This is a genomic window from Gordonia paraffinivorans, assembly GCF_900683595.1.
GTDB lineage: Bacteria > Actinomycetota > Actinomycetes > Mycobacteriales > Mycobacteriaceae > Gordonia > Gordonia paraffinivorans.
This window is the reverse complement of record NZ_CAACYD010000007.1, coordinates 1,094,685-1,322,306: the sequence shown is the minus strand read 5'-3', so window position 1 is coordinate 1,322,306 and position 227,622 is coordinate 1,094,685. Positions and strand designations below refer to the sequence as shown.

The 227,622-nt window shown below is 69.2% G+C and carries 208 protein-coding genes, 3 tRNA genes, 10 pseudogenes and 1 other annotated feature (2 of these 222 running past the window's edge); of the genes and pseudogenes, 102 read left to right on the top strand and 119 right to left on the bottom strand.

Going from position 1 to position 227,622, the window contains the following annotated elements; genetic code table 11:
* Positions 1–161: the beginning of a hypothetical protein gene (locus E1P53_RS20525; protein ID WP_165484449.1), read on the bottom strand. It extends 487 nt beyond the left edge of the window; only the first 161 of its 648 coding nucleotides appear in the window; its start codon is at positions 159–161; its stop codon lies beyond the left edge, outside the window.
* A gap of 23 nt (positions 162–184) precedes the next feature.
* Between E1P53_RS20525 and E1P53_RS19090 the strand changes: the two genes are divergently transcribed.
* Positions 185–391: a hypothetical protein gene (locus E1P53_RS19090; RefSeq protein WP_006902603.1), complete on the top strand. Its 207-nt coding sequence runs from the start codon at positions 185–187 to the stop codon at positions 389–391.
* 52 nt (positions 392–443) lie between these two features.
* Here E1P53_RS19090 and E1P53_RS19085 read toward each other — a convergent pair whose 3' ends face one another.
* The 5 genes from E1P53_RS19085 to E1P53_RS19065 all read right to left on the bottom strand — a co-directional run bounded on the left by E1P53_RS19085 (position 444) and on the right by E1P53_RS19065 (position 6,990).
* A complete protein-coding gene (locus E1P53_RS19085; protein WP_131735191.1) occupies positions 444–1,481 on the bottom strand; it encodes a L,D-transpeptidase family protein in 1,038 nt (345 codons plus the stop codon).
* Positions 1,482–1,770: 289 nt separating this feature from the next.
* Entirely contained in the window at positions 1,771–3,078 is a 1,308-nt protein-coding gene (gene phoH2 / locus E1P53_RS19080; protein WP_006902601.1) for an RNA 5'-3' helicase PhoH2, read from the bottom strand.
* A 348-nt stretch (positions 3,079–3,426) separates the two neighbouring features.
* Positions 3,427–4,299 (bottom strand): acyl-ACP desaturase, encoded by an 873-nt coding sequence (locus E1P53_RS19075; protein WP_131735190.1) that lies wholly within the window; start codon positions 4,297–4,299, stop codon positions 3,427–3,429.
* A gap of 80 nt (positions 4,300–4,379) precedes the next feature.
* Positions 4,380–5,687, bottom strand: a complete 1,308-nt coding sequence (gene glyA / locus E1P53_RS19070; RefSeq protein ID WP_279106084.1) for a serine hydroxymethyltransferase — start codon at positions 5,685–5,687, stop codon at positions 4,380–4,382.
* Positions 5,688–5,721: 34 nt separating this feature from the next.
* Complete coding sequence (locus E1P53_RS19065) at positions 5,722–6,990, bottom strand: DUF885 domain-containing protein (protein ID WP_131735189.1); 1,269 nt, start codon at positions 6,988–6,990, stop codon at positions 5,722–5,724.
* A gap of 113 nt (positions 6,991–7,103) precedes the next feature.
* Here E1P53_RS19065 and coaA point away from each other — a divergent pair, with 113 nt between their 5' ends.
* A complete protein-coding gene (gene coaA, locus E1P53_RS19060; RefSeq protein WP_006902150.1) occupies positions 7,104–8,045 on the top strand; it encodes a type I pantothenate kinase in 942 nt (313 codons plus the stop codon).
* A gap of 39 nt (positions 8,046–8,084) precedes the next feature.
* On the opposite strand, the gene E1P53_RS19055 is transcribed toward coaA, so the two are convergent.
* Entirely contained in the window at positions 8,085–8,672 is a 588-nt protein-coding gene (locus E1P53_RS19055; RefSeq protein ID WP_131735188.1) for a TetR/AcrR family transcriptional regulator, read from the bottom strand.
* A gap of 63 nt (positions 8,673–8,735) precedes the next feature.
* Between E1P53_RS19055 and E1P53_RS19050 the strand changes: the two genes are divergently transcribed.
* A complete protein-coding gene (locus E1P53_RS19050) occupies positions 8,736–9,896 on the top strand; it encodes an acyl-CoA dehydrogenase family protein (RefSeq protein WP_131735187.1) in 1,161 nt (386 codons plus the stop codon).
* A 29-nt stretch (positions 9,897–9,925) separates the two neighbouring features.
* Here the strand turns inward: E1P53_RS19050 and E1P53_RS19045 are convergent, their stop codons facing one another.
* Positions 9,926–10,702 (bottom strand): SDR family oxidoreductase, encoded by a 777-nt coding sequence (locus E1P53_RS19045; RefSeq protein WP_131735186.1) that lies wholly within the window; start codon positions 10,700–10,702, stop codon positions 9,926–9,928.
* Between the two features lie 92 nt (positions 10,703–10,794).
* On the opposite strand from E1P53_RS19045, the gene pdxR reads away from it, so the two are divergent.
* A complete protein-coding gene (pdxR, locus tag E1P53_RS19040) occupies positions 10,795–12,300 on the top strand; it encodes a MocR-like pyridoxine biosynthesis transcription factor PdxR (RefSeq protein WP_181954863.1) in 1,506 nt (501 codons plus the stop codon).
* 40 nt (positions 12,301–12,340) lie between these two features.
* Here the strand turns inward: pdxR and E1P53_RS19035 are convergent, their stop codons facing one another.
* A complete protein-coding gene (locus tag E1P53_RS19035) occupies positions 12,341–13,123 on the bottom strand; it encodes an isoprenyl transferase (protein WP_006902155.1) in 783 nt (260 codons plus the stop codon).
* Positions 13,124–13,268: 145 nt separating this feature from the next.
* Between E1P53_RS19035 and trhA the strand changes: the two genes are divergently transcribed.
* From trhA to E1P53_RS19020, 3 genes are all read left to right on the top strand, one after another.
* Complete coding sequence (trhA, locus tag E1P53_RS19030; protein WP_131735185.1) at positions 13,269–13,937, top strand: PAQR family membrane homeostasis protein TrhA; 669 nt, start codon at positions 13,269–13,271, stop codon at positions 13,935–13,937.
* A 204-nt stretch (positions 13,938–14,141) separates the two neighbouring features.
* A complete protein-coding gene (locus E1P53_RS19025; RefSeq protein ID WP_230824451.1) occupies positions 14,142–14,684 on the top strand; it encodes a hypothetical protein in 543 nt (180 codons plus the stop codon).
* Between the two features lie 349 nt (positions 14,685–15,033).
* Entirely contained in the window at positions 15,034–16,422 is a 1,389-nt protein-coding gene (locus tag E1P53_RS19020) for a PepSY-associated TM helix domain-containing protein (protein WP_131735386.1), read from the top strand.
* A 61-nt stretch (positions 16,423–16,483) separates the two neighbouring features.
* On the opposite strand, the gene E1P53_RS19015 is transcribed toward E1P53_RS19020, so the two are convergent.
* Both E1P53_RS19015 and E1P53_RS19010 read right to left on the bottom strand, forming a co-directional pair.
* A complete protein-coding gene (locus E1P53_RS19015) occupies positions 16,484–17,572 on the bottom strand; it encodes a 3-deoxy-7-phosphoheptulonate synthase (protein ID WP_131735184.1) in 1,089 nt (362 codons plus the stop codon).
* 253 nt (positions 17,573–17,825) lie between these two features.
* Positions 17,826–18,272 (bottom strand): Lrp/AsnC family transcriptional regulator, encoded by a 447-nt coding sequence (locus E1P53_RS19010; RefSeq protein ID WP_131735183.1) that lies wholly within the window; start codon positions 18,270–18,272, stop codon positions 17,826–17,828.
* Positions 18,273–18,369: 97 nt separating this feature from the next.
* Here E1P53_RS19010 and rocD point away from each other — a divergent pair, with 97 nt between their 5' ends.
* Positions 18,370–19,572 (top strand): ornithine--oxo-acid transaminase, encoded by a 1,203-nt coding sequence (gene rocD, locus E1P53_RS19005; RefSeq protein ID WP_131735182.1) that lies wholly within the window; start codon positions 18,370–18,372, stop codon positions 19,570–19,572.
* Here the strand turns inward: rocD and E1P53_RS19000 are convergent.
* From E1P53_RS19000 to mca, 3 genes are all read right to left on the bottom strand, one after another.
* Positions 19,569–20,057 (bottom strand): TspO/MBR family protein, encoded by a 489-nt coding sequence (locus E1P53_RS19000; RefSeq protein ID WP_006902162.1) that lies wholly within the window; start codon positions 20,055–20,057, stop codon positions 19,569–19,571. The genes rocD and E1P53_RS19000 overlap by 4 nt on opposite strands.
* A gap of 85 nt (positions 20,058–20,142) precedes the next feature.
* Positions 20,143–20,466, bottom strand: a complete 324-nt coding sequence (locus tag E1P53_RS18995) for a hypothetical protein (RefSeq protein ID WP_006902163.1) — start codon at positions 20,464–20,466, stop codon at positions 20,143–20,145.
* Positions 20,466–21,362 (bottom strand): mycothiol conjugate amidase Mca, encoded by an 897-nt coding sequence (mca, locus tag E1P53_RS18990; protein WP_006902164.1) that lies wholly within the window; start codon positions 21,360–21,362, stop codon positions 20,466–20,468. Before mca ends, E1P53_RS18995 begins: the two co-directional genes overlap by 1 nt.
* Positions 21,363–21,410: 48 nt before the next feature.
* Here mca and E1P53_RS18985 point away from each other — a divergent pair, with 48 nt between their 5' ends.
* From E1P53_RS18985 to greA, 3 genes are all read left to right on the top strand, one after another.
* Positions 21,411–21,872, top strand: a complete 462-nt coding sequence (locus tag E1P53_RS18985) for a DUF4307 domain-containing protein (protein WP_131735181.1) — start codon at positions 21,411–21,413, stop codon at positions 21,870–21,872.
* Entirely contained in the window at positions 21,869–22,630 is a 762-nt protein-coding gene (locus E1P53_RS18980) for a queuosine precursor transporter (RefSeq protein WP_131735180.1), read from the top strand. The genes E1P53_RS18985 and E1P53_RS18980 overlap by 4 nt, the downstream gene beginning before the upstream one ends.
* 145 nt (positions 22,631–22,775) lie before the next feature.
* Positions 22,776–23,267 (top strand): transcription elongation factor GreA, encoded by a 492-nt coding sequence (gene greA / locus E1P53_RS18975; RefSeq protein WP_109239938.1) that lies wholly within the window; start codon positions 22,776–22,778, stop codon positions 23,265–23,267.
* A gap of 66 nt (positions 23,268–23,333) precedes the next feature.
* Here greA and E1P53_RS20885 read toward each other — a convergent pair whose 3' ends face one another.
* Positions 23,334–24,035: an Ltp family lipoprotein gene (locus E1P53_RS20885; RefSeq protein WP_244941226.1), complete on the bottom strand. Its 702-nt coding sequence runs from the start codon at positions 24,033–24,035 to the stop codon at positions 23,334–23,336.
* A gap of 160 nt (positions 24,036–24,195) precedes the next feature.
* Complete coding sequence (locus tag E1P53_RS18960) at positions 24,196–24,645, bottom strand: Ltp family lipoprotein (protein ID WP_131735179.1); 450 nt, start codon at positions 24,643–24,645, stop codon at positions 24,196–24,198.
* A 265-nt stretch (positions 24,646–24,910) separates the two neighbouring features.
* Between E1P53_RS18960 and E1P53_RS18955 the strand changes: the two genes are divergently transcribed.
* Positions 24,911–25,429 carry an SRPBCC family protein gene (locus E1P53_RS18955; RefSeq protein WP_109239940.1) on the top strand — a complete coding sequence of 173 codons (519 nt, stop codon included), beginning with the start codon at positions 24,911–24,913 and terminating at the stop codon, positions 25,427–25,429.
* A 41-nt stretch (positions 25,430–25,470) separates the two neighbouring features.
* Here E1P53_RS18955 and ilvA read toward each other — a convergent pair whose 3' ends face one another.
* Genes ilvA through E1P53_RS18940 form a run of 3 tightly spaced genes read right to left on the bottom strand, consistent with a single transcriptional unit; the run spans position 25,471 to position 29,309 of the window.
* Positions 25,471–26,679 carry a threonine ammonia-lyase gene (ilvA, locus tag E1P53_RS18950; protein WP_131735178.1) on the bottom strand — a complete coding sequence of 403 codons (1,209 nt, stop codon included), beginning with the start codon at positions 26,677–26,679 and terminating at the stop codon, positions 25,471–25,473.
* Between the two features lie 49 nt (positions 26,680–26,728).
* The gene (locus tag E1P53_RS18945; RefSeq protein ID WP_109239942.1) at positions 26,729–27,901 is read right to left on the bottom strand and encodes a cystathionine gamma-synthase; all 1,173 of its coding nucleotides are present in this window, start codon (positions 27,899–27,901) and stop codon (positions 26,729–26,731) included.
* A gap of 13 nt (positions 27,902–27,914) precedes the next feature.
* Positions 27,915–29,309 carry a cystathionine beta-synthase gene (locus tag E1P53_RS18940; protein ID WP_006902175.1) on the bottom strand — a complete coding sequence of 465 codons (1,395 nt, stop codon included), beginning with the start codon at positions 29,307–29,309 and terminating at the stop codon, positions 27,915–27,917.
* A gap of 57 nt (positions 29,310–29,366) precedes the next feature.
* Here E1P53_RS18940 and E1P53_RS18935 point away from each other — a divergent pair, with 57 nt between their 5' ends.
* Both E1P53_RS18935 and E1P53_RS18930 read left to right on the top strand, forming a co-directional pair.
* Positions 29,367–30,320, top strand: coding sequence for an SGNH/GDSL hydrolase family protein (locus tag E1P53_RS18935; protein WP_181371911.1), 954 nt, complete (start codon positions 29,367–29,369; stop codon positions 30,318–30,320).
* A gap of 60 nt (positions 30,321–30,380) precedes the next feature.
* Positions 30,381–31,604, top strand: coding sequence for an acetyl-CoA C-acetyltransferase (locus tag E1P53_RS18930; protein ID WP_131735177.1), 1,224 nt, complete (start codon positions 30,381–30,383; stop codon positions 31,602–31,604).
* Positions 31,605–31,619: 15 nt separating this feature from the next.
* On the opposite strand, the gene E1P53_RS18925 is transcribed toward E1P53_RS18930, so the two are convergent.
* The 4 genes from E1P53_RS18925 to E1P53_RS18910 form a co-directional block, all read right to left on the bottom strand.
* Complete coding sequence (locus E1P53_RS18925; RefSeq protein ID WP_131735176.1) at positions 31,620–32,180, bottom strand: DUF6790 family protein; 561 nt, start codon at positions 32,178–32,180, stop codon at positions 31,620–31,622.
* Between the two features lie 182 nt (positions 32,181–32,362).
* A complete protein-coding gene (locus tag E1P53_RS18920; protein ID WP_006902179.1) occupies positions 32,363–33,226 on the bottom strand; it encodes a Bax inhibitor-1/YccA family protein in 864 nt (287 codons plus the stop codon).
* A 99-nt stretch (positions 33,227–33,325) separates the two neighbouring features.
* Entirely contained in the window at positions 33,326–34,051 is a 726-nt protein-coding gene (locus E1P53_RS18915) for a TetR/AcrR family transcriptional regulator (protein WP_109239944.1), read from the bottom strand.
* Positions 34,048–36,312 carry an MMPL family transporter gene (locus E1P53_RS18910; protein WP_131735175.1) on the bottom strand — a complete coding sequence of 755 codons (2,265 nt, stop codon included), beginning with the start codon at positions 36,310–36,312 and terminating at the stop codon, positions 34,048–34,050. Before E1P53_RS18910 ends, E1P53_RS18915 begins: the two co-directional genes overlap by 4 nt.
* 137 nt (positions 36,313–36,449) lie before the next feature.
* On the opposite strand from E1P53_RS18910, the gene E1P53_RS18905 reads away from it, so the two are divergent.
* Positions 36,450–36,526, top strand: a tRNA-Leu gene (locus tag E1P53_RS18905).
* Between the two features lie 22 nt (positions 36,527–36,548).
* Here E1P53_RS18905 and E1P53_RS18900 read toward each other — a convergent pair.
* Positions 36,549–37,364 (bottom strand): SDR family NAD(P)-dependent oxidoreductase, encoded by an 816-nt coding sequence (locus tag E1P53_RS18900; protein WP_006902182.1) that lies wholly within the window; start codon positions 37,362–37,364, stop codon positions 36,549–36,551.
* Between the two features lie 131 nt (positions 37,365–37,495).
* On the opposite strand from E1P53_RS18900, the gene E1P53_RS18895 reads away from it, so the two are divergent.
* Entirely contained in the window at positions 37,496–37,765 is a 270-nt protein-coding gene (locus E1P53_RS18895; protein WP_083900285.1) for a hypothetical protein, read from the top strand.
* Here E1P53_RS18895 and E1P53_RS18890 read toward each other — a convergent pair.
* Positions 37,762–38,781: pseudogene (locus tag E1P53_RS18890) on the bottom strand (IS481 family transposase). The gene E1P53_RS18895 and the pseudogene E1P53_RS18890 overlap by 4 nt on opposite strands.
* Positions 38,782–38,925: 144 nt before the next feature.
* A complete protein-coding gene (locus E1P53_RS18885; protein WP_006902212.1) occupies positions 38,926–39,246 on the bottom strand; it encodes a putative quinol monooxygenase in 321 nt (106 codons plus the stop codon).
* A 185-nt stretch (positions 39,247–39,431) separates the two neighbouring features.
* Between E1P53_RS18885 and E1P53_RS18880 the strand changes: the two genes are divergently transcribed.
* The 4 genes from E1P53_RS18880 (at position 39,432) to E1P53_RS18865 (ending at position 43,849) form a co-directional block, all read left to right on the top strand.
* Complete coding sequence (locus tag E1P53_RS18880; protein ID WP_006902211.1) at positions 39,432–40,856, top strand: aldehyde dehydrogenase family protein; 1,425 nt, start codon at positions 39,432–39,434, stop codon at positions 40,854–40,856.
* Between the two features lie 142 nt (positions 40,857–40,998).
* On the top strand, positions 40,999–41,793 hold the full coding sequence (locus tag E1P53_RS18875) for an alpha/beta fold hydrolase (protein ID WP_131735174.1): 795 nt from the start codon (positions 40,999–41,001) through the stop codon (positions 41,791–41,793).
* A 92-nt stretch (positions 41,794–41,885) separates the two neighbouring features.
* Positions 41,886–43,373, top strand: coding sequence for an alpha/beta hydrolase (locus tag E1P53_RS18870; protein WP_131735173.1), 1,488 nt, complete (start codon positions 41,886–41,888; stop codon positions 43,371–43,373).
* A gap of 23 nt (positions 43,374–43,396) precedes the next feature.
* Positions 43,397–43,849, top strand: coding sequence for a hypothetical protein (locus E1P53_RS18865; protein WP_131735172.1), 453 nt, complete (start codon positions 43,397–43,399; stop codon positions 43,847–43,849).
* A gap of 45 nt (positions 43,850–43,894) precedes the next feature.
* On the opposite strand, the gene E1P53_RS18860 is transcribed toward E1P53_RS18865, so the two are convergent.
* Both E1P53_RS18860 and E1P53_RS18855 read right to left on the bottom strand, forming a co-directional pair.
* The gene (locus E1P53_RS18860; RefSeq protein WP_131735171.1) at positions 43,895–44,734 is read right to left on the bottom strand and encodes an alpha/beta hydrolase; all 840 of its coding nucleotides are present in this window, start codon (positions 44,732–44,734) and stop codon (positions 43,895–43,897) included.
* A gap of 67 nt (positions 44,735–44,801) precedes the next feature.
* Positions 44,802–45,224 (bottom strand): hypothetical protein, encoded by a 423-nt coding sequence (locus tag E1P53_RS18855; protein ID WP_131735170.1) that lies wholly within the window; start codon positions 45,222–45,224, stop codon positions 44,802–44,804.
* A gap of 138 nt (positions 45,225–45,362) precedes the next feature.
* Between E1P53_RS18855 and E1P53_RS18850 the strand changes: the two genes are divergently transcribed.
* Genes E1P53_RS18850 through E1P53_RS18840 form a run of 3 tightly spaced genes read left to right on the top strand, consistent with a single transcriptional unit; the run spans position 45,363 to position 47,563 of the window.
* On the top strand, positions 45,363–46,337 hold the full coding sequence (locus E1P53_RS18850) for a pirin family protein (RefSeq protein WP_131735169.1): 975 nt from the start codon (positions 45,363–45,365) through the stop codon (positions 46,335–46,337).
* Positions 46,334–46,825, top strand: a complete 492-nt coding sequence (locus E1P53_RS18845; protein ID WP_131735168.1) for a MarR family winged helix-turn-helix transcriptional regulator — start codon at positions 46,334–46,336, stop codon at positions 46,823–46,825. The genes E1P53_RS18850 and E1P53_RS18845 overlap by 4 nt, the downstream gene beginning before the upstream one ends.
* A gap of 9 nt (positions 46,826–46,834) precedes the next feature.
* Entirely contained in the window at positions 46,835–47,563 is a 729-nt protein-coding gene (locus tag E1P53_RS18840; protein WP_131735167.1) for a pirin family protein, read from the top strand.
* Between the two features lie 36 nt (positions 47,564–47,599).
* Here E1P53_RS18840 and E1P53_RS18835 read toward each other — a convergent pair whose 3' ends face one another.
* From E1P53_RS18835 to E1P53_RS18815, 5 genes are all read right to left on the bottom strand, one after another.
* The gene (locus E1P53_RS18835; protein WP_006902202.1) at positions 47,600–48,244 is read right to left on the bottom strand and encodes an HAD family hydrolase; all 645 of its coding nucleotides are present in this window, start codon (positions 48,242–48,244) and stop codon (positions 47,600–47,602) included.
* Complete coding sequence (locus E1P53_RS18830) at positions 48,241–49,596, bottom strand: aspartate aminotransferase family protein (protein ID WP_131735166.1); 1,356 nt, start codon at positions 49,594–49,596, stop codon at positions 48,241–48,243. The genes E1P53_RS18835 and E1P53_RS18830 overlap by 4 nt, the downstream gene beginning before the upstream one ends.
* A gap of 75 nt (positions 49,597–49,671) precedes the next feature.
* Positions 49,672–50,643 carry a choline kinase family protein gene (locus E1P53_RS18825; protein ID WP_109237085.1) on the bottom strand — a complete coding sequence of 324 codons (972 nt, stop codon included), beginning with the start codon at positions 50,641–50,643 and terminating at the stop codon, positions 49,672–49,674.
* Positions 50,640–51,560: a phosphotransferase gene (locus E1P53_RS18820; protein ID WP_131735165.1), complete on the bottom strand. Its 921-nt coding sequence runs from the start codon at positions 51,558–51,560 to the stop codon at positions 50,640–50,642. The genes E1P53_RS18825 and E1P53_RS18820 overlap by 4 nt, the downstream gene beginning before the upstream one ends.
* The gene (locus E1P53_RS18815; RefSeq protein ID WP_131735164.1) at positions 51,560–52,993 is read right to left on the bottom strand and encodes an amidase family protein; all 1,434 of its coding nucleotides are present in this window, start codon (positions 52,991–52,993) and stop codon (positions 51,560–51,562) included. The genes E1P53_RS18820 and E1P53_RS18815 overlap by 1 nt, the downstream gene beginning before the upstream one ends.
* 182 nt (positions 52,994–53,175) lie before the next feature.
* Here E1P53_RS18815 and E1P53_RS18810 point away from each other — a divergent pair, with 182 nt between their 5' ends.
* The 7 genes from E1P53_RS18810 (at position 53,176) to solA (ending at position 60,870) form a co-directional block, all read left to right on the top strand.
* Complete coding sequence (locus E1P53_RS18810) at positions 53,176–54,021, top strand: GntR family transcriptional regulator (protein WP_131735163.1); 846 nt, start codon at positions 53,176–53,178, stop codon at positions 54,019–54,021.
* Between the two features lie 206 nt (positions 54,022–54,227).
* Complete coding sequence (locus E1P53_RS18805; RefSeq protein WP_131735162.1) at positions 54,228–54,473, top strand: hypothetical protein; 246 nt, start codon at positions 54,228–54,230, stop codon at positions 54,471–54,473.
* Positions 54,473–56,062, top strand: a complete 1,590-nt coding sequence (locus tag E1P53_RS18800; protein ID WP_131735161.1) for a sodium:solute symporter family protein — start codon at positions 54,473–54,475, stop codon at positions 56,060–56,062. The genes E1P53_RS18805 and E1P53_RS18800 overlap by 1 nt, the downstream gene beginning before the upstream one ends.
* 218 nt (positions 56,063–56,280) lie before the next feature.
* Positions 56,281–57,738 carry an amidase gene (locus E1P53_RS18795; RefSeq protein WP_131735160.1) on the top strand — a complete coding sequence of 486 codons (1,458 nt, stop codon included), beginning with the start codon at positions 56,281–56,283 and terminating at the stop codon, positions 57,736–57,738.
* A complete protein-coding gene (locus E1P53_RS18790) occupies positions 57,735–58,511 on the top strand; it encodes an SDR family NAD(P)-dependent oxidoreductase (RefSeq protein ID WP_131735159.1) in 777 nt (258 codons plus the stop codon). The genes E1P53_RS18795 and E1P53_RS18790 overlap by 4 nt, the downstream gene beginning before the upstream one ends.
* A gap of 38 nt (positions 58,512–58,549) precedes the next feature.
* Entirely contained in the window at positions 58,550–59,704 is a 1,155-nt protein-coding gene (locus E1P53_RS18785; RefSeq protein ID WP_006357661.1) for a tyramine oxidase subunit B, read from the top strand.
* Entirely contained in the window at positions 59,701–60,870 is a 1,170-nt protein-coding gene (gene solA / locus E1P53_RS18780) for an N-methyl-L-tryptophan oxidase (protein ID WP_131735158.1), read from the top strand. The genes E1P53_RS18785 and solA overlap by 4 nt, the downstream gene beginning before the upstream one ends.
* A gap of 115 nt (positions 60,871–60,985) precedes the next feature.
* Here the strand turns inward: solA and E1P53_RS18775 are convergent, their stop codons facing one another.
* On the bottom strand, positions 60,986–61,915 hold the full coding sequence (locus E1P53_RS18775; protein WP_131735157.1) for an LLM class F420-dependent oxidoreductase: 930 nt from the start codon (positions 61,913–61,915) through the stop codon (positions 60,986–60,988).
* 165 nt (positions 61,916–62,080) lie between these two features.
* Between E1P53_RS18775 and E1P53_RS18770 the strand changes: the two genes are divergently transcribed.
* Entirely contained in the window at positions 62,081–62,494 is a 414-nt protein-coding gene (locus tag E1P53_RS18770; protein ID WP_006902190.1) for a hypothetical protein, read from the top strand.
* A gap of 168 nt (positions 62,495–62,662) precedes the next feature.
* Here the strand turns inward: E1P53_RS18770 and E1P53_RS18765 are convergent, their stop codons facing one another.
* Complete coding sequence (locus tag E1P53_RS18765; RefSeq protein ID WP_131735156.1) at positions 62,663–63,166, bottom strand: mycothiol transferase; 504 nt, start codon at positions 63,164–63,166, stop codon at positions 62,663–62,665.
* A 68-nt stretch (positions 63,167–63,234) separates the two neighbouring features.
* On the opposite strand from E1P53_RS18765, the gene E1P53_RS18760 reads away from it, so the two are divergent.
* The 5 genes from E1P53_RS18760 to E1P53_RS18740 all read left to right on the top strand — a co-directional run bounded on the left by E1P53_RS18760 (position 63,235) and on the right by E1P53_RS18740 (position 68,945).
* Positions 63,235–64,716, top strand: a complete 1,482-nt coding sequence (locus E1P53_RS18760) for an LLM class flavin-dependent oxidoreductase (protein ID WP_371831010.1) — start codon at positions 63,235–63,237, stop codon at positions 64,714–64,716.
* A 13-nt stretch (positions 64,717–64,729) separates the two neighbouring features.
* Positions 64,730–65,797 carry a methionine ABC transporter ATP-binding protein gene (locus E1P53_RS18755; protein WP_131735155.1) on the top strand — a complete coding sequence of 356 codons (1,068 nt, stop codon included), beginning with the start codon at positions 64,730–64,732 and terminating at the stop codon, positions 65,795–65,797.
* On the top strand, positions 65,794–66,504 hold the full coding sequence (locus tag E1P53_RS18750; protein WP_006902186.1) for a methionine ABC transporter permease: 711 nt from the start codon (positions 65,794–65,796) through the stop codon (positions 66,502–66,504). Before E1P53_RS18755 ends, E1P53_RS18750 begins: the two co-directional genes overlap by 4 nt.
* Before the next feature lie 74 nt (positions 66,505–66,578).
* A complete protein-coding gene (locus E1P53_RS18745) occupies positions 66,579–67,505 on the top strand; it encodes a MetQ/NlpA family ABC transporter substrate-binding protein (protein ID WP_131735154.1) in 927 nt (308 codons plus the stop codon).
* 111 nt (positions 67,506–67,616) lie between these two features.
* Positions 67,617–68,945 (top strand): YibE/F family protein, encoded by a 1,329-nt coding sequence (locus tag E1P53_RS18740; protein ID WP_006902184.1) that lies wholly within the window; start codon positions 67,617–67,619, stop codon positions 68,943–68,945.
* Between the two features lie 14 nt (positions 68,946–68,959).
* On the opposite strand, the gene E1P53_RS18735 is transcribed toward E1P53_RS18740, so the two are convergent.
* The 3 genes from E1P53_RS18735 to E1P53_RS18725 form a co-directional block, all read right to left on the bottom strand.
* Positions 68,960–69,805, bottom strand: coding sequence for a serine hydrolase (locus tag E1P53_RS18735; protein ID WP_131735383.1), 846 nt, complete (start codon positions 69,803–69,805; stop codon positions 68,960–68,962).
* 285 nt (positions 69,806–70,090) lie between these two features.
* Positions 70,091–70,978, bottom strand: a complete 888-nt coding sequence (locus E1P53_RS18730; RefSeq protein ID WP_131735153.1) for a serine hydrolase — start codon at positions 70,976–70,978, stop codon at positions 70,091–70,093.
* A 98-nt stretch (positions 70,979–71,076) separates the two neighbouring features.
* On the bottom strand, positions 71,077–72,639 hold the full coding sequence (locus E1P53_RS18725; protein ID WP_131735152.1) for a serine/threonine-protein kinase: 1,563 nt from the start codon (positions 72,637–72,639) through the stop codon (positions 71,077–71,079).
* A gap of 167 nt (positions 72,640–72,806) precedes the next feature.
* On the opposite strand from E1P53_RS18725, the gene E1P53_RS18720 reads away from it, so the two are divergent.
* Positions 72,807–74,102 (top strand): TerD family protein, encoded by a 1,296-nt coding sequence (locus E1P53_RS18720; RefSeq protein WP_006900515.1) that lies wholly within the window; start codon positions 72,807–72,809, stop codon positions 74,100–74,102.
* Between the two features lie 115 nt (positions 74,103–74,217).
* On the opposite strand, the gene E1P53_RS18715 is transcribed toward E1P53_RS18720, so the two are convergent.
* The 4 genes from E1P53_RS18715 to E1P53_RS18700 all read right to left on the bottom strand — a co-directional run bounded on the left by E1P53_RS18715 (position 74,218) and on the right by E1P53_RS18700 (position 78,787).
* A complete protein-coding gene (locus E1P53_RS18715) occupies positions 74,218–75,459 on the bottom strand; it encodes an SfnB family sulfur acquisition oxidoreductase (RefSeq protein WP_006900514.1) in 1,242 nt (413 codons plus the stop codon).
* A complete protein-coding gene (gene sfnG, locus E1P53_RS18710) occupies positions 75,456–76,568 on the bottom strand; it encodes a dimethylsulfone monooxygenase SfnG (protein ID WP_006900513.1) in 1,113 nt (370 codons plus the stop codon). Before sfnG ends, E1P53_RS18715 begins: the two co-directional genes overlap by 4 nt.
* A gap of 53 nt (positions 76,569–76,621) precedes the next feature.
* Positions 76,622–77,800, bottom strand: a complete 1,179-nt coding sequence (locus tag E1P53_RS18705; protein ID WP_131735151.1) for an LLM class flavin-dependent oxidoreductase — start codon at positions 77,798–77,800, stop codon at positions 76,622–76,624.
* Positions 77,801–78,109: 309 nt separating this feature from the next.
* Entirely contained in the window at positions 78,110–78,787 is a 678-nt protein-coding gene (locus E1P53_RS18700; RefSeq protein ID WP_006900511.1) for a TetR family transcriptional regulator, read from the bottom strand.
* A 157-nt stretch (positions 78,788–78,944) separates the two neighbouring features.
* Here E1P53_RS18700 and E1P53_RS18695 point away from each other — a divergent pair, with 157 nt between their 5' ends.
* The 4 genes from E1P53_RS18695 (at position 78,945) to E1P53_RS18680 (ending at position 82,650) form a co-directional block, all read left to right on the top strand.
* Positions 78,945–80,072: a ferredoxin reductase gene (locus E1P53_RS18695; protein ID WP_131735150.1), complete on the top strand. Its 1,128-nt coding sequence runs from the start codon at positions 78,945–78,947 to the stop codon at positions 80,070–80,072.
* Between the two features lie 70 nt (positions 80,073–80,142).
* On the top strand, positions 80,143–81,342 hold the full coding sequence (locus E1P53_RS18690; RefSeq protein WP_131735149.1) for a fatty acid desaturase family protein: 1,200 nt from the start codon (positions 80,143–80,145) through the stop codon (positions 81,340–81,342).
* Positions 81,343–81,515: 173 nt separating this feature from the next.
* On the top strand, positions 81,516–82,016 hold the full coding sequence (locus E1P53_RS18685) for a hypothetical protein (protein ID WP_006900508.1): 501 nt from the start codon (positions 81,516–81,518) through the stop codon (positions 82,014–82,016).
* A gap of 133 nt (positions 82,017–82,149) precedes the next feature.
* The gene (locus tag E1P53_RS18680) at positions 82,150–82,650 is read left to right on the top strand and encodes a DUF4395 domain-containing protein (RefSeq protein ID WP_131735148.1); all 501 of its coding nucleotides are present in this window, start codon (positions 82,150–82,152) and stop codon (positions 82,648–82,650) included.
* A gap of 73 nt (positions 82,651–82,723) precedes the next feature.
* Here the strand turns inward: E1P53_RS18680 and E1P53_RS20520 are convergent, their stop codons facing one another.
* The 6 genes from E1P53_RS20520 to E1P53_RS18655 form a co-directional block, all read right to left on the bottom strand.
* Complete coding sequence (locus E1P53_RS20520) at positions 82,724–82,897, bottom strand: hypothetical protein (RefSeq protein WP_006900506.1); 174 nt, start codon at positions 82,895–82,897, stop codon at positions 82,724–82,726.
* A 76-nt stretch (positions 82,898–82,973) separates the two neighbouring features.
* Complete coding sequence (locus E1P53_RS18675; protein WP_131735147.1) at positions 82,974–83,921, bottom strand: Ppx/GppA phosphatase family protein; 948 nt, start codon at positions 83,919–83,921, stop codon at positions 82,974–82,976.
* Complete coding sequence (locus E1P53_RS18670; protein ID WP_131735146.1) at positions 83,918–84,460, bottom strand: DUF501 domain-containing protein; 543 nt, start codon at positions 84,458–84,460, stop codon at positions 83,918–83,920. Before E1P53_RS18670 ends, E1P53_RS18675 begins: the two co-directional genes overlap by 4 nt.
* An 89-nt stretch (positions 84,461–84,549) precedes the next feature.
* Positions 84,550–85,215, bottom strand: coding sequence for a septum formation initiator family protein (locus E1P53_RS18665; RefSeq protein WP_006900503.1), 666 nt, complete (start codon positions 85,213–85,215; stop codon positions 84,550–84,552).
* Positions 85,216–85,227: 12 nt separating this feature from the next.
* Complete coding sequence (eno, locus tag E1P53_RS18660) at positions 85,228–86,511, bottom strand: phosphopyruvate hydratase (RefSeq protein WP_006900502.1); 1,284 nt, start codon at positions 86,509–86,511, stop codon at positions 85,228–85,230.
* 138 nt (positions 86,512–86,649) lie between these two features.
* Positions 86,650–87,417, bottom strand: coding sequence for a lytic murein transglycosylase (locus E1P53_RS18655; RefSeq protein ID WP_131735145.1), 768 nt, complete (start codon positions 87,415–87,417; stop codon positions 86,650–86,652).
* A 379-nt stretch (positions 87,418–87,796) separates the two neighbouring features.
* Between E1P53_RS18655 and efeU the strand changes: the two genes are divergently transcribed.
* A complete protein-coding gene (gene efeU / locus E1P53_RS18650; protein WP_131735144.1) occupies positions 87,797–88,777 on the top strand; it encodes an iron uptake transporter permease EfeU in 981 nt (326 codons plus the stop codon).
* Positions 88,735–89,991, top strand: coding sequence for an iron uptake transporter deferrochelatase/peroxidase subunit (gene efeB / locus E1P53_RS18645; RefSeq protein WP_131735382.1), 1,257 nt, complete (start codon positions 88,735–88,737; stop codon positions 89,989–89,991). The genes efeU and efeB overlap by 43 nt, the downstream gene beginning before the upstream one ends.
* Before the next feature lie 13 nt (positions 89,992–90,004).
* Here the strand turns inward: efeB and E1P53_RS18640 are convergent, their stop codons facing one another.
* The 5 genes from E1P53_RS18640 to E1P53_RS18620 form a co-directional block, all read right to left on the bottom strand.
* On the bottom strand, positions 90,005–90,910 hold the full coding sequence (locus tag E1P53_RS18640) for a nucleoside triphosphate pyrophosphohydrolase (RefSeq protein WP_131735143.1): 906 nt from the start codon (positions 90,908–90,910) through the stop codon (positions 90,005–90,007).
* A 64-nt stretch (positions 90,911–90,974) separates the two neighbouring features.
* Positions 90,975–94,559 carry a transcription-repair coupling factor gene (gene mfd, locus E1P53_RS18635; RefSeq protein ID WP_131735142.1) on the bottom strand — a complete coding sequence of 1,195 codons (3,585 nt, stop codon included), beginning with the start codon at positions 94,557–94,559 and terminating at the stop codon, positions 90,975–90,977.
* 47 nt (positions 94,560–94,606) lie between these two features.
* Positions 94,607–95,863 carry a Dyp-type peroxidase gene (locus tag E1P53_RS18630; RefSeq protein WP_131735141.1) on the bottom strand — a complete coding sequence of 419 codons (1,257 nt, stop codon included), beginning with the start codon at positions 95,861–95,863 and terminating at the stop codon, positions 94,607–94,609.
* On the bottom strand, positions 95,853–96,386 hold the full coding sequence (locus E1P53_RS18625) for a copper chaperone PCu(A)C (RefSeq protein ID WP_006900494.1): 534 nt from the start codon (positions 96,384–96,386) through the stop codon (positions 95,853–95,855). Before E1P53_RS18625 ends, E1P53_RS18630 begins: the two co-directional genes overlap by 11 nt.
* Positions 96,387–96,466: 80 nt before the next feature.
* Positions 96,467–97,009 carry a hypothetical protein gene (locus tag E1P53_RS18620; RefSeq protein ID WP_006900493.1) on the bottom strand — a complete coding sequence of 181 codons (543 nt, stop codon included), beginning with the start codon at positions 97,007–97,009 and terminating at the stop codon, positions 96,467–96,469.
* A gap of 75 nt (positions 97,010–97,084) precedes the next feature.
* Here E1P53_RS18620 and E1P53_RS18615 point away from each other — a divergent pair, with 75 nt between their 5' ends.
* Positions 97,085–97,627, top strand: a complete 543-nt coding sequence (locus tag E1P53_RS18615; RefSeq protein ID WP_109237111.1) for a GNAT family N-acetyltransferase — start codon at positions 97,085–97,087, stop codon at positions 97,625–97,627.
* 7 nt (positions 97,628–97,634) lie between these two features.
* Here E1P53_RS18615 and E1P53_RS18610 read toward each other — a convergent pair whose 3' ends face one another.
* A complete protein-coding gene (locus E1P53_RS18610) occupies positions 97,635–99,218 on the bottom strand; it encodes a cation:proton antiporter domain-containing protein (protein WP_006900491.1) in 1,584 nt (527 codons plus the stop codon).
* A 157-nt stretch (positions 99,219–99,375) separates the two neighbouring features.
* On the opposite strand from E1P53_RS18610, the gene E1P53_RS18605 reads away from it, so the two are divergent.
* Complete coding sequence (locus E1P53_RS18605) at positions 99,376–100,164, top strand: dioxygenase family protein (protein WP_131735140.1); 789 nt, start codon at positions 99,376–99,378, stop codon at positions 100,162–100,164.
* Positions 100,165–100,204: 40 nt separating this feature from the next.
* Here the strand turns inward: E1P53_RS18605 and E1P53_RS18600 are convergent, their stop codons facing one another.
* Together E1P53_RS18600 and E1P53_RS18595 are read right to left on the bottom strand one after the other, a co-directional pair.
* Positions 100,205–100,912 (bottom strand): TetR/AcrR family transcriptional regulator, encoded by a 708-nt coding sequence (locus E1P53_RS18600; RefSeq protein WP_006900489.1) that lies wholly within the window; start codon positions 100,910–100,912, stop codon positions 100,205–100,207.
* A gap of 65 nt (positions 100,913–100,977) precedes the next feature.
* Positions 100,978–101,637, bottom strand: a complete 660-nt coding sequence (locus E1P53_RS18595) for a vitamin K epoxide reductase family protein (RefSeq protein ID WP_131735139.1) — start codon at positions 101,635–101,637, stop codon at positions 100,978–100,980.
* Positions 101,638–101,782: 145 nt separating this feature from the next.
* Between E1P53_RS18595 and E1P53_RS18590 the strand changes: the two genes are divergently transcribed.
* From E1P53_RS18590 to E1P53_RS18575, 4 genes are read left to right on the top strand one after another with little or no spacing between them, the layout of a single operon-like run.
* Complete coding sequence (locus E1P53_RS18590) at positions 101,783–102,469, top strand: ABC transporter permease (RefSeq protein WP_006900487.1); 687 nt, start codon at positions 101,783–101,785, stop codon at positions 102,467–102,469.
* Complete coding sequence (locus E1P53_RS18585; RefSeq protein WP_131735138.1) at positions 102,466–103,797, top strand: ABC transporter ATP-binding protein; 1,332 nt, start codon at positions 102,466–102,468, stop codon at positions 103,795–103,797. Before E1P53_RS18590 ends, E1P53_RS18585 begins: the two co-directional genes overlap by 4 nt.
* Positions 103,794–104,597: an ABC transporter permease gene (locus E1P53_RS18580; RefSeq protein WP_109237116.1), complete on the top strand. Its 804-nt coding sequence runs from the start codon at positions 103,794–103,796 to the stop codon at positions 104,595–104,597. Before E1P53_RS18585 ends, E1P53_RS18580 begins: the two co-directional genes overlap by 4 nt.
* Positions 104,594–105,577 carry a glycine betaine ABC transporter substrate-binding protein gene (locus E1P53_RS18575; RefSeq protein WP_131735137.1) on the top strand — a complete coding sequence of 328 codons (984 nt, stop codon included), beginning with the start codon at positions 104,594–104,596 and terminating at the stop codon, positions 105,575–105,577. Before E1P53_RS18580 ends, E1P53_RS18575 begins: the two co-directional genes overlap by 4 nt.
* A gap of 1,315 nt (positions 105,578–106,892) precedes the next feature.
* Here the strand turns inward: E1P53_RS18575 and E1P53_RS18565 are convergent.
* Positions 106,893–107,864 (bottom strand): annotated as a pseudogene (locus E1P53_RS18565) (IS481 family transposase).
* Here E1P53_RS18565 and E1P53_RS18560 point away from each other — a divergent pair.
* A complete protein-coding gene (locus E1P53_RS18560; protein ID WP_131733218.1) occupies positions 107,857–109,248 on the top strand; it encodes an IS256 family transposase in 1,392 nt (463 codons plus the stop codon). The pseudogene E1P53_RS18565 and the gene E1P53_RS18560 overlap by 8 nt on opposite strands.
* A 54-nt stretch (positions 109,249–109,302) precedes the next feature.
* On the opposite strand, the pseudogene E1P53_RS18555 reads toward E1P53_RS18560, so the two are convergent.
* The 6 genes and pseudogenes from E1P53_RS18555 to E1P53_RS20875 form a co-directional block, all read right to left on the bottom strand.
* Positions 109,303–109,425 (bottom strand): annotated as a pseudogene (locus E1P53_RS18555) (IS481 family transposase); the annotation flags it as partial.
* A 663-nt stretch (positions 109,426–110,088) separates the two neighbouring features.
* Positions 110,089–110,527 (bottom strand): annotated as a pseudogene (locus tag E1P53_RS18550) (MspA family porin); the annotation flags it as partial.
* Positions 110,528–110,559: 32 nt separating this feature from the next.
* Positions 110,560–111,060, bottom strand: a pseudogene (locus E1P53_RS18545) (transposase); the annotation flags it as partial.
* A 33-nt stretch (positions 111,061–111,093) separates the two neighbouring features.
* Positions 111,094–112,271, bottom strand: a pseudogene (locus tag E1P53_RS18540) (IS3 family transposase).
* 69 nt (positions 112,272–112,340) lie between these two features.
* A pseudogene (locus E1P53_RS20880) lies at positions 112,341–113,095 on the bottom strand (IS3 family transposase); the annotation flags it as partial.
* Positions 112,680–112,811: a sequence feature (AL1L pseudoknot), on the bottom strand. Its footprint overlaps the pseudogene before it by 132 nt.
* Before the next feature lie 21 nt (positions 113,096–113,116).
* On the bottom strand, positions 113,117–113,503 hold the full coding sequence (locus E1P53_RS20875; protein WP_244941225.1) for a hypothetical protein: 387 nt from the start codon (positions 113,501–113,503) through the stop codon (positions 113,117–113,119).
* Positions 113,504–113,670: 167 nt separating this feature from the next.
* Between E1P53_RS20875 and E1P53_RS18520 the strand changes: the two are divergent.
* Positions 113,671–114,013: pseudogene (locus tag E1P53_RS18520) on the top strand (hypothetical protein); the annotation flags it as partial.
* Between the two features lie 12 nt (positions 114,014–114,025).
* A pseudogene (locus E1P53_RS21150) lies at positions 114,026–114,150 on the top strand (IS3-like element IS987 family transposase); the annotation flags it as partial.
* A gap of 685 nt (positions 114,151–114,835) precedes the next feature.
* Here E1P53_RS21150 and E1P53_RS18515 read toward each other — a convergent pair.
* Both E1P53_RS18515 and fabG (E1P53_RS18510) read right to left on the bottom strand, forming a co-directional pair.
* Positions 114,836–114,907: transfer RNA gene (locus E1P53_RS18515), tRNA-Gln, on the bottom strand.
* A gap of 112 nt (positions 114,908–115,019) precedes the next feature.
* A complete protein-coding gene (fabG, locus tag E1P53_RS18510; protein WP_131735133.1) occupies positions 115,020–115,775 on the bottom strand; it encodes a 3-oxoacyl-ACP reductase FabG in 756 nt (251 codons plus the stop codon).
* 276 nt (positions 115,776–116,051) lie between these two features.
* On the opposite strand from fabG (E1P53_RS18510), the gene glmU reads away from it, so the two are divergent.
* The 5 genes from glmU (at position 116,052) to E1P53_RS18485 (ending at position 120,440) form a co-directional block, all read left to right on the top strand.
* Positions 116,052–117,536 carry a bifunctional UDP-N-acetylglucosamine diphosphorylase/glucosamine-1-phosphate N-acetyltransferase GlmU gene (glmU, locus tag E1P53_RS18505; protein WP_131735381.1) on the top strand — a complete coding sequence of 495 codons (1,485 nt, stop codon included), beginning with the start codon at positions 116,052–116,054 and terminating at the stop codon, positions 117,534–117,536.
* 79 nt (positions 117,537–117,615) lie between these two features.
* Positions 117,616–118,593 carry a ribose-phosphate diphosphokinase gene (locus E1P53_RS18500; protein ID WP_006900479.1) on the top strand — a complete coding sequence of 326 codons (978 nt, stop codon included), beginning with the start codon at positions 117,616–117,618 and terminating at the stop codon, positions 118,591–118,593.
* Positions 118,594–118,769: 176 nt separating this feature from the next.
* Positions 118,770–119,111, top strand: a complete 342-nt coding sequence (gene arsC, locus E1P53_RS18495; RefSeq protein WP_131735132.1) for an arsenate reductase (glutaredoxin) — start codon at positions 118,770–118,772, stop codon at positions 119,109–119,111.
* Positions 119,112–119,231: 120 nt separating this feature from the next.
* On the top strand, positions 119,232–119,585 hold the full coding sequence (locus E1P53_RS18490) for a VOC family protein (RefSeq protein ID WP_006900477.1): 354 nt from the start codon (positions 119,232–119,234) through the stop codon (positions 119,583–119,585).
* Positions 119,586–119,642: 57 nt separating this feature from the next.
* Complete coding sequence (locus E1P53_RS18485) at positions 119,643–120,440, top strand: SDR family NAD(P)-dependent oxidoreductase (protein ID WP_040526775.1); 798 nt, start codon at positions 119,643–119,645, stop codon at positions 120,438–120,440.
* A gap of 594 nt (positions 120,441–121,034) precedes the next feature.
* Here the strand turns inward: E1P53_RS18485 and E1P53_RS18480 are convergent.
* Complete coding sequence (locus E1P53_RS18480; protein WP_131735131.1) at positions 121,035–121,493, bottom strand: limonene-1,2-epoxide hydrolase family protein; 459 nt, start codon at positions 121,491–121,493, stop codon at positions 121,035–121,037.
* Between the two features lie 239 nt (positions 121,494–121,732).
* Between E1P53_RS18480 and E1P53_RS18475 the strand changes: the two genes are divergently transcribed.
* The 3 genes from E1P53_RS18475 to E1P53_RS18465 all read left to right on the top strand — a co-directional run bounded on the left by E1P53_RS18475 (position 121,733) and on the right by E1P53_RS18465 (position 124,151).
* Complete coding sequence (locus E1P53_RS18475) at positions 121,733–122,344, top strand: 50S ribosomal protein L25/general stress protein Ctc (RefSeq protein ID WP_006900474.1); 612 nt, start codon at positions 121,733–121,735, stop codon at positions 122,342–122,344.
* 28 nt (positions 122,345–122,372) lie between these two features.
* Positions 122,373–122,939 carry an aminoacyl-tRNA hydrolase gene (gene pth, locus E1P53_RS18470; protein WP_040526773.1) on the top strand — a complete coding sequence of 189 codons (567 nt, stop codon included), beginning with the start codon at positions 122,373–122,375 and terminating at the stop codon, positions 122,937–122,939.
* 195 nt (positions 122,940–123,134) lie between these two features.
* Positions 123,135–124,151 (top strand): beta-ketoacyl-ACP synthase III, encoded by a 1,017-nt coding sequence (locus E1P53_RS18465; RefSeq protein ID WP_109237126.1) that lies wholly within the window; start codon positions 123,135–123,137, stop codon positions 124,149–124,151.
* A 77-nt stretch (positions 124,152–124,228) separates the two neighbouring features.
* Here E1P53_RS18465 and E1P53_RS18460 read toward each other — a convergent pair whose 3' ends face one another.
* The gene (locus E1P53_RS18460) at positions 124,229–125,098 is read right to left on the bottom strand and encodes a type IV toxin-antitoxin system AbiEi family antitoxin domain-containing protein (RefSeq protein WP_165484447.1); all 870 of its coding nucleotides are present in this window, start codon (positions 125,096–125,098) and stop codon (positions 124,229–124,231) included.
* Positions 125,099–125,240: 142 nt separating this feature from the next.
* Between E1P53_RS18460 and E1P53_RS18455 the strand changes: the two genes are divergently transcribed.
* Both E1P53_RS18455 and E1P53_RS18450 read left to right on the top strand, forming a co-directional pair.
* Positions 125,241–126,845: a peptide chain release factor 3 gene (locus tag E1P53_RS18455; protein WP_006900470.1), complete on the top strand. Its 1,605-nt coding sequence runs from the start codon at positions 125,241–125,243 to the stop codon at positions 126,843–126,845.
* Between the two features lie 11 nt (positions 126,846–126,856).
* Positions 126,857–127,654, top strand: coding sequence for a hypothetical protein (locus E1P53_RS18450; protein WP_244941224.1), 798 nt, complete (start codon positions 126,857–126,859; stop codon positions 127,652–127,654).
* 8 nt (positions 127,655–127,662) lie between these two features.
* Here E1P53_RS18450 and E1P53_RS18445 read toward each other — a convergent pair whose 3' ends face one another.
* Positions 127,663–128,670: an enoyl-CoA hydratase/isomerase family protein gene (locus E1P53_RS18445; protein ID WP_131735129.1), complete on the bottom strand. Its 1,008-nt coding sequence runs from the start codon at positions 128,668–128,670 to the stop codon at positions 127,663–127,665.
* A 262-nt stretch (positions 128,671–128,932) separates the two neighbouring features.
* Between E1P53_RS18445 and E1P53_RS18440 the strand changes: the two genes are divergently transcribed.
* The 5 genes from E1P53_RS18440 (at position 128,933) to E1P53_RS18420 (ending at position 134,536) form a co-directional block, all read left to right on the top strand.
* Entirely contained in the window at positions 128,933–130,516 is a 1,584-nt protein-coding gene (locus E1P53_RS18440) for an ABC-F family ATP-binding cassette domain-containing protein (RefSeq protein ID WP_131735128.1), read from the top strand.
* Between the two features lie 173 nt (positions 130,517–130,689).
* Positions 130,690–131,817 (top strand): MBL fold metallo-hydrolase, encoded by a 1,128-nt coding sequence (locus E1P53_RS18435; RefSeq protein WP_006900466.1) that lies wholly within the window; start codon positions 130,690–130,692, stop codon positions 131,815–131,817.
* Positions 131,818–131,904: 87 nt separating this feature from the next.
* Positions 131,905–132,666 (top strand): crotonase/enoyl-CoA hydratase family protein, encoded by a 762-nt coding sequence (locus tag E1P53_RS18430; protein ID WP_006900465.1) that lies wholly within the window; start codon positions 131,905–131,907, stop codon positions 132,664–132,666.
* A 79-nt stretch (positions 132,667–132,745) separates the two neighbouring features.
* Positions 132,746–133,645, top strand: coding sequence for a LysR family transcriptional regulator (locus E1P53_RS18425; protein ID WP_131735127.1), 900 nt, complete (start codon positions 132,746–132,748; stop codon positions 133,643–133,645).
* A 6-nt stretch (positions 133,646–133,651) separates the two neighbouring features.
* A complete protein-coding gene (locus tag E1P53_RS18420; RefSeq protein ID WP_131735126.1) occupies positions 133,652–134,536 on the top strand; it encodes a LysR family transcriptional regulator in 885 nt (294 codons plus the stop codon).
* Between the two features lie 87 nt (positions 134,537–134,623).
* On the opposite strand, the gene E1P53_RS18415 is transcribed toward E1P53_RS18420, so the two are convergent.
* Both E1P53_RS18415 and fabG (E1P53_RS18410) read right to left on the bottom strand, forming a co-directional pair.
* Positions 134,624–135,847: an acetyl-CoA C-acetyltransferase gene (locus tag E1P53_RS18415; RefSeq protein WP_006900462.1), complete on the bottom strand. Its 1,224-nt coding sequence runs from the start codon at positions 135,845–135,847 to the stop codon at positions 134,624–134,626.
* 50 nt (positions 135,848–135,897) lie between these two features.
* Positions 135,898–136,656 carry a 3-oxoacyl-ACP reductase FabG gene (fabG, locus tag E1P53_RS18410; RefSeq protein ID WP_006900461.1) on the bottom strand — a complete coding sequence of 253 codons (759 nt, stop codon included), beginning with the start codon at positions 136,654–136,656 and terminating at the stop codon, positions 135,898–135,900.
* A 235-nt stretch (positions 136,657–136,891) separates the two neighbouring features.
* Between fabG (E1P53_RS18410) and E1P53_RS18405 the strand changes: the two genes are divergently transcribed.
* Complete coding sequence (locus E1P53_RS18405; RefSeq protein WP_131735125.1) at positions 136,892–138,085, top strand: acyl-CoA dehydrogenase family protein; 1,194 nt, start codon at positions 136,892–136,894, stop codon at positions 138,083–138,085.
* A 66-nt stretch (positions 138,086–138,151) separates the two neighbouring features.
* Here E1P53_RS18405 and E1P53_RS18400 read toward each other — a convergent pair whose 3' ends face one another.
* Both E1P53_RS18400 and E1P53_RS18395 read right to left on the bottom strand, forming a co-directional pair.
* Positions 138,152–138,916 carry an SDR family NAD(P)-dependent oxidoreductase gene (locus tag E1P53_RS18400; protein WP_131735124.1) on the bottom strand — a complete coding sequence of 255 codons (765 nt, stop codon included), beginning with the start codon at positions 138,914–138,916 and terminating at the stop codon, positions 138,152–138,154.
* A gap of 38 nt (positions 138,917–138,954) precedes the next feature.
* Positions 138,955–140,088, bottom strand: coding sequence for a thiolase family protein (locus E1P53_RS18395; RefSeq protein ID WP_131735123.1), 1,134 nt, complete (start codon positions 140,086–140,088; stop codon positions 138,955–138,957).
* Positions 140,089–140,422: 334 nt separating this feature from the next.
* Between E1P53_RS18395 and E1P53_RS18390 the strand changes: the two genes are divergently transcribed.
* From E1P53_RS18390 to E1P53_RS18375, 4 genes are all read left to right on the top strand, one after another.
* Positions 140,423–141,619 (top strand): acyl-CoA dehydrogenase family protein, encoded by a 1,197-nt coding sequence (locus tag E1P53_RS18390; RefSeq protein WP_131735122.1) that lies wholly within the window; start codon positions 140,423–140,425, stop codon positions 141,617–141,619.
* A gap of 47 nt (positions 141,620–141,666) precedes the next feature.
* Positions 141,667–142,824 carry an acyl-CoA dehydrogenase family protein gene (locus tag E1P53_RS18385; RefSeq protein ID WP_131735121.1) on the top strand — a complete coding sequence of 386 codons (1,158 nt, stop codon included), beginning with the start codon at positions 141,667–141,669 and terminating at the stop codon, positions 142,822–142,824.
* Between the two features lie 208 nt (positions 142,825–143,032).
* The gene (locus E1P53_RS18380; protein ID WP_131735120.1) at positions 143,033–143,917 is read left to right on the top strand and encodes an SGNH/GDSL hydrolase family protein; all 885 of its coding nucleotides are present in this window, start codon (positions 143,033–143,035) and stop codon (positions 143,915–143,917) included.
* A 57-nt stretch (positions 143,918–143,974) separates the two neighbouring features.
* Positions 143,975–145,792: an ABC-F family ATP-binding cassette domain-containing protein gene (locus tag E1P53_RS18375; RefSeq protein ID WP_131735119.1), complete on the top strand. Its 1,818-nt coding sequence runs from the start codon at positions 143,975–143,977 to the stop codon at positions 145,790–145,792.
* 4 nt (positions 145,793–145,796) lie between these two features.
* Here E1P53_RS18375 and E1P53_RS18370 read toward each other — a convergent pair whose 3' ends face one another.
* The 3 genes from E1P53_RS18370 to E1P53_RS18360 form a co-directional block, all read right to left on the bottom strand.
* Positions 145,797–146,936: an alpha/beta fold hydrolase gene (locus E1P53_RS18370; RefSeq protein ID WP_006900453.1), complete on the bottom strand. Its 1,140-nt coding sequence runs from the start codon at positions 146,934–146,936 to the stop codon at positions 145,797–145,799.
* Between the two features lie 87 nt (positions 146,937–147,023).
* Complete coding sequence (locus E1P53_RS18365) at positions 147,024–147,974, bottom strand: 4-(cytidine 5'-diphospho)-2-C-methyl-D-erythritol kinase (RefSeq protein ID WP_131735118.1); 951 nt, start codon at positions 147,972–147,974, stop codon at positions 147,024–147,026.
* A 97-nt stretch (positions 147,975–148,071) separates the two neighbouring features.
* Entirely contained in the window at positions 148,072–148,740 is a 669-nt protein-coding gene (locus tag E1P53_RS18360; protein ID WP_131735117.1) for an HAD family hydrolase, read from the bottom strand.
* A gap of 151 nt (positions 148,741–148,891) precedes the next feature.
* Between E1P53_RS18360 and E1P53_RS18355 the strand changes: the two genes are divergently transcribed.
* Positions 148,892–149,884 (top strand): LLM class F420-dependent oxidoreductase, encoded by a 993-nt coding sequence (locus tag E1P53_RS18355; protein WP_131735116.1) that lies wholly within the window; start codon positions 148,892–148,894, stop codon positions 149,882–149,884.
* Positions 149,885–149,989: 105 nt separating this feature from the next.
* On the opposite strand, the gene rsmA is transcribed toward E1P53_RS18355, so the two are convergent.
* The 4 genes from rsmA to E1P53_RS18335 all read right to left on the bottom strand — a co-directional run bounded on the left by rsmA (position 149,990) and on the right by E1P53_RS18335 (position 153,947).
* Positions 149,990–150,892 carry a 16S rRNA (adenine(1518)-N(6)/adenine(1519)-N(6))-dimethyltransferase RsmA gene (gene rsmA, locus E1P53_RS18350; RefSeq protein ID WP_109237143.1) on the bottom strand — a complete coding sequence of 301 codons (903 nt, stop codon included), beginning with the start codon at positions 150,890–150,892 and terminating at the stop codon, positions 149,990–149,992.
* Positions 150,856–152,001, bottom strand: a complete 1,146-nt coding sequence (locus E1P53_RS18345) for a resuscitation-promoting factor (RefSeq protein ID WP_181954862.1) — start codon at positions 151,999–152,001, stop codon at positions 150,856–150,858. Before E1P53_RS18345 ends, rsmA begins: the two co-directional genes overlap by 37 nt.
* A 151-nt stretch (positions 152,002–152,152) precedes the next feature.
* Positions 152,153–153,070 carry a TatD family hydrolase gene (locus tag E1P53_RS18340; RefSeq protein WP_131735115.1) on the bottom strand — a complete coding sequence of 306 codons (918 nt, stop codon included), beginning with the start codon at positions 153,068–153,070 and terminating at the stop codon, positions 152,153–152,155.
* 40 nt (positions 153,071–153,110) lie between these two features.
* Positions 153,111–153,947, bottom strand: a complete 837-nt coding sequence (locus E1P53_RS18335) for a PhzF family protein (protein WP_131735114.1) — start codon at positions 153,945–153,947, stop codon at positions 153,111–153,113.
* A gap of 176 nt (positions 153,948–154,123) precedes the next feature.
* On the opposite strand from E1P53_RS18335, the gene E1P53_RS18330 reads away from it, so the two are divergent.
* From E1P53_RS18330 to E1P53_RS18300, 7 genes are all read left to right on the top strand, one after another.
* Positions 154,124–154,846 carry an HAD family hydrolase gene (locus tag E1P53_RS18330; protein WP_040526743.1) on the top strand — a complete coding sequence of 241 codons (723 nt, stop codon included), beginning with the start codon at positions 154,124–154,126 and terminating at the stop codon, positions 154,844–154,846.
* A complete protein-coding gene (locus E1P53_RS18325; RefSeq protein ID WP_109237146.1) occupies positions 154,843–157,197 on the top strand; it encodes a glycoside hydrolase family 65 protein in 2,355 nt (784 codons plus the stop codon). The genes E1P53_RS18330 and E1P53_RS18325 overlap by 4 nt, the downstream gene beginning before the upstream one ends.
* A gap of 56 nt (positions 157,198–157,253) precedes the next feature.
* Positions 157,254–157,904 carry a HEAT repeat domain-containing protein gene (locus E1P53_RS18320; protein WP_131735113.1) on the top strand — a complete coding sequence of 217 codons (651 nt, stop codon included), beginning with the start codon at positions 157,254–157,256 and terminating at the stop codon, positions 157,902–157,904.
* Positions 157,898–158,881 (top strand): HEAT repeat domain-containing protein, encoded by a 984-nt coding sequence (locus E1P53_RS18315; protein ID WP_131735112.1) that lies wholly within the window; start codon positions 157,898–157,900, stop codon positions 158,879–158,881. Before E1P53_RS18320 ends, E1P53_RS18315 begins: the two co-directional genes overlap by 7 nt.
* Positions 158,882–159,050: 169 nt before the next feature.
* Positions 159,051–160,640, top strand: coding sequence for a methionine--tRNA ligase (gene metG / locus E1P53_RS18310; RefSeq protein ID WP_131735111.1), 1,590 nt, complete (start codon positions 159,051–159,053; stop codon positions 160,638–160,640).
* Between the two features lie 16 nt (positions 160,641–160,656).
* Entirely contained in the window at positions 160,657–161,835 is a 1,179-nt protein-coding gene (locus E1P53_RS18305) for an aminodeoxychorismate synthase component I (protein ID WP_006900440.1), read from the top strand.
* Between the two features lie 58 nt (positions 161,836–161,893).
* Positions 161,894–163,129 carry a helix-turn-helix domain-containing protein gene (locus E1P53_RS18300; RefSeq protein WP_006900439.1) on the top strand — a complete coding sequence of 412 codons (1,236 nt, stop codon included), beginning with the start codon at positions 161,894–161,896 and terminating at the stop codon, positions 163,127–163,129.
* On the opposite strand, the gene rsmI is transcribed toward E1P53_RS18300, so the two are convergent.
* Positions 163,065–163,967, bottom strand: a complete 903-nt coding sequence (rsmI, locus tag E1P53_RS18295; RefSeq protein WP_006900438.1) for a 16S rRNA (cytidine(1402)-2'-O)-methyltransferase — start codon at positions 163,965–163,967, stop codon at positions 163,065–163,067. The genes E1P53_RS18300 and rsmI overlap by 65 nt on opposite strands.
* Before the next feature lie 38 nt (positions 163,968–164,005).
* Here rsmI and E1P53_RS18290 point away from each other — a divergent pair, with 38 nt between their 5' ends.
* Entirely contained in the window at positions 164,006–165,586 is a 1,581-nt protein-coding gene (locus E1P53_RS18290; protein ID WP_131735110.1) for a dolichyl-phosphate-mannose--protein mannosyltransferase, read from the top strand.
* A 75-nt stretch (positions 165,587–165,661) separates the two neighbouring features.
* On the opposite strand, the gene E1P53_RS18285 is transcribed toward E1P53_RS18290, so the two are convergent.
* The 7 genes from E1P53_RS18285 to E1P53_RS18255 all read right to left on the bottom strand — a co-directional run bounded on the left by E1P53_RS18285 (position 165,662) and on the right by E1P53_RS18255 (position 173,029).
* Positions 165,662–167,449 carry a BCCT family transporter gene (locus E1P53_RS18285; protein WP_210755687.1) on the bottom strand — a complete coding sequence of 596 codons (1,788 nt, stop codon included), beginning with the start codon at positions 167,447–167,449 and terminating at the stop codon, positions 165,662–165,664.
* Positions 167,450–167,481: 32 nt separating this feature from the next.
* Positions 167,482–167,856, bottom strand: coding sequence for a GntR family transcriptional regulator (locus tag E1P53_RS18280; RefSeq protein ID WP_006900435.1), 375 nt, complete (start codon positions 167,854–167,856; stop codon positions 167,482–167,484).
* Between the two features lie 11 nt (positions 167,857–167,867).
* Complete coding sequence (arcA, locus tag E1P53_RS18275; RefSeq protein ID WP_131735109.1) at positions 167,868–169,139, bottom strand: arginine deiminase; 1,272 nt, start codon at positions 169,137–169,139, stop codon at positions 167,868–167,870.
* Positions 169,140–169,232: 93 nt separating this feature from the next.
* Positions 169,233–170,468, bottom strand: a complete 1,236-nt coding sequence (locus tag E1P53_RS18270) for an MFS transporter (protein WP_131735108.1) — start codon at positions 170,466–170,468, stop codon at positions 169,233–169,235.
* A complete protein-coding gene (locus E1P53_RS18265) occupies positions 170,465–171,511 on the bottom strand; it encodes a patatin-like phospholipase family protein (protein WP_131735107.1) in 1,047 nt (348 codons plus the stop codon). Before E1P53_RS18265 ends, E1P53_RS18270 begins: the two co-directional genes overlap by 4 nt.
* Positions 171,512–171,641: 130 nt before the next feature.
* Positions 171,642–172,091 carry a redox-sensitive transcriptional activator SoxR gene (soxR, locus tag E1P53_RS18260; RefSeq protein WP_006900431.1) on the bottom strand — a complete coding sequence of 150 codons (450 nt, stop codon included), beginning with the start codon at positions 172,089–172,091 and terminating at the stop codon, positions 171,642–171,644.
* 77 nt (positions 172,092–172,168) lie between these two features.
* Positions 172,169–173,029 (bottom strand): universal stress protein, encoded by an 861-nt coding sequence (locus E1P53_RS18255; RefSeq protein WP_006900430.1) that lies wholly within the window; start codon positions 173,027–173,029, stop codon positions 172,169–172,171.
* Between the two features lie 142 nt (positions 173,030–173,171).
* On the opposite strand from E1P53_RS18255, the gene E1P53_RS18250 reads away from it, so the two are divergent.
* The 3 genes and pseudogenes from E1P53_RS18250 (at position 173,172) to E1P53_RS18245 (ending at position 175,204) form a co-directional block, all read left to right on the top strand.
* Positions 173,172–173,489, top strand: a complete 318-nt coding sequence (locus E1P53_RS18250; RefSeq protein ID WP_040526741.1) for a hypothetical protein — start codon at positions 173,172–173,174, stop codon at positions 173,487–173,489.
* Positions 173,417–173,569: pseudogene (locus tag E1P53_RS20870) on the top strand (IS256 family transposase); the annotation flags it as partial. The gene E1P53_RS18250 and the pseudogene E1P53_RS20870, both read left to right, overlap by 73 nt.
* Positions 173,570–173,884: 315 nt before the next feature.
* Complete coding sequence (locus E1P53_RS18245; protein WP_244941223.1) at positions 173,885–175,204, top strand: serine/threonine-protein kinase; 1,320 nt, start codon at positions 173,885–173,887, stop codon at positions 175,202–175,204.
* Positions 175,205–175,248: 44 nt separating this feature from the next.
* On the opposite strand, the gene E1P53_RS18240 is transcribed toward E1P53_RS18245, so the two are convergent.
* Genes E1P53_RS18240 through E1P53_RS18220 form a run of 5 tightly spaced genes read right to left on the bottom strand, consistent with a single transcriptional unit; the run spans position 175,249 to position 181,895 of the window.
* Positions 175,249–176,061: a protein kinase domain-containing protein gene (locus E1P53_RS18240; protein ID WP_006900427.1), complete on the bottom strand. Its 813-nt coding sequence runs from the start codon at positions 176,059–176,061 to the stop codon at positions 175,249–175,251.
* Position 176,062: 1 nt separating this feature from the next.
* On the bottom strand, positions 176,063–178,165 hold the full coding sequence (locus E1P53_RS18235) for a cation:proton antiporter (RefSeq protein WP_131735106.1): 2,103 nt from the start codon (positions 178,163–178,165) through the stop codon (positions 176,063–176,065).
* A 16-nt stretch (positions 178,166–178,181) separates the two neighbouring features.
* The gene (locus E1P53_RS18230) at positions 178,182–179,771 is read right to left on the bottom strand and encodes an FHA domain-containing protein (protein ID WP_131735105.1); all 1,590 of its coding nucleotides are present in this window, start codon (positions 179,769–179,771) and stop codon (positions 178,182–178,184) included.
* A complete protein-coding gene (locus E1P53_RS18225; protein WP_006900424.1) occupies positions 179,768–180,217 on the bottom strand; it encodes a hypothetical protein in 450 nt (149 codons plus the stop codon). Before E1P53_RS18225 ends, E1P53_RS18230 begins: the two co-directional genes overlap by 4 nt.
* 1 nt (position 180,218) lies before the next feature.
* Positions 180,219–181,895, bottom strand: coding sequence for an FAD/NAD(P)-binding protein (locus E1P53_RS18220; protein ID WP_371831009.1), 1,677 nt, complete (start codon positions 181,893–181,895; stop codon positions 180,219–180,221).
* A 276-nt stretch (positions 181,896–182,171) separates the two neighbouring features.
* Between E1P53_RS18220 and E1P53_RS18215 the strand changes: the two genes are divergently transcribed.
* From E1P53_RS18215 to E1P53_RS18195, 5 genes are all read left to right on the top strand, one after another.
* The gene (locus tag E1P53_RS18215; RefSeq protein WP_109237159.1) at positions 182,172–183,212 is read left to right on the top strand and encodes an AurF N-oxygenase family protein; all 1,041 of its coding nucleotides are present in this window, start codon (positions 182,172–182,174) and stop codon (positions 183,210–183,212) included.
* Between the two features lie 33 nt (positions 183,213–183,245).
* Complete coding sequence (locus E1P53_RS18210; RefSeq protein WP_131735104.1) at positions 183,246–184,790, top strand: 4Fe-4S binding protein; 1,545 nt, start codon at positions 183,246–183,248, stop codon at positions 184,788–184,790.
* Between the two features lie 90 nt (positions 184,791–184,880).
* The gene (locus tag E1P53_RS18205; RefSeq protein ID WP_131735103.1) at positions 184,881–185,354 is read left to right on the top strand and encodes a hypothetical protein; all 474 of its coding nucleotides are present in this window, start codon (positions 184,881–184,883) and stop codon (positions 185,352–185,354) included.
* Entirely contained in the window at positions 185,351–186,292 is a 942-nt protein-coding gene (locus tag E1P53_RS18200; RefSeq protein ID WP_006900419.1) for an EamA family transporter, read from the top strand. Before E1P53_RS18205 ends, E1P53_RS18200 begins: the two co-directional genes overlap by 4 nt.
* A 133-nt stretch (positions 186,293–186,425) precedes the next feature.
* Positions 186,426–187,232 (top strand): maleylpyruvate isomerase family mycothiol-dependent enzyme, encoded by an 807-nt coding sequence (locus E1P53_RS18195; RefSeq protein WP_109237161.1) that lies wholly within the window; start codon positions 186,426–186,428, stop codon positions 187,230–187,232.
* A 57-nt stretch (positions 187,233–187,289) separates the two neighbouring features.
* On the opposite strand, the gene E1P53_RS18190 is transcribed toward E1P53_RS18195, so the two are convergent.
* Positions 187,290–188,885, bottom strand: a complete 1,596-nt coding sequence (locus E1P53_RS18190; protein ID WP_131735102.1) for a DEAD/DEAH box helicase — start codon at positions 188,883–188,885, stop codon at positions 187,290–187,292.
* Positions 188,886–189,280: 395 nt separating this feature from the next.
* Here E1P53_RS18190 and E1P53_RS20515 point away from each other — a divergent pair, with 395 nt between their 5' ends.
* Genes E1P53_RS20515 through E1P53_RS18180 form a run of 3 tightly spaced genes read left to right on the top strand, consistent with a single transcriptional unit; the run spans position 189,281 to position 190,577 of the window.
* A complete protein-coding gene (locus E1P53_RS20515) occupies positions 189,281–189,700 on the top strand; it encodes a hypothetical protein (protein ID WP_165484446.1) in 420 nt (139 codons plus the stop codon).
* The gene (locus E1P53_RS18185; RefSeq protein ID WP_131735101.1) at positions 189,613–190,254 is read left to right on the top strand and encodes a hypothetical protein; all 642 of its coding nucleotides are present in this window, start codon (positions 189,613–189,615) and stop codon (positions 190,252–190,254) included. The genes E1P53_RS20515 and E1P53_RS18185 overlap by 88 nt, the downstream gene beginning before the upstream one ends.
* A complete protein-coding gene (locus E1P53_RS18180) occupies positions 190,251–190,577 on the top strand; it encodes a hypothetical protein (protein ID WP_131735100.1) in 327 nt (108 codons plus the stop codon). The genes E1P53_RS18185 and E1P53_RS18180 overlap by 4 nt, the downstream gene beginning before the upstream one ends.
* 18 nt (positions 190,578–190,595) lie before the next feature.
* Here E1P53_RS18180 and E1P53_RS18175 read toward each other — a convergent pair whose 3' ends face one another.
* Positions 190,596–191,159 (bottom strand): helix-turn-helix domain-containing protein, encoded by a 564-nt coding sequence (locus E1P53_RS18175; protein ID WP_131735099.1) that lies wholly within the window; start codon positions 191,157–191,159, stop codon positions 190,596–190,598.
* A gap of 57 nt (positions 191,160–191,216) precedes the next feature.
* Here E1P53_RS18175 and E1P53_RS18170 point away from each other — a divergent pair, with 57 nt between their 5' ends.
* The gene (locus E1P53_RS18170; protein ID WP_131735098.1) at positions 191,217–191,966 is read left to right on the top strand and encodes an AzlC family ABC transporter permease; all 750 of its coding nucleotides are present in this window, start codon (positions 191,217–191,219) and stop codon (positions 191,964–191,966) included.
* On the top strand, positions 191,963–192,286 hold the full coding sequence (locus E1P53_RS18165) for an AzlD domain-containing protein (protein WP_006902526.1): 324 nt from the start codon (positions 191,963–191,965) through the stop codon (positions 192,284–192,286). Before E1P53_RS18170 ends, E1P53_RS18165 begins: the two co-directional genes overlap by 4 nt.
* A gap of 82 nt (positions 192,287–192,368) precedes the next feature.
* Here the strand turns inward: E1P53_RS18165 and E1P53_RS18160 are convergent, their stop codons facing one another.
* The 6 genes from E1P53_RS18160 to E1P53_RS18135 form a co-directional block, all read right to left on the bottom strand.
* On the bottom strand, positions 192,369–193,673 hold the full coding sequence (locus tag E1P53_RS18160) for a family 1 glycosylhydrolase (protein ID WP_131735097.1): 1,305 nt from the start codon (positions 193,671–193,673) through the stop codon (positions 192,369–192,371).
* Between the two features lie 32 nt (positions 193,674–193,705).
* Positions 193,706–194,653, bottom strand: coding sequence for an esterase/lipase family protein (locus E1P53_RS18155; RefSeq protein ID WP_131735096.1), 948 nt, complete (start codon positions 194,651–194,653; stop codon positions 193,706–193,708).
* A gap of 23 nt (positions 194,654–194,676) precedes the next feature.
* The gene (locus tag E1P53_RS18150; RefSeq protein ID WP_244941222.1) at positions 194,677–194,997 is read right to left on the bottom strand and encodes a hypothetical protein; all 321 of its coding nucleotides are present in this window, start codon (positions 194,995–194,997) and stop codon (positions 194,677–194,679) included.
* A gap of 218 nt (positions 194,998–195,215) precedes the next feature.
* Positions 195,216–195,662: a DUF5994 family protein gene (locus E1P53_RS18145; protein WP_006902522.1), complete on the bottom strand. Its 447-nt coding sequence runs from the start codon at positions 195,660–195,662 to the stop codon at positions 195,216–195,218.
* A 171-nt stretch (positions 195,663–195,833) separates the two neighbouring features.
* The gene (locus E1P53_RS18140; RefSeq protein ID WP_131735095.1) at positions 195,834–196,286 is read right to left on the bottom strand and encodes a hypothetical protein; all 453 of its coding nucleotides are present in this window, start codon (positions 196,284–196,286) and stop codon (positions 195,834–195,836) included.
* Positions 196,287–196,469: 183 nt separating this feature from the next.
* Positions 196,470–196,542: transfer RNA gene (locus E1P53_RS18135), tRNA-Ala, on the bottom strand.
* A gap of 90 nt (positions 196,543–196,632) precedes the next feature.
* Between E1P53_RS18135 and E1P53_RS18130 the strand changes: the two genes are divergently transcribed.
* A complete protein-coding gene (locus tag E1P53_RS18130) occupies positions 196,633–197,379 on the top strand; it encodes a hypothetical protein (protein WP_131735094.1) in 747 nt (248 codons plus the stop codon).
* A 7-nt stretch (positions 197,380–197,386) separates the two neighbouring features.
* Here the strand turns inward: E1P53_RS18130 and E1P53_RS18125 are convergent, their stop codons facing one another.
* From E1P53_RS18125 to E1P53_RS18105, 5 genes are all read right to left on the bottom strand, one after another.
* Positions 197,387–198,661: a SepX/GlpR family protein gene (locus E1P53_RS18125; RefSeq protein WP_131735093.1), complete on the bottom strand. Its 1,275-nt coding sequence runs from the start codon at positions 198,659–198,661 to the stop codon at positions 197,387–197,389.
* A gap of 148 nt (positions 198,662–198,809) precedes the next feature.
* Positions 198,810–199,460, bottom strand: a complete 651-nt coding sequence (locus E1P53_RS18120; protein WP_131735092.1) for an SIMPL domain-containing protein — start codon at positions 199,458–199,460, stop codon at positions 198,810–198,812.
* A 67-nt stretch (positions 199,461–199,527) separates the two neighbouring features.
* Complete coding sequence (locus tag E1P53_RS18115) at positions 199,528–200,184, bottom strand: GNAT family N-acetyltransferase (RefSeq protein WP_131735091.1); 657 nt, start codon at positions 200,182–200,184, stop codon at positions 199,528–199,530.
* A gap of 124 nt (positions 200,185–200,308) precedes the next feature.
* Positions 200,309–201,613, bottom strand: coding sequence for a molybdotransferase-like divisome protein Glp (gene glp, locus E1P53_RS18110; RefSeq protein WP_131735090.1), 1,305 nt, complete (start codon positions 201,611–201,613; stop codon positions 200,309–200,311).
* A gap of 119 nt (positions 201,614–201,732) precedes the next feature.
* Positions 201,733–202,677 (bottom strand): UTP--glucose-1-phosphate uridylyltransferase, encoded by a 945-nt coding sequence (locus E1P53_RS18105; RefSeq protein WP_006898910.1) that lies wholly within the window; start codon positions 202,675–202,677, stop codon positions 201,733–201,735.
* 153 nt (positions 202,678–202,830) lie between these two features.
* Here E1P53_RS18105 and E1P53_RS18100 point away from each other — a divergent pair, with 153 nt between their 5' ends.
* On the top strand, positions 202,831–203,463 hold the full coding sequence (locus tag E1P53_RS18100; RefSeq protein WP_131735089.1) for a 5-formyltetrahydrofolate cyclo-ligase: 633 nt from the start codon (positions 202,831–202,833) through the stop codon (positions 203,461–203,463).
* A gap of 72 nt (positions 203,464–203,535) precedes the next feature.
* Here the strand turns inward: E1P53_RS18100 and E1P53_RS18095 are convergent, their stop codons facing one another.
* Positions 203,536–203,841, bottom strand: coding sequence for an FmdB family zinc ribbon protein (locus E1P53_RS18095; RefSeq protein ID WP_131735088.1), 306 nt, complete (start codon positions 203,839–203,841; stop codon positions 203,536–203,538).
* Positions 203,842–204,066: 225 nt separating this feature from the next.
* On the opposite strand from E1P53_RS18095, the gene E1P53_RS18090 reads away from it, so the two are divergent.
* Positions 204,067–205,620, top strand: a complete 1,554-nt coding sequence (locus tag E1P53_RS18090; RefSeq protein WP_131735087.1) for an alanine/glycine:cation symporter family protein — start codon at positions 204,067–204,069, stop codon at positions 205,618–205,620.
* Between the two features lie 312 nt (positions 205,621–205,932).
* Complete coding sequence (locus E1P53_RS18085) at positions 205,933–207,111, top strand: IS30 family transposase (protein ID WP_131733316.1); 1,179 nt, start codon at positions 205,933–205,935, stop codon at positions 207,109–207,111.
* Positions 207,112–207,178: 67 nt separating this feature from the next.
* Here E1P53_RS18085 and nhaA read toward each other — a convergent pair whose 3' ends face one another.
* The gene (nhaA, locus tag E1P53_RS18080) at positions 207,179–208,468 is read right to left on the bottom strand and encodes a Na+/H+ antiporter NhaA (RefSeq protein ID WP_371831008.1); all 1,290 of its coding nucleotides are present in this window, start codon (positions 208,466–208,468) and stop codon (positions 207,179–207,181) included.
* Positions 208,469–208,705: 237 nt separating this feature from the next.
* Here nhaA and E1P53_RS18075 point away from each other — a divergent pair, with 237 nt between their 5' ends.
* Together E1P53_RS18075 and mscL are read left to right on the top strand one after the other, a co-directional pair.
* A complete protein-coding gene (locus E1P53_RS18075) occupies positions 208,706–209,377 on the top strand; it encodes an SAF domain-containing protein (RefSeq protein ID WP_131735086.1) in 672 nt (223 codons plus the stop codon).
* 280 nt (positions 209,378–209,657) lie between these two features.
* Positions 209,658–210,458 carry a large conductance mechanosensitive channel protein MscL gene (gene mscL / locus E1P53_RS18070; RefSeq protein WP_131735085.1) on the top strand — a complete coding sequence of 267 codons (801 nt, stop codon included), beginning with the start codon at positions 209,658–209,660 and terminating at the stop codon, positions 210,456–210,458.
* Positions 210,459–211,048: 590 nt separating this feature from the next.
* On the opposite strand, the gene E1P53_RS18065 is transcribed toward mscL, so the two are convergent.
* The 7 genes from E1P53_RS18065 to E1P53_RS18035 all read right to left on the bottom strand — a co-directional run bounded on the left by E1P53_RS18065 (position 211,049) and on the right by E1P53_RS18035 (position 217,823).
* Positions 211,049–211,723 carry an MspA family porin gene (locus E1P53_RS18065; RefSeq protein ID WP_131735084.1) on the bottom strand — a complete coding sequence of 225 codons (675 nt, stop codon included), beginning with the start codon at positions 211,721–211,723 and terminating at the stop codon, positions 211,049–211,051.
* Between the two features lie 70 nt (positions 211,724–211,793).
* Complete coding sequence (locus E1P53_RS18060) at positions 211,794–212,441, bottom strand: MspA family porin (protein ID WP_131735083.1); 648 nt, start codon at positions 212,439–212,441, stop codon at positions 211,794–211,796.
* Positions 212,442–212,832: 391 nt separating this feature from the next.
* Positions 212,833–213,036, bottom strand: a complete 204-nt coding sequence (locus tag E1P53_RS18055) for a hypothetical protein (protein ID WP_131735082.1) — start codon at positions 213,034–213,036, stop codon at positions 212,833–212,835.
* 94 nt (positions 213,037–213,130) lie between these two features.
* Positions 213,131–213,799 (bottom strand): MogA/MoaB family molybdenum cofactor biosynthesis protein, encoded by a 669-nt coding sequence (locus tag E1P53_RS18050; RefSeq protein ID WP_006898898.1) that lies wholly within the window; start codon positions 213,797–213,799, stop codon positions 213,131–213,133.
* Positions 213,800–213,896: 97 nt separating this feature from the next.
* Positions 213,897–215,384, bottom strand: a complete 1,488-nt coding sequence (locus tag E1P53_RS18045) for a S1C family serine protease (RefSeq protein ID WP_131735081.1) — start codon at positions 215,382–215,384, stop codon at positions 213,897–213,899.
* 199 nt (positions 215,385–215,583) lie between these two features.
* Positions 215,584–217,062 carry a HAMP domain-containing sensor histidine kinase gene (locus E1P53_RS18040; protein WP_131735080.1) on the bottom strand — a complete coding sequence of 493 codons (1,479 nt, stop codon included), beginning with the start codon at positions 217,060–217,062 and terminating at the stop codon, positions 215,584–215,586.
* Between the two features lie 74 nt (positions 217,063–217,136).
* Positions 217,137–217,823, bottom strand: a complete 687-nt coding sequence (locus E1P53_RS18035; protein WP_006898894.1) for a response regulator transcription factor — start codon at positions 217,821–217,823, stop codon at positions 217,137–217,139.
* Positions 217,824–218,075: 252 nt separating this feature from the next.
* Here E1P53_RS18035 and E1P53_RS18030 point away from each other — a divergent pair, with 252 nt between their 5' ends.
* A complete protein-coding gene (locus E1P53_RS18030) occupies positions 218,076–222,269 on the top strand; it encodes a bifunctional nitrate reductase/sulfite reductase flavoprotein subunit alpha (protein WP_131735375.1) in 4,194 nt (1,397 codons plus the stop codon).
* 186 nt (positions 222,270–222,455) lie between these two features.
* Here E1P53_RS18030 and E1P53_RS18025 read toward each other — a convergent pair whose 3' ends face one another.
* From E1P53_RS18025 to E1P53_RS18015, 3 genes are read right to left on the bottom strand one after another with little or no spacing between them, the layout of a single operon-like run.
* Positions 222,456–222,800, bottom strand: coding sequence for a DUF2834 domain-containing protein (locus E1P53_RS18025; protein WP_006898892.1), 345 nt, complete (start codon positions 222,798–222,800; stop codon positions 222,456–222,458).
* Between the two features lie 59 nt (positions 222,801–222,859).
* A complete protein-coding gene (locus E1P53_RS18020; protein ID WP_131735079.1) occupies positions 222,860–224,452 on the bottom strand; it encodes an FAD-dependent oxidoreductase in 1,593 nt (530 codons plus the stop codon).
* Complete coding sequence (locus E1P53_RS18015; protein ID WP_131735078.1) at positions 224,452–225,375, bottom strand: AurF N-oxygenase family protein; 924 nt, start codon at positions 225,373–225,375, stop codon at positions 224,452–224,454. Before E1P53_RS18015 ends, E1P53_RS18020 begins: the two co-directional genes overlap by 1 nt.
* Before the next feature lie 191 nt (positions 225,376–225,566).
* On the opposite strand from E1P53_RS18015, the gene E1P53_RS18010 reads away from it, so the two are divergent.
* Positions 225,567–226,337: an SDR family oxidoreductase gene (locus E1P53_RS18010; protein ID WP_006898889.1), complete on the top strand. Its 771-nt coding sequence runs from the start codon at positions 225,567–225,569 to the stop codon at positions 226,335–226,337.
* Between the two features lie 78 nt (positions 226,338–226,415).
* Here E1P53_RS18010 and E1P53_RS18005 read toward each other — a convergent pair whose 3' ends face one another.
* Both E1P53_RS18005 and E1P53_RS18000 read right to left on the bottom strand, forming a co-directional pair.
* Complete coding sequence (locus E1P53_RS18005) at positions 226,416–227,342, bottom strand: type IV toxin-antitoxin system AbiEi family antitoxin (RefSeq protein ID WP_131735374.1); 927 nt, start codon at positions 227,340–227,342, stop codon at positions 226,416–226,418.
* A 122-nt stretch (positions 227,343–227,464) separates the two neighbouring features.
* Positions 227,465–227,622: the 3' portion of a trimeric intracellular cation channel family protein gene (locus E1P53_RS18000; RefSeq protein ID WP_131735077.1), read on the bottom strand. Its footprint extends 451 nt past the window's final position; 158 of the gene's 609 nt are visible here — the last part of the coding sequence; its start codon lies beyond the right edge, outside the window — the gene reads right to left on this strand; it ends in the stop codon at positions 227,465–227,467.

The window sequence follows — 227,622 nt, the reverse complement described above, 5'->3', positions numbered from 1 at the left end:
TCCACGGACACCCGGAAAGACAATTCACCACTCCGGCGATCCGTATCAGAGACCGTTGCCGGAATTGACTGTAACGGTGTCCTCCGATCGAACGAAATGCCGGTTGGACTGCCATTCAGGCCTATGAGATCCAGGTCATATTTCGGCACACTGGAAACCATCGATCGTCCGAGAGGAAGAATCCATGACAGCCGTCTCACCCCTGTCACCCGAGACCGAGGGCTCGGCAGACCGGTACTGCGACAGCTGCGGGCGCGTCTTCACGGTGCATCGAAATGTCCCCCAAGAGGGAATCGACGATCTGGCCCGTGCATCCGGCTGGCATATCGGGGCCGAGGAGATCTTCTGTCCCGGCTGCCGCCAGGCCCGGTTCAGCATCAGCGACGCCTGAGACACGCGGGCCTCAGGCGTCGCTCGACGTTTCGTGAGCCGTCAGGCGCGGGTCAGCCCGCGACCCCGGCACCGAGTGCGGTCCCGAGCCCGAACAGCGAGGGCGCCACTTCGACCAGCTGCGAGAGCAGAGCGGTCAGCAGGTCCGCGCCGGGCGCCTCGGGGGACGACGGCGGCGTGGTGCCCGGGGTTGTCTGAGGGGTGGCCCCGGGGGCCTCGGGAGACGTCGGCGGCGTGGTGCCCGGAGTTGCCTGAGGGGTGGCCCCGGGGGCCTCGTCAGCCGGCGCCTCCTGGTTCACCCCGATGGTGATCTTCGGGTTCTTGGCCGGGTCGAGCCAGACGAGCACGTCCTTCATGACCTCGCGCTCGATGGCGACACACCCCATGGTCGGCTGATTGTTCGAGACGTGCAGGAACATGGCCGAGGCCTTGCCCGGAATCCGCTGCGGGTTGTGCGCGATGTTGACCGCGTAGTCGTACACCGGACCCGAGTTGTACAGGTTCTCGCTGTCACCGCCGGGGCTCTGCGCCTGGCGGACATGGGTGTTGTACGTCGGAGACTTCGGATCCGAATCCCACCAGTCCTGCTGATCGACCTTGATGTAGGGCATCTTGGTGCCCGGGTTCTCCTGCCGGCCGAACGCCTGATCGAGCGCAAAGGTCCCCTGCGGCGTGCGGTAGACGTTGTCCTGCGGCTCCCCCATGCCCAGTTCACCCAGGTAGGCCTCGGTCGGACCGATCACCGGCTTCCAACTGCCGTCCGCGCCGCGCTCGAACGCGGTCAGCGTGCCCTTGCTGTCGGTCGCCTTCGGCGCGGTGACGATGATCATCTGCGAGGTGTCACCACCGGGGCCGGCGCCGGTGGCGCCGGGGCCTTCACCGTCCGCCGATCCAGTGTCCCCGGCGAGCTTGTCGAGGATCTCGTCGAACAGGCCGATGCCCAGGCCTCCCGGGCCCGTGCCCGGCAGAGACGGGGTCGCCGGAGTGGTCGGCGTCGACGGAGTGGTCGTTTCCGGTTCGGCGAATGCATGGCCCGCTCCACCGGCACAAGCAGCCAGTACCGCGATCACCAGCAGTCCCAATAACCTCATTCGCCTCATCAGTAACTTCAGCACCACACCAGTGTGACAGTGCGCAAGAGGCCGTGAGTCACGTGACGATCACGGTGCCGTCAGGATCGGATCAAGAGACCGCCGAACACGAGAAGGCCGCGCCGAGCCCTGTCCCAGGACCCGGCGCGGCCTCTACGGTCGAAGGGGTGTGCCCGCCTGCTCGCTACGCTCCCGGCGCGGCCACAACCCGCCCGCTCGCTACGCTCCCGGCGCGGCCACAACCCGCCCGCTCGCTACGCTCCCGGCGCGGTCACAACCCGCCCGCTCGCTACGCTCCCGGCGCGGAGGGGCCGAACTCCTCCAACATGTCCGTCACCAACGCCGCGATCGGCGACCTCTCGCTGCGGGTGAGCGTGATGTGGGCGAACAGCGGATGCCCCTTGAGCTTCTCGATCACGGCCGCGACCCCGTCGTGCCGGCCGACGCGCAGGTTGTCGCGCTGTGCCACGTCGTGGGTGAGGACCACGCGCGAACCCGAGCCCAGCCGCGACAGCACCGTCAGCAGCACATTGCGTTCCAGTGACTGCGCCTCGTCGACGATGACGAACGAGTCGTGCAGCGACCGGCCCCGGATGTGGGTCAGCGGCAACACCTCGAGCATCCCCCTGCTGAGGACCTCGTCGATGACCTCCGGCGAGGCGAGCCCCTCCAGGGTGTCGAACACGGCCTGCGCCCACGGCCCCATCTTCTCCGACTCCCCGCCGGGCAGGTAGCCGAGTTGCTGGCCGCCGACCGCGTACAGGGGCCGGAAGACCACGACCTTACGCTGGGTCCGGCGTTCGAGAACCGCCTCCAGGCCTGCGCACAGCGCGAGCGCCGACTTGCCCGTGCCCGCCTTGCCGCCGAGCGACACGATCCCGACGCTGTCGTCGAGCAGCAGGTCCAACGCCACCCGCTGTTCCGCCGACCGGCCGTGCAGCCCGAAGGCCTCTCGATCACCACGAACGAGCTGGACACGCTTGTCCTCGTTCACCCGTCCGAGAGCGCTCGACGAGGAGCTGAGCAGGCGGACACCGGTGTGACACGGCAGCTCCCGCGCCTCGTCGATGTCCACGACGCCCTCGGCGAAGAGGTCGTCGATCGTGGACGTCTCGACGTCGAGCTCTGCCATGCCCGACCAGCCGGACACCACGACGTCCTGGGCGTGGTACTCGTCCGCGTCGAGGCCCACGGCACCCGCCTTCACCCGCAGCGGAGTGTCCTTGGACACCAGCGTGACGTCCTTGCCCTCGGCGCGGAGGTTGAGGGCGCACGCCAGGATGCGCGAGTCGTTGCTGTCGGTGCGGAAACCCGCGGGCAGCACCGCCGGATCGGTGTGGTTGAGCTCCACCTGCAGGGTGCCGCCCTCGGAGCCGATCCCGATCGGGAGGTCGAGCCGACCGTGGGCCAGACGCAGGTCGTCGAGCAGGCGCAACGCCTCACGCGCGAACCAGCCGAGCTCATGGTGGTGACGTTTGCCCTCGAGTTCGCTGATCACCACGAGTGGCAGGACCACCTGGTGTTCGGCGAACCGCATGACCGCCCAGGGATCGGACAGCAGCACGGAGGTGTCGAGGACGTAGGTGCGTGTGGTCACGTGGGGCTCCTACGTTCGTGCGGCGCCCGCACAAACCAGTTCTGTAGTCGACCGGCCGGTCCGAATGTCTGTGCCCGGCGTCAGCCGAACCGGACGAGGACCGGGGCCGGCCCCCTCGCGATGCTGGTGCAAATCACGAATCGAACCTCCCGGACGGATCGCTTCCCCGCGGTCCGTCACCCGCCAACGTACGCGCGATGTGCACGCGCGGCGCGCGGAGATCAGGTGTGTCGGCGTGAATTTCGCGTTAACGGGGGTATCGTCGGCCCCAGGGACGCAAACGGCGCCACCAGGACTTTTCTCGTCCTGATGGCGCCGTGTCGTCTGAGTGGACGGCGTCCGCGCGGGCTAGCCGCGGGCGCGGGAGAGGATGCGCTGACGCGCCGCCTCGGCCTCGTCGCCGAGTCCCTGGACCGAGTCGAGCTTGACCGCGTCGGCGAACGCCGCGGCGATCTCCTTCCAGGTCTCCTCGTTCTCGTAATCGGCGATGAGGGCGCGCTCGGCGTCGAAGTCGTCGATGTCGTGGCCGATCGCCTCGGCGCGGCCGACCGCAAGTGCCTTGTCCATCGCGATGACGGTGGTGTCCTGGTCGGCGACGATGCCGGCGTTGAGGAACTTGCCGAAGGTCTTCGACTGGACCTCGTCGTCGGCCGCGATCTTGGCGAGGATCTCCTCGAGGACCTCGTCGTCGGCGATCGCCGAGAGCCGCTTGATGAAGCTGACGCACTGGTTCTCGTGGACGGCCATCAGTGCGAGGACGTCCATCGGGCCGAGCTCGGCCATCGCCTCGGGGCTCTGGCGGTAACCCTTCGTCACGTGCACGAGGCGACGATGCTCGGCGTCCACCGGGTCGATCGCGCGGCGCACCACGAGGTAGTCACGGAGCACGATCGAGTGCCGGTTGTCCTCGGCGGTCCACACCCCGATGAGCTGGCGCCACTCGGAGAACGCCGGGAAGTGCTTGGCCAGCACGCGGTGGTAGGAGGGGAGCTGGTCCTTCGTCAGCAGCAGCGCCAGCAGCGCGGCACGGGCCTCGTCGGACAGCGTGGCCTGCGAGGGATCGAAGTCCTCGCCGCCGAGGAAGGCGAAATTGCGTCCCTCGTCCCACGGCACCCAGTCGTGCGGCTGCCACGGGGTGGCGGCCGCCCTGTGCTCTTCGGCGATCTCGGGAAGAGCCTTCTCGAGAGCGATGATCAGGTCGTCTTCAGTGAGTGCGTTCATCGCTGCCAAGAATACGTACGCCGCCTCGTGAGGAGCAATTCAGGTCACACTCCTCACGAGACGGCGTCGGTGTGAATCGATCAGATGCGGCTCATCAGGCCCCACTCCTCGAGTCCCTCGTAGAGCGGGAAGTCGAGGGCGAGCTTGGAGACGCGTCCGCGCAGTGCGGAGACGTCGGCGGCGGGGCCGGCCGCGAGTGCGGTCGCGATGATGTCGGCGACCTCGGTGAACTGCTCGTCGCCGAAGCCGCGCGTGGCCAGGGCCGGGGTGCCGATCCGCAGGCCCGAGGTGACCATCGGCGGGCGCGGGTCGAACGGCACCGCGTTGCGGTTGACCGTGATGCCGACCTGGTGCAGCAGGTCCTCGGCCTGCTGGCCGTCGAGGTTGCTGTTGCGCAGGTCCACGAGAACCAGGTGGACGTCGGTGCCGCCGGTGAGGACCGAGATGCCGGCCTTGGCGACGTCCTCGCCGGTGAGACGCTCGGCGAGGATCTTCGCACCCGCCAGGGTGCGGCGCTGGCGGTCGGCGAACTCCTCGGTGCCGGCGATCTTCAGCGCGACGGCCTTGCCGGCGATGGCGTGCATGAGCGGCCCGCCCTGCTGGCCGGGGAACACCGCGGAGTTGATCTTCTTGGCCCATTCCTGCTTGGCCAGGATGATGCCCGAGCGCGGACCGCCGAGGGTCTTGTGCACGGTGGAGCTGACGACGTCGGCGTGCGGCACCGGCGACGGGTGGAGGCCGGCGGCGACGAGTCCGGCGAAGTGCGCCATGTCGACCCACAGGTGGGCGCCCACCTCGTCGGCGATGGAGCGGAACGCCTCGAAGTCGAGGGTGCGCGGGTAGGCCGACCAGCCGGCGACGATGACCTTCGGCTTGACGTCGAGGGCGATCTTGCGCACCTCGTCCATGTCGATCCGGAAGTCTTCCTTGCTCACGCCGTAGAAGGCGTTCTCGTAGAGCTTGCCCGAGAAGTTGAGGCGCATGCCGTGGGTGAGGTGGCCGCCGTGGGCGAGATCGAGACCGAGCATGGTCTCCCCCGGCTCCATCAGGGCCTGCAGGACCGCGGCGTTGGCCTGCGCACCCGAATGCGGCTGCACGTTGGCGAAGTCCGCGCCGAACAGTTCCTTCGCGCGATTGCGGGCGATGTCCTCGACCACGTCGACGTATTCGCAGCCGCCGTAGTAGCGGCGCCCCGGGTAGCCCTCGGCGTACTTGTTGGTGAGCACGCTGCCCTGGGCCTGCAGGACCGCGCGCGGAACGAAGTTCTCCGACGCGATCATCTCGAGCGTGTCCCGCTGACGGCTCAGTTCGCCGTTCATCGCGGCGGCGACATCGGGGTCCAGCTCCGCCAGGGACATCGAGTTCACGGATGACGAGTTCGAGGTCATGGTGTCAAGTCTAGGGACGGGACCGCCGAATCCCCTAACCAGCCACCTGCGCCCTCTGGCCGGCCCCCGTCTCGGCCTTCGGCCCGGTGGCGGCGAGTTCCCTTCTCAGGCTCGCCGGGATCAGCGGTTCGTCGAGGAGACGGCCGAAAGCCGCGGCCCGGTCGTCGGAGGCGTCGAGCCACCGGTCCAGGAGCTGGTAGCCCTCGACATAGGTGCTGATGTAGGCGCGCCACAGCGGGGAGGTGAGGAAACGCAGCATCTGCCGGGCCCGCTCGGGCGGGGCGAGCAGCCATGTCTGCAGGAACTGCGCGACGGTGTCCGCCTCGACGTCGCGGTCGTGCAGCAGCAGCGCGGCGTCCTGCCGCACGGTCAACAGCCCCGCCGCGGCCCGCCCGACCCGGGCGGCCCGGTCGGCGTCGAAACGCAGCCCGATGTCGGCGTAGATCTCGGCCGCCCACGCGTGCCAGTCGGGGCCCATGATCGCGTCGAGGGCGTGATCGGCGAGCCCCTCGGCCATCAGGCACTGCGGGGTGTTGACGAGGAAGATCGACTGCTCGTGCTGTCCGGCGCCGACGAGCAGCTGCTCCTTGCGGCAGTGCTCGGTGTGATGGCCCGGGTACGCCTCGTGGGCGATCAACGACGGCAGCGACGACATGTACTGGGTGAGGTCGGCGTTGATCGCAACCCGGGAGCGGTACCCGCCGAGGTAGTAGTTGAACCCCGACCAGGGCTTGTCGGTGACGACCTCGAACTCCACGATCTCGTTGTCCGGCAACGGGTACCGGGCCCGGACCCGCTCGCGCAGGGCGCCGCTGAAGGCCCGCACGCACTCGTCGACCTTCGCCGGCGGGATCTCGTCGGCACGTCGATGCGCCGCGTAGGCGTCGCGCAGGTCGTCGCCGGTCGCGCCCGGGACCCCGAGCGCCTCGGCGAGCGCGACGTGCGCGGACTCGTAGCGGTCGGTGTCGGCGAGCGCGATGTCGACGTCGAAGTAGGCCCGGACCTCGTCGACGAAGGAGATCTCCTCACCGGCGAACCGCCGCGCCGAACACTCCAGCGCACGAAGGTGCGCACCCAGGAACTCGGCACGATCCGCGGGCAATCCGCCGGGCAGCTCGGCGAGCAGCGCCCGGGCCCGCGCGGCCAGCTGCGCGGGTTCGGGGGCCGGCGCGTTCTCGACCTCCGCACGCAACGCCGGGTCCCCGGTGTAGGCGTCGACGAACCCCTCCTCGAGACGGTCGAACGCCAGTCCCAGTCGCAGGTAGTCGGTGACGATGTCGAGGTCAGCGGTGTCGGCCGGCATATGGCCGAGGCTACCCCGGGCCCACCTCTGTGTCGCAGGCAATCGCGTGCCCCTAAGCTGTACGACATGACGACCCGGGCATCCGCGCGTACGACGACCCCGGAGCTGCGCTGATGGCTCGTAACTCCAGCGACCGGGATCCCAGTCTGTACCTGGAGTTGGACCGGCGGCAGTGGCGAGAGCTCCGCGAGTCGATGCCGATGGTCCTCACCGAGGACGAGCTCGCCGAACTCGTCGGTCTCGGTGAGCAGATCGACCTGCAGGAGGTCGCCGACGTCTACCTGCCGCTGTCGCGTCTGATCCACCTCCAAGTTGCTGCGCGACAACGACTCTTCGCGGCCACCTCGACCTTCCTCGGCGAACGCCAGACCAGCCGTCAGGTGCCGTTCATCATCGGGATCGCGGGGAGCGTGGCGGTCGGCAAGTCCACGACCGCGCGCGTCCTCGCCGCGCTGCTGGCGCGCTGGGAGTCCCACCCGAAGGTCGACCTGGTGACGACCGACGGATTCCTCCTTCCCACTGCGGAGATGCAGCGCCGGGGCATCCTGCACCGCAAAGGTTTTCCCGAGTCGTACGACCGGCGCGCACTGCTGCGGTTCGTGACCGAGGTGAAGTCGGGCGCACGCGAGGTCGCCGCACCGGTGTACTCGCACCTGGCCTACGACATCGTGCCGAACGTCTATCACTATGTGCGCCAGCCCGACATCCTGATCCTCGAGGGCCTCAACGTCCTGCAGACCGGCCCGACGCTGATGGTGTCGGATCTCTTCGACTTCTCGATCTACGTCGACGCGAAGATCGAGGACATCGAGGAGTGGTACATCTCCCGCTTCCTGCAGATGCGGACGACCTCATTCGCCAACCCGGACTCGCACTTCCACGCCTACGCCTCCCTGACCGACGAGCAGGCGACGGCGGCGGCCCGCGATCTCTGGATCTCGATCAACCGACCGAACCTCATCGAGAACATCCTCCCGACCCGCCCGCGCGCGACGCTTGTCCTGCGCAAGGACCACGACCACTCGATCAACCGGGTCCGTCTCCGAAAGCTCTGAGCGCCCGGGGTTCCCGGCCCCGCCGTCCGGTCGGTCCGATCAGGCGGTCCGCAGCATGAGGTCGACGAGTTCGGCGCTGTGGCGGCCGGCGCCCGCCCGGTCCTCCTCGGAGTCGGACAGGTGGAGGGCGCCCACCCCCATCGCGAAGATCCATGCGGCCCGCATCGTGGCGGTCTGCTCGTCGAGCCCGTGGTCGACGAGGCAGCGGCGCACCGCATCCCGGGCCCGCCGATCCGACCTGCGGATGCTCGCCCGCGCCTGCGGATCGGTGCGCGCCCACTCGCGCATGGCGCGCTCGATCATCCAGTGCCGCGGGCTGGTGAGCTGTGCGATCAGTCCCAGCAGCCGTTCCCTGGGCGGTAGGCCGTCGAGGGACTCGAACTTCTTGTGCTCCTCGTCGCTCCACTCACCCCAGCGTTCGACGAGCGCCTGCCGGTAGGCGGCGATGTCGGTGAAGTGCCAATAGAAGCTGCCCTTGGTGACGCCCATCCGACGGCAGAGGGAGTCGATCTTGACCTGGTTGAGGCCCTCCTCGGCGAGGACCGCGTACCCCAGTTCGATCCAGTCGTCGGCGGACAGTCCGCGTCCACCACCCTGCCCGCGCTTGCGCTCCCGCACCTCGGTCATCGCCACAGCCTAGATCGCCGAATCCCCCGTTTCCATACTTTTTCGTATGTTACGTTCCGACCCATGACCACGACATCCGGATCGGTGACGATCACCGACGAATTCGTCGCCGCGCTGGCCGACCGTGCCCGACAGGCCGAAGAGCTGCGCAAACTGCCCGCCGACACCATTCGGGACGCGACCGACAGCGGCCTCCTCGACCTGCTGATACCGCGCCGCTTCGGCGGACTCGAGGCCCCCTACCCGGAGATCCTCGACCACGTCCGCCGCCTGGCGCACGGCTGCACGTCGAGCGCGTGGACGCTGGGCTTCTACACGCTGCACGGATGGATCACCGCCCTGTTCGACGAACAGGCCCAGCAGGAGGCCTTCGCCGACCGGCCCTACCTCGCCCCGGCCCCGTTGGCGCCGACCGGCACGGCAGAACCGCGCGACGGCGGCTTCACCCTGTCCGGGCGCTGGTCATGGGCCACCGGGATCATGCAGGCCAACTGGGTCATGGTCGGCGCGATCGTCACCGGGGACAAACCCGACGCGATCCTCGCCCTGCTCCCCGTCTCCGACGCCCGGGTGGAGGACGTCTGGCACACCGACGGGATGCGGGCCACCGGATCCAACGACGTGGTCGTCGAGAACGCGTTCGTGCCGAGCCATCGCACCATCCGGGTCCGTGACCTGTACGCGGGCCGGACCCCCGGCGCCGCACTCCACGACAGCCCCTCGTATCGCTGGCCGATGGTCCCGGCTCTCGCCCTGCTCGCCGCGATGCCGGCCCTGGGCACGGCCGAACGCGTCGCCGACCTGTATGCGACCCGGCTCTCCGAGCGTGTGCTCGCCTATCAGATGGTCAAGCAGAAGGACAAGCCTGCCGCGCGAATCCGGCTGGGAGACGCTCGGATTCGCCTACGGGCCCTGCGTGCCCTGCTCGACGGCACCGTCGCGACGATCGAGGGCACGCTCGCCGCCGGCGAGACCGTCGACCTGCGCACCCGCGCACAGGCCCGACTCGCCGCCGCCCGGATCGTGCACGAGTCGAAGGCGGTGATCGGCAGCCTGCTCGAGGCCTCCGGCGCGAGCGTGCACTTCCTCGACCATCCGATGCAGCGGGCGCGGCGCGATGTCGACGTGCTGTCCGGTCACGTCGTGTTCGACCACGACGAGATCCGGGAGATCACCGGATCACTCGAGATCGGGATGGAGATCTCGCCGTTCGCGATGGTGTGACGGGCTCCCCCCTCGGCCGGCGGCCGCGCCTACGCCCCGGCCGCCGGCGCCGCGGCCTGCGCGGCGAGCCAGTCGTCGAGTGCGGTGGTCGTGACGATGTCGGGGTGGGCCGGCACCAGGCCGCCGCGGCGGATCGCCGGACCGCCGACCGACGCGCCGATGACCCATCGCGGCGAGCGTCGCCGGGACGCGACCGCTTTCGCCACGTCGACCAGATCCATCTCGTCGGGACCGGCGACCTCCACCTTGCGGCCGTCGTGGTCGGCAGAGGTCGCGACGTCGGCGACCACCCGCGCCACGTCGGCCGCGGCCGCGGGCCGCGACCACATCTTGGGCGCGACGGCGACGGGGCCGAGCGACATCCGCCCCATCATCTGTTCGGCCAGTTCGAACCACTGGGTCGATGCGACGATCGTGAGCACCTCCGGCGGCAGCGCCTGCCGGTAGGCGTCCTCCTGCGCCGCCTTGCCCTGGTAGTAGCCGAACTTCGCGTTCACCTCGGGCTTGTCGGCGTTCGCGATCGACACGCAGACCACGTGTCCCACCCCGGCGTCGGTGGCCGCCCGGGCGATGTTGGCCGCAGTAGTGCGGAAGAAGTCGATGGCCTTCTTGGCGCTGAGCGTTTCCAGGCTGAGGCAGTCGACGACCACGTCCGCGCCGGACATCACCTCCGCCAGTCCCTCCCCCGTGTACGCGTCGACACCGCGCGCCCGGTTGGCCCCGACCACCTCGTGCCCCCGTCGGGAGAGCTCCTCGACGACCCGGCTGCCCAGGACCCCGCTCGCTCCGATCACCACGATCTTCATCCCGATCCCACCTCTGCTGTCGTTCCTGTTCCGTCATTGCTCTCCGGCACCTACGCTAGTGCTCGATTAGCACAAGAAAGTGGTCCAATCCGGTGGCAGAAAACAGTGTCAATTTGCCTGGCGCCGATTCCCCCGCCGCCCGGTCCCGCGATCCGTGGGGCGAGGTGGCCGCCGGTCTCGGAGCGGATCTGTTCCTCGATCCACCCCTCGCGAACACCGGCACGCGCGGTCGTGCGGCGACACTGCGCCGAACACTCGCCGAGGCGCTGCGGTCGGCGATCCGCGACGGCCGGTTGCCGCCGGGCACCGCGCTGCCGCCGTACCGCTCGCTGGCCGCCGACCTGGGAGTGGCCCGGGGCACGGTGTCGGCGGTCTACCAGGAGCTGGTGGCGGAGGGCTGGCTGACCGCCCGCCAGGGGTCGGCCACCAGGGTCGCCGAGGGCGCCGCCCACCCGGACGCCGGCCGGGACGCCTCGACCGTCCAGACCGCCACCGCCACAGCGACATTCCGCATCCAGCACGACTTCTCGCTCGGACAGCCGTGCGCGGGGATGTTCCCGCGCACGGACTGGGTCCGGGCGACCCGGCGCGTCCTCACCGACTGCGCGGACGACGCCTTCGCGCCGGCGCATCCGCAGGGGCGTCCGGAACTCCGCCTCGCCCTTGCCGGATACCTCGGCCGCACGCGCGGGGTCCGCACCACCGCAGACCGGATCGTCCTGGGCACCGCGGTGCAGTCGGCCCTGGAACTCCTGTCGCGCACCGTCATCGGCGACGTGCTCGCCGTGGAGAGCCACGGGCTGCCGTTCCACTGGCGAGCCGTCGAACGGGGCGGCACCGGCGTGGTCCCTATCCCGGTGGACGGCGAGGGCATGGTCGTCGACGAGCTCGAGCGCAGCGGCGCGTCGGCGGTCCTGCTCACGCCGAGCCACCAGTTCCCGACCGGTGTGGCGTTGTCTCCGGCCCGCCGCATGCAGGTCGTAGACTGGGCCCGCCGCACCGGCGCGGTGATCGTCGAGGACGATTACGACGGCGAGTTCCGCTACGACCGCGATCCGGTGGGCGCCCTGCAGGCGCTCGGCCCGGATGTGGTCATCCACGCGGGCTCGGTGTCCAAGAGCCTCTCCCCCGCGGTCCGCGCCGGATGGCTGGCGCTGCCGGACCATCTCGTCGAGAAGGTGGTGCAGGCCAAGGGGTTACGCGAGCCCGACGCGAGCATCCTCGACCAGTTGATCCTGGCCGACCTGATCGGCTCGGGGGCCTACGACCGCCACATCCGACGTAGCCGCCAGGCGTATCGGGCTCGGCGCGACGCCCTGGTCGACGCGATGACCGCCACGGGCTTTCGCCTCCCCGGCATCGCGGCGGGTCTCCACGCGGTGATCCCCGTCGAGCACGACGCCGAGAATGCGTTGGTGCACCGGGCCTTTGCGCGTGGGATCGGACTCGTGGGGTTGTCGGTGTTCCGCCATCCCGATGCCGAACCCCTCCCCTACGGCGGGCTGGTCGTCGGATTCGGGACGCCCGCCGCGTCGACCTACACGGCCGACCTCGAGGCACTGACGAGCCTGCTCGCGGGTTCGAAGGACGACCGCTGACGAGACGGTCGCCCGTCCTGCGTCCGAACCGGGCCGGCGCCTATTTCCCGAACCGCCGACTGCGGGCCGAGTAGTCCCGCAGTGCGCGGAGGAAGTCCACGCGCCGGAACTCGGGCCAGTAGGCGTCGGTGAACCAGATCTCCGAATACGCGCTCTGCCACAACAGGAATCCCGACAGCCGTTGCTCACCGGAGGTCCGGATGACGAGGTCGGGGTCGGGCTGCCCCTTGGTGTAGAGGTTGGCGTCGATGGCCTCGACCGTGACGGCGTCGATCATCTCCTCCGGCGTGGCACCCTCGGCGAGCTTCTCGGCGAGCAGCGCGCGCACCGCGTCGACGATCTCCTGCCGCCCTCCGTATCCGACGGCGACGTTGACGTTCATGCCGTGGTGGTCGGCGGTGCGTTCCGCGGCCGCACGCAGTCGCCCGGCGACGGGGTCCGGCAACGCGTCGAGCGTGCCGACGATGCGCACACACCACTGCGAGCCCGGCGCGGAGATCTCGTCGACGATGTCGGGCACGATCTCCAGCAGCGCGTCGAGTTCCTCCGACGACCGGTTCAGGTTCTCGGTGGAGAGCAGGTAGATGGTCACGGCCTCGATGCCGAGGGTCGAGCACCAGCCCAGCATGTCCGCGATGCGCTGCGCGCCGACCCGATGGCCGTGGCTGACGTCGTCGAAGCCCGCCTCCCGCGCCCAGCGGCGGTTGCCGTCACAGATGATCGCCACGTGCCGCGGCAACCGCTCGGGGTCGAGGAGCTGGATGAGGCGGCGTTCGTAGATATTGAGAACAGGACGGCGCACCCGGTCCGGCAGCAGTTTCATCGTGCGGGCGACCCCAACTGGGCGGAAGACTCTTCGCGGCTCCGTGTCACGTGGGACACCTTACGCGCCGCGATGCGAGCAAACCGACCCATATCGGTGCCAGAAGCCCCTCCTACCAGCGCGTAACTTACGGTAGCGTAACCACATGAGCACGACACTGAGTCCATCCGTGGACGAGCGACCGCGCCTGCGCGGCGTCATCCACCACTACTCCGCGTATGTGGCAGGGTTGGCCGGTCTCGCCCTCGTCATCGGAGCCGCCCTCCTCGACGGCGCCGTCGCCGCCCTCACCTGCACGATCTACGCGATCACGGTGGTGGGGCTCTTCACCGTCAGCGCGGCGTACCACCGCATCCCGTGGAAGACCATGCGGGCGCGCCTGCGCATGAAGCGCGCCGACCACGCCACGATCTTCCTGTTCATCGCCGGCTCCTACACGCCGTTCTGCGCCCTGGGGCTCCCGTCGCCGACGCGGTGGTGGGTGCTCGCGATCGTATGGGCAGGCGCCATCGGCGGCGCTCTGCTGAAGATCATGTGGCCGGGCGCGCCGCGCTGGCTGGGCGTCACGCTCTACATCGCGCTGGGTTGGGTGATCGTCGCGGTCGCCCCGGCGCTCGTCCACCAGACCGGAGTGACGGTCATGGTCCTGCTGGCCCTCGGCGGGGTCTTCTACAGCGTGGGCGGCGTGCTCTACGCCGTGCGCTGGCCCAACCCCTGGCCGACGACGTTCGGTCACCACGAGGTGTTCCACGCCTGCACCGCGGTTGCCGCGTTGTTGCACTACATCGCGGCCTGGATGGTCGTCGCGGGCTAGCCCGCAGAAATCACACCGCGGGCTGAGCCCGCAGAAATCACACCGCGGGCTGAGCCCGCAGAAACGACACCGCGTGCCGAGCCCGCAAATGTCACACCGCGGGCCGAGCCCGCAGAAACCACACCGCGTGCCGAGCCCGCCCGCCCTCGGACCACCATGGGTGCAGCCGATCCCCCGCACGCGGCCACTCGATACGATGCGGCGGTGACCTCGGCCCTGCAGACAGTGCACCGGATGCGCGGATGCGCAGTCGGTGCACTGTCTGCGTGCACGGCCGTCGCCGCGCACGGGATGGCCGACGGCGTCCTGCCGGACTCGGGTTCTCTGGTGCTGATGATCGCCGCGTGCGCGGCGCTCGGCGCCACCGTCGGGACCGCCGTCCGCCGCAGTCCCGGTCCGGCCGCCACACTCGGGCTTCTGGCTGCCGGCCAGGTCCTCGCGCACCTCTGCCTGTCGGCACTCGACGACCTCCCGGCGATGCTCCACCACGGCGTGGCCCCGGCGTCGCCGTCCATGATCGCGATGCACGTCGCCGCGACGGGCGTCACCGCCGGCGCACTCCGTGTCGCCGAGGCCGTCCTCCCGGCCCTGTTGACCGCGATCGTCGCACTCGTCCAGCCGGTGCTCGATCCACCGGCCGCCGAGTGCCCCCGACTCGACCGGCTGGTCCCGGCACGGGACGCCCGCCGGGACCGGCACACGATCGCACCCCTGGGCACACGCGGCCCGCCCGTGATGGCTCGCTGACCATCTCTGTTCCTCACCGACCCGTCCGCACGACGGGCCGGTCGGTGCGCGTGCGCCCAGCCCGAGTAACCAGGACTCAGTGTTCGTGGCCTCGTCGGCGAACTCTCCTCGCGGGGAACCGCGTCGAACGGTGCCCGACGGCTCACGCGTGCCGCTCTCAGCGAAAGGCGGCCTCGTGCCCTCACGTTCTTTTCTGTCCGATTCCCCGTCCGGGTCATCCGGGCCAGACCTGTCCGGAGCAGACCCGGGCGCGCCGGGCCAGTCCGGTTCGGCGCGCCCCGACCGTTGTGTCGCCGGCGCACCGACGACCTCCCGCGATGGCGATCCACCCCGCCGCGCCGGCGCCTGGATTCCGTTGCTGCGTCGCCTGCACTTCTATGCGGGCATCCTCGTCGGGCCGTTCCTGATCGTCGCCGCCCTCACCGGCGGCGCCTACGCGATCGCACCGTCGGTGGAGCAGATCGTCTACCACGACCAGCTCCACACCTCGAGCACCGGTGAGTCGAGATCGCTCGCCGATCAGGTCGGGGCCGCGATGCGGGTGCGGCCCGATCTCACGGTGTCGGCCGTGCGACCTCCCGCCGCACCAGGTGACACCACGCGCGTGCTCTTCGACGACCCGTCGCTGGGCGAGTCCGAGCGTCAGGCGGTCTTCGTCGACCCGGTGACGCTCGAGATCAAAGGCGAGCTCGTCTCGTACGGCAGCGCCGCCGCACTGCCGTTCCGCGCCTGGTTGAGCAATCTGCACCGCAATCTGCATCTCGGCGACCCCGGCCGGATCTACAGCGAGCTCGCCGCGTCGTGGCTGTGGGTCGTCGCGCTCGGCGGAGTCGCACTGTGGATCTCACATGTCCGGCGACGGCGGACGGCCGCGACGGATCTCGTCACGCTCGATCGTTCGGCCGCCGGACGCAACCGCACCCGAAACCGTCATGCCGTCGTCGGCATGTGGATCGTGGTCGGGCTGGTGTTCCTGTCGGCGACCGGCCTCACGTGGTCGAAGTACACCGGCGACAACGTGACCGGGTTGCGTAGTGCGATGAACTGGATGACGCCCACGGTGAACACCGAGATCTCGGCCCCGGAATCCGCCGGCGCCCCGGCCGGTTCCGGCCACCACGGCACGGATCACGGTGCGGCCCAAGAGCACTCGGCCACGCTGTCGACCATCCCGGACCTCGACCGCGTTCTCGCCGCCGCGCACGCCGCCGGAGTGGACGGCGCCGTCGAGGTGGGCATCCCGTCCTCGGCCGACACCGCCTTCACCGTGACGCAGACGCGTCAGCCGTGGCAGTTCAGCCCGGACAGCGTGGCCGTCGACGGCGCCACCGGACGCATCGTCGACGAATCCCGGTTCGCCGATTGGCCGTTGGCGGCCCAGCTCACCAACTGGGGCATCGCGCTGCACATGGGCATCCTGTTCGGCCGGCTCAGCCAGATCGGTCTGCTGTTGCTCGCGATCGCCCTGGTGGCGGTGATCGTGCGCGGCTACCAGATGTGGTGGCAGCGCCGGCCCCGTCACTCGGGCCCGTTCGGCGTCGGGAGGCCCCCGGCACGCGGGGTTCTCCGCCGATTGTCGGTGCCGTGGACGATCGCGCTCGTCGCGGCGACCGTCGTCGTCGGCTGGTTCATCCCGCTGCTCGGCATCAGCCTCGTGGCGTTCCTGGTCGTCGACCTCGCCCTGGGCTTGCGGACGAAACGTGTTCGGGCACAAAAGAAGACCACCACCTCGGCCTAGCGGCAGAGGTGGTGGTCACCACGGTCCGGGCGCGTCGCGGCGCGCCCGGACCGTCGGGTCTCTAGCCTCGCGCGAACGCGGCGAGCACCGACGCGGTGGCGTCCCAGCCCATGCACTTGTCGGTGACCGACTTGCCGCAGACGAGCGGGTCCGCATCCGTCGACTGTGCGCCCGGCTCGAGGAAGCTCTCGAGCATGACGCCGCTGATGTTCGCCTCCTGACCGGCCTCGCGGGCGGCACGAACCGTCGCCGCGATCTCGCCGGCGACCTCGGCCTGACGGACGTGGTCCTTGCCGGAGTTGGCATGCGAGCAGTCGATCATGACGCGGGCGGGCAGGCCGGCCTTGGCGAGGGCCTCAGCGGCCGACGCGACCGAGGCGGCGTCGTAGTTGGGGCCGCGGGTGCCGCCGCGCAGGATGATGTGGCAGTCCTCGTTGCCGGCGGTCTCGACGACCGCGCCGTTGCCGAAGTCGTCGACGCCGAAGAAGACGTGCTCGGCGGATGCGGCCTTCACACCGTCGATGGCGACCTGGACGTTGCCGTCGGTGCCGTTCTTGAAGCCGATCGGCATCGACAGGCCCGACGCGAGCTGACGGTGCACCTGCGACTCGGTGGTGCGGGCGCCGATGGCCCCCCACGCGACCGCGTCGGCGATGTACTGCGGGCTGGTGGGCTCGAGGAACTCGGTGCCCACCGGCAGGCCCAGGTCGATGATGTCGAGCAGGAGCGAGCGAGCGGTGCGCAGGCCGCGCTCGACGTCGAAGGTGTTGTCCATGCCGGGGTCGTTGATGAGCCCCTTCCAGCCGACCGTGGTGCGCGGCTTCTCGAAGTAGACGCGCATGACGATCTTCAACCGATCCGAGTACGCCTCGGCCAGCGGCGCGAGCCGGCGGGCGTAGTCGATCGCCGCGATTGGGTCGTGCACCGAGCACGGCCCCACGATCACGAGCAGGCGGTCGTCGCGGCCGGCGAGGATGTCGGCGATCTCCTCGCGGTCACGCTGGACGGCCAGCGCGCGACGCGCGGTGAGGGGGAGCTCGCTGCGGACGGAATCCGGCGACGGGATCGCCCGGAACGACTTGATCCGGCGATCAGAGGTGGACTGGGTCTGCTCATCCGTGGTGGTCGAGAGATCCGGGAGTGCGGTCACGGTTCGTGCCTTTCGGGGTCATGCCCTGTCGGTGTCTCAACCGGGGCACGCCCTGTCTGTGGTGGAGCCCCGCTCAAACGACAAGAGCAGCGACCGTCTGGTCGCTGCTCGGGCTCCGGGTGTTGGCGTGCGTGCGAAGATCAGCGCTTCATCGTGGCCCCACCCGGAGCCTCGATAAAGCGCCAATAGGCGCGCACGGTGCTGATCACGGCGACCACCTTAACACAAGTGGGACACGCCGTTGTCATCAGTGTCACGGATGGCCGCGGTCGATCAGCTCGCTGAGCACGATGATCGACTCGGACTTGTCCACCGGGCCGGCCCGCCGGATCCGCTCGAGCGCCTGCTCGAGATGCCGCACGTCGCGGGCGCGTACCCGCAGGATCGCATCGGCTCCACCGGTGATGGTCGCGGCGCCGACCACCTCCGGGATCGGCTCCCAGGCCGCCCTGAGTTCTTCCGGGGAGATGTTGCCCCGGCAGTAGACCAGCACGTAGGCCTCGGTCGTCCACTGCATCGCATGGGGGTCCACGATCGCGGTGAATCCCCGGATCACCCCGTCGGCGACGAGGCGGTCGACGCGACGCTTGACCGCCGGCGCCGACAGCCCCACCTCCTTGCCGATCTGCGCATAGGTGGCGCGCGCATCACGGGCGAGACAAGAGAGCACCTTCTCGTCGAGGTCGTCGATGGTCCGCAACGGATCTTCACCTCTCGGCTCGATTGCGGCGATTCGTTTCGTCGGCGCGCAACCAACGTCGATTGTTTGCGCCGATGTGCGACGATACGCTCGAAGTATGCCGCTGACCAGCACCGATGCGGAACCGCACGTAGCCCGCAACTATTCGCCGATCCCGGTCACCGCGGCGACGGCCGAGGGCGCGTGGGTGACCGACGTGGACGGCCGCCGATACCTCGACTGCCTGGGGGCGTATTCGGCGGTCAACTTCGGCCACCGACATCCGCGCCTCGTCGCCGCCGCGCGCGACCAGCTGGACAGGCTCACCCTCACCAGTCGCGCCTTCCGCTCCGATCGCCTCGAGCCGTTCTGCGCCGCCCTGGCTGAACTGTGCGGCAAGGAGATGGTGCTGCCGATGAACACCGGCGCCGAGGCGGTCGAATCCGGGATCAAGGTCGCCCGCAAGTGGGGCTACGACGTGAAGGGCGTCCCCGACGGACAGGCCGAGATCGTCGTCGCCCACGGCAACTTCCACGGGCGCACCACCACGATCATCTCGTTCAGCGACGACCCCGACGCCCGCAACGGGTTCGGCCCGTACACACCGGGTTTCGTGCAGGTCCCCTTCGGCGATGCACGCGCGATCGCCGACGCCGTCGGCGAGAACACCGTGGCGGTGCTCATCGAGCCGATCCAGGGCGAGGCGGGCATCGTCGTGCCGCCCGACGACTACCTGCCGCGGGTGCGCGCGCTGTGCTCCGAACACGACGTGCTGTTCATCGCCGACGAGATCCAGTCCGGCCTGGGACGCACCGGCACGACCTTCGCCTGCGAGCTCTGGGACGTGGTCCCCGACGTGTACCTGCTCGGCAAGGCGCTCGGCGGCGGCATCGTCCCGGTCAGCGCGGTCGTCGCCGACCGCGATGTGCTGGGAGTGCTGCACCCCGGCCAGCACGGCTCCACCTTCGGCGGCAACCCGCTCGCCGCCGCGATCGGTCACGAGGTCGTCGACATGCTCTCCGACGGCAGCTGGCAGCAACGCGCCGCCGATCTCGGCGCCCACCTGCACGCCCGACTGCGGGATTTCGTCGGCCACGGCGTCGTCATCGTCCGCGGCAGGGGCCTGTGGGCGGGCATCGACCTCGAGCCGGAGCAGGGCACGGGCAAGGAGTTCTGCATCCGGCTCGCCGAGCACGGCGTCCTCGCCAAGGACACCCACGGCTCGACGCTGCGCCTGGCTCCGCCGATCGTCGTCACCGAGGACGAGATCGATTGGGCGATGGACCGTTTCGCCGACGCACTGGACTTCTCCCGGCGCTAGCCGGCACGCACCCGGCGGCCGCGGTTGAGCCACCACGTCGAGGTCGACAGGACCGTCGCGAAGGCACACCATGCCGGATACGCCGCCAGCGCGGCCCCCGCCGGCGGGTTCACGGCGGCGGTGCGCCGGGCGAGGTCGGCGCTGCTCGCGGTCAGTGCGGCCGCCGCCACCGAGGCCGTCCCGAGAGCGCCCTTGCCGAAGTAGATCCAGCTCCAGGCCGCGTTCAGCGTGAGGTTCGTACCGAGCGCCGCGACATACGCGGCGCGCTCGTCGGCGTCGAGTTCGTCGATGGTCACGGCCGAGGTGACGGCGATGTCGGCGTACAACGCCGTCCAGGCGACGGGGAAGACCCATGCGGGCGGCACGAAGCCGGGCTTGCGCAGTCGCGGGTACCAGGTCTGCACCGCCGGCCTGGTGACGATGCTGCCGATCGCCCCGGCGGCTGCCGTGGCGAGCGAGGTACCGATCAGTGTGGGGATACGCATGGATCGCCGATACCCGCTCGAGACCCTGTTCAACCGAGGGGCGCGGTCGACGGAGACGGCCCGGGGCCGCCGGGGCGACTCTCCGTCAGGTGTCCGCGGGGCGACGCTCGGCGCCGCCGTCGGGCGTCGGCGCGTCGGTCGTGGCGCCGGTGTCCGCGTCATCGGTGGCGGACTGCGCCGCGACCGCGTCGGTGCCCTCGTCGAATGCCTGATCCGGCTCCGGGTGGTCGGTGTCGAAGGACTCCGGGAGCTTCTTCAGCTGACGGTTCATCGACCAGATCAGGAATCCGGTGCCGATCAGCAGCAGCAGGATCACCAACAGGCCCAGCGGCGAGGACTTGCCGAACTCGGGTCCCTGCGGCTCCTCGGCCAGGACCATGACGGTGTTGACGATGTCGACGGTGTTCATCACGCCTCGATTCCGGAGAACAGATCGGTTTCCGGGATGGCCGTCTTCACCCGAGTCTGCGCGAGTTCGAACTCCTCCGTCGGCCACAGCCGCTGCTGCCATTCCAGCGGCACGGCGAAGAACACGCCGTTCGGGTCGATCTGTGTCGCGTGTGCACGCAACGCGTCGTCACGCTGCGGGAAGTACTCGGCGCATTCGATCTGGGTCGTCACGCGGCCCATCAGGTCGTTGCGGCTCGGATCCCACCTCTCGAGCCACTCCTTGAACGGGCTCTCCTGGCCGTGACGCTCGAACTCGTCGGAGAACAGCATCATGCGATCGCGGATGAAGCCGTGCGTGTAGTACAGCTTCAACGGGGTCCAGGGCTCGCCGGTGCCGGGGTAGGCGTCGGGATCCCCCGACTTCTCGAACGCCTCGACCGACACCTCATGGCAGCGGATGTGGTCGGGATGGGGATAACCGCCGTGCTCGTCGTAGGTGATGATGACGTGGGGCCGGAACTCCCGCACCACCTTGATCAGGGCTTCCGCGGCCTCTTCGAGCGGGATGGTCGCGAACGACCCCTCCGGAAGCGGAGGCCTGGGGTCGCCTTCGGGCAGGCCGGAGTCGACGAAGCCGAGCCAGCGGTGCTGGACGCCGAGTGCCTCGGCAGCCTTGGCCATCTCCTCCCGGCGGACCTCGTGGATCCGGTCCTTGATGCCGGGCAGGTCCATCGCCGGATTGAGGATGTCGCCACGTTCGCCACCGGTGAGGGTGACGATCAGCACCTCGTGGCCCTCGGCGGCGTACTTGGCCGATGTCGCCGCCCCCTTGCTCGACTCATCGTCGGGATGCGCGTGGACCGCCATCAGACGGAACACACCCGGCTGCGGGTCGTCGGCACGGGATTCGGTCACAGTTCCTCACCTTCGGATCGCTACTGGTCCCATGGTAGGTATTGACAAGTGAACAGTTCGGACGGGGGCGCCGCGGAGCGCCCACGCAGCGGCCCGCGTGCCACCTACCCGGAGCAATCGGGTTCGGCGCTGACCAGGCGTCGCTGGGCCTTCGGACTGACCATTCTCGTCGTCGTCGCAGGTGTCGTCCTCGCGGTCATCGGCTACAGCAAGTTCGGCACCTCCGACGTGTCCGGTGAGGCCACCGGCTACGAGATCCTCGACGATCGCACCGTCGCGGTCCAGTTCACCGTCGACCGCTCCGATCCGAGTAAACCCGCAGCGTGTGTGGTGCGCGGGCGTTCCAAGGACGGCAGCGAGACCGGGCGCCGGGAGATCCTGATCCCGGCCGACGACGCCGAGCGGATCGGGGTGCGCACCGAGGTCACCACCTCCAGACCACCGGTCATCGGCGAGGTCTTCGGCTGCACCGTCGACGTCCCGCCGTACCTGCAGCCCGACCAGTCGTGACCGCGACGCCGACCGAGCCCCACGGCGCGCCCGGCTCCCGGGCTGCCTTCGCGTCGATCGGCAGTCGCTTCTTCCCCCTGCTCGTCGCGCTCTTCGTCGGTGTGATGTTGATCAGCAACGTCACCGGCACCAAGGGCGTCGTCCTCTTCGACGACTGGCTGAACCTCGACATCGGCCCCGTCCACCTCGAGGGGCTCGTCACCGACGGCGCGTTCTATCTCTTCCCGCTCGCCTACGTCCTCGGCGACGTCATCAGCGAGGTGTACGGGTTCAAGGCGATGCGCCGCACCATCCTCGCCGGTTTCGCGGTGCTGATCCTCGCGTCGCTGTGCTTCTGGCTGACCATCCACCTACCGGCCGCCGAGTTCTACGACGGCCAGCAGGCCTTCGAAACCGTGGCCGGCGTCGTCCCGCAATTCCTTCTCGCCGGACTCGCCGGATATGTCGTCGGCGAACTCCTCAACTCCTTCGTGCTGGTCAGGATGAAGGAGCGCGCCGGAGAACGCCGTCTGTGGGCACGACTCGTGGGCTCGACGGTGGTGGGCGAACTCGCCGACACGATCGTGTTCTGCGCGATCGCCGCCACCGCCCTCGGGATCTCGTCGTGGGGCGACTTCGTGAACTACACCGTGGTCGGGTTCGTGTGGAAGACGCTGGTCGAGATCGTCATCATGCCCGTGACGTATCTCGTTGTGGCATGGCTCAAGAGGGCCGAACCGACATATCAGGAAGCTCTCGCATCGGCCACCGCTGAGTAAAGGATGTGCCAGGCATCTCACCGGCTGGTACCATTGATGTATACACGGCTCCGCAAGGGGTCGTGTTGCTGCATTTATAGCAGTCCACATGTCGCGCGGCGCAACAAGGCAGCTGCGTGGCGCGGACAACGAGAAGGAGTGACCGATGACCGACACCCAGGTGACCTGGTTGACCCAAGAGTCGCACGACCGCCTGAAGGCCGAGCTCGACTCATTGATCGCCAATCGTCCGGTCATTGCCGCCGAGATCAATGAACGACGCGAAGAGGGCGACCTCAAGGAGAACGGCGGATACCACGCCGCCCGCGAGGAGCAGGGTCAGCAGGAGGCCCGCATTCGCCAGCTCCAGGAGCTGCTGAACAACGCCAAGGTCGGCGAGGCCCCGACCCAGTCCGGCGTCGCGCTCCCGGGCTCCGTCGTGACCGTCTACTACGACGGTGACGAGAACGACAAGGAGACCTTCCTGATCGCCACCCGCGAGGAGGGCGCCTCGGGTGAGATCGAGACCTACTCCCCCAGCTCTCCTCTCGGTGCCGCGCTGATCGACGCGAAGGTCGGCGAGACCCGTGAGTACACCGTGCCGAGCGGCGCCACCGTCAAGGTGACCCTCGTGAGCGCGGAGCCGTACCACGGCTGACAACCAGCCACAACGACAGGGGCCCACCGGCTTTCGGCCGGTGGGCCCCTGTCGTTTGGGGTCAGGTCAGTCCGACTCGGCGTGATCAGCGCCGTAGGCAGCCTGCTCAGGGGTGAACCCCTCGAACTCCAGCTGTTCGATCAGACCCTGCCGCGAGAACGGCGAAACCGACTGATACTCACCGGCCTTCTTGACAGCCTGCTCATTCCAGTTGACGTCACCGTCGGTCTCGAGCTTGTTCACCGCCACCGTGGCGTCTGCTTCCGAATAGCCTTCGAACACGAGCTGTTTGATCAGCCCCGACTTCGAGAAACCGGAGACCGACAAGTAGTCCTGAGCCTTGCGGAGTGCGTTCTTCTGCTCCGAGTTCAGACTCGGCTCAGCCGCTTCGGACTTCGTTTCCGTCGGGGTCTGCGCCGGCTCGGGCGCCTTGGTCTCGGTCGGCCCTTCAGCCTCGGCCTCGGCCGGGCGCGGTGCAGGCTGGGAGGTCTGCGTCGAGGCGGCTTCGTCGGCGGAGTCGTCGCCGCCACCACTCGTCGCCACCGCGATGATCACGATCAGCACCACGAGGATGCCGAGGATCCACGGCCACTTCTTTTTCTTCTTCGGCGGGGCGGCCGGCGGCTGGGCAGGCGGTGCACCGTACGGACCGGGTGCCCCGTACTGGGGCTGCTGTCCGTAGGGCTGGCCCGGATAGGGAGCCTGGCCCGGCTGCGGGACCTGACCCGGGAACGGCTGCCCGGGCTGGGGATTCTGGGGTTCGGTCATTTCTTTCCTTTGTTAGTGCAGACCTGGAGAACCATTCTGCACAACGGCCCTGACAATTCTTCATGCCCTTCAGCCGAACCAATCGACCCCGAAAACGGGACCATTGCGTTCAATTCCGGGACATTACATCCGATGATCGACAGCACGCCGACATCAGATTTCAGCTGTGGTCGGCTCCGTATACGGCCTGCTGATACGTGAAACCCTCGTACTCCAGCTGTTCGATCAAGCCCTTCCGCGAGAACGGCGAGATCTCGCGGTAGGACCGCGCCGTCCGCGCCGCCTGCTCGTACCAGTCGACCTCGCCGTCGGCTTCGAGTTGGTTCACCGCCGCCGTCGCGTCCGACGTCGAGAAGCCTTCGTACTCGAGCTGATCGATCAGCCCTGACCTGGAGAAACCGGAGATCTCGAGGTAGTCCCGCGCCATGGCCACGGCATTCGACCGCTCCGAGGCGAGCTTCACCGTCACCTGCGACACCTCCGCCGGCCACGGAGCCGCCGTCGACTCGGGGCCGACCCCGCCCGTGCCGGCCAGTACCCCGATCGCCACCACGAATGCGGCCAGGACGCCGGCCGCCCATGGCCATTTCCTTGTCCATGAAAAATTCATCGCACGTCCTTCTCTTCGAGCGCCCCGGGAAGTGGGCCGCGTCTGCACATGAAGATGTCACGGGGGTATGACAGAAACGGCGTGGCCTATTGTCGTCCGATCGGACGAATCTATTCCTGGTCCCATATCCATCGGTTCTCCGCTTTTCCACCATCGGTCTCGTCGGCGGTATCACGGACGAGAGGTGGAACCGCCCCCGCGACCGCACGCGGGCCCGTCCGCGGAACCGCCTGTGGGACGGTCGTGCCGGTGTTTCAATGGGCCCATGGCACGCACCTACGCCCTGGAATCCTTTGACATCGACTTCTTCGACGACGCACCCGTGCGCCACGTGATCGACGTCAGACTCCCGGTGACGCCCGCGCGGGCGTGGGCCGAGTTCACCCGTCAGGGGACGCTCGACTGGTGCCGGGCGATCAAGTCGATCACGTTCACCTCGCCGCCGCCGTACGGCGCGGGTGCCACGCGCAGAGCGGTTCTCGGCCCGGGTTACGTGACACTCGAGGAAGACTTCTTCCACTGGACCGAAGACGCCGACAACGGCAAGTACCACAACGCATTCCGCGTGAAGAGCGCCAACGTCCCAGGCATGAGGCGCTTCGGCGAGGCCACACAGATCGATCCGGCGGAGGTCGGCTGCCGCTTGCGCTGGACCTTCGCCCTCGAACTACCCACGACGTCCAAGGCGGTCGCGGCGTTTTCCGGCCCGGCGTCGGCGACGGTGTACAAGACGATCGAGGCGGACACGCTCAAGTACTTCGCGCATCTGCCGTCGGCGACGTAACGGCCCGATCGCCGATCAGGGGGAAGACCCCGTCCGCGACCTCAGCGCGCATCCTCGCGCAGGAAACCCGCGTCCCCCAACGCCCGTCGCACGGACAGCTGGTGGTCGGGTCCACGCGTCTCCACGCTGACGGTCACCTGCACCTCGCCGAGGTAGAGGTCGTCGGCGACGCGTGAGTGCACGACGTCGAGAACGCTCGCGCCCTGGTCACGGAGCAACTCCAGCAGGGCGAGCAATCCACCCGGGCGGTCGGAGACGGTGGCCGTGAAGGTCAGGAACCGCCCGGCCGCGGTGAGTCCGTGGGTGATGACATGCCGCAGCAGCAAGGGGTCGATGTTGCCCCCGGACAAGACGACGCACACCGTGCCGGACAGGTCGAGCAGACCGCCGACGGCGGCGGCGACGCCCGCGGCCCCCGCCGGTTCGATCACCATCTTGGCCCGCTCGAGCATCAGCAACAGCGCCGTGCTGAGCTCCTCCTCGCTGACGGTGACCACCCGGTCCACGTACTCGGAGGCATGTTCGAATGGCACGTCGCCGGGCCTGGCGACCGCGATGCCGTCGGCAACGGTGTTCATCGACACCGCCGGCACCGGGTGGTTCGCTGCCAGCGATGCGGGCCACGCCGCGGCCTGGGCCGCCTGGACCCCGATCACCTCGACGTCCGGACGCGAGGCCCGCATCGCGGCGGCGACACCGGCGAGCAGGCCACCGCCGCCCAGCGGCACGACGACGCTGGACACGCCCGGGAGTTGTTCGACGATCTCCGCGCCGACCGTGGACTGCCCGGCGACGACGTCGGGGTGGTCGAACGGGTGGATCAGGACCGCTCCGGTCCGGTCCGCATGCCGCTGCGCCTCGACGAGGGCGTCGTCGACGGTCTCACCCGCCAGGATGACCTCCGCGCCATAGGCTTTCGTCGCCGCGATCTTGGGCAGCGACGCGCCTTCGGGCATGTAGACGCGGGAGGCGATGCCGAGCTCGGTCGCCGACCACGCGACTCCCTGCGCGTGGTTGCCCGCACTCGCCGCGACCACGCCGCGAGCCCGCTCGGAATCGGAGAGTCGCGAGATCCGCAGATAGGCGCCCCGCGGTTTGAACGACCCGGTGCGCTGCAGGTTCTCGCACTTCAACCAGACGTCGGCGCCGGTGCGCTCCGACAACACGCGGGAGGCGATCATCGGCGTCCGCCGGATGACCCCGGCCAGTTCGGCGACCGCCTTCTCGACATCGGCTCCGGTCAGCAGCATGACGCCCAGTATCCACGGATCCGGGCGTCATGCCGCCGACCTCGGCGCGTCAGCGCAGTGCGTTCTCCAGGTCGCCCAGGATGTCGTCGATGTCCTCGATGCCCACCGACAGGCGGACGAGGTTGGCGGGGACCTCCAGGAGCGATCCCGCGGTCGACGCGTGGGTCATCGCGCCCGGGTGCTCGATGAGGGACTCGATGCCGCCCAGCGATTCGGCGAGCGTGAACACCTCGGTGCGCGCGCAGAACGCCTTGGCCTCCTCGATGCCGCCCTTCACCAGGACCGACACCATGCCGCCGAAGCGCTTCATCTGCTTGGCCGCGACCGCGTGACCGGGATGGTCCTCGAGCCCCGGGTACAGCACCTTCTCGATCTTGTCGTGCCCGCTGAGGAACTCGACGACCTTCTCGGCGTTGTCGCAATGGCGGTCCATGCGCACGGCGAGGGTCTTGATGCCGCGCATCGTCAGGTAGCCGTCGAACGGTCCGGGCACCGCGCCCGCGCCGTTCTGCAGGAACGCGAACGCCTCGTCGAGCTCCTCGCTGTCGGTGACCAGCGCACCGCCGACGACATCGGAGTGACCGCCGAGGTACTTCGTCGTCGAGTGCAGCACCACGTCGGCGCCGAGCGAGAGCGGCTGCTGCAGGTACGGAGAGGCAAAGGTGTTGTCCACCACCAGCTTCGCGCCGGCCTCGTGGGCGACTGCGGCGATCGCCTCGATGTCGCCGACGTTGAGCAGCGGGTTGGTCGGCGTCTCGACCCAGACGAGCTTGGTCTCCGGGCGGATCGCCGCGCGCACGGCGTCGACGTCGGTCACCGGCGCCACCGAGTAGGTGATACCCCACTGGGTGAACACCTTGTCGATGAGCCGGAAGGTGCCGCCGTAGGCGTCGTTCGGGATGACGAGGTGGTCGCCGGGTCGCAGGGCGGAGCGCAGCAGGCAGTCGGTGGCCGCCATGCCTGAGGCGAAGCCGCGACCGTAGGTGCCGTGCTCGAGCGCGGCGATGTTGGCCTCGAGTGCGCGTCGGGTCGGGTTGCCGGTGCGGGCGTACTCGAAGCCGTCGCGCAGGCCGCCGACGCCGTCCTGGGCGAAGGTCGAGCTCGCATAGATCGGCACGTTGACCGCGCCGGTCTGCGGGTCCGGGTCGTAGCCGGCGTGGATGGCGCGGGTCGAGAAGCCCTGCCAGCGAACCGAATCCGCGGCACTGCGTCGTTCACTCACGGTGGGGGTGCTCCTATCCGACGATCGGGTGGCTCGAGACGTATGCGAGCAGGTCGTGGCGCGTGATGACGCCGATGGGCTTGCCGTCCTCGACGACCATCAGTGCGTCGCAGTCGCCGAGGGCCTTGGTGGCGGCGCTGATGGGCTCACCGGAACCGATCAGCGGGAACGGCTCGCCCATGTGGGCCGACACCGGGTCGGCGAGGCTGGCGCGACCCTCGAAGACCGCGCTGAGCAGATCGCGCTCGGTGACCGCGCCCGCGACCTCGCCGGCCATCACCGGCGGCTCGGCGCCGACGACCGGCATCTGCGATACGCCGTACTCGCGCATGATCTCGATGGCGTCGCGCAGGGTCTCCTGCGGATGTGTGTGGACCAGGTCGGGCAGCTCACCGGTCTTGTCGCGCAGCACGTCTCCGACGAGCGGCTCCTTGGTGTTGGCGTCGAGCGGCGTGCGCAGGAAGCCGTAGCTGCTCATCCATTTGTCGTTGAAGATCTTGCCCATGTAGCCGCGACCGCCGTCGGGCAGCAGCACGACGACGACGGCGTCGGGACCCTCACGCTCGGCGACCTGCAGCGCGGCCACCACGGCCATGCCGCACGAGCCGCCGACCAGCAGGCCCTCCTCGCGGGCGAGGCGGCGGGTCATGTCGAACGAGTCGGCGTCGGAGACGGCGATGATCTCGTCCGGGATGCTCGGGTCGTAGGCGTCCGGCCAGAAGTCCTCGCCGACGCCCTCGACGAGGTACGGGCGTCCGGTGCCGCCGGAGTAGACCGATCCCTCGGGGTCGACGCCGACGACCTTCACCGCACCGTTCGAGACCTCCTTGAGGTAGCGGCCGGTGCCGGTGATGGTGCCGCCGGTGCCGACGCCGGCGACGAAGTGCGTGACCTTGCCCTCGGTGTCGCGCCAGATCTCCGGGCCGGTGGTCTCGTAGTGACTCTGCGGGCCGGCCGGATTGGCGTACTGGTTGGGCTTCCACGCGCCCTCGATCTCACGCACCAGACGGTCGGAGACGCTGTAGTAGCTGTCGGGATGCTCCGGGGGCACGGCCGTCGGGCAGACGACCACCTCGGCGCCGTAGGCGCGCAGCACGTTGCGCTTGTCCTCGCCGACCTTGTCGGGGCAGACGAACACGCACTTGTACCCGCGCTGCTGCGCGACCAGCGCGAGACCGACGCCGGTGTTGCCCGACGTCGGCTCGACGATCGTCCCGCCGGGCTTCAGCTCGCCGGACTTCTCGGCGGCCTCGACCATGCGAAGCGCGATCCGGTCCTTGCTGCTGCCACCGGGATTGAGGTACTCCACCTTGGCCGCGACCAGGCCCGATCCGGGTTTGGTCACGGAGTTCAGCTTGACCAGCGGGGTGTTGCCCACCAGGTCGACGACGTGATTGGCGATGCGCATGTCTCCATGGTCCCAGAGTCGAACCGACGCCCGACACCCGGCCGCTTCTCTAGACTGGTGGCCGTGTCGGGTCTGAGTCGCGAGGTGGTGACCGACGGCCGATTCTGGGCGCGCATCGGCCGCGACGTGGGCGCCACGGCGGCCGCCACGGCAGCCGGCGCCGGGGCCGGTTGGGCCATGTGGAACTACCTCAACGCCCAGGCGGCGACCGCCCGAACGGTGATCCCCCACCGCACCGACAACGCCCCCGACGGCGACGGCGTCTACCACCCCGACGGCTCAGTCACCCGCTACACCCGCGACGCCCACGTCGATCTGTTCCTCGCCGTGTTCGGCGACTCGACGGCCGCCGGGCTCGGCGTCGACTCCGCCGACGAGACGCCTGGCGTACAGGTGGCCCGTCGGGTCGCCGCCGCGACGGGCAAGACGGTGCGCTACGCCAACAAGGCGATCGTGGGCGCGACCTCCAAGGGACTCGCCGCCCAGATCGACGCGATGTTCATCGCCCGCGAACGCCCGGACGTCGCGATCATCCTGATCGGCGCGAACGACGTGACCTCGCGCAACGGCATCCGCGCGTCGGCACGCCGCCTCGGCGAGGCGGTCCGCCTGCTCGTCGGCGGCGGCGCGAAGGTCGTCGTCGGCACCTGCCCAGACTTCGGGGTCATCACCGCGATACCGCAGCCGCTGCGGACGGTCCTGCGGCAGTGGGGACTCCGACTCGCCGCGGCACAGCGGTCGGCGGTCCGCGGGGCGGGCGGTCACCCCGTCCCCCTGGCCGACCTGCTGGCCGCGGAGTTCCGCGCCAAACGCGAGTACATGCTCTCGCCCGACCAATACCACCCGTCCGCGGCGGGCTACGCGCTCGCCGCCGACATCCTCCTCCCGCCGGTCCTCGACGCGATCGGCGAGTGGGGTTCCGCGCCGTTGCCGGAGCCGCCCGAGGAGTCGGCGGCGGTGGAGGAACCCAAGGCGGTCACCGGTCTCCGCCGTCTCCTGCGCCCGGCGTGATGTGAATCTCTTCGGACCCGACCAAGCACATGCTTGGTCGGGTGGGAGTAGCGTGAGGGCATGGCTGAAGCAGTGATCGTCTCCACCGCCCGCTCCCCGATCGGCCGCGCCGCCAAGGGCTCGCTGAAGGACGTCCGCCCGGACGAACTCTCGCGCCAGATGGTGGCCGCCGCCCTCGCGAAGGTCCCGGAACTCGACCCGGCCGACATCGAGGACATCCACTGGGGCATCGGACAACCCGGCGGCCAGGGCGCCTACAACATCGCCCGCGTGATCGCCGTCGAACTCGGCTACGACCACGTCCCCGGCGTGACGGTGAACCGGTACTGCTCGTCGTCGCTGCAGACCACCCGAATGGCCATGCACGCGATCAAGGCCGGCGAGGCCGACGTCATCATCTCCGGCGGCGTCGAGAGCGTCTCGAGCTTCGGCATCTCCGGCGGCGCCGACGGTGCCCCCAACTCCAAGAACCCGCTCTTCGACGACGCGCAGGCGCGCACCGAGCAGGCCGCCCAGGGCGGCGCCGGCGTCTGGCACGATCCGCGCCAGGACGGCCTCCTGCCCGACGTCTACATCGCGATGGGCCAGACGGCCGAGAACGTCGCCACCCTCACCGGCATCTCCCGCGAGGACCAGGACCGCTGGGGCGTGCTGAGCCAGAACCGCGCCGAGGAGGCGATCAAGTCCGGCTTCTTCGAGCGCGAGATCGACCCGGTCACGCTGCCCGACGGCACCAAGGTGACCACCGACGACGGCCCGCGCGCGGGAACCACCTACGAAAAGGTCTCGCAGCTCAAGCCGGTGTTCCGGCCCGACGGCACCATCACCGCGGGTAACGCGTGCCCGCTCAACGACGGCGCCGCCGCGTTGGTCGTCATGAGCGACACCAAGGCCAAGGAGCTCGGCCTGACGCCGCTGGCGCGCGTCGTCGCGACCGCGGCCACCGGGCTCTCGCCGGAGATCATGGGCCTCGGCCCGATCGAGGCGATCCGCAAGGTCCTCCGCGTCGCCGGGATGTCGCTGTCGGACATCGATCTCTTCGAGATCAACGAGGCGTTCGCCGTTCAGGTGCTCGGCTCGGCGAACGAACTCGGCATCGACCACGACAAGCTGAACGTGTCCGGCGGTGCGATCGCGCTCGGTCACCCGTTCGGCATGACCGGCGCCCGCATCACCACGACCCTGCTCAACAACCTCCGCACCCACGACAAGACGTTCGGCATCGAGTCGATGTGCGTCGGCGGCGGTCAGGGTATGGCGATGATCCTCGAGCGCCTCAACTGACGCCCGCGCGGAGCTTCACCGGGTAGGAGCCACGACTCCCTCTTCGACACCCCTCGTCGCATTCGGTCCCAGGATCGATTCGCGACGGGGGGTTGTCTTTCGGCAGATCGCCCACGCGATCACGGCCACTCCGACGATGTAGATCTCGACGGGGATCGCCCACGCGTTGTTCGTGGCGTGGTTGTCGTGGATGTAGTACTGCGAGATGTGCCCGGCGAGGTCGCCGCCGTAGCTGACCGCCAACGCCCAGACCGCCGCGTCGAGCCAGCCGCCGCGGTTGCGGACCAGGAAGGTCAGGACGCAGAGGATGCCGACCGCGATGTCGTTCCAGCCCAGTTCCCACTGGAACATGCCGGGGACGAAGTCCGGACCGATCTCCTTGGCGACCTCCGCGGCATTGGGCCCGACATGCCCGATGCCGCCCAGGATGCCGAAGACGCCTGCCGGGACGAGGACCCAGAGCAGGACGAGTTCTGCCACGCGGCCGGTGGTGCGGCGACGCGCCGACCGGTCCACCAGGATGTGCACGACGGCGCCGACGATCATCAGCGCGAACTGACTCAGAAAGAACACCATTTCTGCACGATCCCACCGTTCGCGGGACGTTTCTGCCGAGAATTCGTCACCGTGTCCCACATGTTCGCGCGTTTTGTTGCAGCTGCAACATTCCGGACCGGCTCCGGGACGAAAAGCGCCGGCGCGGCCGCCCCCGGAAGGGGACGACCGCGCCGGCGGTGTCGGTTCTCGCTACTGGACCGCTAGTCCTGGTTGAAGTAGCTGAGGAGTCGGAGGATCTCGACGTACAGCCAGACCAGGGTGACGGTCAGGCCGAGCGCGATGCCCCAGGCCGCACGGTCGGGGGCGCCGGCGCGGATCAGGCGATCCGCGGCGTCGAAGTCCAGGAGGAAGCTGAACGCGGCGAGCGCGATGCAGACCAGCGAGAAGATGATCGCGATCGGACCGCCGTCGCGCAGCGGGGTCGAGACGCCGAAGAGGCTCAGCAGCAGGTTGCCGACCATGAGGACGAGGACGCCGATCATGCCGGCGAAGAGCATGCGGGTGAACCGCGGCGTGACGCGGATGGCGCCGATCTTGTACACGAACAGCATGCCGAAGAACACGCCGAACGTACCCAGCACCGCCTGGCCGATCAGCGCTCCGGCCGAGACGTCGCCGGCGACGGCCCAGTTGCCGAAGACGAACGAGATGGAGCCGACGAACAGACCCTCGAGGGCCGCGTAGGCCAAGACGATCGCCGGGTTGTCCTGCTTGCGTCCGAACGACGCGATGAGGACGAGGACCAGACCGCCGATGGCGCCGACCAGCATCAGCGGCATCGCCATCGCGGCCTGCGCGGATTCGGTATCCCGGCTGGCGATGGCGAAGTAGGCCGCGATGGCCGTGATCGTCAGGACGCCGAGGGTCATCGCGGTCTTGGTGACCACGTCGTCGATGGTCAGCTGGCGGGTGGTGGGGGGTGCCGGCTGTGCGTAGGGATCGGTCTGCTGACCGAACTGGTTCATCGCGGCGCCGGCGCCGGCCATGCCGGCCCCGAATCCCGCGTATCCGGGCTGATTGTCGCGGACCACGCCGCGCATCACCGGATTGCTGCTCTCTCGCACCAAGCGCTCCTTCAATGGGTTCGGATTACATCCACTCAACGTCTCGCCGACCCGGTGAGTTCCAGGTGGGTTGTCGAGTCGACCGTGTCGAATCCGACTTTACCGGCCCTTGACCGAGTTGTCGTTGTCCTGCGTCGGCGCGATGTCGGCGGGCAGGTCACGCAGCCAATCCCGGGCCACGTGGAGGTCGGCGCACCCGGGCCGGCGCGTCAGCAGCGCCCGCCCGAGGCACACCGCCTTCAGCACCGACTCGGCCCGCTCGAGATCGTCCCCCCAGTCGAGACCGCCCTTGGCCATCATCAGCGACACCACGCCGTGGGCCGCCGCCCACAACTCCAGGACGACGTCCTCGACCTCCTCGGGACGGAACAGGCCTTCCTCGGCGAGTTCGGCGACCGTGCCGACGAATCGGGTGTGGGCACTCGCGGCCAGCACCTCGTCGACCTTCGACGGCGCCGACCCCTCGGCCCGGTTGCGGAAGGCCACCCGGTACAGCACCGGGGTGGCCAGCGCGAAGCGGACGTAGGCGAGCCCGAGGCGCAACACCCGTTCGAGCGGGTCGTCGACGTCGGCGGCGGCAGCGGCGAGCTCGTCGTCGAGCCGCTCGAAGTAGCGGGCGCACACCGCGTCGAGAAGTGCGTCCTTGTCGGCGAAGTGCAGGTAGATCGACGGTGGCGTGACCCCGACGCGGGTCGCGACGGCGCGGATCGACATCGCCGAGTCGTCGCCGTTCTCGACGAGCAGTTCGCCGGCCGCCTCGATGATCTCCTCGGCGAGGATCTCGCCGGCGCCACGCGGCGACCTCGCCCGTCTGTGTGTCCTCACCGTTCTCCTGTGCCTGCGCGTTCTCCCGGGGTTGCCGACAGGTGTTCGGGCATCTCCTCGGACAGCCCGAAGCGATCGTGGAGCCTCCGCAGCGGGGCCGGGGCCCACCAGTTGGCGCGTCCGGCCAGGCGCATGAACGCGGGGACCAGGAACATCCGGACCAGGGTCGCGTCCATCAGGACCGCAAGCGTCAGCCCCACCCCGAACATACGCATGAACGACACCTCGGAGGCGGCGATCGCGGCGAACACGATGCTCATCAGCAGCGCGGCGGCGGTGACGACCTTGCCCGTGCGCGCCAGGCCCAGCGCCACCGCGTGGTCGTTGTCGGCGCGAGTGCGTCCGGAGTGCAGCCACTCCTCGCGGATGCGGCCGAGCAGGAACACCTCGTAGTCCATCGAGAGTCCGAAGGCGACGCAGAACAGCAGCACCGGCATGGTCGCGTTGAGCGTCCCGGTGGCGGTGGTGCCCAGACCACCGAGGTGGCCCTCCTGGAAGAACCACACCATCGCGCCGAAGGTCGCCGACAGCGACAGGATGTTCAGGACGAGCGCCTTCAGCGGGAGCACGACGCTGCCGGTGAAGAGGAACAGCAGGATGAACGTGGCGACCGCGATCAGCCCGAGGACCCACGGCAGGTGCGCGTAGATGGAGTCGACGGTGTCGTCGGTGACCGCGGTGAGGCCGGTGAACCAGACCTCGGTTCCCGCCGGCACCGGCAGGGCCCGCATGGCGTCGAGCTGTTCGATCGCGCCCTCGCTCATCACCGCGCGGTCGGTGGAGATGCTGAGGACGTGGGTGTCGCCGCGGGTGTCGTCGGGACTGCCCGGCGCCACCTGCCCGCCCGAGACGAAGATGCCGGCCGACGAGCCCGCGGAGTTGACGTCGTCGATCTCCGACAGCTGCCGGGTGTAGGCGGCCAGCTCGCCGGGGTCGATCGGACCGCGCATGACGACGGTGACCGCCGAGGACAGGTCGTCGTCGAAATCCTGGCGGATCTCGTCCTGGATCTGACGTGCGCTCGCCGACCCCGGGAGCACCCGGTCGTCGGGGAAGCCCATCTTCAGGGACAGGAACGGTGCGCCGAGGACGAGCAGGAAGACCATCACCGCGGTCGCGACGGGCAGCGCATGCCGCATCACCCACCGCACGAGGCGGTACCACCAGGTGTCCTCGGGTTCTTTGTCCTGCGGCGACGGCAACCGGAGCAGCCGCCGCAGCGGCCTGCGCGCGTCGAGGGAGTCGATGCGGTCGCCCAGGACCATCAGAACGGCCGGGGTGACGACGAGGGCGGCGAGCGCGGCGAGGACCACGACGCCGAGCCCGGCGTAGGCGAATGACCGCAGGAAGTACTGCGGGAACAGAGCGAGCGCACTCAGCGACAGCGCGACCGTCACCGCCGAGAACGCGACGGTCCGTCCGGCGGTGGCGAGGGTGCGCACGATGGCGTCGGGCCGCGACGATCCCCGGCCGACCTCCTCGCGATAACGGGTCAACAGGAGCAGCGTGTAGTCGATCGCGAGCGCGAGACCCATCGCAGTGGTCAGGTTCAACGCGAACACCGAGACATCGGTCAGCGAACCGATGACGCGCAGCAGCGCGATGGTGAGAACGATCGACACGATGCCGATGCCGACCGGGATCGCGGCGGCGACGAGACCGCCGAAGACGAAGATCAGGACGATGAAGGTGATCGGGATGGCGATCGCCTCGGCGAGCAGGAGATCCGACGAGGTCTGCTCGTTGACCTGCGAGTAGACCAGCGCCTGACCACCGACCCGGATGTCGATCCCGTCGCGCTCGCCGGTGAAGGTCTCGGCGATCTCGGCGGCGCGTCCCGGCGCGGCGTCCTCGCCGCCCTCGATGGACGCGATGATCAGCGCCGACGTCCGGTCGCGGCTGACGAGGGCGGAATCGAGGGTGGGTTGCGTCCAGACCGAGAGGATCTGGTCCTGCACGTCGTCGTCTGCCCCGAGTTCGGCGGTGATCGCGTCTGCCACCGATCTCGCCGTCGGATCGCGGGAGATGTCGACGCCGTCGGGCCCGTCGAGCTTCAGCACGACCTGCAGGCCACCCCGGTCGAAGGTCTCGTCGAGGATCTCCTCGGCCTGCGCCGACGCCGAGTCGGGATCGCTGTAGCCGCCGGCCAGGAGTTTGTCCGCGGCGCCCGCGCCATAGGCCCCGGCGAGCACCAGGAGGACGAAGGCACCGAGCAGCACCCGCTTCGGCATGGAGATGATGAGTCGTGTCGATCGAACCATGCTGCGGCCCCCACCCGTCGTTCGACTTTACAGCGTTAAGTTATCAACCGTAAGTTACGGACGTCAATGCTCGCCGATGGCCTACGACGCCGATGACTATGCTCTCCGAGGACGGTCGGACGACGCGACGAACCCCGGCCCCCATAGCCCAATTGGCAGAGGCAGCCGACTTAAAATCGGCACAGTGTCGGTTCGAGTCCGACTGGGGGCACCAGCGCCGGCGGTGCGCGGCTCGCCTAGGACCTGCGATAGACGAACCGCCCGACCTGGGCGTAGGCCATCCGCTCGCTCAATCGCGAACTGAGCCGACGCGCGCCGTTGAACACGTGCGCGTCCTTGCCGATCACCGCGCGCACCCGACCGGACAGGGCCGCGTCGATGATCTTGCTCGCGGCCTTCTCCGGCGCCATCGCGAAGTTCTTCGCAAGCGCCTCCGGGGTTCCGAGCGACTTCGACGTCTGCCGCACGAGGTCGGTCCAGATCGTGCCCGGCAGGACGGTCGTGACGGTCACCTTCGACTTCCGGCCGCGGAGATCCTGCGCGAGGCCGTAGCCGAAGAACGCCACCGCGGCCTTGCTGGCGCCGTAGAACGCCGCGCCGGGGAACGGCGCGAGACCGGACAGGCTCGAGGTGATGAGCACGACGCCGCCGTCCGGCCGCTTCTCCAGGTGCGGGAGGAAGGCCCGGGTGAGCCAGACGGTCCCGAAGTAGTTGACCCGGGTGATCAGGTCGATGCGGTCGTCGGAGACCTCGGCGATCGGCTGGGTGTCCTGCGGGATCCCGGCGATGTTGAACAGCCCGTCGACGTGTCCGGTGTCGGCGAGGACGAGGTCGGGGAACTGCTGCACGGACTCGCGGTCGGCGATGTCGAGGACGTGGAACCGGAAGCGGTCGGGGTCGGCGACGAGGTGTCCCGTCTCGGCCAGCCCGACCTCGTTGATGTCCGCGCCGACCACCGTCGCACCGCGGGAGACGAGGTCGATCGCGACACAGCGCCCGATCCCGTTCGCCGCGCCGGTCACCACGAAGACCTTGCCCGTGACGTCGTCCACACATCCTCCTCAACCGCGCCGGGCGAACGGCCCGGATCGACGGGATCAACCTAGCAAGTGCTTGGTCGCGCCGACAGGGGGACGCCCGGCCGGATACGGATCACGCTTCCGGTGGTGATGTACTCGTGGACATGTCCACCCGGGTACTGGCCTCAGATGCGCACGCTCCACTCCCGATCGCGACCGAGACCCTCGCCGCGAGTTCGTCGAGCTCGGCCGCCTTGCTGACCCTCGGCATCTCGCTGTACGCGATCGCGATCCTCGTGTGCCTGGGCATCGCCATCAACGCCGCGCGCTTCCGGCGGCGCCGCCTGGCGATCGCGATGGCCTGGGTGGTCGGCATCCTGACGCTCGCCGGCGTGATCATCGCGATCCTGTCCAGCGTGTACGGCGGCGGCTAGTTGTACTGACCCGACAGGTTGGGTACGCGGTCGGCGGGTGAGTTGCCTCGGAGTGCGGTGTGGCCGCGTTCGTGATTGTAGATGCGAAGGAACTCGGGGAAGGCCGCGACGCGTTCGGTTTCACTGAGGTAGGGACGGGCGTAGGCCCATTCCTCCTGCAGGGTCCGGTTGAATCGTTCGACCTTGCCGTTGGTTTGCGGCCGGTACGGTCTGGTCCGCTAGTGCTTGATCTTGTTGTCGTGCAACAAGTCCCGAAATATGCGGGACCGGTAACACGACCCGTTGTCGGTCATCACTCGCGCGGTGGCGACACCGATCGAGGCGAAGTGCGCCAACGCCCGAGTCATGAACGCGGTCGCGGTTTCCTTCTTCTCATCAGCGAGGATCTCGGAGTAGGCGTAGCGGGAGTGGTCGTCGACGGCGTGATGCAGATACGCGTACCCCAGGTTGGGGCGGCCAGCAACTTTGCGGGTTCGTCCAGGCTCGCGGTGGGCACTGGAGTTGCGGGTGCCCTGGGCGCGGCCGTGTACGCGATGTCCACCGCCGTCGGGGATTCTGCCGAGCTTTTTGATGTCGACGTGGATCAAGTCTCCGGGCGCTTGGTGTTCGTACCGGCGAATCTCGCGCCGGCGGGCACGTACCGGCGCCCCGGTTGCCGGGTCGATCCACGACAGTCGTAGGCAGCCGTAGCGGGTGAGGATGCGGTGCACCGTGGAGACGTTCAACCCCAGGTGGTATCCGATCCGGGCTGGCCCCCAGCGGCGGGAGACGCGTAACCCGACGACCCGGCGTTCCCGGCGCCGGCTGCTGCGATGCGGACACGATCGGGGCCGGCTGGACCGATCACCCATTCCGGCCGGCCCGTGGTCGCGGTAGCGATCCGCCCATCGCTTGGCCGTGGTGACTGACACGTTGAACCGGTCAGCTGCGCGGCGCAGTGGCCACCGGTCGTCCACAACACACCGAGCCAGACGCAACCGGCCAGTCGGGGACAGCGGTGAATTACGGTGGGACATGAAGACCTCCGGGTTGAGGAGCGGTTCTTAGACAGCTCCACACCTCACTCGGAGGTCTTCCCTATGTCACGTCGACTCGCCGAACTCTGTACCTAACGTTCCGGGTCAGTACAGCTAGCCGGCGTCGGAGGGCGACGCCCGCTCTCACCCGACCGGGAACTCGCCCAGCTCGAACCAGCCGTCCGCGTCGATCGTGGTGTTGATGACGTCGGGAGTGCGCTGCAGGTACTTCGGCAGCTCCTGCTGGGCCTGCTTGAAGTGGGCCGACGTCACGTGCGCCTCGGCGGCGTCGTCCTCGAACGCCTCCACCAGGACGTAGGTGTTCGGGTCCTCGACGGACCGCGACCACTCGAACCACTTGTTGCCCGGCTCGGCACGGGTCGCCTCGGTGAACTCGCGTGCCAGTTCCGGCCATTCATCTGCATATTCGGGCTTGATCGGCCATTTCACGACGATGAGGATCATGTATCGACCCTAGCGCCTGCGGAACCGCGCTCCACCGAACGGCCCTGCTGGGACGACCGTCCCAGAACGGGTGTCGCGCCGACTTCGCCCGCTGCCGGGATTTTCGAGATCTCGACCACCTCAGCGCCTACAGTGTGAATCAGGCAACATCTGTCACAAGAAGCAGTGCGATCACGGAGGCTCACATGCCGGACATCACCAAGTTCTATATCGACGGCCAGTGGGTCGATCCCGTCGAGCTCGATCTCATCGACGTGATCAACCCGGCGACGGAGAAGGCCGCCGGCCAGGTCGCGATCGGCAGCGCGGCCGACGTCGACGCCGCCGTGGACGCCGCCCGCCGCGCCTTCGAGACCTGGGGCCAGACCACCGTCGAGGAGCGACTCGACGTCCTCAACCGGGTCATCGCCGAGTACCAGAACCGCATGGGCGATCTCGCCGCCGCGGTCACCGAGGAGATGGGCTCGCCCGTCGGCCTCGCCAACGCCGCCCAGGTGCCCATCGGCCTCGGCCACCTGATGACCGCCGCCGCCCAGCTGCCCGGCTTCTCCTTCAGCGAGGACCGCAACGGACACCGCATCGTCAAGGAGCCGATCGGCGTCTGCGGCTTCATCACACCGTGGAACTGGCCGCTGAACCAGGTCATGTGCAAGGTGGCCCCCGCCCTGGCGACCGGCTGCACCATGGTCCTCAAGCCGAGTGAGCTCGCACCGTTCTCGGCGGCCATCGTCGCCGAGATCTTCGACGCCGCAGGCGTTCCCGCGGGCGTGTTCAACCTGGTCAACGGTGACGGGCCGGGCGTCGGCGCCGCGCTGGCCGCCCATCCCGACATCGACATGGTCTCGTTCACCGGCTCGACCCGCGCCGGCATCGAGGTCGCCAAGACCGCTGCGCCGACGGTCAAGCGCGTCGCGCAGGAGCTCGGCGGCAAGAGCCCGAACATCATCCTCGACGACGAGGACTTCGCGAAGAACGTCGCCGGCGGCATCGCCGCGATGATGATGAACTCGGGACAGTCCTGCAACGCCCCGAGCCGCATGCTGGTGCCGTCCTCGCGGCTCGACGAGGTGGCCGAGATCGCCAAGTCGGTCGAGCCGAACCTCACCGTCGGCGACCCGACCACCAGCGTCCAGCTCGGCCCGGTGGTCTCCGAGGCGCAGTTCGACAAGATCCAGGGCCTGATCGAGCGCGCCATCGCCGACGGCGCGACCCCGGTCATCGGCGGCCCCGGCCGCCCGGAGGGCCTCGAGACCGGCTACTACGTCAAGCCGACGGTCTTCACCAATGTCACCAACGACATGGAGATCGCCCGCACCGAGGTGTTCGGCCCGGTACTCGTCGTCATCGGATACGACTCGATCGACGAGGCGATCAAGATCGCCAACGACACCGAGTACGGCCTCGCCGGCTACGTCTCCGGCAAGGACATCGACGAGGTCCGCCGCATCGGTTCGCGGATCCGCGCCGGCTCGATCGGCCTGAACGGCGCCACCGTCGACCCGGTCGCACCGTTCGGCGGCTACAAGAAGAGCGGCAACGGCCGCGAGTGGAGCGACTACGCCTTCGACGAGTACCTCGAGGTCAAGTCGTTGCTCGGGTACGGCGCCTGACGCCCGCCGACCCCGGACGGAGTGCGGGATGGGTGCCGGAAGCGGCACTCATCCCGCACTCTGACTTTGCCCCCCGGTACACGAGTCCAGCCGGTACACGAACCCACGCAGTACGAGCACAGAAGCGAACCACAGGAGACACATGCTGATCCCGACCGACTCGGGCGCCACCATCGACGTCGAGGTCCACGGCGACGGTGAACCGCTGCTGCTGATCGCCGGGATGTCCGCCCACCGCGACATGTGGGGACCCGAGCTGCTCGACGCCCTCACCCCACACTTCGCGGTGGCGGTCTACGACCATCGCGGCATCGGCGGGAGCAGTCGCGCCGAGGGCGGGTTCACCATCGCCGACCTGGCCGCCGACGCCCGCGGCGTGCTCGACGGACTCGGCTGGGATGCCGCTCACGTCCTGGGCACCTCGATGGGCGGGATGATCGCCCAGGAGCTGGTACTCGCCGCACCCGACCGGGTGCGCAGTGTGGTGCTCGGCTGCACCACCGCGGGCGGCCCCGGAGCGGTCGACGCGCCCGGTGCCCGACGCCTGGTCGAGGCCATCGCGAGCCGGGACGCCGCACGTGTCGCACGGACCGCGTTCGAGGTCAACCTGTCCCCCGAATTCTGTTCCCGCCCCGGAGAATTCGAGCGGTTCACCGAGTTCTCGGCGCGTCGCAAGGTCCCGTCGGCGGTCGTCGCGTACCAGGCGCTCGCCTGTTCCGGGCACGACACGCGCGACCGGCTCGCGACGATCGCGGTGCCGACGACCGTCGTGCACGGCGAGGCCGACGAGGTGATCGGCGTGGCCGAGGGCGACAAACTCGCCGGCGCCATCACGGGCGCCACCCTGGAACGCTGGCCCGGCGTCGGCCACATGTTCTGGTGGGAGTGTCCGGGCCAGGTCGCCGAGGTGGCGATCCGCGCCGCGAGATCCGCCTGAGCACGCCCCGGCGGTAACACTCGCAGGGGACCCGACGACATCCCTGACATCGGCACCGCGGCGTCGCGGTGGCCGCCGATGTCAGGAGCCCCATGTCGCACCCGCATGCCCCCGGATCTGCCGGGAAATCCCGCCGCCTGTCCCCGCGACACCGCGTCCTGACCGGGATCTCGCTGGTCTCGATACTCACGCTCGGGCTGTTCGGCGCCGGGATGATGCTCGGCTCCACCAACTCCGCCCAGGCGCTGCGCGGACACCCCGAAGAGCTGCGCGACGGTTGCGAGTGGGACACGTCGAAGTACTACGTCCAGAACTGCAAGGTCTGGTCGGAGTCGCAGAAGAAGGACGTCATCGTCCAGATCCGTGCCTCGAACGGCAGCGATGCCTCGATCTACCTCCTCGACGGCATGCGTGCCGGTGAGACCCGTTCGGCCTGGACCACCGATGTGCACGCCGCCCGCGTCTACGACACGTCCACCGATGTCACCCTGGTGATGCCGGTCGGCGGCGCGTCGTCGTTCTACACCGACTGGGACGGCGGGGCCGGTGCCGAGAACGCGGTCATCAAGCAGGAGACGTTCCTCACCGAGGAACTGCCGGCGTATCTCGAGAGCCAGTTCGGGGTGGCGCGCGACAACAACGCCATCGTGGGCCTGTCGATGTCGGGCGGCCCCGCGGTCACCCTGGCCGAACGCCATCCCGATCAGTTCAAGGTCGTGCAGGCGATGTCGGGCTACTACCAGACCGACAACCCGATCGGCGCCCTCGGCATCTTCGCGACGCAGACCCTGGTGTCCAACTATGCCAACGGCATCGTCAACATGTGGGGTACGCCCGGCGGCGCACGATGGACCGACAACGACCCGTCGAAGAACGTCAGCCGGCTCGCCGAGAACGGCCAGGTCCTCGTCATCTCCTCCGGCAACGGCTTCCTCACCCCCACCGAGCTGGCGAAACTCGCTCCGCAAGACCAGATCTCGGCCATCGCGCTGGAGATCCTGTCGGCGGTGTCGACCGTCCTGATGCAGTTGCAGGCCAAGCAGTCCGGGGTGTCGGTGATCTCGCTGCCGAACTACGGCGGACACACCTGGGAGAACTGGGGCCGCGCGCTGAACGACGGCAAGCCGCACGTCCTCGACGCCCTGCGCAACAACCCGCCGGTCACCACGAAGACGACGCTCGTGTCCGCGTCGGGCAGCCCGGAGCCGGAGGCGGAGAAGAAGGTGGTGCTGGCCGCGAAGCAGGCCGCCGCGGCCTCCCCCGCGCTCGACGCCTCGGTCCTCGCGGCGCTCGAGTCGTCCACCGAGTCGAGTGCGGCGCCGGAGACCACGACGGAGTCCGCGGAGTCGGGAACCACCTCGGCCTCCGAGTCCGCCGGGACGTCGGAGCCGGCCCCGTCGCCGGAGACCCTCGAGGAGTCGGGAGAGCCCGCGTCCGCCGAGGTCTCGGCCGACGACCCGACCGAGGCCGCCTCCCCCACGACCGAGAACCCCGCGACCGGGGCCACCGCGCCGCGCGACGTCCCGTCCGCTCCGTCTCTCGCGGAGACCGCGCCGACCACGACCGCTCCCGTGGCGTGAGGGCCTGCTGCTAGCGTCAGATCATGGCCGCCACCGCCGACCCCCGGCTCCCCGACCTCGTCGGGACCGACACGACCGTGTTCGTGCTCGTCGCCGGGGCGATCCTCGCGTGGGGCCTCGTCCTCGGCGTGTGGAAGTACCACGGCATCCGGACATCCCCGGACCGCACCGCACATCTCTACGTGGACATCGCACACCGTGCGGCGCTGCTGTATTCGTTCGCGACGCTGGTCCTCGCCGCGCTGGTCGAGCTGAGCTCGTTTCCCACCGTGGTGAACGTCGTCGCCGCCGCGGTGCCGGTCGTCTTCTTCGTCGCCGCGATCGTGTCGTACTGCGTGCACGGCGCATTGCGAGACACCGACAACCAGTTCGTCGACCCGACCCCGGGGACGTATGCGTTCATGATCGCGCTGATCGTCGGCGAGATCGGCGGGGTCGTGGTGCTGATCGCCGGGGTCGTCGCCCGGTTGGCCTGACCGGGACGGGCGCGGGCCGAGCGGTCCCACACCCGTCCGTCGGGGTCAGGAGTCGGCGGGCGTGTGCCCCTGCAGCCAGTTCACGACCTCGTCGAGCACGACGTCCTGCTCGGGTTCGTTGAAGATCTCGTGGTAGAGCTCGTCGTAGATCACGAGCGTCTTGTCCTCTGATCCCGCCAGGTCGTCGACGAGCCGACTGCCCTGGGGGTCGGTGAGCGCGTCGGCTCCGCCGTGCATCACCAGCAACGGCAGCTGCAGCGAGGGCAGGCGTTGCGGGAAGGACTGCATCGTGGCGATCATCGCGCCGCCGAGCCCGGCGGGGATCTTGCCGCGGGTGACGAGCGGATCGGCGTCGTAGGCCGCGACGACGGCCGAGTCGCGGGAGATGCTCGACGAGCTCAGCGCGGTGGTGGGCAGCCACGGCGCGATCTTGCCGATGAGCGGCGCGAGCTTGACCGCGACGGGTGACAGGTCGGCGCCGGGCAGGACCGCCGCCCCGGACAGGACGAGACCGTCGAGCTTGTCCTGGTGATCGAGTGCGTAGTCGAGGGCGATGCAGCCGCCCATGCTGTGCCCGATGAGGAAGGTCGGCAGCGCGTCGTCGGCGACGTGCGAGACCACCGTGTCGAGGTCTTCGGTGAATTCGCCGAACCGGTGCACCTGCAACCGCTTTCCGCCCGATCGGCCGTGACCGACGTGGTCCGGGATCGCGACGAGGTAGCCGGCGTCGACGAGCCGTTGCGCGACGTGCCCGTAGCGGCGCGCATGTTCGGCGAGTCCGTGCGCGATCACCACCACGCCGCGCGGTGCGCCCTCGGGCCGGTACACGTCGTAGGCGATCGTGTGTCCGTGGCGGCCGCGAAAAGTGTGTTCTTCCGGTGTCATTCCCTGTTCTTCCGTCTGTGGTGATGGGGTCGGGCAGTGAGGTCGGGGCGGTGAGATCGAGGGGCCGTCAGCGCAGGCCGAGTCGCGCGGCGACCGATCTGCCCGCGGACTCGATGGCCCCGAGCGGACGGAGGGCCGCCTCCCCGATCCCGACCAGCACCTCGACCCGGGCGACCACCCGCTCGAGACGCATGACGACCTCGGCCATCCGATCCACGGTCGTGTCCACCTGGTCGAGGGTGCCCGACATCCGCACCAGGGTGGCGTCGAGCCTCTCGATCGTCGCGTCCATCTTGGTCATCGTCGGCCCCAGACCCTCGAGCGTCTCGCCCATGTCGGCGATGATCCCCTCGAGTTGCTCCACCGTCACATCGGCGTTGAGCGCGGCCTGCGCCAGCTTCCTGATCCGTTGGCGATCCGCCGGCTTCGACGACGTGGCCTCGCCCCGGTCGTCGGTGCGGCCCCTGTCGCTGGTGCCCTTGTCGGCCATGCCCCGGATTATCGCCCACATCACACGCGACGGGGCCCGAACGCGCCGGGAACCGGCACGGGAATAGATCCGGGCGGGCTACCGTTGAGCCGGGCAGATCACTCAAATTTGAGCGAATTTCCGACCGAAGGAGCCACCATGCCTGCCGTCACCGCCGACACCCTGACGCTGTCGCGCCTTTCCGCTCCGGGCCTCGACTCCGTCGACCGGCCGGTCAAGTCCGTCACCCGCGGCCCGCGCGGCTACGAGGGCGAGGGCTTCCCGGTGGTGCGCGCGTTCGCGGGAGTGTCGAAGGCCGACCTGGACCCGTTCATCCACATGGACCAGATGGGCGAGGTCGACTACGAGCCCGGTGAGCCGCGCGGGACGTCGTGGCATCCCCACCGCGGCTTCGAGACCGTGACCTACATGATCGAGGGCCGCTTCGCCCACCAGGACTCCGCGGGGGGAGGCGGCCTGATCCACGACGGTGCGACGCAGTGGATGACCGCGGGTGCGGGCATCCTCCACATCGAGACCCCGCCCGCCGAACTCGTGGAGTCCGGCGGCCTGTTCCACGGCATCCAGTTGTGGGTGAACCTCCCGGCCCGGGACAAGTTCCTGCCGCCCAACTACCAGAATCTCGAGGGCGGCCAGGTGGGTCTGGTGACCTCGCCGGACGCCGGCTCGCTGATCCGCATCATCGCCGGCGAGATCGAGGGTCACCGCGGTCCGGGGACCACGCACACGCCCATCACGCTCGCCCACGCCACCGTGCAGCCCGGCGCGTCCGTGTCGGTGCCGTGGCGCCAGGACTTCAACGCACTCGTCTACGTCCTGTCCGGACGCGGACGGGTGGGCGCAGAGGGCCGCCCCGTCGAGCAGGGCACCCTGGCGGTCCTGGGCAAGGGCGACCGCATCACCGTCGCCGCCGACGGCTCCCAGGACGGCAACCGCCCTGCGCTCGAGGTCCTGCTGCTCGGCGGCAAGCCGATCCGCGAACCCGTCGCGCAGTACGGTCCGTTCGTGATGAACACCAAGCAGCAGCTCATCGACGCCATCGAGGACTACCAGGCCGGACGCCTGGGCGTGGTCCCGCCGGACGCGCTCATGCCGCACACCGCCCGCCGATGACCAAAGGAGCGGAACTGCCGCTGACGGCGGCGGGCACCGATCTGCAGGCCGCGTGGCGCGTCTTCATCGAGACCGCCACGCGGTTGCAGACCGAGCTCGACGACGATCTGCGCGCGAGTGCCGGCATGACGCTGGCCGACTACAGCATGCTGTTGATCCTGCACGAGAGCCCCGAGGGCCGGCTGCGGATGCGGGACCTGGCCGCGCGCATGATCTTCTCGACCTCGCGCCTGTCCTACCAGGTCGACGCGATGGTGCGCCGGGGGTGGTTGCGGCGCGAGAAGGCGCCGGAGGATCGGCGCGGCAGTTACGCCGTCCTCACCGACGAGGGGCTCGCCGCGTTCCGGGAGGCGGCGGTCCATCACTCGCGCTGCGTGGACGCGCTCTTCTTCTCGGCACTCACCCCGGCCGACGGGCGCGACCTCCGTGCGGTGATGGACAAGCTGGCGGCACATCTCGACACCGCCGGGCAGACATCGGACACGTGAGGAGAACCCATGTCGGTCACCGTCATCCGTGCCGGCGAACGCGCCCGCTGGCGCAACGAATGGCTCGAGTCCTGGCAATCGTTTCCCGCAACCGGCAACTTCGACCTCGCGGCCAACGCCCACGGTGTCCTGCTGGTGCACAACGACGATCGCGTCGACGCCGGGGAGGGTCTGGACATGCATCGGCACCGCGATGTCGAGATCATCACCTGGGTCCTCGAGGGCACGCTGCGCCACCGGGATTCGACCGGCAACGACGGACTCCTGAGACCCGGTGTCGTGCAACGGATGACCGCGGGGCGCGGCATCACCCACAGTGAGGCAAACGCCACCGGCCGTCTCGACGGCACCGACCTGCGCGTCGTCCAGATGTGGGTCACCGCCGACGAGTCCGGCCTCGAACCCGGGTACGCGGAGGCCGACGTCTCCGACATGCTCGCCACCGGCGCACTCGTGGTCGTGGCATCGGGACGACCCGAGCACGCCGCGACCGCACCGGTGTCGATCCACAACGCCTCGGCCGCACTCCACATCGCGACGATGGTGCCCGGCAAGCCGGTCACGCTTCCCGACGCGCCGTTCGGGCACCTCTACGTCGCGCGCGGCACGGTGACGATGGGCGCGGAGACCCTCGCCGAGGGCGACGCGGTCCGCACGACCGGCGCCGGCGAGATCCCCCTGGTCGGTCCCGGCGGGGCCGAGATCCTGTTCTGGGAGATGCACGCCGGCGCACGGTGACACGGCTCAGCGGAGTTTCGCCACTGGCGCCCGGGGTCAGATGCAGAGCATGTGCTCGACGGTCCGGCCGTCGAGACCGTCCCAGCGGGTGAACTCGAACTCGTCGAGCACCAGGTGCCGCAGCGGCACACCGACGACCCGGGCGCCGGAGGCGACGGCCGCCGCGATCCCGGGCGGCGAGTCCTCCACGGCGATGCACTCGCGGATGTCCACGCCGAGCTTCGCGGCAGCCAGTTCGTAGGCGTCCGGAGCGGGTTTGGCCCGTTCCACGTCGTCGGCGGTCACCACGATGTCGAAGGCCGCGAACGGTATCGCGTCGACGACCATGTCGGCCAGCACCCGGGGCGACATGGTCACCAGGCCGGTCGGGATGCCCAGCTCCTTCAGTTCGCGCAGCAGCGTCTCGGCTCCGGGCTTCCAGGGGATGTCCACGCGCAGGCGGGCCGACACGTCGAGGATGAACCGACGCACGATCTCGTCGACGGTGAGCCCGGCGCCGGCGTCGATGAGCACCCGCGCCATGTCGGGCAGACTGCCGCCGTTGAGCGCCATGGCGATCTCGTCGCTCCACGCCACATCGTGCGCGCAGAGGATGCCCCGCGCCGAATCGTTGTAGTACTCCTCGGTGTCCAGGATGGTGCCGTCCAGGTCCCACAGGACGGCAGCGGGTTTCGCGGTCATGCGACGCCTGCCTTCGCCTGCCGCCGCACGACCTCGAGTGCGTCACCGAGACGTTCGACGAGCAGCTCGGCGTCCTCGCGCGTGTAGGTGAGCATCGGACGGATCTTCAGCGTGCTGCTGGTCGGGCCGCACACCGAGATGAGCAGGCCACCGTCGCGGCAGGCGTTGATCAGATCCGCGGCGAACGCGGTGGCCGGTTCCCGGGTTTCCGGATCGGCGACCAGCTCCACTCCGAAATACAGCCCGGCGCTGCGGATGTCACCGATCTCCGGGAAACGTCCGGCCAGTTCCTCCATGCCGGCGCGCACGACCGCGCCGACGGTCTCGGCGTTCTCGAACAGCCGACGCTGCTCGATCTCGTCGAGCACGGCCGCGGCCGCCGCGACCGGCACGCTCGATCCGCCGAAGGTGTTGAAGTACGGCACATCCCGGCCGAAGGCCTCGAGGATCTCGGTGTTGGCCACCATGCCCGCCACCGGGACGCCGTTGCCCATCGGCTTGCCGAGGGTGACCAGGTCGGGAACGGCGTTGTCGCGCGCGAATCCCCAGAACGGCGTGCCGACCCGCGCGAATCCGGGCTGCACCTCGTCGGCGATCACGAGCGCGCCGGCCGCGCGTGCCGCGGCGAAGGCGGCCTGCAGCGCACCGTCGACGGGGAACACGCCGTCCGACGAGAAGATGGTGTCCACGAGCAGGGCCGCGGGCTGGTGGCCACGCTCGCGCAGGGTCTCGAACGCACGGGTGACGCGTGCCGCGAACGCGTCGACGACCGACGTGTCGCCCTTGTGCCGATAGGGATTGGGCGGATCGACGGCGATGACGTGGCCCGGCAGGCCCCCGCCGCCGTCCGAGGGCGAGACCTCCGCGCAGGATGCGGTGGTGCCGTGGTAGGCCTCCGAGGTGACGACGATGCCGGTGCCGCCGGTGTGGTGCCGGGCCACCCGCAGGGCGAGGTCGTTGGCCTCCGACCCCGAGTTGGTGTACATCACGCGGTTCAGCGGCTCCGGGAAGGTCTGCAGCAGCCGCTCGGAGTACTCGACGATGCCGTCCTGCAGGTAGCGCGAATGCGTGGCGAGGGTGTTGAGCTGCTCGGTCACGGCCGCCACGACGGCCGGATTGCAGTGCCCGACACTGGCGACGTTGTTGTAGGCGTCGAGGTATTCGCGCCCCTCTGCGTCGTAGAGACGGGTGCCGAGTCCGCGGACGATCTGCACCGGCCTGCGGTAGAACAGCCGGTAGCTCGTCCCGAGTGTGTTCATCCTGCGCTCGACGAGCGCCCGGGACGAGGGGTCGAGCGCGTCGAGTCTGCCGGTGTCGAACCGGTTTCCGTCCAGGATCGAGGAAGTGCCCATAATCGGCCTTTCTGAGATGAGGAGCAGCCGCCCTCCGCATGGGACGGCGGTCTGCCGGGTGAGACGACGAGGGCGTCAGATGCTGCCGATCCAGGAACCCCAGCGCTGGTCCGAGGTCCGCGAGAGCGCGCGGCGCAGTTTCCACACGCCGTACTTGTGGTAGTCGTAGTCCCATCCGTCGTTGAGCTGTGCGTAGACGATGGCCCACAGCCCCCACTTGACGTCGGCGAGGAACCCGCACACCTGCACCCGCGCGAAGAGTTCGGGCGTGTACGTGCCGTAGAACTCCTCGACGCATTCGGCGGTCCGGACGTCGTCGTAGAAGAACTCGGTGGTCATCACGGCGAGCTCGTAGGCGCGTTCGTTGTTCGACGAGAACTCGAAGTCGATCAGTCGCATCGGCTTGCCCTCGGCGATGAGGAAGTTGCCGGGCATCGGGTCGTTGTGACACGGCACCAGGTCGATCCCGCCGGCCAGCAACGCATCACGCGCGGTGCGGTACTCGAGCTCGAGCTGCGGCCAGAACCGCGGGAGCCGGATGCCGAGTTCCACCGCCTGGTCGTGGTGCTCGGCGATCATGTCGAAGATCGTCTTGGTGCACGGCAGCGGGTCGATGCCGTGGAAGGCCCGGTAGAGGCGGATGATCTCGCCGGCGATCTCCGGGCGCTTCATGTCGCCGTTCGTGCAGGCGCGGTAGTCCTCGAGGAACTCGATGATCTCGATGCCGGTCGACGAGTCGAAATGCGCGATCTTCGGGCTGATCCCGAGAGCGCTGGCCTGTGCGGCCGCGTGATGGGCGTTGTCCCGGTCGATGAACGCCTCCGACCCCGCACCCGGGATCTTGAGGAAGTACGGGGACTGCTCCCCCTCCACGTCGAGACGCCAGTTCTCGTTCTGCAGGCCGCCGTGCACCGGCTGGTACCGGATCGCCCGGCCGGCCCACTGCGCGACGGCGTCCAGTGCAGATTCCACGGCGCGTTCGGTGGCGGTGCGGGCCCCGCCGCGCAGCACGCCGACCGCGTTCAGTTCGCCGGACAGGGTCGTCATCGGTCGATCCTCCTCAACAGTTCGCCGGATCGGGTGCCCGACAATGCCAATCGTGCTCGTAGGAGCTGCCAGTCGCCGAACTTCGAGTACTCGTAGGAGCCCGGGTCGAGCGCGTCGACCAGGATTCCCAGCAGGCCCTGCCGCACGTGGTCGGCATAGCCGTAGAACAGGCTTCGGGCCAGCAGCGCCTCGTCGACGCTCCCGTGGGCGACCTCGAAGAGCTCCCGTGCGTGGGTCTCGTCCTCGGCGAGTTCGACGAGCGCGACGCCGAGGTCCTGGAACGGGTCCATCACCGCGGCGAGGTCCCAGTCGAGCAGCAGCAACGAGGCGTCGTCGCGGGCGACCATCACGTTCGACAGGTTCCCGTCGCCATGACGGAACTCCCGGTCGAAACCGGCTGCCGCGATGCGCTTCTCGGCGTCGTCGAGGACTCTCAGGAAGAAGGGCAGCTCGGCAGGGACGGCGGCCCCCGCGTCCTGCAGGCGCGCCGAGAGTTCGCGGATGTCGTCGAAGACCGTCGCATACCGCGCCTCGTTCGGAGTCAGTTCGCCCACACGCGAACGGATCTCGAAGTACCGGCGCACGAAGTCCGCGGAGTTTCCGTCGGCCAGGGTGGCCGTGCGGTGCGTCTCGGTCAGATCGGCCAGCACGACCTCACCGGCGTCGACGTCCCACGACACGACCGCCGGGCCGATGCCGGCGGCTCCCGCCGCCTCGGTCGCGGCGACGGCCGCGGACACGTTCACATACGACCTCGCCGCGCCGGTGTAGCACCGGACGTGGACCGCGACGTCGTCGAGCCGGCCACGCAGCCGCACCGTGTCGGCGCCCCACCAGCTGGGGCTGGCCATGGTCGGGGTCCCGTCCATCCGATCGGCGAGGACCCGCCCGCCGGAGAGTTCGAGTGTCGTCGTCATCACGCCTCCTTCCACACATCGGCCGGTGTCGTCCGCGGCACCAGCGGCCAGTCGGGTTCGGTGCCCCGACGTTCCTCGAGCCACCCGGCCAGCGCGAGCAGGCGCCGGTCGGCGTAGCGCGGGCCGGCGAGCTGGATCGCCACGGGGTGGCCGCCGTCCTCGCCGAACGGCATCGAGACCGCCGGCTGCCCGGTCTGGTTGAACCAGGCGGTGAAGCTGCAGTGCTCCAGCGGCCGGTCCTGGTTCATGCCGAGGTGCTCGGCCGGGAACGCCGCCGAGGGCAACACCGGCGACAGCACGACGTCGACGTCGCGCTGCATCGCCGCGAAGGCCATCTGATCGGCGGTCACCCGGCCCAGCGCGCGCTCGTAGTCGGTGGCGCTGAGCGGACCGGCCGCCTCGATCCACCGCACGAGTCCGGGCAGGACCTCGCCGCCGCGGTCGCCGTGGGATTCGAGTTCCGCGCGGGCGCGCACCACGTACAGGGTGTCCAGCGCGTCGTAGACGCCCGGAGCGAAAGGCGCGGGCAGATCGACGATCTCGCAGCCGCCCGCGGCCAGCACGTCGGCCGCCGCACGCAGCGTGCGCAGGGTCGCCGCGTCCGCCGGGAATCCGTATCCCATGTCCGACAGGACGCCGACCCGCAGCCCCTTGACGTCGTCCAGCGGGAGGATCGGGTCCGCACAGTCGGCCTCGTCGGCCAGGGCCAGGGAGTCGCGGGCATCGAACCGCCCGACGACGCGGAACAGTTCGGCGACGTCGGCGACCGTTCGGCCCATCGGGCCCGCGCTGCGGACGGTGCTCGGCACCAGGTGCGGAACACGGCCCTGGGTGGGCTTGATGGCGACGATGCCGCAATGGGCGGCGGGCAGGCGGACCGAGCCGGCGATGTCGGTGCCGATCGCGCCCCAGGTGAGACCCGCGGCGAGCGACGCCCCGGCACCCGAACTCGAACCGCCGGGAGTGACCGACAGATCCCACGGATTCCGCACGATGCCGTAAAGCGAGGAGACGCCGGAGGCGAGCATGCCGAAGTCGGGCATCGTGGTCTTGCCCACGATCACCGCGCCGGCCTCGCGCAGGCGTGCCGACGGCGGGGCGTCGACCTCGGCGTTCGCCAGGCCGTCGTTGGGCTTGGTGCCGTGGCGCCACGGGAGTCCGACCGCGTTCACGCTGTCCTTGACCGTGACCGGCACGCCGTCCAGCGGGCCGAGCTGACGGCCCTCCTCCCACCGGCGGGTGGCCGCGGCCGCGCTCTCGCGTGCCGCGTCGACGTCGGTGGCGGCGATCGCGTTGATGGAGGGCTGGACCTTTTCCATGTGCGCGATGGTCAGTTCCAACGCTTCGGTCGGTGTGGTGCTCCCATCGGCGAATCCGGCCCGGAGCTGCTCGATTGTCGATCCCAGAACGGGAACCTGCGTCTGCTGAGGCATGGGTAAAGGTTGCATCGGAACCATTTCTGGTCCCTGGCCCGAATGTAAATTCTGCATTTCCCGAGTTCGCACACCGCGAGATTCGGTGCAACTCTTGTGAAGACACGCCGTTCGCACTGCTCACGAGTGAGCCCGGCCGGCGCGAGACAACCATTTCCCTGATCCAAAGAGCACGGTGAGCAGTGACCTACGAAGAGACCTTTGCCACCATTACCCGCCTCGCCGACGACCTGGCACGCCGCGGGTTCACCAAGCTGCCCGCCGAGCGTGAACTCGCCGAGCGCCTGAACGTGTCGCGGTCGTCCATACGCCGCGCCCTGGCCGAACTCGAGGAGAAAGGCGTCGTCCACCGCAAGCGCGGCCGCACCGGCGGCGCCTATCTCACCGCGGCGGAATCAGCGCCCGACACCACCTTCTCCGACGAGGTCGACCCGGCCGAGGGCCGCCGCGTCGAACGCCCGCTCGGGACCGTCGTCGGCGTGCCGCAGATGCTCCGCTCGCAGGGGTTCGAATCGGGAACGCGCCTGCTCTCGGCCTCCTATGAACACCCCACCGCAGAGGAACGCGAGTACTTCGGCCTCGGCCCGGACGATCTCATCGCGGCGATCGTGCGGATCCGCTTCGCCGACGGGGACTCGTTGTCCCTCGAGTCGTTCCGGGTGTCGGCGACGCGTTTCCCGCAGTTGCTGGAACGCTCGCTGATCGGCTCGCTCTACGAACTGCTGGTCGAGCACTACGGCGTGCGCCCCGCCACCGCCGACGAGCAGATCCGCGTCGTCTCCGCATCCCCGCGGGTCGCCGCGGCGCTCGCCGTCGAGGTCGGCACCCCGTTGCTGAAGGTCAACCGCAACAGCTACGACGGGTTCGGCGCGCCGGTGGAGATGTCCGTCGACTACTTCCGCGCCGACCGGACCGTCCTGCACGTGCCGGCGCAGCCCGGCAACGGCCAGGAGCCCGGCGCCCACCGGCTGCAGCACCGGCTGGATACTGCGGCCTACGCGCAACGCGGGATCGCGGCCGACGCGTAACAGGCCCGTTACGACCCGAAACGTGACCAGTAATGGTCCACTCGCATGCTTTGGTTGCACACACCGACGGCGGTACGTAGACCTTCCTGACCGCGTATCACGTTCGGAACGAACACCTTTGGTGCATCAACCAATCTCCCATTCATCGCCGCGCCCGACCCGGGTCTGCCGCCGTGCGAATGGTCGCAAGGAAAGGAGCCGAATCCTTGACTCAGTTCATAAAGAGCCTGGATCGCAAGGTAATCAACACCACATTCGGCGTCGTCTACGGATTCGCACTGTTGATGGCGCTGTTCCCGCCGCTGTACCTGAGCTCCAGCGGGGTCAAGAGCCCGGTGATCTTCGGCATCCCGTGGGCGGTCATGTACTGGATCATCAACGCCGCTCTCGTCGGTGTCAGCCTGACCGCGCTGTACATCGTCGAGAACATCCGTGGAGAGGGTGACGACTGATGGCGATCATGCTCGGAATGCTGCTCGCGTTCTACGCGATCGTGGTGGGAATCCTCTACGCCACCAAGCAGAAATCTGATCCGACCTTCGAGGAGTACTCGGTCGGCGGCCGTTCGTACGGCACCTGGTTCGTGGCCATGTCCTACGTGAACTCGTGGTGGCCCGGCTCGACCTTCATCGCGTTCTTCGGCCTCGCCGCCGGCGCCGGCGTGTTCGGCATGTACGCCCTGGCGTACTCGACCCTCGGCGTCGCGTTCATGTACCTCATGGCGACCAGGGCGTGGCGCTGGGGCAAGGTCTACGACCTGCGCACCCAGCCCGATCTGATGCGTGTGCGCTACCGCTCCGACGCGGTGCGCGTCATCGCCAGCGCCATCGGCGTGATCTCGCTGTTCCCGTGGGTCGTCCTGGGCATGCAGGCCCTCGGCACTCTCTTCGAGATCGCCAGCGACGGCGCCTGGTCGGTCATCGCGTCCCTGTGTGTGGGTCTCGCGGTCATCCTCATCCGCCAGTTCTGGACGGTGCAGATGGGCATGCGCGGCCTGATCATGACCGACATGTTCCAGGGCTTCGTCGCCTACATCGTGGCGGGCATCATCGGCGTCATCATGCTGACCGGCGCCATGGGCAGCCCCATCAGCTGGGGCGACCTGCAGGCGATCGGCGACAAGTTCCTGGTGCTCCCGGGCGGCGGCGACAACTACGGACCGTGGTACATCTTCGCGCTCGTCTTCACCGGCGTCATCGGTTCGCTGAGCTGGCCCACCAGCTTCCAGCGCATCTACACCGCCTCGAGCGTGCGCACGGTCAAGAAGGGCACGCTCGCAACGATTCTCATCTCGGCGACCTTCTACACCATCCTGATGCTGGTCGGCCTCGCCGCCGTCAACATCCCCGAGGTCATGGAGAACCCGCAGGGCGCCTGGTTCACCCTGCTGGACCAGTGGGGCGGCACGTGGATGCTGGGGCTCGCGGTGGTCATCGTCTTCGCCGCGCAGATGGGTCACACCGACGCCAGCGTCCAGGTGGCCGGCCTGCAGGTCTCCAACGACATCGTCGCCACCCTGGTCCGGCGTCCGCTGTCCGACCACCAGCTGACCGTGATCGCCAAGGCGAGCATGGTGGTCTACATGCTCCTGGCCGGCGTCATCGCCTTCGCGACGTTCAACTTCGACCGTCTCCAACTGCTCGCCCAGATCTCCTACCAGGGCATCATCCAGTTGTCGGTGCCGCTGTTCCTGGGCATCTTCTGGAAGGGCGGCAACAAGTACGGCGCCATCTGGGGCATGGTCAGCGGCTTCGTCATCGCCGCGGCGCTGACCGGCGTCTACAACGACGACATCCGCGCCCTGGGCAGCCTGACCTCGGGCATCGTCGGCCTCGCCGTCAACCTCGCGGTCTTCTTGATCGTCTCAGCGGTCACCGGTCACTCCGAGGAGGACCGCGCACACGTCGAGGAGATGTTCGCGGCAGCCAAGGGCGAGTCCGCCCTCGCCGCACTGCGGGCCAGCCGGACCGACGACATCGAGGTCGTCGCCACCGGCGACGGGGTGAGCACCGCCGCAAGTGCTCAGTCCCCGGCCGAGTAGGAGACACCGACCTCCTCGTCTCCTGCTCGACACGACAAGTGGGCACGACCGTTCCGGTCGTGCCCACTTTCGTTGTGTTGCAGACCATTCCATTCCGTAACCTGCGCGTTACGACGGTATCGGGGACCAGTAATGGTTTCGACGGACATTTGTTGGGCGCCGAAAAACACTCGCGCCGAACCATTCCCACCTCCCCCTCACCCAATTCAGGAGTAGTCATGGACGCCGACCAGTACGCATGGATGTCCGCGACCGAGATCGCGGCCAAGATCGCCGCCGGCGAGCTCACCGCGCTCGAGGTCGCCGAGGCCGCCTGTGCGCGGATCGAGGCGATCAACCCGCTGATCAACGCCTACGTCCACTACGACCGGGAACAGGTCCTGGCCGACGCCCGGGAACTCGACGCCAAGCAGGCCGCCGGCGAGCCGCTCGGACCGCTCCACGGCGTGCCGTTCGCGATCAAGTGCCTCACCGAGGTCGCCGGCCTGCCCAACACGCATTCGATGACGCCGTTCGCCGACGAGATCGGCAAGGAGGACGCCGTCGTCGTCGCGCGACTCAAGGCCGCGGGCGGCCTGTTCACCGGCCTGACCAACGCGCCCGAGGGCGGTTACTACGGCGGCACCGACAGCCACCTCTACGGCCCCACCCACAATCCGTTCAAGCACGGTCACACCGCGGGCGGCTCGTCCGGGGGCTCGGCGGCCGCGGTCGCCGCGGGCCTGGTGCCGATCGCCGAGGGCGCCGACGGCGCCGGCTCGGTCCGCATCCCGTCGGCGATGTGCGGGGTCGTGGGCCTCAAGCCCTCGCTCGGGCGCATCCCGCATGCCCTGCTGCAGACCAAGTTCGAGACCTGGGTCTTCCACGGCCCCATCACCCGCACCGTCGAGGACGCCGCGCTCATGTTCGACGTCATGACCGGATTCGATCCGAGCGATCCGATGAGCCTGCCCCGCGAGGTCGAGTCGTACGCCGCCGAACTCGACGAGATCGGGGGCGAGAAGCCGCTGTCCGGCCTGCGGGTCGCGTACTCCCCGGACCTCAACGTCGGCCACGTCGACCCGGAGGTCGCCGCGATCTGCCGCGAGGCGGTCACCGCATTCGAGACGCTGGGCGCCACGGTCACCGAGGCCACCCCCAACTGGGGCAATCCGGAACAGGCCATGTGGGAGGGAATCTGGGTGCCCGGCTTCGCCGCCGACAACGACCTGTTCCCGGACTGGAAGGAGCTGAGCGGTCAACTCGACGACCAGCTGATCGAGATCCACGAGCTGTCCAAGACCCTCACCGCCGAGGAGGTCGGCCGCGCCCAGGCCTTCCGCTCGCGGATGTACGACACCTTCACCGAGTTCATGGAGCACTACGACCTGCTCGTCTCGCCGACGCTGGCGTCAGCGGCCTTCCCGCTCGACCAGTTCGCCCCGGAGTGGCTGGCCGACGAGCCGCTGCAGACCCAGCTCCTGGGCTGGCTGCTGACCTACCCGTACAACATGCTCACCTCGCCGGCCATCACCGTCCCCGCCGGCTTCACCGAGGACGGACGCCCGGTCGGCCTGCAGATCGCGGCCCGCCACCGCGCGGATGCCGACGTCCTGGCGGCGGCCAAGGCCTTCTCCACCGTCCGGCCGTGGGCGGACCGCTACGAGTCCAACGTCATCGAAGGAGAGTCCAAGTGATCGACCTGACCGGCAAGACCGCCGTCGTCACCGGCGGTTCGCGCGGCATCGGACGCGCCAGCGCGCTGCGCCTCGCCGAGGCCGGCGCCTCGGTGATCATCTGCGACCGTTCCGATTTCAAGGCCGGCGACGAGTCCTGTTCGGCCGAGATCCGCCGCGCGGGCGGCACCGGGGAGTCGCGTGAGCTCGACGTCGCCGATTCCGCCGCGGTGGACCGGGTGTTCGGCGAGATCGCCGCCGAGCACGGCATCGACATCCTGGTCAACAACGCCGGCGTCCTCTTCGCCGGGAGCGCCACGGAGACCACCGACGAGGTGTGGCGGCAGCAGTTCGCGGTGAACGTCGACGGGACGTTCTTCTGCACCCGGGCGGCGTTGCGGGCCATGCTCGACGCCGGCAACGGCGGCAAGATCGTCAACGTCGCCTCGATCAGCGGGCTGCGCGCCAACCCCGGCTTCGCCGCGTACTGCGCCAGCAAGGCGGCGATGGTGAACTTCACCCGCCAGGCCGGGATCGATTACGCCGCAGACGGAATCAACGTCAACGGCGTCGCTCCGGGCTTCGTCGAGACCGACATGACCTCCCTCTACTCCCCGGAGATCCGCGCCGCGCTCGAGGGGCAGACGCCCAATGGCAGGTGGGCGACCTCGGAGCAGATCGCCGACTCGGTGCTGTTCCTCGCCTCGCCGCTGTCCGACCACATCTGCGGCGAGATCCTCACCGTCGACGGCGGCTGGATGGTCGGCACCCCGGTGGTCGTCCAGTCCGCCTGACCCACACCACACACCACGACACGCGAAGGGATCACCCGATGACCGAGACCACGGTCGAGACCACCACCACCGACACCGCCATCGACTTCCTCTACCTCTCCGAGCCCGACATGGTGGCCGCCGGCGTCACCGACATGGCCGCCTGTGTGGACACCATGGAGGAGATGTTCGCCCTCCTCGGCCGCGGCGACTACCGCATGGCCGGCAAGAACAGCGACTCCCACGGATCGATGATCTCCTTCCCGGAGGAGCCCGAGTTCCCGGGCATGCCCCGCCACACCGAGGACCGCCGCTTCATGGCCATGCCCGCCTACCTGGGCGGGGCCTTCCACTCCGCGGGCGTCAAGTGGTACGGATCGAACATCGAGAACAAGCTCTCCGGCCTCCCCCGCTCGATCCACCTGTTCGTCCTCAACGACGTGGAGACCGGCGCCCCGCGTGCGGTGATGTCGGCCAACCTGCTGTCGGCCATGCGCACCGGCGCGATCCCCGGTGTCGGAGCCCGCCTCTTCGCCCCCGAGGACTCCAAGGTCGTCGGCATCGTCGGCCCGGGCGTGATGGCGCGCACCGCGCTGCAGTCGTTCGTCGTCGCCCGGCCGGGGATCGAACTGGTGAAGGTCAAGGGCCGCAGCGAGCGCGGACTCAACATCTTCCGCGAATGGATGGAGCGCGAATTCCCGCAGATCCGTGTGGAATTCGTCGACACCAACGAGGCCGCGGTGCGCGACTCCGACATCGTGACCTACTGCACCACCAGTGGCGGGTCGCCGGAGAACTACCCCGTTCTCAAGCGCGAATGGGTCAAGCCCGGCGCCTACCTCGCCATGCCGTCGTCGGTCAGCCTCGACGACGACCTGATCTCCGACGACGTGCGCCTCGTCGTCGACAACCTCGGGCTCTACGAGGCCTGGGCCGACGAGTTCCCCTACCCCACCTACGCCTCGATCCCGATCGTGGGCTGCTTCTTCACCGACCGCGTGCACGAGGGCAAGCTCGCCGAGGAACGCATCGAGGACATCGGCCGCATCCTCGCCTCGGGCGGCACCGAGCGCGACCCCGATCAGATCGTCATCTTCTCCATCGGCGGCATGCCGGTCGAGGACGTCGCGTGGGCGACCCGCGTGTACGAGCGTGCCCGCACCCTCGGTATCGGCACCTCGCTGAACCTCTGGAACACCCCGGTGCTGGCATGACCTCGGCATCGACCCCCGAAGAACTCGTCGACGTCGCCGTCATCGGCGCCGGCAGCGTCGGCGCGATGGCCCTGTGGCACCTGTCGAAGGTGCCCGGGCTGTCGGTCCTCGGCATCGAACAGTACGGCCGCGCACACGGACTCGGTTCCTTCGCCGGCGAGTCCCGGTTGTTCCGGATGGCCTACAAGGAGGGCGGACTCTACCTCCCGCTGCTGACCGACGCCCGTCGCCAGTGGCTCGAGCTCGAACAGGAGGCCAGCACCGAGATCCTGCTGCAGGTCGGTGCGTTGAGCATCGGCACCGAGACGCAGCCGGAGATGGTCGCGACCAGGGAGACGATCGACAACTTCGGACTCCCCCACCGATACCTCGACACCGAAGAACTGCGAAAGGAGTACCCGCAGCATGACGTCCACGACTCGGACGTGGGCATCCTCGATCCCCAGGGCGCAGGGCTGCGTCCCGAGGTCGCGGTGTGCAGCGCACTGCGGCTCGCCGAGGCCAACGGCGTCCGCATGCGTTACCGCTGTGCGGTCGAGGCGGTCGAACCCGGTGACAACCGCGTCACCATCCGCACGGCCCAGGGCGTCGTGCGGGCCCGGACCGCCATCGTGACGACCGGGTCGTGGGCGACGGAGCTGTTGCCCGGCGTCCGCGACCTGGTCCACGTGCAGCGCCTCGCGCTCTCGTGGTTCATGCCCGCCGACATCGGCCGGTACCTCCCCGAGCGGTTCCCGGTGTTCATGCGCGACATCGACGACGTGCACTTCTTCGGTGCGCCGTCGCTCGACGGATACAGCGTCAAGGTCAGCCCCGGCCACCTCGACCTCCCGTCCGCCCCGACGCTCGCCGAACTGCCCGATCTGCCCGACGATTTCGGCGCCCACCTCGCCGCGCAGGTGACCGACTTCTTCCCGGACATGAACCCCGAGCCGGTCCGCCTCACCGCGCACCACGAGATGTACACCGCCGATCGCGTCCCGATCGTCGACCGGGACCCGACGGGCAGCATCGTGGCCGTCGCCGGACTCTCCGGACACGGGTTCAAGCTCGCACCGACGTTCGGCAGGATCGCGCGCGAACTCGCCGTCGACGGCACCAGCACGCTGTGCCCACGCGAGTTCACCCTCGCCGCACACCGGCAACGCGCCGCCGCGCTCGCCTGAGCGTCGACGGCCCCCGTACCCGGCCTCCGCGTCGAGCTGCCTCACGGCCTCGGCGCGGAGGCCGCTCCATTGCGGGACCGGGTCGCCTGCGGGGCCGGTCGGAGGACGGAGCGGCTCAGCGCAGCTGCGGCGCCACCTTCGACGACACCAGTTCCAGGTGGTCGAGGTCTCCGAGGTCGAGCGTCTGCAGGTAGATGCGCTCGATGCCGAGTTCGCGGTAGGTCGCGATCTTGGCGACGACCTCGTCGGGGGTGCCGGCGGCACCGTTCTCCCGCAGCTCCTCCGGCTCGCGGCCGATCGCCTCGGCACGGCGCCGGAACTCGGCTTCGTCACGGCCGCAACACAACACGAGGGCGGCAGAGTACGTCATCGTCTCCGGACGGCGGCCGGCCGCCGCACACGCCGCCTCCACACGGCCCATCAGGTCGCGGGCGGTCTCGACCGGCTGGAACACGATGTTGAACTCGTCGGCGAACCGCGCCGCGATCGCCGGGGTGCGCTTCTTGCCGCTGCCGCCGACGATGATCGGCGGTCGCGGCCTCTGCACGGGCTTCGGCAGTGCCGGGGAGTCACTGAGCTGGAAGTGCCGCCCGTTGTGGTCGAAGGTCTCCCCCTCCGGGGTCCCCCACAGGCCGGTGATGATCTCGAAGGTCTCCTCGAGGCGGTCGAACCGCTCCTTGACCGGCGGGAACGGGATGCCGTAACCACGGTGCTCCGGCTCGTACCAGCCGGCGCCGAGCCCCAGTTCGACACGACCGCCGCTCATCTGGTCGACGTTGGCGACCGCAACGGCGAACGGGCCGGGCAGGCGGAACGTCGCCGACGTCACCAGCGTCCCCAACCGGATCCGGGACGTCTCGCGAGCCAGACCGGCAAGGGTGATCCACGCGTCCGACGGACCGGGCCGCCCGTCGGTGTTCATCCCGCTGAAGTGATCCGAGCGGAAGAAGGCGTCGTATCCGAGATCCTCGGTGGCCTTGGCGACCGCGAGCAACTGGTCGTAGGTCGCGCCTTGCTGGGGTTCGGTGAAGATTCGCAACTGCACGGTTTCAACTTACGCCCGGTGGGAACCCGATATGCGCAAGCCCGGCGGGAGCCCGCCATGGTGCACGCACGGCCCCATCCGACGGGCGAGCCGGAACCGAATGGCTCAGTGCTCGCACACGCGCAGTAGCAGTACTCGACAGCAGTCCTCGACAAAGGAGTCGACATGAAGACAGTTGCACGCACAGCACTCGGTTTCGTCGTCGCGGCGGCGGGCGCCACCGCGGTCTCCCTCGCGGCGGCGCCGTCGGCCGGGGCGGCCCCCACGGTCTGTCCGGCCCTCCCGGGTCAGACCTCGTCGGCGGCATCCTGCAGCGCCGAGTCCGGCCCGACCGGCCTCGCGCTCGCCATCACCGACAACGGCGGCAAGGCCTCCTCCACCGCCGACAACTTCGCCGGTCCCGCCGCCATCGCCCTGGGCCCCGGCGCGACGGTCACGATGACCGGTGACCGTGCCGGACTGGCGATCGGCATCGCCGGCCCCGGCGGTCAGGTGGTCGTCGACGGCAAGAACGGCCCGACATGCAAGGGACCGGCCTTCGCGGGGGACTTCCAGACGCTGAAGGGGTGCATGTCCTAGCCGGCGCCGCCAGACGCGACGGCTTCCCCGCCTCCGGCGGTGAACAACTGCCTCACCCCTGCGGCGGTGAATGACTGCCTCACGCCTCCGGCGTGGGGAACGGGGAGCGGCCGGCCTGGAGTCCAGGGTCGGCCGGCTTCCGGCTTGCCTCGCCGGTGGCCGGACGTCTCAGGCGAACAGACCCCGCAGGTACGCGGCCTGACCGATGTGCTGGGCGTCGTCGTCGATGATGCTGACCAGCCGCACCCCGAGGGTCACCGGCGGGTCCCAGTGGGCGTCGACCACCCGGTCCAGGTCCGAGTCGGACAACGACTCGATGAAGTCCCGGCTGACCGCGTGCGTCGCGTCGTAGTACCCCTGTAACAGAGACACGTCGTCGACGACGACCCGCGCCACGTCCGCCGGGGTGTGCCCGTACCCGGTGTGCTCGGCCGGCAGGTCGAGACCGAACCGCTCGAACCAACCTCCGGAACGCCATACCTCCTCTGTCCCAGCGACATCCGCCACCTGGGCGTCCTGGACACGTGTGAGATGCCAGACAAGCCACGCGATCGTGTTCGCGCCCCGGGCCGGAGCGCGATTCAACTCGTCGGGCCCCAACCCGTCGAGAACTGCGGAAACGTTCTCCGCGATGCGTCCGAGGCCGTCGCTTAACACATCTTTTCCGCGCACGAGTCGAATTTAGCCCGCGATGCGCGCAAAGATGGCGACTCCGCCGATCCGTCTGGATCATTCCTCGGGTGTCTGAACCGAAGCAGCCCGCCGTGACCCCCGACAACGGCACGAGCACCACCCGCAAGATCCGTTTCAACGCCTTCGACATGAATTGCGTTGCGCACCAGTCCCCCGGCCTGTGGCGCCATCCGAAGGACCGGGCCTGGGACTACAACACGATCGACTACTGGGTCGATCTCGCAAGGCTTCTCGAGACCGGCGGCTTCGACGGCCTGTTCATCGCCGACGTGCTCGGTGTCTACGACGTGTACGCCGGCACCGACGAGGCCGCGATCCGCCAGGGCACCCAGATCCCGGTCAACGACCCGATCCTCCTGGTGTCCGCGATGGCCCATGCCACCGAGCATCTCGGCTTCGGCATCACCACCGGCACCGGCTTCGAGCACCCCTTCCCGTTCGCCCGCCGGATGTCGACCCTGGATCACCTCACCGGAGGTCGCATCGGCTGGAACGTCGTCACCGGGTACCTGCCGTCGGCGGCGCGCAACATGGGCGCCGACGACCAGCTCCAGCACGACGACCGCTACGACCAGGCCGACGAGTACCTGACCGTCCTCTACAAGCTGTGGGAGGGCTCGTGGGAACGCGACGCGGTCCTGCGTGACCGCGAGCGCGGCATCTTCACCGACCCCGCCAAGGTGCACCACATCGGCCACCGCGGAAAGCACTACACCGTTCCCGGCGTGCACCTCTGCGAGCCGTCGCCGCAGGGTTCGCCGGTGATCTACCAGGCAGGAGCGTCGCCACGGGGTCGTCGTTTCGCCGCCGAGAACGCCGAGGCGATCTTCGTCGCCGCGCCCACCAAGGCCATCCTGCGCGACGTCGGCGGCAAGATCCGCGAGGAACTGGTGCTGGCCGGCCGCGATCCCTACGACGCCAAGATCTACACGCTGCTGACCATCATCACCGACTCCACCCCGGAGGCCGCACGGGAGAAGGCCGCCGAGTACCAGCGGTACGCCAGTGAAGAGGGTGCGCTCGTGCTGATGTCGGGGTGGATGGGCATCGACCTCGCGGCCTACGACATCGACGAGCCGATCGGCAATGTGGAGAGCAACGCCATCCAGTCCGCCGTCGCCGCGTTCCAGCAGGCGAGCGACTCCGGAGAGGAATGGCGCGTGCGCGAGATCGCGGAATGGGGCGGCATCGGAGGCACCGGACCGGTCCTCATCGGCTCGGGCGACGAGGTCGCGCAGGCCCTGCAGGAGTGGGTCGCCGAGACCGACGTCGACGGCTTCAACCTCGCCTACGCGATCACCCCGGGCACGTTCGAGGACATCGTCACCCATGTGATCCCGGCCCTCGAGCGTCGCGGCCTCTACGACCGCGAGTATGTACCGGGAACGTTGCGCCACAAGCTGTTCGGCCGCGGCGACCTGCTGCCCGACAACCACCGCGGATCGACCTACCGCGTCGGCGGCGTGAACTCGACCATCGACGACTCGATCCGTGAGACCAACCGCCTCATCCTGTCCGGGACGAAGTGACGAGGGTGCCGAGATGATCGAAGTGGTAGAACTCACCAAGGTGTTCGGGGCCGGCACCTCGAAGCCGACCACGGTGCTCGACGAGATCGACTTCACCGTCGACTCGGGCGAGATCTTCGCCGTCGTCGGGCCGTCCGGCGCGGGCAAGAGCACCCTGGCACGATGCCTGAACCTCCTGGAGCGCCCGACGTCGGGCAAGGTCGTCGTCAACGGCGAGGACCTGACCGCCCTCGGCACGTCCGGCCTGCGCGACGCCCGTCGTCGTATCGGGACCGTGTTCCAGTCGTCGAGCCTGCTGGCCCGCCGGACCGCCGCCGAGAACGTCGCCCTGCCGCTGGAATACCTCGGCGCGACGAAGGCGTCCACCAGGGCACGGGTCGCCGATCTGCTCGATCTCGTCGGCCTGGCCGACAAGGCGAACCTGTACCCGCATCAGCTCTCCGGCGGCCAGCGCCAGCGCGTCGGCATCGCCCGCGCGCTCGCCCTCAAGCCGTCGGTGCTGCTGTCCGACGAGGCGACGTCGGGCCTCGACCCGGCCGCCACGGACACGTTCCTGAACCTGCTCACGGAGGTCCGCGACGAACTCGGCCTCGCCGTCGTGTTCATCACCCACGAGATGGACACGATCGTCCGCGTCGCCGACACCGTCGGACGGCTCGACCACGGCCGGATCGTCGAGCACGGACGGCTCGACGACCTGGTGCTCGATCCGGATTCCGTTCTGGGACGGGCACTCCGGCCTCGTGGGCCGGCCGCCCGGGCGGGTGCCGATCAGGCCGCGATCGACGTCGTCTACAACGACACCTCGGTGCCGGCCGACTGGCTCACGCGGCTCGGCGGCCGACTCGGCATCCCGATCTCGGTCCTCGGCGCGAACGTCCAGACCGTCGACGGGATCGCCTTCGGCGACCTCACCGTGTCGGTGCCGGCGGACCACGTGTCGGCGTTCGTCGACGCTGCCGCCGAACTCGGGTTGTCCGCCCGCACCACGCAAACACCCGGCGCGGCAACCGATCCGGCCGATGACCACGACGCCACGACGAACGACATCCTGACGAAGAAGGAGGAGGTGGCGGTATGAGCACGACAAGCCATCTCGCCGCGATCACCGTCCCCGTCGACGAGATCCCCGACCTGCTGCTGCCGGCGTTCGTCGACACCGTGCTCATGGTGAGCATCGTGATGGTGATCGTGCTGGTCGTCGGGGTGCCGCTCGGCGCGCTGGTCCACAACCTCGCCCCGGGCGGGCTCTTCCCCAACCGCGCGCTGCACACGCCGTTGTCCTGGATCATCAGCATCGGGCGATCGTTGCCCTTCCTCGTGCTGATGACCGCCATCATCCCGTTCACTCGTCTCGTGACCGGAACCAACATCGGCATCGCCGCCGCGGTGGTCCCGATGTCCATCGCGGGCATCGCGTTCTTCACCCGCATCGTGGAGAACTCGCTGCGCTCGGTGCCCGCCTCGACCATCGACGTCGCCCGCGCCTCCGGCGGTTCCAACGCCCAGATCATCTGGAAGGCACAGGTTCCCGAGGCGCTGCCGAGCATCGTCGGCGGCCTGACCATCAACACGATCGCGATGATCGAGTACTCGACCATCGCGGGCACCATCGGCGCGGGCGGCCTCGGCTACGTCGCGGTCACCTACGGCTACCAGCGCTTCGACCAGGGCGTCATGATCGCCACGATCATCGTCCTCGTCATCACCGTGGCGCTCATCCAGCTCGCGGGCGACGCACTCGTGCGCAGCCTGAACCCGGTGACCAACAAGCGCGTCAACCACTGACCGCGTCCGGCCGCACCGAACCCTCCCTCGAATCGCCCTCCGCGATCCGCACTTTCACCACGAAAGGTCCATCCATGTCCTCCGACCTCAACACCGGCGCGCCGGAGACGCAGAAGCCCTCTCCCGCATCGGGTTCCGGCATCGAGATCTCCACGCGACGCCGCTGGCCGCTGATCGCCGGCGTTCTCGTCGTGGTCGCCGTCCTGGCCGGCGTGCTCGGCTGGCGCTTTCTCGGCTCCGACTCGACCTCCCCCAACGAGACCCCGGGCGCGACGCTGACCGTCGTCACCGCCGAGGGCAACGCCGCCGAGCAGGCGCTCGTCGAGTTCGTCAGCCGGGAGGTCGCCCCGAAGTACGGCATCAAGGTCGCGTTCAAGGGCCTGTCCGACTCGACGACGCTGAACCGCGCGGTCAGTGACGGCGAGGTCGCCGGCACCATCTACCAGCACAAGCTGTGGCTGTCGCAGGTCCTCGAGGCCAACCCCGACTTCAAGGAGGTCGCCGCGACCCCCGTCTTCCGCTGGGGCTTCGGCATCTGGTCGGACAAGTACGCCAACCCGCAGGACCTGCCGCAGAACGCCAAGGTGTCGCTGTACTCCGATCCCGCCAACGAGGCCCAGGGCCTGTGGCTGCTCGAGCGCGCCGGCCTGATCACCCTCAAGCCGGGCATCGACAAGTGGAAGGCGACCCAGAAGGACATCGCCGAGAACCCGCGCAACCTGCAGTTCGTCCTGCTCGACTTCGCCGCGCAGTCCCGGTCGCTCGCCGACCTCGACGCCACCGTCGGCTACACCGAGTACTACCTGGCGGCGGGTATCCCGATCTCCAAGCAGATCTTCGCGCCGCCGGCCCCGGACGAGTTCGCCGGCCAGCTCACCATCGGCACCGAGTGGGAGAACACCGAGAACATCAAGAACCTCGTGGCCGCCTTCAAGGACCCCGCCGTGCAGGAGTTCCTGGCCACCGATCCGACCGTGAAGGACATCCTGCTGCCGCTGTGATCACGCAGGTGTCGCACTCTGCGACGAATTGTGCCGAGTTCCGGCCGCCACGTCCGTGAGCGCCCGGGTCGCCGTTCCGCGACCCGGGCGCTTGCGCATAGGCTCACCGGCGTGGCGCGCACTCAACATGGTCACCCGCACCTGACCGACATCTCCCACGCCCTGTCCCCGTTCGCCAAGTGGTTCGTCATCGCGACACTGGCGGTCACCGGGGTGGCCGTGGTCATCGGCATGGCCGTGCTCTGGCCGTCGGATGCCGACCATCCGATCCCCACGCAGTTCCGGACCGCCGACGGCGGTCCCATCCAGACCGTCGACGGCGAGATCGTCGACCAGTTCCGGGCGAACTGCCTGAGCTCGGTGGCCGGCAGCGTCCTCGAGACCGCCGACATCCCGGTCAACCCGGTCGCCGACGGCGCCTGCATCTTCAACACGGTGCGCATCGACTCCGGCGAGCACAGCGGCCGGTACACGGTGCTCGAGATCCCGACCGAGCGTGCCCAGTCGGGCACCGCCCCAGGCGCCGATGCCCCGGGGACCAGCGACTCCCCGCAGGCCGGGCAGCCGATCCTGCGCGTCGGCGACGCGATACGCCTCGCCGCGATCCCGAGTCCGAGCGGCGTGAACTACAGCTTCTTCGACTTCCAGCGCGGCACCGCGACGGTGGTGTGGGCGATCCTGTTCGTCGCCGCAATCGTCCTGGTCGCGGCCTGGCGCGGTTTCCGTTCGATCCTCGGCCTGGCCTTCGCCTTCGGCGTGCTGATCGTGTTCACGCTGCCCGCCATCCTCGACGGCGCGTCACCGGTGGCGGTGGCGGTCGTGTCGTCGGCGGTGATCCTGTTCGTCGTGCTCTACCTGGCGCACGGGATCAGCCTGCGCACCTCGTCGGCGCTCCTGGGAACACTGACATCACTGCTGCTGGCCGGGCTCTTGAGCTGGCTGGCGATCAAGACGATGAACCTCACGGGCCTGTCGGGCGACCAGACCACCAATCTGCAGGTCTACCAGGGCAACATCTCGGTGAGCGGCCTCCTGCTGGCCGGATTCATCATCGGCACCCTCGGTGTGCTCAACGACGTCACGATCACCCAGGCGTCGGCGGCCTTCGAGCTCGCCGCCGCCGGCGAACCCTCACGGATCGCGACGTTCCGCGCCGCGATGCGCGTCGGCCGAGACCACATCGCCAGCACCGTCTACACCCTGGTCTTCGCCTACGCCGGCAGCGCCCTGCCGCTGATGCTGCTGTTCTCGGTGGCCCAGCAGCCGCTCGGCGGGCTGCTCACGACCGACGTGGTGGCCGTCGAGCTCGCCCGGTCGTTCGTCGGCGGTATCGCGATCGCGCTGTCGGTGCCCCTGACCACCGCGATCGCGGCCGCGCTGTGCCGCCCGGCGGGGGCACCGCAGGCGCCCGCGGGACGCCACGAGGCGGCCGACGCCTGATCCATCGGAGGCCGTCAGCAGCGGCCCTTCGGCAGGTCGGCGAGATTCTTGCCCAGCCAGTTGCCGACGCGCGTGAGCATCTTGGTGCCGTCGGTGAAGGAACCGCTTCGCGGGATCGCCGCCATCGACACCGCGACCTGACCGTCGGCGGTGGTGATGATCCCCAGCTGTCGCACGAGATGGCCGGACGACTTCGACGTCGCCGGACCCCAGCCGCCCTTGACCGCGGTGACCGCGCCCTTCTCGCGCCCGACCCTGGCGATCCCCCACTGCTGGTTGGGGGCGACCTGACTCATCAGGCGGATGATGTTCTCACTGTCTCGGAAGCAGGGCAGGTGCGCTCCGAAGACGGCCTGATCCCGCAGGGCCCAGGAGGTGTGGCCGGGATACGACGGCGGGTCGTCGATCTCGGAGGAGACGTGAGTCCGGGTGTCGTGGCCCTCGCGCAGCACCGCGGTGACGGCGTCGACCGATGCGCGTCCACCGCCGAGCACACCCCAGAGCTCGCCGGCCGCGTCGTTGTCGGAGAAGGTGATGGCCTTGTCCTCCATCTTCGCGACCTCCGGCCCGCGCTCGCGTTGCGCGGCCAACGAGACCGGCACCTTCATCGTCGACCACGCCCGGCCCGCCTTGAGCGATCCGAAGGAGATCACCTGGTCGCTTCCGATGGGTGCGATCGCGACGCCGACCTGCCCGGGGAGCGACTTCTTCATCGACTTCGCAAGGGCCGCATAGCTCTTCGCGAGCTTTTTCTCCACGGGCTCCGGCGGCGCGAACCAGGTGGCGAACGGCTCGGGCAGCGGCGGCAGCGCGGGAAGGGGCACGGCGTTCGCAGACCCCACGCCGAGCACCACACTCATCGCGAGGGCTCCGACGACGAGGGCAAACCGAGTCACAACTTTCACAATTTTCTCCTGAGTCACTCTAGAAACAGGAGAATACTGTCGGTGTGAGTCGCGGAACCAGTCAGTTGACCCAATCGGTACCTGGCCGCGACCGGCCCGGAGCCTGCCTCAGGTCACGGGCGGCAACCGCCCCCGAATTCCGCCCTCCAGCGGGGCGCCGGCGGCACAGCGCGATCCGCTTCGCCTGAGCGGCGCTTCTCAGGCGCTGTTTTCCGGGACGCGTCTGCGGACCGCCCCCCGTCACGTGCAGTTGCCGCGCGGGAGCTTGGTCATGTTCCGGTTCAACCAGTTGGCGATCGCGTTCAGCGCGGCGATCCCGCCGCTCATCGTTCCCGCCACGGCACTCATGGCGACCGCGGTGCGTCGGCCGTCGCGAAAGGTGAACAGCCCGATCTGGCGCACCAGGTAGCCCGACGACATCCCCGGCCCCCATCCGCCCTTGACCGCAGTGGCCCGCGGCGCGGACATGATCTCCACTCCCCACTGCTGGTTGCCGGCCACCTGCCCCATCAGCGAGAGCACGTTGCCGGCGCCGGACATGCACGGCAGATGCGCGGTGAAGGTTGCGGCATCGGGCAACGACCACACGGTCTGGCCGAAGGTCGTGTAACCCGCCCGACGCTGGGTGGCCGGTACGACCGTCGTCGTGTCGCCACCGTCACGCAACACCTCGGTGACCGCGTCGGCGGCCGCCTGTCCACCTCCCAACGACGACCACAGGGCCTCGGCAGAGGCGTTGTCGGAGTCGACGATCGCCGCGCGCGCCGCCGGACTCGGACCGTTGCGGCGTTCTGCGGCGATCGCCAGCGGCACCTTGATGGTCGACCAGGCGACCTGCGGGGTCTGGTCGCCGAGCGTCAAACCGGGAACGGCATTCCCTCCGACCGGCGCGATCGAGATGCCGACCGTCGATCCCGTTGGCGCGGCGACCTTCTCGAACCCGGCCACCAGAGCGGCGTCGGACGCCGGCGGGACAGCGGACGAACCGGGTGTCGGGGGCTGGGTGGGGCTCGGCGGGGTCGAGGTGACCGTCACCGTCACCGGGGTGATCGGCTTCGGATCGGGTGCGTTCCCACACGCGGATGTGATCGCGGCGAGACCGAGAGCCACCGCGCCGGCCAGTGCCACCCCCGCCCTCGAGCGCGTGAGGAGCGAACCGCCCCGTGCCGGGCCTCGTGATGCCGGTGGTGTCATGTCTCGCGGGTTCGCGTTCGTGGGCTGAGCCATCAGTAGATGTGCACCACCGCATCGTTGCCGCCCCGGCACGTGACGACCGACCCCTCGGGCACACAGGTCATCGCATAGGTCAGGCCGGTCACCGGACTCGCCGCGTAGATGACGCGGGCGGTCCGCGCACCACCGGCGCGGAAGTACTCGTCGCGGACGGCGAAGGCGAACGGGCAGCTCGTGACCGAGGTCCCCACCCCGACCGTGGAGTCGCACGGTGTCGAACCGCTCGGTACGGCGGGCTGCGGCGGAGCGGGTTGCGGATTCTGCGTCTGCGGCGGGACGACGGTCTCGGTGACGGTCGGCGTCGTCGGCTCGGAAGCCGTGTCCGAGGTGTCGTCGCCCGTCCCCGCCAGCAACACGCCCGCGACCACCGCGAGACCGATGAGCGCGACGACGATCAGTCCGATGAGGATCGGGATCGCCGGCGAACGCCGACGCTCGGCCGGAGGGTACGCGGGCGGGTAGGCCGGCGGCGGCGCATAGGCGGCCGGGTACGGCTGGGGCCCGGAGAACTGCTGCCCCGTCGGGTACGGCTGGGAATCGGTGAACCGACATGTGCCGGGGAAATCGTGGGGCTCCGAAACCTGTTGGGCACCTGAATGATTCGCGCCTACGACGGACTCCGGCCCGGTCTGGCGCACCTGGGTCTGATCGTAGGCTGGGTCCGGCGGCGCGATCACGGTCGAGGGCGCCTTGCTCAGGTTCACCGCGGAGTACGACCGCGGTGCCGGCTCCCCGGTCAACGCCGCGCGTGCTGCGCGGGCGAGTTCGGCGGCCGAGGAGAAGCGCTGTGCCGGATCGGCCGCGAGTCCGTGCCGGATGACCTCGTCCATCGCGGCCGGGACGCCGGCGGTGACGGTACTGGGCGCGGGTGGGGGCTCGAACAGGGCGGCCTTGATCGCCGAGCTCACCGTGGTCGCCGGGTGCGGCACGCGGCCGGTGAGGCACTCGAAGAGCACGCAGGCGAGTGCGTAGATGTCGCTCGCCGGGGTCAGCGGCGCGGCGTCGAACAGTTCCGGCGCCATGTACGCGAGCGACCCGACCGCGGTCCCGGTCTGGGTCAGATGCGTGTCCTCGTCGGCGTGGGCCACGCCGAAGTCGACGAGATAGGCGAAGTCGTTGGTGCCGACCAGGATGTTCTCCGGCTTGACGTCGCGATGCACGAGACCCTCGCCGTGCGCGGCGTCGAGCGCTGCGGCGACCTGCTCGATGATCGACACCGAACGCTCGGGGTCGAGCTTGGTCTCGCGGGTCAACAGCGCGCGGAGGTCCTCGCCGTGGACCAACCGCATGTCGATGAACAGGACGCCGTCGATCTCACCCCAGTCGTGGATCGGGATGACGTGTGGTTCGCCGAGGCGCGCCACGGCACGCGACTCCCGGCGGAAACGCTCCTGATAGGTCGAGTCGTCGGCGAGACCCGGGTTCAGCAGCTTGAGCGCGACGGTCCGGTCCTTCACCGTGTCGTACGCACGGTAGACCTCGCCCATGCCGCCGCGGCCCAGCAGTTCGTCGAGACGATAGGGACCGAACTGCGTGCCAACCCGGTTACCAACCATGACGAGCAGCCTATTCGGACATACCGACATCAATCTGTCCGTCGGTCGATCGCAACTCGACGGGTGCCGTCCTGTCGCGGGCCTCGCTAGGCTGACCCCGGGACCGGATGCCGGTCCGCCCGCCCCTCTCGTGCTCACGACCGACCGCAAAGGACTCCTCCGCTCGCATGCCTGCGCTGATCAAGGGCCAGAACGGCCCGCTGTCGACCTCCCAACTCGTCATCTCCGTCGACTTGGCGACCGCAGCCGACCTGTCGGCGCTGCTCGTGACCGACCGCGGCGTCGTCCGCAGCGACGCCGATTTCGTCTTCTACAACCAGCCGACCGGGCCGGGCGTCTCGCTCGAGCAGACCCCCGGCGGCCCGGGACGGCTGCGCATCTCGACCAACAGCCTCCCGGCCGACATCGACTCCGTCCGCGCCGTCATCACCCTCGCGGACCCGGGTTCGACGTTCGGCCGCTTCGCCCCGCCGGTCGCGCGGGTCTCCGACGCCGCCGGCCGAGAGCTCTACGACTACGCCATCACCGGCCTGACGACGGAGTCGGTGGTCATCGCGCTCGAGGTGTACCGGCGAGGTCTCGACTGGAAGGTCCGCGCCGTCGGACAGGGCTACGCGGGCGGCTTCGCCGACCTCGTCCGCGATCACGGCGTGAGCGTCGACGACGAGCCGACCCCACCACCGGCACCCACTCCGGCTGCGACGACACCACCCGCGTACACGCCCCCGCCGGCCACACCACCCGCGTACACGCCGCCGCCGGCCACGCCGCCTGCGTACACGCCGCCGCCCACCCACACACCGCCGCCCACGTACTCCACGCCGCCCGCGCACACCCCGGCCGCCGCTTCGCCGCCTCCCGCGCCGCCGCGGGCCCCGGAGATCAGTCTCAGCAAGGACCGCCCGGTCAGCCTGGTGAAGGGACAGAAGGTCACCCTCCGCAAGGAAGGCGGGGTGAAGCTCACCAACATCAGCATGGGACTCGGGTGGGACCCGGTCCCCCGGCGGTTCGGCCGGTCGAGCAACATCGACCTCGACGCATCGGTGCTGATGTACTCGCGCGGCCAGTGCACGGAGATCGTCTACTACGGACATCTCACGAGCGACGACCGTTCCATCGTCCATTCCGGCGACAACCTCACCGGCGAGGGCGAGGGCGACGACGAGGTGATCCGCGTTGCGCTGCAATCGGTCCCGCCGCACATCGACGCGCTGGTGTTCATCGTGACCTCCTACCGCGGGCAGACCTTCGAGGAGATCGACAACGCGTTCTGCCGCCTCGTCGACGACACGACCGGAGCCGAACTCGCCCGCTACACCCTCAAAGGCGGCATGCCGTTCACGGCGGTCGCGATGGCGGTCATCAGCCGAGACGGCGGCGACTGGCGGTTGCGCGCGATCGGTGACGGTTTCAACGCGAAGACGCCGAAGAAGGCGCTGCCCCACGTCGGCCGCTACCTCTGACACCCCGACAACGACGAATCGCGTTGCGTGAGTGCCCGGTCGGCGGGCACGAACGCAACGCGATCGTCGTGACGGCAGTGTTCAGATGACCCCGTGGTTCAGATGACCCCGTGGTTCAGATGACGCCGTGCAGCGGCGGGTCCTCGCCGCGCAGCAGGCGGCGGCCGATGTGCTGGTACTTCCAGCGGACGGGGTCGTGCAGCGTGTGGGTGCGGGCGTCCCGCCAGAACCGGTCGAGTCCGGATCCGGCTGCCGCAGCACGCGTTCCGCTCACCTCGAACAGCGCCGACGCCACCGGCGTCGACACCCGGTCGGCGACGGCCTTGGCCCGCGCCACGGCGATCGACGCCTCCGCGGCGAGCTCGGGACGCGTACCGGCGGCCACGGCCTCGTCGACGGCCCGGCCGGCCGCGGCGAGCATGGCCTCGGCGGTGGCCACGTCGACGTCGAGTTCGCCGAAGCGCTGGACCACCAGCGGGTCGTCGACCGCGCGCTCGACGCCGGCCTCGAACCACGGGCGCGCCTTGGTGCGCACGAACTCGGCGGCCGCGTTCAGCGCTCCGCGGGCGATGCCCGTGTCGATCGCGACGTGCAGCAGCTGTGCGTACGCACCGTAGGCGGTCGGTGCGGCGGTCGCCGCGGCACGGGCGACCAGATCGTCGGCGCGAACCCCCACGCCGGTGAACCGGACGGTGCCCGAGCCGGTCGTCCGCTGCCCCACCGCGTCCCAGTCGTCGACAATCTCCACGCCTGCGGAGTCAGCCGGGATGAACGCCACGTACTCGCCGGGCGCGAAGTCGCCGACCGCCGCGTCCAGCTTCGCCAGCACCGCGAGGGTGTGCGCGTACGGCGAACCGGTGCAGTAGAACTTCTCACCGTCGAGGCTGAACCGCGTGCCGTCGCCGTCGACCGGGGTCAGCCTCGTCGAGATGTCGGCGATGGTCTTGCCCCCGCGCTCGGACTGCGCGTTGGCGATGCGCCCGCCGGCGAGCACATCGGCGAAGATGCGCTCGGCCAGCTGCTCCGGCGCGGCGAGGCGCACCAGGTTGAGATACACGAAGTGGCTGTGCGGGATCTGCGCGATGCTCGGGTCCGCGGCCGCCAGGATCGACACGACCTCGGCCAGGACACTCGGTGCGACGTCGAGTCCGCCGAACCGGGCGGGCACGGTCAGTGCGAGCAGTCCGGACGCCGAGAGCCGGTCGATCTCCTCGAATGGCAGCCTGCGATCACGATCCCGTTCGGCCGCGCCGGCCGCAAAGGACGCGGCCAGTTCCCGCGCGACGGACAGGGCCTCCTGCGTCGAGGAGATCCGGTCGGCCACGACGGGCCGGGCAGCCTGCCCCACTGCCGTCACGCGACCCCCACGGGAGCCTGCGCGGCCTCGAGCTCGCGGACGAGCGGGAGCACCTTCTCGCCGAAGTACTCGATCTCCTCCTGGAAGTGCAGGAAGCCACCGAGGATGAGGTCGACGCCGAGGCGCTTGTAGGCGACGATGCGCTCGGCGACCTGCTCCGGGGTGCCGATCAGCTGGGTGCGGAAACCGTCGTTGTACTGGACGAGATCCTCGAAGGTCGAGTCCGCCCACATGCCCTTCTTGTCGCCGGTGGCGTTGCCGGCCTGCTGGACGGCGTCCCGGAAGCCCTCCACCGCAGGACGATTGGCCTTCTCGACGATCTCGCGCAGGGTGTCGCGGGCTTCCTTTTCGGTGTCGCGGGCGATGATGAAGCCGTTGAGGCCGAACTTGACCTCGCGGTTGTTCGCGCGGGCCACGTTGCGCAGGTCGTCGATCTGCTCGGTGACGCCGTCGAAGTCCTTGCCGTTGGAGAAGTACCAGTCGGCGTACTTGCCGCCGTTGAGGCGGGCGGCGGTCGAGTTGCCGCCCTGGAACAGCTCGGGGTTCGGACGCTCGGGGGTGTTGAGCGGCTTGGGCTTCAGGGTGAAGTCGTGGATGCGGTAGAAGTCGCCGCGGAACTCCACATCGTCCTCGGTCCACACCTTGCGCATGACCTGCAGGAACTCGGCGCTGCGGCGGTAGCGCTCGTCGTGCTCGAGCCAGGGCTCGCCGAGGTGGGTGAACTCGTCCTTGAACCACCCGGAGACGACGTTGATCGCGAAGCGGCCGTTGGACAGGTGGTCGGCGGTGGCGCCGAACTTGGCCAGCACCACCGGATGCCACAGGCCCGGGTGGACGGCGGCGATGACCTTCAGACGCTGCGTCGCGAGCAGGAGCGCGAGGCTGAAGCTGGTCGACTCGTGCTGGTACTCGGCGCCGTAGCTGGCCTCGTAGCGCACCTGCGACAGCGCGTACTCGAAGCCGTTGTTCTCCGCGGTCTGGGCGAGCTTGACGTTGTAGTCGTAGTCCCAGTTGGTGCGCTGTTCGATGTCACTGGTGACCAGGCCGCCGGAGACGTTGGGCACCCAGTAGGCGAACTTGATCTGGTCCGCGATGGATTCGGTGGACATGGTTTACCTCCGCTGGTGGTCGTGGAGCGTGAGTGGAACGGGAGTGGGCGGGATCAGGAGGACGCGGCCTGCAGGCGCGGCAGGAAGGCGGTGCGGACCTCTTCCTTCGGGCGGGAGCCGCCCTCGTCGAGGAGGCCGAGGCGTGCCAGCGCGGGACGCACGCCCTCGCCGAAGTGGTAGGCCTCCTCCAGGTGCGGGTAGCCCGACAGGACGAAGTGGTCGAGACCGAGGGCGGCGTACTCGCCGATCAGTGCGGCGACCTCGTCGTAGGAGCCGACCAGCGCGGTGCCGGCACCGCCGCGGACCAGGCCGACCCCGGCCCAGACACCGGGGTGGATCTCCAGCGAGCGCGGATCGGTCGACGAACCGAAAGCCTTTCCGCGACCGTGGAGTTCGCTCATCCGGCGCTGCCCCTCCGACTCGGACCGGGCGAGGTTGCGCTGCGCCGCCTCCACCTGCGCGGGGTCGAGGGCGCCCAGCAGGCGCGAGGCCTCGGCCCACGCCAGCTCGGAGGTCTCGCGGGCGATCACGTGGAAACGGATGCCGTGGTCGAGGGTGCGCCCCTGCGCGGCGGCCAGGCCGTTGATCCAGGCGATCTTCTTCGACACGTCCTCGGGACGCTCGCCCCAGGTGAGATAGGTGTCGGCGTGCTTGGCCGCCACGTCGCCGGCCGCCGGCGACGATCCGCCGAAGAACACCTGCGGCGTCGGGTCGGGGCGACGGCCGAGCAGCGCGTTCTCCACGCGCAGGTACTTGCCGACGAAGTCGACCGGCTCGTCGGAGGTCCAGAGGCTGCGGATGATCTCCAGGTACTCGTCGCACCGCTCGTAGCGGGCGTTCTTGGCGAGGAAGTCGCCGAAGGCGCGCTGCTCGCTCGACTCCCCACCCGTGACGACGTTGATGAGCAGTCGGCCCTGCGAGTGCCACTGGAAGGTCGCCGACATCTGGGCGGCGAGCAGCGGCGAGATCAGACCGGGGCGGAACGCGATGAGGAACTTGAGGGTCTCGGTCGAGTCGATGAGGGCCGCGGTGGTCAGCCACGCGTCCTCACACCAGAGGCCCGCCGGCGTCAGCACCGCCTCGAACCCGTTGGTCTCGGCCGCGTTGGCCAGCTGCTTCAGGTACTTCAGGTCGGCCGGACGGTCCCCGTTCATCTGGCTGCCGTGCCCACCCGCGATCAGGTTGCGGGAGTCACCATAGGTGGGCAGGAACCAGTGGAAATGCAGAGACACCGCGAGGGCACCTTTCGTCGTCGAACAGCAGGAGGACTACGGCAGGTGTGATCCCCACGGACCGGACGCGGGCCGCGCGGCAGCACACTCGCCGACGGCAAGTGTCGATCACCGGCAACAGGTGCGACCACAATTGAAATCGGCGTGACGCCAACTCGACAAGGTGCCGCCGACTACGCTATCCGGCGCGTTTCCGCTGGTGACGGCGTTGGGCCTCGAAGCGCCTGGAACCGGGATCGGACAATTCGCCGCCGCCCGGCGGACGGTGTGTCCCGATCCGGGGGTTCGCGACGCCACCCGACCCGATGCTCAGCGGGAGGGGCGCCACTGCGCCATGCCCAGGAAGACCATCACGAGCTGCCGCTCGGTGCGTTCCACGATGTCCTTCTCGGCCCCGCGTCCGCGATACTCGCCGTCGAGGAGGTCGGCGACCGCGGTGAGCATGATCGTCACGATCAGCTCCGCGGCCGTCTCCAGATCCTCCGGCTCCCACTCCGCGAGCGCGGGCAGGCGCGCCAGGTCGATCGCGAGTTCCTTGGAGAACAAGCGCAATTCGGTGTCGATGGCGCGGCGGATCTCGGCGATGCCGCCGTGCTGTTCGCGGACCAGGAAGCGGAATTGCGCCTCGTTCTCGCGCACGTGACGCAGCAGGATCTCCAGCGATGTCTTGGCCGTCGGCATCGCCTGGCGTTCGGCGAGGTCACGCCGCCCCTCGCGCAACGCGCGCCGCAACACCCGCATCGAGTCCTCGACGAGCGTGACGCCCAGGTCCTCCATCGACGCGAAGTGCCGGTAGAAGGCCGTGGGCACGATCCCCGCCCCGCGGGCCACCTCGCGGAGGCTGATGCTGCCGAAGCTTCGCTCGGCGACGAGCGACCTCGTCGTGTCCAGCAGCGCCTCACGCGTCTGGTTCTTGCGATCGGCACGCGAGTGCGATTCACCGTTGCCCGAGGAATGACCCCGGCTCGTACTCCGCGTGCGTGCCACAGGCCGAGTCTATGTGTCCGTTTCGCACCTCCCCCGCCCCACCCCGGCATGGCGTGTGACCGCCGACACAACGGCCACGGGTTGACGCCAGGGGTGATCACGGTGTCACACTTGTCGGTGTACACATGTACACCGAATTACTCGAACGGAGCCCGCCATGAGCATCCGCAGCCCCCAGACCCGAAGCCAGTCGCGCCCGGTCGCCGCACGTTCCGGCCGATGGAACCGACTGGTCGGATCGATCGTCGAGGCGGCGTTGTCGCCGCATCCGGTCGACCGCTACCTCGAACTCCTCGACCCGATGCTCACCTGGCGCGACCTGCGCGGCGAGATCGTGCGGATCGAGCACCCGACCGCCCGGACGGTCCGCCTGACCATCCGCCCCACGCGCCAGTGGCGGGGCCACCGCGCCGGGCAATTCGTGCAGCTCAGCGTCGTCATCGACGGTGTGCGGCACACCCGCTGCTTCTCGCCCGCCAACGCCGGGTCCGGTCCCGACGGCACCATCGAACTCACCGTCACAGCCAACGAGGACGGCCTGGTCTCCAAGCACCTGGCCCGCCACGCCCGCCCCGGCGACGTCGTCGGGCTGTCCCAGGCCGACGGGGAGTTCGTCCTGCCCGAGACCGACCCGGCCTCCGCAGTCTTCATCAGCGGTGGCAGCGGGATTACACCTGTACTCTCAATGCTGAGGACGCTCGTATCGCAATCCTTCGCCGGACCGATCACCTTCGTCCACTACGCACCGACGCGGCACGATGTCGCCTACCGCGCCGAGCTCGCCGAGCTCGAGCAGGCGCATCCGCAGCTGGACCTGCGCCTGCACTTCACCCGTGAGGCCGACGACGGCCACTTCACCGTCGACCACCTCGACGGGGTCCCGGCGCTGGCCGACGCCGACGTGTTCGTCTGCGGGCCCGCCCCGCTCATGGACGCCGTGGCCGCCGCACACGCCGATCTCGGGATCTCCCGGCCCCTGCATCGGGAGGCGTTCACGCTCACCGCGCCCGTCGTCGCCGACCCGGACTCGGCAGACGGCGAGGTCAGGTTCTCGCGTTCGGGCGCAACCGCCGCCAACGACGGACGCCCGCTGCTCGATCAGGCCGAGAGCGCCGGCCTGACCCCGGAATCGGGATGCCGGATGGGGATCTGTTTCTCCTGCACCGCGGTCAAGAAGTCCGGGTGCACGCGCAACGTGCTGACCGGAGAGACCGACGTCGAATCCGACAAGCAGATCCAGCTGTGCATCAACGCGCCGGTCGGCTCGGTCGAGATCGACATCTGAGGCCACCGTCACCCCGCCGCCGAACACCCGCTCCCACATCACCTTCCGCCTACCACCTGAGGAGGCAAACATGACCCTCGAACTCACCCGCGAAACCGTCGGCGACACCCGCCCCGCCGGCGCGCCCACCACCGCCGACCACTCCGCGGACGATCCCAACACCGTGGTCCTGTCCTACGAACAGGTCGAGGCGCTCGGTCGCGACCTCGACGAACTGCGCGCCCGCGTCGTCGCCGACCTCGGGCAGAAGGACCGCGATTACCTGTACTCCGTCATCCGCGCCCAGCGCGGGTTCGAGATCGGCGGCCGTGCGCTGATGTATCTGGGCTTCTTCCCGCCGGCGTGGATCGCCGCGGTCGGCGCGCTCTCGGTGTCGAAGATCCTCGACAACATGGAGATCGGCCACAACGTCATGCACGGCCAGTACGACTGGATGCGCGAGGACTCCTACAACTCCCGCGAATTCGAATGGGACACCGTGTGCCCGGCCGACCAGTGGAAGCACAGCCACAACTACCTGCACCACACCTTCACCAACATCCTCGGCGAGGACCGCGACATCGGCTACGGCATCCTCCGGATGGCCCGCGACCAGAAGTGGAATCCCTACTACCTGGGCAATCTCGGCTATGCCACCGCGTTGATGCTCCTGTTCGAGTGGGGCGTCATGCTGCACGACCTCGAGGCGGAGAACGTCATCGCGGGCAAGCGCAAGTGGAGTGACGTCAAGGGTCTGCTGAAGGGCATGTGGCGCAAGGCCGGTCGCCAGGTGCTCAAGGACTACGTCGTGTTCCCGGCGCTGACGGGACCGTTGTTCATCCCGACGCTGCTCGGCAACGCCACCGCGAACCTCGTCCGCAACGTGTGGACGTACTCCATCATCTTCTGCGGCCACTTCCCCACCGGCGCACAGACATTCACGTCGGAGGAGTGCGCGAACGAGACGCGTGGCCAGTGGTACCTGCGCCAGATGCTCGGTTCGGCCAACATCACCGGCAGCCCGCTGTTCCACATCATGAGCGGCAACCTGTCGCACCAGATCGAACACCACCTCTTCCCCGACATCCCGGCCTGCCGCTACCCCGAGATGGCCGAGGAGGTCCGCGAGATCTGCGAACGCCACGGCCTGCCCTACAACACCGGGCCGCTGAGCCGGCAGCTCGGGTCGACCTGGAAGAAGATCGCCAAGCTGTCGCTGCCGAACTTCATGACCCGTGACGACGACGACCTCACCGTCATCGTCGAGCGCGAGCCCGCGTCGGCGGCCTGAGCAGCGCGGACGTCGGCTCCCACCGACCGCTCGGCGAACGCCGTTTGAGCGGCTGGTCCCGCGGGTACGCTCGGGACCAGCCGCTCTTCCATGCACACGGGCGGCGTCGACGGCGATCGCGGGAACCACCCGCGAATCCACGGCGGACATCCCGCGAATCCAGGGGGCACGAGATGATCGACAACATCGAGCGGAACAAGGACCTGTTGCAGGAGCTGATCGAATCGACGGCCACGCACGTGGGTCGCATCGCGACGATCATCACCGGCGCGGTCGTCGGGGTGACCCGGGAGATCGGCGAGATCGTCACCGACGGGTTCGAGATGCGGGAGGCCGCCCGCCGGGCCAGGGCCGACGACGAGGACCGCCGAGCCGACGACTCCATCCTCGACGCCGAGTTCGCCTACGCGGAGGTCACCGGCGAAGTCGATTTCTCGCGGCCGTTCGCCGACTCCGAACAGGCCGGGCAGGTCACCGGGACCGAGCTCGACGATCTGCCCGAGCGCATCGACGTCGGCGAGCAGACCGGCATCGACCAGGAGGGCGAGATCTCGCGGAACGCCGAGACGGCGACCGACGGCGGCGTGACCGGACAGGACGAGCCGGACGTGGCCGACCCGCGCGAGATCGCGGCCGAGGAGCCGCGCATCGACCCCGACACCGATCATCTGTGAACGAGGGCTTGTGAGACCGACCTCACCGTCTTCCGATCTGCGTGGATGGAACCTTTGCCAAGGCGCGTTGACGTCCGTAGCTTGTTGCTGATCGTCCAGCGCGGGTCACTCCGCAGATTCGAGAGGTACGTCGATGTCGGCGCGTGAGGTCTTCTCCTTCCCCAACCCCGTCAACGACTATGCGGCACGCACGACCGCTGGTCTGGTCGTGGTGCTCGCCATCATCGCGATCGCGGTGAACAACCCCGTTCTCTACGGTCTGCTGGCCCTCGGCTTCGTGCTCCGCGTGGCCTCGGGTCCGACGCTCTCCCCGTTCGGTCAGCTCTCGGTGAAGGTCCTCGTCCCGAAGGTCGTCCGCAAGGAGAAGCTGGTCCCGGGTCCGCCGAAGCGCTTCGCGCAGGCCATCGGTCTCGTGGTCAGCGGCGCGGCCTTCGTGCTGAGCCTGTTCGGCCTCGGCCCGGCCGCCCAGATCGTCACCGGCGTGCTGGTGGTCGCCGCGAGCCTGGAGTCGGTGCTCGGATTCTGCCTCGGCTGCACGATCTTCGGCTTCCTGCAGCGTGCGGGAATCATCCCGGAATCGGTCTGCGAGGCCTGCAACAACATCTCGCTGCGCAACCCCGCGGCCGCGGCGTAGCGTCGCACAGTTCACCGACGAAGCCGGCACCCTCATGGGTGCCGGCTTCATTCGTCTCGGGCCGATCTCTCGGCTAGTCGGACTTGACCGCGCGATCGGGCACGGTCATCGCCATGAGCATGATCTCGGTCTCGGTGTACTCGCGGCCCGGGTGCTCGGCCGCCAGGTGCGCCTGCACCTTGGCGACGAAGTCGTCCTCGAGCGCGGTGATGGACTCGCCGCAGGGGCAACGCAGGTTGTATGCCATGGCTCACATCTTATCCGCGGATGTGAGACCCGCTCGACGGGCCCGAACGGGTTCCCGCCGACCCGATCCGAGCGACTCAGTCGAGGATGCCGAGTGCGATCCCGTCGAGGATGTCGTGTTCGCTGACGACCAGCTCGGTGATCCCGGCCCGCTCGGACAGGGTCCTCGCCAGCTCGAGGGTGACGATCGATCCCCCGCCGATCACGTCGACGCGTCCCGGGTGCATCGGCCCCAGGGCCGCCCGCTCGGCGCGCGGCATGTGGATCAGGTCCCAGCAGATGCGATCGAGATCGGACAACCAGACCCGCGACAGGTGGATCCTCTTCGAGTCGTAGTCGTCGAGGCCCGCGGCGAGCGCGGCGAGCGTGGTCATCGTGCCCGCGACGCCGACCCAGGTGCGCGCCGAATCCACCGGCACCGCGGCGAAGGCCTCGGCCAGCCGCTCGGCCGCGAAGACGCGTGCGGCGTCGATCTCGGCGGCGGTCGGGGGGTCCGACGGCAGCGCGCGTTCGGTGAGTCGCACGCAGCCGATGTCGGCCGAGTACGCGGCGTGGACGCCGTCGGCGTCGCCGATCACCACCTCGGTCGATCCGCCGCCGAGGTCGGTGACGACGAAAGGTCCACTGGCAGGGTCCAATTCGCCGACCGCGCCGCGGAACGACAGCCGGGCCTCCTCGTCGCCCGAGATCACCTCGGCGATGGCGCCGTCGACGACACACCCGAGCAGGTCGGCGGTCATGGCGAAGAACTCGTCGCGGTTCGACGCGTCCCGGGTCGCCGAGGTCGCGACCATCCGGACCTTTTCGACCCCGAGCGACTCCATGATCTTGACGTAGTCGGCGAGCGCCACGCGGGTGCGCTCGATCGACTCGGGCGCGAACCGGCCGGTGGCGTCGACGCCGAGACCGAGACGGACGATGCGCATCTCCCGGTGCAGGTCGACGAGCCGGCCGTCGGGCCCGGGCTTCGCCACGAGCAGGCGGATGGAGTTGGTGCCGCAGTCGACGGCGCCGACGACCGTCACGAGCCGTCTCCCGCCCCGTCGGTGTCGCGGACCTCCGGCGGCAGGGTGTCGGGCCAGTCTGCGGGGATCGCCGTGCCGCGCAGCCCGTGGACCGCGGCGAGGGCCACGGCCTCGTCGCCGAGCGGGTTGACGCCCGGGCCCTTGGCGAGCGAGTGCGCGATGAGCACGTGCAGGCACTTCACCCGGTCGGGCATGCCGCCGCCGGTGAAGTCGGTGCCGAGCGGCTCGATGGCGTCGCGCTCGGCCAGGTAGGACTCGTGCGCGCGGCGATAGGCCTCGGCCAGTTCGGGATCGGACTGCAGGCGCGCGGTCATCCCCTTCATCACCCCGGCCGACTCCTGGCGGCTCGCCTCGGCGGTCAGCCGCGGGTCGGTCAGGTAGTACAGCGTCGGAAACGGGGTTCCGTCGGGCAGCCGCGGCGCGGTCTTCACGACCGCGGGCCGACCGTCCGGGGTCCGGTAGCTGATCTCGATGACCCCGCGCGGCCGGCGTCCCAACTGCTGTTCGACGACGGCGAGATCTTCCTCTGACACGCTCACGTCCGGTGCCTCACTGTGATCGGGTGTCTGGGCGAATTGGGGGGGTGCGGGCGATGACCTCCGGGCGGAAAGGGTGACCGGGGCATCGCTCACTGCGCGGAAGGCGGCGTCGACAGGGTGTCCCACAGGTTGCCGTACCAGGGAGCGCGTGCCCGCTTCTCCGCACGCTCCTGCGCCTCCCGGCGCGCTTCGTCGGCGGGGAACAGCATCACCAGCGGGATCTCCCCCGGCTTGACGAACTGCAGGCGTGCCCGCGCCTGTGCCTCGATGTACGCGGGGTCGTTCTGCTCGTTGACCTTCTGCTGGTAGTCCGCGACCTCGCGTCGCAGCTGCTCGTTGGCCGCGGCCAGCTGGTTGAACTCCGACCGCTGGCTGAAATAGGTGCGCAGCGGCATCGCGAGCGTCAGCGCCACCACGCACACGACGACCACGGTGATCACCAGTGTGGCGACCGTGGCCGGGGTCATCTCGAGGCGGCGCAGCCGGGCCGCGAAGCCCGACGACACCCGCGAGCGTCCTGGTGCGGCCGCTCGGCGCGACGTCCGGACCGCGGTGTCGGCCGAGACTGCCGAGTCGGCAGCGGTGACCGGCTCCGTCTCGCCGGTCTCGGTGACCGAGACCGGCGGGACGGGACGGATCGGTCGGCTCGGCCGCTCGTGGCGTCGCGTGCGACGGGCGTCGCGCGTGCGGGGATCGACGCGGCGATCCCGGGCACGGCGACGCCCGTCACCGCGGTGACGTCGCTCCGAAGCCATGTGAACAGCTAATCACGAACCAAACGAGAAACGCGGGAAGGCGAGATCGCCCGCGTAGCGCGCCGCGTCGCCGAGGCCTTCTTCGATGCGGAGGAGCTGGTTGTACTTGGCGACGCGCTCGGAGCGGGCGGGGGCGCCGGTCTTGATCTGTCCGCAGCTGCACGCGACGGCCAGGTCGGCGATGGTGGTGTCCTCGGTCTCGCCGGACCGGTGGCTCATCATCGTCTTGTAGCCGTTGTTGTGGGCGAGCGCGACGGCGTCGAGGGTCTCGGTCAGGGTGCCGATCTGATTGACCTTGACCAGCAGCGCGTTGGCGATGCCCTTGGAGATGCCCTCCTCGAGACGCTCGGGGTTGGTGACGAACAGGTCGTCACCGACGAGCTGCACCTTGTCGCCGATGGCCTCGGTCAGCTTGGCCCAGCCGGCCCAGTCGTCCTCGGACAGGCCGTCCTCGATCGACACGATCGGGTAGTCGCTGATCAGCTTCTCGTAGAACGACACCATCTCGTCGGCGCCGAGCTCCTTGCCCTCGAGCTTGTAGACGCCGTCGGAGTAGAACTCGGTCGACGCGGCGTCGAGCGCGATGACGACGTCGCGACCGAAGTTGTAGCCGGCCTTGCCCACGGCCTCGCCGATCGCCGCGATGGCGGCCTCGGTGTTGGGCAGGTCGGGGGCGAAGCCGCCCTCGTCACCCAGCGCGGTGTTGAGCCCCTGCTTGTGCAGAACCGACTTGAGCGCGTGGTAGACCTCGGCGCCGCAACGCAGGGCCTCCTTGAAGGTCGGCGCGCCGACCGGGGCGATCATGAACTCCTGGAAGTCGATGCCGTTGTCGGCGTGCTCGCCGCCGTTGATGATGTTCATCATCGGGACCGGCAGGATGTGGGCGTTCGGTCCGCCGATGTAGCGGAACAGCGGCAGGCCGGCCGACTCGGCCGCGCCCTTGGCCACGGCCAGGGACACACCTAGGATCGCGTTGGCGCCGATCCGGCTCTTGTCGGGGGTGCCGTCGCAGTCGAGGAGGGCCTGGTCGACGAGGCGCTGCTCCTCGGCCTCGATACCGATCACCGCCGGTGCCAGCTCGCCGAGAACACCCTCGACGGCCTTGGTGACACCCTTGCCCAGGTAACGCTCACCGCCGTCACGCAGCTCGACGGCCTCGTGCTCGCCGGTGGATGCCCCGGACGGGACAGCGGCGCGGGTGAAGGTGCCGTCATCCAGGACGACCTCGACCTCGACCGTCGGGTTTCCCCGCGAATCGAGAATCTCGCGCGCACCTACCTGCTCGATGATTGCCACGACTGAACTCCGATCTCGGTGGACGTGCCGGCTCTCGTGCCGGTCGGTAGGTCAAAGAGTAGTGGCTGCACCTGTGGTCCTCGAGACAAGGTCTCCGCGTTCGGCCGCGCGGCGCGGACCGTCGCCCGAAGACGCCTGTCAGAACTTGACGTTGACCGAGTAGGCGTTGGCGTGATCGCGGACGTCGAGCACGTAGGCGCTCGAGTTGTTGTAGGTCCGGACCGCCTTCTCCCAGCCCTCCGGCACGGTCATGTCGTTGCCCGAGGACACGCACAGGTAGCGGGCGGCCGACAGGGCCGCGTCGTCGATGTTGTCGGGGTCGGGCACCCCGTCGCCGTTGGCGTCGACCCCGAACCGCTTCCAGGTCTCGGGGATGAACTGGAACGGACCCATCGCGCGGTCATGCGTGGCGTCGCCGTCGAGCCGGCCGCCGTCGGTGTCGACGATCTCCATGTTCCCGCGCGTGCCGTCGAGCTTGGCGCCCCGGATCGGCGGGCTCACGTCGCCGTTGGCGGCGACCTTCGAGCCGCGGTGTCGACCGTGCTTGCTCTCCACCCCGGCGATGCCGGCCAGCGTCGTCCAGGTGATGCCGCATTCCGGGTGCTGCTGCCGCTGGATCTCCGCGGCGTTGCCATAGGCCTGCAGCGAGACGAGGGGGATGCCGGTCGCCTCGGCGATCGGTTCGGCCCACTCGCGCATCAGGTCGGCGGTGCGGCCGGGTGCGTTGATGTCGATGTAGGGCTGCGTGACGCCGGGACCGGGCGGTATGCCCTCCGGGATGTCGGGCCGACTGAGCGACGGGATGTCGATGCAGCCGGCCAGCAGCGACGACGCGATCGCGACACCTCCCGCCACCAGTCCGTTCCGCCACCTGCCGCGATGGCGTCGCCCACCGTGCACCCGCATTCCCCGCTCACTCCCGTCTCGTCGTCGAGATGTTCGATGTCGTCGGCACCACGCGGTGAGAAGAAGTCCCCCGACCGGCCGTGCGCCGACCGTCCACGATCCCACACGGCTCGCGGTCGGCTCGCACGCAACTCACATGTGTCGGGCACGTGACCCGGCGACATCACACTCGCAAGGACAACTGTCGACGCCCGTGTTCGGTTCCCGGGCCCGAGGCCGGCATCCGGGACGTCGTCGATCACCGGTTGAGGCGAACTGCCCTATTCCCCTCCGGAGCGAGGGGCCCATCGTTCTTCTGGTTAGCCTCACCAAACCCATGACGCCCGGCGGCGTCGGAGCAACGGAAACGCCCGGCGGCGTCGGAGAAACGGACAACTGGATGGGTCACCTGTCGGCACTGACCGCGAGCAGCACGAGCGTCCTCGCCGAGGGCCCGTCGATCTACACCCAGATGTTCGGCAGCGGCCTCATCGGCCTGCGTGAGGGACTCGAATGCGGGATCGTCGTGATGGTCCTGATCGCCTTCGTCGTCAAGACCGGCCGCCGCGACGCCCTCAAGTGGATCTGGGCCGGGGTCGCCGCCGCGATCGCCATGACCCTCGGGGTGTTCCTGGGCATCCACTTCGGCACCTCGACGATGACGCCGCTCGCGGCGGAGACCATCGCAGGCGTCGCCTCCCTGGTCGCGGTCGCGATCGTGACCTTCATGGTCCTCTGGATGAGCGAGGCGTCGTCCCACATGTCCGCCGACCTGCGCAGCGGGATGAGCAAGGCACTCGTCGCCGGCGGGGCCTCGATCATGGGCCTGTCCTTCCTGGCCGTCGGGCGCGAGGGGTTCGAGACGGCGCTGCTGATGGTCGGATACGCCGAGAGCGTCTCCGGCGGGCTCTGGCCGCTGCTCGGGCTCGTGCTCGGCATCCTCGCCGCCGTCGTGGTGACCGTCCTGATCTATCGCGGCGCGATCCGGATGAACTTCTCCGTGTTCTTCACCTACACCGGGCTGTTCCTGATCATCGTCGCCGCGGGCATCCTCACCTACGGCATCCACGCCCTTCAGGTGGTCGGCTGGCTGCCCGGCGCCGACGCCGTCGCCTTCGACATCTCCGGCGTCTACGACCCGTCGTCCTGGTACGGCACGATCCTCGGCGGCATCTTCAACGTCCAGCCGGATCCGACCGTGCTGCAGGTGATCGCGTGGATCGCCTACGTGGCCGTGGTGACCACGATCTTCCTTCGTCGGCAGCGCTCCGCCCACCCGGCGACCGGCAAGAACCAGACCCCCGAGCAGAGCCCCACGCACGCGGCGGGCGGCGGGGCCTGTCCCGCCGCGCCATCCTCGGCGGGACCGGCATCGGGCTGATCGCCGCCGCGGGAGGGGCCGCCGTCGGTCGTGCGACGACCCCACCCGCCGCGCCCGACAACCAGATCGTCGAGTTCCGGGGGCCGCGCCAGGCCGGTATCACGACCGCCGCGCAGGACCGGCTGCACTTCGCGAGTTTCGACGTCATCACCGACTCGCGGGACGAGCTGATCGCGGTGCTGCGGAAGTGGACCGAGGCCGCCGAGCGCATGACCCGCGGCGAGGAGACCGTTCCCGACGGCGCCACCGGCCTCGGTGAGTACTCCGTGCCGGCGGACACCGGAGAAGCGCTCGGGCTCAAGGCCGCTCATCTCACCCTCACCTTCGGCGTCGGGCCTAGCCTGTTCGGCCCGAGCTCGTCGAATCCCGATCGGCGCGACCGGTTCGGCATCGCCGACCGCCGGCCGCCCACGCTCGTCGACCTGCCGATCTTCGCGGCCGAGAAGATCGATCCGAACCGCTCCTACGGCGACATCTGCGTGCAGGCCTGCGCCGACGACCCGCAGGTCGCCGTCCACGCGATCCGCAACCTGGCGCGGATGGCCTTCGGCGTCATGGCCGTCCGGTGGTCGCAGCTCGGCTTCGGCCGCACGTCGTCGACCACGCAGTCGCAGGAGACGCCGCGAAACCTGTTCGGTTTCAAGGACGGAACGGCGAACATCCGCGCCGAGGACACCGACCTGCTCGATCGCTGGGTGTGGGTCGCACCGGAGGACAACCCGCCCGGCGCGCAGTGGATGACCGGCGGCACCTACCTCGTCGCCCGCCGCATCCGGATGGACATCGAGCCCTGGGACCGCGCCAACCTGTTCGAGCAGGAGCAGGTGGTCGGGCGCACCAAGAAGACCGGCGCCCCGCTCGGCCAGAAGGACGAGTTCGACGAGCCCGACTTTCAGATCACCTCGGGCGGTGCGCCGATCATCCCGCGCAATTCCCATGTGCGGCTGGCCAATCCGAAGAACCTCGGCGGCGTGCGCATTCTGCGTCGCGGGTACAACTTCACCGACGGCACCGACGGCTTCGGCCACCTCGACGCCGGCCTGTTCTTCATCGCCTTCAACCGCGACACGGGCAAGCAGTTCGTGCCGATGCAGCAGATCCTGTCGCGCCAGGACGCGATGACCGAGTACCTGATCCCGAACGGTTCCGCGCACTTCGCGATCCCGCCGGGGCTCGAACGCGGCGAGTGGTGGGGCCAGCGGATCTTCGAGTGATCCCGGCCGGGGCTCAGTTCCCCAGCACGCTCTCCCAGGCCGCGCGCGAATCCAGTTCGACGCCCTGTTCTTTCGCGCGGGCCTCGGCCACCCGCACGGACTCCATCAGTGCCAGCGCGCGGTCGCGGGCCTGCGCCTCGACGCTGTCGTCGTCGGCCGTCACGGTGACCGTCCACGTCTCGGCCGGGATGGTGTCCACCGGATACGAGGCGGCGGTGAGGCGTTCGAGGATCTTCTGCAGCAGTGCCAGCGCCGGCTGGGTGGTGGCGACCCCGTCGAGCACCGAACCGCGCTTCTTCTCCGCGGCCTTGCGCTCCTCCCACTCCCGGATCTGGGTCTCGAGATCGGAGTGCGCGCCCGACAGCACGCCGGGGGTCCGGCCCATCACCTTCGTGGTGAAACTGCGTGCGACGTCGTCGATGTCGAACGGCGACTCCGGGTCGTCGGCGGCGATGCGGGCGTGGAAGAGCACCTGCAGCAACAGGTCCCCGAGCTCTTCCTCGAGTTCGGCGGCGTCGCCGGCGTCGATCGCGTCGAGGAGCTCGTAGACCTCTTCGAGCAGGTAGCGGCGCAGCGACCGGTGGGTCTGCATGCTCTCCCACGGTCCGTTGCGGCGGAGTCGGTCCATGAGGGCGACCGATTCGAGGAGCGCCATGCCCGAGACGCTCCGCACATCGATCACCTGCTCGCCGCGGGCGACGCGGGCGCGGACGAGGCGGTGATCGGGGTCGGTGCTGACCAGCACGGAGTCGGGCGGGGTGTCGGCGAGCACCTCGTCGAAGACCGCCTCCACGCCGTCGAACTCCCACAGCACGGTGCCCGGGACGTCCTCGGTGACCCGGACCGGTCCTCGCAGATACCTGCAGGCCCGCAGCGGGATCAGCTCCGGCCGCACGGAATCCAGCAGCACCACCGTCATTCGTCGTACGCCCTTTCTCGACCCCCCAACGGTCTCGTCCGCCCCCGGATGTCCGTACGCGGCGTCAGCCGGTCGGTTGCGGCTTGATCTGCGTCAGGAACGTCGTCAGGTACTCGATCAGCTCGTCGTCACGCAGACGAGCCGAACCCACACCCCCGGTGCGCGGGATCGGCAGCGTCACCACCGAGGTGGTGGCCCGGTACGACGCCGACGAGTACAGGCGCTTCAGGCGCACCTGCTCGCTGTCGAGCAGCGGCAGCGGCGAGATCTTGACACCTTGTCCGGCCAGGCCGATCTCGGTGATCCCGCGTTCCCGGCACCGCAGGCGCAGTCGCGCGATCGACGCCAGGCGCGTGGTCTCCACCGGCGGCGGACCGTAGCGGTCGGCGAGTTCGGCCATGACCGCGTCGACCTCGGCGTCGTCGGCGGCCGAGGCCAGCTTGCGGTAGGCCTCGAGGCGAAGACGGTCGGAATCGACGTATTCGACCGGGATGTGCGCGTCGACGGGGAGGTCGATGCGCACCTCGAGGTTCTCGCGCTGCTCGACCGGCTTGCCGTCGGCGGCGGCGCGGTAGGCCTCCACCGCCTCGCCGACGAGCCGCACGTACAGGTCGAAGCCGACGCCGGCCACGTGGCCGGACTGTTCGGCGCCGAGAACGTTTCCGGCGCCGCGCAGCTCGAGGTCCTTGAGCGCGACGGCCATGCCGGCGCCGAGCTCGTTGTTCTGCGCGATCGTCGCAAGCCGGTCGTAGGCGGTCTCGGTCAGCGGACGGTCCGGGCTGTACAACAGGTAGGCGTAGCCGCGTTCGCGGCTGCGGCCGACGCGTCCGCGGAGCTGATGCAACTGCGACAGGCCGAGGTTCTCGGCGCGGTCGACGATGAGGGTGTTGGCGTTGGAGATGTCGAGACCGGTCTCGATGATCGTCGTGCAGACCAGCACGTCGTACTCGCGGTTCCAGAACCCGTTGACCGTGCGCTCGAGCTGGTCCTCCCCCATCTGGCCGTGCGCGACCACGACGCGGGCCTCGGGCACCATCGCGGCGATCTCCTTGGCCGTCTTGTCGATCGTCGACACCCGGTTGTGGACGTAGAACACCTGCCCGTCGCGCAGCAGCTCGCGGCGGATAGCGGCGGCGACCTGCTTGGCCGAATAGGCGCCCACGTAGGTCAGCACGGGGTGGCGCTCCTCCGGCGGGGTGAGGATCGTCGACATCTCCCGGATGCCGGCCATCGACATCTCCAGGGTGCGCGGGATCGGGGTCGCCGACATGGTCAGCACGTCGACGTGGGTGCGCAGGGACTTGATGTGTTCCTTGTGCTCGACGCCGAACCGCTGCTCCTCGTCGACGATGACCAGGCCCAGGTCCTTCCAGGTGACACCGGTCTGCAGCAGCCGGTGCGTGCCGACGACGATGTCGACCTCGCCCTTGGCCATCGCGTCGATGATCTCGCGGGACTCCTTGGCGTCGGTGAACCGCGAGAGGCCGCGGATGCGCACCGGGAAGCCGCTCATGCGCTCGGTGAACGTCTGCAGGTGCTGCTGCGCGAGGATCGTCGTCGGCACGAGTACGGCGACCTGCTTGCCGTCCTGCACGGCCTTGAACGCCGCGCGGACCGCGATCTCGGTCTTGCCGTAGCCGACGTCGCCGACGATGACGCGGTCCATCGGGACCGGCCGTTCCATGTCGGCCTTGACCTCCGCGATCACCTGCAGCTGGTCGGCGGTCTCGGTGAAGTCGAAGGCGTCCTCCATCTCCTTCTGCCACGGCGTGTCGGGCCCGAAGGCGTGGCCGGGCGCCGCGTGCCGCGCGGCGTAGAGTTGGACGAGTTCGCCGGCGATCTCGCGAACCGCCTTTCGCGCCTTGCGTTTGGTGTTCTGCCAGTCCGACCCGCCGAGCTTGGACAGCGCCGGCTGCTCGCCGCCGACGTACCGCGACAGCTGGTCGAGCGAGTCCATGGGCACGTACAGCCGGTCGGCCGGCTGGCCGCGCTTGCTCGACGCGTACTCGAGCACCAGATACTCGCGCCGGGCTCCCGACACGGTCCGCTCGATCATCTCCACGAACCGGCCGATGCCGTGCTGGTCGTGCACGACGAGATCGCCGGCCTTGAGCGCGAGGGGGTCGACCTGGTTGCGGCGTTTGGCCGGGAGTTTGCGCCCGTCACGGACATTCGCGACCCGGGTGCCGGTGAGGTCGGCCTCGGTGACCACCACGAGCCCGGAGTCGGGGCAGACCAGGCCGCCGCGCAGGGTCGAGTGGAAGACGGAGACCACGCCGGGCTCGGGACGGTGCCCCGGTTCGGCGATGACGTAGGGCACCTCGGCCTCGGAGAGTCGCTCGCCGACGCGCTGGGCGGTGCCCTTGCCGGCGACGACGATCGCGGCGGTCTTGCCGTCGAGGACGTGGGCGCGCAACTGCGCGAACGTCGCGGCGATCTCCTTCTCGTCGCCGCGCGGGGCCGGGCCCGGGGCGAGGTCGAGTTCGAGTTCGTCGCCGACGCCGGTGGACAGCGGCGAGACCGTCCACCACGGCAGCCCCGCCTCGAGCGTGGCGGCCCGCACCTCGTCGAGGGGCCGGTAGGCGCTGGCCTCGAGATCGATGCCGAAGCTGCTCGTCGCGCGGCCGTCGAGCGGCGCGTCGGCCCCCATCGCCGCGGCCGTCCAGGACGCCTCGAGGAACTCCGCACCGGTCTTCGACAGGTCGGCGGCGCGGGTGCGCACCTTCTCCGGGTCGAGGACGAGGACCCGACTGCCCTTCGGCAGCACCTCGGTGAGCAGTTGCATCTTCCCGTCGACCAGCGCGGGGATGAGCGCCTCCATGCCGTCGACCGGGATACCCTCGGCGAGCTTGCCGAGCATGTCGACGAGCGTCTGGTCGTCCGGGTTCTCGGCCGCGAGTTCGCTTGCGCGCGTGCGAACATCCTCGGTCAACAGCAACTCGCGACCGGGGTGGATGCGCACCTGCGGGACGTCGATCTCCGGCTGGCTGCGCTGGTCGGCGACGGAGAACGCGCGGATCTCGGTGATCTCGTCGCCCCAGAACTCCACGCGGACGGGATGGTCGGCGGTGGTCGGGAACACGTCGAGGATGCCGCCGCGCACCGCGAACTCGCCGCGGCGCCCGACCATGTCGACCCGCTCGTAGGCCATCTCGACGAGCTGGGTGAGCAGGCCGTCGAAGTCGAGTTCGACACCTTCCCGCAGGGTGATGGTGGCGACGTCGCCCAGTCCGGGGGCCATCGGCTGAACCAGGGACCGGACCGTGGTGATGACGACGCGCAACGGGTTGTCGCCGGGGTTCGCCAGCCGGTGCAGGACGGCGAGGCGTTGTCCGACGGTGTCCGCGCTCGGCGACAGGCGCTCGTGCGGGAGCGTCTCCCACGAGGGGAACTGCGCGACCGCGTCGGCGTCGGCGAGCATCTCGCGCAGCTCGGCGGTCAGGTCGTCGGCCTCGCGTCCGTTCGCCGACACCACCAGCAGCGGCGCATCGGCGGCGACGGAGGCCAGGCAGGTCACGAGGAAGGGGCGCGCCGCATCCGGAGCGGTGATCTCGAGCAGTCGCTCGCCGAGACGCTCGTGGACCTCGCGGAACGACTTGTCCGCACACGCGAGGGAGGCCAGACCGGACAGGGCACGAGGCGTCGACACTCCGCCGATTGTATGTGCCCTGCCCGGCGTCGCCGCACGCCGGTCGTTCACGCCAGCAGGCTCTGCCCCAGGACCTGCCCCCGACGCGCGCCGGGCAGGATCGCGTAGACCCCGGACCCGATGGGCGTCGTCCACTCGTTCAGCGCGTCGTGCTCGGCCAGACGGGCCTGCACCGGCGCGAACTGGGTGTCGACGTCGCGCTGGTAGGCGGCGAACAGCAGCCCGCTGTTCGATATCGGCAGCACGCCGTCGGGTCCGGGCTCGGGCGGGTCGTCGTAGTTGTAGCCGCGACGCAGGAACTGCTCGGCCGGCGTCCGGTGGCGGGCGCGGGCGATGTGCGACGACGCCGGGATCGCGGGCAGCCCGTCGACGAGCTTGTCGAAGTCGGGGTCGTCGTGTTCGCCTCCCCCGCTCAGCGGCGCCCCGTCGGAGAGGCGCCGACCGACCGTCAGCTCCTGGCTGGCCGGATCGAGCTCCTGCCATCGGTCGAGGTCCATGGCGATCCGCCGCAGCACCATCGACGTCCCGCCCGCGAACCACGGCTGCTCGCCACCGTCGTCCCAGACGAGCGTGTCGAAGTCGCCGGGACCGAGGTTGACCGTCCCGTCGACCTGCCCCATCAGGTTGCGCATCGTCACTTTCTCGTCCTGGCTGCCGCGCGCGTTGCGGAACCCGCGCTGCACCCAGCGCAGACGGATCCGCCCGGCGACGTTGGACGTCAGCACACGGGTCGCGTGCGCCACGGTGATCGGATCGTCGGAGCAGATCTGCAACAGCAGGTCGGTCTGCGGCCAGCGCCGCTCGTCGAGCCGGTCGATGGGATACGCGGGAAGCGGATGCAGCCACCGGGGCCGCCGGCCCTCGAGTCCGGTCCTCGTGAAGGAGCCGGGTCCGAGGCCCACCGTGACGGTCAGCCGGGCCGGCACGCGGGCGAGTTCCGGTTCGCTGTCGGCCAGTGCCGGAGCACCCCTCGTGAGCCTGGCGGCGTCCTCGGTCCAGACGCGGAGTATCCCGGCGAGCGCCTCCCGCGCCTGCCGCTCCGAATCCGCCGCGAGATCGAACCCGATGTAATTGACGTGCGCGGTGGGCGGGGTGGTCACCCCGGCCTGGTGCTCGCCGTAGAACTCGATGACGTCGCCGCCGTGCACACTCGCCCCGGCGCTCTGCGCCGAACGCGCGATCGCGGTGGCGCCGACGCCGAGGCCGGCCGCGCCCGCGACGCCTGCGATCAGGCTGCGTCGCGAGAGTGCCGGACCCCGGCCGCGCTTTCCCCGTTCCCGGTGATCGCGATCGTCATCCGTCATTGGAACCGCCCGAGCCGTGGCCCGGCGCGTACTCCTCGTTGGCGCCGCGGAAGTCCCGGGCATCGGCCACGAGGTCCTTCTGGGAACCGTCGCCGAAGCGCAGCGTGACGGTGATGGCCTCGCCGGCCAGGATGGGCCCCTTCAGGTCCATCAACATGATGTGGTTTCCGCCGGGCTCGAGGTCGGCGGTGTCGCCGGCCGGGATCTTCAGGCCGCCGTCCACCTGCCGCATCGCCATCGTGCCGTCGGCGTTCATCGCCATCTCGTGCACCTCGACGCGTCCGGCGACGCCGGTCTTCCCGCCGACGAGGGTCACCTCCTCACCGGAGGTGTTGGTCAGCTTGCCGAACACACCGGTCATGTCCTTGTCGGTCGCCTTGATCCATTGGTCGCTGATGGTCACCGACTCGGCCTGCGTGGCCTCCGTGTCGTCGGAGCACGCGGTCGCCGCCAGGGGCAGCGCCAAGGCCGCCAGGATGGCCAGCGGACGGCGGGCACGGGTGATGAATGAAGTTGTGCGCATGAGCGTTTCGCCTTTTCGGATGCGTGGGTCACCACCGGCACGCGGTGCGTCGCCGGCGGGAGGAAGGAAGAGATACGGGGTCAGGCCGAGACGACCGGTGGACCTCGCGTACCGATACCCGAGAGGCGGAACCGGGTCCGCAGCACGATTTCGGCGCCCGCGACCACGGGTGCGCCGCCGAGGACCGGCAGCGATCGACGCGACGCCGAGGCGAGGATGCGCGATCCGATGCGGCGGGCGCATTCCTGGCCGCCGACGAGCAGCACCGCGGCAGTCAGCAGCGCCGCGGCGTGGAGGACGAGCATGGTCGGGCCGGGCACCAACGGCGTCGCCGCGTGGTGACCGCCCGAGTGCATCGCGAGATGGCCGAGCACCTGCGCGACGGCGAGGGCCGAACCGACCGAGGCGATCTCGGCGGACCTGCTGCGGATGTGGCCGACGGCACCCAAGGCCGGGCCGACACCGGCGCTGACCGCGATGACGAGCATCACCTGCGCAGTGGTCGGCAGCCCCCCGCCGGCGAGCGCATGCGCTCCGATGCTCAGCGAGGCCGACGCCATGGCGGCGCCGGCCGACCAGTGCACGCGCACAAGTCGGCCGGCCGGATCGGACGCCCCACGCATGGCCTCCAGCCTACTCCCTGGTACTACCGGCAGTAGTAGAGAGGTGACCGGCGCCCGCCGCTATTGTCTGGGGTCATGCAGGCAGCCCAGACAGGCGAGCGGGTGACGGTGCGCGACGCGACCGAGGACGATCTCGCCGGCGTCGCCGACATCTACCGCCACTACGTGGAGAACACGGCCGCGACCTTCGACTACGTGGTCCCCTCCCACACCGCCTGGCTGGTGAAGTACCGCACGATCCGGGACGCCGGCCGCCCCTTCCTGGTCGCCACCCTGCCGGCCGAGAGCGGCGAGCACGTGGTCGGCTATGCGTATCTCGGGACGTTTCGCACGATGCCCGCCTACGACTGGTCCACCGAGGACTCCATCTACGTCCGACCCGGCTACGGCGGACGCGGCATCGGGTCGGCGCTGATGTCGGGCATGCTCGGGCGCGCCGACCGGGAGAACGTCCGGCAGATCGTCGCGGTCATCGCGGCCACCGGCGGCGAGGGTTCGATCGCACTGCATTCCCGTTTCGGTTTCGCCGAGGTGGGCAGGTTGCGCTCGATCGGACAGAAGGCCGGGCAGTGGATCGACTGCGTCTACATGCAGAAGGACCTCTGGTCCGACGGCTGAGGCCGGCTCACCGCTGGAGTCCGGCGACCTCGGCTGCGGCGTCGGCCAAACCGACCCCGGTGCCCTCGTAGATGTGGAACGCCACATCGGCGCCCCGCCGCAGGAGTTCCTCGCGCTCGTCGTCGTACTGCGCGACGACGGCGACCGACCCGTCGAACTGTCGCCGCTCGAGCCGGTCGAGCGCGATCAGATTGGAGCCGTGGAAGGGCATCGCGAGCACCAGCAGCTCCAGCCCGTCGACACCGACGCAGCGTTCCCAGAAGTCGGTCTCGGTGGCGTCGGCCTCGATGACGTCGAAGCCCCGTTCACGGAGGTCGGCGACCTTGATCGGGTCGTTCTCCACCCCGATGACCTCGAGGCCGTACTCGTCGACCAGGCGCCGGTACGCAGAACTGCCGACCCGGCCCAGGCCGAGGACCATCGCGCGTGCCTCCGAGAGGTCGATCGGCGCGTCGTCGGGGTGGGCGCGGGCGGCGGCCGTGGTGGGCACGAACGCCGACAGGCGCGCGACCCAGCGGGAACCGCGCCGGTTGACGAGAGTGGACACCACGAAGCTCGCCGCCACCGCGACCGAGATCACCACGAGCCAGTCCTCGCCGACGAGGTCGGCGTCGACACCGGTGGAGATCACGATGAGACCGAACTCGGAGAAGTTCGCCAGGGCGAGACCGGCGAGGATCGAGGTGCGCCTGCGCAACCCGAACATCGCCAGCAGGAAGGTGAACAGCGCCGCCTCGATCGGGAGCAGGACGACCAGGATCAGGCCGAGCGCGACGGTCTCGAAGGTCGGGGTGACGTGCAGGCCGATCGAGACGAAGAATCCGACCAGCAACAGCTCGCGCAACCCGAAGAGGGTGCGCGACAACTCGGCCGCCCGCGGGTGGGATGCCAGGAGCAGGCCGACGATCATCGCCCCGAAGTCGCCCTTGATGCCGACCGTCTCGAACAGCCAGTAGCCGGGGACGAACGCCATCGTGACGCCGAACAGCGCCTGGAGTTCGCCGTGCCCGAGGCGATTCCAGAGTTTCTGGACGATCCAGGCGCCGGGGATCAGCAGGATGAGCGCGAACGCCCAGAGGCTCGGCGGCTCGCCGCGCATGGCGGTCAGGTAACCGACCGCGACGACGTCCTGCAGCACGAGGATGCCGATCGCGATGCGCCCGTAGAGCGAATGCGATTCGGAGCGCTCGTCGAGGACCTGCACCACGAACACCGTGCTGGAGAACGACAGCGCGAAACCGAGGAGCGCCAACGTCTTCCAGCCCTCCCCGGCGATCGTGCCGAAGCCGATCGCGGCGAGGAGCCCGAGGAATCCGGTGGTGAGACCGAGGATCACCAGCAGGTTGACCGCGGTGGTGAGGAACACCTCGCGCCGGAACAGCATCCGCACGTCGAGCTTGAGGCCGATGGTGAACAGCAGGATCGTCACGCCCAGTTCGGCGAAGGCGTCGATGATCGGCAGCTCCTCGATGCCGGGCGCGTGCAGGATGAAGCCGGCCGCCAGGTAGCCGACGAGGGTGGGCAGTTTGATCAGGCGCGCGAGGAACCCGCATCCGAAGATGACGACGAGGTAGATGGCGATCGTCTCCACGCGGTCAGTGCCTCCGTTCTCCGCCGCTCCGCGCTCGTGCAGCGTTTGTCGAAACGGCATCGGGCGCAGGTCGCGGCGCTTCGGCCACACCCGCCCGACGGTCCGGCGCGGAGACCCGACCGGAACAAAACGGACCGCAGTCCGGTTAGAATCGGGTATGACCAGCATCCCGACGCGCCAACCCGCGCTGTTCCTCTCCCACGGGGCTCCGCCCCTGGTGGACGACCCGACCTGGGTCGGCCAGCTGCAGACTCTCGCCAGCACCCTGGCGAGGCCGACCGCGATCCTCGTCGTCTCCGCACACTGGGAGGCCGCTCCCCTGACGATCGGCTCCACCGACTCGCGGACCCCGCTCACCTACGACTTCGGCGGCTTCCCCGAGAAGTACTACCGGGTCCTCTACCCCTCGCCCGGCGCCCCCGACCTCGCGCGACGCGTGGCGGCCCTGATGCCCGACGGCGAGCCGATCGCCCACGATCCGCGGCGCCGCCTCGACCACGGCGCCTACGTGCCCCTGACGGTCATGTACCCCGACGCCGACGTGCCCGTGCTGCAGATCTCGCTGCCCACACTCGACCCCGAGCGCCTACTCGAGCTCGGTCGGCGCCTGCGCCCGCTGCGCGACGAGGGCGTGCTGATCATCGGCTCCGGCTTCACCACGCACGGCCTGCCGTTCCTGCGGGACTGGCGTCCCGAGGCCACTCCCCCGGGCTGGTCGGCGGAGTTCGACGCCTGGGCGCGGGAACGACTCGAGGCCGGGGACGTGGAATCGCTCGTCAGGTTCCGAGAGACCGCACCCGGCATGCCCTTCGCCCATCCCACGGTCGAGCACTTCGCGCCGCTGTTCGTCGCACTCGGCGCCTCCGACGACGCCGAGCAGCGCCCCGATCAGGTCATCGACGGGTTCTGGATGGGATTGTCCAAGCGGAGCCTGGTGTTGAGCTGAGCCCGCCCCCGCGGCGCAAGCCCGGACCGCGCCGTTCGGGCTACCGGTCGGCGTCGTCCGCGGTGGTCCGCTCCACCGGGTCGACGTAATCCGGGCCGACGAGCCTCGGGTCGGGATCCAGCCTGGTCAGTCCGTTCCAGCACAGGTTGACCAGGTGCGCGGCCACGACCTCCTTGGACGGCTCGCGGACGTCGAGCCACCACTGCGCGGTCACCGACACCATGCCGACGAGCGCCTGCGCGTACAGCGGCGCGAGCGCCGGGTCGAAGCCGCGCCGTTCGAAGTCGCCGGCCAGGATGTGCTCAACCTGGCTCACGGCGTCGTTGAGCAGACTCGAGTAGGTGGCGTTCTCGTTGCTCGACGCGGTGGATGCGCCGCGAACGAGGATGCGGAAGCCGTCGGTGCGCTCCTCCATGTAGGTCAGCAGCGCAAGGGCCACCTGCTGGATGCGGTACAGCGAGCGGTTCCTGGTCAGCGAGGCGGTGATCATCTCCAGGAGGGTCTCCATCTCGCGGTCGACGACGACCGCGTAGAGGCCTTCCTTGCCGCCGAAGTGCTCGTAGACGATCGGCTTGGACACTCCCGCGCGCTGGGCGATCTCCTCGATGGAGGTTCCCTCGAACCCGCGCTCGGCGAAGAGCCCGCGGGCCACCTCGATCAGCTGCAACCGCCGCTGGGCGCCGGTCATGCGGGCCCGAGGCGCGCGCTGTACCTCGGCCGATCCCTCCGTCGGACGTCCGATCGTCATTCGCCCAGCCTAGGACGGGACGCGCCGGAATCACGAATAATGCGCCACGAACCCGCGGCGCGCGCTCAGTACAGGCTCGACCAGTAGTCCCAGAACCGCACCGCGATGAGGACGATGACGACCGCGACGACGCCGACGAGGACGAGGGCATGACTGCGGGCCACCGCGAGCGCGAGCCCGGACCGCGAGGTGAGACCGCTCGCGTGGAGGTTGCGGACGCTGACGAAGACGAAGATCGGCAGGGTCATCGCCCACACGACCATGCAATAGGGGCAGAGCGCGCCGATCGTGTAGAGGCTGGTGTAGATCAGCCAGCACACGAACGCCATCGCCAACGTGACGCCGATCTGCAATCCGGCCCAGTACCAGCCGGCGAGGCGTGCGCCGGCGAGGATCGCGACGCCGGTGGTGATCACCACCGCGAACCCGGCGATGCCCAGCAGCGGGTTGGGGAACCCGAACACCCCTGCCTGCGGCGTCGCCATGACCGACCCGCAGCTGAGCACGGGACTGAAGTTGCACGACGGGATGTAGTCGGGGTTCTTGAAGAGCTCGATCTTCTCCACGGTGAGCGTGAACGACGCGATGAACGCGACCAGGCCGCCGACGGTCAGCACCCAGGCGACGATCCGGGTCCAGGACCGGACCGCTTCGGCGAGCAGCGCCCGATCGTCGGGCTCTGCGCCGGGGCCGGTGTTCTCGTGGTCGGTGACGGTCTCGCTCACCCATCCAGGATGACACCGTTCGCGGTCGTCGCAGGTGGCCGGTGGGTGCCGAATCGTGCCGACTCCGCGGATCGCGCAACCGATGGACCCGGCATGAGCGAAATGACACACGCCCGCGCCGAAATGTGCCCTCCCCTACTCGCCGATGCGTAATGTCGGATATGCCACCTGGGGATGGGAAACGATCGTGCAGCTGTGGGACTACATCGGGAACAACGCTCGTTCCCTCACGTTCTTGACGTATCAGCACGCCTCGCTGTCGTTTCAGACCGTGCTCGTCGGCACCCTCGCCGCCATCGTGATCGCGGCGCTGGTGTACCGGCTTCCGCTGGTGAGCGCGCTGACGCTGACGTCGAGTCGTGTGGCACTGACGATTCCGTCGCTGGCCCTGCTCGCGTTGCTGATCGTCCCGTTCGGGCTCGGGGTCACCCCGTCGTTTCTCATGCTCGCGTTCTTCGCGATGCTGCCGGTCATCGGCAACGCGGTGGTCGGCCTGCGCTCGGTGCCGCCGGCGGTGGTCGAATCCGCACGGGGGATCGGACTTCCGCGCTGGCGCATCCTGCTCACCGTCGAACTGCCCATCGCGTGGCCGGTGATCCTCACCGGGATCCGCGTGTCCACGCAGATGATCGTCGGTGTGGCCGCGATCGTCGCCTACGTCCTCGGACCCGGCCTGGGATCGCTGATCTTCAACGGCCTCGCCCGCCTCGGCGGCGCCAACGCACTCGAATCCGCGCTCACCGGAACCATTCTCATCGTCATCATCGCGCTCGTCTTCGACGCCCTCCTGGTACTGCTCGGCCGGCTCACCATCTCCAAGGGACTCTCATGACCGACTCCACCACTGCCCCGACGTCGAAAACGACGACCGCCCAGGCATCCTCGCAGCGTTCCGACCGGGTCGTGACAGGCGAGTCGATCCGGCTCGACGGAGTCGTCAAGCGCTACCGGGGCCAACCGAAGCCCGCCGTCGCGAAGCTCGATCTCGAGATCGAGGCCGGCGACATCGTCGCCTTCGTCGGACCGTCCGGCTGTGGCAAGACCACCACGCTCAAGATGATCAACCGGCTGATCGAGCCCACCGAGGGCCGGATCTACATCGGCGGCCGGGACGTGACCGAGGAGAACCCCGACAGGCTCCGCCAGTCGATCGGCTACGTCATCCAGTCCGGCGGACTGTTCCCGCACTGGCCGGTGCGCAAGAACATCGGCGCGGTCCCGCGAATGCTCAAGTGGGACAAGAAGCGCATCGACCAACGCACCGAATACCTACTCGACCTGGTCGGTCTCGACCCCGCGGTCTTCGCCGACCGGCTACCCAAGGACATGTCCGGCGGCCAGCAGCAGCGTGTGGGTGTCGCCCGCGCGCTGGCCGCCGACCCGCCGGTGCTGCTGATGGACGAACCCTTCGGCGCGGTCGACCCGATCACCCGGGCCCGCCTGCAGGACAAGCTGATCGCGATCCAGCAGGAGCTCGGCAAGACGATCGTCATCGTCACCCACGACTTCGAGGAGGCCACCAAGCTCGGCGACAAGGTCCTCATCCTCTCTGAGGGCGGACACGTCGAGCAGTACGCGCCGCCGGAGGAGATCCTCGCCAACCCGGCCACGCCGTTCGTCGAGGAGTTCGTCGGTTCCGGGGCGACGCTGGCGCATCTGACGCTGACCCGGGTCCGCGACGTCGAGATCAAGCCGGTGGTCACCGCGCGCGTCGGCGAGGCATCCGGCTCGGTCATCGCACGCACGAAGGCCGCCGGCGAGGACTGGCTGGTCGTCGTCGACGCGCACGGCCGCCCGCGGTCGTGGCCGACCATCGACGAGGTCTCGACCAAGCCCGAGGTGTCGGACTACCTCGACCCGCGACTGCCCGTCGTGGCCCAGTCGTCGACCCTCAACGACGCGCTCGACTCGATGCTCGCCACCAGTCAGGGCGGCGTCCTCGTCACCGACGGGCACGGCGCGGTGGTCGGCGCGTTGACCATCGCCTCGGTGATGGAGAAGATCCGCGGCCAGCTCGCCGATGTCCGCGACGACGACACCGTCGGATATGTCGAGCACACCGAGGGCACGGCGCCGGTCGAGACGCCGGTAGTCGCAGCCGACGACGAGCCGGCCGACGAGACGGCCGACGAGACGGCCGACGAGACGGGGCCGCGATGACCTCCCTCGCCGCCGGGGCCGGCGAGACCACCGCGTCGGCAGCACCTGCCCGCAGCGGCTTCCGGCGCCGACTCGCCAAGGTGCCGATCGACGTCTGGTTCGAGCCCCTGGTCATCCTCGTCGTGGGCGTCGGTTTCGTGATCTGGTATCAGAACACCGATTTCACGGCGACCGAGAGCGCGTCGATGGCCTGGCCGGCGTTGAGATCGACGATCCTCGACCACATCCGGCTGACCCTGGTCGCGACGGTGATCGTGGTGTGTATCGCCATCCCGCTCGGGATCGCGCTCACGCGCCCGTCCCTGCGGTGGCTCAACCCGATCGCGGTGAACATCGCCAACATCGGGCAAGCCGCACCGGCCATCGGCCTGCTGGTGCTCTTCACGTTCTGGCTCGGCACCGGGTTCAACACCGCGGTGGTCGGCCTCGTCGTGTACGCGGTGCTGCCGATCCTCCAGAACACGATCGTCGGGTTGCGGCAGGTCGACCAGCGCACGGTCGAGGCGGCGCGCGGCATCGGCTTCTCCGGTTTCCGAACGCTTCTCCAGGTCGAGTTGCCGCTGGCCGTCCCGGTCATCCTCAACGGCGTGCGCACCGCGCTCGTGATCCTCGTCGGCACCGCGACGCTGAGCACCTTCATCGGGGCCACGAGCCTCGGCACGCTCATCACCACCGGGATCACCCTGTTCCTGCCCAAGCTGCTCGTCGCCGGCGCTATCCTCGTCGCGCTGCTGGCGATGACGATCGACTGGCTCGGACGCCTCGTCGAACTGGCCGCGACGCCGCGAGGTGTCGCATGATCGCGCGGCGCGGGAGATCGACCGCGACCGTGGCACTGACGACGCTGCTGGCGGTGATCCTCGCCGCGTGCGGGCTCGTCAGCTCGTCGGGTGCGTTCCGGGAGGCCTTCCTGGCCGACGGCTCGAATCCGTTGGAGGGCACCAAGGTTCGCGTCACCTCGAAGAACTTCACCGAGTCCGTGCTGCTCGGCAAGATCACCGCGACCTACCTCGCCGCGGCGGGAGCAGCGGTCGAGGACCTGACCAACGCACCGGGTTCGATGTCGTCGCGTCAGGCGCAACTCAACGGCGACGCCGACATCCTGTGGGAGTACACGGGTACGGCGTGGCAGACGTATCTCGGCGAGACCGACACGATCTCCGACCCGGACGAGCTGTGGCGACGCGTCCGCGACGCCGACCGCGCCAACGGCGTGGAGTGGCTCGAGCCCGCGTCGTTCAACAACACCTACGCGTTCGCCGCGTCGTCTCCGACCGCGCAGCGACTCGGGGTGAAGACGATGTCGGACATCGCGAAACTGCCCGTGTCCGAACGGACGTTCTGCATCAACGACGAATTCCTGAGCCGCGCCGACGGCATGGTGCCGATGCTCGAGGCCTACGGCATCCCCCTCGGCAGCCCCGACGGCGTGCCGAAAGGCAATGTGACGACCATGGATTCGGGCGTCGTCTACACCTCCACCGCCCGCAGCGCACCGTGCAACTTCGGCATGGTCTACTCCACCGACGGCCGCATCAAGAACCTCGACCTGGTGGTGCTGGAGGACGACCGCAAGTTCTTCCTGCCCTACAGCGGCTGCGCGGTCATCAGCTCGAGTCTCAACGAGAAGTCACCGGAGATCGCCGAGTTGCTGGCGCCGGTGTCGAAGAAGCTCACCGACGAGCTCATGCAGGAGCTCAACGGCCGCGTCGACATCGATGGCGAGGACCCGGCCGACGTCGCCTACGACTGGCTGAAGGCAGAGGGCTTCATCGCCTAGACGTGGCGCCGAGGGACGCGGAGCGAGACGACGAGCCGCGAAGGGCCGGTGAACGAAGCTCCCCACACTCGAACTCTCGCCGCCCGCGACATCACCCCGGCGCGGCGACGTCGACCGGGGTCGCCGGCGCGGATCGAGGTCGCGGGCGATATCGATCCCCCACCGGCACCATCGGCTTCCGTCGCTCGTGACCACGAGGATGGTCTCAGGAGGGACCAGCTTCGGGATGGCGACGTCAACGGTGCCGACCCGGGTGTCATGGTGGGAGCGGTGACGGTAGCCCGTACCTGACGTCCCGGGTAAACACAGCTAGTCGTTCTGCGCGTGCGACATCTTCTTGTTTCGGTCACGGGACCAGGAAATCACCGACACCGCAAACGCAACACCGAGGATCGTTATCGCAACCACCGCTCCAGGGAACTGCGGATAGTGCCCTGGCTCGCCAGCGGGGACGAATTCATAGTGCTGTGGTAGAGCCAATAGGCAACACACGACCGGAATGACTAACACAACGGGTAACAGCCAGCGGTTCCTCCCACGGGCTGGTTTGCGGACCGCCAGACGAACTGCCACCAGGCCGTAACCGAGAGCAAACACGACAGGGATCGCTAGCAGCAAGGGTTCGGTGACGAGGTTCAAACCGAGCGAACTCCCAGATGCGCCACGAGGGACGAGCACAACGTTAGGGGAACGTGTTGTATACCAAATCCCTATCGTGACAAGACCAAGAAGCAGGCCCACGCACGACCAGCGGACAAAGACAGATCTAACGCTCATCGTCACTCACGCCCTCTTCACTTCCCAGTCCACCGAGTCCCACCCGGACCAATCTCCGTTGACATCGAGCGTCTGAAACCACAGTTTGTACTCCCCAGGCTCCATGTACGAATTGATGGGAATCTCGTGTCTGAATGATCCCGCACGCACGTCCTGCTCGAAGTCGGTGCTGTTGCTGCCATCGGGGCCTTGAATGTGATAGCGAATGCGTGTGGTGCCGCCCCTGGTTCCTTCTCCCCAGATGATGATCCTGTCGACGTAGAGCCCCTCGCCGTCAACTTGTGCGCAGATTCGGCGGTTGAGGTAGTACCAGCCTTCGTACCTCTTGCACTCACGAAACTGGGCGTCATGTCTGAACAATTCTAGTGCACGAAGCAACCCCGAGCGCGGAGACGATCTCGGTGGCTCCGCTGGTCCGTCAGTGAGTATCCCCGGCACACGAGCACGAGCAGGCTCCTGCTCAGACTCCTCGACCCCAGTGGACCGCCCGCTCTCGCTACGGCCCGCCTCCGGAGTTGCGTCACGGACGGCTGAAGGGCTAGCTGTACTGACCCGACAGGTTGGGTACGCGGTCGGCGGGTGAGTTGCCTCGGAGTGCGGTGTGGCCGCGTTCGTGATTGTAGATGCGAAGGAACTCGGGGAAGGCCGCGACGCGTTCGGTTTCACTGAGGTAGGGACGGGCGTAGGCCCATTCCTCCTGCAGGGTCCGGTTGAATCGTTCGACCTTGCCGTTGGTTTGCGGCCGGTACGGTCTGGTCCGCTAGTGCTTGATCTTGTTGTCGTGCAACAAGTCCCGAAATATGCGGGACCGGTAACACGACCCGTTGTCGGTCATCACTCGCGCGGTGGCGACACCGATCGAGGCGAAGTGCGCCAACGCCCGAGTCATGAACGCGGTCGCGGTTTCCTTCTTCTCATCAGCGAGGATCTCGGAGTAGGCGTAGCGGGAGTGGTCGTCGACGGCGTGATGCAGATACGCGTACCCCAGGTTGGGGCGGCCAGCAACTTTGCGGGTTCGTCCAGGCTCGCGGTGGGCACTGGAGTTGCGGGTGCCCTGGGCGCGGCCGTGTACGCGATGTCCACCGCCGTCGGGGATTCTGCCGAGCTTTTTGATGTCGACGTGGATCAAGTCTCCGGGCGCTTGGTGTTCGTACCGGCGAATCTCGCGCCGGCGGGCACGTACCGGCGCCCCGGTTGCCGGGTCGATCCACGACAGTCGTAGGCAGCCGTAGCGGGTGAGGATGCGGTGCACCGTGGAGACGTTCAACCCCAGGTGGTATCCGATCCGGGCTGGCCCCCAGCGGCGGGAGACGCGTAACCCGACGACCCGGCGTTCCCGGCGCCGGCTGCTGCGATGCGGACACGATCGGGGCCGGCTGGACCGATCACCCATTCCGGCCGGCCCGTGGTCGCGGTAGCGATCCGCCCATCGCTTGGCCGTGGTGACTGGGGGTGTCAGATGGTCTGTGTAAGTCCGGTGCTCATCAGTGAGAGGAAGATCTATGAGCATGGCGTTAGACGACAAGCAGCAGGGCCACGACGACGAGCAGTTGCCTGAACTGGCCGAGCCGCGCTCGACCGCGGAAGTCGCCGAGGCATTACAGGCCTCGGGCATGGTCGATGAGCTGCTCGCCCAGATCGATACCGGCCAGGTCCAGATCACCGGCGAAGGCGGGTTGATCCCAGGTCTGATCAAACTGGCCCTCGAACGCGGTCTGAAGGCCGAGCTGACCGATCACCTCGGCTATGCCAAGGGCGATCCGGCCGGGCGGGAGTTGCCCAACGCCCGTAACGGGTCGAGTCCGAAAACGGTGGCCTCGGAGGCCGGGCCGGTCGAGCTGAACATTCCTCGTGACCGTGACGGCACGTTCACCCCGCGGCTGGTCCCGAAGGGCTCGCGCCGCCTCGGCGGCCTCGACGACATCATCATCTCGCTGTATGCCGGCGGCATGACGTTGCGCGACATTCAACACCATTTGGCCTCCACGATCGGCACCGATCTCTCGCACGAGACGATCTCGAAGATCTGCGACGAGGTCCTCGACGCGGTCGATGAATGGCAGAACCGGCCGCTGGAGCCGTTGTATCCCGTCATCTACCTTGACGCCCTGGTAGTGAAGGTCAAAGACGGCGCCCATGTCCGAAATAAGCACGCCCACATTGCTATTGGCGTCGATATGGCCGGCGTCAAGCATGTGCTGGGAATCTGGATACAGGCCGAGGAAGGCGCCAAGTTCTGGGCCGGGGTGTGTGCGAATCTGGCCAACCGCGGCGTCAAGGACGTGCTGATCGTGTGCTGTGACGGGCTCACCGGATTCCCCGAAGCGATCGAGGCGACTTGGCCGCTGGCCACGGTGCAAACCTGTGTGGTGCATCTGATCCGCAACTCGATGCGGTTCGTGAACTACAAAGACCGCAAAGACGTCGCTCGGGCGATTAAACCGATCTACACCGCCCTCGATGCCGAGACCGCCCGCCGCGAGTGGGAAGCCTTCCGCGACTCGGAACTAGGCGCCAAATATCCGAGTGCGGCAATGGCTTTCGACCGAGCCTGGGATCGGTTCATCCCCTTCCTGGCATTCCCGCCCGAGCTGCGCAAAGTCATCTACACCACCAACTCGATCGAGTCGCTGAACTACCAGCTCCGCAAGGTCATCAAGAACCGCGGACATTTCCCCAACGACATCGCGGTCCGCAAACTGCTGTGGCTGGCCATCTGCGACATCGAAGACAAACGAGCCGCTCAACGCCTCAAAGAACGCGGGACCAGGCGGTCACAGCCCCGTAAGGCCCTCGGACGACTGGTCGAGGGACAGGTCGTCACCAACTGGAAGCAGGCCCTCGGACAGCTCGCTCTGGCCTACCCCGACCGGATCGAACCGCACCTCGGCTAAACCCACCGACCACAAGAAAATCAGGAGTCACGTTCTTACACAAACATCTTGACAAGCTCTGGTGACTGACACGTTGAACCGGTCAGCTGCGCGGCGCAGTGGCCACCGGTCGTCCACAACACACCGAGCCAGACGCAACCGGCCAGTCGGGGACAGCGGTGAATTACGGTGGGACATGAAGACCTCCGGGTTGAGGAGCGGTTCTTAGACAGCTCCACACCTCACTCGGAGGTCTTCCCTATGTCACGTCGACTCGCCGAACTCTGTACCTAACGTTCCGGGTCAGTACAGCTAGCCGGCACCGGTACGGAGGGGACCGCGGGTTGATCACCATGGTTCGACGGCGCACGTCCCTCCCGCTCGCTGACCGACCCGCCACTTTGACCAGGTACTCGCACGATTGGGGTCTGTCCGGCCTCGGGGATGTCAGTGGGCGCGTGCGCTCCCATGTTGGGACCCGGCCCCTCCGGCACGTTGGTGTCGCTCGGAACCGTCGGCGCAGTCACCACCGGGGGCAGCGAGGTCGTGGTCGTCGTCGGACCCGGATCGTGACAGACGTACGGAACCGGCGGTGGCGGGGCTTCTGAGGCCGGACGCCCATTGGATGCCGCCCAGGTCTGCGCCCACGCACTGTTGTAGGCAGCCGTCTCACGCGCACACCGCTCAGCCGGGGTTTCAGCGCTCGCCGGATCGGCCGGCACCACCAACGTGGCCAACACAGCCAGCACCGAGACCACCACAATAACGACGGCCGCGAACAACACTCCCCTGTGCCCGATCGCGCTCCTCAGACGAACACCGCTCATGCCCCGATCCCCCCCGATCGTCGCCAACTAATAATCAGAGCCACATACGGGCGGAGTAGATGTTGATCGTGTCGTCAGCGGTTGGTGTCGACGCCGACAACCGCACGATCACGCGCACCGTCGTCGGACCCGCGCAGCCATCCACCCTCACATGGACCCGCTTCGCGCGGATCGAGGCACGATTGGCCTGCAATGTCTTCTTGCCCAACGAAATCTCAGTGATCCGCCCCGGCTTGAGCTTCGCCGAGATCGACGGGCTCACCGACGCCGACCCACCCACAGTCACCCCGGGAACACCACTGATCGTGACATTCGCATTCGGCCCGACCGACGAACCGAACCCAAACGTCGCCCCGTCACTGACATCGACCTGGCACCCCGACAACCAGAAACTGCTCGAGGACCGCGGACTGCACCGGCTGGGACGGCTGACGCCCCTTCGCCGGGGTGATCAGGGCACCGACCCGCGCCGACTGAACCGTCCTGGGTCGGATGGAGACCTGGTTTAGGCCACCTCCGCTTCGGAGGCGACGGTCTCACGGTAGCGCGTCTCGTACTCGACCGGCGGGCAGTAGCCGATTGCCGAGTGCAACCGTTCGGTGTTGTACCAATGCACCCATGCGGCGGTTTCGCGTTCGACCTCGGCTCGTCCGGTCCAGGAGCGCTGGCGGTCGATGAGTTCGCTCTTGTACAACCCGATCGTCGATTCCATCAACGCATTGTCCAGGGCATCGCCAACTGAGCCGATCGAGCCGGCCAGGCCGGAGTCGCGTAGCGCCTCGGTGAAGGCGAACGAGGTGTATTGACTTCCCGCATCGCTGTGATGAATCAAACCTGTTGCAGTAAAGGAGAAGTCGGTCCTTCTTCGGGTGAACAGGGCCTGCTCGAGAGCGCTGGTCACCAGCGGTGTCGTCTTGCTCGTCATCACCCGCCAACCCAGGATCCGTCGCGAGTACACATCGACCAGAAACGCTGTGTAGACGAATCCCGACAGCGTCCAGCAGTAGGGCGTGAGGAACGAACTGGTGACAGGTTCGGTTTAGGCCGCGAGTGTGAGCGGCTCGGCTAGCTTGGCTTCGAACTCGATGGGCGTCAAGCCGCCGAGGGTGTCCTGGGCGCGCTGGCGGTGATACTTCCGCTCGATCCAAACGACGATGGCGAGTCGCAGCTCCTGCCGGGTCGCCCACCGCTGCTGGTTGAGGACGTTCGTTTGCAGCAGTGACCAGAACGACTCCATGGCCGCGTTGTCCCCCGCAGCGCCGACTCTTCCCATCGATCCGACCATGTCGTGGCGGCGCAACTCGCGGGCCATCGCGCGGCTGCGGAACTGGCTGCCCCTGTCGGCGTGCAGGATGCAGCCGGCGACCTCACCGCGGCGCGCGACAGCATTTCGGACGGCGTCTACGGCGAGTTTCGCGGTCATCCGATCTGAGATCGAGTACCCGACGATTCGGTTGGAGAACACGTCCTTGATCGCGCAGCAGTAGAGCTTGCCTTCGCTCGTCCAGTGCTCCGTGATGTCCGTGAGCCAGAGCCGGTTCGGTGCATCGGCGCGGAACACGCGCTGGACGTGGTCGTCGAACACGGGCGGCCCGGCCTTCTTCCCCTTCCCGCGTCGCCGGCGTTGCGCGGACGAGAGAATCCCCGCCTGCGAGCACAGCTTCCACGCCGTCCGCCGGCTCATCCGCCACCCCGCTCGGCGGGCCTCGTCGGCGAGGTATCGGTAGCCGAACGTCGGGTCCTCGTGGTGCGCATCATGCAGCGCGTTGATCCGATATGCGCGGAGCACGTCCGCGTCCCGGACGGGGTCGTTGCGCCACCGGTAGTAGGGCTGGCGGGCGAGCTTGAGAACCCGGCACGACACCGTCACGGGGATCCCCGCGTCGGCGAGCTCAGATACGAGCGGGTACGTCATTTTGGGGAGCCACCAAGCCGCAGGTTCGCCTGCGACAGATACGCCGCCGCACGGCGGAGGACCTCGTTCTCCTGCTCGAGCAACCGGATCCGCTTCTTCAACTCCCGCGCCTCGGCGGCGTCCGCGGCGGTCTGGCCGGGACGGTTACCGTCTTCGACGTCGGCTTGACGGAGCCAGTTCTGCAACGTCGCTTCGCTGATACCGAAGTCGGCGGCGATCTGTTTGATGGTGACGCCGCTCTCGCGGCTGCGAGCAACCGCAACGACGTCCTCGCGGAACTCTCTGGGATAGGGGCCGGGCATGATGACATCCTCCCCGTCAGCGCCTCCCGGCACTAACGATCAGTTGTCACCAGTTCGTTCCTCACGCCCGTAGGTGAAATCCGCCACCCACCACTGGTCCGGACGCGACGGCAGCGACCACTGCCGATCCACTAAATCAGGATGGCGCGGCGCGCGATCATCACGCTGGGTTGTGCTTGTGCGGTGCTTGCCGCGCACGACTCCGGTGATGCCGCAGATCTCCATCAGCCGGCCTACCTGATCGCGGCCCATCACCCGGCCCTCACGGCGCATCGTGTGCCACAGTTTACGAACGCCGTACACGCCGCGATTACGCTGAAACGCCTGGTAGACGGTATGAGCGTCGTACGCCTCGGCCATTTGTGTTGCCGAGACCGGACCCGCGTGTTTGCGGGCGTAGTAGGTGGATGGGGCGATCTGCACGCCGTGCTCGGTCAGCACTCGGCAGATCGGGGCGACCCCAAACCGGCCCTTGTGAGCGTCGATGTAGTCGACGATCACCGCAGTCGGCGGTCGACCTCCGCCGCTGCGAAAAACGCCGACGCGGTCTTCAAAATCTCGTTTGCCCTGCGTAATTCGGCGTTCTCCTTGCGAAGCGCAGCCAGTTCGGCGTCCTGTTCGCTCACCGTCGTCGTTCCCCGTGTGGTGACAATCGGCTTATCCTTCTCGATCCAGTTGCGCAACGTTGCCTGGTTGATGTCGAGCAGCGCGCCTACATGCTCGCGGGCGGCGAGTTTCGCGCCGCTGTGCTCGGCGAGGTGGTCGTGATACATCCTCACAGCCCGCTCGCGGGTCTCTGGATCGAACTTCCTTGGTGCAGCCATACCGGCATTCTCCTGGTGAGATCACGGTCTCCACCAGACCCAGGACGGTTCAGACATCCAGCCCTCACGCGAGGCAAAGCTGTTGGCAATGTTGCTCATCGGGTTCACGACCAACTCGCTGGCGCGCAACTCGATCTTCCAACCGTCATCGGTGACCAGCGAGTCGTACTTCGTCGCCAACGGCGTCGGCGCAGCCGAACCAACCCCGGCGCCACACACCAACGCCGCCAACCCAACACACACCAACGACACAACAAAGCAACCGCGAAAGAGCATCCCGACCCCTTTGCCCCAAGCACCAAGCGGCACCATTCGAGACTTCACGATGCGTGCAGGACCTGGTCCCCCGATCTCGACACCGCGAAGCGACAGTTCACCATCATAAAGTAACGGCAACCACTCTGGCACGACCAACGCGGGTCGGCAACGTATCGCGCCGATGGCGATGCACTCTGTTCACCTGCGGGCTCTCGGAGGAAACTGAGTAATGATCAGAACCTGTGGATGCCCCCCGGCAGGGGCGTTAGAGTGGCCGAACCTTCCCGAGGACGATCTGAGTATCTGAAGGTCTGATCATGAGCCGGCGTCGGCGCGCCGGTTCGGGAAGTACGCTCACGCTCACCGAAGTTCACGACACCGATGAGGCCAACGCCGACGATGTGGTGCTGGTCGGTGATCATTCGTGACGGCGCCCGCCAGATGCTGGCCGCCGCGTTGCAGGCCGAGGTCGCCGCCTATGTGGCCATGTTTGCTGATCAGCGTGACAAAAAGGGCCACCGCCTGGTGGTGCGTATCGTCTATCACCATCCGCGTGAGGTGCTGACCACCACCGGAGCCGTTGAGGTGAAGGCGCCGCGGGTCAACGACCGCCGCGTGGACCCCGATGCCGGGCACGCAAACGGTACTTCATCTCTTGTTGAGGATCGAGTCATGTCAGGTTCGAGGAAGTACCCGGCCGAGTTGCGTCAGCGCCTGTGCGGATGGTCGCCGAGGTACGTGGCGAGCATTCGTCAGAGTGGGCAGCGATCGAGTCGGTTGCCGGCGGCGCAGGGGTCGTAGTGGGTGGACGGCGCGATCTTGCAGCCGTGCGCGGTCAGCTCGCGACAGATCGGCTCGACGCCGTATTCCTGCTTGTGTTCGTCGATGTAGTCGACGATCAACGATTTCGATGGTCGAGCTCCACTGTGAAGAAGGTCGACGCAGACTCCAGAGTATCGTTGGTCCGCTTGAGTTCTCGCCTATGCCCCCTAAGTCGGCGGAGCTCCTCCGGTGCCAGTAGAGGATGACTTTCTTGTCTCGGCGATCTTCTGTCAGCCGGAGCAGCCGTACCTCAACGGGGTGGACCCCAAACTCACTACCGGACAATGCAGCTGGCCGGGGTACAAACTGTGGTACAAGAATCGGCCAGATCGCAAGATTTTCGCCGACGGCACGACGACTCCAGCACCCACCGCCACTGTGGAGTAGTGCGTGCACCGTCAATGGTGGGCATTGACTGGCAAAGTTGATTTCCCTTGTCGACTACTGTCGTTCGAGTCAGGAAGACGGGTTCCAATAACTGCGAGTACGAATTTGGAGGATCCTGCCTGATCCCCTCGCCAGACCCCGGCAGGTGTTGGAGCACCTGGGCGGGGTCGTTCAGTTTTCGAGGGGCCTCGCGCGCGATATCGAGACAAGATGTCGATATGAGGAGCTACGAGCCGAGATGAAAACCGGCTTTGAACTGGCCTTTTACTGAAGCTCCCCCACCAGGACTCGAACCTGGAATGCCTGAACCAAAATCAGGAGTGTTGCCGATTACACCATGGGGGATCAACGCGCAGACGATTGTGCCACAGGCGCAGGAACGCCTCGCCGGCGCGACCTCGTTTCGGCGGTGCGACGTCGATCGAAGTCGCACCGCCGAAACGAGGTCTGGCAGTCGTCAGTCCTTCGGGCCGCCGGCGACGTAGATGACCTGGCCGGAGACGAAGCCGGCGCCCTCGCTGATGAGGAACGACGCGGTATGGGCGATGTCCTCGGGGACGCCGACGCGGTTGACCGGGATCTGGGCGGCGGCGGCCTTCTTGAAGTCCTCGAACGGCACGCCGATGCGCTCTGCGGTGGCGGCGGTCATCTCGGTCTCGATGAAGCCGGGGGCGATGGCGTTGGCGGTGACGCCGAACTTGCCGAGCTCGATCGCGAGGGTCTTGGTGAAGCCCTGCATGCCAGCCTTGGCGGCCGAGTAGTTGACCTGGCCGCGGTTGCCGAGCGCCGAGGTCGACGAGAGGTTGACGATCCGGCCCCAGTTGGCGTCGACCATGTACTTCTGGGCGGCCTTGGTGACGTTGAAGGCACCGCGCAGGTGGACGGCCATGACGGCGTCCCAGTCCTCGACGGTCATCTTGAAGAGCAGGTTGTCGCGGGTGATGCCGGCGTTGTTCACCACGACGGTCGGAGCACCCAGCTCGGCGGCCGCCTTCTCCACCGCGGCGTTGACCGAGTCGGCGTCGGCGACGTTGGCGCCCACGGCGATGGCCTTGCCGCCCTTGTCGGTGATCGCCTTCACGGTGTCGGCGCAGGCGTCGGCGTCGAGGTCCAGGACGGCCACGGCCAGACCGTCGTCGGACAGGCGCTTGGCGATCGCCGCGCCGATACCCCGGGCGGCGCCGGTGACGATGGCGGTCTTCTGCGTGCTCATTGCATACCTCCGTTGGTCGATGGGCACCGGGAGACACCCCGGCACACGTGCGGCCCGCCTCCCCGCCCGCGGTCGAACGGCACAACTCACCGATCGAACGCTCGGGGAAGCAGATCTCTTGTGTTCTATCAGCTGCGACCGTCGAACAACAGGGGATGAAAAGTGCAACCCGCGGGCGCATTCGTCCCAAAAGGCGCGGCGCGTGTCCACCACCGACTACCGGTGCGTAGGATCGCACCCGACGTGAACACCGATCAGGAAGAGGGTGGACATTCGATGTCGGGAACGTCGTCGTCGGTGGCCGTGATCGTGTTGGCCGCGGGCGCCGGTACCCGGATGAAGTCCAAGACCCCGAAGATCCTCCACACCATCGCCGGCCGAAGCCTCGTCGGACACGCCCTCCACGGCGCCGCCGGGCTCGACCCCGACCATCTGGTCGTCGTGGTCAGCCATCAGCGGGAGCGGGTCGTCGCCGCCGTCGAGGACATCGCGACCGAGCTCGGCCGCGAGATCGGCATCGCCGAGCAGGACGAACCCCGCGGCACCGGCGACGCGACCCGCGCCGGACTCACCGCCCTCCCCGAGGGCTTCGACGGCACCGTCGTCGTCACCGCGGCCGACGTCCCGCTCCTCGACGCCGACACCCTGCGCGCCCTCATCGAGACCCACACCGCCGGCGACGGCGCCGCGGTCACGCTCACCAGCTTCATCGCCGACGACCCGACCGGGTACGGACGCATCATCCGCACCGACGACGGCGCGGTCCGGGCCATCGTCGAGCACAAGGACGCCACCGCCGAGCAGCGCGCGATCGACGAGGTGAACGCCGGTGTCTACGCCGTCGACGCGGGGGTCCTGCGCGACGGCCTGTCGAAGCTGTCGACCGACAACGTCCAGGGCGAGTACTACCTGACCGACATCGTCGAGATCGCGCGCGAGGCCGGCCAGACCGTCCGCGGATTCACCGTCGACGACCCGGTCCTCGTCGCCGGCTGCAACGACCGCGCCCAGCTCGCCGACCTCGCCGCCGAACTCAACCGGCGCATCGTGCGCCGCCACCAGCTCGACGGCGTGACCGTCGTCGACCCGGCCACCACCTGGATCGACATCGACGTGACGATCGAGCCCGACGTCCGGATCGAGCCCGGAACCCAGCTCAAGGGCCGCACCCACATCTCCACCGACGCCGTGATCGGCCCCGACACCACGCTGACCGACGTCACCGTCGGCGAGGGCGCCCAGGTGATCCGCACCCATGGCAGCGACGCCGTCATCGGCGGCAACGCGAGCGTCGGGCCGTTCGCCTACCTGCGCCCCGGCACGGTCCTGGGCGTCGGCGGCAAGATCGGCACCTTCGTGGAGACCAAGAACGCCACCATCGGCGACGGCTCGAAGGTCCCCCATCTCACCTACGTCGGCGACGCGACCATCGGCGAACACTCCAACATCGGGGCGTCGAGCGTCTTCGTGAACTACGACGGCGTCAACAAGCACCGCACAGTGATCGGCAGCCACTGCCGGACCGGTTCGGACAACATGTTCGTCGCCCCCGTGACCGTCGGGGACGGGGCGTACACCGGCGCCGGAACCGTCGTACGGCAAAATGTACCGCCGGGAGCCCTTGCGGTCTCGGCGGGAGCACAGCGTGTCATCGAGGACTGGGTCGTGAACAAGCGGCCCGACACCGCGTCGGCACGGGCGGCACTCGAGGCACGCGACAATGTGTCCGAGGCACGCGACAAGGACTCCGGGTCCGCCTAGCGAACCCGCAGACGGTGCCCGTCCCCCGTCGGGCATCACCCAGCAGAAGATCGACATCGAAACGGACAGAAGAGTTTTCATGACCTGGACCACCGACAACCAGAAGAACCTGATGCTGTTCTCTGGTCGTGCCCACCCCGAACTGGCTGAAGCCGTCGCCGAAGAACTGGGCATCAAGGTGACACCCCAGACGGCACGCGACTTCGCCAACGGCGAGCTGTTCGTCCGTTTCGAGGAGTCCGTCCGCGGCTCGGACGCCTTCGTGCTGCAGAGCTGCCCCTACCCGATGAACCAGTGGGTCATGGAGGCGCTCATCATGATCGACGCGCTCAAGCGCGGATCGGCCAAGCGCATCAGCGTGATCCTGCCGTTCTACCCCTACGCGCGTCAGGACAAGAAGCACCGCGGCCGTGAGCCCATCTCCGCTCGCCTGATCGCCGACCTGCTCAAGACCGCCGGCGCCGACCGCATCATCACCGTCGATCTGCACACCGACCAGATCCAGGGCTTCTTCGACGGCCCGGTCGACCACATGCACGCCCTCGGCCAGCTCGCTCAGTACGTCTGCGACAACTACGGCACCGACAACGTCACCGTCGTCTCCCCGGACTCCGGCCGCGTCCGCGTCGCCGAGAAGTGGGCCGACGCCCTCAACGGCGCTCCCCTGGCGTTCATCCACAAGACCCGCGACCCGCTGGTGCCCAACCAGGTCAAGTCGAACCGCGTGGTCGGTGAGGTCGAGGGCCGCACCTGTGTGCTCATCGACGACATGATCGACACCGGCGGCACCATCGCCGGCGCGGTCCGCGTCCTCAAGGACGCCGGTGCCGGCGACGTCATCATCGCCACCACCCACGGCGTGTTCTCCGACCCGGCCGCCGAGCGCCTCGCGAACTGCGGCGCCAAGGAGGTCATCGCGACCGACACCCTGCCGATCCCGCCGGAGAAGCGCTTCGAGAACCTCACCGTGCTCTCGATCGCCCCGCTGCTCGCCCAGACGATCCGCGAGGTCTTCGAGAACGGCTCGGTCACAAGCCTCTTCGACGGCAGCGCGTAGGCCCTCCGTTCTCTCTCACGCCGCGCCCGGATGCTCACACGAGCCTCCGGGCGCGGTCGTTTCCACCCACCCCGCGGCGACGCTGCGGCACCCGCCCCCGAACCGGGCACGAAAACGCCGGTCCGCCCCGGCCCCTCCGCCGCCCGATTCGCCGTTCGCTGGGTACCGTTGACGACGTGGACGCGACGATCTATCACAACCCGAAGTGCTCGACCTCCCGCAAGGCGCTGCAGGCCCTCCGCGACGCCGGGATCGAACCCACCGTCGTCAAGTACCTCGACGAGCCCTACACCCGCGAGCAGCTGGTGAAGCTCTTCGCCGATGCCGGCCTGACCCCTTCCCAGGCGGTCCGCAAGCGCGAGGCGCTTTACAAGGAACTGGACCTGGCCTCCGCCACCGACGACGAGATCCTCGACGCGATGGTCGCCCATCCCATCCTCGTCGAACGTCCGATCGTGGTGACGGACAAGGGAACCCGCATCCCGCGTCCGTTCGAGAAGCTCGAGGAGATCCTTTGAGACCACGCTGACCCCAACCGGGGCGCCTTCTTCCCCGCCCCGGGGAGACGGCGTTAACATCCCGGCGGCGCCCGGCCTCGGTCGAGGCGCCACCCATCCCCTTCGAGTCATGGAGGTTTCATGAGCGGGTACGAGCCCAAGATGATCATCCTGTCCACCGAGAACCTGGACGAGTCGATCAAGTTCTACACCGAGACCCTCGGATTCTCGCTGAAGTTCCGCGACGGCGCGCACTTCGCCGCACTGGACGGCGGCGCGGTCACCATCGCCCTGGCCACCCCCGTCGACCACCCGATCCCGGGCAAGATCGTCCTCGGCATCAAGACCGCCGACGTCGACGCCGCTGCCAAGGCCATCGAGGACAACGGCGGCGCGATCATCAAGGGCCCTTACGACGACGCCCACGAGCGCCGTGCCGTGGTCTACGACAACGAGGGCAACGGCCTCGTCTTCTACAGCCCGCTGAAGCGCTGACGAACATCACGTCCCTCCGCTGGGCACCCGCCGCGTGTGCGGCGCTACCGTGACGACGTGGATCTACAGCTGACAGGTAAACGGGCCATCGTGACCGGCGGCAGCAAGGGCATCGGACTCGCGGTGGCACGCGGGCTGTCCGCGGAGGGCGTGGACGTGGTCATCGCCGCCCGTTCGGCCGAGCCTCTCGAGGCCGCCGCACGGGCGGTGGCGGCCGAAACCGGTGGCCGGGTGATCCCGGTCCCCACCGACACCGGCGTCGACGAGCAGGTCCGCGCGCTCGTCGACCGCGCCGTCGACGAACTCGGCGGCATCGACATCCTGGTCAACTCGGCGGCCACCCCGTGGAGCGCGGGCAAGCCCGCCGACTGGGCCGCCACCTCCGACGACCTGGTCCGCCGCGAGGTCGAGATCAAGGTCCTCGGTTACCTGCGCGCCGCCCGGGCCGTCGCCCCGCACATGATCTCCCAGGGCTGGGGCCGCATCATCAACATCAGCGGACTCGGTGCGCGACAAGCGAACTCGATCGCCCAGACCATCCGCAACGTCAGTGTCTCCGCCCTGACGAAGAACCTGGCCGACGAACTCGGGCCGCACGGCATCAACGTGACCGTCGTCCATCCCGGCCGCACCCGCACCGAACGGCTCACCGACCGTCTCGCGAAGAAGTCCGCCGAGACCGGGGTGCCGGTGGAAGAACTCGAGGCCGAACTGGCCACCAACTCGCTGCGGCGGATCATCGACGCGAGCGAGGTCGCCGACGTGGTCACCTTCCTCGCCTCACCGCGCAGCATCGCCATCAACGGCGACGCGGTCGCGGCCGGCGGCGGGATCCCGGGGCCGGTCTTCTACTGAAGCCGCACCCCCTGCTGAACCCGCAGAACGGGGTCGACGGGGGCACTTTCGCGCTGACCGATGTCGTGGCGGCGGTGTCGAGCGGCCAGAGCGACGATTCGCCCGACGCCGGCCGCCTCGCCGAGGCGGCCGAGCACTTTTTGGGACTCGACGCAGGACGGCGGCCGATACCCGCTCACCACATGGCCGACGACCACGCTGCAGCACGCTCGCCGGCCGGCCGATCGCGCTATGGGCTGTCCGCACGACGACGACCACCGCTACGGGTTCGGGGTCGGCCGCGCCCACAGCCGGCGATCGACGCCGGCCCGGAGTTCATCCGCGAGCGCTATCTACCGTCCCGTGCAGGCGCCGGCCACCAGCGCACCGGCCCTGGTCTGGTACCACGGCGGCGGGATGATCATGGGGTCGCTGCACTCGTTCGCACCGCCGATCAGAGCTCACCCGCGAGCGCTCAACCCCGCCAGAGCTCACCGGCGAACGCTCACCGCCGGCCAGAGCTCACCGCCGGCCAGAGCTCACCGCCAGGCCCTCACCGCCGGCCAGAGCTCACCGCCAGGCCCAGACCGCCGGCCGCAGCTCACCGCCGGAGGCTCAACCCCTGCCGACGACCGCCGGTGCGGGAGCCGGCAGCGGCTTCTGCAACGACGGCACGGCCAGCGCCGCGATCGCGCGGACGAGCGCCTTCGTCATGTCGAAGTAGTCGAAGTAGTCCCGCCACACCGCGATGCGGCCCTCGCGGACCTCGAAGCGCCCGCACACCCAGAACTGCAGGTGCAACCTGCCGAACCGCAGTTCGTCGACGCGCTCGGTCAGCACGACCCCGGCGTCGTCCGAGCTCACGTTGATCATCCGATAGTTGAAGCCGATCCAGGGCTTGCTGCCGACCCCGCCGAGGACGCCCGCGACCTTGCGCTTCCCGTGGATGGTCGGCAGGGACACGTTGGTGTAGGCGATGTCGTCGTCGACGTTCTCCATCGCGGCGGCGGTGTCGCCGCGTGCGAACGCATCCAGGAAGTCGGTCACGATCCGGATCGGGGTGTGTGAGGTCATGTCCCGAGTATGGCGGCTGCCACTCCCTGGAGGGACCTGATGTGACATCTGGGCAGGTCATCGACTATCCTGGCCCAGTTGTCTCGGCGAGGGTGACGTTGTCACCGTGATCGGCGCGACCACCGCTGCTCCTCCGGGCGCCCTTCTGCGCGGCCCCGCGGGTGTTTGGCGGTCGGACTCCGTGCCCGTTGCTCGTCGCGACGGACAAACGACCGCAACACCGATCAGAGGAGATCACCATGGCCACCAAGGCCGAGAAGCTGTCTGTCACCGCCCGCACCGAGAAGGGCAAGGGCGCCGCCCGTCGTGCCCGTCGCGAGGGCAACGTTCCCGCCGTGCTCTACGGCCACGGCACCGACCCGCAGCACCTGAACCTCCCGGCCCGCGAGTTCGCCGCGATCCTGCGCTCGCACGGCGCCAACGCCCTGATCGACCTCGACATCGAGGGCACCAGCCAGCTCGCGCTGACCAAGCAGGTCGACGTCCACCCGATCCGCAACTTCATCCAGCACGCCGACCTCCTCATCGTCCGTCGCGGCGAGAAGGTCACCGTCGAGGTCCCGGTCGTCGTCGAGGGTGACGCCGCCCCGGGCACCCTGGTCGTCCAGGACGCCACCAACATCGAGATCGAGGCCGACGCGCTCGAGATCCCCGAGAACGTCACCGTCAGCGTCGAGGGCCTCGAGGCCGGCACCATCATCCATGCCTCCGACGTGCAGCTGCCCGAGGGCGTCACCCTGGTCTCCGATGCGGAGCTCCCGGTCGTCTCGGTCACCGAGGCGCAGCGCGTCGTCGCCGAGGACGAGGGTGCAGAGGAAGCCGAGGGTGAGGCTGCCGAGGCTTCGGAGTAGTCCGGACCCGAACTACTCGACCCGAGTGGTGAAACTGATTGTCGGGCTCGGCAACCCCGGGCCCAAGTACGAGAAGACGAGGCACAACGTCGGCGCGATGGTCGTCGACGGCCTCGCCTCCTCGGCAGGCGAGCGCTGGAAGGTTCACAAGAAGTCCGGCGCAGAGGTCGCCGAGGTCCGCCTCGGCGGCCTGCCTGTTCTTCTGGCCAAGGCCCGCGTCTACATGAACGAGTCGGGCCGGCAGATCGGCCCACTGGCCAAGTTCTATTCCGTCGACCCCGCCGACCTCATCGTCGTGCACGACGAACTCGACATCGACTTCGGACTCGTGCGCCTGAAGAAGGGCGGCGGCGAGGGCGGCCACAACGGGCTGCGTTCGATCAGCCAGGTCATGGGCACCAAGGACTACCTGCGGGTGCGCATGGGCATCGGACGGCCGCCCGGGCGGCAGGACCCCGCCGACTTCGTGCTCAAACCGTTTCCGGCCGCCGACCGGGCCGAGGTCGAGCTCCTGGTCCGAAACGGTTGCGACGCCGTCGAACTGCTCGTCACGCAGGGGCTCGAAGCCGCTCAGAACACCGTTCACGCCTGGTAGCGCGAACCCACCCTCATCTGTTCGTCCCCGGCCGTCTGCGGGTTCCGCCCGCACCGACGGCGCCCTCCCCCCTCACGAACACCTGTCCGCCGGACCGCCCCCATCGGTAACGATGACGGGTCGGGGTGCGGTACTTCCTAGTAGGTGGCCGGGTGAGTACCGTCATATGCTGGGTCACATATCGGAAGGAAGACCATGGCAGTCATCGCGGACACCACAGGGATCAAGAACATCGGCATGCTCGGCATCGGCGCCTACCGGCCCGAGCGCGTGGTCACCAACGAGGAGATCTGCCAGCACATCGATTCCTCCGATGAGTGGATCTACACCCGCACCGGCATCAAGACCCGCCGCTTCGCCCGACGCGACGAGAGCGTCATGGAGATGGCCGTCAACGCCGGACGCAAGGCGATCGCGAACGCCCTGCTTCACGGTTCGGACATCGACGCGGTGATCCTCGCGACCAACACGCACCTGCTCCTGACCCCAGCGGGTGCGACCAAGGTCGCCACCGAACTCGGCGCCAACGGCGTCCCCGCCTTCGACGTCACCGTCGGTTGCGCCGGCTTCGGCTACGGCATGGCCCTGGCGTCGGACATGATCCGCGGCGGCAGCGCCACCCACGTGCTGGTCATCGGTGCCGAGCAGCTCTCGGTCACGCTCGACATGACCGACCGCACCAACTGCTTCATCTTCGGCGACGGCGCCGGCGCCGTGGTCGTCGGGCCCACCGAGGAGCAGGAGCTCGGCCCGGTCGTCTGGGGCTCGGACGGCTCGCAGTTCAACGCCATCCGCCAGGACCTTGACTGGGTGACCTTCCTCGACAGCGACCGCAAGCAGCGCCCGTACCTGCGCCTCGAGGGCACCGCGGTCTTCCGCTGGGCCGCCTTCGAGATGGGCAAGGTCGCCCACCGCGCCCTCGAGGCCGCCAAGATCGGCGCCGAGGATCTCGACGTCTTCGTCCCGCACCAGGCCAACGCCCGCATCAACGAGCTCCTCGCCCGGAGCCTGAAGCTGCGCGAGGACGCCGTCGTCGCCAACGACATCGAGTACACCGGCAATACCTCCGCAGCGTCGATCCCGCTCGCCATAGAGGACCTGCTCTCCACCGGCAAGGCCCAGCCCGGCCAGACCGCCCTGCTGCTCGGCTTCGGTGCCGGGCTCTCGTACGCCTCGCAGGTGGTCAAGCTGCCGCCGGTGCCGTTCGAGTAGGACATCAGCGTCGCCGACAACTTTTCACAGATGCGGCAGTTGGTTTCGGAGAGCGGAACCAATTGCCGCATCTGTCGTCAGACGTCGAGCGCCGTGCGGACGCACTCGACGACGTACTCGGGCCGCTCCTGCAGATCTGCCCAGGTGAAATTGAGGACGGTCCATCCGAGCGCGATGAGTTCGTTTCGGCGCCGACGGTCGCGCTGGAACGTGTCGGCGTCGCGATGGAAGGCCATGCCGTCGATCTCGACGGCCAGCAGCGCGTCGAGGTAGGCCACATCCACGAAGTACCCGCCGACGGGGTGGTTACAGACGAAGCCGCTGAGTCCGGCCTGGCGCAAGACCGTAACCGCCCGACGCTCCGCCTCCGACCGAGCACCCTCGCCGACGCGCGCGACCAACACTGCGATCTCCGCCGCGTCTTCCTTGTTTCGACGACGGCGCGCGGCCTTGCGCAGCTGCTCGATCGAGACACGGCGCAGGAGCAGCGCGTTGTCGAGGATCTGGCTGTCTCCCTCCACCGACGCCTCCAACACCGTCAGCGGCAAACATGTGACCGGCAGATGATCCCTCGTGACCGTCTCCGCGTCGTCGAGTGTCCGGTAGCGCACCCGGACGTCTTCGATCCGAGTGCCGTGACGGCTGCGAGGCGCCGTGACGGTGAACCTCTTCGGCGGATCGTCGACGATCTTGTGCCACCAGGCGGCCCCCAGCCCGGACAAGACGGCGTTCTTGCCGGCCGCGGCCACGGCCAGGCGTGCTCGGGTCCGTGCGGTGACGGGATGGTCGGCGAGGGTGTAGACCCCGCGCGAATGCGGCGTCCAGAGTCCGGCCTTCAAGCGCCGGTGGACTCCTGACCTGGTGAGTCCATGTTCGACGGCGTCGCCGATGGTGAACACTCCGTCACGGCCGAGTGCGTGGCGTCGAAGGCCCGGTGGCGTCTGCACGCGGATTGGACGCCGCCGAGCCCTGGCCGGTTCCGGCATCTGAGATTGCGGCATCTGGTCTCGCCATCCGGCACCAGTTGCCGCACCTGCCGTGTGGCCGCCGGTTTGGAGGCCCCCGACCAGCCGAGTAGCCTCGGATCTCGTGAGTTCTGACGTCGCATCCGAGGTCAAGCGCCGACGTACCTTCGCGATCATCTCCCATCCGGACGCCGGTAAGTCGACGATGACCGAGGCGTTGGCGTTGCATGCGCGCATGATCAGCGAGGCGGGCGCGATCCACGGCAAGGCCGGACGCAAGTCCACCGTCTCCGACTGGATGGAGATGGAGAAGGCCCGCGGCATCTCCGTCAGCTCGACCGCCCTGCAGTTCAACTACCTCGCCGAGCACAGCGAGCCGGGTGTCCCGAGCGTCATCAACCTCGTCGACACCCCCGGCCACGCCGACTTCTCCGAGGACACCTACCGTGTGCTGACCGCGGTCGACGCCGCGGTCATGCTCATCGACGCGGCGAAGGGCCTCGAGCCGCAGACGCTGAAACTGTTCCAGGTGTGTCGCCACCGCGGCATCCCGGTCATCACCGTCATCAACAAGTGGGACCGGCCCGGCCAGACGCCGCTCGAGCTGATCGACGAGATCACCGAACGCATCGGCCTGGTGCCGACGCCGCTGTTCTTCCCGGTGGGCATCGCCGGCGACTTCCGCGGCCTGCTCGACCGGCGGACCGGCGAGTACGTCCACTTCACCCGCACCGCGGGCGGCGCCAAGATCGCGCCCGAGGAGATCATGAGCGCCGACGCCGCGGCCGAGCGCGAGGGCGACGCGTGGACCGCGGCCGTGGAGGAGAGCGAATTGCTCTCCGAGATGGGCCAGGACCACGACCAGGAGCTGTTCCTCGCCGGGCAGACCTCGCCGATGATCTTCGCCTCGGCGATGCTGAACTTCGGTGTGCGCCAACTGCTCGAGACCCTCGTCGAACTGGCGCCGCCGCCCGGCCCGCGCACCGACGTCGAGGGCGGCGAGCGGCAGGTGACCGACCCGTTCTCGGCCGTCGTCTTCAAGGTGCAGGCCGGTATGGATGCCAGCCACCGGGATCGCCTGGCGTACATGCGGATCGTCTCCGGCGAGTTCGAGCGCGGCATGGTCGTCACCCACGCCCAGACCGGAAAGCCGTTCGCCACCAAGTACGCCCAGGCCGTGTTCGGGCGTGACCGCTCGACCGTCGACACCGCCTACCCCGGCGACGTCGTCGGCCTGGTCAACGCGACCGCACTCGCCCCCGGCGACACCCTGTACGACGGCCCGAAGGTCCAGTTCCCGCCGATCCCGTCCTTCGCGCCCGAGCACTTCTCGGCGCTGCGCGCGACGACGGCCGACAAGTACAAGCAGTTCCGCAAGGCGATGGATCAGCTCGACAGCGAGGGCGTCGTGCAGGTGCTGCGCAACGACACGCGCGGCGAGATGTCGCCGGTGCTCGCAGCCGTCGGCCCGATGCAGTTCGAGGTCATGACCGCGCGCATGAAGGCGGAGTTCAACGTCGACACCATCATCGAGCCGCTCGGGTACACGATCGCCCGCCGGACCGACGCGGAGAGCGCACCCGAACTCGACCGTCAGCGGGGCGTCGAGGTGTTCACCCGCACCGACGGCGCGATCCTGGCGCTGTTCAGCGACAAGTGGCGACTGCAGTACATCGAGAAAGAACATCCCGACCTGACGCTCGAGCCGCTCGTCGCGGCGGCGGACTGACCGTTGCACCGATGAGGCTTCCCAGCGTGTGCACCCGCGCCCTCGGCGTGCTGGCCTCGGTCTCGGCGGTGGCCGTCCTCGTCGGAGGGTGCGGCGCAGACGAGCCCCCGAGCGCCGGGTCGTCGGCGACGACCACGACCCCGGCCTCGCGCCCCGTCGATCCGGAGGCGTGCGCACAGACCCCGCCCCAGGGTTCGGTCGACCGCAGCGGCCAGAACCTGAAGTTCTCGACCGGGAGCATCCGAATCGCGATCTCGCAGGCTCCCCCACCGCCCGGATCGCCGCCCGGGGCCACCACCTCGGCGACACCCAAGGCGACGGAATCCGGCGCGCCGGGACCAGATGCCGAACCCGAGTCGCGCTGCTACGAGTTCGAGCGCTGGGGCCCGCAGCAGCCCGACGTCCCTCCGGACTCACTCCTGTTCGTGTTCAAGGGCGCCGGGACCGACGGCGCCCAGATCGAGTTCGTCATCAGCGAACTCACCGGAGGGATCGTCCCGCCCGCGGGCGGCGGTCCCCGTCCGACGGCCGGCCCGCTGCTGCGGCCGATCAACGCGCAGATCGGTGTGTCGGTCGACGGCGTCTACCACCACTCGCCCGCCTGTCAGCTCGCGCTGACCGCGATGTCGGGCAAGCTCGCGGCCGGCTCGTTCACGTGTCCGGCGGCGACGCGGGTCGACGCGAATCCGTTCGCTCCCGACGACGACGTGCCCTTCGACGCGGACGAGTCGTCGGCGGCGCCGCAGCCGGATCCGGGGGCGACGGCCGACACCGTGCTCCTCGGCGGCTGGTTCGAGCTCAGGCCGTAGCGAGCGGACTACACCGACTCGCCGACGATACGCGCCACCAGCTTCGGGTCGACGTCGTCGACGGAGGCCGGATCGAACCTGGGGTTGCGATCTTTGTCGACCAACACCGCCCGCACGCCTTCGGCGAAGTCGTGCGTCTTCGTGATCTGTTCTGCCGCATGCAGTTCGCGGTCGAAGCACTCGTCGAGACCCGAGTGGGCGCCCGCGTCGAGCATCGCGGCGGTGACCCAGAGGCTCGTCGGCGAGGCCTTCTCGAGCAGTCCGACCATCTCCTGCGCCCACTCGTCGCCGACCGCGCCGCGGAGGCCGCCGATGATCGCGGCGACGTTGTCGTCGGCGAAGTACTCCCCGATCTTGCGCAGCGGCACGTCGCTGGTTTCCGACGTCCCCGACTTCGCCAGCGCGTCGACGAGGTCCTCGCCGGCGCGGATCGATCCGGCGACCGCGGGCAGATCGGCCGAGGACACGAAATGCGTTGCGAGACCGATGGCCACGGCGTCGATGCCGTGGATGCGGGCACCGGTGAGACCGAGCCACATGCCGACGCCCTCGGGCAGCCGGGGCAGGAAGTAGGTGGAGCCGATGTCCGGGAAGAAGCCGATCGCGGTCTCGGGCATCGCGATCATCGCCTTCTCGGTGACCACGCGGATCTCTCCGTGGACGCTGATGCCGAGGCCTCCGCCCATCGCGGCGCCGTCGATGAGGGCGACGTAGGGCTTGGGGTATTCGGCGATCAGCTGGTCGAGCCGGTACTCACTCCGGAAGTACCGGCTGATGGCGGCGGAGTCCCCGTTCAGCGCGTACTCGCGGATCGACTTGATATCGCCGCCCGCGCAGAAGGCGCGGTCGCTCACCGAGGTGACGAGGACCGTCTCGATCGAGTCGTCGTCGCCCCACTCGCCGAGAGTCCGGTACATCTCGTCGATCATGGTCTGGTCCAGCGCGTTCAGGGCCTTCGGCCGATCGAGGACGATCTCACCGACGCCGTTGCTCACCGAGGTGCGGATGAAGGACATGCCCTCAACCGTAGCGATGTCACCGGTGGAGGCGACGCGGTGGGGAAAACCGGCGGTGGGAGCGCGGGTCGGGAAGAACCCGGCCGGGAAGTACCCCGTCGAGAAAACCCGTTGGCAGGCCACGCGTGCCGCGCTACCGTGGAGTTGTCGTCGCCTTCGGCGGCTTCCCGACATGCGAGGAGTGATCTCACACGATGAACAGCTGAAGTGGCCCCGGCCGGCGTGATCTCGCCGGTGAATCCCGACCACTTCAGGAGTCCGTGTGTCTGCTTCCACCTCCCCTTTCCGCAACCCGTCGACCGCATCGTCGGTCTTGTTGTCCGATGTCTCGTTCGCCTGGCCGGACGGCACCGCCGTCTTCGACCACCTCGACCTCACGCTGAACGCGGGGACGTACTCGCTCATCGGCGCCAACGGCGCAGGCAAGTCGACGTTGCTGGCGCTGCTCGCGGGTCGCCTCGAACCGGCGTCGGGCAGCATCACCCTGTCCGCCGGTGCCGACGCCGAGGTGGGCCTGGTGACGCAGGACCCGCAGTCCGATCCGCGCGCGACGGTCGACGCCGCACTGGGCATCGCAGACGTCCGGTCGGCGCTTCGCCGCATCGAGAACGGATCGGTCGACCCCGACGACTTCGAGATCGTCGGCGACGAGTGGGACGTCGAAGAACGGGCCCTTGCCCTGCTGGCACAGATGGGCCTGCCGCCCGACCTCGACCGCGCCGTCGGCTCGATGTCCGGCGGCGAGGCGACGCTGCTGTCCATCGTGGCGGCCCTCATGCGGCGCCCGTCGCTGCTCCTGCTCGACGAGCCGACGAACAATCTCGACACCGACTCGCGTGCACGGCTTTTCGACGCCATCGAACACTTCGCCGGCACGGTCGTCGTGGTCAGTCACGACCTCGAGCTCCTCGAACGCGTGGATGCCACCCTGGAGCTGTACCGGGGCGAGGTGCGGGTGTTCGGCGGCCCCTACTCGCATTACCGCGAGGTCGTCGACGCCGAGCAGCAGGCCGCGGCGGCAGCGGTCGCCAACGCCGCCGGTGACCTGCGCAAACAGCGGCGCGAGCTCGTCGAGGCGCAGATCAAGCTCGATCGCCGCGCTCGAACCGCAGCCACCGCGGAACGCGAGAAACGGGTGCCGAGGATCATCGCGCACAAGCGCCGCAGCGAGGCCCAGGTGTCGGCGGGCAAGCTGCGGAACATGCACCGGACCGACGTCGACGAGGCGGCCACACGCCTCGACGCCGCGCGCGAGGAGGTCCGCGACGACCGCACCGCGCGGATCGTCGTCCCCGAGGTCGAGGTCGCCCCGCGCACGCAGGTCGTCGTCGACGACCGGCTGCGCGTCGACGGGCCCGAGCGGATCGCGCTCACCGGCCCGAACGGAGCGGGCAAGTCCACGCTGATCGCCGACCTGATCGACCGCGAGCGGATCGTCGTGCCCTACGCGTTCGTGCCGCAGCAGATCGTCTTCGACGACCCGTCGGCGTCGATCGCCGGGCATGTCACGGCACGCCATCCCGACATCTCCACCCAGGAGGTGCGGGCGCACCTGGCGCGATTCCTGTTCCGCGGCAACCGCGCCGAACGCACGCTGGGCGAGCTGTCCGGGGGCGAGAAGCTGCGGGTCGCACTCGCCGACGCGCTCCTCGGCGACCCGACCCCGAAGCTGCTGATCCTCGACGAGCCGACCAACAACCTCGACCTCGACACGGTCACGCAGCTGGTCGGGGCATTGGAGAGTTGGCGGGGCGCCCTGGTGGTCGTGTCCCACGACGCGGGGTTCCTGGCGCGGATCGGGATCGAACGGCGGGTCGTGCTCACGCGGCAGGAGCGAGCCCGGTGAAGAACCTCCGGTTCTCCCCGGCCGGCAGGTCCGGCCCGCAACCTGGCGATCCATAGGTTGTCCCTCACGGCCCCTGAGCCGCGGCCCCATTGAGCGCGCCGCCTCATCCGTGGTCGGATGAGTTGTTGCGCAACACATGAGGGGCGCGTGCCGCGCCGGACGCAGGAGGTCTGATGACCGCGATCGAGGTGACCGGTCGACGTCAGCAGCAGGCCTGGGCCGACAAGGTCCTCCCGCCGGTGGAGGAGGTCCGGCCCGGCCTGTGGTCCATCCCGGTCCCGATGGGCCCCAATCCGCTGCGCTACGTCCTCGTCTATGCGCTCGCGACGCCCGACGGCGGTCTCGCGCTCATCGACGTCGGCTGGCCGTCGGACGAGTCGTGGGATGCCCTCGTCGCGGGCATCCGCGGCACCGACCACGACATCACCGACGTACACACCGTCGCCGTCACCCACCTGCACCCCGACCACTTCGGGCTCGTCCCGCGCCTTCTGGAGCACACCGACGCCGAGCTGTGGATGCACCGCGACGACGCCCGCCATCTGCGGTACCACTCCGACGACGAGATCGAGCGGCAGCTCGACGCGGCGCGTGCCGAACTCCGCGACCTCGGAGCCCCGCCCGACGTCGCCGACCTCGGCTTCATCGACTTCGTGCGGCTGCCGGACGGTCGCACCATCGACCGCGAACTGACCGGCGACGCCCCGCTGGAGGTCGACGGCTGGAACCTGCGCGCGATCTGGACACCCGGCCACACGCCTGGTCATCTGTGCTTCGTCGACGACGACGCGGGCGTGATCTTCACCGGCGACCACCTCCTGCCGCGCATCAGCCCGAACGTGGGCACCAATCCGATGCAGAACGACTCTCCGCTCGCCGACTACCTGATCTCGCTGGCGAACACCGAGAAGATGCGCGACCACGAGGCCCTGCCGTCGCACGAGTATCGGTTTCGCGGACTCGGCGCACGCGTGACGGGCATGCTCGCCCACCATGAGGATCGGTTCGCCGAGATCACCGAGGCCGTCGTCGCCCGGCCCGGGTCGACGGCGTGGGAGATCACCCAGGCCGTCACCTGGTCGCGCCCGTTCGCCGACCTGAACCTCACCATGAAGCGTCTCGCCCTGCGCGAGACCGACGCTCATCTCCTGGTGCTCCGCGAGCGCGGCGTCCTCACCGCGACCGAACCCGGCCGCCTGTCCGACGAGGCGACCGAGCCGGGGCGCTGGTATCCGGCCCCGGTGCCCGAACACCGTGCCGCCGAACGCCCGGCCGCAGGCGGTCCTGCCCTTTCGACCTGACCGGCGAGACCATTCGCCGACGGTCCGCGGTGATCTGCGGATCGACGACCCCGCAACAAACAACCCGCAACAACAGGAGAGTGATCCATGAGCGCTGTGCTCACCGAGTTCGCCGACGGCGTCGCCGTCATCACCATCAACCGCCCCGAGGCCAAGAACGCGGTCAACCTGGAGGTGTCCGAGGGCATCGCCGCGGCGATCGACGAACTCGAGAGCCGCGACGACCTGACGATCGGCATCCTCACCGGGGCGGGCGGCACCTTCTGCGCCGGCATGGATCTCAAGGCCTTCGCACGCGGCGAGCAGGTGTCGCTGCCCGACCGCGGATTCGGCGGTCTCACCGAGGCCCCGCCGAGCAAGCCGCTGATCGCCGCGGTCGAGGGCTGGGCGCTCGCCGGCGGCTGCGAGCTCGCGCTGTCCGCCGACCTCGTCGTGGCGGCCGAGAACTCGAAGTTCGGCATCCCGGAGGTCAAGCGCGGCCTGGCCGCCGCGGCCGGAGGCCTGCTGCGGCTGCCGAAGATCCTCCCATACCAGCTCGCGATGGAACTCGCCCTCACCGGCGATCCGCTGACCGCCGAGCGCGCACACCAGTTCGGACTGGTCAACCGGGTCACCGAGCCGGGCAAGGCCCTCGACGGCGCCCGCGAGCTCGCGGCCACCATCGCCGCCAACGGCCCGCTCGCGGTCAAGGCCACCAAGCAGGTGACGTCGATGGCGATCAACTACACCGACAAGGACCTCATCAAGAAGCAGTGGGAGTACCTGACACCGGTCTTCGCCTCGGAAGACGCGCAGGAAGGCGCCCGCGCCTTCGCCGAGAAGCGCGCGCCCCAGTGGAAGGGCCGCTGAGCAACACCGCCCCCGCCGCCCGACAGGCCGGCGGCGGGGTCGCTCCTCCCCGTGTGGGTGACTCACTAGAGTGACCGGTGTGGACCTGCACCTGGTGACCTACTTCGTCGCGGTCGTCGACCATGGTGGGATCACGAAGGCCGCACAGTCGCTCTACATCTCCCAGCCGTCGCTGTCCCAGGCCATCCGCACCCTGGAGAAGCGGCTGGGTGTCACCCTGTTCGATCGCGCCGGGCGTCGTCTCGAACTCACCGAGGCCGGACGCAGGTTCGACGATGCCGCCCGGCGCATCCTCGCCGACGTCGACCGCGCCAAGCAGAAGGTCGACGCGGTGCGGGAGCTGAAGGCGGGCCGGGTCGACGTGGTCACCTACTCCGCCTTCAGCATCGACCCGCTCGTCGACGTCGTCCGCCTCTTCCGCGAGCGGTTTCCGCGTCTCGCCGTGCGCGTCCTGGCCACCGACGGACCCGCCGGGGTCCTCTCGGCCCTGCGCGCCGGCGACGCCGAGATCGGCGTCATGGATTCCTCCGCGGAGCACGCTACCTTCACCGCGATACCGATCACCGAGCAGGAGCTCGTCGTCGCCGCCGCTCGCGACCTGGTGCGCGATCTCCCGGACACCGTGCCGCGCAACGCCATTCGTTCGGTCCCACTCGTCATCGACCACAGCGACCAGAACACCGCCGCCCTGTTCGCCGATCTCGTCGACGACGAGGCCCGCAACGTCGTCGTCGACTGCGCGATGCCGGCCGCGGTCTGGAGCCTCGTCGAACACGGCACCGCGGCAACGGTTCTCCCACGCACGGTGGCCTTGACGCAACTCGCGGGGGCCCGGCATCTGACGCTCGATCCCCCGTTGCGCCGGCCGTGGGGTCTCGTGCTGCGGTCGGGTCTGCCCTCGCCGGCGGCGGTGGCCTTCATCGCCGCGGCACGAGCGCACGCCGGGATCGACTCCGCACCGGAACACCGGGATTGGTAGGGGATCGTGGAACTACGTCAGGTCGAGTACTTCCTCGCCGTCGTCGAGAACCAGGGAATCGGCGGTGCGGCAACGGCTCTCGGAGTCGCTCAGCCGACCGTCTCCCAGGCGCTGCGAGCGCTCGAGCGCGAACTCGGCGTGCAGCTGTTCCACCGGATCGGACGCGGGATGGTGCTGTCGGCCGCGGGCCGGACGATGGTCGGCCCGGCCCGGCAGATCCTCCGCGACGTCGACGCGGTCACCGACCTGCTCGCCGCGCACGAGGACGAACTCACCGGCCACCTGGAGCTGGTCGCCTCCCCCGCGACCGCCGTCGGCGAGGTGGTGGACCTCATCGCGCGGTTCCGGGCACTCTACCCGCGCGTGACGGTGCGTCTCGGCGAATTGCGCGACGAGACGCGTGCCGCGCAGACCATCGAAGACGGCAACTGCGAGTTCGCGGTCGCCCACCTGCCCATCGCCGGCGACGGACTCGAGGTCGTCGTGCTCGGCGAGAAGGAGTACGTGCTGGTCTATCCCGAGGGCACCGAGGTGCCCGACGGCCCCATCCCGCTGGGCGACCTGCCCGACGTCCCCATGGTGTTCGTGCCGCGCGGCCATTCCGTCGGCGACGAACTCGAAGAGGCCATGCGCGTGGGCGGCCGACGCCCGCCCCTCGCCGTGCTCTCCGAGCACCGCGAGGAGCGACTTCCCATGGTGCAGGCCGGGATCGGGGGCACCCTGGTCGACCGGTCGATGGCCGAGGCGGTCGCCGACCGGGTCGTGGTCCGGGAAACCGAGCCTAGATTCGTCCGACCGTTCGCGATCGCCTTCGACCCGGCATCGCTGTCCCGGGCAGGTCAGGCGTTCGTGGAAGTCATTCGCGGACAGGCGAGACCAACCGCCGACTAGCGCACCCGGACGGCGCCGACGCCGCGTACGGAGGACTGGAACACCGGGCCCCACCGGCTCGTCGGCCGATGGGACCCGGTGAGTCTGTCAGGCGACGCGCTCGAACACCGCGGCGAGGCCCTGGCCGCCGCCGATGCACATCGTCTCGAGTCCGTAACGTCCCTCGCGGCGGTGCAGCTCGCGGGCGAGCGAGGCCAGCATGCGCCCGCCGGTGGCCCCGACCGGATGACCGAGCGAGATGCCCGAGCCGTTCACGTTGGTGCGGTCGAAGTCGCCGCCCTTGCCGAAGCGGCCGAAGCCCCACTCCCGGGTGACGGCGAGCGCCTGGGCCGCGAAGGCCTCGTTGAGTTCGATGAGGTCGATGTCGGCGAGCGTCAGCCCCGCCTTGGCCAGCGCCTTCTCGGTCGCCGGCACCGGGCCGATGCCCATGGTGCGCGGCGGGACCCCGGCCAGCCCCCACGAGACGAGCCGGACGAGCGGACGCAGCCCCAGGCTCTCGGCCACCTCGGAGGTGGTCACGATCGCCATCGACGCGGCGTCGTTCTGGCCGCTGGCGTTGCCCGCGGTGACCGTGGCCTCCGGGTCGGTCTTGCCCATGATCGGCTTGAGCTTCGCCAGCGACTCGAGCGAGATGTCCGGGCGCGGATGCTCGTCGGTGTCGATGATCTGATCGCCCTTACGGCTCGGAACGGTGACCGGGACGATCTCCTCGGCCAGCACTCCGTCCTTCTGTGCGCGGACCGCTCGCAGGTGCGATTCCAGGGCGAGCTCGTCCTGTTCCTCGCGGGAGATCTCGTACTCCTTGCGCAGGTTCTCGGCGGTCTCGATCATGCCGCCGGGCACCGGGTGGAACCGGCCGCCCGCGGTCGAGCGGGCACGGACCAGGCTGTCGTGCATGGTGACGCCGGTTCGCGCTGCGCCCCAGCGCATGTCGACGGAGTAGAACGAGGCGTTGCTCATCGACTCGGTGCCGCCGGCGACGACGAGGTCGTTGTCACCCGCCGACACCTGATAGGCGGCCTGGATGACCGCCTGCAGCCCCGAGCCGCAGCGGCGGTCGATGTGCATGCCGCCCACCGTGATCGGCAGTCCGGCGTCGAGCGCGACCACCCGGCCGATGGCCGGCGCCTCGCTGTTGCCGTTGCAGTGGCCGAGGATGACGTCCTCGATCTCCTCCGGGTCGATGCCCGTCCGCTCGATGAGACCCTTGAGTGCGGTGACGCCCAGGTCGACCGCGGTGAGGTCCTTGAACATCCCGCCGTAGCGCCCGATCGGGGTCCGGACCGGCTCGCAGATGACGACGTCTCGCATGGTTGACCTTTCGGAAGAGACTGTTCGGATGGGACGGCTGGGATCGCCGTTCACATGAAGCGGCCGCCCGTGACCTCGAGGACCGTGCCGGTCATGTACGAGGACATGTCCGAGGCCAGGAACAGCGCGACGCTCGCCACCTCGGCGGGTTCGCCCGCACGCTGCATCGGGATCTCCGACATCTTCTGGTCCCAGGCCTTCTGCGGCATGGCCTCGGTCATCGCCGAGCGGATGAGGCCGGGCTGGATGGCGTTCACGCGCACCCCGTGGTGTGCCATCTCCTTGGCCGCGGCCTTGGTCATGCCGACGATGCCGGCCTTGGCGGCCGAGTAGTTGGTCTGGCCCACCATGCCGACCTTGCCCGACAGCGACGAGATGTTGACGATCGCCCCGCGCTTGGCCTCGCGCATGATCGCCGCGGCCTTGCGGGTGCCGTTCCAGGTGCCCTTCAGGTGGACGGCGATGACCAGGTCGAAATCCTCCTCGGTCATCTTCCGCATGGTGGCGTCACGGGTGATGCCGGCATTGTTGACCATCACGTCCAGGGAGCCGAATCCCTCCACCGCCTCGGCGAGAAGCGCGTCGACCTCGTCGGCCTTCACGACGTCGCACCTGACCGCGCGGGCGACCTCGCGCCCGCCGAGCCCGTCGGCGGCCGCCTGCGCGGCGTCGAGGTCGAGGTCGCCCAGGACCACCCGGGCGCCCGCGTCGACGAAGGCGCGGGCGATCTCGAGTCCGATGCCCTGGGCGCCGCCGGTCACGACGGCGGTGCGTCCATCGAGCAGCGGCTGCGCGGCGGTGGAAGACATCTTCGGGTCCTTTCGGTGGACTTCACGCGGTGGACGTGGCGCTCTCGGTGGCGTCTCGCTCGGTGTCGCCTCGCGGACCGGCACGCCGTCGCTCGGCGGGTGCGCCCGCGGCGATGTCTGTAATCTAGCCCGCTCCGGCCGCATCTCGGGCCTGCCGTCTCATACGCAACGGCTATCGGAGCGATCCCGCTTTCGTATTGGACCGCCCACCGGCCCACGGGAAGAGTGGGACACCATGACCGGAGTGAACCAGCGAGCCGGCTCCCAGGTGAGCGACGAGGACTTCGCCGACATCCTGTCGGCGACCCGCGAATTCGTCCGAGGCGTCGTCGTGCCGCGCGAGCAGGAGATCCTCGACACCGACGCGATTCCCGACGACATCCGCCAGACCGCCAAGGACATGGGGCTTTTCGGCTACGCGATCCCGCAGGAGTGGGGCGGCCTCGGCCTGGACCTCGCGCAGGACGTCGAGCTGGCGATGGAACTCGGCTACACCTCGCTCGCATTGCGCTCGATGTTCGGCACCAACAACGGCATCGCCGGTCAGGTGCTGGTGAACTTCGGGACCGACGAGCAGAAGTCGCGCTGGCTGGAGGAGATCGCTTCCGGCGAGGTGGTCGCGTCGTTCGCGTTGACCGAGCCCGGCGCGGGCTCCGACCCCGCAGGCCTGCGCACCAGGGCCGTGCGCGACGGTGACGACTGGGTCATCACCGGAGAGAAGCGGTTCATCACCAACGCCCCGCTGGCGAACCTGTTCGTGGTGTTCGCCCGGACCCGCCCGGCCGACGAGAGCGGCACCGGCATCGCGGTGTTCCTGGTGCCGGCGGACTCCCCCGGCCTCACCGTCGGCGCCAAGGACCGCAAGATGGGCCAGGAGGGCGCCTGGACTGCCGACGTCCACTTCGACGGTGTGCGCGTACCGGATTCGGCACTCGTCGGCGGCAGCGAGGATGTCGGTTACAAGGCGGCCATGCTGTCGCTGGCCCGCGGCCGCGTGCACATCGCCGCGCTGTCGGTCGGCACCGCCCAGCGTGCGCTCGACGAGTCCGTGGCGTGGGCGGCCACCGCCACCCAGGGCGGACGACCGATCGGCGAGTTCCAGCTGGTCCAGGCGATGCTCGCCGAGCAGCAGACCGGGGTGATGGCCGGCCGCGCGATGGTGCGCGACGCCGCCCGCGCCTGGGTGGAGAACACCGATCGCCGCACCGCGCCGTCGGCGGCGAAGCTGTTCTGCACCGAGATGGTCGGCAAGGTGGCCGATCTGGCCGTCCAGATCCACGGCGGCAGCGGCTACATGCGGGAGGTCCCGGTGGAGCGGATCTACCGCGACGTCCGCCTGCTCCGGCTCTACGAGGGCACCAGCGAGATCCAGAAACTGATCATCGGGCGCAACCTGTTCAAGCAGGGACTGAAGAACGCGCAGCGCTGAGCAACCGCCGACGACACGGCCCGGCGTCGCGACGAGTGCGACCCCGGGCCATCGTGTCGTGCGATGTCAGCGCGGCGCCATCCGGATCGCGCCGTCGAGACGGATCGTCTCCCCGTTGAGGTAGGTGTTCTCCAGGATGTCGGCGGCCAACCGGCCGAACTCCTCCGGCCGTCCCAGCCGCGACGGGTTGGGAATGCTGGCCGCCAGCGAGTCGCGCACGTCCTCACGCAGGCGCGCGAGCAGCGGCGTGTCCATGGTGCCCGGCGCGATGGTGTTGACCCGGATCAGCTTGCTCGCCAGGTCGCGCGCGGCCACGATCGTCATGCCGACGATGCCGGCCTTGGACGCCGCGTAGTTGATCTGCCCGATCTGCCCCTCGAAGGCGGCGACCGAGGCGGTCATGACGATCGCGCCCCGCTCGCCGTCGATCGGCTCCTGACGGGCTATGCGCTCGGCGCCCAGCGACAGCGCCAGGAACGACCCGACCAGGTTGAGGTTGATGACGAACTCGAAGTCCTCCACCGATCCGGCCTTGCCGTCCTTGTCGAGGATGCGCATCCGCCGGCCCGCTCCCGCGCAGTGCACCAGACCGCGCAGGCCGCCGCGCTCGTCGGCGACGTCGAGTGCCGCGGCGAACTGTTCGGCATCGGTGATGTCGGCCGCGGCGAACACCGCCGCCGGGCCGAGTCTCTCGGCGACCGCCGCGCCGTCGGACGTCGGCAGGTCGATCAGGGTGACCAGGCCGCCGGAGTCGACGACGCGCTCGGCGGTGGCGAGGCCGAGACCGGACGCGCCGCCGGTGATCGCGACGGACGTGCCCTTGAGCTCCATCGGGTTGTCGTCCCTTTCGGTCGTGGGTGGAATCCGGATCAGACGAGTTCGAGGATGGTGGTGTTGGCCATGCCGCCGGCCTCGCACATCGACTGCAGTCCGTAGCGGATCCCGTTGTCGCGCATGTGGTGAACGAGCCGGGTCATGAGGATCGCTCCCGACCCGCCGAGCGGGTGGCCGACGGCGATCGCGCCGCCGAGCGGATTGAGGCGGTCGAGATCGGCGCCGGTCTCCGCCTGCCACGCCAGCGGCACCGGCGCGAAGGCCTCGTTGATCTCGAAGGCGCCGATGTCGTCGATCGACAGGCCGGAACGCTTGAGCGCCTTCGCAGTCGACGGGATCGGGCCGGTCAGCATGATCACCGGGTCGTCGGCGGCGACCACGGCGGTGTGGATGCGGGCGATGGGCGACAACCCGTGCGACCTCGCGATCTCCGAGGTCGTGATGAGCAGCGCCCCCGACCCGTCGGAGATCTGCGACGAGTTGCCCGCGTGGATGACGCCGTCCTCGGCGAACGCGGGCTTGAGGTTGGCCATCGTCTCGAGGGTGCCGCCACGCCGGATCCCCTCGTCGCCTTCGAGGACGCCGGGGATCGGGGCGAGCTGGCCGTCGAAGGCGCCGCGGTCGGTGGCCGCTGCCGCGAGTTCGTGCGAGCGCAGGGAGTACTCGTCGAGGCGGGTGCGGTCGAAGCCCCACTTCTTGGCGATCTCCTCGGCGCCGAGGCCCTGGCTGAAGCGGTCGACGCCGTATCGGTCGAGGACGGTCGCCGGCTGGTGCTCGCCGCTGGGGGCCGCGCTGCCCATCGGCACCCGGCTCATCGACTCCACGCCGCCGGCGATCACGATGTCCTGCTGGCCCGAGATGACCGCCGCGGCGGCCATGCTCACCGCCTGCTGGCTCGACCCGCACGCCCGCGTGACCGTGGTGCCGGGCACCGACTCCGGCCAGCCCGCGGCGAGGATCGCCGTGCGGGCGATGTTGCCGGCCTGCTCGGAGGTCTGGCTCACGCATCCCCAGACGACGTCGTCGACGACGGCGGGATCGATCCCGGTGCGCTCGACGAGTGCCTCGAGGACGTGGGCGGACAGGTCGGCCGGATGGATTCCGGACAGGGCTCCGCGGCGGCGTCCGATCGGGGCGCGCACCGCGTCGACGATCACTGCATCGCGCATGGGATCTCCTCGAGTGATGGGTTCGGATGGCTCGGGTACGTACGCCGCCGTGGCGTGGAACACACTGCGGCCCATCCGAGCCGACCACGCGCGAGCGGCGGCGGACAAGTCGATTCCCGCTCACGGACGATGAGGCGTTGCCTATGGCTCGCCGCCGGCACGTCCGGGCAGCGGTTTCGCGTCGGCGGCGGAACGGGCCGGCGATCATTGGCAGGTGCTATCGCACCGTTAGCCCATCGCGTCTTCTTCGCTCGGCGCGCGGCGGGCATGCTGGGGATGTTGCGTTCCGCCGGTGCCGCCGCGCCGATTCATGCAGGGGAGAGAACCGAGCACCATGACCCGTCTCGCGCAGACCCCGGGCCTCACCGACGTCCAACAGGAGATCGTCGCCAACGTCCGGTCGTTCGTCGACAAGCAGATCATCCCGAACGCGCAGGAGCTCGAGCACGCCGACGACTATCCGCAGGAGATCGTCGACGACATGCGGGAGATGGGGCTGTTCGGGCTGATGATCCCCGAGGAGTACGGCGGCCTCGGGGAGTCGCTGCTCACCTACGCGCTCTGCGTGGAGGAACTCGCCCGTGGATGGATGAGCATCTCCGGCGTCATCAACACCCACTTCATCGTCGCCTACATGCTGCGCCGGCACGGCACCGACGAGCAGAAACAGCGATTCCTCCCCCGGATGGCCACCGGCGAGGTGCGCGGCGCGTTCTCGATGTCCGAGCCCGAGCTGGGCTCGGACGTGGCGGCGATCAAGACGACCGCCAGGCACGACGGCGACACCGGCTACGTCATCACCGGGCAGAAGATGTGGCTGACCAACGGCGCCTCGTCGACCCTGGTCGCAGCCCTGGTCCGCACCGAGGAGGGCGCGGACAAGCCGCACCGCAACCTCACCACCTTCCTCGTCGAGAAGCCGGCGGGCTTCGGCGAGGTGCTGCCGGGCGTCACGATCCCGCGCAAGCTGGAGAAGCTGGGCTACAAGGGAATCGACACCACCGAGCTCATCTTCGACGGTTACCGCGCGTCGGCCGACGACATCCTCGGCGGCGTGCCGGGCAAGGGTTTCGGACACATGATGGACGGCATCGAGGTCGGCCGCGTCAACGTCTCGGCCCGCGCATGCGGTGTCGCACAGCGGGCCTTCGAACTCGCGATCCGCTACGCGCAGCAGCGTTCCACCTTCGGCAAGCCGATCGCCGAGCACCAGGCCATCGCGTTCTCGCTGGCGGAGATGGCGACCAAGGTCGAGGCCGCGCACCTGATGATGGTCAACGCCGCGCGGCTCAAGGACTCCGGCGAGCGCAACGACGTCGCCGCCGGGATGGCGAAGTACCTGTGCAGCGAGTACTGCGCCGAGGTGACCCAGGCGAGCTTCCGCATCCACGGCGGGTACGGCTACTCCAAGGAGTTCGAGATCGAGCGCCTGATGCGCGACGCCCCGTTCCTGCTCATCGGCGAGGGCACCAGCGAGATCCAGAAGCAGATCATCTCCAAAGGCCTGTTGCGCGAGTACCGCGAGCACTGAATTCCCGACCTCGACTCGCAAGGCACACAACCCGTTAGGACATCTCCATGCAGCGTCGCATCTTCACCGAGGACCACGAGGCCTTCCGCCGGACGATCCGGGACTTCATCGCCAAGGAGGTCGTGCCGGTCTATCACGACTGGGAGAAGCAGGGTAACCCGCCGCGCGAGTTCTACAACCGCCTCGGCGAACTCGGCGTCCTCGGCATCGAGGCGCCCGAGGAGTTCGGCGGCGGCGGGGTCAAGGACTTCACCTACTCGATGGTGATCGCCGAGGAGACCTCCGCCGCGGGCGTCACGTTCGGCAGCTACTCGGTGCACTCCAACCTGATCCTGCCCTACCTGATGGAGTACGCGACGCAGGAGCAGAAGGAGCGCTGGCTGCCCGGATTCTGTTCCGGCGAGCTGATGTTCGCGATCGCGATGACCGAGCCCGGCACCGGGTCGGACCTCGCCAACATCTCGACGACCGCCAGGCTGTCCGAGGACGGCTCGCACTACGTCCTCGACGGCGCCAAGACCTTCATCACCGGCGGAGCGCTCGCCGACCGCGTCCTCGTGGTCGCGCGCACCTCCCCGTTCGATCCGGCGAATCGTCGTGCGGGCCTGTCCATTCTGGTCGTCGACACCTCGTCGGAGGGATTCTCGGTCGGCCGGAGGCTGGAGAAGATCGGTCTCAAGGCCTCCGACACCGCCGAGCTGTCGTTCGACTCGGTGAAGGTGCCCGTCTCCGACCGGCTGGGCGAGGAGGGCGCCGGTTTCACCTACCTGACCCACAACCTCGCGCAGGAGCGTCTCACCATCGCCATCGGGGCGTCGGCCACCGCCGCCGCGGCCGTCAAGCACGCGATCGACTACACGAAGGAGCGCGACGTCTTCGGCCGGCCGGTCGCGTCGTTCCAGAACACCAAGTTCGTGCTCGCGGAGTGCTCGGCCGAGGTGGAGGCCATCCGCGCCATCGTCGACCGCGCCCTCGAGCTCCACAACGCCGGTGAGCTGACGGTCCCCGACGCCGCCCGCGCCAAGTTGTTCGCCACCGAGACCGCCGGGCGCGTCATCGACAAGTGCCTGCAGCTGCACGGCGGCTACGGCTACGTGCTGGAGTACCCGATCGCCCGGCTCTACGCCGACACCCGCGTCACTCGCATCTACGGCGGCACCAGCGAGGTCATGAAGACGATCATCGCCAAGGATCTGGGGCTCTGACGGCTCCTCGTCGTCGATCTCGTCGCGTGGCGTCCCGGTCTGCGGGACAAGGCGCGACGTGATCGGCAGCGTGTCACGTTCCCCGTAACGCCGGGCTCGCAGATCGCGACATCCGTCCCGAAGGCTGCACTCGTGACGCGCCCTGAGCGCCACGAGAGGCGTGCCTTAAGATTTCCTGAGCGATCAGCGAGAAGGTGCGGAGAACAACTTGGTGCGGGAGTATCGGCGCGGCTGGCGCCTGCTGGTGACGGTCCTGTTGAGCGCGTTCGTGACGACGCTGGTCATGACGACGGCATCCCCCGCACAGGCCGCGCCCGTGCGCTACACCGGCGGCCCGTACATCGCGATGGGCGACTCGCGCGCCTCCGGCGCCTTCTACAGCCTGAACCCCGCGTACTTCAACGGATGCAAGCGCTCGACGCTGAACTACCCGCGGTACGTGGCGATGATGACGCTGCCGCGCCACTTCGTCGACACCTCGTGCTCGGGTGCGCAGTCGGTCCACCTCTACCGGCAGCCCCAGCACACACCGGGCGGGACCAAGCCCATCCAACTGAACTCCGTCCCGCGGGACGCGCAGCTGATCACCGTCAGCATCGGCGGCAACGACATGCAGTGGATGGCGGTCCTCAACCAGTGCAAGATCAGCCGGCCGTTCACCGACCGAGGCTGCCGGCACAGCGCACGCCTGGAGAACGAGGTCAGGACGCGCATCCAGCGGATGGAGGACCGCGTCACCCCCGCCTTGAGCGCCATCCGCAAGAAGGCCCCCCGGGCGCAGATCATCGTGGTCGGTCTCGGCGGATTCATCGGCAACAACGGCTGCTGGCCGCTCGTCCCGCTCAGCGACCCCGACGCCCGGTGGATGCGTCAGGTCTTCAACCGCGCCAACGACGCGCTGGCGCGGGCCACGCGCAAGGTCGAGGGCAAGTTCGTCGACGCCAATCGCGGCTCGGCCGGCCATGACGCCTGCAACGTGGTCAACCCGTGGTACGAGAGCGCGCTCTCGAAGAAGATCGCGCTTCCCTACCACGTCAACCAGGCGGGCTCCCTCGCGATCGCCATGATGGTCAACAACGCGATCCGCCGGTAGCCCTGCCACGACGATCCGCCGGAGCCCGGGCCGCGACCGGTCACTAACCTGGTCGGCGTGGCTCATCTTCTCGGCGCGGAAAACCTCGGACTCGAATACCCGACGACCAAGGTCTTCGACTCGGTGTCCCTCGGCGTCAACGAGGGCGACCGCATCGGCATCGTCGGCCGCAACGGCGACGGCAAGTCGAGCCTCCTGGCCATGCTCGCCGGCCGCAAACAGCCCGACTCCGGCCGGGTGACCGTGCGCGGCGGCGTCCGCATCGGCGTCCTCGACCAGGTCGACCGCTTCGGCGACGACGAGACCGTCGGGCACGCCGTCGTCGGCGACCGCCCCGAACACGAGTGGGCCGGCGACCCGAAGGTGCGCGACGTCATCGGCGGACTCCTGCGCGACGTGGACTGGGAGGCGAAGACCGGGTCGTTGTCGGGCGGTCAGCGGCGCCGCGTGTCGCTCGCGCGGCTCCTGGCCGGCGAACACGACGTCCTCGCCCTCGACGAGCCGACCAATCATCTCGACGTCGAGGCCATCACCTGGCTCGCCGAACACCTCAAGCGACGCTGGCCGGCCAACCAGGGCGGCCTGCTGGTCGTCACCCACGACCGCTGGTTCCTCGACGAGGTGTGCACCATGACGTGGGAGGTCCACGACCGGATCGTCGAGCCCTTCGAGGGCGGGTACGCCGCCTACATCCTGCAGCGCGTCGAACGCGACCGGCAGGCGGCCGCCACCGAGGCCCGCCGCCAGAACCTGGCCCGCAAGGAGCTGGCGTGGCTGCGTCGGGGCGCCCCCGCCCGCACGTCCAAGCCCAAGTTCCGGGTGGAGGCCGCCAACGCACTCATCGCCGACGTCCCACCCGTCCGCGACAAGGTGGCCCTGCAATCGCTGGCCATCTCGCGTCTGGGCAAGGACGTCGTCGACCTCCTGGACGTCTCGGTCTCCTACGGCGACCGCGAGGTCGTCTCCGGCATCGAGTGGCGCCTCGGCCCCGGCGAGCGCACCGGCATCCTGGGTGTCAACGGCGCGGGCAAGTCGACACTGCTCGGCCTGATCGCGGGCACGGTCGAACCGACCGGCGGAACCGTCAAGCGCGGCAAGACCGTCAAGGTCGCCACCCTGACGCAGCGGCTCGACGATCTCGAGAAGTACCTCGACGACCCGGTGCGCGTGGTGATCTCCAACCTCAAGGCCACCTACTCCTTCGGATCCGGCTCGAAGGCACAGGAACTCACGCCGTCGCAGCTTCTCGAACGGCTCGGCTTCGACACCGCCCAGTTGTCGACGCCGGTCCGCGACCTGTCCGGCGGCCAGAAGCGGCGCCTCCAGCTGCTGCTCATCCTCCTCGACCAGCCGAACGTGCTGATCCTCGACGAGCCGACCAACGACCTCGACACCGACATGCTCGCCGCCCTCGAGGATCTCCTCGACTCGTGGCCGGGCACCCTGATCGTTGTCTCCCACGATCGCTACTTCCTCGAGCGCGTCACCGACCAGCAGTACGCGGTGCTCGACGGCAAGCTGCGTCACCTGCCCGGCGGCGTCGACGAGTTCCTGAAACTCCGTGCGGCCCAGGAGAAGGCGGAGTCCTCGCCGAGGTCGGGCCCGATGTCGCCGGACGCCCCGGCCGACAAGAGCGGCGGCGGTTCGTCCCTCAGCGGCGCCGAACTGCGTGCGGCGAGCAAGGAGCTGGCGTCGTTGGAACGACGGATCGACAAGCTGCACACCAAGATCGACGACGCCCGTACCGCCCTCGCCGACCACGACCAGTCCGACTATCAGGGTCTGGCCGCCGAGACCGAGCGCATCCGCGAGATGGAGGCCGAACTCGCCGACCTCGAGGAGCGGTGGATGGAGCTGGGCGAAGCACTGGAGTGAACGGCTAGCGCCCGAACGCCTCGCGGATCGCGCTCATCACGTCGGGCAGCGATCCCTCGACGACGCTGCTGTGGTTTGCCCGGGCGTAGGTCTTGAGGTCGACGTCCACGCCGCCGCGGCTCATCGCCGACCGCAGCACGCGGCTCAGCGGGTACGGCAGGACCGGGTCGAGCAGGCCGTGCGCGATGGTCACCTTCGACGGGTAGCCGGAGGTCGGCACCTCGGCGTAGTCGCGCAACGCGTCGCGGAACCGGGAGTCGGCGGTGAACGCCGACGCCACCAGCGACCCCGGCGACACCGACCGCAGCGCCTCGACCACATCGCCGTTGCAGCGGCCGCGCGAGCGGTCCAGGAGACGTCTGCCGCTGTCGGTGAGGAAGTCGGCGACCCGCAGGTCGGGGTGGGCGTGGTCGAGACCCGACAGCATGTAGAGGAACGGCGCGCTGAGGACGTTGAGCGCTCCGAGCCCCGGGACGCGCGGACCGAAGACCCGGAAGAGCTCCTCCAGCGACGAGGCCGGGGCGATCGCGACCGTGCCGGCGACCGGCAGTTCCGGCGCATACCTCGGCGCGCGATGCGCGGCGTGCAGGGCCGCGTGCCCGCCCTGCGAATGCCCGACCGACACCCAGCGCGTGCCCAGCGAGTCGTCCACCGACCGCGCCGCGCGGATCATGTCGATCACCGAGTGCGCCGCCGCGGCTCCCCCGAGGTAGTCGGTCTCCCCGGCCGAGCCGAGTCCGGCGTAGTCGGTCGCGGTGACCGCATAGCCCGCCTCCAGCGCCGCCCGGACCGGCGCCTCGACTCCGTCACCGAGTCGGTGCTTGGTGGGGGCGCATTCGTCGGCGATGCCGACGGTCCCATGGGCCCAGGAGACGACCGGCCAGCCGCCGGCGGGCGGCGTGCCGCGCGGAACCCAGTAGACCCCGCTCGCCATCGCGGGTCGCCCCCGCTGGTCGCGGGTGGCATAGGTGAGGCGGGTCCCCTCCGCCGCCGCCGACGGCAGCTCGGCCGCGGGGACCTCCTCGGTGGTGAACACGAATCCGTTGGCGGGTGCCGCGGCCGTGGCCGACGGGGTCGCCACCATCGCGATGCCGACCAGCATCGCGGCGACGAACGACGTCCACGTCAGGGCTCTGCGAAACACCCGGTCAACTGTAATGGCAGTCGGCGTCGGTCCAGGTCAGGGGATTCGCACACGACAAATCGGGCACTCGGAGGTGCACGCCGAGGGTCAGCCGTCGCCCAGCACGCGGGTCCCCGGCGCCGGGCCGCTCGCGGTGCGCACCGACCGCGCGACGCCCGCGCCGGAGAGTTCGGCGGCGACGTTGACCGCCGACTGTTCGTCGGCGCACAGGAACGCACACGTCGGCCCGGACCCCGACACGATGCCGTTGAGGGCGCCGGCGTCGACCCCGGCCCGCAGGGTCCGACGCAGGGAGGGTTGCAGGCTCAGCGCCGCGGGCTGGAGGTCGTTGTACAGCAGCGGCGCCACCGCGTGCGGATCGCCGGATGCGAGTGCCTGCATGAGTTCGTCGGGGCGCCGGAGCAACTCGTCCTCGTCGAGGTCCTGCCCGGACCGGCTCTCGCGCAACCGATCCAGCTCCCGGTACACCGCCGGTGTGGACAGGCCCTCGCGGGCCAGCGCCAGCACCCAGTGGTACTCGCCGCGCGACAACACCTGCATCAGCTGCTCCCCGCGTCCGGTGCCCAGCGCCGTGTTGCCGTGCAGCGCGAAGGGCACGTCACTGCCCAGGTCGGCCGCGATCTCGGCCAGCTCGTCACGGGAGATGTCGAGTTTCCACAGCTGCGCCAGGGCCACCAGGGCGCCTGCTGCGTCCGCACTGCCGCCGGCCATGCCGCCGGCCACCGGGATCGTCTTGTCGATGTCGATGGCGACCTTCGCCGGCCGTCCCGCCCAGTCGGCCAGCGCCACCGCCGCACGCGCCGCGAGGTTCGACGAGTCGGCGGGAACGGAGTTCGCCCCCTCGCCGCGCACCGCGATGGTCAGATCGCTCGCACGGGCGACGCGGATGTCGTCGTGCAACGACAGCGCCTGGAAGACGGTGACCAGATCGTGGTAGCCGTCGTCGCGCCGTGGACCCACCCCGAGATGGAGGTTCACCTTCGAGGGGGCACGCGCGATCACGGAGCCGGAGACCACCGACAGCGACGTTGGCGACACAAGTGACCAGCCTAGTACCGGCACCCGCCGTCCGTGCCCGGCCGACACGGCCGCGCCGCGCCGGAGGCCGGCGCCGTCGGCCGGTTGCGTCAGCGACTCACGGCCGCCAACCCCGCTCCGCCAGTTCACCGACGTGTTCGACCACGAGCACCGCGCCGGCGTCGCGCAGTTCCGCCTCGGCGAACCCGCCCGACATCACGCCGACGCAGTCGGCCGGGAGCCGGTGGGCCGAGGCGACGTCCCACACCGTGTCGCCGACGACGACCGCCCTGGTCCCGCCGGACTGCTCGAGCGCGACGGACAGGATGTCGGGGGCAGGCTTCGACGAGTCGGCGTCGTCGGAGGAGGTCACCGCCGCGAGCGCATCGCGGTCGAGGTCGAGCACTTTCAGTGCGGCGTCGGTGAATTCGGCCTTGCCCGAGGATGCCAGTGCCACTCGGAGGCCGCTGTCGACGAGCGACCGGACGAACTCCCGCGCACCGGGGCACGGGCGCAGGTCCCCGACCATGCCGCGGTAGTGCCGCTCCCAGTCGTCGCGCAGGGTGTCACCGAGCGCCTCCTCCACATCGGCACCGCAGATCTCGGCGACGAGCCGATCGCCGCCCATGCCGATGGCCCGGTGGACCCGCCACCACTGCGGCGCGAGGTCGCGCCCGGTGAAGGCCTTCATCCACGCCACGGCGTGCAGGTAGGTGGAGTCGACGAGGGTCCCGTCGACGTCGAGCAGGACGGTGTCGACCGCCGTGGCGTCGTCACCTGCGAACATCGCACCCGTTCTCCGACTGTTCATGGCGCGCCGTTTACCCCGGTCCCGGTGTGGCTACACCCGAGAGACCGGTCTGGCCACACCCCGTGTGACCGCGTGGCCACACCAGACGTGACCGACCCCCGACACGATCCCGACCCCAGGAGCCCACATGCCAACCCGATTCGGCTACACCCTGATGACCGAGCAGGCCGGACCCAAGGACCTGGTCCGCTTCGCGGTCGGCGCCGAGGAGGCGGGCTTCGACTTCGAGGTCTCCAGCGACCACTACTTCCCGTGGCTGTCGTCGCAGGGGCACGCGCCGTACGCGTGGTCGGTGCTCGGTGCGGTCGCGCACGCCACCGAACGGGTCGAGCTGATGACCTACGTCACCTGCCCCACCGTCCGTTACCATCCGGCGATCGTCGCCCAGAAGGCGGCAACACTGCAGATCCTCGCCGACGGCCGGTTCACGCTCGGTCTCGGATCGGGCGAGAACCTCAACGAGCACGTCGTCGGCCAGGGGTGGCCGTCGGTAGCCGACCGTCAGGACATGCTGGCCGAGGCCATCGAGATCATCCGGAAACTCCACACCGGCGACCTCGTCGACTTCCGCGGCGAGTTCTTCCAGGTCGACGCGGCGCGGATCTGGGACCTGCCGGACACTCCGGTCCCGCTCGGGGTCGCGGTCGCCGGCGACGCCGGGATCGAGACGTTCGGGCCGCTCGCCGACCATCTCATCGCGGTGGAACCGAACGCCGGGCTGATCGAGTCGTGGAACGCCCAGGAGGGCACCGGGACGATCGACGGCGAGAAGACCCGCGCCATCGGGCAGATCCCGATCAGCTGGGGACCGGATCGGGATGCCGCCGTCGAGCGGGCACACGATCAGTTCCGCTGGTTCGCCGGAGGCTGGGATGTCAACGCCGACCTGCGCACCACGGCCGGATTCGCGGCGGCGACACAGTACGTCACGCCCGACGACGTCGCGGAGAACATCCCGTGCGGCCCCGACCTCGACCGGATCGTCGACGCGGTGAAGCCGTACTGGGAGGCCGGGTTCACCGATGTCGCACTGGTCCAGATCGGCGGCGAGACCCAGGACGAGTTCCTCCGCGAGGCCGCACCCGAACTCCTGGAGAAGCTGCGCACGGCGTCGAGCTGAGGCGGTTCGGCGGCATCGTGATCTCGCCGGGGCTCATTCGGCCGCGGTGTCGTTCCGAGTCCGTCCTGCGAGGCCGTGCCGCCCAGGGCAAGCGGGGACCGCGGGTCAGTCGGTGGTCGCCAGCCGGACGAAGTCGGCGACGTCGAGCTTCTCGCCGCGGATGCCGGGGTCGATCCCGGCGGCGCGGAGACGCCGCTCGGCCTCGACGGGCGAGCCCGCCCATGTCGCCAGGGCCGATCGCATCGTCTTGCGCCGCTGTGCGAATGCGGCGTCGATCGCATCGAAGACGCGCTGCCTGAAGTCCGGATCGGTGGGGTACTCGTCGGTGCGCTCGATGCGCACGAGCCCGGACTCGACCTTGGGCTCGGGCCAGAACACGTTGCGACCCACCGCGCCTGCCCGGCTCACCCGCCCGTGGTAGCGGGCCTTGACGCTGGGCACGCCGTAGGTCCGGCTCCCGGGAGGGGCGGCCAGACGGTCGGCGACCTCCGCCTGGACCATGACCAGCGCCGTCCGGATCTCCGGGAACAGCCCGAGCAGATGCAACAGGACCGGCACCGAGACGTTGTACGGGAGGTTGGCCACCAGCGCGGTCGGCACGGCGGGCAGATCGTCGCGGGCGACCTGGAGGGCGTCGGCGAGGATCACGTCGAAGTTGCCCGCCTGCTGCGGCGCGTACTCCGCAATGGTCTGCGGGATGCGTTGCGCGAGAACGGGATCGATCTCGATGGCGACGACCCGTCCCGCGACGCCGAGCAGCGCGAGGGTCAGCGAGCCCAGACCCGGACCGACCTCGAGGACCACGTCGTCGGGACCCACGCCCGACGCGGCGACGATGCGGCGCACTGTGTTCGCGTCATGGACGAAGTTCTGTCCGAGCGTCTTGGTCGGACGCACGCCGACCTCGGCGGCCAGTTCGCGGATCTGCGCGGGTCCGAGGAGTCGCGGCTCCCCGCCCGGCGTCACCTCGCTCAGCGGAGGCCCAACTTGGCCGAGCACGACGGCCAGGCGCCCCAGCCCTGGGCGGCCTGGGTCTTCTTGGCGATCGCGATCTGCTCCTCACGGGTGGCGAGGTCCGCACGCGGTGCGTACTCGAGGCCGCCCCAGCGCTCCCAGGTGTTCTGGTCGAACTGCACGCCACCGTAGAAACCGTTGCCGGTGTTGATGTTCCAGTTGCCGGTGGCCTCGCACTGGGCCAGCGCATCCCACACCGAGCCCGGCGGGACGTACGGCGCACCCGGCCTGGTGCCGACGCGGACGGTGGCGGGCACCGGCTCGGTGAGCACCTCGCTGTTCAGCTTGTCGCGCTTGACGACCTTGCCGTTGACGGTGGTGACCTTGTAGGTCACGCGCGCCTGGCCGGGGACCCCCTTCTTCTCCACCACCTTGCGGTCGCGGACGAGGTTCGGGTCTTCCTTCTTGACCTCCGGCGGGGCCACCGCCTCCTCGACGGTGACGTCCTCGGTCTTGATGCGGGTGACGACGATCTTCAGGTTCGGGGTGACCTCGGTGTCGGCGGCCGGTTCCACCTTGTCCTCGGGGCCGAGCGGCGTGCCCAGCTCCTCGAGCAGGTCGGCCACCGTGTGGGCCGCCACGGTCGGACGCTTCTTGGCGCCGCCGTCGATGAGGTTGACCGGCTTGGGCAGCGCGACGTCGACCAGACCACCCTCCACCGGGAGCTTGTTCCCGGCGAAGTCGGACTCCTCTGCGGCCTCGGTCAGACCACGCTCGGCGAGCAGTTCCTCGACCGTCGCGGCGTTGGTGATCACGACCTCGCGCTTGCCCTCGACCTCGAGGGTCAGCTGCTTGAGGCGGTTCACCTTGACGACCTGCCCGTCGCCGAGGCCGGCATCCAGGCCGGGATAGACCTTGTCGCCCTCGCCTGGGGCCAGGCCCTCGGACTCGAGGAGGCTCTCCACCGACATCGCCATGGTCGACACCTGACGGGTGTTCCCGTCGACGTCGATGGTGACGGTCTTGTGCATCGAGACGCCGATCGCGCCACCGGCGGCGACGGTCGCGCAGACGGCTCCGACCGCCAGACGGGCTCGCAGGGAATCGGTCCCGTTGATACGGGCGAACACCGACTTGGGCGAGGTGGAAGGTTCGGAAGGCAAGGGCACAACAATCTGGTCGGGAACAGGGGCACCACTGCGACCAGTCGTCTCATCCTCTGCGACACGCACACGCACCGCGTCGTGTACCGCCGTCAGCCGGACGAAGCACTCTGGCCGAGCGGGATCACAGTACGATAACGAACCGGCCAGATTATGGCAAAGGCATCGAGTAGACGCACCGCGCATTGGCCCCTAACAGGGCGGCCATCTCCGCCTCGGGGACACCGCGGACCGCCGCGAGCGCACGCGCCGTGTAGGGCAGGCAATACGACTGATTCGGCTGGCCACGGTAGGGATGCGGGGTCAGGAAGGGCGCGTCGGTCTCGACCAGGATCTGCTCGTCCGGCACCAGCTCGGCCGCGGCCCGGAGCTCGGCGGCGTTGGCGAAACTCACAGTTCCGGAAAAGCTCAGGATGAACCCGCGGTCGACACATTCGCGGGCAACGTTCCGGTCACCGGAGAAGCAATGCATGATCACGGTGTCCGGGGCGCCCTCGGCGGCCAGGATGTCCAGGAGGTCGCGGTCGGCCTCGCGGTTGTGGATCATCAGCGGCTTGCCGACCCGCTTCGCCAGGTCGATGTGCCACCGGAAGGTCTCGTGCTGCACCTCGGGCGGGGCGCAGTCGTCGGACCTGCCGGGCCAGTAGTAGTCCAGGCCGGTCTCCCCGACCGCGACGACCCGCGGGTGACGCGCCATCTCCTCGAGTTCGGCCGCGGTCTCGTCGTCGAGGTCCTGCGCGTGCATCGGGTGCAGGGCGACGGCGGCGTAGACCCGGTCGTCCCATTCGGCGGCCCGGACCGCCCAGCGGGCGTCGACCATGTCGTCGGCGACGGTCACCACCTGATCGACGCCCACGGCCTGCGCGTGGTCGCAGATGGCTCGCACCGACTCGGCATCCCGTCCGCCGCAGGCCGCGAGATGCGTGTGGGCGTCGACGAGGCCGGGCAAGGGCGCCGGGTCCGGCGGCGGCTCGCGCCGGCGCCGCTTCTTGGCCGCCTTGTTGCTCATCGTCTCGGTGTCGCTGACGGCCCCCGATGCGCTCGAGGTCTCGGCAGAGGCGTCGGTCATGCGTTCACCTTCGCACAACCCCGGCGGCACGGATGGCCGCCTACAGGGCGACTGTGCCCTCGATCACGGTGGCGGTGTCTCCTCCCACCCAGATGTCGCGGCCGTCGTCGTGGACGCGCACCCGGCCGGCGCGGCCGATGGCACCGCCCTGTGCGGCGACGTAGTCCGCTGGCGCCTGTCCCGTGGCGCGCAGCCACTTCGCGATGCCCGCGTTGAGGCTGCCGGTGACCGGGTCCTCGGGAACCCCGATGCCCGGGACGAAGGCGCGGACCTCGGCGAAGACGTCGCCCGAGTCGTAGAGGCCCAGTAGTCCGACCTTCAGATCGCCCAGGGCGGGGACGTCCGGGGTCACCTCGAGGACCCGCTCCCCCGAGCCGACCTGCAGGACCATCCACTCCGGACCGTTGTCCACCCACTCGGCGGCGACGACCTCGTCGGGCGCGACGCCCAGCGCCGCGACGACGCGCGCGACCGTCTCGGCGTCGACCGGACCGGACCGCAGCAGCGGCGGGGCCGCGAACGACAGCCGCGCGCCCGCCCGTCGGATGCGGACGAGCCCCACACCGCATTCCTGGACGATGTCCTCGCCCTTGGGTCGCCCACCCGAGGTCAGCCACGCGTGCGCCGACCCCAGGGTGGGATGCCCGGCGAACGGCAACTCGCCGCCCGGGGTGAAGATGCGCAGCCGGTAGTCGGCCGCCGGGTCGTCGGGCGGGAACACGAAGGTGGTCTCCGACAGGTTGGTCCAGCGGGCGAATGCGGCCATCTGGTCCTCGGTCACCGGCTCCGGACCGCCGGCGTCGAGCACCACCGCGACGGGATTGCCCGCGGTGCCGAGGGCGGAGAACACGTCGACCTGAGCGAATCGTCGAGTCACGAGGTCCATCGTCGCACCCGGCGGGCCCGGCCGTCACCCGGCATCGAACCGGCGGTTCGCCGAAGCGTTGAACGGATCGCGCGCCGCGCACGGCGGTCACACCCCACGACGTCGCGATGACGCGCGGTGGCGCTTCACCGCGACCAAACCGACCCGGACGGGTAGCGTTGCGAATCGTGTTGGGATTGCCGGATGTGATCACAGTCGCGCTCTTCGATCTCGATGGTGTCCTCACCGAGACCGCGGTGCTCCACCGCAAGGCGTGGAAGAAGGCCTTCGACGCCTTCCTGGCCGAACGCGCCGGGGGCGCGGACGCACCGGGCTTCGTCGAGTTCACCGAACAGGACTACCTCGATCACGTGGACGGGCGACCCCGGGAGGACGGCGTTCGCGCGTTCCTCGCCTCGCGCGGTATCACGGATGTCGATGCGAAGACCGTCACCGCGATCGGTGAGAAGAAGAACGACATGTTCCTCGAGAGTCTCGCCGAGGACGGTGGCCAGGCCTACCCGGGTTCGGTGCGGTACCTCGAGGCCGCCCGCGACGCGGGTTTGCGCATCGCGGTCGTCACGTCGTCGAAGAATGGAGGACCAGTGCTCGAAGCAGCCGACCTGTCGAAGTTCGTCGAAGTGCGGGTCGACGGCATCGACATCGCCGAGCGGGGCCTGAACGGCAAGCCCGCCCCCGACTCGTATCTGCTGGGCGCGGAGCTGATGGGTGTCCCGCCGGCGCAGGCGGCGGTGTTCGAGGACGCCATCTCCGGCGTGCAGGCCGGTGCCGCAGGAGAGTTCGGCTACGTCGTCGGCGTCGACCGGGTCGGCGGCAACCAGGCCGAGGCGATGCGGGCGGCCGGCGCCGACGTCGTCGTCAACGATCTCGACGAATTGCTCCCGGCATGAGCGGCGGCGAGCGCGCCCACGGCTTCGAGATCCACCCCTGGCAGCTCAAGTGGAGCGGCGGGGTCGACCTCGACATGCTGGGCCGGACCGAGACCCTCTTCGCCCTGTCCAATGGGCACATCGGCCTGCGCGGCACCTTCGAGGAGGGCGAGCCGGTCGACCACCCGGGCACCTACCTGAACGGTTTCTATGAGCTGCGCGGCCTGCCCTACGCGGAGAGCGGGTACGGCTACCCGGAATCGGGGCAGACCGTCGTCAACGTCACCGACGGCAAGATCATCCGCCTGCTCGTCGAGGACGAGCCGATGGACCTTCGGTACGGGCGTACCGAAGAACACGAGCGGACCCTCGACTTCCGGACCGGCACCCTGCGCCGGCACACGGTGTGGACCTCGCCCACCGGGCGCACCGTGCGCATCAAGTCCGAGCGCCTGGTGTCCTTCACCAAGCGCACCATCGCGGCGATCCGCTACGAGGTGGAGCCGATCGGCGAGGACATGAAGCTCGTGCTGCAGTCCGACCTGCTCGCCAACGAGCCCGTCCCGCCGCCGGGCAACGACCCGCGCCTGGCCGCCGCGCTCGAGGCGCCGCTCGTCTCCGATCTGGCGACCTGCCGCAACTACTGGGGCATGCTGGTGCACCACACCAAGCAGTCCGGGCTGCACATCGCCGCGGGCATGGACCACGAGATCTACTTCCCGGACAAGGCCGACACCTTCATCCGGGCCGACGGGGATCTGGCGCGCCTGACGATCGCGGCCAACGTGCCGGCGGGCAAGAGCCTCACGCTGACCAAGTACATCGGTTACGGATGGTCGGCGCGACGCTCGGTCCCGGCGCTGCGCGCTCAGGTCGACGCCGCCCTCGCGATGGCGATGGAGACCGGCTGGGATTCGCTGAAGGCCGACCAGGTGCGCTACCTGGAGGACTTCTGGCGCGACGCCGACATCGAACTCGACGGCGATCCCGAACTGCAGCAGGCGGTGCGGTTCGCGCTGTTCCACGTGCTGCAGGCCGGCGCCCGCGGCCAGTCCCGCGCCATCCCGGCCAAGGGTCTCACCGGCCCCGGCTACGACGGCCACACGTTCTGGGACACCGAGAGTTTCATCCTGCCGATGCTCACCTACACGGTGCCCGCGGCGGCCGGCGAGGAACTGCGGTGGCGGCACAACACGATGGACAAGGCGAAAGCCCGTGCCGCCGAACTCGGCCAGCGCGGCGCGATGTTCCCCTGGCGGTCGATCAACGGCGACGAGTGTTCGGGCTACTGGCCCGCCGGAACCGCCGGCGTCCACGTGTCGGCGGACATCGCCAACGCCACGGCCCGGTACCTGCGCGCCACCAACGACGAACAGTTCGAGACCGAGTGCGGCGTCGAGATCCTGGTGGAGACGGCCCGGCTCTTCGCCGGCCTGGGGCATCACGATGCCAACGGCAAGTTCCGCATCGACGGCGTCACCGGCCCCGACGAGTACACCGCAGTGGTCAACAACAACCTGTTCACCAACCTCGCCGCACAACGCAACCTGCGCGACGCGGTGGAGGCCGTGCAGCGCCGGCCCGACCTCGCCGAGAAGTTCGGGGTGACCGCCGCCGAGGCCGCGCACTGGGAGGCGTGCGCCGACGACATGACCATCCCGTACGACGAGCGTCTCGGCGTGCACCAGCAGTGCGAGTCGTTCACCCTGCTCGGCGCGTGGGACTTCGAGTCGTCGGTGGGCAGGTACCCGCTGCTGCTGAACTATCCGTACTACGACCTCTATCGCAAGCAGGTCGTCAAACAGGCGGATCTGGTGTTCGCGACCTATCTGTTCGGGGACGCGTTCACCCCCGAGCAGAAGCTGCGGATCTTCGACTACTACTACCCGATCACGGTCCGCGACTCGTCGTTGTCGGCGTGCTGCGAGGCGGTCGCCGCCGCCGAGGTCGGCTACCTCGACCTCGCCTTCGACCTGCTGGCCGAGTCGGTGTTCACCGACCTGCACGACCTGCACAACAACGTCAGCAGCGGCCTGCACATCGCGGCTCTGGCCGGTGCGTGGATGGACTGCGTGGCCGGCTTCGGCGGCATGCGCGACTTCGGCGGGAAGATCACGTTCGCGCCGCGACTGCCGAACCGGTTGACCTACCTGTCCTTCCGCATGATCGTGCGCGGGTCGAAGATCGTCGTCGCGGTCGACAAGGAGCAGGCCACCTACCGCCTGCTGTCGGGTCCGCCGATCGAACTCGCGCACCACGGGGAGAAGTTCACGCTCGGCGAGACGCCGGTGACGATGAAGATCCCCGACATCGAGTACCGGGAGCCGCCGAAGGCGCCGCCCGGCTGCGAGCCCTACCGACGCGAGATCTGAGGTCTTGACCTTCGCACCGTGTCAAGGTCTTGGGTGGGTGACGAGGAGGTGCACCCATGGATCACCGAACACCCACCACCCGATCGCTCGCGGTCGCGCTCGGCGCACCCGACCCGTCGACGCGGCTGCGTGCGGCGATGGCCGCCGGGACGCAGCCGGGCCCGGGGCTCGTCGACGACCTCGTCGCGCGGTTCGGCGTCGAACCGGACTTCTTCGTGCGGGACATGCTGACCTGGGCGCTGACCCGGCTGCCGGCCGAGGTCACCGTCCCGCAGCTCGTCGCCGCGCTGGAATCCGACGTGCCGCAGACACGGAGCCAGGCCCTGCACACCTTGTCGAAGGTCGCAGATCGCGCGGCCTGGCCCTCGATCACCGCGGCACTGCTCCACGACGACGCCGAGGTCGCGCGTGCGGCATGGCGGGCCGCGGTGGTCCTCGTCCCGCCAGGTGAGGAGACCGCTCTGGCAACGGAGTTGTCCACCGAGCTCGGTCGTGGCGATCTCGAGGTGCGTCGCAGCCTCGGCCGGGCGCTGGCCGCGCTCGACGACGCCGCCCGCGAGGCGCTGATGCGGGCGCGGTCGCATCCCGAGCCCGAGGTGCGCGCACACGCGGAGGCGACGCTTCGGCTGCTCGACGATCCGGACAGCGACTTCGCGCATGAGGTGGACCTCGCGACGACCACCCGGAACCGGGACGCCCCATGCTGATCGGCGAGGTGGCGCAGCGTTCGGGTGTGAGCACCCGGATGCTGCGCCATTACGACTCCCTGGGCCTCGTCCGACCGACCGGCCGCACCACGGGCGGATACCGCGCATACTCCGACGCCGACCTCGAACGTCTCGTACAGGTCGAAAGCCTTCGTTCGCTGGGTCTTTCGCTGCGCGACGTCGCGCGCGCACTCGACGACCCGGCCTTCTCCCCAGAGGAGCTGACCGACCGGCTGATCCGTGAGACGCAGGCCCGGATGGCCGCCGACACGACGTTGCTCGCGCGGCTCCGGCAGATCCGGTCGGCACGGCCGGAAGACTGGTCGACGGTGCTCGACGTGGTCGGACTGCTGCGCGGCGTGCGTTCGGAGCACGCCGCGCACCGCCAGCGGGCCGCGTTGCGCGCCAACGAACTCGGGGTGCCGGGAGAGCCACTGGCCGAGGCCCTGCTGGTCGAATCCGACGCGAATGTCGCGGGCGCGCTACGGTGGGCACTCGCTCAGCTCCCGGATTCGCTCGGCCCCCTGATCTCCGGTGCGGCAGAGGATGATCCGCTGATCCGGCGCCGGGCGGTCGCCGCACTCGCCGGCGTCGACGACGCCCGCGCGGTCCGCACGCTCGAGCAGGCGCTGACCGACACCGATCCCGTCGTGCGCCGGACCGCGGCGTCGGCACTGGGCCGTCTGGGCCGCGAGCCCGCCGTGCCCGCACTCGTCGAATTGATCGCGGCCGGGGACGGCGACGTCGAGGCCGCGGAGATCCTCGCCGCGTTCGGCGACGACCAGCGGATCATCGGCGTGCTCGTCGACCGACTCGGCGACGACCCCGACCCCGCGGTCCGGCTGCGACTGGTGCAAGCACTGGCCGAATTCGCCGCAGACGCGGCGTCGCCGGCACTGGAACGGCTGACCACCGATCGGGACGAGACGGTCAGCCGAACGGCGCGCTACATCCGGGAACGGAGCCGAGAGGGGTGAGGTGCCGGCCTCACCCACCACGAACAGGGCGCGCCGACACGGCCTTTGCGACACCGCTCTCCGCGCCGGACGTGCGCCGATGTGATCTGCACCGGTTGTGATCAGCCCGACCCGCAATCGACACGCGATTGGCTGAGCCGCACCGCCGGTCGGTACTCTGTGGATCACTATGGCACCCGATCTGACCAGCCCTGATCTGTCCGGTACGGCCGCTTCCGGCACCTCCCACGGTGCGGGGCGCCCGTACTACATCACCACCGCGATCGCCTATCCCAACGGCGCACCGCACATCGGGCACGCCTACGAGTACATCTCGGCCGACGCCCTGGCGCGGTTCAAGCGCCTCGACGGATTCGACGTCCGGTTCCTCACCGGCACCGACGTCCACGGCCAGAAGATGCAGCAGACCGCGCAGGCCGAGGGCATCCCCACCGCCGAGCTCGCCGACCGCAACTCCGACCGCTTCCAGGCGCTCCAGGAGCGCCTCGGCTCGAGCTTCGACCGTTTCATCCGCACGTCCGACGAGGACCACAAGCGGGCGTCGCAGGAGCTGTGGCGGCGGATGACCGAGCGCGGCGACATCTACCTCGACAAGTACTCCGGCTGGTACGACGTCCGGGACGAGATGTTCTACGCGGAGGCCGACACGGTCGTCAACGAGAACGGCGAGCGCGTCGCCGCCGACAACGGCCACGTGCTGACCTGGACCGAGGAGGAGACCTACTTCTTCCGGCTCTCGGCCTACCAGGACAAGCTCCTCGAGCTCTACGAGTCGCAGCCCGACTTCATCGGTCCCGACGTGCGCCGCAACGAGGTCATCAGCTTCGTCAAGGGCGGCCTGACCGACCTGTCGGTCTCACGCACCACCTTCGACTGGGGTGTGCCGGTCCCCGACCACCCCGAACACGTCATGTACGTGTGGGTCGACGCTCTGACCAACTACCTCACCGGCGCCGGGTTCCCCGACGACCCGCAGACCCTCGAGCGGTACTGGCCGGCCGACCTGCACATCATCGGCAAGGACATCATCCGCTTCCACTGCGTGTACTGGCCGGCGTTCCTGATGAGCGCGGGCGTCGAGCTGCCCAAGCGGGTCTTCGCGCACGGCTTCCTGTTCAACAAGGGCGAGAAGATGTCGAAGTCGGTCGGCAACGTCGTCGACCCGGAGAACCTCATCGACGAGTTCGGCCTGGACCCGGTGCGCTACTTCTTCCTGCGCGAGGTGTCCTACGGCCAGGACGGGTCGTACTCGGCCGAGGCGATCGTGTCGCGGATCAACTCCGACCTCTCCAACGAGTTCGGCAACCTCGCCCAGCGCACCCTGTCGATGATCGGCAAGTACTTCGACGGCGCGGTCCCGCAACCGGGTGAGCTCACCGACGTCGACAAGACGCTGCTGGAGCGGGCCGACGGGCTGCTGCCACAGGTCCGGGCGCACTTCGACAACCAGGCCATCCACCTCGGCCTGGAAGCGCTGTGGTCGACGCTGGCCGAGACCAACCGGTACATCTCGTCGCAGGAGCCGTGGAAGCTCGCCAAGACCGACCTCGACCGCACCGGCACCGTGCTCTACGTGTGCGCCGAGGTCGTGCGGATCGTCGCGCTGCTGGCGCAGCCGGCGATGCCCGAGTCGACCGGCAAGATCCTGGATCTGCTCGCCGTCGGCGACGACCGGCAGTTCACCGCGGTCGCCAGGCGGCTGGCGCCCGGTGCCTCGCTGCCCAAGCCGTCCCCGGTGTTCCCGCGCTACGAGAACTGACCCCGACCCACCTCAGATGGCCGCGCCAGCGCTCGACGCACTCCGGGCATTGCATGCCGAGACCCGCTCGCGCGGCCTCCCGCCGCCGGCGGCGCTGATCGGCGACTGGCTCGGCGCCGACGCCGTCATCGCGCCCTCGGTCGAGGTGGTGCCCGGGTGCGCACCGCCCGACGACCCGGACCGGTACTGGATCGGTCATCTCGGTTTCCCGGTTCGCGCCGACGAGTCCGCGCTGCCGGCCGTCGCGGGCGGCCTGACCGACGGGATTCTCGTCCTGCGCGGGGGCGAGTGGAGCGTGCTCGGCACCGGCGTCCCCGACTGGGCGCTCGCCGCCCTCGCCGAACCGGCGCGCGTCGCCGGCGCACCCGCGACGGCCCGATGGGCGGCGCCGCGCCGCGAGCCGCACCTGGCCGCCATCGCCGAGTGCCTCGAGGCCATCCGGGCCGGCGAGGTCTACCAGGCCTGTGTCTGCACCCGGTTCACCGGCACGCTCACCGGTGAGCCGGTGGACTTCTTCGCCGACCTCGCCGGCGCCACGGTTCCGGCGAAAGCGGCTTTCCTCCAAGGGGATTGGGGCGCGGTGGCGAGCCTCTCGCCGGAGACGTTCCTGCGCCGCACCGGCAACATCGTCTCGTCCTCGCCGATCAAGGGCACGCTGCCGGCGCACGCCGATCCCGACGCGCTGTCCGCGTCGGCCAAGGACGTCGCAGAGAACGTCATGATCGTCGACCTCGTGCGCAACGACCTCGGACGCATCGCGGTGACCGGCAGCGTCCGTGTGCCCGAACTGCTCGCGGTGGTCCCGGCACCGGGTGTGTGGCACCTCGTGTCGACGGTGGAGGCGATCCTGCGACCGGGCACCGGGAACGACGCCGTGCTCGACGCGACGTTCCCGCCGGCATCGGTGACCGGCACCCCGAAGCTGCGCGCGATGGAACTGCTCGCCGACTGGGAGGCCGACGCCCGCGGCGTGTACTGCGGGGCGATCGGCATCGCGGGCCCCGACCGCGCGCTCGATCTCAACGTCGCGATCCGCACCGTGGAGATCTCCCCCGACGGGACGTTGGGACTCGGCGTCGGCGGCGGCATCACCATCGACTCCGATCCCCTCCGCGAGTGGCAGGAATGTCTCGACAAGGCGGCGAGCATCGTCGGGCACGGCGCCGGCGAAGACGGGTCCGGCGTGTCCGCCTGAGGGTCTGAGAGGTCACAAATACCGGACCCGAGCGGGCATTTCGGTAAGCTTGGCACCCATGACCATCTCCATCCAGGCGACCACCGACCTGACGGAGCTCGCCCGGGAGATCAACCGCGACCGCGAGGCGATCATGTCGGGCGCGACACCGCCGCCCGGGTTCGGCGACGACGTGGTCGAGTCGTGGACCCGCGTGCAGGCGGGTGGGAACCCGTCGACGGTCGATGACCACCACCGTGAACGCATCGGCCGGGACGAACTGGAGGCCCGGCGCGCGGCCAACCCGATCCGGCATGCGATCGAGACCCTCCGACGCGTGTTCGCCGCCTCCGCCGACGACCCGATGATGGCGCTCGGCATCTTCGACACCGACGGGGTGATGCTGTGGCGCGGCGGTTCGCGCTCGGTGCTCCCCGAGGCCGACCGCCTCGGCCTCGTCGAGGGCAGCCGCTGGGACGAGGAGTGCGCGGCGACCACCGCCGTCGGGCTCGCCATCCGCAACCGCCGACCGTGCCGGATCTTCGGCGCCCAGCACTACTCGCGCTCGCTGCACGAGTTGTATTGCACCGCCGCGCCGATCCACGACCCGCGTACCGGTGAGATGGTCGCGATCGCCGGGCTGGCCGGGCCGGCCATGAACATGCAGCCCGCGGCGTCGACGCTCACCGCGGCGCTGTCGACCCTGAGCGAGCACGAGGTGACGCTGGCGCATCAGCGCACCCTCGCCGAGCTTCGCTACCGCGGCTGCGCGCAGCTCGCGGGTCTCCACGGCCCCGGGCTGCTCGTCGACGACGACGGCTGGGTCGCCGAAGGCCGTGGGTGCACCCCGCCGGTGCGGGTCGCGGCGCCGGTCGAGGAGATGCGCCAGTTCGTGCCCGGCCTCGGCATCTGCGTCGTCGAGCGGCTGGGCCTCGGGTGGCTGGTGCGGCCGGCCGGCCCGGCGGGCCCGGTCATCGCCGACCTCGACCTCGACGGCGAGCCCGCCATCACCGTCACCGGTGACGACGCCCCGTGGCGCACGGTCCTGACCCCGCGCCACGCGCAGATCCTGCTGCTGCTCGCCGATGCCGGCGAACACGGGCTCACCTCACAGCAGTTGAGCCAGATGCTCTTCGGCGACGACAAGCACACCGTGAGCGTCCGGGCCGAACTGTCGCGCCTGCGCCGGGTGGTCGGCGCGCTCGTCGCGAGCCGGCCCTACCGACTGGCGCCGCGCGTCGAACTGCGGGTCAGTCCCGAGCAGCGTCGCGCCTTCGAAGGACCGACTGGTAGACGTCGCGCCGCGACGCACTAGTCCCCTCGGTCACGGCGGCGCACGCCTCCTTCAGCCGCATCCCGCCGGCGACGAGCCGCTCGGCGCGGTCGGCGAGATCGTCGATGTCGGGTTCGGTCTCGGTCGCGCCGGCCACCACCACGGTGATCTCGCCCCGCACGCCGCCGGCGGCCCACTCGGCCAGCTCGGCGAGCGTCCCGCGGCGGACCTCCTCGTAGGTCTTGGTCATCTCGCGGCACACCGCCGCGCGCCGGTCGGCGCCGAGGACCTCGGCGGCCGCGGCCAGGGTGTCGGCCAGCCGGTGCGGCGATTCGAAGAACACCGCGGTGCGCGGCTGGGTGGCGAGCTCACGCAGCCACTCCGTGCGGGCGCCGGACTTGCGCGGGGCGAACCCCTCGAAGCTGAACCGCTCCGACGGCAGCGCCGACACCGCGAGGGCGGTCGTCACCGCCGACGGTCCCGGAAGAGCGGTCACCGGCAGCCCGGCCTCCGCGCAGGCGACCACGATGCGGTAGCCCGGGTCGCTCACCGAGGGCATGCCGGCGTCGGTGATGAGCAGGACCGTCTCCCCACCGGCGATCGCCTCCACCAGGCCCGGTGTCCGCGCGGCCTCGACCTGGTCGTAGTAACTGACGAGGCGCCCGCCGATCTCGACGCCGAGGGCGGCGGCCAGCGAGCGGGCACGCCGGGTGTCCTCCGCGGCGACGATGTCGGCGGTCTGCAGGGCCGCCCGCAGTCGCGGGGAGGCGTCGTCGACCTGCCCCATCGGGGTGGCCGCCAGCACGAGCCGCCCGGTCGTCCGGTCGGTCCCGGTTGTCGGCTGGTCGGTGGCGTCGGTGTCGGTCTCGGCGGAGTTCATCGTCAGCCAGCTTACGAGGGCCCACTAGGATCGGGCGGGTGACCATCACCGACGAGCGCGACACCCGTGTGCCCGCCGGAGTCGAGATCTCGCCGCGGGTTCCCTCGCGGCTGGGCCCCGAGGTGCCGCCACCGTTGTTCGGGGCGCCCGATCGTCGTCGCGGCCTCCTGGTCGGTCTCGTCATCACTCTGATCGCCTCGGTCACCCGGTTCTGGGGTCTGGGGCACCCCACCGATCAGGGCACCCCGGTCTTCGACGAGAAGCACTACGTGCCGCAGGGCTGGCAGGTGCTGACCGGCGGGAACTGGATCGAGGACAACCCCGCCTACGGCCTCGTCGTCCATCCGCCCGTCGGGAAATGGATGCTCGCCGCGTCGGAGGCGGTCTTCGGCTACGGACCGCTCGGCTGGCGCGTCGCCCCGGCGATCTCGGGTGTCCTCATCGTCGTGCTCGTCTACTGCGCCGTGCGCCGCCTGACCCGCTCGACCCTCGTCGGCGCGATCGCCGGGTTGTTCGCGATCTGCGACAGCGTGCTTTTCGTGCAGTCCCGGATGGGCATGCTCGACATCTTCCAGACGCTGTTCGTCGTCGCCGCGTTCGCCGCGCTCGTCGCCGACCGCGACCAGGTCCGCGAGCGCATGTACCGCGTGTACATGGAGGGGCGCATCGGCGACAGCCGGTTCGGCCCCCGGCTCGGGTTCCGGTGGTACCGGTTCACCGCCGGCGTGATGCTCGGTCTCAACTGCGGCACCAAGTGGTCGGGCCTGTACTACGTCGTCTTCTTCACCGTGCTGGCCATCGGGTTCGACGTCGCCACCCGACGCGCCTACCACGTGCAGCGGCCCTGGCTGGGCACCCTGGTCCGCGACGTCGTCCCGGCCGGGGCGAGCCTCGCCGTGATGCCGGTGATCATCTATTTCCTCTGCTACATCCCGTGGTTCAACAGCGAGACCGCCGTGTACCGCTACGAGGAGGGCAACGCGATCGGCACCGACGGGCCGTGGGCGTGGATTCCGGGCGCGTGGCGGTCGCTCTGGTACTACGAGTCCGGGATCCTGGAGTTCCACTCGGGTCTCACCAACTCGGCGGGAAACCAACATCCGTGGGAGTCCAAGCCCTGGACGTGGCCGATGAGCCTGCGGCCCATGCTGTACGCGATCGAGAACGGACCCGACCAGTGCGGCGCGGGCGAGTGCGTCCGGGCCCAGATGCTGATCGGGTCCCCGGCGATGTGGTGGCTGTCGCTGCCGATGCTGCTGTGGGGACTGTGGTCGTGGATCGTCCGCCGCGACTGGCGCTATGCCGCCGTACTCGTCGGCTACTTCGCGGGCATCCTGCCGTGGTTCCTGGCGCTCGACCGGCAGATGTACTTCTTCTACGCCACCGTCCTGGCCCCGTTCCTCGTCATGGGACTGGCGTTGTGCTGCGGCGACCTGCTGCGGTCGGCCGCGGCGAAGGCCGGGCAGCGGCCGGAGCGTCGTGCGCTGGCGATCATCGTCGTCAGCGTCTACGTGGCGCTGGTCGTCACCAACTTCGTGTGGCTGTGGCCGATCCTGACGGCCTCGCCGATCTCGCCCGGGATGTGGCGGCAGCAGATCTGGCTGCCCAGCTGGAGCTGAGCCGGCGCTCCCCGATGACCGAGGAGCGCCGGCGTCAGGCCGTTGCGCGGGCCCGGTGCGACGTGGCGAAACGGCTCAGGCCGGCGAACCGTCCTTGTCGACGCTGTCGACGCCGGCTCCGTCCGTGGCGACCTCCCCGTTACCGCCGGCCTGCTCGACGAGCTGCGGCTCGATCTTCTCGAGGTGGCGGACGGCGTCGGGGTCGATGGCCTCGAGTTCTCCGGTTGCGATGGCCTCGGCCTGCTCGCGCACGTGCTCGTCGACCCGCGCCGACAGCACCGTGCGGGAGACGATGAGCGGATCGTGCCGCAGGTCGAGGTAGAGCGACAGGCACATGCCGATCATGACCAGCACGAACGGCAGGGCCGCGATGATCGCCATCGTCTTGATGCCCTCCAGCGCGTCGTCGCCGCTGATGACCAGCAGCAGGGCGGCCACGACGCCGGTCAGGACGCCCCAGAACACCGTCACCACACGGGACGGTTCCTCCGCGCCGCGCTGTGACAGTGTGCCCATCACCAGCGACGCCGAGTCGGCGCCGGAGACGAAGAAGATCGCCACCAGGATCATCACCAGGGCCGACGCGACGCCGAACCAGGGCAGGTTCGCGAGGACGTCGAACAGGGTGTCCTCGCTCGCGTCGTTCGCGGCGTCGAAGTCGAGGACGCCGGTCATCTGCTCGCGGATCGCGGTCCCGCCGAACACGCAGAACCAGACCAGCGACACCGTCGTCGGGACGACCATGACGCCGATGACGAACTCCCGAATCGTGCGGCCCCGGCTGATCTTGGCCAGGAACAGACCCACGAACGGGGTCCACGACACCCACCACGCCCAGTAGAAGATCGTCCAGTCGGCCAGCCAGTCCTCGCCCGCGGATCCGGAGACGGTCGCATCCGACCGCGCGGCATAGGTCATCAGGTCGGTCGCGTAGGCGCCGATCGTGGTCGGCATCAGGTTGAGGATGAAGATGGTCGGGCCGACGACGAACACGAACGCGGCCAGCACGACGGCCAGCACCATGTTGATGTTCGACAGCCACTGGATGCCGCGGGCGATGCCCGACACCGCCGAGGCCACGAAGGCCGCGGTGAGGACCGCGATGATCCCGACGAGCAGGTACTTGGTGGGTTCGTTTACCCATCCGACCTTGTCCAGGCCCGAACCGATCTGCAGGGCACCGAGTCCCAGGGAGGCGACGGTGCCGAACAGCGTCGCGAAGATCGCCAGGATGTCGATCACCTTGCCCGCCGGGCCGTTCGTCGCGCGCGCCCCGAAGAGCCGCTCGAAGACCGAACTGATCAGCTGGGTCCTGCCCAGCCGGAAGGTGCTGTAGGCCAGCGCGAGTCCGACGACCGCGTACATCGCCCACGGATGGAATCCCCAGTGGAACATGGTCGTCGCCATCGCGGCCCGGATGTCGTCGGCACCGACCTCGGGAGGCGGGCTGACGAAGTGGAAGAGCGGTTCGTAGGCGCCGAAGAACATCAGGCCGATGCCCATTCCCGCGCTGAACATCATCGCGATCCAGCTGATGGTGCCGAACTCGGGCTTCTCGTCGTCACGGCCCAGCGGGATTCGGCCGTACTTCGACACCGCCAGGCACACCGCGAAGATCACGAACCCGGTGGCAGACAGGATGAACAACCAGCCCAGATTCGTGGTGATCCAGCCCAGGACGTCGGAGCTGGTCTTGTTGAGTCCGTCCGAGTCCGCGGCGCCCCACACGACGAAGGCGATGACGAGGAGCGCAGTGATCGAGAAGACCACCGGGTCGATTCGGGGCCCCTCCGGCCGTCTCCCCTGACCCGGTCGGCGCGTGTTCCGCGCACGGCCAGACGGCACGATCTGTTCATTTGTCATTAGTCCACCAAAGCAACGTCGGTGGTGCCTTTTCAAGTCGGGCCCAGTGCCCGCCGGACCAGTTCGACGGCCGTTTCGTCGTCGAACCCCAGCTCACGGGCGGTCTCGACGAAGGTCGTCGCGGCCGCGAATCCGGCGTCGTAGACGTCGTTGCGACCGGCCTTGATGAACGAACCCTGGCGCCCGCGGGTCTCGATCACGCCGGCGGCCTCGAGTTCGCGGTAGCTGCGTGCGACGGTGTTGGCGGCCAGGTCGAGGTGCGAGGCGAGGGCCCGCACGGTGGGCAGTCGTTCGCCGGCGAGCAGCGTGCCGTCGGCGATGAGGTCGATGATGCCCAGCCGCACCTGTTCGTAGGGCGGGGTGTCGGAATCCGGGTCGATCCGCAGATGCGACCACAACGAACTCATCTTCGGTTACCTCACAACAGATCTCGTGCCAGCGGACACGACATGCATCGGGGTCCTCCGCGGCCCGAGCCGAGTTCGCGGCCCTCGATCTCGATCACCTCGATCCCCGAATCGCGGAGTCGCCGGTTGGTTTCCACGGTCCGGTTGTAGGAGACCACGACACCCGGCGCCAGGGCCAGCGTGTTGTTCCCATCGTCCCACTGTTCGCGTTCGGCGGTGACCGGATCGAGCCCGGTGTCGATGACCCGGAGTTTCTCGATGCCCATCGCCTCGGCGGCCGCCTCCACGAACGGACGCTCGTCGCTCACCTCCACGGTGTCGGTGTCGACGTCATGGGTGAGGGTGAAGGCGGTCATGTGCTCGCGGATGTTGGGGTACATCACCACCGCGTCGGTGTCGACCATCGTGCAGACGGTGTCGAGATGCATGAAGGCACGCCGCTGCTCGATGGGGACCGCGAGCACGGTGTGCGCGAGGTGATCGTCGAACAGGCTGCGCGCCAGGGCTTCTGCGCCGGCGGGAGTGGTGCGCTCCCCCACGCCCACCGCGACGACCCCGGGTGCGAGGAGCAGCACGTCGCCGCCCTCGACCGGAGCGACCTGCGACTCGTAGGCGCGTCGGGCCCCGGTGAACCGCGGGTGGTGCGCGTAGATCAGGTCGGTGAGCGAGGTCTCGCGGGCACGCGCCGGCAACGCCAGCGAGGTGATCGCGAAGCGTGACCCGATCCAGAACGAGCTGTCCCGGGTGAACAAGAGATTGGGCAGCGGCTCGATCGCGAACTCGGGTCCGTGGTGCATCCGCCGGACCAGCGACGACCGCTGCGCCGACGGGGTGAGCGGCAGCTCGTCGAAGGTCATTCCGGCGGTCAGCACGTGCGCGAGCTCGGCCGGGGGCAGCCCGCGGAGATGCTTGGCCAGATCCTCGGCGAGATGCGCCCCGAGCCGGCGGGGGCTGACCGCGGCGGCGATGCCCTGGATGCGGGCGGCGCCGCTGTGGGCGATCGTCTCGGTCAGCAGGTCGTCGAGCAGATACACATCGACGCCCCGGTCGCGCAGCACCTGCGCGAAGGCATCGTGCTCCTCCTGCGCGCGGTCGACCCACGGGATGCCGTCGAAGAGCAGCTGATCGCTGTTGCGAGGGGTGAGCCGGCGCAGTTCGTCGCCGGGACGGTGCAGCATCACCGCGCGGAGCGTGCCGACCTCCGAGTCGGCGCCGAGTTCGTAGTCCCACCCGCCGTCGGCGCTCTCGCCGACCGTGGCATCCGGCTGTACTTCACGCGTCATCGCTCAACCGTAATTCGTCGCGGCGGTCGCGCACATCACCTCGGGCGAGATGTCGCACTCACCGGAGTCGCTTCTGCGCGGCCCGCCGGGCTCTCACCTGCCCTCGCCGGCGGGCGTCTCGTTCTCGGCGGAGGTCAGGATCGGACCCGCGCCGCCGACGATCGCGGGTGCGGTCTCCCGCGCGAACAGCCAGGCGACCAGTGCGACCGCCGCCACCACGCCGGTCAGCACGAACGCCGGCCCGAAACCGACGCGGTCGGCGACGAATCCGACGACGACGGGCCCGGTCACCGCCCCCAGATCCGACGACATGCCGAACGCCGCGAGCGCCGACCCGCCCTGCTGTCGGTTGCCCAGGACGTCGGCGAGCGCTGCCTGGTGCGTCGGGGCGAACAGCCCGGAGCCGATGCCGGCGAGCACCGAGAGTCCGAGTGCGACACCGATGCCCGGCGAGAACCCGAGCAGGACGGTCGCGACGACCGTGATCACGAGTCCGGGCAGCATGACGGGGCGTCGGCCGAACCGGTCGGAGAGGCGACCGGCGACCAGGATGGCGAGGACGTTGCCGCCGGCGTAGACGGCCAGCACGATGCCGGCCATCCCCGCACCCGCGTCGAGTCCTTCGGTGACGAACAGGGGGACCACGGCGACACGGACCCCCATCGACGCCCAGCCCTGGGTGAAGTTGGACAGCAGGATCGCGCGATAGGCGCTGTCGCGCAGCGCGGTCCGGAACCCGATGAGCCCGGCGGTCGGCCCCTGCTCCTGATCCGCTGCGACGACCTCCCGCAACTGGGTTGCCACGACCGTGGACGCGACGAGCAGGGCGACGGCGTACACCACGAACGGCACCCGCAGCCCGAATCCGACGAGCGCCGCGCCGATCAGCGGGCCGGTGATGGAGCCGATGAGGAATCCCGCGGAGAACAACCCCGACACCCGACCGCGGATTTCTGCGGGCGCCATCCGGATGAGCAGGGCCATCGCGGAGATGCTGAACATCGTCGACCCGATGCCGCCCGCCGCGCGGAAGACCAGCAGTTGCCAGTACGAGTTCGCGAAGGCGCAGGCCAGGGTGCTCGCGGCGACGATGAGCAGGCCGGTCAGGTAGATGCGGCGTTCGCCGAACATCCCCACCAGCCGGCCGCTGGCGGGCGCGAACAGCAATCGCATGACCGCGAACGCCGACACGACCGCGGTGGCCGCGGTGAACGACACGTTGAACGTCCGCGCGAACGACGGCAGCGCCGGCGCGATGAACCCGTAGCCCAGCGCGATGACGACATTGGCCGACAGCAGCACCCAGATGCCGCGTGGGATGCGCCTCATGGCATCTCGGGCAGGTCGTCGAGGGCCTTGGCGGTCAGTTCCCGTCCCAGGTCGATCATCTCGGTGGCCTTGTGGAAGTCCAGGGTGCGCACCGCGCGCCGCGGCACACGGATCAGGACGTCGGGCGGATATCCGGCGACCTGATATCGCGTCAGGGCGTCGGACATGATGTCGAGGGAACGGCTCAGGACCTCCACACGGCCCATGCGGTACTTCTCCTCACTTCCCCCGGAACCCCCCTCTGCGGACACGGCGCCGGAGTCGACCACGACCGCGCCCTCGTCGTCGCCCGCGGCCATGGCGGCCGCACCGGGTCCGCCGTCGCCGGTGGAGGCGCGGTCGGAGTCGTCCGGGGCGCCGACGGAGGCCTCCGAGCTGTCGGAGCCGAACCGCTCGCGAACCGAACGCACGTTGTCGAGCAGCGGCGCGACGTTGCGGCGCAGCAGGCCCTTGGCCTTCGGCGGCCGGCTCGCGCCGGTCTCCGGCCCGCCGTCGGAACCGAGGATCACCCCGATCGTCACGTCACTCGACACGCCCGAGGTCGGCGCAACGGGCAACGGGTCGAGGATGCCGCCGTCGGCGAGGAGTCGACCGTGGTGTTCGTGCGGGCTGATGACGCCCGGGATCGCGATCGAGGCGCGGAGCGCGTCGACGAGCCGGCCGTGCTGGAACCACACCGCGCGCCCGGTGGTGAGGTCGGTGGCGACGGCGGTGAACGGGGTCGCGAGATCCTCGATCATGGTGTCGCCGACGATCTCCCGGACCCGGGAGAGGATTCGTTCGGCGCCGATGACCCCCGGTTTGGACAGCGAGACGTCGAGGAGCCGGACCACGTCGAGCTGGGTCAGGCCGGCGATCCACTCGACGTAGTCGTCGAGCTTGCTCGCGCAGTACAGGCCGCCGACCAGCGCACCCATCGACGATCCGGCGACCGTCACGATCTCGAACCCGCGGTCCTCGAGCTCCTGGATCACCCCGATGTGGGCGTAGCCGCGAGCTCCTCCACTTCCCAGTGCCAGCGCCACTCGCGACGGTCGAGCCATGCGCCAACCCTACCGCCGGGCGTCGACGGCCCCGTCGTCGGAGAGGGGTCGACGCCGGAGGCGGTCGGCGCGGATCGGTCGGCACGGACGGGCGGCGCGGAACGGTCGGGCGGCGACGGTGGCCGGGCGATCACTCCTCGCCGATGAGGCGGCGGGGTCCGGGCCCGAGCCGGTTGAGTTCGTCGTCGGGATTGAGCAGGTGGCACTCCCCGAGTGACAGGCACCCGCAGCCCACGCAGGAGCCGATGAGGTCGCGCATCTTCTCCAGCAGCTCGATGCGGTGGTTGATGTCGTCCATCCACCGCGTCGACGCCGCCTCCCACATCGCCTTCGACGGGGACTCGTGGTCGCCGAGCCCGGCGAGCACCTCGCCGATCACCGACAGCGGGATGCCCGCCACCTGCGATGCGCGGATGAACGCCACCCGCCGCAGCATCGCGCGGTGGTACCGGCGCTGGTTGCCGGCGGTCCGACGACTGAAGATCAGCCCCTGGTCCTCGTAGAACCGGACCGCCGACGGCGCGATGCCGGCACGCCGTGCGAGCTCACCGACCGAGAGCTCGAGTCTCTTCGGGGTCATACGACGATCGTAGGCACCGCCGATCCGGGCGGTAGGTCATCGGCGCGTGCCCGCGACCCGGCGCGCTCGGGCACCGTTCAGGTGCGCACCACCATGACCGGGCACAGTGCATTGTGGATGACCTTCTGGCTCGTCGATCCGAGCAGCAGGCCGCGGAAACCGCCGCGACCCCGGCTGCCGACCACGATGAGCTGTGCGCCGACCGCGGCGTCGAGCAGCGCCTTCGCCGGCTCGTCGGGCAGCACCCGCCGCTCGACGCGGACGTCCGGGTAGTCCTGCGAGTACCCGGCGAGACGCTCGGCGAGCACCTCGACCGAATCCCCGGTCATCCGCTCGACCTCCTCGCGGCTGATGCCGTAGCCGTGCAGGGCGTCGGCGTCCAGCGGGCTCCAGGTGTGGACCGCGATGAGGGGCGCGTTGCGCAACGACGCCTGACGGAAGGCCTCGGCGACCGCCGCGTCGCTGACCGGCGAGCCGTCGACCCCGACCACCACCGGACCGTCGTCGATGCCGTCGCCGGCGACGATCGCGACCCGACCGTGCGCGTGCGCGGCGACGTTGATGCTCACCGAGCCGAGGAACAGCCCCTTGACGCTGCCGAGGTGCCGCGTCCCGACCACGATCAGCGGGGCGTCCTTGCCCAGCTCGAGCAGCACGCGCGCCGCGTCACCGTCCACGATCGACGTGGTGACCGAGACTCCGGGCGCGACCTGCCGCGCGACCTCGGCCGCCGCGTGCACGGCGTCGGACGCGTCCTGGCGGATGGCGTCGATGACGTCCTGAGGGATGATGAGGCCGGGCGCGTAGTCGCTGGTGCTCGCGTCATAGGCGCTGACGATCTTGAGGTCGAGATGCTCGGCCGCCGCGGCCTTGGCGGCCCAACGCACCGCGCTGGTGGCAGCATCCGAACCGTCCACTCCGACGAGTATCGCGTTCATTTCCCTCGCTCATCTCCTTTGACGGCGGGCCCGTCCGGACCCTGACTCCATCCTGCTCCGCGCGACGACCGGCGGCAAAGAGCAATAGGTCCTGATCACGTGCGGCGTCGGCATGGACCGTGACGTGTACCGTGGGCTTATCATGAGCGACCCGAACACGTCCCCGGAACCGCGGAACGGCGGCAACGATTTTCGCGAGATCGCGACCCACGTCGCGATCACCGCGGTGTTCGGGCTCGCGCTCGTCGTCGTCGCCGGGTTCTCGTCGGATCCGTTGCAGACGGCGCTCATCGTGGCCGCACCCGTCGTCGTCCTCGTCGGCGCGATCTCGATGCTGGTGCGAACCTACCGGGTGTACCGGCGCGGCGGGCGATGGCAACTGTGGCAGGGCGGTTCGTGGTTCCTTCTGGCGTTCTTCATCGTGATGTTGTTCGGCTCGGCTCCGGCGCTGTTCGAGTGAGCCACACCTACTTCCCCGAGTGGCTCCTCGAGCGGCGCAAGCGCGCCGAGACCGCGCTGACCACCGTGGTCGCCGACTGCTAGTAGGATCGGACTCTCACACGACAGGTGAGGGAGCCAGCGTGTCCTTCGATGCCACCCACGGCGAGCACCTCGCCCACGGTTCGGTCTTCGCCGGATACCGCATCGACCGCGTGCTCCGCCGGATCGCGACGGGCACCACCTACCGCGCCACGCCGGTCGATCACGGCCCCCCCTGCCTCCGACTCCCCTGCCTCCGACTCCCCGGCCTCCGACTCCCCGGCCTCCGACTCCCCTGCCTTCGACTCCCCTGCACCCGGTTCCCGCGCAGCCGCCCCACCCGGGTCCGGATCGCCGCCCCCGGTCGTCCTCACCGTGGTCGACGCCGAGCACAGCGCCGACCCGCGTTTCCGGCAGTGGTTCTCCCGGTCCAACGAATCTGCCAGGGCGACAACCCATCCCGCGATCGCGCGCATCGTCGGCCACGGTCTCGCCGACGGGCACCTGTGGGTGGCGACCGCACCCGTGCCGGGACACGACGCCGCCGCACTGGTGCACCACCACCCGGACGGGATCGACGTCGATCGCGCGGTCGTGATCGTCCGGGCGGTCGGCGAGGCGCTCGACGCGGCGCATCTCCGCCGCCTGGTCCACAGCGGACTCGTCACATCCGACATCTTCATCCACACCGATGCCGACCCGGGCCCCGCCGACCTGCGCCCGCCCGGCGTGGTCACGCTGGGCGGCTTCGGCCTGACGCCGCCCCCGCAGGACGAGGACACCCCGCATCCCGACACCGACGTCGCCGGCCTCGGACGCGTCCTCGTCGAATTGCTGACCGGCACCACATCCGTTGCCCGGCAACGGGTCTCGGGAGCGGTCTCGCCCGCCTTCTACGCCGTGCTCGCCCGCGCGCTCGACCCCGGGCCCGAACACCGGTATCGGACCTGCGCCGAATTCGTCCGCGCGGCCGAGCTCGCGCTGCACCTCACCCATACCGACGGGGAACCGCCGACCGACGTCATGCCGTCGCCGTCGCCCCACGGTGCGCTCGCCCGCGTCCCCGACTCCGACGCCCACGCTGCGGGCTCCCCCGCTCCGCGTGTGTTCGGGACCGCCGGCCACCCGGGCCGCCCGGCCGGGCCCGTCGCCGGGCCCGTGTGGTCGCAGGGCGGGTCGTCGATACCGCGGTCGCGCAAGGCGTGGCTGGTGCCGCTGTTCGTCGCCGCCGTGGTCGTCGCCGTGTGCGTCGGCGCGGTCATGCTGGTCGGCTCCCGCAACGCTCCCGCACCGTGGCCACCCGCGGTGTCCCACATCGCCGATGCCTTTCCCCGGTTGATCCCCGCGTCTCCCGATGCCACGGGCTGGCGGGACGCCACCTGCGCCGCCGTGTCCCGCGACGGTGTCGACGGCATCTCCTGCACCGACCCGGAGAATCTGACCTACGCCGTCTGGCACACGGCACCGCCGGGCGCGCAACAGAAGGTGACCGCGCCGCTGAAGGGCTACCCAGGCGACGAGATCACGTGGCGCGACGGCCCGGCGTCGGCGAGCCGGGAGAGCGTGAAGGACGGCTGGCTGGTGACGAATTTCTCAGCGCCCGTCCATGTTCCGTACACGGTCATCACCACCTGGCCGGACCACTCGGGGCGTGAGATCCTCGACGCCTGGTGGCGCACCGCACCACTCGGCTGAACCGCGCGGTCGTCACCGGGCGGCGTCGCCCGGCCCCGCACCGGTCACCTGTTCCGCAGCGCGTCGATCCGTTCGGCGACCTCGAGTGCGGTCGCCGGACGCGACCCCGCCAGGGCGAGACAGTTCGCGACGAGGGTGCGTTCGTCGCGGGTCAGCCTCTCCGACAGCGTCGGCGGCGTCGACAACGCGGCGCGGATCGCGAGCAGCGGTTGCGCGTCGGGCACCTCGCCGTAGACGCCCTCGTCGGTCAGCGCCCGGTGCAGGCACGCACCCAGGGACCAGATGTCGGTCGCCCGCGACGGCATGTCCCCGGCGAGCAGGGCGGGATCCATGTACTGCACGGCTCCCGGTTGCGCGAAGCTCGTGATCGGTTCGTCGGCCGCGAGGACCCGGGCGAGTCCCAGATCGGAGATCTTCCCGCCGGTCTCGGTGACCATGATGCTCGACGGGGTGATGTTGGCGTGGGCGATTCCCGCCTCGTGCAGCGCATGCACCCCGCGCGCGGCGTCGGCGACGGCGGCCAGGCGTTCGTCACGATCGAGCCGACGCGCCGGCGACGACAGCGAGCCGAGCGGGAAGTACTCCATCGCATACATGAACTGGCCCTGCAGGATCGCGTCGTACAGCGCGGCCAGATACGGGGACGCCACCGCCGCGAACGCCCGCAGCTCCCGGACGCCGCGCCGGTAGGCGTCGTCGCTGCACACCCCGCTGAAGACCTTGAGGACCACGCGATCGGTGTCCAGCCCGAGACGCGCCGGCGGTTCGGCGAGGTAGAAGGTTCCGTTGCCGCCGACACCGAGCTTGCTCAGCACGGTGAAATCCGCGAGCCGACGCGGGATCTCGACTGTGGCCATGTCAATGCCTCTCTGGTGAAGACGTGGTGGACGAACTCGTCGCGTCCGCGGCGTCTGCGGCGTCGGCGAGCGCATAGAGGGTGGTGATCCGCTCACCCAGGGATTCCTCGCTGGTGCGGGCGTTGTCGAGGACGGTGACCGCAGCCCCGGTTTCCTCGCCGGCCGCCCCGGCCACCACGAACGAACCGTCCTCGGCGCGGTGACGCCGCGGGTCGACGACGGTGATCGCGACACCGCGCTGGGACACGGGCCTCAGGTCGTTGAGCAGACGCCGACGCGAGGCGCCGGAGACGACGGTGAGCGTCCGCGAGCCGAACAGCGCCAGCCCGGCGGCGAGGACCACGGCCGTGCGGCCGGCACGACCGTCCGACGACACGCAGGTCACGACGCCTCGACCCGGCGCCGCACCCGGCGCCGCCGCCTCGTCGACGACGGCGACCGGTGCGGCCCGGAGCCGCTCGGCGATTCCGCGGTCGGCGGAGTCGACGACGATGACGTCGGCACCGGCGTTCTCGGCCATCGCGTCGAGATCGGCGGCGGGGTCGGCGCTGAACCGGCAGAGCACCGACACCGCCCCGGCCCCGGTCAGCGACGAGCCGAGCAGGTTGAGTTTCTCGATCGCCTCGGCGATGGCGGCGAAGTCGGGCACCACCGGCACGCCGACCTCGAGACGGGCCGACCTGCGGTCCGGCGAGGTGAGCACCCCGGCCAGCACCACGTCGTATCCGGTGGCGCAGTCGAGCATCCGCCGATGGCGGTCCCGGAGTTCCTCGACCGTGCCGGCCGGATCTCGCAGCACCACCATCACCCGGGGTGCGGTGGCCGCGGCGAGGGCGCGCCGCTCCGCCGCGGCGATGTCGCTGTCCACCACGCTGTCCGGGTACACCAGACGCAGCAACGGCTCGGTGAGCACCGTGGTCACCAGGGCCATGACGACCAGCATCGCGAAGAGGTCGTCGCTCAGCACGCCGAGATCCCGTCCGGCCGACAGGATCACGAGCTCGGTGAGGCCGCGTGTGTTCATCAGCACGGCGATGGCCGCGGACTGGCGCGTCGGGATCGCGCTGAGCCGGGCGCCGGCGTAGGCCCCGCAGAACTTGCCAGCCACGGCCACCAGCAGGACCAGGCCCAACTGCCACAGCCCGGACACCCCGATGGCGGCGAGGTCGACGCTCAGGCCGGTGACCACGAAGAACATCGGCAGCAGCAGGAGCACGCTGACCTGCTCGAGCCGCTCGAGGATCTCCCGGTGCAGTCGCTCTGCACCGACCTTCGGCATCACCGCGCCGAACATGAAGGCGCCGAAGATCTGATGGATGCCGATCACGTCGGTCGCCGTGGACGACAGGAACACCCCGATGAGGATGACCGCGAGGATGTCCGGCGTGAGCCGGCCGGCCGTGTCGCGCCATTCGACGAGTTTCGCCAGCAGCGGGCGGACGAGTCCGAACATGACCGCGGCGTAGACCAGCGTCAACCCCACGATCTCGGCGACCTCCACCGGACTGCCGCCGGAGATGACGGCGATGATGAAGGCCAGCAGCGTCCAGGCGAGGATGTCGTCGACCGCGGCCGCCGCCAGGCTGAACACGCCGGGGACGGTGCGCATCATCCCCCGGTCGGTGAGGATGCGGGCGAGCACCGGGAACGCGGTGATCGACATCGCGACACCGGTGAACAGGACCATGCCGAGTCGTTCGATGTGGACGCCGTCGACGGAGTCGTGCGCGGGGTAGAGCAGGAATCCCAGAGCCGCACCGAGTCCGAACGGCACGACGATCGAGCTCGCCGAGATGCTCGCGGCCGCGCGTTCGCGACCGCGCGTCAGGCGCATGTCGAGCTCGAGGCCGACGATGAACATGAACAGCACGAGACCGATCTGCGCGAGACCGCCGAGCAGGGGCCGTACGTCGCCGGGGAACAGCCACTCGTCGGGGCTTCCGGGCAGAAGACCCAGCAGGCTCGGCCCCAGCGCGAGGCCCGCCGCGATCTCGCCCACGACCGCGGGCTGGCGCACGGCGCGCGCGATCATGCCGCCGATCCGAGCGGCCGCGATGATGACCGCGACATCCAGGAGGAGAAACGCGACCGTGTGTTTGTCCATCTGCCAGACCCGGCCTTCAGATCCTCGCGTGATGCGACTCGAAGATGAAGTGCCGTCCGCCGATCCGGACGTGCGACCCCGGAACGAGGACATGCGGCCGGTGAGGGAACAGCCGGATCTCGCGGCTGGTGGTCGGGTCGGTCACGAAGGTGCCGTTCGCCGAGCCGAGGTCGACCAGTTGGACGGTCCATTCGACCAGGCGGATCTCGATGTGGCGCCGCGACAGCTGGCCGGTCTCGTCCTTGACCCGGATCGGCTTGGGCCCGGCCGTGTTCCTCCCCGCCGCCCCGGGCTCGCGTCCGATCACGAGGTCCTCGTCGAGCAGGAAGGTGAATCCGTTGTCGAGGAGCAGCCAGCCCAGCGGCGGGCGTTCGCCCTCCACGAGGAAGGTCGTCAGCTGATCCATGCGGATGCCGCACACGCCGCACAGCCAGGACTGCGGATGATTGAGGTGCCCTCGGGCGCAACGGATTCCATGAACCCTGGCGCGACTCGCCTCCACCCGCACGACCTCGGTCACCGGCCTGGAGTGCTCCTGCTTGGGCAGCGGAGGGCGCGGTTCGACCGGTTCGGCGACCGGTTCCGGCCGGCCCGGCGGCACCGGGGAGTGCGCACCGCCCGGAGAGGCCGGCGGCAACGGGCTCTTCGGCGCCTGCCGCCCGTCCGGGGCTCCTCCCAGCGGCGTCGAGGTGAAGGGCAGCGGTTCGCCGACCGGGGCGGGATCGGGTGCCGCGGCCGGTTCCGGCCGCAACCGCTCGGTGGGGCCCGACGGGATCTGCTCTCCGGAACCGGCTGCGGCAGCGGGCTTCCCGAGCTCGACCGCGGGTTTCTCCGGCTCCGCACCCAGGGCCGCCCCGACCGGCTCCGGCCCGGCGACGTCTCCGTCCGCCGGCGGCGGGACACCGGCCCCGCCACCCGCTGGTCCGGGCACCGGCTCGCCCTCGCGTTCGACGGGTTCGGGTTGCGGAGATCCGGGTGTTCGCGCGGGAGCGGGAGCGCCCTCCGGGATCCCGGGGGCCCCGGGTGCGCCCGCGACCGGGCCCTCGCCGGATCGCGGGGCCCGGACCGCGCCGCGCACGGACTCCCCGATGGGGTGGAACTCGGTCCCGCGCAGCCCCAGCGGGGTGTGCAGAAGCGCACCGGCGGCGGGGACCACGCCGTCGACGAGGTCGAATCTCTCCTCCCCCACCTCGGCGGGGACGGTCCCCTCCAGGTAGAGGCCGAGCCCTTCGTAGGGCCACGGGATGGCCTTGTCGTACGGGGCGTCGACGCCCGGTTCGATCCGATGGCCGTCGGTCTCGCCGTAGACGTCGCCCGCCAGGAACACCGCGACGCCGACGTCGTCGGGTGCAGCGAAGCCGATGTCGACCGGCTCGTCGGCGGTCGCGACCAGCCGGGCCAGCGCGCGCACCAGGTGCCGCCCGCGGCGCGGCGCCGAATCCGGCACGGCGACCGCGGATTCGATGTCGAGGACGTCGGTGACGAAGGCCGCCGGCACGGCGTCGAACAGCACCGCCAGGAACGCCGGCTTGCGGATGACGATCCCGGTGCCGGGGACCAGGGTCACCGTCGGGGTCACGCTCGGGATCTCGCCCGGACCGGTCACAGGAACCGACCTCCCCGGAATCGCCAGTGCGGGAACACCGCCCGCAGCGGCCCGTTGACGGCGACCCACACCAGCAGCCAGGTCGTCACGAACTGCACCGAGAACACCAGCGGCGACGGCCGCAGATCCTGCGGGAGGATGCCGGTGCCGTGGACGACCAGCCAGGCCACGACGCCCTCGTTGATCGCGGTGACCAGGCCGAAGAGGGTGGGCCAGTCCTTCTCCCACCGGAACTGCTGCAGGAAGTGGTAGACGAACTCCCAGGCGACGCCGAGCACGATGACCGTGAACAGCACGGTGTACGCGACGCGCAAGACATCGGCGGCCGACGGGCTGCCCGGGGAGAGCAACCACAGGAACGGGATGAGGACCAGCGTCCACACCCCGCCGAGGATGCCGAGGACGAGGACCCGCGTCTGGATGCGCCCCCACAGGGTCGGCAGCATGTCAGTCGACCCCCTTGTTGTTGACCCACCGCCACCACTGCGCCGTCGACCGCCACGGCGTGAGCTTCTTGCAGAAGCCCTGCCGGGCCAGGTCGTCGACGATCTCGAGCGCGGCGATCTGGAGCCCGAGGAAGGTGTCGACGCCCGGGAAGTAGCCGCCGAGCGTGGCGCTCCCCGAGGCGTAGATCTTGCCGTCGCCGTTGCGGGTGCCCCGCAGCTCGAAGTCGCGCTCGACGTCCATGCGGCCGATCGGGTTGAGTCCGGCGCCGGTGTGGTCGAGCAGATCGCGCAGCAGCCGGTGCTCGCGCACTTCGGCCTCGAGACCCGTGCAGTCGATGACGAAGTCGGCGTAGATCTCGAAGGTGCCGTCGGGCCGGTGGTCCTGCCGGACCGGCGCATGCGGGTCGACGCGCACCGTGGTCACCACGCCCTGGCCTCCGGGACCGGGCACCAGGCGCTCGGCGGTGCCGACGGCCACGCGGTACCAGCCCTCACGCCGCCCGCGCCGCAGCTGTTCCCGCCAGTTGTCCCGCACCGGCGTGTTGGTGCCGCCCATCTGCTTGTAGGCCTCGGCGCGCGCGTGGCCCTCGAGCTTGCGCATGCGAGCCTTCAACTGGCCGCCCCACACCGACTTCGGGTAGTTGAAGCCCTGGTAGGCCCAGCCGTCCTTGCCCTTGCGGCGCATCCAGATGTGCGGGCCGTGCGACTTGTCGACGTAGGTGCGGAACAGGTGGACGATCTGCGTCTGCAGGCCGTAGGCGTCGCGGTCGTCGATGAGACGCTGCAGCACGCGGGAGGCGACGATCCCGGAGCCGCGGATCACCACCGTCCCGGGCTTGCGCCGCAGCGACTGGTAGACGTGCTCGTGCGACTCGTAGGCGTTGACCACCTTGCTCGCATCCCGGTAGGTCTCGCGGAACGCCTGCAGGTCGGGGAGCAACTTGATGCCCGGATAGCCGATCGCGACGTGCACCCATCGACTCCGGAACGCGACGCGCTTGGTCGGCGAGGTCCCCTGCGGCGGGGTGAGGATCGTGAAGTAGCCGCCTCCGTTGCGGCGCCGGATCATCCGGACCTGCCCGCGGCGCAGGCACTCGAGGTAGCCGATCCGCTTGCACTCCTTCTCCATCGACTCGAAGGCCTGACCCGCCCGCGGGGTGTAGTAGTTCGCGAAGATCGGCTCCACCAGGATGTTCCACAGCGGTTTGAGCGTCCTGTCGGCCCACGCCTCGCGGACCGCGTAGGAGGGAAAGCCCCAGATGTTGTCCGGCGTCGACGCGGAGTCCGAGCGCAGGCGTTCCCCGCGCGGGATCTGCGAGACCCGTGTCAGGTACTCGTAACTGTGCCAGGGCACGTCCTGCGGGCCGAGGACGGCGATCTGCTCGACCGGGACCCCGCAGATCCGCAGGTAGTCGACGGTGACGAACGATCCGATCCCCGAACCGACCGTCACGAACGGGACGTCGACCACGGGGATGCCGGCCGCCGCGACCATGGCGTCGGTCCACACGTCGGTCTCGATGAGCTCCGGCGTGAGGTCGCCGCGTCCCGATGGCGCCGGGCCCGGCAGGGGCGGACCTGGCAGGGGCGGACCGGCCGGGCGGGGCCCCGGAGACGGCGGACGCGGTGCCGGACCGGGAGGAGGAACCGGGCGCCGCGCCGCGGGTCCGCCGCTCATAGCACGGGACAATTCTGCTCCTGTCGGGTCTGTGTGGCCTGCGACACCAATCGGTGCGGTAACTCTAACCCGCCGCCCGCCCGGCGACAGCGCGAAACCAACCGTTCGGATTACCCCGCCGCGACCGGCCGGCGCGACCGTCAGGAGCGTCGAACAGCCAGGCCAGACCCGATCGTGACATTGACTGTTGACAAATAGAGGTCTCGATGAATACGTTCGAATCAATCGCTGTGGCAGCCTGACGGCAGCCTGGCCTCATCTGCGAAGGACGCGACGATGACCAAAGCTCTGACCAATCCCGCCGCCGAGTCCACCGACGAGTCGGGCAAGCGTTACGTTCCCGAACACGACAAGACCGGCGACGGCCACGACTACGCCCAGGTGCTCGACGACCTGTCCGCGGCCTCGGTACACCGCAACTTCGATCCGTACGTCGACATCGACTGGGACGCACCGCACATGGCGGTCACCCCGAATGATCCGCGCTGGATCCTGTCCTACGACGTCGACCCCATCGGCCGCCACCCCTGGTACCAGCAACTGCCGCAGGACAAGCAGATCGAGATCGGCATGTGGCGCCAGGCCAATGTCGCCAAGGTCGGCCTGCAGTTCGAGTCGGTCCTTATCCGCGGGCTGATGCAGTACAGCTTCAAGCTGCCCAACGGGGCACGCGAATTCCGGTACACCACGCACGAATCCAAGGAGGAGTGCAACCACACCCTGATGTTCCAGGAGTTCGTGAACCGGGTCGGCATGGACGTCCCCGGCGCGAAGGTCGGCTACCGCGTGATCTCGCCGCTGGTGCCGCTCATCTCGACGGTGTTCCCGGTGGTGTTCTTCTTCGGCGTGCTCGGCGGCGAGGAGCCGATCGACCACATCCAGAAGGACTTCCTGCGCACCCGCGCCCGTCTCCATCCGACGATGGCGGCGGTCATGCAGCTGCACGTCGCCGAGGAGGCCCGCCACATCTCGTTCGCTCATCACTTCATCCGCGAGCAGGTGCCGCAGCGCAACGCCTTCCAGCGTTTCGCGCTGTCGATCATGCTGCCGATCACGATGCGCACCCTGTGCAGCGCCATCGTGGTGCCCCCGCGGGAGTTCCAGCGACGGTTCGACGTCCCGCGCGAGGTCATGAAGGACATCTTCTGGCGCTCGCCCGAGTCGAAGCGCTTCCTGCGCAACGTCTTCGGCGACGTCCGCATGCTCGCCGAGCAGAGCGGCCTGATGAACCCGGTCGCCCGGCTGGTGTGGCGCGCGCTCGGAATCCACGGCCGTTCCTCGCGCTTCCGCAGCGAGCCCACCTACACCGCCGCCTGAGTCGCGGCCCCACAGAGGTAGACAGCAACCCCCATGCCACACGTCGTCACCCAGGCGTGCTGCGGCGACGCGTCGTGCGTCTACGCATGCCCGGTCAACTGCATCCATCCCACTCCGGACGAGCCGGACTTCGGCACCTCGGAGATGCTCTACATCGACCCGGCGACCTGCGTCGACTGCGGCGCCTGCGTCAGCGCCTGCCCGGTCGGCGCGATCGTCCCCGGCCACCGCCTGCCCACCGGCCAGGAGCGGTTCGCCGAGGTCAACGCGTCGCAGTACCGCGAGACGGTCGACGGCTCGGCGGCCCGGTTCCCCGTCGATCCGGCACGCCGCCTGCCGCTGGCCCCCATCGACCGCCCGCGGCAGCTCGCCGTCGACGGCCCGGTGTCGATCGGCATCGTCGGGTCCGGCCCGTCGGCCATGTACGCCGCCGACGAGTTGCTGCGTCACCCGCAGGTCTCGGTCACCATGTACGAGCGGCTCGACCGCCCGTTCGGCCTCGCCAGGTACGGCGTCGCGCCGGATCATCTGAACACCCGCAAGGTGATGCGGCTGTTCGACGACATCGCCCGCAATCCCCGTCTCGAGATCCTCCTCGACACCGAGGTGGGACGCGACATCTCGCTCGACGACCTGCGCGCGCGTCACTCGGCGCTCATCTGGGCCGGCGGCGCCCCCACCGACAAGCGGTTGCCGATCCCGGGTGTCGACAAGGCCGGCGTGACGAGCGCGACCGCCTTCGTCGGCTGGTACAACGGCCATCCCGACTTCGCCGACCTGTCGGTCGACCTGTCCACCGAACGCGCGGTGGTCGTCGGCAACGGCAACGTCGCGCTCGACGTCGCACGCATCCTCGTCGCCGATCCCGAAACCCTTGCCGCGACGTCCATCTCGCGTCCGGCCCTGGCTGCGCTTCGCACCTCGTCGGTGCAGGAGGTCGTCGTCCTGGGACGCCGCGGGCCCGTGCACGCGGCCTTCACCCTCCCGGAGCTGATCGGGCTCGTCGACTCCGGCGTCCCGGTGGTGGTGGATCCCGCGGACCTGGAATCGACCCGGATCGACTCCGCGGCCGACAACACGATCAAGACGAAGGTGGACATCCTCTCCGAGTGTGCGTCCCGGCCCGCGCCCGAGGGCCGGCGAATCCGTCTGGCGTTCTTCGGTTCCCCGCTCGAGATCGTCGGCGGGGAACGCGCGACGGGCGTCCTGGTGGGCCGCAACCGCCTGACCGTCGACGCGACCGGCGCCGCGTCGGGCATCGAACCCACCGGGCAGACGAGCGTTCTCGACGCCGGGCTGGTGCTCACGTCCGTCGGCTACCGCGGGGTCGCGGTGCCCGGCCTGCCGTTCGACGACGACACGGGCGTGATCCCGCACCGTGCCGGACGTGTGCTCGACGGTGACGAGCCGGTGCCCGGCGTCTACGTGACGGGCTGGATCAAGCGCGGGCCGACCGGGTTCATCGGCACCAACAAGACCGACTCCGCGGAGACCGTGGCCTCGCTGCTCGCCGACCTCGAAGCGGGCCTGCTGCCGACGGCGGCGCCGCGGCGGCGGACGCTCCTCGGGCGCCGGTAGCGATCCGCCGAACCCTGCTGGGCGGGTGCGACGAGCGGGCGTGTCCGGGACGCCACGCGGCGGGGGCCGCGCCCGCTACATTGTCGAGTCATGGGTCCCGCATACGAACGCACGACCACCCGCGCCGATCTCAGTGATCTCACCGCCGCCGTGGCGGCCGCGCTCCGGGAGCATGCGGAGGCCCGTCATCTCGTCCTGACCGACGACCTGCCGGCGTGGAGCACGCGATCCATCAACCTGCCGGCGTCGTCGTGGCCGGCCCGGCTGTTCGGGCGGCGCAGCAATCCCGCCGACCCTGATTCCGAGCACCAGACGCTGGTCGTGCTGCATCCGACCCACCTGATCGTCGTGGTCTCCGGTGCCCGGCGGGGCGTCTCGGCGATGTCGGCCGCGCTCGCCGTCGCCTCGATCGACCAGCCCGAGACCGCCGACGGGTTCTCGGTGACCGGTTTCGTCGGCGACGAGGGCCGGCCTGCGAGCTTCTACCTCGGCGTCGGGGAACCCGCGGGCGACGAATGCCGTGAGGCGGTGCGTGCGGCGATCGTCGCCGCGAAGAACCCGTGACCGTCCCGACCATCGGACGGCCGTCGGGTCCCGCTGTCGGATTCGTCCTCGCGCTCGTCTCGTCGGCCTGTTTCGCGATCTCGGGGGTACTGGCGCGGGCCATGATCGAGTCCGGCTGGTCGGCCGGTGCGACGGTCACTGTGCGGATCGCCGTCGGCGCCGCGGTCCTGGCCATCCCGGGCTTTCTGGCGTTCCGCGACCGGCAGCCCCCGATTCCGGCGAGCCCCGCCGCCCGGTCCTGGGGCGTCGTCGCCGCCTACGGGCTGCTCGCCGTGGCGGGCTGTCAGCTCGCCTACTTCTACGCGGTCACCTATCTGCAGGTCGGCGTGGCGCTGCTCATCGAATACACCGCTCCGGTCGCCGTCCTGGTGTGGATGTGGTTGCGGCACGCCCAACGGCCGACCCGGGTGACGGTCCTCGGTGCGGCACTGGCGATCGCCGGTCTCGCGCTGGTCCTCGACCTGACCGGTGACGTGCCGATCAGCGTGGTCGGCGTGATGTGGGCGCTGGCGGCGATGGTCGGGGCGGCGACGTACTTTGTGATCTCGGCTGACGAACGCACCGGTCTGCCGCCGCTCGCCCTCGCCGCCGGCGGACTGCTGGTCGGGGCCGTCGTCCTGGGCCTGGCCGGGCTCGTCGGAGCACTGCCGATGACCGCGGGCACGGCGGATGTGGACATCGGGACGCTGTCGCTGCCCTGGTGGGTTCCGCTGCTCCTGCTGGGAGTCGTGTCCGCGGCGATGGCCTACGGCTTCGGCATCGCCGCCGGACGTCTCCTGGGCGCGCGGGTGATGTCCTTCGTCGCACTGTCGGAGGTGTTGTTCGCGGTGCTGTTCGCCTGGATCGCCCTCGACGAGCTGCCGGCCCCGATCCAGCTGATCGGCGGGCTGCTGATCGTGGCCGGAGTGGTGTTCGTGCGGCTGGGCGAGGCGGGTTGAGCGAGGTCGGCGGAACTCGGCGACCGCTCGCGCGCGTACCCGATCGCACGCCTCCCGCCTGCCGGGAACCGACGTGTCGCATGCCGCTTGCGGTGGTAGTAGTCTCGTCCCCCATGTGGGTGGGAGACCGCGCGTGACCGGAATGTTCTCGCGGTTCGATTACATCGACGCGGCCCTGACGACCGGGGCGCGTTTCCTCGAGCTCGTCGACGGCGTCGAGGACACCGAGACCCGTCTTCCGCACACCCCCGGCTGGACGCTCGTCGACTGTCTGGGACACGTGGCCCTCGCGCCGACGCGGTTCCTCGCGCTCGCCCGCGGCGAGGGCGAGTGGTGCCGGGACGCCCTCGACGTTCCCGACTTCAACGCCAAGCAGATCGCGAACCTGCCGACCCGCGACGTCCGGGTGCTGGCCGATCGATTGCGCGACGACCTCGACACGCTCGTCGACGCGGTCTCGCACTTCAACGCACGGGTTCCCCAGATGCGTTTCGACGGCGACCGGCTCATCCGCGCGGACGCCGCGCTGGGAATCCTCATCGGCGAGTTCGTCGTCCACGGCCACGACATCGCCCGCGCGGTGGGCGCACAGTGGTGGGTGGAACCCGATGTGGTGCTGATGATCATCCGCGGCCGGCAGCAGATCCTGCCGAGCTGGGTCGACTCCGCCGGCGCGGCCGGCCACGATGCCACCTACGACATCCGGCTCCGGGGATGCTCGGAGCGCTACATCTACGAGTTCACCGACGGCGACCTGGTCATCAACCCGCCCGAACCGCGGCGTCCCGACGTCCACATCAGCGTCGACGCGACCACCGCGCTGCTGGCCGGATACGGCCGGATCTCGCCGGCCTGGGCGGCGCTGACCGGACGGGCCTTCGCATGGGGAAGCAAGCCGTGGCTTGCGCCACGGCTTGCTTCGAGGTTCCTGCCCGCCTGAGCGGGTTGTTCAGTTGTTCTGCGGGCCGGCTGTTCCGGGGTTCGGCCGGTCCGGGGATCAGCGACCGGCAGGCGATCCCGCGGGGCGTCGGACCCGACGGGTCTGCACGCGGCCACCGGCACGATGCTGCTCGCCGGAGCGCCCGTGACCGGTCGCGCGGCTCTCCGAGGTGCGGCCGCCGGCACGACGCGCGGCGCCTGCACCGTCGCCGCGGGCGGCGGTGTGGGCCTGTGCGCGGGTTCCCCGGCTCTCGCCGCGTCCGGCGCCGTTCTCGGTGCGGGCGGACCCGCCGCGCTCACCGCGGCCGCGTCCGGAACGTCCGCCGCGTCGACCGCCCTGCGAGCGCCCGCCCTGCGAACGGGCGTTCCCGTTCTGACCGCGTCCGCGAGCGCTCTCGGCGGCGGCCCGCTCGGCGGCGGAGACGCGCGGTGCGCGCTCGCCGACGAGGTCGTCGACCTCGTCGGAGGTGGCGTCGACCTTGACCGGGGTGACCTTGATCTTGGCCTTGCGCAGCAGCTGCGCGACCTCGCGACGCTGCTCGGGCAGGCACACGGTGACGACGTCGCCGGAGCTGCCGGCGCGCGCGGTGCGGCCGGAGCGGTGCAGGTAGGCCTTGTGCTCGGCCGGCGGATCGACGTGCACGACGAGCTCGATGCCGTCGACGTGGACGCCGCGGGCGGCGACGTCGGTGGCCACGAGTACGCGCACGTCGCCCTGGCCGAATGCGGCGAGGTTGCGGTCGCGCTGGGCCTGGCTGAGGTTGCCGTGCAGGTCGACCGCGGGGATGCCCTGCTCGGTGAGCTTCTTGGCGAGCTTCTTCGCCTGGTGCTTGGTGCGCATGAAGAGCACGCGGCGGCCGGTGCCCGAGGCGAGTGCGGCGACCAGGTCGGCCTTGCCGGCCGAGGACACCTCGAAGACGTGGTGGGTCATGGCTGCGACGGGCGACTCGGCGGAGTCCACCGAGTGCATCACCGGGTTGTCGAGGAAACGCTTGGCGAGCTTGTCGACGCCGTTGTCGAGGGTCGCGGAGAAGAGCATGCGCTGGCCGTCGGACGGGGTGGCGGCGAGGATCTTGGTGACGACCGGCAGGAAGCCGAGGTCGGCCATGTGGTCGGCCTCGTCGATGACGGTGATCTCCACCTCGTCGAGGCGGACGATGCCCTGACGCATGAGGTCCTCGAGGCGGCCCGGGCAGGCGACGACGATGTCGACGCCGCGACGGAAGGCCTGCTCCTGGCGGGCCTGCTTGACGCCACCGAACACGGTGGTGACGGTGAGGCCCACGGCCGAGGCGAGCGGCTCGACGACGGCGGCGATCTGGGTCGCCAGTTCACGCGTCGGCGCCAGGATGAGCCCGGTGGGCTTGCCGACGTAGCGCTCGACCTCCATCTCGGCGAGTCCCGCGACGAGCGGGATGGAGAAGGCGAGGGTCTTGCCCGAGCCGGTCTTGCCGCGGCCGAGGACGTCCTTGCCCTCGAGGGTGTCGGGCAGGGTGTCGGCCTGGATCGGGAAGGCGTTCGCCTTGCCCTGCGATTCCATGACCTGCACGAGTTTGCTTGGCACACCGAGGGATTCGAAGGTCACCTGGGGTGCGGCGGAAGCGGTGGGAGTGGTGTCGACGTTCGTGTCGACGGTGTCGATGACAGCAGTCATTGTCTGGGCAGGGTTCTTCCTGTGCGTGGCACGCGAGTCAGGACGACAGTTCCACTGCCGATGGTCGGTGCCGGATGGCGAACACGCGGGTGTCGCGGGCTCGTTCGCCGTACGAAGTCAATGGCAGGTCGTGGACATCCGATGTGTCCGACGTCGGCATCCCCGTGGGGCACCGACCTGCGAGAGAGGCGTTCTACGACGCGTTGACGCATGCCGTCATGGCTGCATCACTGAAGTCGACAGTACGCGCCGGTAACGAAAGAAGCGAATTGTTGTGACCGACGTCGCGTCGGACCCCGCCTGTGGACACACCGCAACCCGGTCCGGTGCAACGCCGACACCCTTCGACGGTCCCGCGACCCGCGCACTCCCGTACCCAGCCACAGAGGACCGCCTTGACGTCACCTGCAGCCCCGCACCGGCCCAAGAAGTACGCCCTGATCAGCGGCGTCGCGCTCGTCGTGATCGCCGTGATCGTCGGGGTGGTGTTCGCGGTGCGGGCAGCGACCGGCGACGCGCCCCGGTGGTCGGACCCGTCTGCGGACACCCTGCCCGACCTGTCCTCCGCGCCCGAGGACCCGCGGTGGACGTTCGACCTCGGCCAGGGCTTCTGGTTTCCCCGGTTCATCGGGGGCAACGAGAACGTGGTCGCCCGGGGGCCAGGCGCCACGACGCTCCGGCCGCGGTCGCCTTCCTCGACGCCGGGACCGGAGAGCGCCTCGCGCAGGTGGACTCGCCGGACGACCGCACCGAATTCCGGTCGTGCGCGATCGCCGAGTCCGACGCGTCCGCGGCATGTCTCGTCGAAGGGCTGACCGATGACGGCCAGGCGGTGGTCTTCGCCGATCTCGGCAATGGATCGATCCGTCGCTCGGTCCCCGCCGCCGACCGCGCCATCGTCGTCGCACACCGGGACAGGTTCATCGTCGTCCCGGAGCGGTCTGCACGGTCGCGGATCGAGGTCTACGACCGCGAGGGCGGGCTCGCCGCAACGCTTCCCTACGGCGAGGTGTATACGCGCTCGGGCCCCGTGGCGTCCCGGGAGGAGGCCGGCCGCGACACCGAACGTCTGGTCGTCCGCAGCATGACCACGTTGGCCGAGGTCTTCCGTCAGGAGCCGCGGAAAGTCGGCCACACCGGCGCGAATCCGTTCCCGGGTGGTTTCGCCGTCGACACCGACAGCGGCGTCGACTATTTCGATTCCGACGGGAATCCGACGACGACCGTGCGCGGCGCCCGACTCGAACGGGCCGCGCCCGGTGGCGTGTTCAGCACACGGCTCGGACCGGCCGGGGGTCGATCCTTCCGATACTCACCGACCGCGACACCACCGGCAACGAGAAGCCACTCTTCGTCGCCTCACCCATGAGCGGAAAGACACTGTGGCGCTGGATGTTCGACAATCCGGTCGTCGTCTTCTCCGACGGCGGCACGGTGGTGATCAAGCGCGGCGGCGACGAGACGGAAGGTGTCTTCGACGTGTCCACCGGAGCCATCCTCGCCGACCACCTGAACGATGCCGACCTCCTCGGCTCGGACGGTCGGCGTGTCCTCATCTCCGCCCCGACAGCAGGCGGCCACCAGATCGAGGCCATCGACGGCGCCGAGACACTCTGGGAGTACGGCCCGTACGCCTCCGATCCGGTCGTCATCGCCGGAAAGGTCTACGCCGACACCGAACGGCTTCTCTGACGGATATGTGCCGCCGGCTCAGAACGCCTCGCTGATCATCACCGCGACGGTGCCCGGCTCGAGCGCGTCGAAGACATGCTCGACGTCGCCGGGATACGCGATGTAGTCGCCGGGCCCCAGCGTCTCAGGGGAGTCGGTCGGCCCCAGCCGGGCACGCCCGGTGCTGACGACGACGTGTTCGACGACGCCGCGCGCATGCGGCTTGGACACGCGCGGCTTCCCGGGTTCGGCGCGCACGACGTAGATGTCCCGGCGCGACCCGGGCGCGGCGGTCGAGAGAAGGGTGGCCGAATAGTCGGCGTCGACCGCCGGGATGACCGGGCCGTCGCCGAAGCGGATCACCTCGACCGTGGGCGCCGGAGAGTCCAGCAGTGCGGAGAACTGGACCCCGAGAGCCGTCGAGAGCGCCCACAGCGTCTCGACGCTGGGGTTGCCCTCCCCGGACTCGAGCTGCGACAGCGTCGACTTGCCGATGCCCGCGCGCCTCGCCAGTTCCGTGAGCGAGAGTCCGGCGCGGGCGCGTTCACGCTTGAGCGACGCCGCCACCAGCTGCTTCGGGTCCACCCCGGGCACATTGTTCATCGAACCGTCCAATCGTCCATCTTGACGAACATCCGTCACGTGTTCACTATAGTAGCCATGCGTTCGGCATGGAGAACACTCGACGCGGCGACCCTGCGCGCCGTGGTCGTCATGTGCCTCTCGGTCCTCGTCATCGGCGCCTCGTACGGGGTCGCCGCACACGGTGCCGGACTGGCGTCGTGGCAGATCGTCCTCATCGCCACGGTCGTGCTCGCCGGGTCCTCGGAGTTCGTCTTCGTCGGCGTGATCGCCGCGGGCGGCGCACCGGTCGTCGGCGCTCTGGCCGGACTTCTGGTGAACACCAGGAACTTCGGTTACGGCCTGTCCGTGGGGAAGTATCTGCGCGGACCGTCGGAGACCCTGCTCGGCGCCCACCTCATCAACGACGAGACCGCCGCCATGACCGCGACAGAGCCCGACCCTCGCCGCGCTCGCGCGGCTTTCCTGTTGTGCGGATTGGGAATCCTCGTCTGCTGGCCGGCCGGGGCAGGACTCGGGGCGTTCCTCGGGAGCGTCGTCGCCGGCCCCGAGGCCCTGGGCCTCGACGCCGCCTTCCCGGCCCTCCTCGCGGCCCTGGCCATCCCGGCGCTGCGGTCGGGTGCGACCTGGGCCGCGGCAGTGGTCGGCGGCGCGATCGCCATCGCGTCGACGCCGTTCCTGCCCGCCGGACTCCCCGTCGTGGGCGCCCTGGCGGGCTTCGCCGGGGTCGAGGTCATGCGGCGGTTCATCCACGGCCGGGCGCCCTCGGCGGCCGGGCCGAGTTCGCCGACCGTCGAGACCAGGCGCGATCACGAGGTCCGCCGATGAGCACCGGCCTGTCCCTGGGCATCGGTGTGGCGCTGCTCGCGGTCGGCACCTACGCCATCCGGCTCGCCGGCCCGATCCTGCGCAACCGCATCTCGGTGTCGGCCGAGACCGAGGCGCTGATGGACCGCGCCGCGGTGGTCCTGCTGGTGGCGGTCGCGCTCACCGGAGCGTTGTTCGTCGAACACGACTTCGCGGGCTGGGCGCGTCCCGCCGGAGTGGCGGTCGGCGTCGTCGCCGCGCTGCTACGGGCGCCGCTGGCGGTGGTCATCGTGCTCGCCGCCGCGACCGCCGCGGGACTCCGCGCGCTCGGAATCGCCTGAGTTCGCCGCAGTCCCACCACTGTTCCGCACACACGCCTCCGGATCGCCGGGCGGATCTGCCGAACGGCGGCGGGGCTGCCGGTCAGCGCACCACTGCAGGGTTCGCGCAACTGTCCGGCACGTCCACCAGCGAGCACGGAACCGGAGGCCTCGTGGGCCGGTATCCCCTCGGCACTCCCCCGGCGCGGGTGATGTCGCGATACGCGGCGACGGCGTCGGTCGGCCGGCGTGTGAGCGCCGGATCACGCCCGACGTCGACGGTGTACAGGCCGAAGCGCGAGTCGTAGTCGCCCCATTCGTAGTTGTCGGTGAGGCTCCAGTAGTTGTACGAGCGGAGGTCGACGCCGTCCTGGCGGGCGCGCTGCAGCCAGTACACCGTGTCGCGCAGATGGTCGGCGCGACGGTAGCCGTCGGGTCGTCTGCCGTGCGGATCGGTGGCCAACCCGTTCTCGACGACCCGGACCGTCTTGCCCGGGAACTCGCGCGCCACTCGCCGGAGGACGTAGTAGATCGACTCGGGCGCCTGGGAGCTCTTCCAGAACTCCCCGGTGGCGCCGTGTGCGACCGACGCATCGGTGACGGAGAACGAGTAGTAGTGGTCGACGCCGACGAAGTCGAGGGTGTCGCGCATCCGTTGTGGGAACACCGATTCCAGCCAGTCCTGGACACCGGCGATCGGATAGTAGGCGAAGTTCGACGACACCTCCGCACCCGGCTGCACGCGATGTATGTGACGGTAAATCGACCGATGCGCCGAGACGATCCCGTCGGCCATCCGGCCGACGTTCTGCGGCGTCAGTCCGCCGTACTGCAGCTCGCGCCGGACGTATTCGGTCGGCTCGTTGAACGTGATCCACAGCGGGTCCGCCCAGGCGTACCGGTCGACGACCCGCTTGGAGAAGGCGACCATGTCGTCGGCCATCGCCGGTCGGTTCCAACCGCCGAGATCCACCGCCCACCCCGGGTGCACCCAGTGGTTCAGGGTGATCATCGGGCGCATCCCCGCGTCGACGACCTTCCTGATCACCCGATCGTAGAACGCCCAGCCCGCCGGGTCGTCATGTCCTCGGCGCGGTTCCACCCGCGACCACTCCACCGAGGTGCGGTAGATCCCGACCCCCAGTGACGCCGCACGGTCGATGTCCTCGGCGTACCGGTGGTAGAAGTCGACGGTGTCGCCGACCGGCTCGCCGACCTTGCCCTGTCTGCCGTATCGCAACCAGTTGGAGTCGCGGTTGTGCCCCTCGGACTGGAAACCCGACTGCGCGACACCGAATTCGAAGTCCGGCCCCAGTGCGGGGACGTCGGCTCCGGCGGCGGGCGCGCCGACGTCACCCGAGAATCCGGCCGCCACGACCACCGCGACCGCGATGATGCTGCGCCGCAACCGGCCTCGATGATGACGCGTGGACCGCACGATCAGAACGGGCTGCCGGTGAACGGGGCCGCCCGATCACACGGAACGGCGCGCGGGTGTTCGGGGTCGAGCGCGTTCAGCACGAAGTACGCGGTGCGTCGCGAACCCGCCATACCCGCGTGTTCGGTGTAGTCGACCGAGCACCCGTCCTGCACGACGATGTTCTTCACGTTGGAGCCGCCGGGCGGCAGGCCGTTCCAGTACGGCACCACGAGTTCGTCGTACCGCGTGGCGATGTTGGTGTACCGGATACCGGGCAGGTAGTAGCCACCGTCGGCGATCTTGCGCAGGAACGCCGCGCCGGGATCGAGGTCGAAGCAGGCCTGACACAGCGGGACCTGTTCCGGCCGCACACCGAGCCCGCGCACGAACGGACCGATCTGGTCGGCGGCGGCGACGGTGGTTCCGCGCCACACCGGCGCGAGCGAGATGTACTTGTCGACGCTGTCCCTGCCGCCGAGGTATTTCACGTAGTAGGCGGGCACCACCGTTCCCTGGGAGTGCCCGATGATGTCGACCTTCTCCGCACCGGTCGCCCGCTTCACCTTGTCGATGAACGTGCCGAGTTCGCGGGCGCTCTCGGACATCAGCCCCATCCCGCCGATCGCCGTGATCGGCCACGGCGCGCCCTTGATCGCGCCGTAGGTGGGCGCGAAGACGCAGTATCCCTCGTTCTTCAGCAGCGGGACGTAGGTGCCCCAGTTGGTCTGCTGCGACCCGCCGGTCCCGTGCACGAGGATCACCGGATTGGGATGCTCTGCCGACGGCTTGCAGTTCCAGTCGTTCGAGCCGGGCAGCGAGCCGCCCGGGTTGGTCAGTTCGCCGGGGATGCCGGACAAGAAGTTGTAGGTGACCGGCAGTGTGTGCGCCCGGACCGGCGCCGCGGTGGCGACCAGCACTCCGGCCAGCGCCGCCACGACCAGCCCCAACAGCAGCTTCGAGGACCTCATGGGTGCCGAAGCTAACAAACGCCTCACCCCGGGGTGGGGCGTTTGACCGGACCGGGTGCCTCCGGATCGTCGTGACGATGACGCAGATCCCGGATGGTGGCCGCCACAGAGGCGATCAGCAGGAGGAAACCGACGACGAGGGCGATGATCTCGACGTAGTCGAGGATGTTGTCGTAATGGCCGAGGTCGTACTTCTCGTCGGTGACGTGGATGGCGACCACGACCAACCAGGCGACGAAGGCCGCCATCAGCGCGCGCCGCTGGAACATGAGGCTGCGGCGACGATGCTCGTACTCCCCCCAGATCGCCGATCGCGTCCAGGACGATCGACTCCATGCGGGCATGTGCTGCGGTGCCCGACGGGAGCTTGGCGAGGATGTCGACCTTCTGTGCGAGCTTCTGGTGCCGGTCGTTGGCGTCGAGCCGGCTGAAGATCCCGCCGACCCCTGCGATGAGCAGAGATCCGGCGAATGTCAGCAGCGCGGCTGTCATGTGGGGAACCTACAACGACGAGGTGGCCGTGTGCAGGGAAAACGCCCGCCTCGCGGGGGGCGGACCGGGCCTATTGCACCGCCGGCCGGCGGGTCTCGGAGGACACCGATCGCGCCGCGAGCTCCAGAATGCGTTCGGCGCGGCGGAATTCCAGCGAGTAGGTGCTCGCCTGCGGTTGCACGGTGTTGCTCGCCAGCCGCAACAGGATCGCCGCAAGCGACGACGCGGTGCGGGGCGGGATCACCAGAAGGCGGACGGTGGCCACCGGCGTACTGAGCGTCATCATCGGCGGCGTCGCAGGCGAATCGGGCGAGTCGAGACCGGGCAGACGCCGGAAGCTCTGCCAGGTCACGTCGATCCCGGTGACGTCTCCGAACTGGGCCCGCGCCGAGGCGAGCAGGCCCGGGAGCTCGTCGGCGAGTTGCACGGTATACGGGTACCAGGCACCGCCGATGGCGGCGGCCGGGTCCACGCCGAAACGGACGCGAGTGGGGCCGAGGAGCGGTGGGGTGCTCATCGGGCGGCCTCGACGCCGTGGGAGAAGACGAGGGTTTCGGTGATCACAGCATCCGCCTGACGTCATCATCAGACGGAGCCCGGTACGTCTGACACCGGTGAGGCCGACAGAGATCTGCCGGTTGTTCTGCCCGGATGCCTCCAGCCTACGTCAGTCGGACCCGGTGTCCCGTCAGAAGCAACTCGTGGTCTGGACCGCCGCGACCTGGCGGGGGAACTGCAGCACTCCGCTCGACGGCGCACGGCGGACTCCCGACGAGAAACCGCGCACCTGCTCGACGCCGTATTTTCCCCAGGTTCCGTCGCCCTTGAGGTGGTCCTGGCACTTCTGTAGCGTCACCGAGCCCGAAACCCAGTAGGACGTACCGGGCTTGAGTCCCGCGAAGGTCGTGCATCCCGCGGAGTCTGCGTTGTGGGTGAACACCGGACGCGGACCGTTGAACAGCCCACCGGTCGTCGCGTGGAGGACGATCGGCCCTCGGTAGGCACCGCCTTCCTGATTGATCACGCACACCTTCGCGCTCGGCCTCGGCGCGGCCTCGGCTGTGCTCGACGTCGCCGTCACCGCACCCATGGTCACGATCGACGCAATGGCGCTCAGTCCCGCGATCCAACGCTTCGTCACAGTGGTCCCCCCCGACCTGTCTCGACATCCTTCCGAATCCGCCATAGCGGACTACAACTTTGGTATCACGTATCCACCCCTCGGTCCCAGTCGCCCCCCCCGAGACGCACTGAACCCCAAGACACAGAGAACTCCAAGACGCAAAGAACCCCGGGTCGCGTGGCAACCCGGGGTTCTCTCCGGTGGAGCTAAGGGGAATCGAACCCCTGACCTACTCGATGCGAACGAGTCGCGCTACCAACTGCGCCATAGCCCCTGGAGGATCGTCGAACGATCAACCGGGAGACACTTTAGCAGCCCCACCGCCCCGAATCCCAAACGCCCAAGTGATGGCTAGGCTGGGCCCGTGCCTCAGATGTCTGATCAGCAGTTGGCCGGCGTTCTCGACAACGTCGTGGGGGTGATCAACCCCGTCCTCGACGTGCTCGCCGAGCGCGACCCGCTGGGCTTGAAGGACCACACCTTCCACGACCACGACCACCCCGACTCACGCCTCCAGCAGGCACAGCACGCCGCCGCACAGTTGCTCGACGCCGCGGACTGGCCGGGCACCCAGGGTTGGAGCCGGCGGCCGATCCACAAGCGGGCGAGCTGGTGGGTCACCCGCATCGGCGCCCTCAACACCGGCGCGGTCGCCTTCCCCGGGGTCTTCGGGGTGTGGGCCAAGCGGCTCCCGATCACCCCGTATCTCGGATTCGCCAACCAGGCCATGGTTCTCGTCGCGATCGCCCGCGAGTACGGCGTCACCGACCGCGACCGTCAGGTCGCCCTGCTGGCGGCCGTCCTGTGTGGTCGCGACATCACCCCGAAGGACCTCGACGGCGAGTCCGCAGAGGCGTTGCCCGCCGAACCCGAGGAGCGGAGAAAGTCGCTCCTGGGGGGCATCTGGGAGGCCGCGAAGCTGCTGCGCGCCGTCGACGACGAGTTCCAGAAGCGCCCGCAGCCGTTCGCCCTGTTCCGGATGCTGGGCTACATCCCGCTCATCGGGGCACCGGCGACGTACGTCGGTGAGCGCCTGGCGCTCTCGCACGCGGCGAAGCTCGGCGAGAAGTGGTTGCAGGCGCGGGGACTGACGACGGCCGCGAGGTCCTGAGACCGGGTCAGCCGACCCGGCGGTACTCGATGTCCTCGCGCTCCATCCGGCGCCGCTGGAACGGTGGCAGGTGGTCGAACACCGGGTCCTCGTCGTCGATCTCGAGCACGACGACCCCGCCGGGACGACGCAGACGCTCGGGCGGCGGCGCGGCGGCGAACTCCGGCACCGCGGCGGCGCGTCGACGACGCTCCTCCTCGGCGAGCGCCGCCCGCTTGGCGCGTGCGAGTCGCTGGGCGCGGATCTGCTGTTCGACCTTCACGGCCCGGCGCAGGTAGGTCAGGTAGCCGACCAGGGCCACCGCGGCGAGGCCGGCGGCGACCCAACCGACCGTGCCGAAGACGAAGCCGGAGATCAGAGCCAGGATCAGGAGCACGAAAAGGCTCAGCGTGACCCGCTGGCGCTCACGGTATTTGAGCTCGCGTTCCTTCTCCGACGAGTAGATGCTGCGGCTCGCGCGACGTTCGGGACGTGCGGTGCGGTGGACCGGTGCGGCCTCCTCGACGACCTCGTCCTCCACCTCTGCGGCCTCGTCCGACGGACGGGCTCCACGGGCGTAGTCGTCGTACTCGTCCTCGTCGAGCTCGTCGGTCGCCTCGTATTCGGCGTCCTCGTCGTACTCGGCGTCGGCGTACTCGGCGTCGGCGTTCGAGTCGTCGTGATCGTCGACCTCGGTGTCGTCGTGGTCGGCGTCCGCGTCGTAATCGACATCGTCTTCGGCATCGGCGTCGTAATCGACATCGTCTTCGGCATCGGCATCGGCGTCGACGTCCTCCGAATCGGTCTCGGCGACCTCGGACTCGACCTCCTCGTCGGCGTCTGCCTCGAGATCGGAGTCGTCGGCCTCCTCTGCGGTCGCACCGCCCTCGAGATCGGCGTCGTCGGGTTCGATGGTCGGCTTCTCGACGTCGGCATCGACGACGCGCTGCATCGTCGTGGCGACCTCGACGACCTCCACCTCGGTCTCGACGCCGTCCATCTCGACGATCTCGACCTTGGTGTTCTCGTCGGCGGTGCCCTCATCGGTCTCGAGGACCGCGGTCGCGGTGGTGCTGGACGCCTTGCGCGACGGCTTCCAGTTCGGATCGTGCGGGTGGCGTGCCGACGAGCGGCGACGCGCGCCGGCAGCGGTCTGCGCCCGCGAACCTCCACGGTGCAGCAACCGAGTCTTCTTCACCGCATCAGTCGACTTCAGGATCTGCGGACGCCCCTTGATGACCATCGGGACCAGGACGAAGAGCCAAACCGCGACGAGACAAACCCACAAAACGGAGTTGGGCATGCGACTCTCCCTTCATTCACTCTGGTCACACGAGGCCACAACACAATCTAGGGCCCGAAAGACCCAGTTCCGCGCCGACGCGCCGTAGCGCGACGATGTCGTTGCGGATTCACACCGCGCTCTCAGCGCGCCGCGCGCAACGGCGGCGTCACTCGGCGCGGAACCGCGCGTCGACGGCGACGCGGATCTCGATGTCGTCGGCGCGCAACTCCAGCGACGGCGCCGGCGCGCCGGGGACTGCGGCCGCGAACATCCGCCCGCCCGTCGAGGGCACGTGATCGGACATCTCCGGGTCCGACAGCAGGACCGCGGTGACCGGACCCCTGCCGACGGCGTCGGAGTAGGCCTGCGCCTTGGCGATCGCGTCCTCGACCGCTTCTCGGCGCAACTCGCGCTCGTGGTCGCGCCGGCTCTCCTCGGTGACGTCCCAGTCGACCCCGCCGACCACGACGCCCTCCACGCTCGACCACTCGTCGAGGAACTCCGACAGCTTCTCGAAGTCGACGAACTCGGCGTCGATGCGAAGACGGGTGTTGTACACCGGATCTCGACGCTCCCCGTGGTCGGAGTAGGGCCGGTAGGAGTAGACCCGCACCGACTCGGCGGTCCACCGGCTCACCGCGCCCGCCGACTCGAGTCGGGCGAGCGCACGCGTGATGTCCGAGTGCAGTCGCACGGCCTCGGCGTACACGCTCGCCTTGTCCGGCCCCTCCAGGTGCACGGCGAGGTCGACGACGCCGCGCTCCGGCGAATACTTGCCGCGGGCACGGCCGCGGACCACTATCTCCAGATCACTCACGTCGGCGAGCCTATGCGAGAGTCCCGACACACGAACCGGGATCGCACCTTCGCGGCGGCGGCGCGGGCTACACGAACGTCGCCCGGCCCGACCGGACGAGCGCCTCGACCGCCGACCCCACGACCTCCTCCGCGGTGAGCGCGAACAGGAGGTGATCACGCCAGCGCTTGTTGACGTCCATGTACCGGACCAGCAGACCTTCCTGCCGGAAACCGATGTGCTTCAGCACTTTCTGCGACGCCTCGTTGGCCGGTTGCACGGTGGCGTCGAGGCGGTGCAGCCCGACCGGGCCGAAGCAGTGGTCGACGCCGAGGGCGACCGCGGCGGTGGCGATGCCCTTGCCCGAGTGCGCTTCGTCGACCCAGTAGCCGATCCACGCCGTGCGCACCGCGCCGCGCTGGATGTTCCCGACCGTCAGCTGGCCCACGTACCGACCGTCGAGCTCGATGACGAAGGGCAGGATCGTGCCGCGTTTGGCCTCCGACTTGAGCACTGCGAACAACGGCGGCCACGACGACGGCTGATGCCGTTCGGCCCAGCTGCCGACGCCGGTCGGTTCCCATGGCAGCAGTGAGTTCTGGTTGCGGATCCGCAACTCGCTCCACGCCCTGGCGTCGCGTATCTTGACCGGCCGCAACGTGACCGCTCCCGCACTGGTTCCCAGGGGTCCCAGCGTCGCCGGCCAGCCCGGGCTGCCTGTCGCGCCACTCAGCCACCTGAACACGAAGAGCAGTCTAGGGCCTGGGGGTTTGTTCCCCGTCACAGGACGTGAAAAGTGAGACGTCCGTCTCGCCTCTTCGCAGGTCAGCGCGGCGCCGCCGCCCCGTGTGCGGTAGCGACCGGATGCGTCAGCCGCGCTGTGCGAGGAATGCGACCTCGACCTCGTCGCCGGTGCCGAGCTCCTCGACGTCGGGTTCGACCATGATCAGACAGTTCGCCTCGGCGAGTTCGGCGAGCAGATGCGACGATCCGGTCGGCGACGCGCCGAGCACCTGCACCAGGTACTCCCCCGTGCGCTCGTCACGCATGAGCTGTCCGCGCAGGTACCCCTTGCGCCCGCGCACCGAGGCGATCGGGCCGATCGTGCGGGCCCTGATCACCCGCCGCATCGGCTGGCGCTTGCCCAGGGCGATGCGGATCAGCGGCCGGACCATGACCTCGAAGGTCACCAGGGCGCTGACGGGGTTCGACGGCAGCAGGAAGGTCGGCACCTCGTCGCGGCCGAGCCGCCCGAACCCCTGCACCGAGCCGGGATGCATGGCCACCCGGACGATCTCGAGTTCACCGAGGTCGGCGAGGGCGTCGGCGATCGCCTTCGACGCCGAGCCGCCGACCGCGCCGCAGATCACCACGATCTCCGAGCGGATCAGCTGGGCCTCGACCACCTCGCGCATCCTCGACGCGTCGCGTTCGGCGATGCCGACGCGGTTGACGTCGGCGCCGGCGTCACGTGCCGCCGCGGCGAGGGCGTAGCTGTTGACGTCGTAGATCTGTCCCGGTCCCGGGGTGCGGTCGATGTCGACGAGTTCGCTGCCGACCGAGATCACCGACAGCCGGGGCCGCGGGTGGACCAGCACACGCGACTGTCCCACCGCGGCCAGCAGGCCGACCTGTGCAGGTCCGATGATCGAGCCCGCCCGGACCGCGACGTCGCCGGGCTGCACGTCGTCACCGACGCGGCGCACGTAGCTGCCGCTCTCGACGCCGTGCCCGATCTTGACCCGTTGGTCTCCGCCGTCGGTCCAGCGCAGCGGGACCACCGCGTCGGCGAGGGTCGGCATCGGTGCCCCGGTCTCCACGCGGACGGCCTGGCGCGGCTGCAGCCGGGTGGGCGTCCGCGAGCCGGGCGCCACCTCCCCGACGACCGGCAGCGACACGATCATCGGCTCGCCGGCCTCGAGGTCGACGAGTTCGGCGCCACCCGGATCGAAGTCCTCGAGATCCTCGGGGGCCAGGACGCCGGCGAGGGCCACGTCCACGGCCCGCACCGCGTACCCGTCGATCGCGGCCTGGTCGAACCCCGGCATCGGATGCTCGGTGACGACCTCCTCCGCACACATCAACCCCTGCGCCTCGGAGATCGCGACGCGCACCGGACGCGGCGCCACCGCGGCCGCGGTCACGAGCGCCAGATGATCTTCGACCGACCGCATCTCACCGCTCTTCCCGTCTCATCTGCACACATCTTCCGAAACGATGCTCGGTACAACAGACAAACGGTATCGGCCCCGCGCGCCCGATCGGTCGAGGCGCGCGGGGCCGATGAGTGTGATCAGCCCTCGGCGAGCCGCTTTTCCAGCCACTCGCGCAGGTCGGGACCGTAGTCGTCGCGGTCGAGCGCGAAGTCGACGCACGCCTTGAGGTAGCCGCCGGGGTTGCCGAGATCGTGGCGGGTGCCGCGATGCACGACGACGTGGACCGGCTCGCCCTCCTCGATGAGGAGCGCGATGGCGTCGGTCAGCTGGAGCTCGCCGCCCGCACCGGGCTTGATCCGGCGCAGCGCGTCGAAGATCTTGCGGTCGAGGATGTAGCGGCCGGCCGCGGCGAGATTCGACGGCGCGTCCTCCGGCGCCGGCTTCTCGACCATGCCCTTGAGGCGCATGACGTTGGGGTTGTTCGCGTCGGGTAGCGGCTCGACGTCGAAGACGCCGTATGCGCTGATGCTGTCCTCGGGGACCTCGATCGCGCACAGCACCGACCCGCCGCGACGCTGCCGGGTGCGGGCCATCACCTCGAGGACCCCGCCGGGCAGGACCAGGTCGTCGGGCAGCAGGACGGCGACCGCGTCCTCGTCGTCGTCGAGGTACTCCTCGACGCAGCCGACGGCGTGGCCGAGCCCGAGCGGCTTCTCCTGCACGACCGACTTCACGTCGAGCAGGTTCGGCGCCTTGCGGACCTTGGCCAGCATCGCCTCCTTGCCGCGCTTGGCGAGGGTGTTCTCCAGGACCAGATCGTTGACGAAGTGTGCGACGACGCCGTCCTTGCCCGGGGAGGTGACGATCAGCAGGCGTTCGGCTCCGGCTGACTTCGCCTCCTCGGCGACCAGCTCGATGCCCGGGGTGTCGACGACGGGCAGCAACTCCTTGGGCACCGTCTTGGTGACGGGGAGGAACCGCGTCCCGAGCCCCGCCGCCGGAACCACCGCGGTACGCGGGATCGGCGGAGTGTTGGGCACGCCTTCGTACTCGCTGAAGTCATCTCTGTTCGTCACACTCATGTATCCACCCTAGGACAGGCCGGGCGCGGTGGCCGGACGGGCGACAGGCGACGGGCCGCGTCCCGAGCCCCGCCGCGACGCGCCGTTCGATATTGTTCGGGCGAACTGACCGCGCCGGTGGCGAGTCACTCACCCGGGAAGGACGGCCGCGTCGTGCCCACTCACAAGGACCAGCGTCGGCAGGAGGCCGCGAGCCGACGGGCCGCGATGCCCGCGTCCGATCGAGAACGTGCGGCCCTCGACCTCGCCGAGTGGATCCACACCTGCCCGTTCCGGCTCGAATACGACGTGACGGTCGCCGCGTACGTGCCGGTGGGGATCGAACCAGGGTCGGTGCCCTCCGATTCCGGGGTGGCCCCGACCGCGATGCTCGACGCCCTGCTCGACCGCGGCGTCACGGTGCTGCTCCCGGTGGTGCCCGAGGGCGATCCCGCCCCGCTCGACTGGGCCCGGTACACGGGCCCGCGCTCTCTCGAGACACGCCGCTGGGGACTGCTCGAGCCGACCGGGACGCGACTGGGCACCGCCGCGATCCGCGCGGCGTCGGTCATCTTCATCCCGGCGCTGGCCGTCGACCGGACCGGGATACGACTCGGCCGCGGTGCGGGGTACTACGACCGGAGCATCGCCGGGCTCTCTGCGGAGCTCGTCGCGGTGGTCTACGACGACGAGCTCGTCGACTCGCTGCCGTCCGACGCGCACGACGTCCCGGTGGGCTGGGTCCTCACCCCGGGCGGCGGGTTCCGCGAGCTGACCGCTCCCCGAACCGACGACAGCACCGACTGACGACAGCACGAAGACCTGGTCCGCGCGCGGCGTCCCAGGTCTTCGTGCTGGTGAAGTCGTGCGTCCCGGCGATCAGGCCGGGGTCGCGGCCTTCGAGTCGGTCTTGCCCGAGCTCGAGGAGTCCGAGCTGCTGCTCGACGACGAGCTGCTCGAGGAGCTGTCCGACGACGAGGACGACGCGGTGTCGGCCGAGGACGAGCCCGAACGCGAGTCGGTGCGGTAGAAACCGCTCCCCTTGAACACGATGCCGACCGAGTTGAACAGCTTGCGCAGACGACCGGCGCACTGCGGGCACTCGGTCAGGGAGTCGTCGGAGAACGACTGGACGACGTCGAACTTGTTGTCGCACTCCGTGCAGGCATACGAGTAGGTGGGCACCTGAACCTCCGAAAGTCAGTAAACGCTGACAAGTGTAACCGATCTTGGCACTCAGGCATTCCGAGTGCTAAGCGGGCCCGCGGGAACGCCGGGCACAACGATCATTTCCAAAACGAATTTTTCGGACATCGGGGTGTGCATCCGCCCGTCGTCGGGCAGAGTGTTCTGCGCGTCGGGGTCCAGCCAGTGGCCCGCTCATCGTCAGAGCCACCCGCCGGGAGTGAGATGACCGATTTCCTCGCCAAACTCAACGACATCATCTGGAGCGATCCACTGGTGTACCTGTGCCTCGGCGCGGGCGTGTTCTTCTCCGTGAGGTCCCGCCTACTCCAGCTTCGCCACATCCCGGAGATGATCCGCGTGATGGTCCGCGGCCACAGTTCCCCGGACGGGGTCTCCTCGTTCCAGGCGCTGATGATCTCGATCGCCGGGCGCGTCGGCACCGGCAACATCGCCGGCGTGGCCACCGCCATCGCGTTCGGCGGCCCCGGCGCGATGTTCTGGATGTGGTTGGTGGCGTTCCTCGGCGCGTCGACCTCGTTCGTCGAGTGCACGCTCGGCCAGATCTACAAGACGCGTGACCGGCTGACCAACGAGTACCGGGGCGGCCCGGCGTACTACTTCAGCCAGGCGTTCGCGCACACCAAGGCGGCACCGTTCTTCAAGATCTACGGATTCGTGTTCGCCGCGGTGACGGTGCTGGCCTGCGGCGTCCTCCTGCCCGGCATCCAGTCGAACTCCATGACCGTCGCGATGAGCCAGGCGTGGGGTGTCGCCGACTGGGCCGTGGCGATCGGCATCGTCATCATCCTGGCGTTCGTCATCATCGGCGGCGTCAAGCGCATCGCCGCCTTCGCCTCGATCGTCGTGCCGTTCATGGCTGTGCTCTACATCGTGTTCGCGCTGATCGTCGTCTTCACCAACGTCTCGCAGGTCCCCGAGGTGTTCCGCCTGATCTTCGCCAGCGCGTTCGGCGCCGACGCGGTGTTCGGCTCGATCATCGGCTCCGCGATCATGTGGGGCGTCAAGCGCGGCATCTACTCCAACGAGGCGGGCCAGGGAACCGGCCCGCACGCCGCGGCCGCCGCCGAGGTCTCCCATCCCGCCAAGCAGGGTTTCGTGCAGGCGTTCGCCGTCTACATCGACACGCTGTTCGTCTGCTCGGCCACCGGATTCCTGATCATCACGACGGGGGCGTACCGGGTCTTCGAGGGCGAGAGCGCCTCCAACCCGGTCCTCGGCGAGGGCGGTCTGCTCACCGAGGCCGACATCCCGGTCGGCCCGTCGTTCGTGCAGATCGGTTTCGACAGCATGTGGAGCGGCGCGGGCTCAACGTTCGTGGCGGTGTCGCTGGCCTTCTTCTGCCTGACGACGATCATCGCGTACTACTACATGGCCGAGACCAACCTGCGGTTCCTCATGGGCAAGGCCTCGACCATCTACGTCCGCCCGCTGCGCAGCACCCTCGGCGCGAACCTCACGCTGATCCTGCAGGCAGCGATCCTGGTCTCGGTTGCCTATGGCGCCGTGTCCACCGCCGAGGAGGCCTGGACGCTCGGCGACATCGGCGTGGGCCTGATGGCCTGGCTCAACATCCTGGGCATCCTGGTCCTGCAGCAACCGGCGTTCAAGGCGCTCCGGGACTACGAGCGCCAGAAGAAGCAGGGCAAGGACCCGGTCTTCGACCCGGTCGCGCTCGGGATCGTCGGGGCCACGTTCTGGGAGACCTACGACCCGGACGAGAGCCGACGGCCGAAGGAGGAAGTGCTCGAGAAGTGAGCGACTACATCGGCGGGCAGTAGCCCAGGCGACGAGAGGCCCCGGGACCCGACAGGCGGATGCTAGCGATCCCCGCAACACCCTGGATTTCAAGAAGTTGCGGGGATCGTGCATTCTGCGGAGTTGAAGGACGAGTTCTTCACGGTGTTGGACCGTGTGGACGGGAACGTGTGCGAGGCTGCTCGCATCGTCGGGATGAGCCGGGACACTGCGTACGGGTGGGTGCGTAAGGCGGGGATGCGTGGTCGCGGCAAGACCGGTACCGGCGGGCACCCGGGTCGCGCCCGATACGACCAACTCCGTGCGAAGGGAGTGAGCCGCCGCGAGGCGGCTGCCCAGATCGGTGTGAACGTCCGCACTGCCCGGGATTGGGATAGGGGAATCCGTAAAGTCGGGAACGCGCGCCTACATCCTGATGGCCGGCGGATCGACTACACCACAGGTGTGACCACCTACCGCGACGCCACTGGCGAACCATCCCTGGCCCAGTTGGAAGCGGTACTGCATCCACGGTTCCTGACCTTGGCCGATCGGGAACAGATTGCTGATCTGCGCCGTGAGGGTCACTCGCTTCGGGAGATCGGCCGGCGGTTAAGGCGGTCGGCCTCGACGATCAAACGCGAGATCGACGCCTATGCGGTCGAGGACGTCTACCGTGCTCACCGAGCGCACCGTGCATGGACCCATTCGCGGTCGCGTCCTAAAGAGTCCAAGCTCGCCCAGCCCGGCCCGCTGCGCGACTACGTCGCCGGCAAGTTGCAGGACCAGTGGTCCCCGGAGCAGGTGTGCCACGCTCTCATGACCGAGTTCCCCGACGATCAGGGCATGCGAGTGAGCACCGAAACCATCTACCAGGCGATCTACGTCCAGGCTCGAGGAGGGCTGCGCCGCGAGGTCGCGACGGCGTTGCGGACCGGGCGGACCCGACGCAAACCTCATCGCAAGGCCGAACAGCGCACCAAGCGGTTCATTGACGACATGGTGATGATCTCCGACCGTCCAGCCGAGGTCGAGGACCGGGCCGTGCCAGGACATTGGGAAGGCGATCTGATCGTCGGCACTCGCAGCGAGTCCGCGATCGTGACCCTGGTTGAACGTTCCACCCGCTACGTCATGCTCGGACACCTCCCGGGCGGGCACACCGCTGAGGAAGTCCGTGACGTGCTGGTACCGCTGATCGGATCACTACCCCAACACCTGCGCGGTTCGCTGACCTGGGACCAGGGATGCGAGATGGCAGCCCACAACCAGTTCACTGTTGCCACCGGAGTACCGGTCTATTTCTGCGACCCGCACTCACCCTGGCAACGCGGATCAAACGAGAACACCAACGGCTTACTGCGCCAATACTTTCCGAAGGGAACCGACTTGAGCGTCTACGGACCCCAGGACCTCGAACTCGTCGCCCAGAAACTCAACCGTCGCCCACGCAAAACGCTCGACTGGAAAGCTCCAGCCGAGCGTCTGCGTGATCTACTGATAGCCGTCTAACCATCAGGTGTTGCGAGGACCCCTTGAATCCGCCGACACGGTCCCGGGGCCTCTCGTCGTGGATCTCTCAGCCGCCGATGTAGTCGCGGTTCATGTCCGGGATGTTGTCGCGGTTCATGTCGTTGTCGCGGGCCTGGCGCGCATCCCAGCGCAGCAGGACCGCGGCGAGCGTCGCGGACACGAGCGAACCGAACAGGATCGCCGCCTTGGCGGCCGCGGCATGGTCGTCGGAGCCGCCCTCGAAGCTGAGTTCGGCGATCAGGAGCGCGACGGTGAAGCCGACGCCGGTGAGCATGCCGATGGGCAGCAGGTCTCGGATGCCGATCGCGTCGGGCAGCCGGAGCGGGGTAAGCCTCGTCATGAGCCACGTAGAGCCCAGCACGCCGATCAGTTTCCCGACGACCAGGCCGAGCGCGATGCCGATGGAGACCGGCTGGACGATCGAGCCCTCTCCCCCGATGACCGTCACGCCTGCGGAGGCGAAGGCGAAGATCGGCAGCGCGACGGCCGCCGAGTACGGACGGACCGCGTCGTCGAACCACTCGGTCCGGGGTCGGCTCTCGCCCCGGATGGCGATCGCCGGCACGGTGAAGCCGAGCAGCACGCCGGCCACGGTGGCGTGCACGCCCGACGCGTGCATCAGCGCCCAGGCCACCACGCCCAGCGGGATGAGCAGGGGCCACAGCTTGCGCTGTTGACGGACGAGCACGCCGAAGACCACGATGACCGCGAGTGCGGCGCCGAGCATCGCGAAGTCGATCTCGTCGGTGTAGAAGGTCGCGATCACGATGATGCCCAGCAGGTCGTCGACGACGGCGAGGGTCAGCAGGAACGTCCGCAGAGGCACCGGGAGTCCGCGACCGAAGATCGCGAGAACCGCCAGCGCGAACGCGATGTCGGTTGCGGTGGGGATCGCCCACCCGCGGAGTCCCTCCGGATCCCCGATCGTGACCACGAGCACATAGAACAACGCCGGGGTGATCATGCCGCCGATCGCGGCGGCGATGGGCACGCCGGCGAGTTTGAGGTCGCGCAAACCACCGGCGACGAACTCGTGCTTGAGCTCGACCCCGACCACGAAGAAGAAGATCACGAGCAGTCCGTCGGCCGCCCAGTGCGCCAGCGACATGCGCAGGTGGAGCGACTCGGGTCCGATCTCGGTGTGGAGGAACGACGAGTACGTCTCCCGCCACGGCGAATTCGCCCAGACGACGGCGACGAGCGCTGCCACGAGGAGCAACGCACCACTGGTGGTGTCGAGGGCGGCGAGCTTTCTGAACCGCTCGCGCCGCGAGAGCATGGACTCGTCGTCGGTGGCCGATTCGGCGCCGGTCGTCATCGGCGGTTGTTCGGTCATCGAACTCCTCGGTTCCGGGGGACGCCTCCCGCGTCCACGTGACACCGCCCGCGTTCGAGACGGCGGCCGACCAGTCTTCCCGGCACACCCTTGCTTTCTGTTCCGTGGCAACAGTAACGGAGGTCCCGCCCGATGGCTCGCCCCGTACCTGTGGACAAGTTCATCGCTCGGGTCTCCCGCTGTGGACACGGAGGCAACGCCGGGGCCCCGGCCGGGCCTCGGCCCTACCGTGCGCGTATGCCCGATTTTCGCGCGTTCCACACCCCTGACCCGCTCGCCCCGCGAATCCGTGACCGAGTTCGCCTCGCGCTCCGCCCGGGCTGGACGCGCAGCCTCGCGCTCCGGCGCGGGCTGGCGGTGACTCTGGTCGGCGCCGCCTGCGTCGTGGCGGTCACCGGGGCCGGGGACGACGGCGAAGCCGTCGTGCTCGTCGCCGCTCACGACCTCGTTCCCGGGCAGGTGGTCGGGTCCGGCGACCTCCGACCCCTGGGCGTGGCCCGTGCGACGGTCCCGTCCGGTGCGATCACCGACACCGGTCTCGCCGCCGGCCGCACGGTCACCGGTCGGGTGCGGGCCGGGGAGATCCTCACCGACACGCGTCTGCTGTCGTCGCGGCTGCCCGCCGACCTCACCGGTGACGCCGACGCCCGTCTTGTGCCGGTTCGGCTCTCGGACCAGGCGGTGACCGCGCTGCTTCGTCCCGGCGACGTCGTCGACGTCCTGACCGATTCGGCCGACGTCCTCGCCCGACGCGCGGTTGTCGCCCTCCACGCCGACGACGGGTCGCCCGACGGCACGCTCGGCGGACGGTCGACCGTGTCTCCGGTGCTCCTGGCCATGGATGCGGCGTCAGCGCACCGGGTCGCGGCAGCGGGTCTGGACTCCGCGCTGGCGGTTGTCTTGCACTGAGACGACAACCATTCCGGCCCTGAGGAGCGCGCTCGACGCAGCCGAGAGCTGCGCCTCATCTGCCCGGTTCGCCCGAAATCGCCACCGACGACCCTGCAGAAACCAGAGTCGCAGAAACATGTTTCGTCCGCGACACCTGTGGGGATGTGAACCAAATGGATCGCCCCGTTCGCGATCGTGGATAGGGTGGTACGCGTTCGCACAACAAATGTCGGGTTTCGCACCGACCACATGGAATCGCCGAACAAGAGCGGGAATACCTAAGGAGAGGCCGCACACCGTGCTCAAGGGATTCAAGGACTTCATACTGAAGGGCAACGTCGTCGAGCTGGCGACAGCGGTCATCGTCGGCGCGGCGTTCACCGCGATCGTCACCGCCTTCACCGACGGCATCGTCCAGCCGATCATCAACGCCATCCCGGTCGGTAGCGACGCGGCAGAGGGACTCGGCTTCCAGATCACCGACAACGCCTCGACCTTCGTCAACATCGGCAGCGTCATCACCGCGTGCATCAACTTCCTGATCATCGCCGCGGTCGTCTACTTCATCATCATCCTGCCGTACAACAAGCTTTCCGAGCTGGGCGGTTTCGGCAAGAAGGCAGAGGTCACCGAGGTCGCACTGCTCGCCGAGATCCGCGATCTGCTCGATCCCGAGAGCACGTCGAAGGCCAAGGCCGAAGCCGAGAGCGACCTGCCCGACCACCTCAGCGAGCCCTCCGCTCCCGTCGTCGAGAACTACGGTTCGCCGTCGGGCGGCCAAGCGCCGTATGAGGCACCGGGCGGAGCCGGTACGACGCAGCGCATCTCGGCACCGCCGCAGCAGCAGGCCCCCCAGGGCCCGCAGTCGCAGCCCCAGGCCTCGCCGCTGTACAACCCGCCGCAGGGCCAGCCGGGCGGTCCGGGACAGGGCGGTCAGCCGTACCCGACGCCGCAGCCGGCTCCCGGCAGCTACCCGCCGCCCGGTAACTACCCGCCGCCGGGCAACTACCCGCCGCCGGGGTCGCAGAACCCGGGCGAGCAGTACCCGGGTGAGTTCCCCGGGGAGAACCCGGACTCCCCGGGACGCCATTCCCGCTGACATACGAACGACATTCGGCCCCTGCCATCGCGGCAGGGGCCGAATTGTTGTGTGCGTGTTGGGCTCTGGACGGCTTATATCGAAGGCACACGTGCCGTCGTAGAGGCGGTCGTACGCACGACGATCCATCGAATCTGCTGCCCAGCCGCTACTTCACCGACTCGTAGGAGCCGGCTCGCGTTCCCTTCGCTCCGATGCCGCAATGCAACTCGTGTGAGCGGACACCGTCGTCGACGTTCCCGTCGACGTTCCCACGGAGCCACCGCGGCCGAGACGGAAACGCAGGAAGGCCCGACACCTGCCTACGATCCTCCCCACCCCTCCAATCGGCCCGCTCTCCTGGCTTCATCGGACCTGACACCCCTCTGGCACGCGCGTCGGTGCACTTCAGGGCCCGCACGGATTCTGGTGCCCGATCCGTGTGGTCGCGCTGATACGGAAACCCTTGCAAGGGAGCGCGCGGACCTTGCCCCATTGGCTACCGACCCCCTCGTTGCGGACCATGCCCACGATCGCAGAAGCACCGCGGGGCGGGAACCCTTTCGGATTCCCGCCCCGCGGCGGAATGCTGTGAGTTACAGCGGAGTCGATCAGCCGATGCTGAACGGCTTGCCGTACAGGGTGATGACACCCTTGACCGCGTCGGTGCTGACGGTCACCTTGACCTTGGCCTTGGCCGAGGCGTAGCCCGCACAGCCGTCGAGGCCGAACTTCTCCTGGCTGTAGACGACGCCACCCTTCTTGCCCTTGAAGGAGTACGAGTTGACGTGGTAGTTCTCGTAGGCGGTGTCGGTGCCCGAGGTGGTCTCGATGATCGGGAAGTAGGTGGCCTGGCCCGGACCAAGGGTGAAGCCGCCCGACGCGCTTGGCCGACCGGTGTCAGTCCACTTCCACTCCTGCCCGAACTGATTAGACCCTGCTTCGGCTCCCGCACCCCCGCTAGCACCGAAGTTGACCTGGCACCCGACGAGGTAGCCCGCGTTGACCGAGCCACCCTCGGCCTTGCCGCCGACGGTCACCTTGATCTTGCCCGAGAGCCACACCTCGCGGCTGGTCGGCACGTTGGTGACGGCGCGCTGGACGTTGACGTACTCGTCATACAGGGTGACGGTGACCGGGGTGCCGTCGACCAGGGTCCGGGTGACGGTTCCGCCCGGGAGCGGCCCCGCGGTCGCACCTCCGGCGGCGAGGCTGGTCAGCCCCATCGCGACCGCACCGGTCAGCCCGGCCGCCGCAACCACGCGGCGCGTGATGTTCTTCTTCATGATTCCCCTTCGTGGAATGTCCATCTGCGCAGGGCAGATAAGTCAGGAAGTGCTAGTTATCTGCGCCCGCTCAGTTGAGGCTGAAGGGCTGGCCGTAGAGGGTCGACTGGATGAGGGTGCCCTCGCCGTTGACGGTGCCGTCATCGGTGTTGTACCCCTTGGCCCCGATCACCTTGGCAATGGTTCGAGCGGAGGCGAATCCGCCGCACTTCTGGACACTGACCTCGAACTGCGACAGCTGAATGGCAGCCTGTCCACTGTCGGAGAGGTCCTTGTCGGTGACGTCGACAAGCGCCACCTGTCCCGGATTAAGCGGGATGGTGATGGAACCTGCAGAGCTGAACGTCTGGGCGAGGATGTCGACACCCGCGGAGAGCCCGCCCTCAAGACCGGTAATGTCCACCTGGCAACCGACGAGCAGCTTGACGGCGAGGTTGCCGGAGACACCCTTGCTGGCCTTGACCTGGTAGACGCCCGAGACGACAGCGGAACGGCCCGCGCCGTTGTTGGCAACCGACGGGGCCGGGAGTGCGAACTCACCGGTGCGCCACGTCTGGATGGTCTCGCCGTCGACGCCGGTGACCTTCTTGTAGCCGTTGGCGAGCTTCCCCGCCGCGGCGTCACCCGCACCCATACCGGCCACGCCCATGACCGCGGCCGAGGCGATCGCGACCGCGCCGGCGGCGCGACGCAGCCCACGCTTGCTGAACTTGCTCATTCGTTCCCTCTCACAGGATTCGGCTAATACCCCGCGGTGTGCGTTCACACCCGCAGTCGTGACCCTCGACGTCGATGGGTTTCCAGAGAGCACCCGCTCAGCAAGTGCTCACACTCGTCTCAGCGGACGTTCAGAATCCATCGCATTCCTGGTCGCTGCTGCGTTGCCACTCGCGACAGTTCGCAGGACTTCACTCGACTCCCCGTCACTGGGGCGCCGCGCGTTGTCGAGGCGAACGTTATCGGAGTGATCTCAGGACGGGCAACAGCTGGACTCAGCCGTGTCACAATGCAAAAACGCGGGATGACAAATCAGCAATTCGCTATCGATCGCCGCCGGAAAGTTAACGACAGATAAACACCCTGATGTTCATAGGTGCGGGCGGCACCGCTCACTCGTAATGAGGGGGCCGCTGGGCCTCCAACCAATCCTGAGAAACCCCTTTGTGATCTTTCCCACACTCATCCCGGGTGACCTCGGGAAGGTCGTCCCCGAAGATCGCATCGAGCTTCCGACGACGGGCGGCCCGGCGCGCAGCGGCGTCGCCTCCGCTGTTCATCGCGGTTTCGGCGTTGTCGTCAGAATCGGCGGACATGCCTGCCCTCCCCGCCCTTCTGTCGGACGACCGTCCCATTTTGGGGCCAATTCGGTCCGGGAAATCGGACCGGGCCGTGACGCCCACTCCACCATCAGAATTCGCTGATCGACTCGATCACATACCGTGCGAGCGGTGCGACGGTGGCCATTCCGTCTCGCACGGCCGCACGCGAATCCGCGAGATTCACCACCAGGGTCTGCCCGGAAATTCCCGCCAGGCCGCGTGAAAGGCCGCCGTCGGTCGCGCCTGCGGCCAGTCCCGAGCTCCGCACGGCCTCCTCGATGCCGCGGAGCCTGCGGTCCAGGAGCGGTTCGGTGGCCTCCGGGGTCACGTCGCGGGCACCGACTCCCACGCCCCCGACGGAGATCACCAGGTCCACTCCCCCGATCACCGCGGTGTTGAGCGCGTTGCGGATCTCCACCTCGTCGCTGGAGACGACGACCGCCGCGTCGACGTGGAATCCGGCCTCGGCGAGCAACTCGCCCACGAGCGGGCCCAGATGACGCTGGTCGTCACCGTGAGCCGCCTCGTCGTCGACCAACACGACCAGGGCCCGTCCGATCTCCTCGCCCTCCGGACTCCGAGACGCCTTCTCGTGGCGGGCCACGAACTCCCGTGCGGCGGCGTCGGCGGCGACCACGTCGGCCGGGTCCACCTGGCCCGGATCGCCTGCCAGTCGCACGTCCAGGGACGCTTCGGTCTCCGCTTCATCGCCGGGGAGGCCGGTGTTTCCGGTGACCGGGGATCCGGTGTCAGACATGACAGGACCTTTCTGTGTCGGTGTGCCGCCCGATCGACGGGCGATCATGTCGCGTGTTCAGTTGTTCTGCGAAGACGGGCGGCCTGTCGGTCGTGCGTCACCTCACCTCGAGGGTGCCCAGCTTCACCTGCACGGTCTTGGTCTGTCCGCCGTCGACGTAGGTGACCGACACGGTGTCGCCCGGCGCATGCGAGCGGACCGCCGCCACGAGTGCGTCGCCGGACTGGATCGGCCGGTCGTCGACCTTGGTGATGACCGCGTTCTTGGGAATGCCGGCCGTGGCCGCGGGTCCGCCCTGCGTCACGTCGGTCACGAGAGCGCCCGGGGTCGCGGCATCGCTGCTGGGCCGCACCGAGACCCCGATGTTGGCGTGGCTGGCCTTTCCGGTGGTCTCGAGCTGCTTGGCGACGCGGATCGCCTGGTCGATCGGGATGGCGAAGCCCAGCCCGATGCTGCCGCCGGACTGGTCCTGGCCGCCGCCGAGGGTGGCGATGGCGGTGTTGATGCCGATCAGGGCGCCCTTGGCGTTCACCAGTGCGCCGCCCGAGTTGCCGGGGTTGATCGCCGCGTCGGTCTGGATCGCGTCGATCACCGAGGTGGTGTTGGTGCCGGGGTCGCGGGAGGTGAGGACCGGCCGGTTGAGCGCCGAGATGATGCCGGTCGTGACGGTGCCGGCGAGACCCAGCGGCGAACCGACGGCGATGACGTCCTGGCCCACGGCGAGGTTGTTGGAGTTGCCGACGGTGATCGGCGTCAGGTCGTCGCGCTCGACCTTGAGGACCGCGATGTCGGAGATGGGGTCGGCGCCGAGCACGCGGGCCTGCGCGAACGAGCCATCGGAGAAGCTCACCAAGACCTTCGACGCCGGGGCGTTGCCGCCGGCGCTGACCACGTGGTTGTTGGTCATGATGACGCCGTCCTTGGTGAGCACGACGCCCGAGCCGGAACCGAGCGCACCACCCGAGGCCACCTCGATCGACACGACGGACGGCAGCACCTTCGCCGCGACCTCCTGCACCGAGCCGGCCGGCGCCTGGACGGGTTCGGAGTCGCCGTTGGCCTTCGGGTCGCCGCCGAGAGGACCGGCGGTGATGCTGCTCGACGATCCTCCCGAACCGTCGGCGAGGTTGTAGCCGACCGCGCCTCCGACACCGCCGGCCACGAGGGCGAGGACGAGCGCTCCCACACCGACGGCGGCGAGCTTGCCGCCGTTACCGCTCTTCTTCGGCGGCTGGGACGTCATGTCGTCGCCGGGGCCGCCGAATCCCTGCTGACCACCGGGCTGCGAACCGAACGCCGCCGGACCGGGTTGACCATAGCTGCCACCGGGCTGCCCATAGGGTGCCTGGGGGAACTGACTGGTGCCGTGCGCGCCGTAGGCCGCGGTCGGGGCACCACTGCCGGAGAACCCGGGCCCACCGCTCTGCGTGGGAAACGATCCGGAGGCCGGTCCGGGCTGATGATGCGTCGGTCCATGGTGTTGGGCTGCGGGCTGATCGGCACCGTGCTGGTTACCCCCGTACTGGTTGCCCTCGTACTGATTGCCCCCGTACGGACCGCCACCCTGCGAACCGCCAGTCGTCATCTGAGTCTCTTCCTCGTTCGTCCTCGCCGGCCACCGCCGGCGCTCGTCACACTGCCCGGCCGCGGCCGGGCAGTCGGCTTACCCGATCAGCGCCTCTGATCAACCCTATGTGATCGCCCACCAGGTCACACCGGTTGATCACACAGCCCCCGGGGCCGCCGCCCGCCGACGGTGACCTGCCGGTGCAGGCGCCTCACCATTACTGACGAATCACCTGTGGAGATGGTTCCGCGGGAGTTGCCCGGCCCGGCAGTGTCATTCGGATGAGCGCGCCTCCGGTCGGCGACTCGTCGGCCTCGACGTGGCCATCGTGGCGCTCCACCACCTGACGCACGATCGCGAGCCCGAGCCCGGACCCCGGCATCGACCTCGACTGGGTGGACCGGTAGAAGCGCTCGAACACCAGACCGCGGTCCTCCTCGGGGATTCCGGGACCCGAGTCGGCGACGGTGAATTCCGCGGTCGACATGCCGACCTGCGTCAGCGCGACCTTCACCGTCTTGCCCGGCGGACTCCACTTGGCGGCGTTGTCCAGGATGTTGAGCACCGCCCGCGACAGGCCGTGCTGCTCGCCGAAGACGTACCAGGGCGTCAGGTCGACCTCGAACTCCACGTCGTTGCGCCGGCGCCGAACCCGCTCCAGCGCCTGCTCGATGATCTCGGTGAGCTCGACCTCCTCGTACACCACCTCGGGCGCGTCCTCGCGGGCGAGGTCGACGAGATCCCCCACCAGCGTGGACAATTCCTCGATCTGCGCCATGACGTCGGCGCGCAGGTCGGCCATGTCCTCCTCCGGCACGGCCGGCGCCCCGGGGCGACTGGCCGCGATGAGGAGCTCGAGGTTGGTGCGCAGGGAGGTCAACGGGGTTCGCAGTTCGTGTCCGGCGTCGGCGACGAGTCGCGCCTGCCGATCGCGGGATTCGGCCAGCGCCCGCAACATCGCGTTGAAACTCGCGGTGAGGTTGGCGAGTTCGTCGTTGCCGGTGACCGGGATCGGCGTCAGATCGTTGGTGCGCGCGACCCGTTCGACCGCCCGATTCAGTCTCGCCACCGGACGCAGGCCCGCCCGCGCCACGGTGGTTCCGGCGAGCGCCGCCAAAGCGACTCCGCCGCAACCCACCACGAGCAGCACCCAGGCCAGGCGTTTGAGCACCCGGTCGGTCTGCACGAGACTCTGCGCGAGCACGAGGGTGTTGCCGTCGTCGAGTTTGCGCGTGAGGACGCGCTGGTTGCGGGTGGTGCGCAGACTCTGCAGATTCGACCCCGGCACCGACGGCGCCCGGACGATGTCGCGTTCGGGGTCCTCGAACGGCACCTGCCCGATGAGATAGGTCTGACCGCTCGGCGTCACCAGCGCCACGGAGATGTTGGTGGAGAACACCGTTCCGGCGACGAGTTGCTCGGGCTGGCTGCGCAGGACCCCGGCCCGGGCCAGCGCCGCCATGCCGTCGGCACGGCTCTCGAGCTGCTGGTCGACCTCGTTGTACATCGCGCGATAGACCACGAAGTACGCCGCGGCCGCCATCAGGCTCACCGACACGAGGACGACGGTCGCCGACAGGAGCGTGACGCGGGCCCGCAACGAGACCGCCCGCGTCAGCGGCATCGGTGCGCGCATCTCCTTCTCCCCCGCCGCGGCGGACTCCCCGACCAGGGTCCGGGTGGGGTTCTCCCGCATCCGCGAGAACCACGAGCCCCGCGTCGTGGCCGACTGCGGAGTCGTCGAGGAGTTCGAGTCCGTGCCCGTCGACACTAGGGCGGGGTCTCCCGGAGCACGTATCCGACGCCGCGGACGGTGTGGATCAGGCGCGGTTCGCCGTCGGCCTCGGTCTTGCGACGCAGATAGCCGACGTAGACCTCCAAGGCGTTGCCCGACGTCGGGAAGTCGTAGCCCCAGACCTCCTCGAGGATGCGGCTGCGCGAGAGCACCCGGCGCGGGTTCGACATCAGCATCTCGAGAAGCGCGAACTCGGTCCGGGTGAGACTGATCGGCCGGTCGCCGCGACTGACGTCACGGGTCACCGGGTCGAGCGAGAGGTCGGCGAAGGTCAGCGTCTCCGAATCCGCGTCGTCGTCGGGCGCGGCGCGGCGCAACAGCGCACGCAAGCGGGCCAGCAACTCCTCGAGCGCAAACGGTTTCGGCAGGTAGTCGTCGGCCCCGGCGTCGAGGCCGCTGACCCGCTCGGACACCGAATCCCGGGCGGTCAGCACCAGGATCGGCAGGTCGTCTCCGGCCGAGCGCAGGCGCCGGCACACCTCGAGGCCGTCGAGGCGGGGCATCATCACGTCCAGGATGACGACGTCGGGCCGGTCGGCGAGGATCTTCTCCAATGCCTCGATGCCGTCGTTCGCGGTCTCGACCGTGTAGCCGTTGAACGTCAGCGACCGTCGCAACGACTCCCGGACCGCCCGGTCGTCATCAACCACGAGGATGCGCATGGCATACAGTCTTATCCACCTCGGCTGAGATCCGCCTGAGCAACGCCGCAGATCCGGCTCATCCCGTCCCGGAATTCGCCGCAAGCTGCGATTTTCCGCCCTTCACACCGGTGATCGGCCCCTGTGAGATCAAGTTGACCGCTGCGTAACCCCCACCTACGGGTCGGGAAACATCCCGCTTCGACGCTGGAGGACGTGACAGTCTCTCCCCCGATGCGCCCCGTCGTGCCCCGACCGGTCTCCCGGTCGGTCATGTCCCTGTGTGCCTACTGCGGTGTGGGTTGCGGCATGGAGCTGAAGGTCGACGACTCCGGCATCACCAAGACCGTCGGCCGGGCCGACCACCCGACCAACTTCGGCAGGCTGTGCACCAAGGGATCGACGACCGCCGACATGTTGGCCGCCGGCGGCCGCCTCGACGCGCCACTCGTCCGTGACGACCGCGGCGGCGAGCTGCGCCGCGGCGATCTCGACGCCGTCATCACCGGCACCGCCCGCCGGCTGCGGTCGATCATCGACGAGCACGGGCCCGATGCGGTCGCCCTGTACGTGTCCGGGCAGATGTCGCTCGAGGCGCAGTACCTGTCGAACAAGCTGGCCAAGGGGTTCATCGGGACCAACCAGATCGAGTCGAACTCGCGCCTGTGCATGGCGAGCGCCGGAACCGGATACAAGCTGTCGCTGGGCTCCGACGGCCCGCCCGGTTCCTATCAGGACTTCGACCACGCCGACGTCTTCCTGGTCATCGGCTCGAACATGGCCGACTGCCACCCGATCCTGTTCCTGCGGATGATGGACCGGGTCAAGGCCGGCGCCGTGCTGATCGTCGTCGATCCGCGGCGCACCGCGACCGCGGACAAGGCCGACCTGTTCCTGCAGATCAAGCCCGGCACCGACCTCGCCCTCCTCAACGGGCTGCTGCACCTGCTGATCACCGGCGGTTACACCGACGACGAGTTCATCGCGTCGTACACCGATGGTTTCGAGCAGATGCCGGAGTTCGCGGCGCAGTATCCGCCGGAGGTCGTCGAGACCATCACCGGCATTCCCGCCGACGACCTGCGGGCGGCTGCGCGCATGATCGGTGAAGCCGGCAACTGGATGAGCTGCTGGACGATGGGGCTCAACCAGTCGACGCACGGAACGTGGAACACCAACGCGCTCATCAATCTCCATCTCGCGACCGACGCGATCTGCCGGCTCGGCAGTGGCCCGTTCTCGCTGACCGGCCAGCCGAATGCGATGGGCGGCCGCGAGATGGGCTACATGGGACCCGGGTTGCCGGGACAGCGGTCGGTGCTGTCGGATGCCGATCGGGCGTTCGTCGAGAAGGTGTGGGGCCTGCCGGCCGGAACGCTGCGCACCGAGGTCGGCGGAGGCACCGTCGACATGTTCCGCAGGATGGCCGACGGCGAGATCAAGGCGGCGTGGATCATCTGCACCAATCCCGTTGCATCGGTGGCGAATCGGAAGACCGTCATCCAGGGGCTCGAACGCGCCGAACTGGTCGTCACCCAGGATGCGTTCGCCGACACCGAGACCAACCAGTACGCCGACGTGGTGCTGCCCGCGGCGCTGTGGTCGGAGTCCTCCGGGGTCATGGTGAACTCCGAACGCACTTTGACGCTGTTCGAACCCGCCCTCGACGCGCCGGGGCAGGCGATCCCGGACTGGCAGATCATCGCGCGCATCGCGTCGGAGATGGGTTACGCCGACGCGTTCGACTATTCCAGCGCGGAGGAGATCTTCGCCGAGATCAAGCAGTTCGCCAATCCCGCAACGGGTTACGACCTGCGCGGCGTCACCTACGAGCGGCTGCGCCGGACGCCGATGCAGTGGCCGTGCCCGCCGGTCGGCGACGCCACCGATCTCGCGGAATCCGTCGCGCGCAACCCGATCCGCTACCTCAACGACGGCCGGAGCCAGACGCTGCATCGTCTCGACGACGGTTCGGTTCCCAGGCTGGCGTTCGCGACGGCCAACCGCCGTGCCCAGTTCTTCGCGCGGCCGCACATCGACGCCGCGGAGATGCCCGACGCCGACTACCCGTTCCTGCTGAACACCGGCCGCCTCCCCCATCAGTGGCACACGATGACCAAGACCGGTCGGGTCGCCAAGCTGAACAAGCTCGATCCGGGGCCGTTCGTGGAGATCCATCCCCTCGACGCACAGGATCTCGGCATCTCCTCGAAGGACAAGGTCGAGATGGCGTCGCGACGGGGCCGGGCGGTGCTGCCGGCCAGGGTGTCCGATCGCGTGCGCCCGGGCAACTGCTTCGTGCCGTTCCACTGGAACGACGTCTTCGGGGAGCATCTCGCGATCAACGCGGTCACCTCCGACGCGATCGACCCGCTGTCCCAGCAACCCGAGTTCAAGGTGTGTGCCGTGACCCTCACCAAGGTGGCGGGCAGCGATCGCGCCGAGCCGCCGACGCCCGACGCCGCGGCGGCGGGATTGGCCGCCGCGCTCGGTGTTTCCGATGTCGCCGCGCCGGAGCTCACCTCGTCCGAGCGGGTGTACCTGGCCGGACTCGCGACGGGCGCGTCGGCGGCTGCGGGAACGGCCGGTGTGCCGTCGGTCCCGGGCGATGCGCCGCTTCGGCCCGACGTCCGGCTGTGGGTGTCGGGGTTGCTGGCCGGGATGTTCTCCCGGCCGGAGACCGCTGCGGCGTCACGGCCGGAGACCGCTGCGGCGTCACGGTCGGAGACCGTTGCGGCGTCCCGGTCGGAGACCGTTGCGGCGCCTGCGACCGGCTCAGGTGACGCACCCGCCGATCCCGGGGACGTCGAGGCACCCGCCGACACGATCACCGTGCTGTGGGCGTCGCAGATGGGCAACGCCGAGGATCTGGCCACCGAGACCGCCGAGCGGATGAGGGCCATCGGCCTTCGGGTCGCCGCGAAGGCGATGGACGAGGTCGACGTGAGTCGGCTGCGGGGCACCGCGCTGTTCGTCACGTCGACCACCGGTGACGGTGATCCTCCGGACAACGGCTCCGCGTTCTGGGACGCCCTCAACTCGGCCGACGCCCCGGACCTGTCCGGCGTCGACTTCGCGGTGCTCGCCCTCGGCGACTCGAACTACGACGACTTCTGCGGCCACGGCCGCAAGCTCGACGAGCGTATCGGCGAGCTCGGGGGTCGTCGGCTCCTGGACCGGGTCGAATGCGAACCCGACTTCGAGCAGAAGGCCGGCGGCTGGCTCGACGAGGTCATCCGCACGATCAGCATGAAGAACGCTGCGCCCACGACCGGGGTGACCGGGGACCGGGTCACCGTCGTGAGCGAACCCGCGGATTCGGCGGCCGCCCCGTCTGTGCGCACCGCATCGGCCTACTCGCGGAAGAACCCACTGGTCACCGAGCTGGTGCGGAACGTGAAGCTGAACGCGCCGGGATCGCAGAAGGACGTGCGCAACCTCGGTTTCCGGCTCCCGGCGGGCACCCTGGGCTACAAGACCGGCGATGCGCTGGGCGTGTGGCCGCTGAACAACCCGGCGCTGATCGGGAAGTTCCTCGACCACACCGGACTCGACGGAGGCGAGACCGTCACCATCGGCGGCAACCCGATGCCGCTGTACCGGGCGCTGCGCGAGCGGCTCGAATTCGCCCGTGTCACACCCGATTTGGTGCGGTTCATCGCCGAACGATCGGGAGCCGACGAACTCGAGGGGCTCGTCGCGCCCGGCAACAAGGGAGTCTTCGACGAATGGTCCTGGGGACGGCAATCGGTGGACGTGCTGGCCGATCATCCGATCCGCGCCGACCTCGAGGAGTGGATGACCGTCCTCAAACCGCTTGCGCCGCGCTCGTACTCGATCTCGTCGAGCCCGCTGGAACGCCCCGACGAGGTGCAGTTGACGGTCGCGGCGGTGCGCTACAACCGCAACGGAATCCAGCGTGGCGGCGTGTGCTGGACATTCCTCGCCGACCGTGCCGAGGACGCCGGGGTCGGGGTGTTCGTCACCTCCACCACGCACTTCCGTCCGCCGGCCGATCCCGACACCCCGATGATCATGATCGGCCCCGGCACCGGCATCGCGCCGTTCCGCGCCTTCCTGCGCGAACGGGAGGCACTGGGCCACAACGGGAAGAACTGGCTGTTCTTCGGCGAGCAGCACTCGGCCACGGATTTCTACTACCGCGACGAGCTCACCACGATGCTCAGCGACGGCGTGCTGACCCGCCTCGACGTCGCGTTCTCGCGTGACCAGGACCGCAAGATCTACGTGCAGGACCGCATGCTCGAGCACGGCAAGGAGCTGTACGAATGGCTCCACGACGGCGCTCACGTCTACGTCTGCGGCGACGCGACCCGGATGGCGAAGGACGTCGACGCGACGCTGAAGGGCATTGTCGCGCAGCACGGCCGCCGATCACCGTCGAGCGCCGAGGCCTATGTGAAGGCCCTCGCGGCGGACAAGCGATATGTGCGGGACGTGTACTGACCCGACGCTCGCCTCCGACCGGCGTCGGTGTGCCGCCCGCGCACGGCCGGACCGAGCGCGCGGTCGGCCATCAGCAGCGGGAGCACGGGTATACGGTTCACCCTGGGAACCCAACCGGGTGCTGTGCGCCCGGCCACACGTCGATGTCGGCCGATCGAACGGACGGCACACACCCCGGACGACGGATCATCTGCCGACCGCCCGCTCCCGTGCGTAGAAGAAGAACGGGATGGCGGTGCCGATGCCCACGCCGAAGGTGAGCACCACCGAGGCGATCCACCAGCCGACGATGCGCAGCCGCCTCGCCTCACCGAACGCCCACAGGTGGAACCCGATGACCACGAACAGCAGGTCGACCATCGCGAAGCGTCCGGGCGTGGACTTCATGATGTCCCCGACGAAGAAGTCCTTCACCGACGCCGGCCCGTTGCGCCGGACGTACGGGATCGCGATCGCGTTCTGCGACACCAGTGCGGTCAGGAACACGGCGAACAGCGAACGCTCACGCCACTTCCGATCCGGTTCTGTCATCGGCCCTCCTCGACAATCGTTGCGAGAACACCGATCGTGACACGAGGAGGGTCGGCGGATCAGGCCTTTCGCCACCCGGCGGCGCCGACCATCTCGGCGACCCGGGTGAACTTCACCCGCGGACGCCCCTGCTCCTGGCCCCGCCGGCGTTCCTTGCGGTCGATGGCACGCACACCTCGGTAGCCGATGACCGTGCGGACACGCTTGCGCACGAGGGCCGGGAACTCCGACGCCTCACGTGCGGTGCGCCGCAACCGGCCGGCCGCGGCGTCGTCGATGAAGTCCTCGACGGTCTGGATCGCGCACTGCTTGTTGGCGCCGATCCCGCCGCTGGGGCCTCTCTTGGCCCAGCCCAGAACGTATGCGCCCGGCACGATCTCGCCCCGCTCGTCGAGCAGGCGGCCGTTGTCGTTGGGGAAGACGCCGCGCTCGTCGTCGAAGGCCAGACCCGGGATCGGGGTGGACCGGTAGCCGATGGAGCGCACCACGAGATCGGTGGCGATGTGCCGGCGCCCCTCGCCGGTCCGGACCGTGACGGCCTCGACCTCCGGTCCGCCGACGATCTCCTCCGGCGCACTGTGGAAGAGGAACACGATGCGGCGCCGGTCGGGGTCCGCCGGTTCGGTGAACGACGGGAGCTCGGAGTCGAGACCGTCGTACACCTCGACGTCGACGCCCGGGATCTCCGACAGCGCACGGAATTCCGCGGCGGTGTAGGCGGCGGACGCCTGGTCGCGGCGCCCGAGGAGGATCACCTCGTGCACGTTCTGCTCGCGCAGGATCGCGAGCGCACGGTCGGCGATGTCGGTGGTGGCCAGCAACTCCGGTGGCGAGACCAGGATGCGGGCGACGTCGAGCGCCACGTTGCCGGTGCCGACGACGACCGCGCGGCCGGTCGCCGGATCATCGGGCGTCCCCCGCCGCAACGGCGGCCCCTCGTCGACGCCGGGGACGGCGTTGTACCAGGCCACGAGTTCGGTTGCCGAGGTCGAACCCGGCAGGTCCTCGCCCGGGATGCCCAGGCGCCGGGACTCGCTCGCGCCGACCGCGTAGAACACGGCGTCGAAGTGGTCGGCGAGTTCGGCCGGGGTGATCTCGCCGGGCCCGTCGCCGATGGTCACGTTCGTCATCATCGTCACGCGCGGGTCGCGGTAGAGCAGGTCGAAGCCGCGCAGGACGTTCTTGGTCCCGGGATGATCCGGCGCGACACCGGCACGCACGAGACCGCCGGGCGTGGGCAGCCTGTCGATGACGGTGATGTGCGCTTCGGTGCGGTCGAGGAGCGTGCGCAGTGCGTACCCGCCCGACGGGCCGGTGCCAACCAGCGCAACCCGCAGTCCCGCAGGGAGTTTCGGGATCTCGGGGTAGGTGACCGGCGACCACCCCGACCGGATGTCGGGGTTGTTCTTGTAGTAGTCGGCATTGATGTCGATGAACACCTTGTCGCGCGCACCGAGCTTGTCGGCCGGATAGATCGCGTCGACGGGACACGCATCCGCGCAGGCGCCGCAGTCGATGCAGGCCTCGGGATCGATGTGCAGGATGTCGGAGCTGCCGAAGCCGCGTTCCTCTGGTGTCGGATGGATGCAGTTGACCGGACAGACCGAGACGCACGCGGCGTCGCTGCAACACGACTGGGTGATGACGAACATCAGAGCATGTGGGCTTTCCGGTAGTACCGCATCGCGGGCTTGGTGAGCAGACCGACCTCGTCGAGGAACTCCATGAGATGGACGCAGCTGCTGCGGATCATCGAGTGGAAGTGGGAGTTGTGTCGCATCTCGCGGACCGCACGGTCGACGTCGAGCCCGGCGTCGGCGAATGCCTTGGGCTGCACCAGGCTCGTCACGATGAAGTAGGCGCCGATCGCCACGCTCAGCGCGCTGAACTGGCGTCGTGCCCAACTGACGCCCCGCAACGACTCACGCACCTCCTCGCGAGCGAAGCGCATGTGTCGCGACTCCTCGAGGACGTGGATCTCGTTGACGGTGCGGATGAAGTCGAGCACACGGTCGTCGCGCATGCATCCGCGTTGGAAGACGTCGAGAACCTCCTCGGCGACCAGGATTCCCGCGTATGCGACCTCGTTCTTGGCGGTCTGCATGAAGATCTTGCCGAGACGCGCGACCTTCTTCGACGGCCGGTAGGACGTGCCGACCATCTTCTCCGAGGCCTTGGCGAACATCAGCGAGTGCCGGCACTCGTCGGCGATCTCGGTGAGGGCGAACTGAAACTCCGAGCCGTGGTAGTCCCCGAGGTACTGATCGCGGATGACCATCTCCTGCAGGATCATCTCGAACCAGATCCCGATGTTCATGATCGACGCGAACTCGTGGCGGGTCACCGCGATGCGCTGCTCCTCGGTGAGCTCGTCCCAGTAGTCGGTGCCGTAGAGCGAGGACCATTCCGGGCTGCACCCGTACTTGGTGGGGTCCATCGGCTCGGACCAGTCGATCTCGGTCATCGCGTTGCGGGAAAGGCGGGCGGCCGAGGCGAGCAGCCTCGCCGAGACCTCCTCGGTGCCCTCGTCGCGCATGCTGATCACGTTGTCGGTTCGTTCCATCGCAGCAGTCATGCGATCTCGCCTCCCGGTCGCTTTCGACCATGACAATGATTGATGTAATGACAATGTGTGTTGTCAAGATAGCACCGCGGCGTGACGCAGTAAACGAATCGCCGAATATACTGGCGAGTAAGTTCGGGGCGCGGCCGATTTCCGCAGCTCAGCGCCGCCGAAACCACCGAGATCAGCACCTGGGGGTTCGCATGTCTTCCATCTTCATAACCGGCGGAGCAGCCGGGATCGGCCTGGCGACCGCCGAGAGGTTCGGCCGCGAGGGGTGGACCGTAGGCGTGTACGACGTCGACACCGACGCTCTCGCCAAGGTCAAGGCCGACCACCCCGACTGGATCACCGGCACCCTCGACGTGCGCGACGCCGACCAGTGGGACGCCGCACTCGAGGAGTTCACGTCCCACACCGGCGGCACCCTCGACGTCCTCGACAACAACGCCGGCATCCTGCACGAGGGGCGCCTCGACGAGATCACGCCGGATCAGATCCGCCGCCAGATCGACATCGACGCACTCGGCGTCGCGCTCGGCGCGCGCGCCGCGCACCCGTACCTGAAGAAGACGCCCGGCGCGCACCTGGTGAACATCGCGTCGGCGTCGGCGATCTACGGCCAACCCGGCATCGCCGTCTACTCGGCCACCAAGTTCTTCGTCGCCGGGCTCACCGAGGCCCTCGAACTCGAGTGGGAGCATGACGACATCCGCGTCGTCAGCATCTGGCCGCTGTGGGCCAAGACCGCCCTGGCGGCCGAGGGTGCGAAGTCGACGAAGACCCTCGGCATCCGGATCACGCCCGAGCAGGTCGCCGACAAGGTCTGGGAGTCGGTGCACCCCACGCTCCAGGACAAGCTGCTGCACCGCACCAGCTACTCGGTCGGCACGCAGACCCTGGTGCTCGGCAACGCCGCGAAGTTCATCCCGAACTTCCTCAACCGGACCGTCAACAAGTTCATCGCCCAGTAGTCGCCCGGCAAACCCACCCTCTTCGGACAGAACCTCACCTGCGACCGGTGGTGAGTTTGTCCAACCAGGGTGGGTTTGTCATCGGTCGACCCCAGCGGATCGAAGGGCGCGCTTCAGCATCAGGTAGAAGGCGGCCTTGTCCCGCAGGTCATCCCACGTCCAGCGCACCACGGTATAGCCGAGCGCACGCAGCCTGTCCTCGCGGAGCTTCTCGTCGACCACGACCCGCCATGCCGGGGCGTCCCCAACGGCGCCGTTGTACTTGATCATGCCGTCGAACTCGCCGACGACCCGGTCGGCCAGCAGGAAGTCCACGCGCGCCACGATCACGCCTGCGTCATTCCTGATCTCCACCTGTTGGCGCGGCACCGGCAGGTCCGGGAACTCGAGCATGACCGCGCGACTCAGGGATTCACCGACCGACTCGGAGGAGGCGCTGGCGTGGGGCAGCATTCGCCGCAGCATCTCGACCCCCTTGAACCGCCTGCACGACTCGAGGATCTCGTTCATGCGTTGGATGTCGGCGTCTCGCCGCAACGCGGCGTCGAGCACCACGAGGGCCTGACGACTGTTGCCGAGCCTGGCCACATCGCACGCGGTGCGCTCCAGGGTGGTGACCTTCACGCCGTCGACGACCACGATGTCCTTCTCGTCGACGACGGCCTGGTGACGCCGAACCCGCGCTGTCTGTTTGCCGACCTTCGGGGACGTGACGTGTACTTTGCCGAGATCAGGGCGGAGCATCGAAAGCCGGTGCACGGCTGCCGCCGAGACATGACTGAAGAGTCGGCCCGGTCGGCCGGCCCCGGCTGCCGCGATGACGGTGAGCCGATGCTTCTCGACCGCGTCGAGGTCGGAGACCTTCGCGTAGTCGGCCATGGCCCCTGGCCACAGGCGGTACAGGTCTTTTCTGGTGACGCCCCGCTGGAGCGTCTTCTCGGTCGTGTGCGTTCCGACTGTGTCGGCGCGCCGGATCAGGCCGTGCTCATCGGCGGGAATCTCCATGAGATTCAGACGCACGAGATGCGGCTTCGGACCCACCTTTTCGCAAATCCACCACTTATGGACAGATCCACCACCAGCGCAGGGTGAGATTGTGTCCGAAAGGGGTGGGTTTGCGGGAGGTCTCAGCGACGCGCGGTCGGCAACCGCCACTTGAACTTGAGGCCGAGCAGTCGCAGACCCGTCGCGAGGATCGACCCGACGACGAGCCAGACCCACTGCGGCAGCGAGGTGTGGTCCAGCCCCAGCGCGACGACGGTGGCGCCGAGAAGGGCGGGAACGG

Bases quoted from the DNA above. Each gene is read 5' to 3' on its own strand.
- E1P53_RS19090 (WP_006902603.1), top strand. From the start codon at position 185: ATGACAGCCGTCTCACCCCTGTCACCCGAGACCGAGGGCTCGGCAGAC.
- E1P53_RS19085 (WP_131735191.1), bottom strand. From the start codon at position 1,481: ATGAGGTTATTGGGACTGCTGGTGATCGCGGTACTGGCTGCTTGTGCC.
- E1P53_RS19075 (WP_131735190.1), bottom strand. From the start codon at position 4,299: ATGAACGCACTCACTGAAGACGACCTGATCATCGCTCTCGAGAAGGCT.
- glyA (WP_279106084.1), bottom strand. From the start codon at position 5,687: ATGACCTCGAACTCGTCATCCGTGAACTCGATGTCCCTGGCGGAGCTG.
- E1P53_RS19065 (WP_131735189.1), bottom strand. From the start codon at position 6,990: ATGCCGGCCGACACCGCTGACCTCGACATCGTCACCGACTACCTGCGA.
- coaA (WP_006902150.1), top strand. From the start codon at position 7,104: ATGGCTCGTAACTCCAGCGACCGGGATCCCAGTCTGTACCTGGAGTTG.
- E1P53_RS19055 (WP_131735188.1), bottom strand. From the start codon at position 8,672: ATGACCGAGGTGCGGGAGCGCAAGCGCGGGCAGGGTGGTGGACGCGGA.
- E1P53_RS19050 (WP_131735187.1), top strand. From the start codon at position 8,736: ATGACCACGACATCCGGATCGGTGACGATCACCGACGAATTCGTCGCC.
- E1P53_RS19045 (WP_131735186.1), bottom strand. From the start codon at position 10,702: ATGAAGATCGTGGTGATCGGAGCGAGCGGGGTCCTGGGCAGCCGGGTC.
- E1P53_RS19035 (WP_006902155.1), bottom strand. From the start codon at position 13,123: ATGAAACTGCTGCCGGACCGGGTGCGCCGTCCTGTTCTCAATATCTAC.
- trhA (WP_131735185.1), top strand. From the start codon at position 13,269: ATGAGCACGACACTGAGTCCATCCGTGGACGAGCGACCGCGCCTGCGC.
- rocD (WP_131735182.1), top strand. From the start codon at position 18,370: ATGCCGCTGACCAGCACCGATGCGGAACCGCACGTAGCCCGCAACTAT.
- E1P53_RS19000 (WP_006902162.1), bottom strand. From the start codon at position 20,057: ATGCGTATCCCCACACTGATCGGTACCTCGCTCGCCACGGCAGCCGCC.
- E1P53_RS18995 (WP_006902163.1), bottom strand. From the start codon at position 20,466: ATGAACACCGTCGACATCGTCAACACCGTCATGGTCCTGGCCGAGGAG.
- greA (WP_109239938.1), top strand. From the start codon at position 22,776: ATGACCGACACCCAGGTGACCTGGTTGACCCAAGAGTCGCACGACCGC.
- E1P53_RS20885 (WP_244941226.1), bottom strand. From the start codon at position 24,035: ATGACCGAACCCCAGAATCCCCAGCCCGGGCAGCCGTTCCCGGGTCAG.
- E1P53_RS18960 (WP_131735179.1), bottom strand. From the start codon at position 24,645: ATGAATTTTTCATGGACAAGGAAATGGCCATGGGCGGCCGGCGTCCTG.
- E1P53_RS18955 (WP_109239940.1), top strand. From the start codon at position 24,911: ATGGCACGCACCTACGCCCTGGAATCCTTTGACATCGACTTCTTCGAC.
- ilvA (WP_131735178.1), bottom strand. From the start codon at position 26,679: ATGCTGCTGACCGGAGCCGATGTCGAGAAGGCGGTCGCCGAACTGGCC.
- E1P53_RS18940 (WP_006902175.1), bottom strand. From the start codon at position 29,309: ATGCGCATCGCCAATCACGTCGTCGACCTGGTGGGCAACACCCCGCTG.
- E1P53_RS18930 (WP_131735177.1), top strand. From the start codon at position 30,381: ATGGCTGAAGCAGTGATCGTCTCCACCGCCCGCTCCCCGATCGGCCGC.
- E1P53_RS18925 (WP_131735176.1), bottom strand. From the start codon at position 32,180: ATGGTGTTCTTTCTGAGTCAGTTCGCGCTGATGATCGTCGGCGCCGTC.
- E1P53_RS18910 (WP_131735175.1), bottom strand. From the start codon at position 36,312: ATGGTTCGATCGACACGACTCATCATCTCCATGCCGAAGCGGGTGCTG.
- E1P53_RS18895 (WP_083900285.1), top strand. From the start codon at position 37,496: ATGTCCACCCGGGTACTGGCCTCAGATGCGCACGCTCCACTCCCGATC.
- E1P53_RS18885 (WP_006902212.1), bottom strand. From the start codon at position 39,246: ATGATCCTCATCGTCGTGAAATGGCCGATCAAGCCCGAATATGCAGAT.
- E1P53_RS18880 (WP_006902211.1), top strand. From the start codon at position 39,432: ATGCCGGACATCACCAAGTTCTATATCGACGGCCAGTGGGTCGATCCC.
- E1P53_RS18875 (WP_131735174.1), top strand. From the start codon at position 40,999: ATGCTGATCCCGACCGACTCGGGCGCCACCATCGACGTCGAGGTCCAC.
- E1P53_RS18870 (WP_131735173.1), top strand. From the start codon at position 41,886: ATGTCGCACCCGCATGCCCCCGGATCTGCCGGGAAATCCCGCCGCCTG.
- E1P53_RS18865 (WP_131735172.1), top strand. From the start codon at position 43,397: ATGGCCGCCACCGCCGACCCCCGGCTCCCCGACCTCGTCGGGACCGAC.
- E1P53_RS18860 (WP_131735171.1), bottom strand. From the start codon at position 44,734: ATGACACCGGAAGAACACACTTTTCGCGGCCGCCACGGACACACGATC.
- E1P53_RS18855 (WP_131735170.1), bottom strand. From the start codon at position 45,224: ATGGCCGACAAGGGCACCAGCGACAGGGGCCGCACCGACGACCGGGGC.
- E1P53_RS18850 (WP_131735169.1), top strand. From the start codon at position 45,363: ATGCCTGCCGTCACCGCCGACACCCTGACGCTGTCGCGCCTTTCCGCT.
- E1P53_RS18845 (WP_131735168.1), top strand. From the start codon at position 46,334: ATGACCAAAGGAGCGGAACTGCCGCTGACGGCGGCGGGCACCGATCTG.
- E1P53_RS18840 (WP_131735167.1), top strand. From the start codon at position 46,835: ATGTCGGTCACCGTCATCCGTGCCGGCGAACGCGCCCGCTGGCGCAAC.
- E1P53_RS18835 (WP_006902202.1), bottom strand. From the start codon at position 48,244: ATGACCGCGAAACCCGCTGCCGTCCTGTGGGACCTGGACGGCACCATC.
- E1P53_RS18830 (WP_131735166.1), bottom strand. From the start codon at position 49,596: ATGGGCACTTCCTCGATCCTGGACGGAAACCGGTTCGACACCGGCAGA.
- E1P53_RS18825 (WP_109237085.1), bottom strand. From the start codon at position 50,643: ATGACGACCCTGTCCGGCGAACTGAACGCGGTCGGCGTGCTGCGCGGC.
- E1P53_RS18820 (WP_131735165.1), bottom strand. From the start codon at position 51,560: ATGACGACGACACTCGAACTCTCCGGCGGGCGGGTCCTCGCCGATCGG.
- E1P53_RS18815 (WP_131735164.1), bottom strand. From the start codon at position 52,993: ATGCCTCAGCAGACGCAGGTTCCCGTTCTGGGATCGACAATCGAGCAG.
- E1P53_RS18800 (WP_131735161.1), top strand. From the start codon at position 54,473: ATGGCGATCATGCTCGGAATGCTGCTCGCGTTCTACGCGATCGTGGTG.
- E1P53_RS18795 (WP_131735160.1), top strand. From the start codon at position 56,281: ATGGACGCCGACCAGTACGCATGGATGTCCGCGACCGAGATCGCGGCC.
- E1P53_RS18785 (WP_006357661.1), top strand. From the start codon at position 58,550: ATGACCGAGACCACGGTCGAGACCACCACCACCGACACCGCCATCGAC.
- solA (WP_131735158.1), top strand. From the start codon at position 59,701: ATGACCTCGGCATCGACCCCCGAAGAACTCGTCGACGTCGCCGTCATC.
- E1P53_RS18770 (WP_006902190.1), top strand. From the start codon at position 62,081: ATGAAGACAGTTGCACGCACAGCACTCGGTTTCGTCGTCGCGGCGGCG.
- E1P53_RS18755 (WP_131735155.1), top strand. From the start codon at position 64,730: ATGATCGAAGTGGTAGAACTCACCAAGGTGTTCGGGGCCGGCACCTCG.
- E1P53_RS18750 (WP_006902186.1), top strand. From the start codon at position 65,794: ATGAGCACGACAAGCCATCTCGCCGCGATCACCGTCCCCGTCGACGAG.
- E1P53_RS18745 (WP_131735154.1), top strand. From the start codon at position 66,579: ATGTCCTCCGACCTCAACACCGGCGCGCCGGAGACGCAGAAGCCCTCT.
- E1P53_RS18735 (WP_131735383.1), bottom strand. From the start codon at position 69,805: ATGAGTGTGGTGCTCGGCGTGGGGTCTGCGAACGCCGTGCCCCTTCCC.
- E1P53_RS18725 (WP_131735152.1), bottom strand. From the start codon at position 72,639: ATGGTTGGTAACCGGGTTGGCACGCAGTTCGGTCCCTATCGTCTCGAC.
- E1P53_RS18720 (WP_006900515.1), top strand. From the start codon at position 72,807: ATGCCTGCGCTGATCAAGGGCCAGAACGGCCCGCTGTCGACCTCCCAA.
- sfnG (WP_006900513.1), bottom strand. From the start codon at position 76,568: ATGTCCACCGAATCCATCGCGGACCAGATCAAGTTCGCCTACTGGGTG.
- E1P53_RS18695 (WP_131735150.1), top strand. From the start codon at position 78,945: ATGAGCATCCGCAGCCCCCAGACCCGAAGCCAGTCGCGCCCGGTCGCC.
- E1P53_RS18690 (WP_131735149.1), top strand. From the start codon at position 80,143: ATGACCCTCGAACTCACCCGCGAAACCGTCGGCGACACCCGCCCCGCC.
- E1P53_RS18685 (WP_006900508.1), top strand. From the start codon at position 81,516: ATGATCGACAACATCGAGCGGAACAAGGACCTGTTGCAGGAGCTGATC.
- E1P53_RS18680 (WP_131735148.1), top strand. From the start codon at position 82,150: ATGTCGGCGCGTGAGGTCTTCTCCTTCCCCAACCCCGTCAACGACTAT.
- E1P53_RS20520 (WP_006900506.1), bottom strand. From the start codon at position 82,897: ATGGCATACAACCTGCGTTGCCCCTGCGGCGAGTCCATCACCGCGCTC.
- E1P53_RS18665 (WP_006900503.1), bottom strand. From the start codon at position 85,215: ATGGCTTCGGAGCGACGTCACCGCGGTGACGGGCGTCGCCGTGCCCGG.
- E1P53_RS18655 (WP_131735145.1), bottom strand. From the start codon at position 87,417: ATGCGGGTGCACGGTGGGCGACGCCATCGCGGCAGGTGGCGGAACGGA.
- efeU (WP_131735144.1), top strand. From the start codon at position 87,797: ATGGGTCACCTGTCGGCACTGACCGCGAGCAGCACGAGCGTCCTCGCC.
- E1P53_RS18640 (WP_131735143.1), bottom strand. From the start codon at position 90,910: ATGACGGTGGTGCTGCTGGATTCCGTGCGGCCGGAGCTGATCCCGCTG.
- E1P53_RS18630 (WP_131735141.1), bottom strand. From the start codon at position 95,863: ATGACGGATGACGATCGCGATCACCGGGAACGGGGAAAGCGCGGCCGG.
- E1P53_RS18625 (WP_006900494.1), bottom strand. From the start codon at position 96,386: ATGCGCACAACTTCATTCATCACCCGTGCCCGCCGTCCGCTGGCCATC.
- E1P53_RS18620 (WP_006900493.1), bottom strand. From the start codon at position 97,009: ATGCGTGGGGCGTCCGATCCGGCCGGCCGACTTGTGCGCGTGCACTGG.
- E1P53_RS18615 (WP_109237111.1), top strand. From the start codon at position 97,085: ATGCAGGCAGCCCAGACAGGCGAGCGGGTGACGGTGCGCGACGCGACC.
- E1P53_RS18605 (WP_131735140.1), top strand. From the start codon at position 99,376: ATGACCAGCATCCCGACGCGCCAACCCGCGCTGTTCCTCTCCCACGGG.
- E1P53_RS18600 (WP_006900489.1), bottom strand. From the start codon at position 100,912: ATGACGATCGGACGTCCGACGGAGGGATCGGCCGAGGTACAGCGCGCG.
- E1P53_RS18590 (WP_006900487.1), top strand. From the start codon at position 101,783: ATGCGTAATGTCGGATATGCCACCTGGGGATGGGAAACGATCGTGCAG.
- E1P53_RS18585 (WP_131735138.1), top strand. From the start codon at position 102,466: ATGACCGACTCCACCACTGCCCCGACGTCGAAAACGACGACCGCCCAG.
- E1P53_RS18580 (WP_109237116.1), top strand. From the start codon at position 103,794: ATGACCTCCCTCGCCGCCGGGGCCGGCGAGACCACCGCGTCGGCAGCA.
- E1P53_RS18575 (WP_131735137.1), top strand. From the start codon at position 104,594: ATGATCGCGCGGCGCGGGAGATCGACCGCGACCGTGGCACTGACGACG.
- E1P53_RS18560 (WP_131733218.1), top strand. From the start codon at position 107,857: ATGAGCATGGCGTTAGACGACAAGCAGCAGGGCCACGACGACGAGCAG.
- fabG (WP_131735133.1), bottom strand. From the start codon at position 115,775: ATGAGCACGCAGAAGACCGCCATCGTCACCGGCGCCGCCCGGGGTATC.
- glmU (WP_131735381.1), top strand. From the start codon at position 116,052: ATGTCGGGAACGTCGTCGTCGGTGGCCGTGATCGTGTTGGCCGCGGGC.
- E1P53_RS18500 (WP_006900479.1), top strand. From the start codon at position 117,616: ATGACCTGGACCACCGACAACCAGAAGAACCTGATGCTGTTCTCTGGT.
- E1P53_RS18490 (WP_006900477.1), top strand. From the start codon at position 119,232: ATGAGCGGGTACGAGCCCAAGATGATCATCCTGTCCACCGAGAACCTG.
- E1P53_RS18480 (WP_131735131.1), bottom strand. From the start codon at position 121,493: ATGACCTCACACACCCCGATCCGGATCGTGACCGACTTCCTGGATGCG.
- E1P53_RS18475 (WP_006900474.1), top strand. From the start codon at position 121,733: ATGGCCACCAAGGCCGAGAAGCTGTCTGTCACCGCCCGCACCGAGAAG.
- E1P53_RS18465 (WP_109237126.1), top strand. From the start codon at position 123,135: ATGGCAGTCATCGCGGACACCACAGGGATCAAGAACATCGGCATGCTC.
- E1P53_RS18450 (WP_244941224.1), top strand. From the start codon at position 126,857: ATGAGGCTTCCCAGCGTGTGCACCCGCGCCCTCGGCGTGCTGGCCTCG.
- E1P53_RS18445 (WP_131735129.1), bottom strand. From the start codon at position 128,670: ATGTCCTTCATCCGCACCTCGGTGAGCAACGGCGTCGGTGAGATCGTC.
- E1P53_RS18435 (WP_006900466.1), top strand. From the start codon at position 130,690: ATGACCGCGATCGAGGTGACCGGTCGACGTCAGCAGCAGGCCTGGGCC.
- E1P53_RS18430 (WP_006900465.1), top strand. From the start codon at position 131,905: ATGAGCGCTGTGCTCACCGAGTTCGCCGACGGCGTCGCCGTCATCACC.
- E1P53_RS18415 (WP_006900462.1), bottom strand. From the start codon at position 135,847: ATGCGAGACGTCGTCATCTGCGAGCCGGTCCGGACCCCGATCGGGCGC.
- fabG (WP_006900461.1), bottom strand. From the start codon at position 136,656: ATGTCTTCCACCGCCGCGCAGCCGCTGCTCGATGGACGCACCGCCGTC.
- E1P53_RS18405 (WP_131735125.1), top strand. From the start codon at position 136,892: ATGACCGGAGTGAACCAGCGAGCCGGCTCCCAGGTGAGCGACGAGGAC.
- E1P53_RS18400 (WP_131735124.1), bottom strand. From the start codon at position 138,916: ATGGAGCTCAAGGGCACGTCCGTCGCGATCACCGGCGGCGCGTCCGGT.
- E1P53_RS18395 (WP_131735123.1), bottom strand. From the start codon at position 140,088: ATGCGCGATGCAGTGATCGTCGACGCGGTGCGCGCCCCGATCGGACGC.
- E1P53_RS18390 (WP_131735122.1), top strand. From the start codon at position 140,423: ATGACCCGTCTCGCGCAGACCCCGGGCCTCACCGACGTCCAACAGGAG.
- E1P53_RS18385 (WP_131735121.1), top strand. From the start codon at position 141,667: ATGCAGCGTCGCATCTTCACCGAGGACCACGAGGCCTTCCGCCGGACG.
- E1P53_RS18360 (WP_131735117.1), bottom strand. From the start codon at position 148,740: ATGTTCGCAGGTGACGACGCCACGGCGGTCGACACCGTCCTGCTCGAC.
- E1P53_RS18355 (WP_131735116.1), top strand. From the start codon at position 148,892: ATGCCAACCCGATTCGGCTACACCCTGATGACCGAGCAGGCCGGACCC.
- E1P53_RS18340 (WP_131735115.1), bottom strand. From the start codon at position 153,070: ATGACCGACGCCTCTGCCGAGACCTCGAGCGCATCGGGGGCCGTCAGC.
- E1P53_RS18325 (WP_109237146.1), top strand. From the start codon at position 154,843: ATGAGCGGCGGCGAGCGCGCCCACGGCTTCGAGATCCACCCCTGGCAG.
- E1P53_RS18320 (WP_131735113.1), top strand. From the start codon at position 157,254: ATGGATCACCGAACACCCACCACCCGATCGCTCGCGGTCGCGCTCGGC.
- E1P53_RS18315 (WP_131735112.1), top strand. From the start codon at position 157,898: ATGCTGATCGGCGAGGTGGCGCAGCGTTCGGGTGTGAGCACCCGGATG.
- metG (WP_131735111.1), top strand. From the start codon at position 159,051: ATGGCACCCGATCTGACCAGCCCTGATCTGTCCGGTACGGCCGCTTCC.
- E1P53_RS18305 (WP_006900440.1), top strand. From the start codon at position 160,657: ATGGCCGCGCCAGCGCTCGACGCACTCCGGGCATTGCATGCCGAGACC.
- E1P53_RS18300 (WP_006900439.1), top strand. From the start codon at position 161,894: ATGACCATCTCCATCCAGGCGACCACCGACCTGACGGAGCTCGCCCGG.
- rsmI (WP_006900438.1), bottom strand. From the start codon at position 163,967: ATGAACTCCGCCGAGACCGACACCGACGCCACCGACCAGCCGACAACC.
- E1P53_RS18285 (WP_210755687.1), bottom strand. From the start codon at position 167,449: ATGACAAATGAACAGATCGTGCCGTCTGGCCGTGCGCGGAACACGCGC.
- E1P53_RS18280 (WP_006900435.1), bottom strand. From the start codon at position 167,856: ATGAGTTCGTTGTGGTCGCATCTGCGGATCGACCCGGATTCCGACACC.
- arcA (WP_131735109.1), bottom strand. From the start codon at position 169,139: ATGACGCGTGAAGTACAGCCGGATGCCACGGTCGGCGAGAGCGCCGAC.
- E1P53_RS18270 (WP_131735108.1), bottom strand. From the start codon at position 170,468: ATGAGGCGCATCCCACGCGGCATCTGGGTGCTGCTGTCGGCCAATGTC.
- E1P53_RS18265 (WP_131735107.1), bottom strand. From the start codon at position 171,511: ATGGCTCGACCGTCGCGAGTGGCGCTGGCACTGGGAAGTGGAGGAGCT.
- soxR (WP_006900431.1), bottom strand. From the start codon at position 172,091: ATGACCCCGAAGAGACTCGAGCTCTCGGTCGGTGAGCTCGCACGGCGT.
- E1P53_RS18255 (WP_006900430.1), bottom strand. From the start codon at position 173,029: ATGAACGCGATACTCGTCGGAGTGGACGGTTCGGATGCTGCCACCAGC.
- E1P53_RS18250 (WP_040526741.1), top strand. From the start codon at position 173,172: ATGAGCGACCCGAACACGTCCCCGGAACCGCGGAACGGCGGCAACGAT.
- E1P53_RS18240 (WP_006900427.1), bottom strand. From the start codon at position 176,061: ATGGCCACAGTCGAGATCCCGCGTCGGCTCGCGGATTTCACCGTGCTG.
- E1P53_RS18235 (WP_131735106.1), bottom strand. From the start codon at position 178,165: ATGGACAAACACACGGTCGCGTTTCTCCTCCTGGATGTCGCGGTCATC.
- E1P53_RS18225 (WP_006900424.1), bottom strand. From the start codon at position 180,217: ATGCTGCCGACCCTGTGGGGGCGCATCCAGACGCGGGTCCTCGTCCTC.
- E1P53_RS18220 (WP_371831009.1), bottom strand. From the start codon at position 181,895: ATGAGCGGCGGACCCGCGGCGCGGCGCCCGGTTCCTCCTCCCGGTCCG.
- E1P53_RS18215 (WP_109237159.1), top strand. From the start codon at position 182,172: ATGACCAAAGCTCTGACCAATCCCGCCGCCGAGTCCACCGACGAGTCG.
- E1P53_RS18210 (WP_131735104.1), top strand. From the start codon at position 183,246: ATGCCACACGTCGTCACCCAGGCGTGCTGCGGCGACGCGTCGTGCGTC.
- E1P53_RS18205 (WP_131735103.1), top strand. From the start codon at position 184,881: ATGGGTCCCGCATACGAACGCACGACCACCCGCGCCGATCTCAGTGAT.
- E1P53_RS18190 (WP_131735102.1), bottom strand. From the start codon at position 188,885: ATGACTGCTGTCATCGACACCGTCGACACGAACGTCGACACCACTCCC.
- E1P53_RS18180 (WP_131735100.1), top strand. From the start codon at position 190,251: ATGAGCGGAAAGACACTGTGGCGCTGGATGTTCGACAATCCGGTCGTC.
- E1P53_RS18175 (WP_131735099.1), bottom strand. From the start codon at position 191,159: ATGAACAATGTGCCCGGGGTGGACCCGAAGCAGCTGGTGGCGGCGTCG.
- E1P53_RS18170 (WP_131735098.1), top strand. From the start codon at position 191,217: ATGCGTTCGGCATGGAGAACACTCGACGCGGCGACCCTGCGCGCCGTG.
- E1P53_RS18165 (WP_006902526.1), top strand. From the start codon at position 191,963: ATGAGCACCGGCCTGTCCCTGGGCATCGGTGTGGCGCTGCTCGCGGTC.
- E1P53_RS18155 (WP_131735096.1), bottom strand. From the start codon at position 194,653: ATGAGGTCCTCGAAGCTGCTGTTGGGGCTGGTCGTGGCGGCGCTGGCC.
- E1P53_RS18150 (WP_244941222.1), bottom strand. From the start codon at position 194,997: ATGCCCGCATGGAGTCGATCGTCCTGGACGCGATCGGCGATCTGGGGG.
- E1P53_RS18145 (WP_006902522.1), bottom strand. From the start codon at position 195,662: ATGAGCACCCCACCGCTCCTCGGCCCCACTCGCGTCCGTTTCGGCGTG.
- E1P53_RS18125 (WP_131735093.1), bottom strand. From the start codon at position 198,661: ATGCCCAACTCCGTTTTGTGGGTTTGTCTCGTCGCGGTTTGGCTCTTC.
- glp (WP_131735090.1), bottom strand. From the start codon at position 201,613: ATGCGGTCGGTCGAAGATCATCTGGCGCTCGTGACCGCGGCCGCGGTG.
- E1P53_RS18105 (WP_006898910.1), bottom strand. From the start codon at position 202,677: ATGAGTGTGACGAACAGAGATGACTTCAGCGAGTACGAAGGCGTGCCC.
- E1P53_RS18090 (WP_131735087.1), top strand. From the start codon at position 204,067: ATGACCGATTTCCTCGCCAAACTCAACGACATCATCTGGAGCGATCCA.
- nhaA (WP_371831008.1), bottom strand. From the start codon at position 208,468: ATGACCGAACAACCGCCGATGACGACCGGCGCCGAATCGGCCACCGAC.
- E1P53_RS18075 (WP_131735086.1), top strand. From the start codon at position 208,706: ATGCCCGATTTTCGCGCGTTCCACACCCCTGACCCGCTCGCCCCGCGA.
- E1P53_RS18065 (WP_131735084.1), bottom strand. From the start codon at position 211,723: ATGAAGAAGAACATCACGCGCCGCGTGGTTGCGGCGGCCGGGCTGACC.
- E1P53_RS18060 (WP_131735083.1), bottom strand. From the start codon at position 212,441: ATGAGCAAGTTCAGCAAGCGTGGGCTGCGTCGCGCCGCCGGCGCGGTC.
- E1P53_RS18055 (WP_131735082.1), bottom strand. From the start codon at position 213,036: ATGTCCGCCGATTCTGACGACAACGCCGAAACCGCGATGAACAGCGGA.
- E1P53_RS18050 (WP_006898898.1), bottom strand. From the start codon at position 213,799: ATGTCTGACACCGGATCCCCGGTCACCGGAAACACCGGCCTCCCCGGC.
- E1P53_RS18045 (WP_131735081.1), bottom strand. From the start codon at position 215,384: ATGACGACTGGCGGTTCGCAGGGTGGCGGTCCGTACGGGGGCAATCAG.
- E1P53_RS18040 (WP_131735080.1), bottom strand. From the start codon at position 217,062: ATGCGGGAGAACCCCACCCGGACCCTGGTCGGGGAGTCCGCCGCGGCG.
- E1P53_RS18035 (WP_006898894.1), bottom strand. From the start codon at position 217,823: ATGCGCATCCTCGTGGTTGATGACGACCGGGCGGTCCGGGAGTCGTTG.
- E1P53_RS18030 (WP_131735375.1), top strand. From the start codon at position 218,076: ATGTCCCTGTGTGCCTACTGCGGTGTGGGTTGCGGCATGGAGCTGAAG.
- E1P53_RS18025 (WP_006898892.1), bottom strand. From the start codon at position 222,800: ATGACAGAACCGGATCGGAAGTGGCGTGAGCGTTCGCTGTTCGCCGTG.
- E1P53_RS18020 (WP_131735079.1), bottom strand. From the start codon at position 224,452: ATGTTCGTCATCACCCAGTCGTGTTGCAGCGACGCCGCGTGCGTCTCG.
- E1P53_RS18015 (WP_131735078.1), bottom strand. From the start codon at position 225,375: ATGACTGCTGCGATGGAACGAACCGACAACGTGATCAGCATGCGCGAC.
- E1P53_RS18010 (WP_006898889.1), top strand. From the start codon at position 225,567: ATGTCTTCCATCTTCATAACCGGCGGAGCAGCCGGGATCGGCCTGGCG.
- E1P53_RS18005 (WP_131735374.1), bottom strand. From the start codon at position 227,342: ATGGAGATTCCCGCCGATGAGCACGGCCTGATCCGGCGCGCCGACACA.